Genomic DNA, 223997 nt, shown 5'->3' on the forward strand with positions numbered 1-223997 from the left:
CGGACATGGTCTTCCCGTCCACCGCCTGCCTGCTTCAGCAGAAGCTGGGCATCCACGGCTGCGCGGCGTTCGACGTGCAGGCCGTGTGCTCGGGCTTCGTCTACGCGCTGACGGTGGCGGACTCGATGATCAAGTCCGGTGCCGCGACCAAGGCGCTGGTGGTCGGCGCGGAAGTGTTCTCGCGCATCCTCGACTTCAAGGACCGCACCACCTGCGTGCTGTTCGGCGACGGCGCCGGCGCGGTCGTGCTGGGCGCCAGCGACGAGGCCGGCATCCTGGCCACCGAGCTGCACGCCGATGGCCGCCATGCCGACATCCTCTGCACCCCGGGCACTGTCTCCGGCGGCGAGGTGCTCGGCCACCCGCTGCTCAAGATGGACGGCCAGGCCGTGTTCAAGCTCGCCGTGGGCGTGCTGGAGAAGGTCGCGAGATCCGTCCTGGACAAGGCCGGCCGCACCGACGCCGACATCGACTGGCTGATCCCGCATCAGGCCAACATCCGGATCATGCAGGGCACGGCCAAGAAGCTGAAGATGCCCCTGGACAAGCTGATCGCGACCGTCGACGAGCACGGCAACACCTCCGCCGCCTCGATCCCGCTGGCTTTCGACGTCGCCGTGCGCGCCGGCAAGATCCAGCGCGGCGACACGGTGATGCTGGAAGGCGTCGGCGGCGGCTTCACCTGGGGCGCGGTGCTGCTGGATTACTGATCGATCGCGCCTGGACGCCGGTCCCGTCGTCGAACGGGGCCGCGCAGGCAGGGCTGGGCGACGCTGCCCGCGGCCAGGCGCCGCGCAGCCGTCATGCCGGCTTCTTTCTCCTCATAGATAGTCTCGGACTCGAACCATGAGCAAGAACTTCGCTTTCGTCTTCCCCGGCCAGGGCTCGCAATCGGTGGGCATGCTGGACGCCTGGGGCGACCACCCGGAAGTTGTCCGCACGCTGGCCGAGGCCTCCGCCGCGCTGGGCGAGGACATCGGCGCGCTGATCAAGAACGGGCCCAAGGACCAACTGGACCTGACCACCAACACCCAGCCCGTGATGCTGACCGCCGGCATCGCCAATTACCGCGCCTGGATCGCCGAGACCGGCCTGGTGCCGACCGCCGCAGCCGGTCATTCGCTGGGCGAGTACACGGCACTGGTGGCCGCCGGCGCGCTGAGCCTGGCCGACGCGCTGCCGCTGGTGCGCTTCCGCGCGCAGGCGATGCAGGAAGCGGTGCCCGTGGGCACCGGCGCCATGTCCGCCATCCTGGGCCTGGACGCCGCCGTGGTGCGCCAGGTCTGCCAGCAGGTTGCCGCCGAGACCGGTGAGGTCGTCGAGGCCGTCAACTTCAACGATCCGAAGCAGACCGTGATCGCCGGTTCCAAGGCGGGCGTCGAGAAGGCCAACGAGGCGCTCAAGGCCGCGGGCGCCAAGCGCGCGCTGCCGCTGCCGGTGTCGGCGCCGTTCCACTCCAGCCTGATGAAGCCCGCCGCGGATCGCCTGCGTGAGAAGCTCGCCGCGGTCTCGTTCCAGGCCGCCGCGTTCCCGGTGATCAACAACATCGACGTCGCCGTGACCGATGACGTCGAGGCGCTGCGCGACGCGCTCTTCCGCCAGGCCTTCGGCCCGGTGCGCTGGGTCGAGGTCGTGCAGGCGCTCAAGGCCCGCGGCCTGACCACGGTCATCGAATGCGGCCCCGGCAAGGTGCTGGCCGGCATGGCCAAGCGCATCGACGCCGAACTGGCCAGCGCCACCGTGCTGGACCCGGCCTCGCTGGTCGAGGCCAAGGCGCTGCTGGCCTGACTCCCTCCACCGTTCACCGATTCGTTCCCGAGGTTCCCATGTCCGACAACAAGCAAGTGGCGCTGGTGACTGGCGCCAGCCGCGGCATCGGCCGCGCGATCGCGCTGACGCTGGCCCAGAAGGGCTTCGCCGTGATCGGCACCGCGACCAGCGAGTCCGGCGCGCAGTCCATCACCGAGGCGCTGGCCCCGCACGGCGGCCGCGGCGCGGTGCTCAACGTCAATGACGGCGCGGCCGTCGACGCGCTGATCGACGCCATCGTCAAGCAGGACGGCGGCCTGCATGTCCTGGTCAACAACGCCGGCATCACGAAGGACATGTTGTCCATGCGGCTCAAGGACGAGGACTGGGACGCGGTCCTGGACACGAACCTGAAGGCCGTGTTCCGCGCCAGCCGCGCGGTCATGCGTCCGATGATGAAGCAGCGCTTCGGCCGCATCATCAACATCACCTCGGTGGTGGGCGCGTCGGGCAACGCGGGGCAGGCCAACTACGCGGCGGCCAAGGCCGGCGTGGCGGGCATGACGCGTGCCATGGCCAGGGAGTTGGGCAGCCGCGCGATCACCGTCAACTGCGTCGCCCCGGGCTTCATCGCCACCGACATGACCGAGGTCCTGCCCGAGGCGCAGAAGGCCGCGCTGCTGGCCCAGATCCCCGCGGGCCGCCTGGGCGACCCGGCGGAAATCGCCCATGCCGTGGCGTTCCTGGCGTCGCCCGAGGCCAGCTACATCACCGGCGTGGAGCTCCACGTCAATGGCGGCATGTACATGAATTGAGGTGGACGCCGCCCCTCTCGGGCGGGCCACCCACCGGATTCACCCGGCCGGTGTAGGGCTGATAGAGTGCGAGCGCGCGCCAATTCCCTCGTGAAGGGCGCGTCTCGGGAGGTCCGACTAGGGGCGCCACTCTAAGGCCTTAGAATCCCGGGTTGTTCTAGCAAACCACCCCCTCCTGGAGGAGTCATGAGCGATATCGAAGCACGTGTCAAGAAAATCATCGCCGAGCAACTCGGCGTGCCCGAAGCCGATGTGACCAATGAAAAGGCCTTCGTCGCCGATCTGGGCGCTGATTCTCTGGACACCGTGGAACTGGTGATGGCCCTCGAAGACGAGTTCGGCATCGAGATCCCCGACGAAGAAGCCGAGAAGATCACCACCGTTCAACTGGCGATCGACTACGCGGTCAAGCACCAGAAGGCGTAAGCAAGCAGCATGAGCCGTCGTCGCGTCGTCGTCACCGGACTCGGCCTGATCTCGCCCGTGGGCAACACGGTCGAGCAGGGCTGGGCCAACATCGTGGCTGGGAAGTCCGGCATCGACACCATCACCCGTTTCGATGCCAGCGTGCTGGCCTGCCACTTCGCGGGCGAGGTCAAGGACTTCAAGGTGGATGACTACATCCCCGCGAAGGAAGCCCGGCACATGGATACCTTCATCCATTACGGGCTGGCCGCCTCCCTGCAGGCGATCCGCGACGCGGGGCTGCCCACCGGCGACGCGCTGAGCCCGGAACTGGCGGAACGCATCGGCGTGCTCGTCGGTTCGGGCATCGGCGGTCTGCCGATGATCGAGGAAACGCATGCCGAACTGACCAATCGCGGCCCCCGCCGCATCAGTCCGTTCTTCGTGCCGGCGTCGATCATCAACATGATCTCCGGTCACGTCTCGATCCAGTGCGGGTTCAAGGGCCCGAACCTGGCGATCGTGACGGCGTGCACGACCGGTCTTCACAGCATCGGCCAGGCCGGCCGCATGATCGAGGCGGGCGACGCCGACGTCATGGTCGCCGGCGGCGCGGAATCGACGGTGTCCCCGCTGGGCGTCGGCGGTTTCGCCGCGGCCCGCGCGCTGTCGACCCGCAACGATGACCCCAAGACCGCGTCCCGCCCCTGGGACAAGGATCGCGACGGTTTCGTGCTGGGCGAGGGCGCCGGCGTGCTGGTGCTCGAGGAATACGAGCACGCGAAGCAGCGCGGCGCCAAGATCTACGCGGAACTGGTCGGCTTCGGCATGAGCGCCGACGCGTATCACATGACCGCGCCCGACGTGGACGGCCCGACGCGCTCGATGCGCAACGCGCTGCGCAACGCCGGGCTGAACGCGGACCAGATCCAGTACATGAACGCGCATGGGACGTCGACGCCGCTGGGCGACGCCAACGAGACCAACGCGATCAAGCAGGCATTCGGCGATTACGCCAAGGCCGGGCTGGTGGTGTCGTCGACCAAGTCGATGACCGGCCACCTGCTGGGCGGCGCGGGCGGCATCGAGTCCGTCTTCACCGTCAAGGCGATCCACGATCAGGTCGCTCCGCCGACGATCAACATCTTCAACCAGGATCCCGCCTGCGACCTGGACTACTGCGCCAACGAGGCGCGGAAGATGCCGATCGAGTACGCCGCGAAGAACAACTTCGGTTTCGGCGGCACGAACGGCACGCTGATCTTCAAGCGGATCTGATCCGCGACGCTCGAACCGGACGGCGATCCATGACGCCGAACCGATCGACATCACGCCGGGCTGTTGCCCGGCGTTTTTCATTGCCGTTCGAAACCGTGTGGGAACGCGCGCAACGCGCGCTGCTGGCCGCGGGCCTGACCGCGGCCGGGTGGGGTGCTGTACGGGCGCTCGGCATGGGGGACCTGCCTGATGCCGGAGCGCTCGCGGCGTTGGCGTTGACGGGGCTGGCCGCGGTCGCGGCGGCCTCATGGCCCCTGCGCGCGCGTGAAGCGGCCGTGCTGCGCTGGGATGGCGCGCAATGGTGGTGGCAACGCGCGGGCGAGCCGATTGCCATCTCGCCGGACGTCTTCATCGACGTCGAGCAGTGGATGCTGTTGCGGCTGCGACCAAGGCGCGATCCGGCACCGGTCAAGCCGGGTGCGCGTCGGCCACGGACCGTCTGGGTCGCGGTGTCGCGCCGCGCGCTCGGCGCGTCGTGGACGCCGCTTCGACAGCACCTCTTTCTAGCGCGGGAGGCGCGCCCTGTGTCCGGCGAAATCCGGGCATGATGTGGGCCTTCCGTTCCTGCATCGCCACCTGCGAGTGTTCATGCCCTATTCCGTTCGTTCCTGCTCTCCTCGTCGACTCGTGCTGGCACTCGCCGGCGCCACGCTGATGGGCGCGTCGCTGGGTGCTGCCGCCCAGGCCGCGCAGGCTGCTCCAGCCGCACCGGCCGCACCCGCCACGAAGGTGCCCGCGCCGACGGCGGGATCGGTGCCGGTGGCCGCGCCGGAGCTCGCGCGCGCGCTGCCCGATTTCAGCGCCCTGGTGGAACAGGCCGGACCGGCCGTGGTGAACATACGGACCTCGGAGAAGGTCAAGGCCGGCAATGTGCAGATCGACGACCAGCTCCGCGAGCTGCTGCGCCGCTATGGCATTCCCGTGCCGCCGCAGCGCCGCACGCCGCCCGGAGCGACGCCCGCGCCGACGCCGGCCCCTGATGACGACGAGGACGACGATGCGCCGCAACGTCGCGGTCTGGGGTCGGGCTTCGTGATCGCCGCGGACGGCTACGTGATGACCAACGCGCATGTCGTCGACGATGCCGACGAGGTGATGGTCACGTTGACCGACAAGCGCGAGTTCAAGGCGAAGGTGGTGGGGCTGGACCGCCGCACCGACGTCGCCGTGCTGAAGATCGAGGCCACCGGCCTGCCGCAACTGCGCATGGGCGACGTGAGCCGGCTCAAGGTCGGCGAATGGGTGATGGCCATCGGCTCGCCCTTCGGTTTCGACAACACCGTGACCGCCGGGATCGTCAGCGCCAAGGCTCGCGACACCGGCGACCTGCTGCCGCTGATCCAGACCGACGTGGCGATCAACCCGGGCAATTCCGGCGGACCGCTGCTGAACTTGCGCGGCGAGGTGGTCGGCATCAACTCCCAGATCTACAGCCAGTCGGGCGGCTTCATGGGGATCTCGTTCGCGATCCCGATCGACGAGGCCATGCGCGTGGCGGACCAGCTTCGCGCCAGTGGCCGTGTGACGCGCGGCATGCTGGGCGTCTACCCGGACGACGTCAGCAAGGACGTGGCCGAGGCCATCGGCCTGGGCAAGCCGCAAGGCGCGCTGATCAGTCGCATCACCCCGGGCGGTCCCGGCGAGAAGGCGGGCCTGCAGCTCGGCGATGTGATCACCAAGTTCAACGGCAAGACTGTCGACAAGGCCGTCGACCTGCGCCGCCTGGCCGCCGACACCAAGCCCGGCACCAAGGTGCCGCTGCAGGTGTTCCGCCGCGGCGCCTACAAGGACCTGGTGGCGACGCTGGACGCGCTGCCCGACGACCGCGCGCCGGCGACCCCGGAAGCCGAGGCACCGGCCGCGACCGGCGCTCAGGCCTGGGGCCTGACGGTCAGCGAGCTGACCGAAGGCCAGCGCAAGGACCTCAAGGTGGACGGTGGCCTGCGCATCGACACCGTCGACGGACCGGCCGCCCGCGCGGGCCTGAAGCCCGGCGACATCATCCTGTCGGCGAACAACACCGAGGTGAAGACCGTCAAGCAGTTCCAGGCGGCGCTGGCCAAGCTCGAGAAGGGCAAGTCGCTGCAGATGCTGGTTCGCCGGGGTGAGGTCGCAACCTACGTCGTGCTCAAGCCGGGCAAGGGCTGACGCGCGGGGCTCAACCCATCGCCGGCCTGGGACTTTCCGCAATGCGGAAACGACGTGATGATTTTGTGATGCGTCTCACGAATGGCCGTCGGTTGGTGCTTGCTCACGGTTGTGACCAAGGTGGGGGATTGGTGCCCCGCTCCGCTACAATCAGCCCGCGTTCGGCCAGCTTTGTCGCTGTTCCGACGGTGAATCGGAAGGCTCCATTTTGATGGGCTCGGCGATCCACAGGATGTCCTCAAGTTTTGTGGATAAGCTGTGCACAAAATCGCTGTTGGCGAAGGGCAACGCCCGAGAAGCTCGCGTCCATGCGGTTTCCAGGGCGGGGCTTTTGGCTACAATGAAAGCCCAACAAGCAGTTGCCATACGTTTTGTTGGAAGGCGCGTCACCGTTTCGACGTGCCTTTTTTTTATGTCCCGATCAGGTCCTGAGAAGGACCGTGCATCACCGCCTCGATCGACCGTCCACAGCGAGTCTCAGCGCGCTCCGCTCGAGCGCCGCTGACGTGGCGGGCGAGTCCGCGGTCTCCGTCCGAGTCCATGAACCACATCCGCAACTTCTCCATCATTGCCCACATCGACCACGGCAAGAGCACGCTGGCCGACCGGATCATCCAACGCTGCGGCGGGCTGTCGGATCGGGAGATGGAGGCGCAGGTGCTGGACTCGATGGACATCGAGCGTGAGCGCGGCATCACGATCAAGGCCCAGACCGCGGCGCTGCAGTACAAGGCGCGCGATGGCCAGGTCTACAACCTCAACCTGATCGACACCCCCGGGCACGTGGACTTCTCGTATGAAGTCAGCCGCTCGCTGTCGGCGTGCGAGGGCGCGCTGCTGGTGGTCGATGCCAGCCAGGGCGTGGAGGCGCAGACCGTCGCGAACTGCTACACCGCGCTGGAGCTGGGCGTGGAGGTCGTGCCGGTCCTGAACAAGATGGACCTGCCCTCGGCCAACCCCGACGGCGCGAAGGCGGAGATCGAGGAAGTCATCGGCATCGACGCCACCGACGCGATCCCGTGCTCGGCCAAGACCGGCATGGGCATCGACGAGATCCTCGAGGCCGTCATCACCCGCATGCCGCCGCCCAAGGGCGTGGTCGACGCGCCGCTGCGCGCGATGATCATCGACTCGTGGTTCGACAACTACGTGGGCGTCGTGATGCTGGTGCGCGTGGTCGACGGCACGCTGAAGAAGGGCGAGCGCATCCGGATGATGGCGACCGATGCGGTCTATCCGGCGGAACACCTGGGCGTGTTCACCCCGAAATCGGAGAAGCGCGACCAGCTCAACGCGGGCGAGGTGGGTTTCATCATCGCCGGCATCAAGGAACTGGCGGCGTCGAAGGTGGGCGACACCATCACGCTGGAAAAGAAGCTGCCCAACAACCTGGGCCCGGCCAGCGAGGCGCTGCCCGGCTTCAAGGAGATCCAGCCTCAGGTCTTCGCCGGTCTGTACCCGACCGAGGCCAGCGAGTACGACTCGCTGCGTGACGCGCTGGAGAAGCTCAAGCTCAACGACGCGTCGCTGCGCTTCGAGCCGGAAGTCTCGCAGGCGCTGGGCTTCGGCTTCCGCTGCGGTTTCCTGGGCCTGCTGCACATGGAGATCGTGCAGGAGCGGCTGGAGCGCGAGTTCGACCAGGACCTGATCACGACCGCGCCGAGCGTGGTGTACGAGGTGCAGCTGGGCGACGGCGAGGTGATCGAGGTCGAGAACCCGTCCAAGATGCCCGAGCAGAGCAAGATCGCCGAGATCCGCGAGCCCATCGTGACGGTGCATCTGTACATGCCGCAGGAGTACGTCGGCGCGGTGATGACGCTGGCCAACCAGAAGCGTGGCGTGCAGCTCAACATGGCCTACCACGGCCGTCAAGTCATGCTGACCTACGAGATCCCGCTGGCCGAGATCGTGCTGGACTTCTTCGACAAGCTGAAGTCGGTCTCGCGCGGTTACGCGTCCATGGACTACGAGTTCAAGGAATACCGCGCGTCGGACGTCGTGAAGGTCGACATGCTGATCAACGGTGACCGCATCGACGCGCTGTCGCTGATCGTGCACCGGGCGCAATCGCAGTTCCGCGGCCGACAGGTCGCGGCGAAGATGCGCGAAATCATCCCGCGCCAGATGTACGACGTGGCCATCCAGGCCGCGATCGGCGCGAACATCATCTCGCGGGAGAACATCAAGGCGCTGCGCAAGAACGTGCTGGCAAAATGCTACGGCGGTGACATCACCCGCAAGCGCAAGCTGCTGGAGAAGCAGAAGGCCGGCAAGAAGCGCATGAAGCAAATCGGTTCGGTGGAGGTGCCGCAAGAAGCCTTCCTGGCCATCCTCCAAGTCGAAGAATAAGTCTCCGCATGAAAGCCATGAGCGCATTGACCGGGTTGCTGTACGCGACCCTGATCGTCTACCTGGGCGGCTGGTTCCAGGGTTACTGGAACGGCAATTTCTCGCTGCTGCTGCTGATCCTGACGACGGTGACGCTGTGCTACTGGCTGGCCGAGCGCTTCCATTTCCAGCCGGCGCGCGCCCGCGCGGCCGACCACCTCACGGACAGCGACGCCAAGCGCCGCGCCTCGCTCGCCGCGCAGGGCATCCAGCGCGTGGACGGCGACGTGGAGGGGGCCCGCGAGGAGATCCTGCGCCAGCCCTGGTGGCTGGACTGGACCGCCGGGCTGTTCCCGGTGATCCTGATCGTCTTCCTGCTGCGCTCGTTCATGTTCGAGCCCTTCAAGATCCCGTCCGGCTCGATGGTGCCCACGCTGCTGATCGGCGACCTGATCCTGGTGAACAAGTACCACTACGGGATCCGGCTGCCGGTGATCAACAAGAAGATCATCAGCAACAACGACGTCCAGCGTGGCGACGTGGTGGTGTTCCGTTACCCGCAGAACCCGAGCGTCGACTACATCAAGCGTGCCGTGGGCCTGCCCGGCGACGAGATCGCCTACCTGAACCAGAAGCTGTACCTCAACGGCAAGCCGGTCGAGACGACCTCGCAGGGCGAGTTCTTCGACGAGGATCCGAACTCGATGCGCTTCCGTCCGCGCTTCACCGAGAAGCTGGGCGCCGTGGAGCACCAGATCCTGGTCGATACCAGCGCGGCGACGCGGATCAACAAGATGTACGACTTCCCGTACAACGAGAACTGCAAGTACACGCTGGAAGGCGTGACCTGCAAGGTGCCGGCCGGCCATTACTTCATGATGGGCGACAACCGCGACAACTCGCAGGATTCGCGCTTCTGGGGCTTCGTGCCGGATGAGAACATCGTGGGCCGCGCGTTCGTGGTCTGGATGAACTTCGGCAACATCAAGCGCGTCGGCGGCATCCAGTAACACCGGCTGACCGACGACCGGCGGCGGATCGACTACTCTGTTCGAACGACATTAAGCGGAGCGACACGTGATGAGGGCACGGAAGATTCAACGGGGCATCAGCCTGCTGGGCCTGCTGTTCTGGGGGGTGATCATCGGCGGCGGGACGGTGATCCTGCTGCGCGTGGTGCCGACCGTGATGGAGTACTACACGATCCAGAAGGCCATCGACAAGATCGCCCGCGACAATCCGCCGACGGTGGCGTCCGCGCGTGAATCCTTCCAGCGGACCAAGGACATCGAATACTCGATCGTCAGCGTCGAGGCGAAGGACTTGATCATCACCAAGGTCGATGACAAGGTGAAGGTCAGCTTCGCGTACGACAAGGAAGTCCCCCTGTTCGGACCGGCCTTCCTGCTCATCAAGTACAAAGGCGAGTCGCACTGACGCGCTTCTTCCATCACCGGCCATGACTCCGCACGCGCTCGACGCCCTTCAGCAACGCCTCGGTTACCGCTTCACGCAGGCGGGACTGCTGCAGCGCGCGCTGACGCACCGCAGCTTCGGGCAGCAGCACAACGAACGCCTGGAGTTCCTCGGCGACGCGGTGCTGAACCTGGCGGTGTCGGCGCTGCTGTTCGAGCGTTTCGCCGGTTCGGACGAGGGCGACCTGACCCGCATCCGCGCGCACCTGGTGCGCGAGGACAGCCTGCACCGCCTCGCGCTGCAGTTGCAGATGCCCGAGGCGCTGCGCATGAGCGAGGGCGAGGCCCGCGGCGGCGGCGCGCAGCGTCCGTCGATCCTGGCGGACGCGCTGGAGGCCGTGATCGGCGCCGCGTTCCAGGACGGCGGCTACGAGGCGGCGCGCGAGATCGTGCGCCGGCTGCTGGGCGAGACGATCGCCGCCAGCGGCATCGAGCAGTGGGCCAAGGACTCCAAGACCGCGTTGCAGGAATGGCTGCAGGCGCGCAAGCTGGCGGTGCCGGCTTACCGCATCGCCGAGACGCGCGGTCAGGCGCATGCGCAGACCTTCACGGTTGAATGCGAGGTGGCGGCGCTGTCGCTGTCGCGTCGCGGCGAGGGCCGCTCGCGGCGGATCGCCGAGCAGGAAGCGGCCCGCCAGGTGCTGGATGAACTGCTCGCGGGTGACCGGCCCGGTACCGGCCTGCGCGATTGAGCGCACCCCTGACTGCGCGATGACGCGGAGCCCGCGATGAACGCACCGAAACCTCCGACAACCCCGAAGGCGCCGGCGACGGCGTCTTCTTCCGATCCGTCGGCCACGCCCGTGACCGACGCCCAGACTTTCTCTTCCGCCGTTTCCAAGGACCCCGATCTGAACGCCCCGCACGACTCCGCTCCGCACGATCTTGACGCTCACGTGCCTGCCCACGGCCACGATGCCGAAGCGGCTCCCGAGGGCGACGACCTCCTTGACGTTGAGGAGGCTGAGGGCGCTGAGGACGGGGAGGGCGAGCATGACGGCGACGGGCTGTCCGGTATCCAGGGCGGCATCGGCGCGATGCCCTACGAGGGCGACCTGCGCTGCGGCCTGATCGCCATCGTTGGCCGGCCCAATGTCGGCAAGTCCACGCTGCTGAACGCGCTGGTGGGCCAGAAGGTGTCGATCACCTCGAAGAAGGCGCAGACCACGCGTCACCGCATCACCGGCGTGCGCACCGTCGACGAGGCGCAATTCGTCTTCGTCGACACCCCGGGCTTCCAGACCAAGCACAGCACCGCGCTGAACCGCAACCTGAACCGGACGGTGCAGGGCGTGCTGGCGGACGTGGACCTGGTGCTGTTCGTCGTGGAAGCCGGCCGATTCGGGCTGGATGACGCGAAGGTGCTGTCGCTGCTGCCGCAGAACAAGCCGGTGGTGCTGGTCGCCAACAAGCTGGATGCGGTCACCCGGCGCGCCGAGATGATGCCCTGGCTCAAGAGCATGCAGGAGCGTCGCAACTTCACCGAGTTCGTACCGCTGTCGGCCAAGAAGGACTCGGACGTGCAGCGTCTGTTCCAGATCCTGAAGCCCTACCTCCCGAGCCAGGAATGGTTCTACGAGGAGGACGCGCTGACCGACCGCAGCGAGAAGTTCATGGCCGCGGAGATGATCCGCGAGAAGCTCTTCCGCCTGACCGGCGATGAACTGCCGTACGAGGCGACGGTGATCATCGATCGCTGGGAAGAGGAAGGCAATCTGCGCCGCATCGCCGCGACCATCGTCGTGGAACGCGACGCGCAGAAGGGCATGATCATCGGCCAGGGCGGCGAGCGCCTGAAGCGCATCGGCTCCGAGACCCGCCAGGAACTCGAGCGGCTGTGGGACGCGCGCGTGTTCCTGGAACTGTGGGTCAAGGTGCGCTCGGGTTGGGCGGATTCGGAAGAACACCTGCGCAGCTACGGCTACGAATGATCGACGCGCGGAGTCGTCCGATGGCCACCCGCGCCGCCAGGGCGTCCACCAAAGCGCCCTCGAAGCCGCCCGCCACGCAGGCGGCTTTTGTTTTGCACCATTACGACTGGAGCGAGACCAGCCTGGTGCTGGACCTGTTCAGCCGCGAGCATGGCCGGCTGGCCATCGTGGCCAAGGGCGCGAAGCGGCCGTATTCCCAGTTCAGATCGGTGCTGCTGCCGTTCCTGCGGCTGCAGGTAACGCTGTCCAAGCCCTCGAGGATGAACGAGGACGGCGCGGCCGAGGTGCAGTCGCTGCGCGGCGCGGAATGGGTGGGCGGTCAGACGCTGCCCAGCGGCGCGGCGCTGTTCAGCGGGTATTACGTCAACGAGCTGCTGTTGAAGTTCCTCCCGCGGCAGGACCCGCAGCCCGAGCTCTTCGATGCCTACGCGGCGCTGCTGCCGAGGCTGGGGTCGGTGGAGGACGCCCAGGCGGCCTTGCGCGCGTTTGAGCTGAAGCTGCTGGCCACCTGCGGCCTGCTGCCCGATCTCAGTGTGCTGGCCACGACGCAGGCGCCGCTCGATCCGGAGCGCGCCTATGTGCTGGCGCCCGAATCCGGCGTGATCGCGCCGGCAGCCGACACGCCGCAGCTCACCGGCATGGCCTTCATCCAGATCCAGGCCGCGTTGCTGCATGGCAGCCCGGCCGCGCTGCAACAGGCCTGCGAGCAGGCCGGTCCGGCCCTGAAGCCGATGTTGCGCGCGCTGCTTCACTATCATCTCGGCCATCGTCCCCTGCGGACGCGGCAGGTCCTGCTCGACGTCCAGAAGCTGCTCACATGAATCCGCTGATCGCTCCCGAATCCGGCCGCCATGACGCGCGTTGCGCGCTCTCGGTCAACGTCAACAAGGTCGCGCTGCTGCGCAACACGCGGCATCTGGGCATTCCCAGCGTGACGCGCGCGGCGCAGCTGTGCCTGGAGGCCGGCGCGCAGGGCATCACGGTGCATCCGCGGCCCGACGAGCGCCACATCCGCGCGGGCGACGTGCGCGAGCTCGCCGCGCTGATGAAGGCGTGGCCGCAGGCGGAATACAACATCGAAGGCAATCCGACGCAGAACCTGATGGACTTCATCCGGGAGGTGCGTCCGCATCAGGCGACGTTCGTGCCGGACAGCGAGGACCAGTTCACCTCGGACCATGGCTGGAACCTGCCGGCGGATGCCGAGCGGCTGCGGCCGATGATCGCCGAGTGCAAGTCGCTGGGCGTGCGGGTGAGCCTGTTCATGGATCCCTTGCCCGAGGCGATGGCGCACGTGGCCGCGCTGGGCGCGGAGCGCATCGAGCTCTACACCGAGACCTGGGCGAGCGCCTTCGGCACGCCGCGCGAGGCCGAGGTGGTGGCGGGATTCGCGGCGGCCGCGCGCGCGGCGCTGGCGCAGGGGCTGGGCATCAATGCCGGGCACGACCTGAACCGCGACAACCTGACGCGCTTCCTGCGCGAGGTGCCGGGCGTGGCGGAGGTGTCGATCGGCCATGCGCTGATCGCGGATGCGTTGGAGCTCGGTTACGCCGAGACGGTGCGGGACTACCAGCGCTGCATCCAGCGCGCGTACGTCTGATTGCACTTGCGCACGAGAACGCCACGAAGCGGGCACAAGACGCGCACCGGGCGCGCATGAAAGGGTCGCGATGATCTACGGCATCGGCACGGACGTCTGCGACATCCGGCGCATCCGCATGACCTTCGAGCGGCGCGGTGAGCGCTTCGCGGAGAAGGTCCTGGGGCCGCACGAGATGGAGGTCTTCCGCGAGCGGTACGCGAAGGTCCCGGCGCGCGGCATCGCGTACCTGGCGACGCGTTTCTCGGCGAAGGAGGCCTTCTCCAAGGCGATCGGCATGGGCATGCGCATGCCGATGACGTGGCGGGCCTGCGAGATCGTGAAGGCACGCAGCGGCAAACCGGAGATCCGGCTGCACGACGGATTGGCCGAATGGTTTGAATCGAAGGGCCTGCGGGCCCATGTGACCGTCAGCGACGAGACTGACTACGCGACCGCCTTCGTGGTCGTGGAAACCAAGGATTGAGAGAGACAAGCCCATGACCGAGACCTTGCATGCGCCGGTGATCCTGGACATCGCCGGCACGACCTTGAGCGCCGACGACCGACGCCGGCTGGCGCATCCGCTGACGGGCGGGATGATCCTGTTCGCGCGGCATTTCGAGCATCGTGCGCAGCTCACGGCGCTGTGCGCGGAGGCGAAGTCGCTGCGCCCGGACCTGCTGATCGCGGTGGATCAGGAAGGCGGCCGCGTGCAGCGCTTCCGCACCGATGGCTTCACGGCGCTGCCGGCGATGCGCACGCTCGGCGAGTTGTGGATGGAGGATGCGATGCGCGCGGTGCAGGCCGCGACGGCGACGGGTCTGGTGCTCGCGCTGGAGCTGCGCGCCTGCGGCGTGGACATGAGCCTCGCGCCGGTGCTGGACCTGGATCATCAGGACGACACGCGGCAGTCGGTGAGTCCGGTGATCGGCTCGCGCAGCTTCCACCAGGATCCGCGCGTGGTGAGCCTGCTGGCGCAGAGCCTGATGCAGGGCCTGGCGCTGGCGGGCATGGGCAGCTGCGGCAAGCACTTCCCGGGGCATGGTTTCGTCAGCGTGGATTCGCACGTGGGCGTGCCGGTGGACACGCGGTCGCTGAAGGCGATCCTGGCGGAGGACGTGCGGCCGTTCGAGTGGCTGAGCCTCAGCCTGTCGGCGGTGATGCCGGCGCACGTGATCTATCGCAAGGTGGACAGCCGTCCGGCGGGATTCAGCCGGCGCTGGCTGCAGGACATCCTGCGCGACCGTCTGGGCTTCGCGGGCGCGGTGTTCAGCGACGACCTGGGCATGGCCGCGGCGCGCGTGATCGAGGGTCGTCCTGTGGGGTACACCGAGGCGGCGCTGGCGGCGCTGGACGCGGGTTGCGACCTGGTGCTGCTGTGCAACCAGAGCACCGAGGACAACGGCCGCGCGATCGACGAGTTGCTGGACGGATTGACGGTGGCGGCATCGACGGGCGCGTGGACGCCGGCGATCGACAGCGAGGCGCGGCGGGCCGCGCTGGTGCCGCAATCGGCGCCGCTCACCTGGGATGAGCTGATGCTCGCGCCGCGGTACCTGGAGGCGCTGGCGCGCTTGCCGTGAGGCGCGTCGTCGAGATCAGCGGCAGCTGACCGAACGGAGGGTCATCATCGCGCCCCGGTCCTTGCGCATGATCGCCATGCATTGGGTGTAGCCGGCGAGAGGTCGTGTGAGGACGAGCCGGGTCCCGGTGTAGCTGCAGATCGCGAGCGGCCGATCCAGCGTGGAGACGTTCCAGATGAGCGTCTCGGTGACACCGCCCTTGGCGTCGCGCTGGGTTTTCAGGTCGTCGTAGATCGCGCCCTGGTGCTCCTCGATCGGGCCCTGATTGACGCGGAATCCGCCGAGGTCGTGCTTGGCCTGAGGCGTTTCGCGCGCGACCGTGAATCCTTCAGGTGTGTCCGCGGCTTCCTGTTTCGTGGACGCCCATTCGGCGGGACAGCTGAAAGGCGCGGGAGCCGCGCAGGCCTGAAGGCCCGTGAGGGTCAGGATGGCGGCAAGAGCGGACTTCGACAAGGGCATGGTCACCACTGCATGGTTGCGTACGCAGCACCGCGGAGGAGCTTCTGCTCGCGCCGCGGTGTCTAAGGTTGTAGGCGGGGGCGACTTGAGGCTCACCGCAGCCGTTCGATGATCTTGCTCGTTTCGTTGCCTTCGATCCGGCCGTCGGGGAAGTGGCGCGAGTAATCGAAGAGCTCGCGCTGGGACACGGTCACCTGCTGCCCCGCGTGCAGCGAGGGGATGTTGGCGGGTTCGTTCTTCAGCAATCCAGTGATCACGTCGCCGGACCACGCGCTGACTTCCACCCACATCCATTCGGTGCCACCGTTGGCCAGCCTGAATGGCGCCTTGACCAGGATGTACTCGCCGGGCCGCAAGCCGCGATTGAAGGCTTCGCGCAGGGCGGGCAGCTTGGCTTTGGCTGCTTTGCTCGCAGCCGCCAGGGTCGCGTCTCCATCGCGGATCCATGCCACCTTGCCTTCGGTCGAGCCGAACAGACCGGCCAGCAGCGAGTCCTGACGTGAGCCCTCGTCCTTGCCTGCGGCGCGGTCGAAACGCAGCGCCAGCAACCGGTTCTGCGGATCACCTTGCTCCATCGGTGTCGTGACCACGAGCAATGCGGCCTTGCCAGAGCCCTTGGGTGAGGCCTGCTCCAGCAGCCGTTGGCGCAGGCGGTCATGGCGGATGGCGCGGAAATCGAGCTCGAAGCGGCCTTGCGCGCCCGAGGGCGCGCCTTCGACCAAGCCTTGCAGGAAAGCATTCAGCAGCCAGCCCATGCGATCGGTGGACGACCACGGGAAGCGAGCGATGACCACGTCCGGCAGACCGAACTTGCCCATGCCCAGTGAGATGGAGCGCACCAACTGGCCGTCGCCCTGATACGCGTGGATGATGGTCTGCTGGGATACATCGGGGAGATCCCCCTGCCAGCTTTCGAGGCGACGCTTGTGCCATTCGTCGACGGTGAAAATCTCGCGGGTTTCCTCGTCCCAGAGGAGTCCGCCCGTGTCTCGCGCGACCTGTTCCGCGATCACGAGCGAGGCGCGGTAGGCGGACATCGATGCCTTGGCCGGATGGCCGAAGTCGAGGATCAGCGCCTGACGCGCTCGCTGCAGGCCTTCCGCCTGCGCAGTGGTGAGACCTCGGCCGAAGTAGTGGACCTGGCTCGGCCGCGGTGGTGCGTACTCCTGCTGAGCCTTGAGATTGAGAGTGGCCGCGATCATGGCCCTCTTCGGCGGTATCGAGATTCGGGCGACCAGTTTGGGCGGCGCTGTCATCCGGCTCAGTCGCGCGCGCAGCGCGTCGATAGGCGGCTTGGCTGGCGCATCCGGGTAGTAGATGGCAAATTGATAGCGGATTGCTGCGTCCTGCAGTCGGCCCGCAGCAGCGGGCTGGTCCGGCGCCGCCGCCAAAGGCATGGCGAGTGCGCCGAACGTGATGAGCGCCATGAGTCGCAGTGCCGCCTGTACGCCTCGTCGGCTGGCGATCTTCATGCGTCGGAACATGTGGTTTTCTCCCTGTCGGGGCGGAGTCTATGCCGACGAGGCGGGTGTGCGACCCGGGAACATCGATCAGTGCGCACCTCCCTCGACCCTGACGACGAATGGACCCCGATGCCTTTGGGCAATGTCGTCTCGCTCAACGTGAGGTGATCGGCAAGCTCCTTGCCAGGCGCACCATCATCGTCCCCGTGACCCCATTGGGCCCGCGCTCCGCCTCGAGGTAGCCGTTGCGGCCATAGAGCGCGATCAGCGGGGTGTTGGTCGAGGAGGTCCAGGTGCAGGCCATCTGGAGGCCTTGAGCGCGGAACCAGTCCTCGGCGCGCGCGAGCAACCGTTGCGCGGCGCCGAGCCGGCGAGCCTCCGGCGTGACATAGGTCGTGGAGATGAGCCCGAAGGGCAGGGCGCCGTCGGGCGCCTCTCGTCGATAGATCGTGTGGCCGATGACCCCGCCGTCGTCATCGGTGATCACGACGACTTCCGCCGCGCGGCCATCGAGATGCCAACGCACGCGGTCGCGCAGCCAGTCCATCGAGTACATCCCACCACCGGCCGCTTCACCCTCGACCTCCACGAGCGTCGCGCGCATGCGTTGCGCGACCAGGTCGATGTCGGCGGTGTCGAGTGGGGTCAGGACGCGCAGGTGCATGGCGGGCTCGGTGAAGGCTGGCGTCGCGATCCCGCTCACGTCGCGAAGATCCCGTCCGTCGACGCGAAGCCCTTGATCTCGATCGGGTTGCCCGACGGGTCCAGGAAGAACATCGTCGCCTGCTCGCCGGGCTGGCCCGCGAAGCGGATGCTGGGCTTGAGCACGAACGCGACCCCCTGCGACTCCAGCCGGTCCGCCAACGCGCGCCAGTCCGCCATCCGCAGGATCACGCCCAGGTGCGGCATCGGCACCAGGTGATCGCCGACCTTGCCCGTGTTGCCTGTCGCGAAGGGCTCGCCCAGGTGCAGCGAGATCTGATGACCGAAGAAGTCGAAATCGACCCAGGTGTCCGTGCTGCGCCCCTCCTCGCAGCCGAGCACGCCGCCGTAGAAGGCGCGCGCCTGGTCGAGGTCGCGCACGTGATAGGCCAGGTGGAACAGCGATCGCATGGGCACTCCCGCGGAACTCGCGCGTCATGCGCGCGAAGGGTGATCGATCGCGCGATCCTAGCCGCGAAGGCCGGCCCGGTAACATCGGCGCTTCCTGTGTCGTGCGCTGAGGAGATCGCGGTGGATGTGACCGGCTGGTTGGGGTTTGTCAGCGTGGCGCTGTTCGTCACCTTCACGCCGGGCCCCGCGGTCCTGATGGCGATCTCCAACTCGCTCAGCGTCGGACCGCGCCGCGCGATGGTCGGCTCGCTGGGCAACGCGATCGGGCTGCTCGCGGTGTCCGCGGCCACCACGGCCGGACTCGGCGTCCTGCTGAGCACCTCCGCCCGCGCCTTCCTCATCGTCAAGCTGCTGGGCGCCTGCTACCTCGTGTGGCTGGGCATCAAGCAGTGGCGTCAGGGCGAGCGCATGTCGGCGATGCCCGATGGCGACGCGGCCTCCGCCGAGACGGCCGGCCTGACGCGCCGTGCGCTGTTCCTGCGCGGCGTGATGGTCGCGCTGACGAATCCGAAGGCGATCCTGTTCTTCACTGCGCTGTTCCCGCAGTTCATGAACCACCCCGAGACCGCGATGCGCGACTTCGTCGTGCTGACGGTGACCTTCTCGGCGTGCGCGGTGCTGGCGCACGGCTTCTACGTCGTGCTGGCGCGCGCGCTGCGCCGCGGGCTGGCCTCGCCACGCCGCGTGATGCTGATGAACCGGACCTTCGGCGCGTGTTTCGTCGCGCTCGGCGTCAGCCTGATCGGCTGGCGCGGCCGGACGCAGTGAAGTCCTTCCCAGACTTCGCCGCGCCATGACCCTCCCAGCCCGCTTCCTCGACTACCTCCACCGCTACGAATCCAAGGACCTCGACGGCATCGCCGCGATGCTGTCGCCGGACGTGGCCCTGCGCGACTGGCATCTCTCCGTGCGCGGCCGCGAGGCGGTGATCGCCGAGACGCGCAAGAACTTCGAATCGGCGAGCTCGCTGCGCATCGAGGTGCTCACCGTCCTCGAGCGCGAGCGCTCCGTCGCCGGCGAGCTGCGCATCCTCGTCAACGGCGACATCGAGCTCTTCGTCGTCGATGTGCTGGACTTCGACGACGAGGGCCGCATCACCGCCATCCGCGCCTACCTCGGCCGAGGCGACTGAGCCGGCTCGCTTCACTCGTCGGCGCCAAGCCGCACGACAAGCGCCGCGGCGCTCGCCACCGTGGCCAGGCCCGTCACGCCCAGCCAGCCCCAGTGCGACAGCAGCAGGCTGCCCAGCGCCGCGCCGGTCGCCATGCCGATGAACATGCCGGTGAAAAGCAGCGCATTGAGCCGGCTGCGCGCGGCCGGGTCCAGGCTGTAGACGATCGTCTGGTGCGCGACCAGCGCCGCCTGCACGCCGAAGTCGAAGACGATCGCCAGCACCACCAGCACGACGATCGCGGCGCTGCGGTCCAGCCAGGCCGTCACCGACATCGCCGCGAAGGACAGCGTCACCAGCAGCGCGCCCAGGCGCGTCACCACGCCCGGCCCGCGTTGATCGGCGATCCGGCCCGCCAGCGGCGCGGCCAGCGCGCCCGCCGCGCCCGCCAGGCCGAAGGCGCCCGACACCGCGCTGCCCAGGCCGAAGCGCTCATGCAGCATCACCGCCAGCGTCGACCAGAACGCGCTGAACGCCACCGCCAGCAGGGCCTGCGCGATGGCGGCCCGACGCAGCGTCGGCCACGCCCGCCACAAGCCGCCCAGCGAGCGCAGCAGCGCGCCATACGTCGTGCGCATGACCGGCGGCGAGGCCGGCAGCCAGCGCCAGCTCGCCAGGCCCGCCACCGTCAGCGCGAGCGCCGCCAGCGCGTAGACCCAGCGCCATCCCAGCACGTCCGCGATCACCCCGCTCATCACGCGCGACAGCAGGATGCCCAACAGCAGCCCGGTCATGACCTGACCGACGATGCGGCCGCGATGCTCGGCGGGGCTCAGCGCGGCGGCCATCGGCACGACGTCCTGCGCCAGCGTGGCCGTCAGGCCCAGCAAGGCGCTCGCCACCAGGAAGGGCGCGAAGCCCGGCGCGAAGCCGCTCATCAGCAGCGTCGCGATCAACAGCACGAACTTGGTCAGGATCACGCGGCGCCGATCGAAGCGGTCGCCCAGCGGGGTCAGCAGCAGGATGCCCGCCGCGTAGCCGAGCTGCGTGAGCATCGGCACCGCGCCGATACCACCCGTGGAGGCGTGCAGGTCCGCCGCCAGCGGCGCGAGGATCGGCTGGCTGTAGTACAGCGAGGCCGCACCCAGTCCGGCCGACGCGGCGAGCAGCACGATCAGCGGCGTCGAGGGGGTGGATGGCGTTGATGGTGTGGCGGGGGCCGCGTGGGTGCGGGACTCCGCGGTGAGGGGTATCGAGGTCATGGCATCTCCTGGGGAGAAGAACAGGTTGGCTCGCATTCTTGGGAAACGAGGTCCGTCGCGGAACCGGCCTCGATCGCACAGCATCCATACGCACGGCGTATAAAGCGACCCATGAACGACATGCTCCGGGACAGCGGCCAGGACCGCCTCGCGCTGCTGCAGACCTTCCTCCGCGTCGCGGAAGCGGGCAGCTTCTCCGCCGCCGCGCTGCAGCTCGACACCACGCAGCCCACGGTGAGCCGCCGTGTGCAGCAGCTCGAAACGCTGCTGGGCGCGCGCCTGGTCGAGCGCTCCACGCGCGGCCTGCGTCTGACCGAGGAGGGCGAGCGCTGCGCCGCGCAGGCGCAGGAGCTGCTCGATGGCTGGTCGTCGCTGGCCGAGGAACTCGAGGGCGGCGAGGAGCTTTCGGGCACCTTGCGCCTGCGGGTACCGCATGCATTCGGCCAGAGCCAGCTGATCGAGCCGCTGGCCGCGTTCCTGACGAAGCATCCCCGGGTGTCGGTCGAATGGATGCTGCAGGATCAGTTGCCTGATTTCAGCCGGGAGAACGTCGACTGCTCGTTGCTGGTCGGCGAGATCAGCCAGCCCAACCTGATCGCGACCCAGTTGGCCGAGGTGCCGCGCGTGCTGGTCGCGGCGCCGGCGCTCGTGAAGAAGCTGCCCAAGGGCCTGGACAAGCGCCCGCCCGAGGAGATCGCGACGCTGCTCGGCGCGATGCCGTGGCTGGCGCTGCTGGCCTTCTATCGCGACGGGGTGGATCTGCAGGGCTCGACCGGGGAAGGGCGCCTGCACATCGCGTTCCGGCCGCGCCTGGGCACGGACAGCCTGTTCGCGCTGATCGAGTCGGCGCGACGCGGCCTGGGTCTGGCGCTGGTCTCGCAATGGGCGGTGATGGACGACATCGCCGAGGGCCGTCTGGTGCGGCTGCTGCCGGCGTGGTGCGCGGCGCCGTTGCCGATCTCGCTGGTCTACCCGTCGAGGCGTCTGCAGCCCGCGCGGCTGCGCGCCTTCCTGCAGGTCATGCGCGAGGTCATCCCGACGATGCGCGGCATGCGCGAGGTGCGACGGAGATAAGCGTCAGCACGCCTACTGGTTCAAGTCGAAACGCGCGTTTCGCTCTCAAAAGAGGTCAGTGTCTCGGCGAACCGATCGGCATAGATTTCCGTCCTCGTTGTCTCCATAGAGAAAGAGAGGACTTCCATGCAAATGAAGATGTTCCTCGCGCTGCAGCGCGCGGGGGTTCCTGAAAGTGATGCCCGTGAGGCGGCAGAGGCCGTGCAGGACGACATCCGGACCCGGTTCAAGGAGGAGGCCATGACCAAGGCCGACTTCCAGGAAATCAAGGCGGATATCCGCAGCCTTCGCGATGAGGTCAAGACCGAAGTCCGAGTCCTGCGTGAGGAGGTCAAGACTGAGGTCAGCGTGCTGCGCGGCGAGATCCAGCATACAAGGAGCGACCTGGCCGCCCTGGTGGAGCGCCGCATCGGCGAGTCCATCAGCTGGACGATGGCCGCTGTCGGCGGCGGCGTCGGTCTGCTCGGGATGCTGATGGCCTGGACGAAGATCGCGCCGTGAGCTACTCCAGCGCTGCCCACTCACCGTGCGCTGCCTCGCGGCTGCAGCGCACGACGAGCGCCGATCAGCCCTTGGTCGCCGGCTTGGCCGGTGAGGCCGGTGCCTTCTTCGCCGCCGGCAGAGCCTTGCCGATGCCGACCATGTCCATCTCCATGTCCATGCGCATCTTCTGACCCGGCTGCGGTTCGAGGTCCATGCCCATGCGCATCGTCATCGTGTTGCGCAGCGTCAGTCGATCGGACAGGCGCAAGTCCATCTTCCCCGCGCCCGTCATCGTGGCCTTGGTCTCCGCCAGGGCGGCGGCCGCCGCCGCGGCGTCAGCGCTCGACGCCTCGCTGGCCGTGGACGACGGCGCGGTGATGTTCATGTCCATGCGGACGTTGATGTCGAAGGACGCCACGCCCTTGTTGACGCTCACCAGCGTGTACTTGGCGAGCAGGCGCCCGTTGAAGCCTCGCGGGCCGGTCGGCAGCGCCAGGTCCAGCGGCATTTCCACGGATTCGCCGACCTTCATCGGGACGCCGTTGAACTTGGTCAGCCAGTCGAAAGCCTGCTTGTACAGCTGCTCCCGCGCCTCCTTGGACATGACCTGCGCTTCCTCGGGCGAGAGCTCCCCGGTCCTGATGGCGGTGGACTCGATCTGATCGTCCTTGATCGTCGCCGTCATCGAGACGGTCGGCGCCTTGGGCACCGTCTGCGGTTGACCGGCCGCGTTGCGCATCTCCGACTTCAGCGTGACCGCCTCGGCGTCCAGCTGGTACGCGCCGTCCTTGTCCAGCGCGGTGGTCGTCAGCGTCTGGCGCATGACCGTCGTCATCCGCAGCGGCATCAGCTTCTGCAGCTCCGCGGCACCCGCACGCATCTGCTCGCTGGCGTCCGCCGGCAGCTGCAGCGTCATCGTCAGGCGCGAGTTCATCGTCGTGTCGATCTGCTGGCGCGAGGCCGGCAGCGGCACCATGTTGAGCTTGATCTGCTCGGTCGTGCCGGCCGCCGTGGCCGGGGCGGCCGGCGCTGCCGGTGCGGCCACCGTCACGCCGGTGTGCAGCGCCAGCGCGAGTGCCAGGAGCCCCAGGCGCGGCAGATGGATTCGTTTCATTCTTCTACTCCCTCCAAGGTCGATGGGGCCTCAGCCCCGATAGTTGTCCTGCATGCGGTAGCCGCGCGCGTAGAGCGCGAACAGCAGCGCCGCCACCAGCGCGAAGCCGGCGAAGAAGAACATCTGGAAGGCCGTGACGCTCGTGCCGGTGGACTGGATGTAGGCCGTCACCGTCGCGCCCTTGACGCTCGAGTTGGCCAGCAGCACCCACAGGTTGCCGATCGTCACCGACAGGTTCCAGAAGCTCGTGATCACGCCCTTCATCGCCAGCGGCGCCTGACTGTAGGCGAACTCCAGGCCCGTCGCCGACACCAGCACCTCGCCCAGCGTGAGCAGCGCGTAGGGCAGCACCTGCCAGGTGATGTCCACCGCATGACCGCCGTCGATCCACAGCTGCAGCCCGCCCACAACGATCCAGGCCAGGCCCGCGAACGCGATGCCCGCGCCCATGCGGCGCAGCGCCGTGACCTTCAGGCCCATCCGGCTGAGCAGCGGATACAGCACCAGGTTGTTGAACGGGATCAGGATCATGACCAGCGCCGGGTTCAGCGCCTGCATCATCGAGGACTTGAACCACTCGGGCTTGGCCATCTGGTCGGCCTGCAGCACCCAGGTCGAGGCCTTCTGGTCGAACAGGGACCAGAACGGCGTGACGAGCGCGAACAGCACCAGCAGGCGCAGCACGGTGCGCACGCCCTCGACGGCCTCGTCGGGATGCACGGCGCGGGCGCGCTCCAGCTGCATCCACGCGCCGACGCCGCCGAAGCCCATCACGAGCACGAGCGCCGAGCAGAACGCGACGACGAAGCCCAGGTTGGGCGTGAGCGCCAGCGCGCCGATCGCCAGCACGACGCCCAGCGCGGCGACGATCAGGCCGCCGCGGCCCTGGCCGGGCGCGGCGCTGAGCAGCGCGGTGCGCACGACCTTGAGGAAGCCATGCGGGTCCTTGTGCGAGGTGCCGGCCGGCACGTGCGTGTACTTGCGGCGGCCGCTCCAGAAGATGACGGTGGCCAGGAACATCAGCGCGCCGGGAATGCCGAAGGCGACGCTGGCGCCGAACTTGTCCAGGAAGATCGGCATCAGCAGCGACGCGAAGAACGAGCCGAAGTTGATGATCCAGTAGAAGGCGTCGAAGACCTTCTGCGCGAGCGTGCGGTTGCTCTTGTCGAACTGGTCGCCGATGAAGGAGCTCACGAGCGGCTTGATGCCGCCCGAGCCCAGCGCGATGAGGAACAGGCCGAAGTAGAAGCCTCGCAGGTTGTTCTCGAAGATCGCGAGGCAGGCGTGGCCGGCGCAGTAGACCAGGCTGAGCCAGAAGATGGTGTTGTACTTGCCGAAGAAGCGGTCCGACAGCCAGCCGCCGAGCAGCGGGAAGAAGTAGACGCCGATGACGAAGGTGTGGAAGACCTCCTTGGCCTCGCCCTTGCGCAGCGGTTCCGGGATGGCCAGCAGCAGGCTGGTCATCAGGAAGACCGTGAGGATGTTGCGCATGCCGTAGAAGCTGAAGCGCTCGCAACCCTCGTTGGCGATGATGTACGGGATCTGGGGCGGCATCTTGGGCGAGGTCGCCGCGCCCGCCGCGCTGCCCGGCTGGGCGGCGATGGTGGAGGTGTTCAAGGTCTGTCTCCGTCAGGTCGGGCGCTCGTGACGCCCCAAAAGGAAAGCCGCCGGGCGAGCGCCGCGGCGGCTAGGGGCGGCGGACGCTGGTGGGCGTCCGTCGCGATCTCAATGGATCAACCGGTCTTCAAGCCTCGAAGGGGAGCTTGAACTGGCTCAGATCCTTGCGGGTCTCGACCAGCACCAGCGGGCCTTCGTCGACGACGACGACCGGCGCGGGCTCGCGGCCCAGCGGCGCGGCGGCCGGCTCGGCGGCGATCGCGGCTTGCGCGGCGGCGATCTTGTCGGCATCGCTGTTGACCCAGACCAGGCCGGCGCCATCGGCGACCGCGCTCAGCTCGGCCATCGGCAGCTCGAAGCGCGGCGCTGCCGGCGCAGCCACCGGGGCAGCGGCCACCGGAGCCGGCGCGGCGACCGGCGTCGGCGCGACAGCTTGCACCGGCGCCTGCTTGGGCTCATCGCCCAGGGCCAGCTGCTGAGGCGCGGCACCCGCGTCCAGCACGACGGCGTCCAGCGCGGCCACGGCCGGCGAGACGACTTCGCCTTCAGCGATCAGGCCGGCGCTTTCGCCACCTTCTCCGCCTTCCGCCGGAGCGCCTTCGCCTTCGCGACGGTCACGGCGGTAGCGATCGCGGCCGCGGCCACGACGGCGGCCTTCACCGCGCGCTTCGCCTTCGGCACCTTCAACGCCTTCAGCGGATTCCGCGCCGGCTTCGCCCTCGACCACCGGAGCGGCAGCCGATTCGGCGCCGTCGGCGAACGAGGTCTCACCCTGCGGCGCCTGGCCTTCGACCAGCGTGCCCTCGACCTGCTCGGCGCCCTCGGCACCGCGCTCACCGCGGTTGCCACGACGACGACGACGGCGGCCTTGACGCTCCTCACCCGATTCACCGGCCGGCGCATCCATCGGCGCGTCCAGCGGTTGCGTGTCGGCGAAGGCGATCGGCGACTCGGTGTTGGCGGCTTCGGTGCCGGCCAGCGGCGCGAGCTCCTGCGTCACGTCGGCCGGGCGCTCCTCGCGACGGCGGCGGCCTTCGCCGCGTTCGCCCCGATCACCGCGCTCGCCACGTTCCTGGCGCTCGCCGCGTTCCGCGCGATCACCGCGCTCGGCACGGTCCTGGCGCGGTGCGCCGTCGACCAGTTGCTCCGGCTTGTCGCCACGCTCGCCGCGACGGTTGCGGTCACCACCGCGCTCGCCACGTTCCGAACGTTCACCACGCTCGGCGCGATCACCACGCTCGGCGCGGTCGCCACGTTCCGGACGCTCGCCGCGGCCTTCCTGCTGCGGCTTGCCTTCGCCGCGCGGCTTGCCATCACGCGGCTTCTGCTCGCCACGGTCGCCACGTTCGGCGCGCTCACCACGCTCGCCGCGCTCGCCACGGCGGTTGCGATCACCGCCGCGGGCGTTGCGATCACGCTCGCCGCGTTCACCCCGCTCGCCACGTTCACCGCGCTCGCTGCGTTCCTTCTTGACGGGCTCGGCCGCCTTGGCAGCCGGTTCCGGCGCGGGTGCCGGAGCACCGCCGAACAGGCGCTTGAGCATGCCGAAGAAGCCACCACCCGCCGCGACCGGCGCCGGAGCGGCGACGGGCGCCGCCGGCGCCGCGGCCACCGGTTCCGCGGCCTTGGGCGCGGGGGCGGTCGGCATCGGGGCCGGCTGCTCGGGCATCAGGCCCTTGATGACGGGCTCCTGCTTGTTCTTCTTCTCGGCGCCGCGGCGGGTGATGCCCACCTCTTCCTGCGGCTCCTCGATCATCGTGTAGCTCGCCTGCAGGTTCTCCAGGCGCGGATCGTCGTGGCGCAGGCGCTCGAGCTTGTAGTTCGGCGTCTCCAGGTGCTTGTTGGGCACCAGCAGCACGGTCACGCGCTGCTTGAGCTCGATCTTGGTGATCTCGGTGCGCTTCTCGTTGAGCAGGAAGCTGGTCACTTCCACCGGCACCTGCACGTGCACGGCGGCGGTGTTGTCCTTCATGGACTCTTCCTGGACCATGCGCAGGATCTGCAGCGCGGAGGACTCCGTGTCGCGGATGTGGCCGGTGCCGTTGCAGCGCGGGCAGGTGATGTGGCTGCCTTCGCTCAGCGCCGGGCGCAGGCGTTGACGGCTCAGTTCCAGCAGGCCGAACTTGCTGATCGAGCTGAACTGCACGCGGGCGCGGTCCTGGCGCAGCGCGTCGCGCAGGCGTTGCTCGACCTCGCGGCGGTTCTTGGACTCCTCCATGTCGATGAAGTCCACGACGATCAGGCCGCCCAGGTCCCGCAGGCGCATCTGGCGCGCGATCTCGTCGGCGGCTTCCAGGTTGGTGCGGGTGGCGGTTTCCTCGATGTCGCCGCCACGGGTGGCGCGCGCCGAGTTCACGTCGACCGAGACCAGTGCCTCGGTGTGGTCGATGACGATGGCGCCGCCCGAGGGCAGGTTCACCGTGCGGCTGAAGGCCGTCTCGATCTGGTGCTCGATCTGGAAGCGGCTGAACAGCGGCGCGTCATCGCGATAACGCTTCACCTTGTGCGCCGTTTCCGGCATCACATGGCTCATGAACTGATGGGCCTGCTCGAAGATGTCGTCCGTGTCGATCAGGATCTCGCCGATGTCGGCGGTGAAGTAGTCGCGGATCGCGCGGATCACCAGCGACGACTCCTGATAGATCAGGAACGCACCCTTGCCGCCCTGGGCCGCCTCGTCGATGGCGGTCCACAGCTTGAGCATGTAGTTGAGGTCCCACTGCAGCTCGGCGGCGGAACGGCCGATGCCGGCGGTGCGGGCGATCAGGGACATGCCCTTCGGGTACTCGAGCTGGTCGAGCGCTTCCTTGAGCTCCTCGCGGTCCTCGCCCTCGATGCGGCGCGAGACGCCGCCACCGCGCGGGTTGTTGGGCATCAGCACCAGGTAGCGGCCGGCCAGCGACACGAACGTGGTCAGCGCCGCGCCCTTGTTGCCGCGCTCTTCCTTCTCGACCTGGACCAGCAGCTCCTGGCCCTCCTTGATCGCGTCCTGGATCTTGGCCGAGCGCACGTCGGCGCCGTCCTTGAAGTACTGGCGCGAGATTTCCTTGAAGGGCAGGAAGCCGTGGCGGTCCTCGCCGTAATCGACGAAGCAGGCCTCGAGCGACGGCTCGACGCGCGTCACGACCGCCTTGTAGATGTTGCCCTTGCGCTGCTCGCGGCCCTCGATCTCGGTCTCGAAGTCCAGCAGCTTCTGTCCATCGACGATGGCCAGGCGACGCTCTTCCTGCTGCGTCGCATTGATCAGCATGCGTTTCATCAGTTCTCCTCCACGCCAGCTTTTCCTGCTGGCGCGCATTCACGTGAACCGCTGCCGGAGAGTCTTCACCGGCGGGCGATTCGACCGATGCACGAGAAACGCGAAAGAACCAATGAAAGGATCGCCCTGGACTGCAATTGAACGGCCGGGCCGTTCAGCGCTGCAGCGTTGGCGCGTGCGCCGCGGGCCCCGGGTCGGCTGTTCCGGTCCGCATGCGCGCCGCTTGAGGCGCGACCCGACCACGGCCGGAGCCCGGCGTGTGGACGAAGCCAACACGCGCTCGCAGGCGGCGGGGGGTGGGAGAGACCGAGGAAAACATCCGGAAACGGGGCCTGGGTGCTGACGTCAGCGCCTGGACTTTCGCCCCCTCGCTGACGTCGTGAAACCTTGTTGTGCTGCCCGCGCCGCCTGCCGACATCCAAGGATGCGGTCGACCGCGTGAGCAATGGTTCTGACGACGTTGCTCTGCCATCAGGACACCGTGACTGCCCGCTCGCTTTGGGAAGCGGGCCCGACGCCGTTGACCTGATGTTGCATCACCAAAAGTAATGAGCAGCCTACTCACAATGGCTGCTCAACGCCACGTTCTTGTCGAGCTCGAACGCTCACGCCCGAGTAAAATGAGAAAAATCAAATACTTACAACGCAAACGTGGCAAGCAGCATTATAGGGGCTAAAGCCCGCAAGGCCGCCCCAGGGACTGCCCGCAGTGCCACGAGGGGTCCGCGGCCCTCGGAAAAGGGGTCGGCGCCCTCTGCCAAGCCCCTTCCGCAAGCCGCCGCGCCCGCGCCCGTGACAGCGTCCGCGACAGCGCCTGAACCCGCGCCGGCCCAGGTCAGGCTGATCCCGGTGGACGAGGGCTCGGCGGGCCAGCGCCTGGACAACTTCCTGATCCGCGAGCTCAAGGGCGCGCCCAAGACGCTGGTCTACCGGATCATCCGGTCCGGCGAGGTGCGCATCAACAAGGGCCGCTGCGCCGCCGATTCGCGGCTGGAAGTGGGCGACATCGTGCGCGTGCCGCCGGTGCGCCTGGCCGAGAAACCGGCCGATCCCGCCATTCCCGCGCGCGAGTTCCCCGTCGTCTTCGAGGACGAGCACCTGATCGTCGTGAACAAGCCGGCCGGCGTGGCGGTGCACGGCGGCTCGGGCGTGAGCTTCGGCGTGATCGAGCAGCTGCGCCGTGCGCGTCCGCAGGCGAAGTTCCTGGAGCTGGTGCACCGGCTGGACAAGGAAACCTCCGGGCTGCTGATGATCGCCAAGAAGCGCAGCGCGCTGACGCATCTGCAGGACCAGCTCCGCGACCGCGAGACCGGCAAGACCTATGCGGCGCTGGTGGGCGGCACGTGGACGAAGTCCAGGAAGGTGATCGACGTGCCGCTGCTGAAATTCGTCGGCAGCGACGGCGAGCGCTGGGTGCGCGCGGTGCCCGACCCCAAGGACCCGCAGGCCGATCAGGCCAAGCGCTCCATCAGCCTGGTGCGGGTGGTGGAGGGCTTCCCCGGCTACAGCCTGCTGGACGTCACGATCAAGACCGGGCGCACGCACCAGATCCGCGTGCACCTCGCCCATGAGGGGCATGCGATCGTCGGCGATCCGAAGTACGGTGACTTCGAGGCCAACCGGGCGCTCGCGCGCGGCGCGCTGCGATTCGACCGGATGTTCCTGCACGCCCGCGCGCTGCGCGTCACCCACCCGGCCAGCGGCGAGACGCTGACCCTGGAGGCGCCGCTGCCGCCCGAGTGCGAGAAACTCCTGGCCGCGCTGCGCGGACCGGTGACCTGACCGGCCGCGCCCTGACGACCCTCATTCCCACGCCATGCCTCAACGCTTCGATCTGATCGTCTTCGACTGGGACGGCACGCTGTTCGACTCCACCGCGCTGATCGTGCGCTGCATGCAGGCCGCCGCCGCGGACCTGGGCCTGGAGCCGCCCTCGCGCGAGCGCGCCGCCTACGTCATCGGCATGGGCCTGATCGAGGCATTGCAGTACGCGCTGCCCGGCCTGGACCGCGAGCGTTATCCGGAACTCGGCCAGCGCTATCGGCATCACTACTTCGCCTCGGCGCATGAGGTCACGCTGTTCGACGGCGTGCCCGAGCTGCTGCGCGATCTCAAGGCCAGGCACCACTGGCTGGCCGTGGCGACCGGCAAGAGCCGCCGCGGGCTGGACGAGGCCTTGACGGCGGTGGGCATGACCACGCTGTTCGACGGCACCCGCACCGCCGACGAGACCGCCGGCAAGCCCAATCCGCAGATGCTGCTGGAGTTGATGCGCGAGTTCGGCGCGGAACCCGAGCGCACGCTGATGATCGGCGACACGACGCATGACCTGCAGCTGGCGCTCAACGCCGGATGCCCGGCGGTGGCGGTGACCTACGGCGCGCATGCGCACGAGTCGCTGCGCGGCTTCGACCCGCTGCTCGTCGCGCATGACGTGCCGACGCTGCGCGACTGGTTGCTGAACAACGCCTGACCCCGCCTGACCCCGCCTGACCCCGCCTGACCCCGCCTGACCACGCCTGACCCCCGCTGTTGCCGTTCCCGATGTCCGCCGAATCCGAATCCACTGCCGTGCCCCTGTGCCCCTCCGCCGAGCTGGAGGAGCGCGGCCGCGCCCACACGTTTGACGTGCTGCACTTCCGCCAGCCGGCCTCGGCCTTCGCGCTGCGTTTCGACGGGCAGGTCGTCGCCTACCTCAACCGCTGCGCGCATGTGCCCACGGAGATGGACTGGCAGGAGGGCGAGTTCCTGGACACCCGCAAGGAATACATCATCTGCAGCATCCACGGCGCCGTTTACCACCCGATGGACGGGCGCTGCGTCACGGGCATGTGCGGCCGTTTCGGGCTGACCAAGCTCGAGGTGCGCGAGCACGACGGACAGGTCTTCTGGTATCCCTCCCGCGACACGCGGCCAGCTTTCGAGGATTGAATGAGCCAACACGACGATCCCCACGCCGACGCGGGCCTGCCGCGTCCGATCCCCGATGCCACGCCGCATCCCGAGGACATGCTCAGAGCCGGCGCTGCGCCCGCGCCTGCTTCATCCACCGCGGCGGGCCCGGGCCGCTACGAGCACGTGCTGGAGCAGTTCGCGCACGACTATCTGCGCGACCGCCGCAGCGACCGGCGGTGGAAGACCTTCTTCCGGCTGATCTGGGTGACGCTGGTGGTGCTGCTGGTGTGGGCGATGGTGTCGCCCAAGCACCATGCCGGCGCGACGACCGGCCCGCACACGGCGCTGGTGGAGGTGCGCGGCGAGATCGCGTCCGACACCGAGGCGAGCGCGGAGCTGATCAACGCCGCGCTGAAGGCCGCGTTCGAGGATCCGGGCTCGCGCGCGGTGGTGCTGCGCATCAACTCGCCGGGGGGCAGTCCGGTGCAGGCGGGCATCGTCAACGATGAGCTCAAGCGGCTCAAGGCGCTGCACAACAAGCCGGTCTACGCGGTGGTCGAGGAGATCTGCGCGTCGGGGGCGTACTACATCGCCGCAGGCGCCGATGAGATCTACGTCGACAAGGCGTCGGTGGTGGGCTCGATCGGCGTGCTGATGGACGGATTCGGTTTCACCGAGGTGATGAAGAAGGTCGGCGTGGAGCGCCGCCTGATGACCGCGGGCGAGAACAAGGGAATGCTGGATCCGTTCTCGCCGGTCTCGCCCAAGCAGCAGGCCTACGCGCAGGCGATGCTGGACCAGATCCATCAGCAGTTCATCGCGGTGGTGCGCGAGGGTCGCGGCACGCGGCTGAAGGAAACGCCGGAGATGTTCTCGGGGCTGTTCTGGAACGGCGAGCAGGCGATCAAGCTGGGCCTGGCCGACGGCACGGGCAACCTGGACTTCGTCGCCCGCGAGGTGGTGAAGGCGGAGGACGTCGTCGACTACACGCCGCGCGACAACGTCGCCGAGCGCCTCGCCAAGCGCTTCGGCGCGTCCCTGGGCGAGGGCGCGGTCAAGGCCGCCCGCTCGACGATGACGATCCGCTGAGCCGAGGCGCTCCCGTGGATGCGGATGCGCAGCGCATGACCGCAAGCGTGGCGGCGCTGTCGCGCCGGCGGCTGCTCACGATCGCGATGGCGCAGGCGGGGCTGCTGTCCTCGCCGGCCGAGGCGCTTGCCGCGAATCCCAGGCAGCTGCGCATCGACAACGTCACCGGGCTGTACGCGGTCGAGGTTGCCCGCGTCGAGACCCCGAGGACCACGGCCGAGGTGTCGGCGCTCGTGCGGGCCTGGCCCGGCAAGGTCGGCATCGGCGGCGCGCGCTTCAGCATGGGCGGCCAGATCGCGGTGGCCGGCGGGCTGCACCTGGACATGCGGCAGATGGCGTCGGTGCTCTGGCTCAAGCCGAAGGAGCGCGTCGTCCGCGTGCAGGCCGGCCTGCGCTGGCGCGATCTGCAGGACCGGTTGGACCGGGAGGGCCTGGCCGTCAAGACGATGCAGAGCTTCGCCAACTTCAGCGTCGGCGGCTCGGTGTCGGTCAACGCGCATGGCCGGTATGTCGGGCATGGCCCGGTCGGCCGCACGGTGCGGGCGGTGCAACTGGTGCTGCACGACGGGCAGGTCGTCGAGGCGAGCCGCAGCCAGCGGCCCGAGCTCTTCCGCGCGGTGCTGGGCGGCTACGGCGCGCTGGGCGTGATCACGGAAGTCGAGCTCGATCTGGCCGAGAACGTGAAGATCGAGCGGATCGTCGAGCCCGTCGCGTTGACGGACTACGCCGCCCATTTCCGCCAGCGCGTGCTGGGAGATCCGCGCAGCGTGCTCCACAACGCGGACCTGCTGCCGCCGGCCTTCGACGCGCCGGTGTCGACCACGTGGCGCCGGGCGGATCCGGCCACACCGTTGACCGAGCGGGAACCGCTGGTGCCACGCGGCAAGCGCTACGCGCTGGAGCAGAACGTGATCTGGGCCGTCACCGAGATGCCGGGCGGTGCGCTGTCGCGCGCCTCGGTGCTGCAGCCGCTGATGAACGCGCGGCCGGCGGTGGTCTGGCTCAACCATGAAGCCAGCCTGGATGTCGCCGAACTGGAGCCGCGCACGCGGGCCATCTCCACGTACGCGCTGCAGGAGTACTTCGTGCCGGAGCGTCATTTCCTCGGCTTCGCGCGCGAGATGGCGCGGGTGCTCCGTCAGCACGAGGTCAATGCGCTCAATGTGTCCATCCGGCATTCACCGGCCGATCCGGATGCGCTGATGGCGTGGGCGAAGGAGGACGTGTTCTCCTTCGTCCTCTACTACAAGCAACGGACCTGGGCGCGCGCGAGCGCGCAGGTCGGCGTGTGGACGCGGGCGCTGATCGATGCGGTGCTGCGACACGAGGGTCGCTACTACCTGCCGTACCAGCCCCATGCGACGCGGGAGCAGTTCCAGCGCGCGTATCCCGAAGCGGCGGCGCTGCGGCGCCTGAAGGACGAGGTCGACCCGGGCTGGAAATTCTCGAACGAGCTCTGGCGCCAGTACCTCTGAGCTCCGGCGCGGACTTTCGCCGCGATCAGGTGCCCTTGCAGCTGGCAGGCAGGTACTTGGCTTCGATCGAGCCGGTGCAGGCCCAGGTCACCTGGTCGGTGGCCGTGCCGCTGCTGTTGTTCACCCGCGTGCCGGTCAGGACCACGGTGTTGCCGTTCACGCCGGTACCGATGTTCTGGGCCGTGGCGGTCAGCACGGCCGTCGCGCCGCCGGTGTAGGTCACGCTCGACACGTACTTGGTCGGATTCGACGTCAGGCCCAGCGTGGCCTCATCCGCCGGGAACGAACCCTTGACCGACAGCCATTCCTGGATCGCCGCCTTGGGCAGGCTGGCGATGCCCATGACCTCGGTGACCTTGGACTTCTTGATGTAGTCCGAGTAGGCCGGCAGGGCCACGGCGGCGAGGATGCCGATGATCGCCACGACGATCATCAGTTCGATCAGCGTGAAACCTTGTTGAACGCGCTTCATTGAGGATGTCCTGAGCAGCGGTGGAAAGAGAGAGACTGCGCCTTCTCACGCAGGGGCCGTGCCAACCCGCGGGCGGTCACGAATCGTGAGGAATGTCACAGGTTATCGGGCTTCCGGGCGTTCCGCACTCCCACCAAGTGACGACTTTTGTCAGTTCCCCCGCCCGGATTCGTCGCCCCTCTGCTAGACAATCCCCCGCTGACTCCGACCCCGCCCGACCCAGCCATCGCTCGGCAGGCCTGTTCCCGTTCCCCTGTCTGTCCAGGATTGACCATGAACATTGCCTTCCATGCCGGCGCGCTCGCGCTGCTGCCCCTGCTGCTGGTCGCCTGTGCGTCCTCGACGCCGCCCACGACCTCATCCGCACGGTCCGAGCCCACGTTCGTGCTGCTCGGCGAGCTGCACGACAACCCCGATCACCACCGCGCGCGCGCCGAGCAGCTGCGCCGGCTCATCGCGCAGGAGCCGAGAACCGCCGTGGTCTTCGAGCAGTTCTCGCGCGGTGAGGACGGCGCCGTCGCGCAGGCGCGCAAGACAACGCCCGGCGACGTGAACGCGGTCATCGATGCCGCGAAGTTCGATCGCAAGAGCTGGCGCTGGCCGCTGCATCAACCGCTCTTCGATGCCGCGCTGCAATCCGGCGCGGACGTCCGCGGCGGCAACCTCGATCGCGATCAGATCCGGAAGATCGTCCGCGAGGGCGACGCCGCCTGGCCCGCGGACCTGCTCGCGCTGCGCGCGCGCACGCCGTGGAGCGACACGCAGCAGGGCACGCTGCGCCAGGACATCCAGGACGGTCATTGCGGCGCGATGCCCGAGGCGATGCTGCCCGGCATGGTGCAGGCCCAGCGAGCGCGTGACGCCGCGATGGCGCAGGCGATGCTGGCCGCCCGCGAGGCGGGCGCGAAACGCGTCGTGCTGATCGCGGGCAACGGCCATGTGCGGCGCGATGTCGCGGTGCCGGTCTACCTGCAGGCGGCCGGCGTGCCGGCGTCGGACATCGACGCCGTCGCCTATCTGGAGCCCGGCAGCGCGACGCCCGCGGGCGGTTATGACCGCGTCGAGCGCGCCACGGCGCCGTCGCGCGAGGATCCCTGCGCGCAGTTCAAGAAGTAGGGCGGGGAAGCCGAGTCGGGAAGTCGGGTCGGGAAGTCGGGCCGGGAAGCAGGGCCGGCGATCAGGCCAGCACGACCTCGACGCCGCGCCGGCGCAGCTCGCCGACGATCGCCTCGTCGGCGTCCTTGTCGGTGATGAGCAGGTCGATCTGCTCGATCGGCGCGATCACCGACAGGTTGCGCTTCATCAGCTTGGACGCGTCCGCCACCGCGATCACCTGGCGCGCGATCTTCATCATCTGCGCGTTCAGCTGCGCTTCCAGCAGATGCGGCGTCATCACGCCGATCTCGGGATCCAGGCTGTCCACGCCGAGGAACAGCTTGTCCGCGTACAGGCTCTGCAGCGCGGTCACCGCCTGCGGGCCCGACAGCGAGTACGAATTGGGCCGCAGCAGCCCGCCCGGCATGATCACGTTCACGCCCGGCACCGTGGCCAGCAGCATCGCGATGTTCAGCGCATTGGTGATCACGTTGAGCGACTGCAGCCGCAGTCCGCGGATCTGCTTGGCGATCTCCTCGGTCGTCGAGCCCGAGTCCAGCATGATGGTCTCGCCGTCGCGGATCAGCTTGGCGGCCTCCACGGCGATGCGCACCTTCTGCTCGTGATGCAGCTTCTGCTTGACGCTGATGGGCACTTCCTCGGTGTCGCGATGGGCCAGCGCGCCGCCATGCGTGCGCAGCAGGGCGCCGGTGGCGGCCAGCGCGTTGAGGTCGCTGCGGATCGTCACCACCGAGATGCCGAAGCGCTCGGCGAGTTCCTCGACCGTCACCTTGCCCTGCGCCTGCACCTGCTCGCGGATCAGGCGCCGACGCTCGTCGATCAACAGCGAGGCGTCTTGCTTGTCGGCGGTGGGTGTTGTGGTGGTCATGGGAATCGGAAGCGATGAACTTTCGAATGATATCGATGTGGCCGCGCTCCCCCTCTCCCGCTTGCGGGAGAGGGCAGGGGTGAGGGCCAGTGGCCTAGGCAGGCCGCAGTCGCACGCCGGCCAGGCGAGCTGCGTACATGGCAGCACCGAGCTCGGGCCCGAAGCGAGGAGCGATCAGGGTGGCGCCGGGCACCTCGCGGACAAGCGCCGCGCGCAGCGCATCGGTGACCGCCGCGCCTGCCTCGAAGACGCCGCCCGTGTACGACACCGCCACCGCCGCGTCCGCGGGCAGCCGTAATTGCCTTGCCACGCCGCCCGCGATCGCCGCGAGCTCCTCCCCGGCGCGCGCCAGCAGCGCCCCCGCCTGGACATCGCCATCGCCCGCCGCTGCCGAGACCAGCCGCGCGAACTGCGCCAACCGGCTGCGGGCCGTGTCGCCATTGATCGCGGCGCAGAGATCCAGATCCTGCGCCAACCCGAAATGCGCCCGCACCCGCTCCAGCAACGGCCCCGCTGCGGCGCGCCCGTCGGCCATCCGCGAGAACAGCGCCAGGCCCTCACGCGCGAGCCAGTAGGCCGAGCCCTCGTCGCCGAAGACCTCGCCCCAGCCGCCGCAGCGCGCGGCGCGCCCCTGCCACTCGCCATACGCGATCGAGCCCGTGCCCGCGACCAGGCTGATGCCGTCCTCGCCGCCGAGCGATCCGGCCCAGCTGCAGACCATGTCGTTGCCCACGCGCGAGCGCGGCAGCACGCCCTCGAGCAGCCCGTCGAAGTCCGCCAGCAGCGCGCTGTCCTCGCCGTGCGCGGGCAGCCCGGCGAAGGCACTGCGCACGCGATCCGACCCGATGCCGGCCTGGCGCAGCGTCTCGGCGACGCCGTCGCGCAGCAGCACGCGCAGGGCCTCGAAGCCGATCTCCAGGTAGTAGCTCGTCGTGGACGCATGCCGCGCCAGTAGCCGGCCGTCACCGGCGAGCAGCAGGAAGGAGGTCTTCGTGCCGCCGCCGTCGATGCCGAGGAAGAGGGCGTCGTGGGAGTCGTGGGAGTCGTCGCTCATGTGCGCTCGCGCCAGGCTCAGGGAAGCGGGTGGATGGTGACGCCGCTGACGACGCGCGTCACGGTGCCGGAGGCGCTGGGATTGTCCGGCGTGATGCCCAGCTTCAGCGAGGCCAGCAGCGACAGGCATTGCGCGAAGACCAGCGCCACCGGCGCCAGGCCCAGGTCGGGCGCGTTGGCGGGCAGATTCAGCAGCACATCATCGGCGGCCAGCGCCTGGTCGGCGTTCAGCGCCGAGGTGCTCAGCGCGATCACGCGTCCGCGCCCCTGGCGGCGCAGCTCGCGCAGCAGGTCCAGGTCGTAGCGTCGCGTGTAGCTGTCGTTGGACAGCAGCATCAGCACCAGCGTGCGGTCGTTGAGCACCGTCTTCGGGCCGTGGCGGAACCCGAGCGGCGAATCCGCCAGCGCGACCCATTGCCCGTCGGTCAGCTCCAGCATCTTCAGCGCCGCCTCGCGCGCCAGTCCCTGCAGCCCGTTGCTGCCCAGCACGACCAGCCGGTCGAAGCCCTCGTCGCTGAGCGCGCTCAGCCGGTCGGCCTCCGCGTCCAGCAGCGCCTGCGCCGCGGCGCCCAGCGCCTCCACCGGCGGCAGCGCCATCTCGAAGGCCCAGGCCGCGGCCAGCAGCATGCCGGTGAAGCTGGACGTCATCGCGAACGCGCGGTCATGGGTCTCGTCGGGCAGCAGCAGCACGCGGGCCCGGTCACGGTCGCCGAGCCGGCGCGCCAGCGTGCCCTCGGCCGCGCAGGTCACGGCCAGGTGGTGGCAGTCGGCGACCGTCGCGTCGGCGAGCTCCACCGCGGCCAGGCTCTCCGGACTGTTGCCGGAGCGCGCGAAGGACACCAGCAGCGTGGGCACGCCCGGCTGCAGGCATTGCGCCGGGTTGGAGACGATGTCGGTGGTGGCGATCGCCTCGACGCGCAGACCGGGCCGCGCGCCCAGCTGCTGCAGCAGCGCCGGGGCCAGGCATTGCCCGATGAACGCGGAGCTGCCCGCGCCGGTCAGCACGATGCGCAGGTCGGGCAGCGCCAGCAGCGGGCGCAGGAAGGCGTCCAGCGGCGCGCGCTGGCGCTGCACCAGCGCCTGCACGGTGGACCAGACCCGGGGTTGATGGGCGATCTCTCGCGCGGTGTGGGTCGCGCCGCGGCGGTCGAGATCGGCGGGAGCGAGGTGGAGCAGGGTCATCGTGGCAGGTCGTTGGGGCGGTGAGGGGAGGGCCGGGCGCCGAGGGCGTTCATGCGGCGCAGGCCGCGAGGTAAGGCCGCAGCGATTGCGCGGCGCCATCGCGCAGCAGCTCCGCGGGGCGGTTGCGCAGGCGGCCGTCGCGGATCGCGTCGTACTGGCGCGGCAGGAACTGGCTCAGCAGCGTCAGCGGCGGCGGCGAGTGCTCCAGCCGGTCCATCAGCGCGGCGCAGGCGCCCTGGACGCGGGGATGGGCCCAGTAGTAGCGGATGCGATCGCTCAGGCTGTAGGCCAGGTCCACCTGCAGCCGCGCGGGATCCTGGTAATAGGGGCGCCAGTGCTCGGGCTCGGCGCGCATCACGCCCAGCACCGTGGCGATGAGGCCCTCGCCGTCGGCCGCGTCGCGGCCCAGCCACTCGTGCTCCACGGCCGCCAGCGCCCACAGCGTCTCGCGCAGCGCGAAGGTCGCGCCGGGGCCGACCTTGAGGATCGCGAAGTGGTCGCGGGCCAGTTGCGCCAGCCGATCGGGCGTCTGGTAATCGGTCGAATGCGCCTCGAAGACCAGACCCGGCTGCGACGCGATGAACGCGCTCAGCGCGCGCGCCTTCTCGGGCCGGTAGTCGATGACCTTGTGATGGTCGAACTCGACCCCGGGCTGCACGACCATCGCGATCACGCGCGTCCAGGCCTCGTCCAGGCCGGCCCGCGCGAACGCGTCGCGATGCAGCGCCAGCGTCGCGCCGGCGGCCTCGGGCGAGGTCACCGCCAGCTCGTCCAGGTCCTCGTGCGCGCCGCCCGGCACCGGCACCTCGGTGCCGATGACGTAGACCGGCGGCTCGCCGCGATCGGGCGCGTCGCGCCAGGCCTGCTCGGCGGCCAGGCACAGGCGCACGGCGCGCGCGGCGATCTCCGCCTCGGGCAGCGGCACCGGATCGTCGGCGCAGGACATCGAGCAATCCAGATGGATCTTGCGGAAGCCGGCCGCGACGTACTGCGCGACCATCACCTCGGCCTTGGCCATTGCCTGCGCCGCGGGCGACTTGCGCCAGGCGTTGGGCCCGAGGTGATCGCCGCCCAGCACCAGCAGCTCGGGCGCGAGACCCTCGATGCGGGCGAGCGACTCGACGAAGCGCCGGAAATCGATGGGCGTCATGCCCGTGTAGCCGCCGTCCTGGTTGACCTGGTTGGAGGTCGCCTCGATCAGCGCGGGGCGGCCGTGCGCGGCGCATTCGCGCAAGGTCGCGGCGATGACGACGGGGTGGGCGGAACACATGGACGGGATGCCGACGGCCGGCGCGACCGGGACCGCCGAGGCGAGGTCCGCGGATCCGGGCGCCGACTGCTTGTGGCGCCGCACGAGATCGAGCATGAGCTTCAAGGGGTTTCCTTTTCGGGTTGAAGGGCCAGCAGCAGCGCGGCGAGCAGCGCCAGCGCGACGCCGGCGAGCTTGGTGCCGCCGGGCGCGCTGCCGCTCATCGCCATCGAGGCGAGCGCCGTCAGCAGCGGCGCGCCGGCGTTGACCAGCGGGGACACGACCAGCGCCTGGCCGTGGCGGAAGGCATAGACCAGTGTCAGCGCGCCGATCGCGTTGAGCACCTGGATGGCCGCGGCCAGCCCGGGGCCGTCCCAGCCCCAGGGGATGGGGCGCGAGAAGTCCGTCATCCACAGCGCGGCGGGGATGCACAGCAGCGCGCTGAGGGTCATGTAGAAGAAGATGCTCTCGGCGCTGGCGGCGTTGTTGGCGGTCTTCAGGAAATACGCCTGCAGGCCCCAGGCCGCCATCACGACGAGCGCCAGCCCGAACCACAGGCCCAGCGCCTGGCCCTGCTGGCCGGGCTGGAAGTCGAACAGCGGCAGCGCGCACAGCGCCAGCACGATGCCCGCCACGCCCAGCTTGCCGGTGCGCTCGCGCAGCAGGCCGAAGGACAGCGCGATCGTCACGGCCGGCGACAGCGACACGATCGGGAAGATCAGATAGGCCGGGCCGCTTTCCACCGCGCGGAACAGCAGCATCTGGCCGCCAGCCCCGAGCAAGCCCACCGTGAGACCCTGCACCACGGCGCGGCGGTCGCGTTGCAGTTTCCAGCCGGCGCGAGCCAGCACGATGAGCGCGGGCGGGACCATCGTCAGTGCCCACACGGCGTAGACCAGCGTGTCCGGGAAGCCGCGCTCGGAGGACAGCCCGGTCAGCGCACCCCAGGCGCCCCAGAACAGGGTGGTGATCAGGGCATAGGTCAACCAGGGTCGTTGCATGCGGCGCTTTCGTTCCGGGGAAGGGCTGAATCGGGTTTGAACTTTCGAACGAAAGAATAGAGCAGCGAAACCGGAAACACAACGGAAGATTCCGTGACAAGGGCTGAAAGTCGTGATTTCAAGGGAATACCCGAAGTTATCGAGCCTGCGAGGCAGGTACGGATGCCTTCTTTCGAATCGAATGCTTTCGTCAGTGCGATAAGCGAAAGTCAAATCGTCGGTAAAAACGATATGCGAAATCATTCGAAAGGTTACGTAGACTTGCCGCAAGCCGGTCAGAGGTCCAGGACTGGTAGCGGACAAGCCAACACAAGGAACCCTGAGATGCGAGCTCCCCTGTCCTCCCTCCTGATCGCCGGCTTCGCGCCGCGGCCCATCGCCGCCGCCGCCGCGATCGCCGCGCTGGCCGCCGTGGGCGTGGCCCAGGCGCAGGTCCAAGCCCCCGCGTCGGTCGCCCCGGCCGCCTCGGCCGCCCAGCCTCAAGACAAGACCGATGCGGACCCGAAGAACCAGAAGAACGAGAAGTCCAAGGAAGCCGATCAGACGCTGGATCGCGTCGAGGTGAGCGGCACGCGCGCCAGCCTGCAGCGCTCGCTGAACCTCAAGCGCAGCGCCTCGGGCGTGCAGGACAGCATCAGCGCGACGGAGCTCGGCCGCTTCCCTGACGACAACGTCGCCGATTCGCTCAGCCACATCACCGGCGTGTCGATCTCGCGCACCGCCGGTGGCGAGGGCCAGAAGGTCAGTGTGCGCGGGCTCGGTCCGGAATACACGCTCACGACCTTCAACAACCGCATCCTGGCCACCGACGGCGAAGGCCGTGACTTCGCGTTCGACGTGCTGCCGTCGGACATCATCAGCGGCGCCGACGTGGTGAAGTCCGCGCAGGCCTCGGTGATGGAAGGCGCGATCGGCGGCCTGGTGAACCTGCGCTCGGCCAGTCCCTTCGACCAGCCCGGCCAGCACGCCATCCTGCGTGTCGAGGGCGACCGCAACACGATGTCCAAGCTCAATGGCGGCAAGGTCTCGGCCACCTACAGCAACACCTTCGGCAAGGAGCTGGGCGTGCTCTTCGGCGCCGTCTATGCCGACCGCAAGGTCCGCACCGACACCGCCGGCAACGACGGCGGCTGGACGCGCAACCCGATCTCCGATCCCGCCGCCAACTGGACCGGCAACGCCTGGGGCGGCAACATCGATCCCAACGGCAATGGCGTGCTCGATCCCGACGAGGAAGGCCTGATCGGCCCGGGCCAGTTCCGCGTCGGCACCATCCAGGAGCAGAAGAAGCGCATGGCGCTGTCGGGCAAGGTCGAGTGGCGGCCCAGCGACGCGATCAAGCTGACGGTGGACGGCATCAAGACGCGGCTCGATTCGCCGCAGGTCGGTTACCAGCAGTCCTTCTACACGCTGTTCTCGCCGGGCCGCTGGTCCAACATCCAGACGAAGAACGGGGTCGTCACCGGCTTCACGATGGACAGCACCAATCCGGACCTGATGCTCAATCCGGAGCTGCTCAACCTGACCACGCACCGCGTGGTGGACAGCGCGGTCTACGGCGCCAACCTGGAGTGGAAGGCCACCGAGACGCTGCGCTTCAACGGCGACGTCTACCAGTCGACCTCGCGGCGGCACTCGGGCGGGCAGGACACCTACACGGTGCTGCGCATGAACCAGCCCAACGTGACGACGGTGAACCTGACCGGCTCGCAGGTGCCCGACATCAAGACGACCTTCTCCGACGGGCGCGACCTGGTCTCGGGCCTGGCCAGCGGGGCCTTCGGCGCGAACGACTTCAACACCCATTACCTGGGCCTGAGCGGCGACAACATCGACGACAAGATCCGCGGCCTGACGCTCAACGGCGCGTGGTCGGTGGATCGCTTCAACGTCGACCAGATCCAGTTCGGCGTCCAGTCCACGCGGCGCGACAAGAACCGCGACCTGGTGGACAACGCCATCAACGGCGGCGAGAACTACTACTCCGGCAGCAACGCGATCAACGTCGGCACGCTGGGCGGCAACGTGCTGGACCAGCACCTGGCCCCGCCCAACTTCATGAACGGCGTCAGCGGCAGCTTCCCGCGCAGCTTCCTGGGCTTCGACGTGCCCAACTACCTCGCGGCGCTGCAGGCCTACAACGGCAAGCCGCGTCCCGACGGCGGCGTGTACGACTTCAGCCAGGCCGCGCCGGTGTGGAACCCGCTGCAGAGCTACCGCGTGCGTGAGAAGACGACCTCGTTCTTCGTCGAGGCCGACCTCTCCGGCGACCAGTGGAATGCCGACATCGGCGTGCGCCTGGTCAAGACCAAGACCTCGGCCAGGGCCTGGGACGCGAAGATCTCCAGCATCACCGAGAACGGCCCGTTCAACTACACCGCGGTGTATGCCGACCCGACCGAGATCGGCCAGGACGCGAGCTACACCTACGGGCTGCCCTCGGCCAACTTCGTCTGGCACTTCACCGACAAGCTGCAGCTGCGCCTGGGCGCGGCCAAGACGATGGCGCGGCCGTCGGTGGAGCAGCTCGCGCCGACCAGCACGACGGCCAGCGTCGCGTGGGGCGACTTCACGCAGGTCTACGGCGGCAACGCGGACCTGAAGCCCTACAGCGCCAAGCAATACGACGCGTCGCTGGAGTGGTACTACGCGCGCAACTCCGCGCTGACCTTCGCGGTCTTCCAGAAGGACATCAGGAACCAGATCACCACGAGCTGGCAGACCGGCGTGGACATCGGCGTGCCGGGCCATCTGTTCAATGTGATGAAGCCCATCAACGGCGACAAGGCCAAGGTGCGCGGCATGGAGATCGGTTTCCAGCACCTGTGGGACAACGGCTTCGGCGTGCGCGCGCAGTACACGCGCAACAAGTCCCGCAGCTGGGTCGGCGGCGAGGAGCGGCCGCTGGAGGGCATCGCGCCGGCGACCTCGTCGCTGGGCCTGCTCTACGAGAAGGGCCCGTGGAGCCTGAGCGCCACGGCGGACCACACCGATGAATTCGTCTCAGCGATCAACGTGATCGGCCCGGGCTTCAACGAGCGCGCCAAGGCCATCACCTGGCTGACCGCGCAGGCCGCCTACGAGGTCAATGCCTGGCTGCGGATCTCCATCGAGGGCCGCAACCTCACCGATGCCAAGCAGGAGTACACGCTGGGCAACGGCAGCATCGTGCTGCCCCAGGGCTACAACCGCTGGGGACGCGCGTTCACGATCGGCGCGAGCATCAAGTTCTGATGCCTTCTGGACATCGCCCGAGGCGCCGCGCAGACGGTGCGGGGCGGTGTCGTCCGCGAAGGACGTTGGGGGTTCCACCACACCCGGGCCGCCGTGCGGCCCGACATCAGAAGATGCAAGGAGAACTCATGACCCGATCCCTGATCCGCTCGATGGCCGCGGCCCTCGTCACCGTCGCTGCGTTGGGCGCCGCCACCGGCGCCCAGGCGCAGTCCTGGTGGAAGCCCGGCGTGAACACGACCTGGCAATGGCAGCTCACCGGCACGCTCAACACCGGCTACAACGCCGCCGTCTACGACATCGATCTCTTCGACACTTCCGCGCAGACCATCGCCTCGCTCAAGGCGCAGGGCCGCAAGGTGGTGTGCTACTTCTCGGCGGGCAGCTCCGAGAACTGGCGCCCTGACTTCGGCAGCTTCAACGCGGCCGACATGGGCAAGGCGCTCGACGGCTGGGCCGGCGAGAAATGGCTGGACACGCGCTCGGCCAACGTGCGCGCGGTGATGCTCAGCCGGCTCGACCTGGCGGTGTCCAAGGGCTGCGACGGCGTGGAGCCCGACAACGTCGATGGCTACACCAACGCGACCGGTTTCCCGCTGACCGCCGCGACGCAGCTCGACTACAACAAGTACCTCGCCACTGCCGCGCACGGCCGCGGCCTGGCGATCGCGCTGAAGAACGACGTCGACCAGCTCGCGCAGCTCGAGCCCTTCTTCGACATGGCCGTCAACGAGCAGTGCAACCAGTACGACGAGTGCGGCGGCTACTCGGTGTTCACGAGCAAGAACAAGCCCGTGTTCAACGCCGAGTACGCGTCCAAGTACAAGAAGAACACGAACGGCGCGCGCGACAAGCTCTGCACGAAGATGAAGGCCGCGAAGATCCGCACGCTGGTGCTGCCGCTGGACCTCAACGACGCCTATCGCTACAGCTGCGACTGACCTCCTGAAAGCAGGCATTCCACGATGACCGACACGACGAGAACTCACCTCCACGCCGCGAAGCCGGCGCCGGGCACGATGCTGGCGGGCGGCCTCCTGGCCGTCGCGATGGTGGCCTCCATGGCCGCCACGGCCTCGGCGGCAAGCACCGCGCCGAAGGCGGCCGCGGGCGACCGCTACACGATGGCGGACTTCGCCAAGGTCCCCAAGATCGACGCGCACGTGCACCTGCACAACGCGGATCCGGCCTTCCTCGACGCCGCGCGCAAGCTCGGCTTCAAGGTGTTGACGATCAACGTCGACTATCCGGACTTCCCGCCGCTGGACGACCAGCAGCGGGTGGCGATCGCGCTGCGCCAGGCGCGGCCGGCGGATGTGGCGTGGGCGGTGAGTTTCTCGTCGGACACCTCGGATCAGCCGGGCTGGCTCGATGCGACGAAACAGCGCGTCGATGCCGGCCTGCGCGCCGGCGCGGTCGGCGTGAAGGTGTGGAAGAACATCGGCATGAGCCTGCGCGACAAGCAGGGCCAGCTCGTCATGATCGACGACGCGCGCTTCCAGCCCTTGTTCACGTATTTCGAGGACCAGGGCATCACGATGCTGGGTCACCAGGGCGAGCCGCACAACTGCTGGTTGCCGCTGGACAAGATGACGGTCATCAACGACCGTGAGTACTTCGCGCACCACCCGCAGTACCACATGGCGCTGCATCCGGAGATGCCGAGCTGGGAGGCGCAGATGGCCGCGCGCGATCGCATGGTGGCGGCGCATCCCCGGCTGAAGTTCATCGGCATGCACATGGCCTCGCTGGAGCGCGATGTCGATGAGCTCGCCGCGTTCCTCGATCGCTTCCCGCTGGCCAAGGTGGACCTGGCCGCGCGCATCGGCCAGCTGCAGTACCAGAGCCAGCGCGACCGCGAGAAGGTGCGCCGCTTCCTGATCAAGTACCAGGACCGTCTGATGTACGGCACCGACGTCTCGCAACCGCCGCAACAATCGGGGGCCGAGCTCGTGAAGGAAGTCGAGCCGGTGTGGCGCATGCACTGGCGCTACTTCAACACGGAGGAGTCGTTCAAGGTGTCCGATCTCGAGCAACCGGTGAAGGGACTCGGCCTGCCCAAGGCCGTGGTCGACAAGCTGTACCACCTCAACGCGGAGCGTAGCTTCCCCACCGCGTGGAAGGCCGCGCGATGACCGAGCGCCGCGCGTTCCTCCAATGGCTGGGGGCCGCCCCGGTCGCCACGATCACGCCGAAGCTGGCGATGGCCGCCGCCGTGGCATCGCCCGGTGCCGCCGTCGCGGCGCGGGCAGCGGACCTCGGCCGAGGCCATGTGCGGCTCCAGGATGAGCGCCTGTCGCTGCAATTCGACGACCGCCTGCGCAGCCGCATCGTGCGGCTGGGTGGCGCGCGTCCGCTGGCGCTGACCGGTTTCGACGCGGGCGAGCAGCTCATCGTCGCGGAGCTGAAGCCGACACGGCGCGACGGCAACGCGCCTGAGCTCGGCGCGGAGGCGGCGGGAGCGCCGCCGGCGGTGACGACGCGCGTGATCGATCGCTTCACGGTGACGAGCGCGGTGCCCGCCAGCGGCGCCACGTCCTTCGGCGCCGGCCAGCGCCTGACGCTGACGGGCCGGGCCGAGGGGGCCGCCGTCGACAAGACGATGACGGTCACGCTGCTCGACGAACACCCCGGTGTCGCGTTGATCGAGGTCGCCTTCATGAACCGGTCCGACAAGCCGCTGATGGTGCAGGGCTGGACCGTGGGCGCGCACCGGTTGCTGGCCGCGCCTCGGCATGCGGGCGGGTGGTGGACCTATTCGGGATCGACGCACACCGACCGGCGCGACTGGATGCAGCCGGTGCGGCGCGGCTTCGAGCAGCGCAACTTCCTGGGCATGGACTCGTCGGACTACGGCGGCGGCACACCGCTGGTCGATGTGTGGCGCCGCGACCTGGGCGTGGCGATCGGCCATCTGGACAAGTTGCCGCGGCTGGTCTCGCTGCCGGTGAAGGCGGTGGGCGAGCAGGTGGACATCGCGTTGCGCGGGGACGAGCCGCGCACGCTCCAGCCGGGTGAGGCGCTCACGCTGCCGCTGGCCTTCATCGCGGTGCACGAGGGTGATTGCTTCGTGCCGCTGGACCGTTACCGGCGTCTGATGAACGCGCAGGGCCTGGCCGCGCCGGAGCCGCCGCGCAGCGCGCACGACTCGGTGTGGTGCGCGTGGGGGTATGAGCGCGACTTCTCGCTGGAACGCGTGCGCGCGACGCTGCCCAAGGCGCAGGAGCTGGGCCTGAAGTGGGCGGTGCTCGATGACGGCTGGCAGCGCGCGACGGGCGACTGGTTCGACATCGATCTGAAGAAGTTCCCGCGCGGCGAGGAGGACATGAAGGCGCTGGTGGCGGACATTCACGCGCGCGGCATGAAGGCGCGGCTGTGGATCGCGCCGCTGGCGGTGGCGCCGGGCAGCGACCAGCTGCATGAGCACGCGGATCTGCTGCTGCTGGACCAGAACGGCGCGCCGCAGATGATCACGTGGTGGAACTGCCTGTACCTGTGCCCGGGCGCGAAGGGCACGCAGGAGCGCACGGCCGCGATGTTCCGCAAGATCATCCAGGACTGGGGCTTCGATGGCGTGAAGGTCGACGGGCAGCACCTGAATGGCGTCGCGCCGTGTTTCAACCCGAAGCACGGACACGCGAAGCCGCAGGACTCGTGCGAGCGGATGGCCGACTTCTACCGGGCGATGTTCGAGGCCTGCCATGCGGTGAATCCGGAGGCGGTGGTCGAGGTCTGCCCGTGCGGCACGAGCTACGCCTTCCACAACATGCCGTGGATCGACCAGGCGCCGGCCTCGGATCCGTTGTCGAGCTGGCAGGTGCGGCACAAGGGCAAGGCGCTGAAGGCGCAGATGGGGCGCTGGTCGGCGTATGCGGGCGATCACGTGGAGCTGTCGACGGGCGGCATGGACTTCGCGTCGGCGGTGGGCGTGGGGGGCGTGGTGTCCACGAAGTTCACGTGGCCGGAGGACCCCAAGCCCAAGGACTCCTTCCTGCTGACGCCGGAGCGCGAGACGCACTGGCGCAAGTGGATCGCGGCGCACAACGCCAAGGGCCTGTCCGACGGCGTGTATCGGGGCGAGCTCTATGACATCGCGTTCGACAAGCCTGAGACGCATGTCGTCGAGAAGAACGGCGTGATGCATTACGCCTTCTACGCGCCGAGCTTCGACGGCACGGTGAGCCTGCGCGGCCTGGGGCCGGGGGTGTGGCGGATCCGGGATTACGTGAACGGGGTGGATCTGGGGCAGGTCGATGCGGCGAAGCCGACGATGAAGCTGCGCTTCAAGGAGCACCTGCTGATCGAGGCGACGCTGATGTCGGCGGTGGAGCGTCCGATGGCGAGGGCGGGGCGGCTGCCGTCACGGCTGATCGGGCGAGACGGGTTCGCGTTGGCCTCGGCGTGGGAGGACGCGCCGGCGCTGTTCTTCGCGCACGACTGGCGCGGCCGGCCGCTGACCGGGACGCAGTCGACGCGGGTGCAGCTGTTGCATGCACCGGGTGCGTTGCACTTGCGCTTCAGCAGTCGGTACAACGCGTTGACGACCTTCGAGCGCGAGGCGACGACCACGGGCATCTGGCCGCTGTGGGAGCGCGACGTGGTGGAGGTGTTCCTGCAGGCGCCGCAGGACGCGGGGTCGGACCGGTATCGCGAGGTGGAGGTCTCGCCCAACGGGCTCGTGATGGACCTGGAGGTGCGCGGGCAGGGCCGCAAGCGATTCGTCGGCGAGAGCCGCGCGCGCACGGTGATCGACGAGACGCATCGGATGTGGACGGCTGAGCTCGTGGTGCCGATGGCGACGCAGGCGCAGACGATGGATGGCGGGCGCATCAACCTGTTCCGCATCGAGGGGAACAAGGAGACGCGGCAGTTCAGCGCGTGGAACCCCACCGGCAGTGAGAAGCCCAACTTCCATGTGCCGGGGGCGTTTGGGGGGGTGAGGCTCGAAGGCTGATGTGATGTGGCAAGAGGGGTTGGCCCTCACCCCTCCCTCTCCCGCAAGCGGGCGAGGGCGACCCGCTGGTGCTCTGCATACTCCCTCGCCCGTTTGCGGGAGAGCGCAAAAGGCTCTGGCATGAACTCCCTCGCCCGCTTGCGGGAGAGGGCAGGGGTGAGGGCCAGAGGCGTTGGAAGTACAGCAGTGCTCTTGCTCCCTCGCTCGTTTGCGGGAGAGCGCAAAAGGCTCTGGCATGAACTCCCTCGCCCGCCTGCGGGAGAGGGTCGGGGTGAGGGCCAGAGGCGTTGGCAGTACAGCAGTGCTCTTGCTCCCTCGCCCGCTTGCGGGAGAGCGCAAAAGGCTCTGGCATGAACTCCCTCGCCCGCTTGCGGGAGAGGGTCAGTGAACGCAGTCCGCCTCACTCGCGAGTGACAAGCCAATGGTGGATCCGCGCCAGGACGCCTTCCAACTCCTGCATCGCTTCTCGATTCGTGAATCGCAGGACATGAAATCCGGAGGTCAGCATCGCAGCACTGCGCCGCGCGTCGTAAGCCGCATCACGCGGTCCGCCATGCTGCCCACCATCCAGCTCGATCACGAGCCCAGCCTCAATGCACGCGAAGTCCGCGAAGTAGGTGCCGATGGGGTGTTGCCGCCTGAATTTGTGGCCAGCGAAACGACGATCACGCAAGTGGTGCCAGAGCGCGCGCTCGGCGCGGGTGCCCTCTGATCGGAGAGCGCGGGCCGCGTTCTTGCGGCCGGGGTGGGGTGACTCGTTGTCGTCCATGGTGAACGAGTGTGTGCGAGCCAGGATCGGGCGGATCTCCCCATCGCGGGTGAGATGTGGACTGCCCACGCCTCTGGCCCTCACCCCTCCCTCTCCCGCAAGCGGGCGAGGGCGACCGACTGGCGCTCTGCATGCTTCCGGGATAGCGCAAAAGGCTTTGACATGAACTCCCTCGCCCGCTTGCGGGAGAGGGTCGGGGTGAGGGCCAGAGGCGTTGGCAGTACAGCAGTGCTCTTACTCCCTCGCCCGCCTGCGGGAGAGGGTCGGGGTGAGGGCCAGAGGCGTGGGCAGTCCAGCGATGGTGAAGCTCAAGCCCCCGCCGCCTTCTTCGCGACGTCGCCCGCCTTCTTCACCGGCACCGGATCCGGCAGCTCCTTGGCCTGGAGCATGCGGGCCTGCACGACGAGCTGGTTGTGGGCATCGAGGAACGCCGCCGCGATGACCTTGCCCTCGTTGCTGTTGGCCCAGCCCGCACCCGCTGCCCCGCCCAGCTTGCCCAGCACCAGACCGCCCATGCCCAGATCGGTGACGCGCACCGACCCCGTGGCCGCGGCGACCTGCTCGGTTGTCTCGTTGTCTGTCAGCAGCAGCGCCACCTGCGCTTCCTTCAGCTTGATGTGCTCCGCCGCGCCCACGAACTTGTTGAGCACCGGGATCATTCCCAGGATCCCGCCCACCTGACGGCCCGCGTCCTGCTCGCTGAAGGTCAGGCTGGGAATCAGCGTGTACTGCGCCTCGTAGCCCTTGCCCTTGTGCACCGTGCTGCCTTCCTTGCGCAGGATGCCGGCGTCCTTGAGCTCCTGCTCCTTGATCGTCGCCTTCAAGCCCGAGTTGCGATCCACCACGCGGAAACATCCGCTCTGCTGCGCGAGCAGTCGCACCAGCGGCAGCGGCGAATTGGGCAGCCCGTTGGGCGCGCTGATCGTGTAGCCGTTGGGGTTCTCCATCAGCGACAACGTCGCCACCGGCGCGTCGCACTTCATCAGTTCGCGATTGGCCTTGTTGGCGCCCGCGGGACCCGCCGAGCCGGTGATCTCCGAGCTGCCGTCGCCCAGCGTCGCGCCCTGCTTGCCGCAAGCGGCCAGCAGCGCCACGCTCACGCCCACCGTGATGGCGATCAGACCGCCCGTGCGGGGCAGCAGCGGACGAGGTGAAACATTGGAGCGGGAAGGTTGGAAGCGCGCGAGTGCCATGCCGATCTCCTGGGCGCAAGGCCCGCGAATGCTGGAAACGGGCCGGACCTTATCGCACTTGGGTGGCCGCGCGGCCCCCACCGATGGGTGGTCGCGTCGCTGAATGTCGCGTCGTGACGGCGCCTTTACGAGTCGTTACCGCGCCGGGGTGAGAATCCGCCCCTTCGGTCCCCCGGGGACCGCCAACGATCTCGACCATGAACGACAAGTCCCCGAGCCGCGCCATCGCGTGGCTGGTGTGCGCCCTGGTGGCCGCGGCGCTGTACGGCAACTACTACGTCTACGACTCCATCGGCCCCGTCGCCGACGCGCTGCAGAGCCAGCGCGGATTCAGCGACCAGCAGATCGGCCTGCTCAACGCCATCTACAGCCTGCCCAACGTCGTCCTCATCCTCATCGGCGGCGTGCTCGTCGACCGCTTCGGCGCCGCGCGCATGACCGTGTGGACCGCCGGCATCTGCCTGCTCGGCGCGCTGCTCACCGCGCTCAGCCCCAACTTCGCCGGCATGGCCGCGGGCCGCCTGCTCTTCGGCATCGGCGCCGAGACCTTCGGCATCGCCACCCTCGCCGCGCTCGCGCAGTACTTCGTCGGCGGCAACGTGGCGTTCTCGATGGGCCTGGCGCTGTCCATCGGCCGCCTCGGGTCGTTCTCCTCGGACATGTCCCCGACCTGGTTCTCCCACGCCTACGCGCAGGGCTGGCAGCCGCCGCTGCTGATCGCCGCGGTCATGGCCGCGGCCTCCTTCGCCGGCGCGCTGCTGTACGGGTGGCTCGACAAGCGCGTGGCCGCCGACAAGAAGGGCGCCGCGGAGCAGCAGGCCCAGCCCTTCGTCTGGCGCGACCTGCTGCACTTCGGCCGCGCGTACTGGTTCCTGCTCGCGCTGTGCGTGCTCTGGTACTCGGTGATCCTGGCCTTCCGCAGCACCTTCGCCATCAAGTACTTCCAGCACGCGCACGGCCTGGACCTCGCGGCCGCCGGCGCGATGAACAGCTACGTGTTCCTCGCCGCGGTCTTCGCGACGCCGGCCTTCGGCTGGTTGTGCGACCGCGTCGGCCGCTATGCGCCGTTCCTCGCGTTCGGCGCCGTGCTGCTGCCCATCGCGATGGCGCTGATGGCGCTCGGATCGACCAGCCTCTGGATCTCGACCGCGCTGATCGGCGTGAGCTTCTCGCTGGTGCCGGCGGTGATGTGGCCGCTGGCCAGCAAGCTGGTGTCGCCGTCGCGCTTCGGCACGGCGATCGGCTTGATGTGGGTGGCGCAGAACGCCGGCATCGCCGGGGCCAACCTGGTCGCGGGCTGGCTCAACGACCGGGCCGGCGCCAGCGCGCAGAACCCCGCGGGCTACGAGCCGATGATGCTGTTCTTCGGACTGGCCAGTGTCGGCGGAGCGGTGTTCGCGGTGATCCTTTGGTTGACCGCGGGGCGGAAGTCGCAGGAGCAGGCCGCCACGTCAGCGACGTGATCCAGGACGCTCGGCTGCGAAACGCCGCGCCGCCGCCTTCAGGTGTGAGCGCGCCACCAGCACGTGCCCGGGCAGGATCAGCGCCAGGTAGCAGCGCCCGAGGAGGTTGTGGCAATGCACGACCGTGGTGGCCACGGCCTCGCGCTGCGTGGTGCCAGGGAGGGTGCGGATCAGGATGGACAGCTTGAAGTCGAGGTGGCGGTCCTGCTCGCCGAAGATCGCCTCGTCGCGCGAGGCCTCGAGCACGCGGAAGATGTCCACGTGCGGGACGCCGATCTCCTCGAGGTGCCCGCGCATCATTGCCGACGTCTTCAGCCCCAGCGGCTTGACCGCCGCGTCGCGCATCGCGAGCAGCCACCGGAACCACCGCGGCGGATCGGCCAGCGCCTCGCGCGCGAGCGTCATCGCGTCGTCGGGCGCATGGTCCGGGAGCGAGATGGCGAAGGCGTCGGCGAGCTGCGAGCCCGCATAGCTCGCGGCCAGTCGGCTGTCGGTGGGAGGGGCAACGCGGCGGACGGTGGACATCCGCCGCATTCCATCACGACTTCAGACGATCAGGACTTGGTGATCTTCACCGAGCGCAGATTCCAGCCCGGGCCGTTGGCCTTGACCGCGATCTGCTGCTGCCCGGCGGGCAGCGTCACGCGGTGCGAGACCGTCGTCCAGTTCTGCCAGCCGCCGGTGGACGGCACGTTGACCGCGCCGTAGACCGGCGTGCCGCCGGCCATCTCGAGCTGCAGGCTGCCGCCGCCGTTCAGGCTGGCGACGCGGTACTCGACGGTGTAGGTCCCGCCCTGCGGCAGGTTGAGGTTCCACACCGCCCAGTCGCCGGTCTCGATCCAGCCCAGGTTCTGCCCGCCGTCGCTGGACGCTTCCAGCTGCATGCCCGACTGCAGCGCGAAGGCGTTGGCCTGCAGCGTCGTCGTGAACGCGGGCGTGGCGCCGTCGCCCTTGTAGACGCGCACGTAATCGACGTACATCTTCGCGGGCAGCCTGCTCTCGTCGATGTTCCAGCCCGGCCAGTTGCCGCCGACCGCGAGGTTGAACAGCAGGAAGAAGTCGCGGTGGAACTCCTCGGTGCTGTTGACGCTGTTGGTGATGTCGACGACGTGGAACTGGCGCCCGTCGACGAACCAGCGCAGGAACTTCTCGTCCCATTCCACCGCGTACACGTGATAGTCCGCGACGTTGATCGCGGTGTGGCCGCCGTAGGACGCATGGCCGCCGTCGGGACCCTGCCAATGGAGGGTGCCGTGGATGTCGCTGTCGGCGTTGACGTGTTCCATGATGTCGATCTCGCCGGACGCGGGCCAGCCCACCGAGCCGATGTTGCTGCCCAGCATCCAGAACGCGGGCCACATGCCGGAGAACGACGGCGCCTTGATGCGGGCCTCGATGCGGCCGTACTTGAAGCTCGCCAGGCCCTGGGTCGTCATGCGCGCGGAGGTGTAGCGCATGCCGCCGAAGTCCTCGCGCTTCGCGGTGATCACGAGCTGTCCGTTCTCGACGCCCGCGTTCTCGCGGCGGTAGTACTGCAGCTCGTTGTTGCCCCAGCCGCCCGAGCCGGTGCCGGTCTCGAAGCGCCACTGCGGGCCGATGCCATTCGTGAACTCGTCCTGCCAGACGAGTTGCCAGTTTTGGGCCTGCGCCGCGACGCCCGTCAGGGCGAGCGCGGCCGTGGCCAGCGATCGAATCCAGCGTGTCATGGGATCTCCTCGGAACCAATGGTGGAGGGCGATCGCATGATCTGAAAGCGCTTTCATATCGTCTTCAGGGGAAACCCGCGATCGCGCCGCGATGGATGCGGACGGTTACCAAAAGGCCGAGGAGGCCGAGGAATGGCGGGGGTCAGCGCGACCAGCCGCGCGAGATCGCGACCCGCTCCGCGTCGGGCGTCAGCGTGTCGCCCTCGCGCAGATCGTCGATGTCGTCGAGCAGCGTCTCGGGCCAAGGCGAGGCCGCGGTGCGGAACGCACCGGACGCGGCCGAGGGCGATGCCATCGCCACGATCTGGCGCACGCGCCACGCATCGCGGTCGCGGCAGGCCAGCCCGGCGCTGCCGGCGCTCGCGGCGCTGGCGTCCACCAGGAACGCGCGGCAGTACTGTCCGCCGCGCGACAGGAAACTCATGCCCACCCGCGTGGCGCCCGGCGTGACGGCGACACCGGACACCTGATCGTCGAGCGCCTGCGCGAGGCCGCCGCGCGCGACCCAGGCGCCGTCCGCGGCCCGTTCGAGCTCACCGCCCGGGGCGAGACCCTTCGCGCCGATCAACACGCCCAGCGCGAGGCTGGCCGCCATGCCGCCCCAGGCCATCCAGCCGCCGCGGCGGCGACGCCGTTCAGCGTCGAGATCGATGGGGGTGTGGGGCGTGGCAGCCGCGGTGGCCGCGGCGTGGTCCGCGTGCGCGGCGAAGAGCGCGCTCAGCCGCTCCGGCACCGGCTCATCGAGCACGGGGTCGTAGGTCTTGGCGAGCATCGCGCGCAGGCGGCGATCGGCGTCGTCTTCGGGTCGTTGATCTTGAGGGCCGTTCATGTCCTGTCCTTCGCCGCTCAGGCGTCGATGTCGCCGTCGCCGAGCAGTTGCTGCAGCGTGTCCTTGGCCCGTGCGAGCCGGCTGGTGACGGTGCCGATGGGCAGCTCCAGCACCTCGGCCGCTTCCTTGTACGGCAGGCCTTCCACCAGCACGAGGCCCACCACCAGCCGCTGTTCCTCGGGCAGCCGGGCCATGGCCGCCTCGACCGACAGCCGCGCGATGTGGCGGCCCGTCTCGGACACGCCGACATGCTCGCCGGCCTCCTCGGGCGCGAGCACCTCAGCGCGGCGCCCGCGCGCGCGTTGTTCGTCGATCCAGGCGTTCTTCATGATCCGGAACATCCAGCTGTCGAGGCGGGTGCCGGGCTCGTACTGGCCGAGCGCCCGCAACGCGCGTTCCACCGCCACCTGCACGAGGTCGTCCGCGTCCTCGCGGTGATGCGTCAGGCTGCGGGCGAAACGCCGCAACCGGGGCAGCAGCGCGGCCAGGGCGGATTGCAACTCCAATATGCTCATGCGATGGGATGCCTGATGAGTAGAACGACGGCGGCGCGGATTTTCTTCCGTGTCCCGGACGTTATCCGTCCATGAGCCTGAAATTTCTGTTGAGCGCCGCGCTGATCGCGACCCTGCAAGCGGTGCTCCCGGCGCAGGCGCAGGTCCGATTGCCGAGCCTGCCGGGCCTGCCCGGGCAGCCCGGCGGTCCGCATCTGCCGGGAGACCTGCTGCGCCGCACCGAGAGCCTGCTCACGTCGACCAGCCAGTTGCTGGTGCCTGCGGATCCGCTGCGCTGGCGCGAGCGCCTGGGCGATCAGCTGCTGCGGCGTTTCCCCGATCAGCTCCAGCGCAACGCGGCAGAGGAGCTCGTGTTCAGCGGCGAGGTGCTGGCGCTGCCGTCGAGCGACGCGGCGAAACGGCGGCTGCTGGAAGACGCCGGGCTGACGCTGGTCGAGGTCTCGACGCTCGAGGGACTGGATCTCGCGTGGCTGCGCCTGCGTGCGACGTCGCGGATGACGCCGGCCGCGCTGGCGGCGCTGATCGCGCGCCTCAAGGCCGACGATCCCGATGGCGCCTACGACTATCACCACGTCTATCTGGATGCGGGCGAGGTGGGCGCGACCGGGCCGACGGGTGCGATCGGAACGAGGGCGGGATCGACCTCGACCGCGGCAGGGGCCGACGCGGCCGGCGCTGCGGCAAGCGCTGCAGGTCCTCGACTCGGCATGATCGACAGCGGCGTGGACACCGCGCATCCCGCGTTGCAGCGGTCGACGGTGACGCGACGCGGTTGCGGGGGGCAGGCGAGGCCCGCCGCGCACGGCACGGCGGTGGCGTCGCTGCTGGTGGGCGATTCGGACGTCGGCTTTCGCGGCGCGCTGCCGAGGGCGAGGCTCTTCGCGATGGACGTGTATTGCGAGGGCGGCGCGCAGGCGGGCGGCGGCGTCGCGGCGATCGCCGAGGGCCTCGCCTGGCTCGCGCGCGAGCGCGTGGGCGTGGTCAACATCAGCCTGGTCGGACCGCCCAACGCGTTGTTGCGCCGCGTGGTCGAGGCCGCGCAGGCGCAGGGGCTGCTGATCGTCGCGCCGGTGGGGAACGACGGGCCGGCCGCGCCCCCGCTGTATCCGGCCGCGTGGCCCGGCGTCATCGGCGTGACGGCGGTCGATGCGCGCCGACGGGTGCTCGTGGAGGCGGTGCGCGGCGCGCAGGTGGCGTTCGCGGCGCCGGGCTCGGACATGGTCGCCGCGGAGGCCGGGTCGCGTGTGTACGCGCCGGTGCGCGGCACGTCATTCGCGTCGCCGCTGGTGGCAGGGATGCTCGCCGCGCGTTTTCCTTCGGCCGACCGTGCGGCGGCCTCATCGGCGTTCAACGCGCTCGCGCGCGAGGCGATCGATCTGGGCGCGCCGGGACGCGACGAGGTTTATGGCATCGGCCTCGTGGGCGCGTCGCTGCGCGTGAGCGCGAGCGATCTGCGCTGAAAACCATTCGTTGCAATTGGCGTGGAAGAAGCGCCGGGTCCATGACGTTTTTCCTTTGCAGGCCACGGAACGGTTCCGGTGGCTCTTGAACAAGGAGATCGACATGAACGCAACTTCCAAGCACACGCAAGGTCTGTGGCCCGTGGTGGCCGGCACGCTGGTGGCGGTGCTCGCGGCGATGGCGCAACCGGCGCATGCCGGGCTGCTGGGCGGCGGTGGCGGTGGCCTGTCCGGCGGCGCGAGCGGGCATGTGGGCGGCGGCCTGGGCGGCAACCTGGGTGGACTGGGTCAGCGCCCGGATCTGAGCCGAGGCCGCGACGCGCTGCAGAACACGCGTGATCGCGCGGATCAGGCTGCGGGCAATGTGAGTGATCGAGCGCAGCAGGCGACCGGCAAGGTCAAGGACGGTGCTCAGGCCGGTGTCGACGAGACCAAGGACACGGCGAATCAGGCGACTGGACAGCTGAGCTTGGAAGGCGCCGCCACAGCCACCGGTGCGACGGGTGCGACGCAGTCAACGGCATCTCCGACTTCCAACGCCATGCCCACGACGCCTTCGACCACGCCGTCGACGGGCTCGTCGACGACCGCGCAACGCAGCGGCAACGTGAACGCCACCGGATCGGCGCAAGCGAATCGCGACACACGCAGCGTGGGCGCGCAAGGTGCGGTGAGCGCCGAGGCCAAGGGCCAGGCGGGCAAGAAGTCGGGCCAGTGATCGAGTGATCGAGCGGGGAGGGCGCAAGCGCCCTTCCTGATCCCCGGCACTTCGCTTCCCCATTGCGCATTCTGCGGAGCGCCGGCACCATCGCGCCGCATGCAAGACCCGAAAGATCTGCTCGCTGCCTACGACGAGCAACTCCGCGATGACGCCGAAACGCCCAGCGCCCTCGCTGTGACACGCCTCGGTCCGCTACGGCTGGTGACCTTCTCGCGCGGTCGCGGCTTCGTGACCTACCGCGACCTCGGCGGGTCCGACGAGAACGCCATCCGCGAGCTGGTGGCCGGCGCGCGCCGCCACTTCGAAGCGGAGCCCGAGATCCGCCACATCGAATGGAAGTCGCGCGGTCACGATCACGCGCCGGGGCTGCATGAGGCGCTCCTCGCGCAGGGTTTCGTGCCGGAGGAATCCGAGTCCATCATGGTTGGCGAGGTCCACCTGCTCGTGCATGACGTGCCGCTGCCGGAGGGCGTGAGAATCCGCACCATCGAATCGCCGCAGGACGTGACGCGCATGTGCGTGATGCAGGCCGAGGTCTTCGGCGACCACGATGCCGAGCCGATGATCGAGGCGTTGCTGCGTCGTCTCGCGCGTCGCGATGGCATGACGCTGTGGGTGGCGGAGAGTGGCGAAGACGTGATCACCGCGGGCCGCCTGGAGCCCGTGTCGGGGACGAGATTCGCCGGCATCTGGGGCGGTGCGACCCGCCCTGAATGGCGTGGCCATGGCGTCTATCGCGCGTTGACCGCCGCGCGGGCACGCGCTGCGGTGGCGCTGGGCAAGACGCTCATCCACAGCGATTCGACCGAGCACTCACGCCCGATCCTCGAGGCGTCCGGCCTGGTGAAGGTGTCGACGACGACGCCCTACGTCTGGAGGCGACCCCTGGATTGAGGGCGAGGGCCTCGATGGCTGCGCGCGGACGTGGCAACATCGCCCGCATGCCTGCCTATGCCTGGACCTGTCTGGCCTGCGGTCAATCGAACGCCGCCGCCGCTGAAAGCTGCGGCCAGTGCGCGTGTTCCGCGACGCCGACATCCCGCGAGATCAACACTGCGCGCCAACGCTTCACCGACCGGGGCGGCGCGCTGCAAGGCGACGCGCTCATGGCAGCACGACCTGACCTGACGGGCGGCGATGTCGCGTCGATTCTCTTCCACTTGTTCATCGGGCTCTTCGGAATTTCGCTGAATCGCCGGCGAGGCTCCAACGACGCGACCGCGGCTGAGCACGCCAGGAGAGGCATCGCATGACGAGCAAGACGAGCAAGAAGTCCACCAACAAGACCGCCCCCACCGCGGCCGACGTCGAGGCCTACCTCGCCGCCAAGGCGAGTCCGGCGCAGCGCGGCGATGTCGACGCGCTCATGGCCCTGCTCGCGCGCGTGAGCGGCGAGCAGCCGGTGATGTGGGGACCGAGCATCGTCGGCTACGGTGCGTACCGCTACACCTACGAATCCGGGCGATCAGGCACCTCCTGCCTCGTCGGCTTCGCCATCCGCGGCCGCGAGATCGTCGTCTACCTCGTGCCCGACTGGGACGGCGGCACCGACCTGCTCGCCCGCCTGGGCAAGCACAAGATGGGCAAGGGCTGTCTCTATCTGAAGACGCTCGCCGATGTCGACGTCGCCGTGCTCGAGCAACTCATCAGCGGATCGATGCAGGAGCTGAAGCGCCGGCATCCCGGATGAGCCTCATCCCGTCGGCCGCATCTGATTGAAGAAATCCACCAGGCTCTGCGGCGCGCCGTCGCCCAGGCAATGGTCCAGCACCTCGATGGACCCCGCCGCCGCCTTGGCACTGCGCGGGAACATCGCCGCCTCATAAGCTCCGAGCGCCGCTTCCAGATCGTCAGGATGCGCCGCGATCGCCTCGCCGAGCTCCGCCCCATCGACCATCGCGAGATTCGCCCCATCGCCCGCCGGCGCCATCAGGTGGGCCGCATCGCCCAGCAGCGTCACGCCGGGCACACGCGTCCATCGATGCCCGCTCGGCAGCGCATGGAGCGGCCGGAACACGGGCACCGTCTCGCCATCGGTGATCAGCGCGGTCAAGGCCGCATCCCAGCCGTTGAACTCGGCCGCGACGCGCGCGCGCACCGCTTCCGATCCTGAGGCCTCGACGTCCCGCACCCAGTCCAGCGAACGGCGTAGCGCGACATAGGTGTGCAGCACGCCGTCCGGCTCGCGATGGGCAAAGATGCCCTGGCCCGGCGACATCGCGAAGAACGAACCGCCCCCGACCGCCGCGGCGCTCGCGGGATGGTGTGTGTCGGCGTCGGTGAGGTAGGTCTCGATGAAGGTCGTGCCGACGTAGGCCGGAACCGCGTCGGACAACAGCGGCCGCACCTTGGACCACGCGCCATCCGCGCCCACCAGCAGGTCGGTCTGCACCGTCGTCCCATTCGTGAAGCTCACGAGGTGTTGCCCCTGTCCAAGCAGCGCGACCGACGCGACCGGCGCGACCGACGCCACCTTGTGTCCCCATCGCACCGTGCCTGCGGGCAGCGCGTCCAGCAGCAGTTGGCGCAGCTCGCCGCGACGCACCTCGGGCCGGCCGCCCTGACCGTCGTCGGGCATGTCCAGCAGCACGCTGCCCGTCGGATCGAGCACCCGCGCCGCCTCTCCGCCGGGATGGACCAGCCGCACGAAGTCCTCATGCAGCCTGGCGGCCTTGAGCGCCACCTGGCCCGCGTCATCGTGGATGTCGAGCATCCCGCCTTGCGTGCGGGCGCTCGGGGAGGCCTCCGCCTCGTAGACGGTGGCGGCGATGCCGTGGACGTGGAGAACCCGGGCGAGCATCAGGCCGCCAAGCCCTGCGCCCACGATCGCGATCGTGCGTGTCATGTGATGTCCTTCTTGAAGTGATGCCCATCGCCGATCGAAACGGCCGCGATGCTTGGATGACTGGAATGACGTTCCATGATACTGGAGCGGCGTTCCAGTGTGTCAAGATGCACCATGGTCAAGAAGTCACGTTCCCCCCAGCGACGCGAGGACGCGCTGTCCCGCGACCGCATCGTCGAGGTCGCCATCGAACTGCTGGACAGCACCGGCGAGGCTGGCCTCACCTTCCGCGCCTTGTCGGAGCGGCTCGCCACCGGACCGGGTGCGATCTACTGGCATGTCGCCAACAAGGGCGAGCTCCTCGTGGCCGCCTGCGACGCGGTCATCGCCGAGGTGATGGATTCGCACACCGCAGGCGACACGCCCGCCGACACCATCCGCGCGCTCGCGCTGGGCATGTTCGACGCGATGGACGAGCACCCGTGGATCGGCACGGCCCTGCTGCAGTCGGCCGGGCAGCTGCCGACGGTGCGTCTGTTCGAGTGCCTCGGGCAGCAGCTGCGCGCGCTGGACGTGCCGCGATCACGCGAGTGGGCGACGGCGTCAGCGCTGCTGCATTACGTGCTGGGCGTGGGCGGGCAGAACGCGGCGAACCGCGTCTCGGCGCAATCGCGCGAGATCGACCGCGAGGACTTCCTCGGCGAGGTCGCTTCAGCCTGGGCGGCTCTGGATGAGCGCGACTATCCGTTCACCCGATCGATGGCGTCGCAACTGGGCGCGCACGATGACCGGGAGGACTTCCTCGCAGGCATCGACCTGATCCTCGGTGGCATCGCCGCGCGCAAGCGCTAGCTCAGGGCCGCTCGTTGCGGCGGCGCTCGCGCAGCATGAAGAGGTAGAGGCTCTCGACCTTCTCGCGGGCCCAGGGCGTCTTGCGCAGGAACTTCAGGCTGGACTTGATGCTGGGCTCGAAGGCGAAGCAGCGAAGCGGGATGCGGTCATCGAGCCCCTCCCAGCCGTATTCGTCGACCAGCGCGGTCACGATGGCCTCCAGGGTCATGCCGTGCAAGGGGTTGCGAGGTTGCGCGGGCGGCGGCGGGGCGGTGTCGGACATCCGGCGATTGTCGCCGGGACGCGCGGTCAGCGCCGATGCTGACACGCGGTGGCAGGGTGGTCCCTAGACTGCCCCGATGTTTGCCGATGCCATGAATCCCGCCGCTCCGCTTGACCGCCTCACCGTGGCACGCGCCTGGGCCTGGGGCTGGGCGATCTCGCGAGGGACGGCCGCCCCGGTCGATCACGCGGGCGTGCTCCGCATCGCGGTCGGCAGGCCCGATCAGACGGTCCGCCACGTGATGCCGTCGCTCGATGCGCCGACGCTGCGTCGATTGATCGAGGGCGCCGAGGCCGGCACCTGGTTGAAGATCTGCGCGGACCGGGCGCAGGTGGCGCCCTTGCTGCCCGCGCATTGGCGCCTGCATGAGCCCGAGTTCCTGATGGGCACCGCGCTGGGCACGGGCAAGCTGCCGGCGCTCGCCGGTTATCGCCATGAACTCGATCGGGAAGGCGCCCTGTGGCGCGTGCAGGTACTGAGCGAGTCCGGCGAGGTCGCGGCCAGCGGTCAAGCGGCGGTGGACGGTGCGTTCGCGACCTTCGACCAGATCGTGACTGCCGAGTCGCATCGGCGCCGGGGACTGGGCCGTCGCGTGATGGCGGCCTTGAGCGGGGCGGCGCTCTCGCGCGGTGCCACGCACGGCGTGCTGGTGGCCACGGAGGCCGGCGCGGCGCTTTATCAGACGCTGGGGTGGGCGATGGTGTCGCCGGTCACCGCGGCGCAATGCCTGCCGCGGTGACGGACTGACGCGGCCGGATCAGGGCTCGAGCGCGGCGCCGACGATCTCGGACGCGACGCCGACGCGGCCGATGCGTGTGGCCTTGCCGGTGGCCAGGTCGATGCGATACCAGGTCGCCTGACCCCGTTCCGACACGGCGCTGTAAGCGACGTTGCCGATGTCGGAGATGTCCAGCGTCGCCTTCGAGAAGCTGCCGATGCCGAGCGATCCGACGGTGAAGAGCCGCCCGGTGTTGGGCGAGACCGGCGGCTGCACGCCTTCCTTGCTGCCCTGATGCACGAGCACGCCGAGCTTGCCGTCGAGCGCGTAGTTCGTCGTGATCTTGTCGTTGTCCTTGTTGTAGGTGTAGCCCGCGGCGACGATGCCGGGCGCCTTGCCGGCGTTGGCGTCGCTGCTGTCGTAGCTCAGCTTGCCGTCGAGCTGCACGCCGGGCAGATCCGCGTTGCCATCGACGATGGCGCCGGTGTCGGGATGCAGGCGCAGGTTGAAGCCCGCGTCGTTGACGACGCGGATGCGATCGACCGTCGGATTGAAGTCGAAGCCCCACTCGGTGGCGCCTTCGGTCGGCAACGCGGCGGGGGTGCCGATCTTCTCGGTCTGGCCGGTGGCGGTGTTGATCCGGTAGAGCTGGCCGGTGCTGCCCAATCCGTAGAGCTGGCCGCGCGCGACGCGGTAATCGATGCCCAACAGGCGCTCGCCGGGGGACAGGCCTTGCAGCGCCCTTGTGACCATCAGCTTCTGCGGCTGTCCGGCGTTGAACTGGATCAGCTGATTGGAGGCGGTGACGGCGTAGGCCGTTTCCTTGGCGATAGGGCCGAGCGGTTCATCCGTGGTCGTCGAGCAGGCCGCGAGCAACGCGGCAGCGCCGAGCAAGGTCAGCACACGAGACGTCATGGAAGCTCCCTGTCTGGATGGTTGGATCCGGGATCGTCGCCGCAGTCGGGCGGCTTGTCACGCGGGAAAGCCGCCCCAAGCCGTCGACGCCACCACGACCCGCCCTGCAAGGAGCAGCTGCGGAGCAGGGCGGTCGACGGAATCAGAGGGAAAGGCTCAGCGCGATCCGGCGTTGACGATGCCCTTGAAGTCGAAGGGCACGACGATCGCCTGGACCTTGCCGGAGGCCACGCCTTCCGCGATCTTGAGCTGCGCCTGCGCGTTCATGTACTCGATGGCCTTGCTGTTGGCATTCAGCGCGGCGATCCGCTCGGCTTCCTTCTTGGCCGTCTCGACCTCGATCTCCTTGGCGCGCAGCGCGTTCTGCGCGGTCACCACCGCGTTGGCCGACGCGATGATGTCGTCCGCCGGCATCACCGAGCGCACCTGCACCAGCGACACCGACAGCGACGTGTTCAGGCCTTCCGAGGTCAGCGTCTCCGTGACGATGCGCTTGATCTCGCCTTCGATCTTCTGGCGGTTGTCGGCGACCTGCAGCGCCTTGTACTCGCGCACGGCCTTGTAGGCCGCGTTGTTGGCCACCGTGTTCATGTAGCCATGCATCAGGATCCAGTCGCCGGCCTCGCGGTCATGCGCGTGGAAGCTGCGGCTCTTCTTGGTCCACAGGTCCGACACCGACGACGGATTGATCGAGTAGACCAGCGTCATGTCGAAGTCCTTGAGCGTGCTGTTGTCGGCGGTCAGCGGCTGGCGGTTCTCGATGGTCACGGCGATGTCGCGGACGGGGAAGGTGAGCACGTCGCCGAACAGCGTCTGGTTGAAGCTGCCGGGCATCAGCTCGGTGCCGCTGATCTGCTTGTCGATGCCCACGCGCAGCCCGACCTCGCCGGTCTCGACGCGGGTGCAGCCGCCGAGCAGCGCGGCTGCGGCCAGCACGCCGATGGAGAGGACGGAGCGACGGATGATGTTCTTCGTGTTCATGGGTGCTTCTCGGGGAAAGGGGGATGCGTGGATGACGCGAATGGGGCGGTGATCAGAAGTAATGGATGGTGAGCGCGGCCACGCCGAGCGCGAGTACTGCGCCGATGGCGGCCCAACGCGCGAGCTGCAGCCAGGCGATCGCCTGTCTGCGCGTCAGCGAGCGGATCCAGACCACCAGGCCCATGCAGGCCAGCCACAAGACGATGAGCACCAACCAGGCGCGGATGAGAGCCATGTTTTTCTCCTCGGCGCGCATTGTGGAAGCGCGCGAGGCGATCGTGGGGGTGGCGCGTGGGGGGACACCCCTCAGAGGGAGAAGGTCGCGGCGGGGCCACCACAACGGGTGTCCCTTTTCCTGCAGGGCGATATCGGAAACCTGTCGATGAAGGCTGTTAGGTGATCACGATCAGGCGGAGGTGGACGGATGCGTGGCCTCGATCCAGCGCTCGAGTCGCGCGCGTTCCGCATCGCTGAAGCAGCGATGGGGCAGGGGCATGGCGCCGCGCTCGGTGGCGACGAGATACGCCGAGCCGTAGCGGTGGATGGCGGTCGCGTCGCACCAGGCCAGCGTGAGGGGGCGGCCCTTGCTGGAGCGCGTGAGTCCGTCCGCGGTGAGCTCGAAGCGGCAATCGCCGACGCGCCATTTCTTGTAGAGGAACATCGGACCGAGTACGAGGGCGAGCATCACGCGGCTGCCGGGGCCGATGCGGTCGATGGGCTTGCCGCGCTCGCGCAGCACAACGAGGAGATGGGCCTGGACCAGCTGCAGGTACTCGCGCATGCGGTATCGAGCGGTGAAGCGGATCGGCGCGTCGAGCACGGGATCGGCGAGCTTGGGCTCGAAGGCACCGTTCAGCGTCAGGCTGGGCAGGGCCTGCGCCTCCTGACGGATCGAGTGCGTGGCGACGGGGCGTGGGTCGACGACCGGCTTGGGATGACGCGGAAAGAGCATCCGGCCCATGTCGAGCCGGACGTGTTGCGATTCAATCGAGGGTTTTCCTGGAATGCGACGAGGGCGCCCGGCGCCGCCAGTACCAGGTGACCAGCACAACACCCAACAGCAGTCCGCTTCCCAGTCCGATCCAGCCGAGACGCCAACCTTCGTCGATGCTGACCTCTGGATTGCTCAAGAGGAGGATCAGCATCCCCAGGAATGCGAATGCGAGAGGGATGGCAATCGATATGAGCGCGGAGAAGAACTTTCTCATCGGAAGCGTTCCAGGGTCGGGCAATTGAGCCACAAGCCGGCGTAGCGAAAGGAGGTGGCCGACCATGGCAGACTCTGCGCTCTCCTTGAGCTGCCGGAGGATCGGTGTCCCGATTCATGCGCCATCGACAGATATCCACGCCGCCCGGATACGCAGAGCGCGGTTGCGTGCTCGTGAGCTATCAGCTGCCGATGCTTCGCCACTGTCACGTGCTGTGCTCCGAGGCGGACGAGGCGATCGACGACGCGCAGCGTGTGGCCCTGATGGCGTTCTTCCTGATCGAAGCGCAACGCCTCGCGCAGGCAGCCGTCGGTGATCCGCAGGCCTTCATGCTCATCCACAGCGGCCAATCCGCGCGCAAGCGCGCGAGCTGGCATCTCCATGTCTTCGTGGTCCGAAGTCGTTGGCAGAAGGCCTGGGTCTACACGGTGCTGGCCGCCAAGAACTTGACGCTGTCAATGCTCCTGGCACTGCGCCGCATGTGGTCGACGATCAGGATTCCAATCCGCGCGCTGTCGGTTTCCCCGTCATCGATGAATCCCTCTCCAGCTGCTTCAACGCGAGCGTCAGACGCGTCGTGCCCGGATGTTCCGCGCATTCGCGCAGAGCGCGATTCTTGAGCGCACCTAGCCGTACGCGGTCTCGAAGCACGCCGGCGATCAACAGGTCAGCCGCGTCGTCCACTAGGGTCATCAACTCGCCGCGCGAGAGCTCCTCGTTCCTGATGGCCTGCGAGAACCGCTTCAGCTGATCCTGCTGCGCATGCACCTCGTGGCGGCACGGCTGGCATGTCACGCAATTGGCGTCGACGTAGAAGCCGAGCTCCTCGTACCAGTGCTGTTGCTCCAGGGCGAAGAAGAGGAATGGCCGCCCGCAGGAGCGGCAGGTCGAGAGTGTGTCCACGTAGTAGCGACGCGGATACAAGGCGTAGTTCTGTCTCTCGACGTCCGCGGCCAACACCGATTCAGGAAAGATGACGGCGTTCGAGAGCGACCAGTGGCCAAACCGGATCGTTGCTTCCGGTACCGATTGTCCCGAGACGATGGGACGCAATCCGTAGCGGACGTGCGGCACGAGGTTGTCGGGCAGCACTGCGTTCGAACGACTCGGTTTGGACATGCCTCAGCCCTTCACCACCCGCCGCATCTCCGCCGCGTACTCGACGAAGCCGAGGGATCGGTAGATCTCACGGGCCGAGTCGGTGGCGCCGAGCCGGATCTCGCGGATGCCCAGGCCGTCCACGTGATCGAGCGCCGCTTGCACCAGCGCTTTCGAGATGCCTTGACGCCGGTGGCTCTCGGCCGTGAACACATTCGTGATGCGCGCCATCTGGCCGCCCGGGTTGTGACGCGTCGGACCCCAGTCCAGCAGCAGCACGCCCGCGCCGGCCACCACCGCGCCGTCGTCGACGGCGAACCAGCCGAGATACGTGCCCGCGCCGATGCGGGGCTTCACCCACGCGGCATAGGCCGGACGCCGCTCGACGTCGTCATCTCGGAACGCGCCATGCTGGGCGACTAGATCGGCGTCTGAGGGCGCGACGCGGCGAAGGGTCCAGGAAGATTGCATCCGCGCATTGTCGCGGCCTCGCCGAGCGCCCCGCGCCCCGGCACGCACACCTGATCCGGTGGTCGCTCGAACGGGCCATGGGCAAGGGAACGTGCGCCATGGCCTTGGCAGTTGCCATGCCCGGTTCCGCCCCCCTTAAGTCACTTGCCGCTGAACGTCCCGTGCCAATGATGGCGAGGCCGCGACGCCTGTCGCGCTCGCGGTGCGCCTGGAGCCTTTGCCCGGCGCCACGGACTTCAACGGAGACAGGCATGGCCAGGAATTTCGCGAGCGGGTTTCCCACCGACGAGGATTACTACAACGACTCGGACCCGCAGAACCGCCAGCAGGCCAATGTGCTGGATGACGACTTCGACGACGTCATCGCTCCGCAGCTGACCGCTCCGACCGCGGAAGCCACCGTGGCCGCGGCGGTGGCGGCCAACACCGACACCCCGGTGATCCTGTGGCGCGGCACGACGGGCCCGAGCGCACAGGCCATGGTGGCCTTCAATTGCGCCAAAGGGCAGCAGCGCGACCTCAACACCACGCGCCCGTCCGACGCGGAGCGCCGGCAGCAGATCGCGCTCGGCCGGGCCTTCCCCGAGTTCACGACGTCGAAGAACCTGGGCTTTTCCTTCGGCCACTCGCTCGTGGTGGTGAAGGTGTCGGCGAAGTACCTGTGTCGCGGCAGCGCCTTCGAGCAAGGCTGGGTCTGCCGCCCGACCGCTCCGCTGGAGGTGCTGGAGGTGGTCGACCGCACGCTGGGCTTCAACGAGAACCTCAACGCGATCAACGCGTCGTGATCGGCCTCAGCAGGTCACGCTCCACGGCTTGTTCAGCGCGACCATCGGTGCCTTGAGCAAACGAATCTCGCGCACCGTCGCGGTGAAGTCGCGGTGGTCGCATTCGACCGAGGTGGCGAGCTCGGTCAAGGTGAGCGACACGGGGAATTCGTACCAGCTTTCGCGAGTGGCTTGCAGGCGATCGAAGGCGGCCTGGCCGATGAGCGGCACCAGCGCCGCGCGGCCGGTCTCGCCCACCCAGATCACCTTTGGCGCCAGGTCGTAGAACCGCGTCGCCGTCGGCAGTCTCGCCAGAGAGAGAGCATCGGGCTCGAAATGGGCCACGCCGTCGCGGTCAGGCTCGACGTCCGGCGGCAGCTCGCCGTCGGGCACCCGGTCGAACTCCACGACGAGCCGTCCGGTCAGCGTGATCCGGCCTCGCCATCTCGCCATCGATCCCTTCTCGTAGGAGTCGGAACGCTCCACCAGCTTCAACGCGGGATCCCATCGGGTGAAGACGGTCCGCGGCGGCGCATCGGCCGCGACGGCAGCCCCCATCGGGTGCGAGAGGGCCAGCAAGAGCACGACGAGCGACAGGCGTTTCATGTGGCGGATCGTAGGCGCAAGGCGGGCACTCGGCGATTCGATAGGATCCCGCATCCGAGAGGTGACCCATGTCCAAGTACCTGATCTCCTTCCCGAGCGCGGCGATGGTCGTCGCCGATGACGACTGGGGCGCCGTCGTCCGCGAATCCCACGCGGTCATCGAGGAGGCCAAGCTCGCCGGCGTCTACGTGTTCGGCGGCGGCCTCGACGAGGCCGTCCCGACCGTGCTCGTGTCGGCCGACGGCAGTTTCAGCGAGGGCGGTTACTCCTGGGGACCGACGCTCAACGGCGGATTCACCATCCTGGAGCTGCCCACGCGCGAGGACGCCATCGACTGGGCCGCGCGCATCGCCAAGGCCTGCCGCTGCCAGCAGGAACTGCGCGTGTTCATGTTCGACCCGGCCTCCTGAGCCGCAACCGGCGCCGAGCGATACGCCGCCAGCCGCGCCGCATACGGATCGAGCACGTCCTCCGCGACGTCCAGACGCAGTGACGTCACTTCGGCGAAGCGCTCGGGCGTGACCTGCCCATGCGCCATCAGCTCGTCGACCAGCGCGAGCAGCGCGTCGCGATGCGTCTCGATGAGCTCGCTCGCCCGCGCATGCTCGGCCTGCAGCAGCGCCTCGATCGGCGCGTTGCTGGCGTCGACGTCGGTGCAGACGTTGTCGTCGCTGTCGACCGACACGTCGCTGCGAGCGATGCGCGTGCCCAGGCCGAGATGGCGCCACACCCGCGCGGCCGTCTCGGTGGCCTTGCGCAGGTCGCTCTCCGCGCCGCTGGAACTCATCTCTGGCCCGAAGACCAGCAGCTCCGCCGCGCGGCCCGCCAGGCTCGTGCAGATCGAGTCCAGCAGGTTGCGCCGCGACCAGACCTTGCGCGAGGTGTAGGCGTTGTAGCCGCCCTCGAAGCTCGCCACATGGATCTTGATCTCCTGCGGCGCGCGACCGAACAGCAGCGCATGCACCAGGCCATGCCCCGCTTCGTGCACCGAGAGCAGCGCGCGGAAGTCGTCGTTGGTGCGCTGTCGCAGGCGGCTGATCTCGAAGGGCGCGGCGATGACGGCGGTGCGTTCATCCCACTGCGCGATCAGATGACGCGTGTCCGCACCGACCACCACGGTGTCGCCGACGGCCGCGCCTTGTTCCAGCGCCCACAACGCGGCCTTGGCCAGGCCCGCGCCGAGGATCGCATGCAGCGAGGAGAACAGCGGCCGCGTGCCCTGCGCGGGGAACACCGCGTTGGCGTAGATCTGCGCGCGCACGCTGTCGAGCAGCTCGAAGCGCAGGTCGCAGCGGGTCTGCGTCTCCTGCACATAGCGATGGCATCCCTGCGCGATCACCTGCTCGTACGCGCGACGCGGCAGCGACGGGTAGATCACATGCTCGTTGCCCAGGCGCGCGACCTGCTCCGGCTTGAAGCGGCGATTGAGCGCCTGCTTCACGTCGATCACGCTGAGCTTGCTCGTCACCGCGTGGAAGGTGTCGGCGTCGCTGTCGCAGTCGTGGACGCTGGTGGCGAGGTCCTCGTAGAGCTCATCAAGATTGCCGCAGACGAAGACCAGCAGCCGCGTGTAGTCGGTCTCCCATTGCGCCAGCCCGCTCTCGCGGAACGCGCGCAGCCGGTCCTGGATCTGATCGGGGGTCCAGGCCATGATCTCGATCAGCGGTTCGTCGAGCTTGAGGTTGCGCTGCAGCTCGCGCGCCTCCCAGGGCCGCAGCTTGAAATGCAGCTTGGCATCGTCCTCATCGGCGCGTTCGGCGTCGAAGGCCGCATCGGCGATGGACGCCTCGATGTCACCGAGCAGCGAGAGCGACGGCGGCAGTCGGCCGTCGGAGAGCAGCGCCCAGAGGTCCTGGAAGCGATCGACGCGCACGTCGTTGCGCTTGGTGTCGATCGTGCGGAAGCGCTGGAACTCGTCGAGCACGAGGATGGCCGGTTCGCCCTCGCGCACGCTGGACTGGGAGAGCAGGCCGGAGATGTTCTGCGCGCCGCGGCGCGCGCCGTTGGAGAAGCCGTCCATCTGCACTTCGACGAAGCGGTCGTAGAAGCCCAGCAGCTGCGCGAGCCGGCGCACGAGTTGCGTCTTGCCGGTACCGGTCAGGCCCCACAGGCAGACGATGACGGGCCGCGAGACGAGCTCGGGCAGCACGTACCACGCGCGCACGGCATCGATGACGCGGTCGATGATGGTGTCGATGCCGAAGAGCTCGGTCTTGAGCTGCGCGGCGATCGCTTGCAGATGCGCGTGGCGTTGCGTCAGGCGCGCGCGCAGGTCGGTGGATTCATTCATCCCAATCCTCTCGTCGCAGCAGCGCCTGGAGCGCCACGCGGTCGGCGCGGCGTTGGGCGCCGCGGCTCTGGATGTGTTGGCCGGCGCCTCGCAGTCCACGCTGGGCGAGCGCGCGCGCCACGGGGTCGCGCGCGCCGGGGCTCGTCTCGAGCACCAGCGTCATGGGCTGTTTCATGCGGCGCAGGGCCTTGACCCGCCCCTCCTGGAGGGCGCGGGAACGGAGTTGTGCACTCATGGCGGTTTCCGAAAAGCAAAAGCCCCGGCTCAATGGCGGCGGGGCTTTGCATGCCGCGCGGTCTGAGGCCGTATCTGGGAACAGACACGGTTCAGCCGGGGCTCGGGAACCGTGTTCAGTCGATGGTCGAGGTGAACAGGGAGGACATATCTGGGATCTCCGTCATGCGGGCGCTGTCGTTGGCGCCTTCAGCAATGGGGGCGGATGATGCGTGTTTGTCGGCGCGCGTGCCAGTCGTCATGTGGGGGGAGGCGTTGTGTATCGCCAACGTCGCGCCAACGTCGCGCGGATCGATGAGAGGTCCGCGCTGCGAGCGGGGAGGGGGCGCGCGCGTGATACCTTCATCGGCATGAGCACGAATTTTTCTGACGACGAAGAGACGATCATCCAGGAGCCGCGTCTGTGGCGCGACGAGCGCTGGACGGCACAGGTGATCAAGAACGAGGACGACGAGGGCTGGGCCGTGGCGATGACGCTCAAGGGCGAGTCCGAGCCGGCTCTGGTGGGCCCGTGGACGATGGGCCGCGACAAGAAGAACCCCAAGCCGCTGGACGCAGCGGCCTTCCACACGCTGGTGAAGACGGCGTCCGAGGTGCTGCGCCGGCATGAGCAGCAGCTGCACGCGAAGCTGCACAAGCATGTGTCCGTGGACACGGCGGAGGGTCGGGTCAAGGTGATGCTGGACATCGTCCCCGACGACGACAACCCATACGCGACCTTGACCGCGCAGAACGACATGGGCGAGCAGATCGCGCAGGCGCGCGTGCAGGCGAGCTATCGCCTGAGCGAGACGAGCGCCGCCGCGTGGATCGAGGGCGGGTTCGGGAAGCCGTGAGGACCGGATGGGTCCGCCGACTGGCGCCTTGGATCGCTGATCAGCGCGTCACGAAGCGGAAGACCCAATCCCCGTCGTCGTAGGTGTCGAGCGCGGGCGCGGCCGAGGGATCGACGCGCTCGTAGCCGCAGGCCAGCAGCAGCTGACTGCTGCGCTCGTTGGCGGGCAGCGTGGTCGCCCAGCAGCGCACATCTGGGCGCAGGCGTGTGAGTTCCTCATGCAGCCAGAGCAGCCCCTCGCGGGCGTAGCCGTGACCCCAGAAGCGTGGTGCGAGCAGATAAGCGACCTCAGCGATGCCGTTTTCGTGCACGGTTGCTTCGAGCCGGCCGATGAGGGAGTCGTCCTCGCGCAGCCGCATGCCGTAGTTCAACCATTGCTGTGGCGGACGATCGAGCGGTGGACCGGCGAGCGCGCGTCGCAGTCCCAGTGCGATCAGATCGGCACTGGCGGGCAGCCCGCCGATGTACGCGTAGACGCGCTCGTCCCAGAGCAGCTCGGCGAGCGCGTCGACGTCGGCGTCGACGAGCGGGGTGATGTGCAGGCGTTCCGTGTGCAATTGGCGATGTCGGCTTGTGACGAGAGCGGAGCAGCTTAGCCGCAAGGATGCGTGACCTTCGACCTTTTATCTGCGCCGCTCCAGTCCCGAGGCGCGGCTACTTCACCGGCCACAACGCATCGACCGGCCGCTCCAGCACGCGCGCCGCGACGGGATGGAACGCAGTCGGCGAGAGTCGACCGTCCTTGACCGCGCGTGCGAGCCAGTCCTCGATCGATCCACCCGTGTCGATCCAGCGGTCCTGGCGCAGCAGGCCGTACAACCCCGCCGCGATCACATGCATGCCGTCGTCGGACTTGCGCCAGCGGTCGGCGGGATTGCGGGCCACGCCCAGCGCCTCGCTGATCAGCTGATCGAGCGCCTGCACCAGGTCCTCGTTCAGCATGCCTTCCAGCGTCGTGTAGCCCCATTGCGGGTCGTGCTCGCGGACGATCTTCGTGATGAGCGGATCCCGGCCGAGCGCAGCCAGCGCGGCAGTCGCCGCCGGACCCTCCATCGCCACGGGCGGATGCAGCATCTCGTGCGCGGCGATGCGCACCGTGGTCGCGGTGTCGTAGTCCGCGGCTTGCAGGAAGGTCTGGCCCTGCACCTTGATGCCGTGCGGCTTGGAGAACTGCAGCAGCACGATCTGGATCTCGGGATCGAAGCGGCGTCCGGTGAGCTTCTCCTGCCAGGAGATCACATCGAAGGTGGACAGCGCCCGGCTGACCTCCGCGATGCGGCGGTCCAGGTCCGCCCCGATGCGTTCTCGACGGAAGGCGGCGAAGCCGGCCTTGCGCATCGCGTCGAAGATCGTCTCCAGTCGCGGTGCCGCGCGATCGAACCAGGCCCAGTCCGACTCGCTCCAGTAGATGCTGGCGCGATAGCTCGGCAGGATCGCGGTCTGGCGCGCCTTCAGCGCGGTGATGAGCGTGTCGAGCGACGCTTCGATGCCGTTGGCCGAGAACAGCACCTGCAGGTTGGGGCCGAGTAGGCCGAAGCCGTCCTTCGTCGCCTCATTCCAGAGTCGCCCGATGTCGGCGTAGGCCGTGGCGTCCATGCGCGGCGCGAAGGCGGCGTCCTCCTCGCCGTAGAAGTCGAGGTACATCTTCGTGCCCGAAAGCGGCCCGAGGAAAGCGATCGCATCGAAGCCCTCGGACGCGCGCACGCGCCATCGGGTCTTGTTGACCTTGGCGGGCGCGGCCATCGCGACGAGCGGCGCGGCGGGGAGCGTGGCGGCCATCCACGCGACAAGCGGCCCGGCCAGGAAGGAGCGTCGTTGCATGGCCCGATGCTAGGACGGGCGAGGCGGAGAGGGCTTGAACGCAGTTAACGCGGCAGCCGGCTCGGTGGATGGCCGGTCAACGCGACGATGGCGCGCGTGAGATGGGCCTGATCGGCGAACCCGGTGTCGGCGGCGAGCGTCGCGATCGAGCCCTGCCAGTGGGGCAGACGACGCAGCGCGAGGAGGGCGCGTTGCTCGAGGCGATAACGCTTGGGGCTGGTGCCGTAGGCGCGGCGGAAGCCGCGGCTGATCGACTGCGGCGCGATGCCCATGGCATCGGCCCACTCGGCCAACGCGAGGTCGGGGTCGGCGGCGAGGGCTTCGGCGAGAAGGTCCGGCCAGTCGTTGAGGCGAGTGGGGGCTGGGCGGAAGGTTTGACGCAGCAGCTCGGCGGCCTGCGATGGATCGTGTTCGGCGAGACGGACGATGGCATCCGGATCGGCGACGACGCCCATGGATTCGACCAACGCGGGGCCGGTGATCGGCAGGTTCAGCACTTGGGCGCCGACGCCGAGGAACTCGTTCTGATGGGATTCATGCGCCGCGTGGAAGACGGCGTGCCCCGCGCCCACGCGCAGACGTCCCCGATCTCCGGCCTCGACATATCCCCCGGCGAGCACCAGCGCCACGTAGCCATCGGCATGGCGATGGCGGGGCATGTGCTGGAAGGCGGGGTGGCGGGTGATCGAGCTTGGCATGGGGCTGTTCAGCATTCAACCAGCCGACATCGTCCATGAGATCGTGCTTCGGCGATAGGAGCAGGTGACGAAGGTCGTGTGTGGGCGGGCGGGCTGCTGGCTAGACTGACGAACCGGAATATCCCCCATCGATCGAAAGCCTCATGGTTCGCGCCGTCATGCCGGGTCCGCTCGGGACCGATACCCGCCAGTCGACATTTGCGACAGATGCCCTGGAGCCTGGGATCTCGCTGTTGTCTGGACTCGATCGATGGGAGAGTCCGACGCAAATCCTTCAGCGCGTTGAACCGTCCGATCTCTCCTTGCTGCCGCAGGCGATTGTTCCTCCTCCTCCGACAGCGGGCACTCCGGTGGATGGCAAGAGGCCGCTGACCTCAGGAGAAATTGCACTGTGCCGGACCTTGTTCAAGGACGCGATCGAGTACTCGAAAGTTTGGGTGCATCGAGAGGAGTTCCTGCCGTTCGGGCTTCAGCCGGACGATTGCGCGATGACGCCCAATGGAGAGCTCTATTTCAATCCCCGCAAGTTCAAGGAGGATTTCTCCAAGGACACCGTGGATCAGCAATGGTGGTTCATGCACGAGATGGTCCACGTCTGGCAGCGACATCTCGGCTATTGGGTCATGCTTCGCGGGGCAATTCGTCTTGGGCTGAGCTATGAGTACGAGTTGAAGTCGGGTCGAAAGCTTGGCGACTACAACATGGAGGCCCAGGGTAATCTGCTCGCGGACTACTTCGTTCTGAAGCACTTGCAGGCTCCGACATTCATGGCCGGGAAGAAGCATGCCAACGACTTGGCTCTCTTCGAAGAGGTGCTCGATGGCTTTCTCAAGAATCCTTCCGATCATGCGAATCTCCCCTGACCGTCTGTTGGCCCTGATCCTCGGCCTCTCTTCCGCCGCATGCTCGGCGACCTCGCGTATGGGTGACGCCGAAGTCCAGTTGAAGGACGGCCAACCATGCTTCTATCTTTCGGCCAAGGATGTGGAGCGGGATCCCGCAGCGCGCTTGCAGGCGATTGCCGTGTCGGATACATCGACGCAGCCGATGGCCACGGTGTGGTGGGTGATGTTTGACACCGATCCGGCGGTGCCTCAATCCGGCGCGAGCTGCTACGCCTACGGAAACACCCCGCCGGCAGCGAAGTCGGCACCCCAGGTGCCCCTGCAGAACGGCAAGGTCTACTCGGTCTTTCTCAATGTGCGGCCCTCCGACAAGTCGGATCCGACGCGTGGGTACTCGGTCCGCTTCTGCTTGGCTGGAGAGGGGCCAGCGCGACGCCTCGTACCCATGGAGTCATGGCGTAGCGGGACCTGCCACTGAAGTTGCGTTCACCCCGTCGCAGTCGTGGTTTCACGTCCTCCCCTTCAGTTGTGCCGATGAATGGCCGATATTGGTTGCATGAACATCGCCAACTCAGCCAGCGTCTCCGCTGCGGTCAGCAGCGCGTCCAACGCCACCTCCGGCTCCGTCGGGGATGCGGCCAGCCTGCTGGTGCTGCGCAAGGCGCTCGACGTCCAGCAGTCCGGCGCCGCCGCGCTGCTCGCCGCCTTGCCCCAGGCGCCGGCCTTGGCCACCGAGGGCAACCTCGGGCGCAACCTCAACACCTACGCCTGACGGCGAGGGCTGATCGCCGCCGGCCGGTCAGGGCAGGCGGCGCTCGACGCCGAGGTCATCCAGGAAGAGGAAGTCGGTGGGGACATAGCCCTCGCCGCGGCCCTGCTGCCAGTCGAGCACGTCAGCAATCCTGAAGCGATCGATCACCGCCGTCGATGCGTCACCTTGGCGCAGTCTCGGCGGTGCCGCCTCGTCGTAGGCGAGCGAGATCAGCAATCGGCGTCCTTCCTTGCCGGGCTCGGTCGAGACGGCCCAGGCTTCCCATCGCAACTGCGGTCGCATAAGCGTCGCGCTCGGGCATCGATGGATCTGCGCTTCCACCGCTCGATGGGGGTGGGGCAGGACGAGGCGCTGCGCGACGGTGAAGGTGCAGCCGCGATCCTGGAACTCCGCCGCTGCGAGCTGGAAGGGCCATGGGCCGACGAACCAGAGGAATCCCACGATGCCGGTCCATCGAAACAGATGGGCGGCGAAGTCCTCAGGTTTCCGCCGGGCGAAGTGGAGGAGGCGCGTCCAAGGCTTCATGGCTGCTCTCGGCTTTCGTCCACGAAGCGCAGCACCGGGCTTGCGGCCGGATCGCCACCGCGCGTGATGCGTCGCAGCGAGGAAGCGGGAATGCCGCTCAAGGTGACGGTGTCATCGCGCCAGTCCGGGACGATGGCGGCGACGGCCGGCGAGGCCTTCAGCTCGAGGAGCGCCACCTGGCGTCCGTCGAGGCCCTGTCGGAGCCGGAATGACTGGAGCGCGGTGCCCATGGCGCCGGGGTCGAAATGGGTCACGGCGAGGCGATATCGAGCGCTGGGCGAGTCGCTGACGGTGTCGAGGTCGGAGGGGGTCATCGGGCCGAAGAACATCCGTAGCACCAGCATCGCGGCCACGCCGAGCCAGAAGCACAGCGCCATGGCATGCCCGAGCCATTCCAACGTCGTGGACAGGAGCCGCCGGCCGTGTGCGAGGGCAGGGAAGCGAGGGTCGGGCTTTGCGTGCATCTCGCGGAGTCTCGGAGCTGCGGGTGAGGTGAATGTGAAGTGGCGCGGCTAGCATGCCGGCCATGAGTTTCATGTCTGCTGCCTTGCGCTGGTGCGCCCGAGCCCCGTTCGTCTCAGGCAACGAATCACCGATTCGGACCGCTTGGCTGATGCGCAGCCTCGCGCTGCTGCTCGCCGCCTGGCACCTGCCTCAAGCGGCGTTGGCGTTCATTCCCCCGTCGGAGTCGGTGCCCGTCTCCGCGGCGGTGCGTCGACAGCTGGAGCACGCCGCGTGCAAGAGCAGCTTCTCCGTGGGCGCAAGCGCCATAAGGACTTGGCGGTGGTCATCCGATGGGCCGCCTGATCTGCTGAGGGCGCGTGTCAGCTGCCAGCCGGACAGCGACTTCAAGGGGATGCCAGCCCGTTACCACGTGGACTGCGAGCGCCACGGTCGACGGTGGATATGCGATGCCGCTTATCGGGAGCTCCTGGTGTCGACTGCGATGGGAACGGTCGTGGTGGTGCCGGATGGCGTGCATCCTCAGCGAGGCGTGGATGTGGTCCGATGGCTGGCGACCCAGGAGTTCTTCGAGGCCTACCCCATCGGGCGTATCCCCATGAAGGACACCTTGGAGGAGGGCTGCTTCTTCGGACGACAGCTTGAGCCGACAGAAGTCACGGTGGAATGCGGCTCGGCGCGCTTCACGGTGAGTCTCGACGAGGCGGGGCAGGAGCCGCTGAGGCTAGTCGCGGCGGAATGGTTCAATCCTTGAGACAAGCGCCATCACATCCTGATCGTCGCGGACGCCTGCAGGAACGACACGCTAGGGGAATCGCTTCAAGCGTGGTCAGCTGCCTACGCAAAACGCCCGAGAGTGGCAGCAGCTTCGTCGCCATCTTCGTGAGAGCATGCGGGCATGCAATCCTCGCTACGGGCCATCGTTCTCGCGTTGGGAGTCCTGCTGCTCGTCGCAGCGTTGACGACCTTTGGTCGTGACGGCTTCCTGATGTCGCGGGCCATGGGGCCCGCAGTCATGGGACTTCTGGGCGCCTTGTTGATCGCCTTCGGCTGGTCCATGGCAAAGGGCGGCCTCTGGCGGCGCATCGTTGCCGATGAGCATGCCGACCCTGCCAACGACGATTTGCATCGTGCGACGTTTCTCCAGGATGACCGAAGCGCGTCCACATCGAGCCACGACGCAGACTGATCGCGACACGATGCACGCCCATTGCTGAAACGAAAACGCCGACCGGGCACTGGCCAGTCGGCGCTGGGTGTTGCCCCCTCTCCCGCTCCGCGGGCGAGGGCGATCGGTTGGCGCTTTGCAAAGTCCCTCGCCCGCTTGCGGGAGAGGGTAGGGTGAGGGATAGGGGCCCTCCACACCTGCGGAGCCAGATCGCCCTGTTCATCGGCATGTGCGCTTCCGCACGCAGCGTAACGAGCTGCGCGGCGCTGATCCAGCCGCCGGTTGGCCGCGTATGACACACGCGTCCCGGCGCTGTCGGCCCGGGGCCGCCATCCAAACAAACAGGAGATCACGATGTTTCGTCTCTTCAAATGGATCCTCGCGGCGGCGGCCGCGTCCACCGTGCTCACCGCCTGTGGCGGCGACGACGATCCCGCGCCTTTGCCCACGCTCGCCCAGGCCGCTCAAAGCGGCGGCTTCACCGCGCTGACCGCCGCCGCCACGAAAGCCGGCCTGGCCACGACGCTGGCGGACAGCTCCGCTTCCTTGACCGTCTTCGCGCCGACCAACGACGCCTTCGCGAAACTGGCCACCCAACTCGGATTCGCCAGCGCCGATGCGATGGTCGCGGCACTCCCGGCGTCCACTCTGGCCAGCATCCTCCAGTACCACGTGCTGTCGACCCGCAAGTCCGCCGCCGACCTGAGCGCCGGGGGCTCGACGCAAGCCACGCTTTACCAGTTCAACGGCGCTTCCGCCGCCTTGACCCTCAGCTTCTCCGGAGGCGTCTCCATCCAGGATGCGGCCTTGACGACCGCCCGTGTCACCACGGCTGACGTGCAGGCCAGCAACGGCGTCATCCACGTCGTCGACAAGGTGCTGGTCCCGCCCGGCCTGCTGACCATCGTGCAGATGGCGCAGGTCAATCCGGTCTTCGATTCGCTGGTCGCCGCCGTGGTCAAGGCCAACCTCCAGACAACGCTCAGCGGCGCGGGCCCCTTCACCGTGTTCGCGCCGACCCATGACGCCTTCGCCGCGATCAGCTCCACCGTCAACAGCCTGACCACGCAGCAGCTCACCAACGTGCTGACCTATCACGTGCTCGGCAGCCAGGTGCTGTCGGCCAACATCCCGTTCGGCACCCCGGTGACGACGGTCCTGGGTCAGTCTCTGGTGATCAACACCGGCACGCCGCCGACGATCACCGACTCCACCAGCACGAAGGCCAAGATCGTCGCCGTCGACGTCCGGGCCAGCAACGGCGTCATCCATGTGATCGACAAGGTGCTGATCCCCAACCCGCTGTAAGCGCCCGGCGCGCTACTTGGCGGACAACTCGATCGCGTCGTCGCGGCTGCCGGCGTGCAGCCGCGCGACGTGCATCGCCACCAGCTTGTCCTCGGGCCGCCGCGCGGCGAGCGCCTCGAAGGCCTCGAACGCACCATCCTCGCCATCGCGCATCAGCGCGTAGGCCCGCGCGTACTCGGCATCGACATCAGCGGCAGTGGTCACCGCGTCCGCCGACAGCGGCTCATGCACCGTCAGGTAGGTCGAGCGGCCCGCGAGCCGCAATCGACCGATCGGCCTCGTCACCGCCTCAGGGCAGCCCTTGAGCGTTTCCTCCGACACGCACACCGAAGTCCCGAGGTACTTGTTGGCCCCTTCCAATCGGGCCGCCGTGTTGACCGGATCACCCAGTGCCCGATAGTCGAAGAGCGTCGCGCCGCCGAAGTTGCCCACGGTCACCTCGCCGCTGTGCACGCCGATGCGCGTGTCGCAGAACGGGATGCCCTGGCGCAGCAGCGCCTCATGATGCGATCGCGCGAAGGCCTGCATCTCCAGCGCGCAGCGCAGCGCGCGGGCTTCATGGTCGGCCTGCGGCACCGGTGCCGAGAACATGATCGCCATCGCGTCCCCGACGATGCGATCCAGCGTCCCATCGTGCCTGAACGCAATGGCGACCATCCCGTCGAGGTAGGTGTTCAGCACCGTCACCGCGACCGTGGGATCCATCGACTCCATGCGCGTCGTGAAGCCTTGCAGGTCCGTGAACACGAAGCTGCATCGCTGCCGCCGGCCGCCCAGCTCCAGCGCCTCCGGATGCGCCACCAGGAAGTCGATCAGGTTGGGCGACACATAACGAGAGAAGGTCGCCCGCATCCACCGCTGGCGCCGCTCCGCCCAGCGATGGCGCAGCATCGTCGTCGGCGCGAACACCATCGCCATCGCGAGCCACGGCGCGATCGGATCGATCAGCAGCCGCTCGAACCGGAAACACATCCACGCCGTGAGACCCACGACGCCGGCCAACAGCACGACAGCAGCGCCCGATCGCCCCGCGCGTGCCTTCATCGCGACGATCGCCACGGCGATCCCGCCGATCAGCGCGACCAGCCACTCCGCCGCCGGGGCCCATCCCGGCCTCGCCAGCTGTTGATCCGACAGGATCTGCTCCAGCGCCTGTGCGTGCACCTCGACGCCGGGAATGACCCCGCCCAGCGGACTGAAGCGCAGGTCCAGCAGGCCTTGGGCCGACGTGCCGATCAGCACGAGATGCCCGTGCAGCGCGCCCGGCGCGACGCGGCCCTCGAGCACCTGCCAGGCCGGCAGATAGCGCTCGGGCTGCGGCCGCGCGTAATGCACCCACACCGACGCGCCACGATCGGTGTCGATCAGCCGCTTGCCGATGCGCACATCGATGACGCCACCATCGCCCTCGTCAGTCCGCACGACGTAGCGGCCGGCCCCGTCAGCCACGCGCAGCGCCTCCGCCGTCAGCGAGGGCACCGGGCGGCCGCGCAGGCTGAACATCAGCGGCACCTGGCGGACGATCCCGTCCACGTCAGCCATGAAGGTCATGGCCCCTTGTCCTCTCGCGGCGGCCTGGAGGTCCGGCAGGTTGCCCACGCTGCGAGAGAACGCCGGGATCGAGCGGGCCGGATCGCCGCCCGCCGTGAGGAAGCCGGCCTTGATCAGCAGGTCCTCGTCCGCGCCGCCATCCGTCGAGCCGGTACCGCGCCGCGGCCCGGTCAGCGCGAAGCCGAGGACAACCGGTCCTCGCTGCAGCTCCTGGGCAAGCGCCCGGTCCGGATCGGCACTCGACTCGCCACCCTGGCGTGCGCGGTCCTGCCCCTCGCGCTCGGGAAACATGATGTCCAGCGATATCGAGGCGGGATCGAGCCGCCGGGTCGCTTCCAGCAGCCGCGCCACCTGCTCGCGCGACCACGGCCACTGACCGACGCGGCGCAGGCTTTCCTCGTCGATGTCGACGATGCGGACCGGCGGAGCCTGGTAAGGCCGGGGATGCCAGCGCTGGAACTGGTCGAACACGGCATGACGCGCCGCGCGCAGCGGCACCGGAGCCAGCGCGATCAGGATCAGCGCGGCGATCAGCGCGCCGATCGGCACGCCCCAGGCCCAGCGCGACATCCGCGCGGCAGGATCAGCCATGGGCGCCGGTGGCGAAGTACGGCGAGGCGTCGTCCACGTCGATCTGGGACGGATCCAGGTGCTTGCGCGCGAAGTCCAGATAGACGCCCGAGGCGAGGAACAGATTGAAGATGTCCGGATCCACGTGCGGCCCTGCCATGCGCTGCAGCACCGCCAGGGCCTCGGACAGCTTCTTGGGCTTCTTGTACGGACGGTCCGACGCGGTCAGGGCCTCGAAGATGTCGGCGACCGCCATGATGCGGCTCGGCACGGACAGGCGATCCGGGCCCAGCTGGCGCGGGTAGCCCTTGCCGTCCATGCGCTCATGGTGCGTGCCCGCATATTCCGGCACGCGGCGCAGATGCCGCGGGAAGGGCATCTGCTCGAGCATCGTGATCGTGTGGACCATGTGCTCGTTGATCTTGTAGCGCTCCTCGCGCGTCAGCGTGCCGCTGCGCACGCCCAGGTTGTGCAGCTCGCCGCGGTGGTAGAGGTGCTCGGGCACGTCCATCTTGAATCCGAAGGCCGGATCGGGGCGGTCCTGCGGCGCGCGCCGCACGATGTCTCGCGGCCGGTCCGACAGCAAGGGTTCGCTGCAGGGCAGCGCGTCCATGGGCTCCTCGGCGCGGCTCGCGAGTTCGGCCGCAGAGAGCCCGAGCCGATCGTCGAAGTGACGCATCCAGCGGCGCGCGCCGATGCGATGCAGGCGCTCGACCGCCTCGTCGTCCATCGCCTCGGTGCCGACGTTGCTCTTGGCCACGAAGGCGAAATCGGCATCCAGCCGGGCCAGCTCGGCCGCATGCGCGGCCTGGGCCTCGGGTGTCCAGTTGCCGTCCAGCTGCGCCTTCAGCGCGGCGATCTCCAGATCGCGGCGCAGGACCTCGAAGCGCATCCGCACTTCGTGGATCCGGTTGTGGATGGTCTCGAGCTTGGTGGCCTTGTCGATCACGTACTCGGGCGTGGTCACCTTGCCGCAGTCGTGCAGCCAGGCGCCGATGCGGAACTCCTCCCACTCTTCCTCCGAGCGGAAGGCGAAGTGCCGGAGCGGCCCGTCGGTGGCGTCGCTCGCGGCTCGCGCGAGCATCATCGCGAGCTCCGGCACGCGCTCGCAGTGGCGGCCGGTGTAGGGGCTCTTCGCGTCGATGGCATTGGCCAGCACGCGGATCAGGCTGCCCATCAGCTCCTTCTGCGATTCCACCAGCGACAGATTGTCGAGCGCGACCGCGGCCTGCGCGGCGATCGCCTCCACGAGCGCCACCGAGTCGGGATCGAAGGGCACGATGGCGCCGGTGCGCGGATCCAGCGCGTTCATGAACTGGAGCACGCCCACGGGCGCGCCACCGCGCGGCGCGATCGGCACGGTCAGCATGGACACGGTGCGGTAGCCCGTGGCGACATCGAACGCGCGCGTGCCGGTGAGGTCGAAGCGCGACTCGGCATACACGTCGTCGATGAGCACCGCGCGGTTGTGCAACACCGTGTACACGGACACGAAGTTCTCATTGGGGCGCCCGGTGTGCTCGTTGTAGAGCGGGATCTGCTGCGAGGGCAGCGGATCGCTGCGGGTGCGAAGCTCGAAGCGCAGCGTCTGCTGCTCCGTCACCATGTACATCGTCGCGCCGTCGCAGTTGAGCAGGCGGCGGCCTTCGCCGAGCAACTGCTGCAGCAGCGCCGGCCGGTCCCGGCTCATGGACATCATGATGCAGGTCTCGATCAGGCCCTTGAGCCGGACCGCGTCGGCCGGGCGGGCCGGACGGTGGAGATCGGGGAAGGTCATGGTCGCTTGAAGATGATCACGCCCGAGACGTTGCCGATGCGGCTGTCGAAGCCATAGAGCACGCCGGCCTGGGTGCCCGAGGCGCCGGCGATCTGGCCGATCACGGAGATGTTGTTGCCCAGGCTGCCGGTGCACCCGCCCTGGCATCCGGCGCCGGTGCTGGAGATCAGCGACACGCCGGAGAAGCCCGAGCTGGAGGTCTGCGTGGCCACACCCACCAGCGAGAAGGTCTGGCCGGCGACCGGCACCGTGAGCGAGTACGACGCCTTGCCACCGAGCTGAAGCTGCAGCGACGCATTGAACGTGCCGCTGGCGCCGTTGACCGTGCCGGTGGCGACGAGCTTGCCGTCGGACTGCACCGTCGGCGCGGTGGACGCGAACGAGGAGAAGCTGCCGTTCACGGGGCCCGTCGGCGTCGCGGCGATCGCGAAGTAATGCAGCGTCGCCACGTGGCCATTGCCCACGCCCTTGCCGTTGGAAGTGCCCTTGACCTTGCTCTCGCCATCGACCCAGCGGCCCCAGCCGATGACCCCGTTCGAGTCGACCTCGGCGAGCTTGGCCTTCTCGAACATCGGCTTGTCGGTCGACGGGTTGTCCGCCGCCATCAGGCCGCCCTGGGGATCGAAGCGGGCCTTGGCCTGGGTCAGGCCGGAAGCCACGTCGCCCTTGTCGGTGCTCCAGACCACGCCGAGCGTCACGTTGCCGTTGGGCAGCGGGATCGGCGCGGGCGGGGGCGAAGGGGGACCCGGCGGCGTCGGTGCCGGGCCAGGACCCGGCGCGGGTGCAGGCGCAGGTGCAGGTGCAGGTGCAGGCGCTGGTGCGGGCGCAGGTGCAGGTGCAGGTGCAGGCGCTGGTGCGGGCGCAGGGGCAGGTGCAGGCGCAGGCGCAGGCGCTGGCGCTGGCGCGGGTGCAGGTGCAGGTGCAGGTGCAGGTGCAGGTGCAGGTGCAGGTGCAGGTGCAGGTGCAGGTGCAGGTGCAGGCGCGGGTGCAGGTGCGGGTGCAGGTGCGGGTGCCGGCGTTGGTGCCGGTGCCAACACGATGGGCGCGTCCTCGCCGCTGCCACCGCTGGGCGGCGTGACGCCGACGCCGACGGAGCCGGGCAGCGAGGGCAACACGTCTTCGTCCGTGGTGCCGCCGGGTGCGGGCGACGAGGTCGTCGGGGCCGTCAAGGCCGCCACGAGGTACTGCGACACGTGCTCGCCCGACGTCGGGGTGGCGCGGGCGGCGGGCGCGTTGGCCGCCGCCGAGGTGGCGCTCGTCTCGGCCGTCGCCGTCGCCGTCGTGCCGGCGTTGGCCGGTTGCAGCAGCACCAGCGGTTTCGCCGTCACCCCGGGTTTGACGGCGCGACTCGGTGTCACGGCCGTGAAGCCCTTGGGCACATCGACGCAACCGCCGTCATTGCATACCGCCACGCGGCCACCGATCACGCCGACCTCGAGTTCGCCTCGACCACCCACCGCGGCCGTGTACTCGGTCCCGCGGATGCCGATGGTGCCGGACGGGGTGTCGAGCCGGTAGTCCTCCTCGCGCGGATGGCCGATGCGGCCGCTGATGGTCCGCAGCGCGCCGCGTACCAGGCTCATGAAGCCGCGCTCCTCGCCGCCCGGCGACGTCGCCACGCGGTAGTCGTCGATGCGCAGGGTGGTCTGCTCGCTGAGCGCCATCAGCGCGCCGTCGACCATGCGCAGCTGCACACGGCCCTTGCCGGTCTGCACGGTCTCGCCGGACTCGATCTGCGCACCGGTCTTGAGCTCGCGAGTCTCCCCCTTGGCGGAGACCGCGCGGACTTCGCCGCTGGAGAACAGCACCGTGGCCGACGGCGTCGCCCAGGCGAGGCCCGACACGGCGCACAGCGCCGCCATGGCCACCAGGTGGCGCAAGCCGGGCCCGGAGGTCTTGCCTGCGCTGTCAGCGCCGCCGGCGCCTCCGTGCAGGGAACGGCGAGGGTCGTGGGTCATGGGAAGTTCCTGTGAAGGGTGACCTGCAGGGTGTTGCGCACGTAGTCGTAGAGCACGACGTTGGACGCGGCCCGCGTGTAGCGCAGCTGGCCGGTGAGCTCCCAACGATCGTCGAGGCGGCGACGCAGGCCGACCGACGCGTCCTTCTGCCGGTCGCGCCGGACGGTGTCGAAGAAGGGCTCCTCGCCGCCGTAGCGGCGATCCTCGAGTTGCGCCTCGCCGAGGAGCACGAGGCCGCCGGAGAGGCTGCGCTCGACGCCGACGCGGATCCCGCGTCCGCGATGCCCGAAGGAGGCGAAGTCCGCCGTGGTGCGCTCGCGCGCGACGTAGGCGCTGCCGTAGACAAGCGTCGCCGCGCCGAATTGGCGCGCCAGCCCGACACCGCCCACGGACCGGTCGTTGTCGCGGCCGACCTCCGAGGGGAAGTCCTGGCGGGACCACTGGCCGAAGGCGCTGGCCATCAGCTGCTCGCTGAACTGGGTCTGCCACTGCGCGGTGACGCCGCTGGCCTCGCGATAGCGCCGCGAGCCCACCCAGGCGGTGCCCGTCTGCAGCGCGAGGGTCTGGCTGTGCGCACCGGCGGTGTGTCGCAGACCCGCGGTCGCATCGACGAGCACGGTATCCATCTCATGCACGTCGCGATTCACGGCACGGCGCAGGTTGGCGGCGCCGATCAGGCGCCACTCGGCCGACAAGGGCAGCTCCGCGATCGCACCCGCGGCGGCGCTGCCGACCCACGCGTGCTGTCGGCGGCTCTCGGGCGTGGTCTGGAAGAAGATCCCGCCGAACGCGGGGATGGCGAACTCGCCTTGATTGGTCGCGCTGTTGACGTTGCTGTCGTAGCCCGCGCCCAGCTCGAGATAGCCGGAGAAACGGGCGGCACGGCGTGGCACGACCTGTTCCATGATGCCGAGCACGCGATCGATCGCGGCCACGGCTTCGGGCGGCGCGTCGCCGCCGCGGGCGATGGCCAGTTGCTCGCGGGCGCGGTCGGTCTCCCCGGCCGCCAGGTAGGCGCGACCCAGCTCGGCGCGTGCGAGTCGGTCATCGGGGCGCGCCTCGACGACGCGCTCGAGCGCGAAGATGGCCCGCGTCACATGACCCGCGTCGAGCGCGGCAATGCCCAGCAGGTAATCGAACCGGGGATCCCCCGCACGCGTGGCTTCAGCCGGCGACAGCAGCGCGTAGGCGGACGCCGCATCGCGACGGGCCAGCAGCGAGGACGCCTGGTCGAGCAACGCATCCTGCGCGTGCACCGCGGCCGCGCCGCAAGCGACCGACACCGCGAGCGCCACGGCCCGCCAACAGGCGGTCCAGCGACGAGCGTCGCGTTTGATTGTGGGGAGTCCGAAATTCAAGGTCGCCTCTTGGAATGGCGGGGTCTACGTTGGACCCATCGCAACTCCTCATCATCGGCGGCCCTTCCTCGGATTGAAGAGCGCGTTCAAACCTCCCCGTGACTTCCTGCGCGTGAGCGGGAAGGGGTTTCATCAGCCAATAAAAGCAATTCGCATCCAGGTGGCGATAAGTGCGCCAGCGCACATTCGGCATTCGAACGAATACAGGCTCAGCGTCGGATCACGCTCAGGTGTCGGTGATGCCCGGCGCATGGACGGGGGCGCGGGGCGAGGCCTCGCCCAGCCCGCCAAGCGCCCGTCGCAGCCCACTCGCACTCGGCTTGTCCACGAACACGCATTGCTTGTTGTGCCGCTTGCAATGGTCTTTCACGCGCCAATACGCGTCGTGGCTGATGCACCCCGTCTGGCAGATCACCAGGTCCGCCGCGGCGAGGCTCGCATCGAGCTTGGACACCGCGTCCTCCTCGCCGCCGTCGTGATGCAGGAAGCGACCGCCAGTGCGCTCGATCAGCTGCCGATAGATCGGCACCACCGCCGGCCGCCCGCCCACGCACAACACCGAGCGCTCATCGAGCGACGGCATCGTCTCCGTGCCTGAGGCCGCTTCCGCGCCCTGCGCGAACTGCGCCTGCTGCTGATCGAGCTGCCGCTCCGCCTGGCTCAGCGCCTGCTGCAGATCGTCCGAGCGACGTTGCTCGCGCTCCGCCTGCTGGCGTGCCGACAACAACGCACGCTCCAGCTGATGGATGCGCTCCTGTTGCGTCTGCAGATGCCGGGCCTGCTCATGCCGATGACGCAGCCCGGGCACGCTCTCCTCGAGCTGCTGCAGCTCGTCGCGCAGGCCCGCCGCCAGCGTGTCGCGAGCCATCAGCTCGCCGCGCAGCCGCAGGCATTCCGCCTGCGACAACTCCAGCTCGCGCGCCCGCTCCGCCAGCAGCCGCGTGCTGCGCGACTGCGCCTGCGCCAGCTCGCGGCCGAGCACCGCGTTCTCGTCCTGCAGCTCGTCCAGCCGCTGCAGGTCCGCGCGGTTGGCCGCGCCCACCTGGTGCTGCAGCATGTGGATGTCGCGCAGGATCTGCTCCTGCAGGGCCGCGTCGCAGCGCGCGTGCGTCAACGCGCCCCACAATGCGCCGCCCACGTCATTGCCCTGCTGCGCGGCGTTCCACCACCGCGTCAGCGCCTCCGCCGTCTTGTGCTGCGAGGACTGCCGCAACGCGATCGCGAAGCGCTGGTCCAGCTCCTTCTGCAAGAGCTCCGACACCGGCCCGCGGCGCGCGCACTCGTTGATCGCGCCGCAGTGCATCTCGTAATCGTTGCTCAGCGTCTGACCGCCCAGCACCTTGCCCAGCTTGCGGCGCAACACCGGCATGGGCAGGCACACGCCGATCACCGGGCACAGGGCCTGGGAGGGCAGCTCCCACAGCCGGCGACGCCGCGAACCGCGCGGTACCGGCGTCTCGTCGGACGCGCCGTCCTGGCGCGCCAGCAGGCTCAACAGCGAAGTGGAGGAGGGCTTGTCGCACATGGAGGAGAACTCCTTACTGCAGGGTGGACGGCTGGAGCGCGAAGCGCACCGGGTACTCGACCCAGCTCACCAGGCGCTGATCGCCGCGCCGGGCCGGGATGTAGGGGCAGGATTCCGCGACGCGGCGCGCCGCTTCGTCCAGCAGCCGCCAGCCGCTGCCGCCGGACACGACGACCTCTGCCGCGCGCCCGTCGGCATCGACCTTCACGCGCAGCCGCACCAGGCCCTGGATGCCGCGCTCGCGCAGCATCGCGGGGTAATGGCGCGCGGTCTGGCGCTCGCTGCACAGCCGGTGATCGGCGGGCAAGGCGGCCGGTGTCTCCAAGGCGGACGGCATCGGCGGCGGTGCGAGCACGGGGGCGGGCGAGGTCGCGACCACCGCGGCGACCGTCATCGGCCGCGCGCCGGCATTCGTCGCATCGACCGCCGCGGCCGCCGGCGGATCGAAGCGCAGCGGCGTCGTGGCCACGGCAACGGGCGGCGTCACGGCGATCTCGACGACCGGTGGCGGGATGTCGGCCACCGGCGGGACGAGCGTCGCCGAGCGCGGCAGGGCGATCTCCAGCGGCGCCGGGGCCGTCGAGGGCAGCTTGGCGGCCGGCACGAGCCGCGCGCTGATCAACAAGGGCGCGGGCCCGGCCGGCCGCGTCGGTGCGAACGCGCTGGCCAGGGCCAGGAGCATCACTGCGTGGATCGCGGCCACCACGGCCCAGCCGCTCCAGCGCCGTGTGCCGCCCAACGGTTGAAGCGTGGCGCTGTTCATGCGCGCGCTCCCACCGCACCGGCGACCATCGGCAGGATCGCCAGCCCGTGCTCGTCGCGCAGCAGGCGCAGCCGCGTGTCGTAGAGCTGCTCCAACAGCGGCAGCGTGGCCGGCAGCGCGTCGCAGTCCGCCAGCAGCCGCCCCGACTTCAACAGCCACAGGCGGTCGAAATGATTCAGCGCGAGATTGAGGTCATGCAGCACCGCGACCAGCGCATGGCCACGGCGCTCGGCGAAGTCCGACATCGCCGCCATCAGCGAGACGCTCAGCCCCGGATCCAGCGCGGCCACCGGCTCGTCCACCAGCAGCAGCCCGTCACGCGCGTCCCAGGCCTGCGCGAACACGCGCGCGAGCTGCACGCGCGCCTGCTCGCCACCGGACAGCGTGTCGAAGCGCCGGCCCTGCAGGTGCTCGGCCTGCGCCTGCATCAGCGCTTCGCGCACGATCAGGTGCTGCTGACCGTCGTCGGGACGCGCCACGCGTCCCAGCGCCACGACCAGCTCGACCGGCAGCCCGAACGCGACGCCGTGCTGCTGCGGCAGCACCGCGCGGCGCTGGGCGAGCTCGGCGCTCGACCAGGCCGGCAGCGCACGGCCTTCAAAGGACAGATGACCGGCGGCGGGCCGGAGCTCCCGGGCGATCAGGCGCAGCAACGTGGACTTGCCCGCGCCGCTCGGGCCGAGGATGGCGATGCGCTCGCCCGGATCGACGCGCAGCGTCACCGGGCCGATGGTCGACGCGCCCAGCGTCACGCGCACGTCCTGCAGCGTCAGCAGCGAGGCCATCACGCGCTCCCCATGCGGCGCACCGCGCCGCGCAGCAGGACGAGGAACCACGGCGCGCCGATCAGCGCGCTGAACACGCCGACGGGGATCTCCGCCGGCACCGCGAGCGTGCGCGCGAAGGTGTCGGCGACGACCAGCAGCAACGCGCCCGCGAGCATCGCGTGCGGCAGCACCCGGCGTTGATCCGCACCCACGAGCTGACGCGCCAGGTGCGGCGCCATCAGGCCGATGAAGCCGATGCTGCCGCACCACGCGACCGCCAGCGACGACAGCAGCGCCACCATCGCGATGCACTGCCAGCGCAGGCGCTCGACGTCGATGCCCACGTGCGCCGCGGCGGCCTCGCCCAGCGCCAGCGCGTTCAGGCGCGGCGCCACGCGCAGCGCGAGCGTGCCCAGCACCAGCAGCGCGCCGCCCATCACGGCGGCCATGGGCCAGTTGGCGCCGGCCAGCGAGCCCAGCGTCCAGAAGTTGATCGCGCGCAGCTGCTCGTCATTGGCGATGAAGCTGCACAGCCCGACGACCGCGAAGGTCATTGCCTGCAGCGCCAGCCCGCACAGCAGCAGCGCCGCGATCGAGCCCGGCGCCAGCCAGCGCGACAGGCGGTCCAGCGAGAAGCACACCGCCAGCGCGCCCGCGAATCCGACGACCGGCAGCAGCCACAGGCGGGCTTCGGCGGGCAGCGCGACCTGCACGCCGGCGAAGACCGTCAGTGTCAGCGCCACGGCGGCGGCCGCGCCGCTGGTCACGCCCAGCAGGCTAGGCTCGGCCATCGGGTTGCGGAACAGGGCTTGGCTCAGCGCGCCGGCCAGTCCCAGCGCCGCGCCGACCGCCAGCGTCAGTCCGAGACGCGGCAGCCGCAACTGCCACAGCACATGCGCGCCGCCAGTCTTGGGTGCGTCGTTCCACGGACCGTTGAGCCAGTCCGCCGCTGCGATCGGCACCGCGCCGAACTGCACCGCGACCACCACGGTCAACACGAGCGCGATGACCAGCAGCGTCGAGCGCGACCACGCGCGAGGCGCGCGCGTGCCGGCCACCGTCGAGGGCAGGGCGGATCCGACCGTGCTCATCGCGTCGTCCGTCGGTCGATGCTCACGCGGCGCGGGCCGTGCCCGACGGGGCGTGCAGCGCCTGCGCCAGCGTCGTCAGCGCCTTGGGCGTGCGGGGCCCGAAGCCCAGCAACTCCATCGTCTCCATCACGACCACGCGCTTGTTCTGACCGGCCGGCGTCTGCGCCAGGCCCGGCAGCTTGAGCAGACTCTCGAGGCCGCCCGTGGCTTCGACGCCCTGCGTGGTCGCGAGGATCACGTCCGGCGCCGCCGCGATCGCGGCTTCCGGCGAGAGCATCTTGTAGCCCTGCGCCTCGCCCAGCGCGTTGACCGCGCCCGCGTAGACGATCATCGCGTCCGCCGCGGTCGCCGAGCCGGCGATGCGCACCTGGTTGGCCGCGTTGGACAGCACGAACAGCACACGCGGGGCGCGATGTCCCGCGGCGAGCTTGGCCACCGACGCGCGGCTCGCCGCCCAGTCGGCCTGCAGCCTCGCCGTCAGCGCGGCGGCTTCTCGATGTCTGCCAAGCAGCTCGCCCAGGCGCTGCGTGCGCTCGAGCACGCCTTCGAAACGATGCTCGGCGCGCAGCACGTGCAGCGGCACCTTGGCCGATTCGAGCTGGCGCAGCACGGCCGGCGGGCCGGCTTCCTCGGTGGCGACGACCATCGTCGGCGCCAGCGACAGCAGGCCTTCCGCGGCCAGCGTGCGCGCGTAGCCGACGTTGGGCAGCTTCGTGGCCGCGGCCGGATACAGCGAGGTGCTGTCCACGCCGACCAGCTCGCCCTGCGCGCCCAGCTCATAGATGAGCTCGGTCAGCGCGCCGCCCACGGCGATCACGCGTTGCGGCGCGGCCCAGGCCCGACCGCCGATCGACAGCATCGCCGCGGCGGGCGCGAGCGACAGGACCTGACGCCGGCTCAGCACGGCACGGCCTCCGAGGCGCCCTCGACCAGGCTTTCCAGCAGCTGGCGCCAGTCGCAACGCTCGGCCTGACCAGGCTTGCGCTCGCCAAACATCATCGCGATCGTGCGGCCTTGCGCGTCGAACAGCTCCAGCGAGCACACCAGTCCGTCCACCGTCGGCTTGCGCACCAGCCAGGCCGAGGCGATGTGGTCCTCGCGCAGATGCAGGTTGAAGCCCGGATCCAGCACGTTGATCCACGGGCCCATCATCGCGACCTTGTTCACCGGGCCGCTGTGGATCTGGATCATCCCCGGGTTGCCGACGAAGACCATGATGGACACGTTCTCCTGCGCGGCGCGGCTGAGCAGCTCCTGCGCGCTGGACAGCGCCAGCGGCTGCGCGAAGCGGGGCTCGGCCAGGCGCAGCGCCTGCGTGCGGCTCAGGCCGTGGCGCTTGAGCAGTCCGAAGAAGTCGTGCGTGTCGCGCAACGACGCCCATTCGGAACGGAAGCCCGCCACGTCGATGCGATCGTCCGGCGTCTCGGCGGGGTCCTGCCACGCGTCGCCCGGCTCGAAGCCGGGGGCCTGGTCCTCGGCCAGGAAGCGCGCGACGAGCGCCTCGTAGGCCGCGAGATCGCTCTCGGGTTTCACGAAGACCTTGTGGATCGCCTGCCCCGCGGCGTCGAAGAACTGCAGGCTGCGCTGCACGGCGCCGTCGGAGAGCCGCTCCGCGACGGCGAAGCCGTGACGCCAGTGGCTGTAGAAGACGCGCAGATCGATCGTCCCGCCCAGCACCAGTCCGACCTGGCGCTGCGGTCCCTGCGCGCTGACGGTGTTGTAGACACCGACCTTCTCGTGCACGCAGGACTCGTTGCGCGTGAGCGCCATCACCGGCCCCAGCGGCTCGAGCGCGGCGATGAGGTCCTGCCACTCCGCGCGCAGACGGCGCGCGCGCAGCGGGGACTCGTCGTCGGCGAACGGGCCGGCATGCGCGGCGAGCAGCGCCCCTTCCGAGATGCTCAGCGCGCTGGCGATGTCGCGGTGGCGGGCCTTGCGCTCCTGGCGCGCGGTGGCGAAGGCCTGACGCAGGGCGGTGAAGCTGGCATGCATGGGCGGGTACTCCTGATCAGAAATCGGCGCGCAGCGTGACCTGCAAGGCGCGCCCGGGGGCGGTGAAGCTGTCGACGATCGGGCTCGTGGACGCGACGCCGACGACGTCACCCCAGCGCCAGTACTTCTTGTCGAAGACGTTGGTCACGAAGGCCGACACGGAGAAGGTCTTGTCGAAGCGGTAGCTCGCGGCGAGGTCCACGACGTCGTACTTCTTCGGCGTGTACCAGGTCGCGGTGCTGACGTCGGACGGCTTCTTGCCCGAGCTGTGCAGCAGCGTCGCCTCCAGCGCCCACGGGCCGGTCTCGTAGCGGGCGCCGAGCTTGCCGCGCAGCGGCTGGATGCTGTCCAGCGGCGTCTCGACGCCGCCCTCGATGCTGTGACCGCGCGACTTCGCCACCGACGCGTTCAGGTTGAAGCCGGGCATCACATCCCACACCACGCGCGCCTCGACGCCCTTGATGCGGACCTGGCTCAGGTTGACGTACTGGAAGACGGCGGGGTCGGCCGGCGTGAAGGAGCCGCTGACCATCTCCTGCGAGATGAAGTCCTTGTAGCGGTTGTCGTAGCCGCTGAGCTGCCAGCGCAGCGCGTCCGTCACCTTGCCGCGCAGGCCCAGCTCCCAGCTGTTGGCGTGCTCGGCCTTCAGGTTGGGGTTGCCGATGCTCTTGTAGCCCTGCGTCGGGTTGGCGAAGCCGTTGTTGACCTGGTCCGGCGTCGGGGCGCGGAAGCCTTGCGCCCAGTTCACGTAGGGCTGGACGTAGGGCGTGGCGCGCCAGATCAGACCCAGTCGCGGCGTCACGGCCTGGTCCGACAGCGAGACGATGTCGCCCGTGTAGCCCGCGGCCTTCGGCGAGAGCTTGTAATGCTCCAGGCGCAGCGCGGGAATGACGGTGAAGTCGCCCGCCTCGATCTCGTCCTGGACGAAGGCGCCGGCCAGCGTGTAGGTCGTGTCGGGGAAGGGCTTGCTCGGGAAGGTCTCGCCGGCCGGCGGCACGGTGCCGTCGCGCACGCCTTCGATCACGTTGCGGCTGACGTCGACGCCGTAGCTCAGGCGCTGGCCCGATAGCTGCGTCTGTGCCTGCGAGCTCAAGCCGATCAGGCGTTCCTTGTAGGTGCCCAGCCGCGTGCGGTCGGCGGCGGTGTTGCGGTCCTCGTAGGCGTACTGGCGCGTCTCGCTGTCCTGGAAGTAGACATGCGTGGTGGCCTGCTGCAGCCACGTGGCGTTCAGGTCCTCGTAGCGGTGCTCGAGCGAGACCCGCGTGCGGTCCATCTTGTCGTTGGCCTTCAGGCCCAGCACGGCCGTCGACGGCAGCGTGCCCGTGGCCGGCGGCGCGGTGACGGCGGTCAGCACGTCGGTGTCGATCTTGCGCTGGCGGTACTCGATCGTGCCCATCAGCCGGTGCTGGCCGTTGACGCGATACCCGACCTTGGCCATCAGGCTGTTGGTGTCGATGTCCGTCGGATTGGGCTTGGTGCGGTTGACGTTGGCCGCGCCGTTCTCGCCCTGGTTCTTCGTCTCGTGACCGCGCTGCACCGAGGCCTGCACCAGGCTGGTCCAGTCGCCCGAGCCGAACGCGACCGCGGCGGTCGCGCGCTTGGAGTCGTCCACGCTCATGCCGGTGAGGCGCGCGAAGCCGGCGAAGGTCTTGCCGTCGACCAGCAGGTCCTCGGGCGAGAGCGTGCGCAGGCTCAGCGCGCCGGCCAGGCCGTCGCTGCCGTAGGAGGTGGACGTCGGGCCGCGCAGCACCTCGACGCTCGAGAGGCTGTTCAGATCGACGAAATCGGCGCGGCCGCTGGCGAAGGCGCCGAACGCGAAGCTCTGCGGCAGCCGGATGCCGTCGACCATCATCAGCACGCGGTTGCCTTCCAGGCCGCGGATGTTGATGCCCTCGTTGCCCGAGCGGCCCGTGGAGGCGCCCGCGGCGGTGAAGCGCGGCGTCATCGCCTTGACGTCGAGGTCGACCTCATCGGCGAGCAGGTCCTTCAGATCGCGCGCGTCGCGCCGATCCAGCTGCTTGCGGTTCTTCACCGTGACCGTGTTGGGCACCGCATCGACCGAGCGCTCGGTGCGGGTCGCGGAAACGGTGAGCTCGCCGAGCTGCTGGGCGGTCTCGGTGGCCGGGGTGGGCGAAGTGGGCGAAGTAGGCGAAGCGGGCGCGGTCTGGGCGAAGGCCGGCAGGGCGGCCAGCGGGAATGCCAACGACAGGGCGAGCACGACGGGCGTCGGGCGCAGTTGCATGGTGTCGAAATCCTTGTAGTTCTTGGATCTCGCACGGGCTGGCACGACGCGGGCTGGTGCGGGCGGTCCTCGCGGACGGCCTGGGGTTCAGGGAAAGGAAACAGGAGCGCCGCGAGCGGTCGGACCGGTCCTCGGCCGGTGCCTTCCAGCGGCAGTGAAGGGGAGCGGGCGCAGGGATCGGCGCCCGTCAGCGGATCACTTCGTCAGGATCAGCTTGCCCAGCGACGTCACACGCAGCCGGTAGAGCTGGCCGGCGTGTTCGATCTCGACCTCGCGGTCGTTGCCCATGAGGGCCTGGCTGCTGATGCGGCGACGCTGGACCAGCGGAACCGCTTCGCGCGGCGAACCTGCGGCGACTCGCGCGCCGTCCAGCGCAACGGCTTGCAGGGCCTCGATATGGGGGTGGTGGTGGGCATTCATGCGAGGCATCTTAATGAGAACCATTCGCAATAGCAACCATGAATCGCGACGATCAACGATTTCTTGATCGAACCGCGTGTTCCAGAGAGCGAAAACTGGCTGCGAATACTTCGCATGCAGAGCGGGCGGGGCGGGTCTTGTCCCCATTCGCGGTAGGGATGACGACAATGCGCCCCATCCCGTAGGAATTCCAGGAGAAGAACATGAAGGGCGATGCCAAGGTCATCGAGTATCTGAACGCGCAGCTGAAGAACGAGCTCACCGCGATCAACCAGTACTTCCTGCATTACCGGATGCTCAAGAGCTGGGGTCTGGAGAAGCTGGCCAAGCACGAGTACGCCGAGTCCATCGAGGAGATGAAGCACGCCGACAAGCTGATGGATCGCATCCTGATGCTGGAAGGCCTGCCCAACCTGCAGGACCTGGGCAAGCTGTACATCGGCGAGAACGCCGTCGAGGTCCAGCACTGCGACCTGAAGATCGAGATGGGCAGCCATCCGCTCCTCAAGGAAGCCATCGCCTACTGCGAGACGGTGCGCGACTACGTTTCCCGCGAAGTCCTCGAGGAGATCCTCGCCGACACCGAGGAGCACATCGACCACCTCGAGACCCAGATCGAGCTGATCGCCCAGCTCGGCGAACAAAATTGGCTGCAAAGCCAGATGGGCGACGCCAGCTGACGCCAGCCCGCCCAGACCGGGGCCCAGCCATCGCCAGGTTCCCCGAAGCCCCGCTCGCCGGGGCTTTTTTGCGTCCGTATGACCAACGCTGCACGACCGTGTCGTTGTTCACCGACAAGTTGTCTGACGCGGCGCAGGGACTCTGCAAGCTAATTGAGAGGAATTCGCGTTTGCGTTAGTATCTCGGCCATCCCAGGTTGATCCTGACTCGCCGACGCCATGATCGTTTGTCTCTGCCACCGTGTTTCCGACCGCGACATCCGCCGCAGCGTCGCTGACGGCGTCCACAACTTCGAGGTGATGCAGGACGAGACCCAGGTGGCTTCCGCCTGCGGCAGCTGCCACGACTGCGCCCGCGAGGTGTTCGACGAGGCCCTGCGCGCCTGCGCCGCGGCGCACGGCGTCACCTGTGCCTCCACCGCGCGGGTCATCCCGATCACGCCGATCTCGCAACTCGCCGCGGCCTGAGCGCCGCGCTGCGCCACGCCTCCGGACCTGGCGTCCGGACGAAAGAAAACCGCAGACCGGTCGCCCGGTGCTGCGGTTTCTTCTTTTGGGGTCGCCGGACGCGTGCTCGAGACGCGCCCGGCGGACCGGCTCGAAGGGACCGGTTTGACTCGTTGACGCTTACTTGGCGGCGGAAGCGGCCTCGGCGGGCTTCTCGGCCTTCTTGTGGCTCTTGTGCGCGGCCTTCTTGTCGCCGGCGGCCTTGTGGTGCTTCATCGTTTTGGCCTCGGAGGCCTGAGCCGCAGGAGCGGCAGCCGTCGCCGGAGCGGCCTGCGTCGCGGGGGCGGCCGGGGTGGCGGTGCCTTGGGCCATCGCGGCGCCGGCAATCAGCAGGGCGGGGATCAGGGCCAGGGTCTTGATGGTCTTGAAGGCTTGCATCTGGTTTACTCCAGCGGGTTGAACAAGGTGAGCGGACAACGCCATCGCTTCAACTTGTGTTGACAGCGGTTCGCTGCTTTGCATTGGGTTACGCAATCCGCACGGGTCCTTCACGCGTCAGGTCTTGCGCGCTGTCGGCGGGCGACGCCCTCGGGCAAGATCGCCGGCATTCAGGAGACAAGCCCATGACCGCCCCCACGCCTTCCGCCTTCGACTGGACCCGCGGCTATCCCAGCCAGCGCAGCCCGGTGTTCGCCCGCAATGTCGTGTCGACCTCGCACCCGCTCGCCGCGCAGGCCGGGTTGCGCATCCTCGCGCAGGGCGGCAACGCGGTGGATGCCGCCATCGCCACGGCCGCGTGCATGACGCTGGTCGAGCCCTGCAGCAACGGCCTGGGTTCGGACGCCTTCGCCATCGTGTGGGACGGCAGGACGCTGCAGGGACTGAACGCCTCGGGCACCGCGCCGCAGGCCTGGACGCCGGACTACTTCGACCGCAAGTACGGGGCCGGTTCGGCGATGCCGCGCCGGGGCTGGGACACGGTGACGGTGCCCGGCGCGGTCGCCGGCTGGGTCGCGTTGAGCGAGCGCTACGGCAAGCTGCCCTTCGCCGACCTGATGACCCCGGCCATCGAGATCGCCGAGCGCGGTTACGCGGTGCCGGTGATCGTGCAGGGCAAGTGGCGCATGGCGTCGGAGGTCACAGACCTCGTCGCGCAGCCCGGCTTCGCCGAGGCCTTCCTGCCGCGCGGGCGCGCGCCGCAGGTCGGCGAGCAGTTCCGCTTCGAGGCCGCCGCGCGCACGCTGCGGCTGATCGCCGGGTCCAAGGGCGAGGCCTTCTACCGCGGCGAGATCGCCGAGGCCACCGCCGCCTTCGCGCGCGAGACGGGCGGCGCGATCACCGCCGCGGACTTCGCGGCCTACGCGCCGCAGTGGGTCGACACGATCTCGATGGACTACGCCGGCCACACGCTGCATGAGATCCCGCCCAACGGGCAGGGCATCGCGGCGCTGATCGCGCTGGGGATCCTGAAGAACTTCGATGTCGCCGCGCTGCCGGTGGATTCGACCGCGTCGCAGCACCTGCAGATCGAGGCGATGAAACTCGCCTTCGCCGACGTCTACCGCTACGTCAGCGATCCCCGCACGATGCAGGTGCAGGTCGACGAGCTGCTCGATCCGGCCTACCTGGCCTCGCGCGCAAAGCTCATCGACATGAAGCGCGCGCAGGACTTCCAGGCCGGCAATCCGGTCAAGGGCGGCACCATCTACCTGACCGCGGCCGATGAGAGCGGCATGATGGTCAGCTTCATCCAGAGCAACTACATGGGCTTCGGCTCGGGCGTGGTGGTGCCGGGCTACGGGCTGTCGCTGCAGAACCGCGGCCACGGCTTCACTCGCGAGGCGGGCCACGCCAATGTCGTCGCGCCGGGCAAGCGCCCGTTCCACACGATCATCCCGGCCTTCCTGATGAAGGACGGCCAGCCGCAGATGAGCTACGGCGTGATGGGCGGCAACATGCAGCCGCAAGGCCACATGCAGACGCTGGTGCGCATGCTCGACCACCGCCAGCATCCACAGGCCGCCTGCGACGCGCCGCGCTGGCGCTTCAACGAGGGCCTGTCGATCAACGTCGAGCCCTCGATGAATCCGGACACCATCGCCGGCCTGGCCGCGCTGGGCCATCAGATCGGCGACATCCACGACAGCTACCAGGACTTCGGCGCCGGGCAATTCATCTGGCGACTGGGCGATCCGGCGGTGGAGGGCTACGTCGCCGCGAGCGACCCGCGCCGCGACGGCGCCGCCGCGGGCTGGTGATCGGCGGCGGGTGATCACTGGCGGGTGATCGCGGGTGCTTGATCACCGCCCCTGCCATTCCTCACTTGTCGGAGCGGGGAGGGCGCTGATAGCATCGGCGCCTTCTTCCTCCCCGGAAGCTCTCACGCCACGATCCACGATCGGAGCCGGACCATGACCAAGCTGCTTGACCGCACCAAACACGATGCCCTGGCATCGGTGCGCGCGCTTGGGCGATCCGGCCGGGCGCGACGACCGTAGGCGTCTCCAAGACGCCCGCCGGCCTCCACGGCCGGCTCCCAGGTCCCTGGCTTTTCGCGATCGCGCCGCTCACCGCGTCCCGCTCGCTCGATCCGTGCCCGGCGCATGACGCCCCGCGCGGATCGCATCCGGAGTTTCATCATGCTGCCGACCAAGGCAACCACGTGGGTCGACCGCCTGCTCGACCGCTGTCTCGACGCGATCCGGCTCCCCGCCGGCGATCTGCTCCGCAACCTCGTCTACCGGCGTCTGTGGACGTCGATCCTGATCAGCTCGCTGGGCGGGCAGATCACGCTGCTGGCGCTGCCGCTGACCGCGGCCGTGCTGCTGCATGCCTCGCCCACGCAGATGGGCCTGCTGACCGCGATGGAGCTCGCGCCGTTCGTGCTGTTCTCGTTGCCGGCCGGCGTCTGGCTGGACCGCGTGCGCAAGCTGCCCGTCTACATCGTGGGCGAGCTGACGCTGGCGGCGGCCGTGGCCAGCGTGCCCATCGCCCACTGGATGGGCTGGCTGGGCATGCCCTGGCTGTATTTCGTCGGTTTCCTGCTGGGCACCGTCTACACGATCGCGGGGAGCGCCTCGCAGATCGTGCTGACGCAGGTCGTCAGCCGTGACCGCCTCGTCGAGGCGCATGCGAAGAACGCGCTCGCGTCCTCCGGCGCCGAGGTGGCCGGCCCGGGCGTGGCCGGGGCGCTGATCAAGCTCGTCGGCGCGCCGCTGGCGCTGGCGGTGGACGCGCTGCTGCTGGTCGTCTCCGCGGCGATCCTGCGCGGCGTGAAGGTGACCGAGACCCTGCATCGCCTGGACGGCGCCGACTTCTGGCGCGATCTGAAGGCGGGCATCGCGTTCGTGCGCGGCAAGCGCATGCTGGTGGCGCTGGCCTGCGCGGTCGGCGGCTGGCAGATGTTCAACCAGGCGGCGCAGGTGGTGCAGATCCTCTTCGCCACGCGGGTGCTGGGCCTGTCGGCGCAGAGCGTGGGCCTGTCCTACATCGCGCTGGGCGCGGGCACCGTGCTGGCGAGCGCGCTGGGTCATCGCATCAGCGCGCGCTTCGGCCCCGGCCCCGCGCTGATCGGCGGCTTCGCGATGTGCGGCATCGGCTGGGCGGCGCTGTGCGTCGCGCCCGTCGGCGCGATCGGCGTGGCGGTCTTCGCGTTCACGCTGTTCATGTTCGGCGTCGGCGCCGTGCTGATCTTCATCAACTTCCTGTCGCTGCGTCAGGCGGTGACGCCCGGTCCGCTGCTGGGCCGGATGACCAGCACGATGCGCTGGCTCATCCTGATCCCGGCAGGTCCCGGCGCGCTGATCGGCGGCTGGCTCGGTGAGCACGTCAGCCTGCGCGCGGCGCTGGCCTTCGCCGGCGTGGGCGCGCTGCTGCTGTCGGTGCTGGCCTGGCAGGTGCGGGCGATCCGCACGGTCAAGGTGCTGCCCAAGGTCGAGGAAGACGAAACGCCGCTCGGCGCCGAGGCGACCCCGGGCCTGACGCCGGCCGGCCAGCCGGCGGCGTCGAACCTGCAAACCGTCGCGGGCAACTGACCCGCCCTCCACAGGATCCCGCACGATGCGCCCCAAGACCGCTGCCGACGACCCCATCCTCGTCGAGGTGCCCGAGCGCCTCGACACCCCGCGCCTGGTGCTGCTCGCGCCCCGCGCGGGCTTCGGCCCCGCGCTGAACCGCGCGGTGCTCGACGCCCAGGAACACCTCAAGCCGTGGATGCCCTGGGCGCACGAGACCCCCAGCGTCGAGCAATCCGAAGCGATCGCCCGGCGCCTGCACGGGGAGTTCGTCAACCGCGAGCACCTCGCCTACTACCTGCACGAGCGCGATGCCGACGGGCGGCCCGGCCGGCTGATCGGCGGCGCGGGCCTGCACACGCTGGACTGGACGGTCAGACGGTTCGAGCTGGGCTACTGGATCGGGCCGGGGCACGCTGGCCGCGGACTGATCACCGAAGTGGTCGCCGCGCTGACGCGCCTGGCCTTCCAGCAACTGCGCGCGCGGCGGTTGGAAATCCGTTGCGATGCGTCGAATGTCGCCAGTCGCAAGGTCGCCGAACGCTGCGGCTTCCTGCTCGAGGGTCAGCTGCGAGGCGATGCGCTCGACGTGAAAGGCCAGGTCTGCGACACCTGCATCTACGGCATGGTGTCGATCGAGGAGCTGCGCGAGTCCGCCTCGACGCCGCGCTGAGCGCGCGCGTCAGGCCGTCGGGCTGAACCGATCGACGGCGTCGGTGATGATCCCGTCGACGCCATTGGCGATCAGCCATTGCGCGGCGGCGGCGTCATTGACCGTGTAGACCAGCGCCTTCATCTCCGCCTGGTGGAGCTTCTCGACGAGCGCCCGGTCCATCAGCGCGTAATGCGTGATCACGGCGCGGCAGCCCAGCGACTGGGCCAGCTGCAGCCAGCCGTCGCCCTCGAGCTTGTCCAGCAGCAGCCCGCGCGGCACTTGCGGCGCGGTCTCGCGCGCGCCGCGCAGCGCCTCGGGCTGGAAGCTGCTGAACAGCACCGACACCGGCGCCGTCTCCTCCCACAGCCGCAGGACCTCCGCGCCCACGACCTCGCCGGTGCGGAACTCGTCGCCCGGCGTCGGCTTGATCTCGATGTTCAACGCGTGCTGATTGCGGCGCACGAAGGCCGCGATCGATTCGAGGCTGGGCGGCGGTTCACCCGCGAAGGCGCGGCTGTGCCAGCGTCCGGCGTCCAGCCGCGACAGCTCGCTCCAGCTCAGGTCCGACGCGCGCCCGCGCCGCGTCGTCGTGCGGTCCAGCGTCGCGTCATGCAGCAGGAAGGGCACGCCGTCGGCGCTGAGCTTCACGTCGCACTCGAAGGCCCGGTATCCGTGGCGCGCGCCTTCGCGGAACGCGGCGAGCGTGTTCTCCGGCGCGAGCTTGCCGGCGCCGCGGTGCGCGACCCAGAACGGCAGCGACCAGGGCCAGGTGGTGTCCTCGAGGCGCGTCGTGACGCTCATGTGGTGCTCCTGCGCGCTCAGTCCGCGCGTTGGCCGGTGGTGGGGTCGAACCAGTGCAGGCGCTCGCCCGGCGCCTGCAGCAGCACCTCATCGCCGGGCCGCGGCGGCGTGTCCGTGCCGTCGATGCGCAGCGTGAAGGCCGCCTCGCCGAGCCGGCCATAGACCAGGCGCTCGGCGCCCAGCATCTCGACCATTTCCACCTTCAGCGGCCAGGCGGTCGCGCCGGCGGCCACGGCCTGACCGTCATGCGGCAGCGCGTGCTCGGGACGCAGGCCCAGGACCAGCTCGCCCTCGCGCGGCGCGGGCAAGGGCAGGTGCAGCGAGGTCCCGCCCACATGGAAGCGCTGGCCCTCGACGCGGCCCTTGAGCAGGTTCATCGCCGGCGAGCCGATGAAGCTCGCGACGAAGGTCGTCGCCGGCCGGCCGTAGACCTCCTCGGGCGTGCCGAACTGCTCCATGCGGCCGCCGTTCATGACGACGATGCGCTGCGCCAGCGTCATCGCCTCGACCTGGTCGTGCGTGACGAACAGCGAGGTCACGCCCAGCTCGCGGTGCAGCTTCTGGATCTCCAGCCGGGTCTGCACGCGCAGCTTGGCGTCGAGGTTGGACAGCGGCTCGTCGAAGAGGAAGACCTGCGGATCGCGCACGATCGCGCGGCCCATCGCCACCCGCTGACGCTGTCCGCCGGAGAGCTCGCGCGGCTTGCGCTCGAGCAGGTGGGCGAGCTCCAGGATGCGCGCGGCCTTGTCCACGCGGGCGCGGATCTGCTCGGGCGGCAGCTTGCGGATCTTCAGCCCGTAGGCCATGTTCTCGAACACGCTCATGTGCGGGTAGAGCGCGTAGTTCTGGAAGACCATCGCGATGTCGCGGTCGGCGGGTTCGACCTCGTTGACGACGCGCTCGCCGATGGCGATCTCGCCGCCGCTGATCTCCTCCAGGCCGGCGACCATGCGCAGCAGCGTGGACTTGCCGCAGCCCGACGGGCCGACGATGACGATGAACTCGCCGTCGGCGATCTCGGCATTGACACCGTGGATGACCGGGTTGGCCTTGGCACCGGTGCCGTATTGCTTGACGACGTTGCGCAGGGAAATGCTTGCCATCGATGTCTCTTGTTGTCTGCTTTAGCGGTCTGCTCTAGCGGTCTGCTCTTGCCGGAGGGATCGGCTTACTTCTCGGTGTCGACCAGGCCCTTGACGAACCAGCGCTGCATCAGCACGACGACCAGCGCCGGCGGGATCATCGCCAGCATGGCCGTGGCCATGATGATGTTCCAGTCGTTGGCGGCGTCGCCGCCGCTGATCATCCGCTTGATGCCGATGACCACGGGGTACATCTGCTCGTCGGTGGTCACCAGCAGCGGCCACAGGTACTGGTTCCAGCCGTAGATGAACTGGATGACGAAGAGCGCGGCGATGCTGGTGCGCGACAGCGGCAGCAGCACGTCGCGGAAGAACTTCATCGGGCCCGCGCCGTCGATGCGCGAGGCCTCCACGAGCTCGTCGGGCACGGTCAGGAAGAACTGGCGGAACAGGAAGGTCGCCGTCGCCGAGGCGATCAGCGGCACGGTCAGGCCCGCGTAGGTGTTGAGCATCTTGAGATCGGACACGACCTGGTAGGTCGGCCCGATGCGGACCTCCACCGGCAGCATCAGCGTGACGAAGATGGCCCAGAAGAAGAAGTTGCGCGCGGGGAATCGGAAGTAGACGATCGCGAACGCGGACAGCAGCGAGATCGCGATCTTGCCCACCGCGATGACCATCGCGGAGACGAAGCTGATCCACATCATCTGACCGACGGGGGCCTTGGAGCCCGCGCCGCTGCTGCCGAACAGCGCGGCCGAGTAGTTGTCCAGCAAATGCGAGCCCGGGGCGAGCGACATCGGGGACTGGACGATCTCCGCGGCCGTCTGCGTCGAGGCGACGAAGGCGATGTACAGCGGGAACGCGACGATCAGGACGCCGAGCACCAGGATCAGGTGCGACAGCAGCGTGAGGGCGGGGCGGCGCTCGACCATGTCAGTACTGCACCTTCTTCTCGACGAAACGGAACTGGATGACGGTCAGCGCGATGACGATGGCCATCAGCACGACGCTCTGCGCGGCCGAGCCGCCCAGGTCCAGCGCCTTGAAGCCGTCGTAATAGACCTTGTAGACGAGGATCGCGGTGTCCTTGCCGGGACCGCCCTGCGTGGCCGCGTCGATGATGCCGAAGGTGTCGAAGAACGCGTACACGACGTTGATCACCAGCAGGAAGAACGAGGTCGGCGACAGCAGCGGGAAGGTGATCGTCCAGAAGCGGCGCCACGGCCCGGCGCCGTCGATCGCGGCGGCCTCCAGCAGCGATTTGGGGATGGACTGCAGCCCTGCCAGGAAGAACAGGAAGTTGTACGAGACCTGCTTCCACACCGCGGCCATCACGACCAGCGCCATCGCGTGGTCCGCGTTGAGCAGGTGATTCCAGTTGATCCCGAAACGCTGCAGCGCATACGCGACCACGCCGATGGACGGCGCGAACATGAACAGCCACAACACGCCGGCGATCGCGGGCGCGACCGCGTAGGGCCAGATCAGCAGCGTCTTGTAGACCGGCGCGGCGCGCACCACGCGGTTGGCCATCGTGGCCAGCAGCAGCGACAGCGCCAGCCCCAGCACCGCCACCAGCAGCGAGAACACCGCCGTCGTCTTGAAGGACGCGAGGTAGCTCTCGTCGCCGAAGAGCTGGCGGAAGTTGTCCAGGCCGACCCATTCGGTGGACAGCCCGAAGGCGTCCTGCTGCTGCAGGCTCTGCAGCAGCGCCTGGCTCGCGGGCCAGAAGAAGAACACGCCGATCACCAGGGCCTGCGGCGCGAGCAGCAGCCATGGCAACCAGCGCGATCGGAAGACCACGCGCTTGCTCTGGGACATCAGATCACTTTCGGGACGTCAGCGAGGGCGCCGCTCAGAGCTTCGCCGACTTCTGGAAGCGTTCCAGCAGCTCGTTGCCGCGCTTGACCGCCGCGTCCAGGCCTTCCTTGGGCTGCTTCTTGCCGGCCCAGACCTGTTCCATCTCCTCGTCGATGATGGTGCGGATCTGCGCGAAGTTGCCCAGCCGCACGCCGCGCGACTTGTCGGTCGTCTTGCGGATCATCTGCTGCACGGCGACGTCGGTGCCGGGGTTCTGCTTGTAGAAGCCGCTCTGCTCGGTCAGCTCGTAGGCCGCCTTGGTCACGGGCAGGTAGCCGGTGCGCTTGTGGCTCTCGGAGGCGACATCGGCCTTGGACAGGTACTGGAAGAACGCGGCCACGCCCTTGTACTCGGCGGGCTTCTTGCCGGCCATCACCCACAGGCTGGCGCCGCCGATGACGGTGTTCTGTGGCGCGCCGGGCACGTCGGGGTAATAGGGCAGCGGCGCGATGCCGGACGCGAACTTGGCGTTCTTCTTGATGTTGGCGTACAGGCCCGAGGAGCCGGTCATCATGGCGCACTCGCCCGAGTAGAACGTCGCGTCGGCGGTGTTGCCGCGGCCCTTGTAGATGAACAGGCCCTGCTTGGCCATGTTGGCCAGGTTCTCGATGTGGCGCACGTGCAGCGGCGAGTTGAACGCCAGTCGCGCGTCCAGGCCGCCGAAGCCGTTGTTCTTCGTCGCGTACTCGACGTTGTGCCAGGCCGAGAAGCTCTCCAGCTGCGTCCAGCTGACCCAGCTCGTGGTGAACGGGCACTTGTGGCCGGCGGCCTTGAGCTTGGCGGCCGCGGCGGCGACCTCGGGCCAGGAGCTCGGCGGCTTGTTGGGGTCCAGGCCGGCGGCCTTGAACGCGTCCTTGTTGTAATGGAAGACGGTCGTGGAGCTGTTGAACGGGAAGCTCAGCATCTGGCCGTTGGGCGCGGTGTAGTAACCGGCGACCGCGGGCACGTAGGCGGCGTTGTCGAACTTGACGCCGGCCTGCTGCATCACCTGGCCGACCGGGACGATGGCGCCCTTGCTGGCCATCATCGTGGCGGTGCCGACCTCGAAGACCTGCAGGATGTGCGGCGCGTTGCCGGCGCGGAACGCGGCGATGGCGCCGGCCATGGACTCGTCGTAGCTGCCCTTGTAGGTCGGGACGATCTTGTAGTCCTTCTGGCTGGCGTTGAAGTCCTTGGCCAGGTCGTTGACCCAGTCGCCGAGGGCGCCGCCCATCGAGTGCCACCACTGGATCTCGGTCTGCGCCGAGGCGGCGAACGGGGTCATCAGCGCGACGGCCGCGACGGACGCGGCCAGCAGGGAAGTCTTGAGGGGCTTCATGGGTCTCCGATGCTCGAGGAGGGTGGTTTTGCGGTCCTCGGGGAGGGGCGTCGCGTGGACGCATCCCCGGGGGCCGGCGAGCTTATCGGCGCATTGTGACACCGGCGACCCATCCATCGCAGGGTGCGAAGGCGGGCTTTCATAGAGTCCCTCGCCCAGGGTGGCGATGGAGGGCTAAGGTACGATTCCGCCCATTGCCAAGATTCGCTCGATCCGGGCCGGCCGCCCACCGCGGCCATCGCGAACGCCTCGTCCGTCCCCCGTGTCCAGCGGAGGCGGGGACCACAAGTCCGAGGCGCCGTCCGGAGCCGGGCCCGACGCTTTTCCCCAGCCTGGCATCGGCGCCGCCTCATCGGGCGCCGGCCTGCCGCAACCCCGGTGCGCGAGCACCTGGCCGCCATGAACGCACCGCATCTGCCGATGCCCGCCAGCCCCGCGATGGTTGGCGACCTGAACCCGCCCCGCGCGAGCGCCGCCCGGCTGCGCGAGATTCCGTACAACTACACCTCCTTCTCCGATCGCGAAATCGTCCTTCGCCTGCTCGGCGCGCGCGCCTGGGAGCTGCTGGACCAGTTGCGCGCGGAACGCCAGACCGGCCGCTCCGCGCGCATGCTCTACGAGGTGCTGGGCGACATCTGGGTGGTGCAGCGCAACCCCTACCTGCAGGACGACCTGCTGGACAACCCCAAGCGCCGCGAGGCGCTGATCGGCGCCTTGCGCCACCGCCTGGGCGAGGTGCAGCGCCGCCGCCATCCCGAGGACGACGCCAAGCGCGACGCCTGGGTCGGTGAGCTGCTCACCGCGGCCGAGGCCGCCGTGGCCGCGTTCTCGCACCAGTTCGAGCAGGTGGCCGAGCTGCGCAAGCGCGCGACCAAGGTCTTCGCGCGTCACACCGCCAAGGACAACGTCAAGTTCGACGGCCTGTCGCGCGTGGCGCACGTCACCGACGCCACCGACTGGCGCGTCGAGTACCCCTTCGTCGTGCTCACGCCCGACACCGAGGCCGAGATGGCCGTGCTGGTGGCGAGCTGCTTCGAGCTGGGCCTGACGGTGATCCCGCGCGGCGGCGGCACCGGCTACACCGGCGGCGCGGTGCCGCTGGTGTGGAACAGCGCGGTCATCAACACCGAGAAGCTCGAGGCCATGCGCGGCGTCGAGATGCAGCGGCTGCCGGGCCTGGACCGCGAGGTCGCGACCATCTGGACCGAAGCGGGCGTGGTCACGCAGCGCGTGTCGGACCTGGCCGAGCTGCACGGTTTCGTCTTCGCCGTCGACCCGACCTCGGCCGAGGCCTCGTGCATCGGCGGCAACATCGCGATGAACGCGGGCGGCAAGAAGGCCGTGCTGTGGGGCACCGCGCTGGACAACCTCGCCTCGTGGCGCATGGTCACGCCGGACGCGAAGTGGCTGGAGGTCGTGCGGGTCAACCACAACCTGGGCAAGATCCACGACGTCGAGGTCGCGAGCTTCGACCTGAACTACTACGACGCCACCGGCAAGACGCTGGAACGCACCGAGCGGCTGGACATCCCCGGCCGCACCTTCCGCAAGGAAGGCCTGGGCAAGGACGTCACCGACAAATTCCTGGCCGGCCTGCCCGGCATCCAGAAGGAAGGCTGCGACGGCCTGATCACCAGCGCGCGCTGGATCGTGCACCGCATGCCGGCGCATGTGCGCACGGTCTGCCTGGAGTTCTTCGGCAATCCGAAGGACTGCGTGCCGTCGATCGTCGACATCAAGGACTTCATGTTCGGCGAGATGAAGAAGCCGAACGGCGCGATCCTGGCCGGACTGGAGCATCTCGATGACCGTTACCTGAAGGCAGTCGGCTACGCGACCAAGAGCAAGCGCGGCGGTCTGCCGAAGATGGTGCTGATCGGCGACATCGTCGGGGACGATGCCGACGAGGTCGCGCGCGCCACCAGCGAGGTCGTGCGCCTGGCCAACGGGCGCTCGGGCGAGGGCTTCGTCGCGGTGAGCGCCGACGCGCGCAAGAAGTTCTGGCTGGACCGCAAGCGCACGGCGGCGATCTCCAAGCACACGAACGCGTTCAAGGTGAACGAGGACGTCGTGATCCCGCTGCCCCGCATGGGCGAGTACACGCTGGGCATCGAGCGCATCAACATCGAGCTGTCGCTGCGCAACAAGCTGGCGCTCGTCGCCACGCTGCGCGAGTTCTTCGCCGCGGGCAACCTGCCGCTGGGCAAGAGCGACGACGCCGGCGAGATCCCGAGCGCCGAACTGCTCGAGGACCGCGTCGCGCAGGCGCTGACGCTGCTGGACGAGGTCGGCGCGCAGTGGCGCCAGTGGATGCAGGAACTCGACCTGCCGCGCGACGCGGCGGTCCCGGGTGGCGATGCCCGCAGCTTCTTCGAGCAGCTGCAGGACTACACGCTGCGCGCGAGCTGGAAGCGGCAGATCCTCAAGCCGCTGCAGGACCTGTTCGCGGGCGCCTCGTTCTCGCCCATCCTGGCCGAGTGCCGGCGCATCCACAAGGAGGTGCTGCGCGGCCGGGTCTGGGTGGCGCTGCACATGCATGCCGGCGACGGCAACGTGCACACCAACATCCCGGTGAACTCGGACAACTACGAGATGCTGCAGACCGCGCACGAGGCGGTGGCGCGCATCATGACGCTGGCGCGCTCGCTGGACGGCGTGATCTCGGGCGAGCACGGCATCGGCATCACCAAGCTCGAGTTCCTCAATGACGACGAGCTGGCCGGTTTCGCGGGCTACAAGGCCCGGATCGATCCGGAAGGCCGCTTCAACAAGGGCAAGCTGCTGCGGCCCGGCACCGGTCCGCAGACGACCTTCGCCGACCTGACCAATGCCTACACGCCCAGCTTCGGGCTGATGGGGCACGAGTCGCTGATCATGCAGCAGAGCGACATCGGCGCGATCAGCGAGTCGATCAAGGACTGCCTGCGCTGCGGCAAGTGCAAGCCGGTGTGCGCCACGCACGTGCCGCGCGCCAACCTGCTCTACAGCCCGCGCAACAAGATCCTGGCGACCTCGTTGCTGGTCGAGGCCTTCCTGTATGAGGAGCAGACCCGCCGCGGCGTGTCGATCAAGCACTGGGAGGAATTCGAGGACGTCGCCGACCACTGCACGGTGTGCCACAAGTGCGTGAATCCGTGCCCGGTGAAGATCGACTTCGGCGATGTCACGATGAATATGCGCAACCTGCTGCGCAAGATGGGCAAGAAGAGCTTCCGTCCGGGCAATGCCGCGGCGATGCTGATGCTCAACGCGACGAATCCGGAGACGATCAAGGTCGCGCGCGCGGCGATGGTCGGGGTCGGCTTCAAGGCCCAGCGCATCGCCAACAGCCTGCTCAAGCGCGTCGCGCGCAAGCAGACCGCCGCGCCGCGCGCGACGGTGGGGACCGCGCCGATCAAGGAACAGGTCATCCACTTCATCAACAAGAAGCTGCCCGGCGGCCTGCCCAAGAAGACGGCGCGCGCGCTGCTGGACATCGAGGACAAGGACTACGTCCCGATCATCCGCAACCCGCAGAAGACCTCGGCGGAGGCGGAGGCGGTCTTCTACTTCCCGGGCTGCGGCTCGGAGCGGCTGTTCAGCCAGGTGGGGCTGGCCACGCAGGCGATGCTGTGGCACGCCGGCGTGCAGACGGTGCTGCCGCCGGGGTATCTGTGCTGCGGTTATCCGCAGCGCGGCTCGGGTCAGTTCGACAAGGCCGAGAAGATCATCACCGACAACCGCGTGCTGTTCCATCGCGTCGCCAACACGCTGAACTACCTCGACATCAAGACGGTGGTGGTCAGCTGCGGCACCTGCTATGACCAGCTGCAGGGCTACAAGTTCGAGGACATCTTCCCCGGCTGCCGGATCGTCGACATCCACGAGTACCTGCTGGAGAAGGGCATCCAGCTCGATGCCAAGCAGGCGTATCTGTATCACGACCCCTGCCACTCGCCGATGAAGCTGCAGGACCCGATGAAGACGGTGAAGGCGCTGGTCGGGCCGGAGGTGATGAAGAGCGAGCGCTGCTGCGGTGAGAGCGGCACGCTGGGCGTGACGCGTCCGGACGTGTCCACGCAGGTGCGGTTCCGCAAGGAAGAGGAGCTGCGCAAGGCCGAGACGCAGCTGCGCGCGGCGGGCAAGGTCGGGGCCGAGGAGAACCTCAAGATCCTGACGAGCTGCCCGTCCTGCCTGCAGGGCTTGAGCCGCTACAACGGGGACCTGCAGAACGGCCTGCTCGAGGCGGACTACATCGTCGTGGAGATGGCCCGCAAGATCCTGGGCGAGAACTGGATGCCCGAGTACGTGGCCAAGGCCAACAACGGCGGCATCGAGCGCGTGCTGGTCTGATCAGGCCGAGTATGTCGACGAGCCCTCACCCCAACCCCTCTCCCGCTTCGCGGGCGAGGGGCTTTCGCGCGGTTGGGCATTGAGGCTCCCCGGGCGAGGGGCTTTCGCGCGGTAGGGCATTGGGGCTCCCTCGCCCGCGAAGCGGGAGAGGGCGGGGGTGAGGGCTCTGGGAGGCGCTCAGTCCAGGATCAGACCCGGAACTGCCCGACCTGCTCCACGAGCCGATGCGCCTGCTCCCGCAGGCTTTCGGCGGCGGCGGTGGATTCCTCGACCAGCGCGGCGTTCTGCTGCGTGCCCTGGTCCAGCTGCGCCACCGCGCCGTTGATGCGCGACACGCCCTGCGACTGCTCGCGCGACGCGGTCGAGATCTCGCCAATGATGTCGGTCACGCGCTTGACGCTCGACACGATGTCGCGCATCGCGTCGCCGGTGTCGCCCACCAGCTTGGCGCCCGACTCCACGCGTTCACCGCTGGCCGTGATCAGGCCCTTGATCTGCTTGGCCGCTTCCGCGCTGCGCTGCGCGAGCTGACGCACCTCGGCGGCCACGACCGCGAAACCGCGGCCCTGCTCACCGGCGCGCGCCGCTTCCACCGCGGCGTTCAGCGCCAGGATGTTGGTCTGGAAGGCGATCGAATCGATGGTGCCGATGATGTCGCCGATCTGGCGGCTGGCCGCGCTGATCTCGTCCATCGTCGTGACGACCTGCGCCACCACGCTGCCGCCGCGCTGCGCGGCCTTGTCCGATTCCCCCACCAGCTGATGCGCCTGCGCGGCCGAGGCCGCGGTCTGGCTCATCGAGCTGGCGAGCTCCTCCAGCGCCGACGCGGTTTCCTGCAGGTGGCTCGCCGATTGCTCCGTGCGCGCCGACAGGTCGCGGCTGCCCGCGGCCACTTCCGCCGAGGCGGTGCCGATCGAATCGCTGGCCTGGCGCACCTCGTTGATGGTGCGCGCGAGCTGCTGACGCATGCGTTCCACGCCCGCGGCCAGCGCGCCCAGGTCGTCCTGCTGCAGCACCTGCACCGGACGCGTCAGGTCACCGGCGGCGACCGCCTCGACGGCGGCGTTCAGCTCCGCCAACGGACGGCCGACCCAGCGGCCCAGCATCCAGGTCACGCCCAGGCCGAGCAGCACCACGGTGGCCAGCATCAGACCCCACAGCACCCACAGCGTCGTGTTGTGCGCCGCCAGCGCCTGCGCGCGCGAGGCCTCGGCGACGACCCACCAGCCGGTGGCCTGCGACTTGCGCGCCACCGCGAAGGCGTCGGTGTATTTCTCGCCATAGACGGCCTGGACCTTCTCCAGCACGCCGTCCGCGTCGTCGACCAGCGTCTTGACGTACTGCTCGGCCTGCTCGGCCGGCATCACCTCCGACAGCTTCTTGCCCTGCGAGCGCGGATGCGCGCGCAACAGCGCGTCGGCCGGCGTCTTGCCCGGGTCAAGCAGGTACAGCCCGCCGGTCTCGTAGAGCTTGACCGCGTCGGCCATCTTCACCAGTTCCTGCTGCAGGCCGCGCATGTCGAAGCCGATGTACAGGATGCCCACGACCTTGCCGCTCGCGTCCTTGATCGGCGAGTAGCGCGTCATGTAGGGGACCTTGAACAGCGTGGCCGGGCCGATGTAGGTCTCGCCGGTCGAGAGCTTGGCGAACGGCGCGCCGTCGCGGGCCAGCGTCGTGCCGACGGCGCGCGATCCGTCTTCCTTCTTCACCGAGGTGGTGATGCGGATGAAGTCGTCCGTGCCCTTGCGCGCGAAGATCGTCGCGTTGCCGCCGGTCAGCCGCGTGAAGCGGTCCACCGCGTCGAAGTTGCCGTTGAGCTTCTGGCCGTTGAAGGCGAGCTCTCCGTCGCCTTCCAGCGTGAACGCGCCGCCGGCGAAATCGCCGGCCAGCACGTCGTAGAGCCGGTTGGCGGAATCGCGCGCCGTGCGGTCCAGCGCGTCGGCCACGCGGGCGACCGAGGAGGCCTCGGCCGACATGTAGTCCAGCGTGCGCTGCTGCGCCTGGTTGGTCAGCACCCAGGACAGGGCACCGCAGATGACGACCAGCAGCACCGCGATGGCGGCACTGGACCAGATGGAAACGCGACGGGCCACCGTCGCGCGCACGGCGTTGTTGTTGTTCATGTGGGCGGCCGCGGCGGTGCGGCGAGGGAGTGGGAGGAGGGCTCCTGGCACAGTCTTCTTGTTCTGTCCTTGCGCCAAGTCAAACTTTATTCGTTCAACCCCGGTTTTCGTCCGTTTCGCCTACCGCCCTTTACGGGATAACCCGGAGCTATTTCACGATCGCGCCCATTGGTACGCGTACGCCGTCCGCCGCAGATGGACAGCGCTATCTCCCCAGGAATACAACCGACCGGACGGTCGGTTCCTCCGCTTGCTCCGCGATCGCGCCGCGATCACTCCGCGCTGGTCACTCGGCGCTGGTCATTCGGCGCTGATGCCCCGGCTCCGGATCAGCGCATGCCACTTCGTCGTCTCCGCCTGGACGAAGCGCGCGAGCGACGCGGCGTCTCCCGGAGCGACCTCCAGGCCGAATTCCTCCAGCTTCGCCTTGAGCTCGGGCTGGGCGAGCGCGCGGCCCAGCTCCGTGCCCAGCCGGCCGACGATCGTCTCGGGCGTGCCCTTGGGCACGAACAGTCCCTGCCAGGCGGCGACGTCCACACCGGCCACGCCCGATTCCTCGAAGGTCGGCACGTCGGGCAGGGCTGCGATGCGCTTGGGCGAGAGCACCGCCAGCGCCTTGAGCTTGCCCGCGCGCAGATGGGGCAGGGCGGCGGCGGTGTCCAGGATGGCCATCGGCACGATGCCGGCGATCAGGTCCTGCGTGACGAAGGCCGTGCCGCGATAGGGCACGTGCACGATGTAGCTGTGGGTGCGGTCCTTGAGCAGCTCCATCGCGAGGTGATGCGGGCTGCCCACGCCCGGCGAGCCGTAGCTGTACTTGCCCGGCTTGGCCTTGACCGTGTCCAGCCACTGCTTGACCGAGCTGATCCCGGCATTCGGATGGACCACCAGCAGCAGCGGGAAGCGTGCCATGAAGCCCACCGGCGCGAAGTCCGACGGCGCATACGGGAGCTTCTTGTAGAGCGCGCTGTTGAAGACCATCGCGCCGTTGTCGCCGGTGAGCAGCGTGTAGCCGTCGGGCGGCGACTTCGCGGCGTTGTCGGTGCCGATGATGCCGGCGGCGCCGGGGCGGTTGTCGATGACCACCGTCTGGCCCAGCGCCTTGCCCAGCACCGGCGCGAGCTGCCGCGCGAGGAAGTCCGATCCGCCGCCCGCCGGGTAGGCCACCACCCAGCGCACCGGCTTGGACGGCCAGGTGTCGGCGCGGGCCGGCGAGGACGCGCCCAGGCCGACGGCGGCGGTGACGGTCGCCGCGGCGCCGGTCAGGAGGACGTGGCGCCGGGACGGATCTAGCGGGCGAGCGGACATGAACGGGTCTCCTTGTGATGCCGGCATCCTAGCCAGCCCGGCGGGAGCGCCCGTTCAGGATCAACCCGGTCCGCGCCGGGATCGATGCCTCGCGATCAGCGGCCATCCGCCATCGCGGCGCTGGCGGATAGGACGGGCGCGCCGGCGGCGGGCGGCACCAGTTCCATCATCGCGATGCGGTTGCTCATGTCGTCGCCGGCGTCATTGCGGAAGGCGATCTGCATCACGTAGAGCGTGTCGCGCGCGGCGCCCTGGCATTGCAGCGCGGTCACGGCGCGGCGCACCGATTGGCGATAGACCTGCGGGCCGCGGTTCTGGCGGACCTCGCTGATCACGTTGCCGTTGAGGCGGAAGCTGACGGTGGACACGCCCTCGGCGCCTTCACGCAGCTGCTCGCGGCCCAGCCGCTCGAAAAGCGCCTGGTCGACGTTGGGGCAGGTGGCGCGCACGTCGGTGCGCGGGATCTCGCCGGGCCGGCGGCCGGAGATCTCCACGCGCTGCAGGTCATCGGGCGCGGCTTGCGCGGCGCCGGCGGCCAGCACGGCGAAGAGCGCGCCGAACGTGGCGCGGACGAGGGTCGTGTGGGAAGTGCGTTGGGTGGCGTGCATGTCGTGCTCCTGAGGCTGCTGAGGAACCGTCGCGAGCCCGTCTCCAGTGCGGGAACGATCGGTCTTTTTTCAGAGTAGGCAGCGCGACCTCGCCGACCAAGCGGCGAGCGACCAAGCGCAGAAGACAAGGGGTGGATGCGCGGAAACCCGCGACGAACTGCGAGCGCGCGCGACGAAGCGCGAATCAGCCGCGGAATCGACTTTCCCCCGTATCCATCGGGTCAAAAGTCATGCCGGCTTGTCGCGGGAGGGCCTCGTGACGAGGCCGTGACAAGACCTGGCACCGTCATGGCGCGGGCGCGCCATGACTCGAGGAACAGGAGTGCCGAAAGACAGGGATGTCCTCCGGCACTCCCCCTCGATCAGGGCCTCACCAGACCTTGATCGGGTCGGCGGCCACCATCGCGTCGCCGCTCTTGCAGCTGAAGGCCTTGGCGAATTCCGGCATGTTGGACATCGGCGCCAGCACGCGGAACTTGCCCGGCGAGTGCGGGTCGGTGCGCAGCTGGTTGAGCAGCGCGGCCTCGCGCGTCTTGTTGCGCCAGACCATCGCGTTGGACAGGAAGAAGCGCTGCTCGGGCGTGAACCCGTCGATCTTTTCCGTCTTCCCCGTGCGCCGCAGCGCGTTCTGCAGCGCGTCGAAGGCGATGGGCATGCCGGCCATGTCGGAGATGTTCTCGCCCAGCGTCAGGCGGCCGTTGATGGGCGTGCCCTTGATCGGCTCGTAGCTCTCGTAGAGCGCCACGACGCGGTCCGCGCGCGCCTTGTAGTTCTCGGCGTCGGAGGCGGTCCACCAGTCGTTGAGGCTGCCGATGCTGTCGAACTGGCGGCCGCGGTCGTCGAAGTGGTGGACGATCTCGTGCCCGATGACCATGCCGATGCCGCCGTAGTTGACGGCATCGTCGGCCTTGGCGTCGAAGAACGGCGGCTGCAGGATGCCCGCGGGGAAGGTGATCTCGTTGAGACCGCCGGCCTGCGCGTTGACGATGTAGGGCGACATCGTCCAGCGCGTGCGGTCGCTGGGGCGGTCCAGGTCCTTGATCTGCTCACCGTGGAACCAGGCCGCGGCGCGCAGCTGGTTGCCGGCGAAGTCCTTGGGATCCAGCGCCATGCCGTCATAGGTCGGCCAGGTCGTGGGCGCGCCGATCTTGGGCTGCATCGCCTCGAGCTTCTCCAGCGCCTTGACCTTGGTCTCGGGCTTCATCCAGGTGAGGTTCTGGATGCGCGTCTTCATCGCGGCCTTGACGTCGCCGATCAGCAGCGTCGCGCGGCGTTGCGCTTCCGGCGAGAACGCCTTGCCGACGAAGACCTCGCCCAGTGCCAGGCCCAGCGGCGCGCCGCCGGTGCGTCCGCCGATGAGCTGGATGACTTCCTCGTTGCGCGGCGCGGGTGTCTCCAGCCCGGTGATGGTCTTGCCGCGGTAATCGAAGTCGGCGTCGGCGAAGGCCTTGGGCAGGCGCGCGGCGCTGTTCTCCAGCACGCGCAGACGCAGGTAGGTCTGCCAGGTCGCCAGCGGCGTCTTGCCGGCCAGTTGCGCGACGCGAGCCATGAACTCCGGCTGCGCGACGATCAGGCGCTCGACGCCGCCGGGGCGCTGGTCGCTGCGGGTGAGCGCCTTCAGATAGGCGTCCCAGGCCAGGCCCGGCGCCTTGGTCATCAGCTCCGGCGTGGTCATCGGGTTGTAGACCTTGAGCGGGTCGCGCAGCTGCGCGCGCGGGGTGGTCGCGTCGGCCAGCTGGGTCTCGAAGGCCATCAGCGCGTCCAGCGTCTCGGGCGTGGCGGCGAAACCGGCCGAGGACAGCAGCCGCTGCGCGTAGAGCCGGTAGGCGGTGCGCAGCTTCTTGGCGATGTCGGTGTCCTTGAAGTAATCGTCCCGGTCGGGCAGGCCCAGGCCGGACTGGCCGACCGTCAGCACGTTGACGCGGGTGTTCTTCACGTCGGGACGCACGTAGCCGCCCACCGGCGCGGCGATGCCCACGCGGCCCAGTTGCGCCAGCACGAAGGGCAGGTCCTCGGCCGACTTCATCGAGCTGATGCGGTCCAGCAGGGGCTTCACCGGCTTGAGGCCTTGCGCCTCGATGGCCGCCTGGTCCATGCCGCTGGCGAAGTACGCGGCGACCTGCTTCAGCCCGGGCGACTTCTGCAGCTCGGGCTTGGACACCAGTTCCGCCAGCGCGTCGCCCAGCAACCGGTCATTGGCCACGCGCAGCGCGTCGAAGCTGCCGATGCGGGTGCGGTCGGCCGGCACCTCGGTGCGCGCCACCCACGGCCCGTTCACGTAGTCATAGAAATCCGCGCAGGGCGAAACGTCGGGCGAGTAGCTCGCGATGTCCAGCGCTTGGACCGGTGAGGTGCCCAGGGCCAGGGCGGAGGCCGCGGCGGCGGCGATCAGGCGTAGAGGGAACATGGTTATTTGTCACCAATGTGTGGCGAAAACGACAAGTCGGACAGGCTAAACGAGCCCCTCCGCGACCGCCATCGGCGGCGTCCCGCGCATGCCTTTCGGCACCCCGGGCACGCCGTTCGCGCAGGCGCGCAAACGGTGCGCAAACCTTACGAATCAGCGCGTTAGCTGACACAAGTGGGCGATTGGTGGATCGAACCAAGCGTTTTGACACAAAAAGGTTATAGGGGTATTCCTTCCTGTTAACTGTTGCAGGTGGGTCGTTTGTCGCCCAAACGGCTTTCTAAACTGCGCCGCACGCTGATCGGGATGGTCCGGTGCTGCGTGCCCCACCAGAGGTGCCAACGCGCCAGGGCGTTTAGGGGCTTTGCGGGCGCCGGTGAACCCGGCGCCGTTCGAAAACTCTGGAGATGACAAGCATGTTGCGATTGAACAAGCTCAGCTACGCGCTGGCTCTGAGTCTCGTCACGGTGGGCGCGGCCCAGGCGGGCGTGTCGTCGGTGGACATCGACAAGGCCCCGCGTCAGCTGACCGAGCAGACGGATCGTCTGATCGTGAAATACAAGGACGGCAGCACCGTCGTGCAAGGGCGCCTGGGCGCCGCGATCCAGGCGCAGTCCCTGGCCAGCGACGCCATCGGCGCGCGCACCGAGCGTCTGCAGCAGATCGCCGGCCCGCTGGGCGCGCGGCTGTCGCTGGTGCGCCAGATGGGCACCGGCGCCCACGTGTTCAAGCTGGACCGGCGCCTGTCGCTGCAGCAGCTGCGCGAGCTGGGCGCGCAGATCAAGGCGCAGGACGCCAACGTCGAGTATGTCGAGCCCGACCGCAAGATGTACCCGCTGTTCACGCCCAACGACACGTCCTACAACTCGCAGTGGGACCTGTTCGACACGACCGGCGGCATCCGCGCCCCGGCGGCTTGGGATCAGGCGACCGGCACCGGCGTGGTGGTGGCCGTGATCGACACCGGCTACCGGCCGCACGCGGACCTGTCGGGTCAGATCGTCGCGGGCTACGACATGATCGCGGACACCGCGGTGTCGGTGGACGGCAACGGCCGTGACAGCGACCCGAGCGACCCCGGCGACTACAACGCCGCCAACGAGTGCCAGGCCGGCGACCCGGCGTCCAACTCGAGCTGGCACGGCACGCACGTGGCCGGCACGATCGCCGCCAAGACCAACAACAGCCTGGGCGTGGCGGGCATCGCCTTCAACGCCAAGGTCCAGCCGATCCGCGTGCTGGGCAAGTGCGGCGGCTACACCTCCGACATCGCCGACGGCATCACCTGGGCGTCGGGCGGCACGGTCTCGGGCCTGCCGACCAACACCACGCCGGCCAAGGTGCTGAACCTGTCGCTGGGCGGCGGCGGTGCCTGCGACACGACCTCGCAGACGGCGATCAACGGCGCGCGCGCCCGCGGCGCCAGCGTGATCGTGGCGGCCGGCAACGAGAACCAGAACGCCTCGAACTCCAGCCCGGCGAACTGCTCGGGCGTGGTGGCGGTGGCGGCGACCGACCGCTACGGCGCGCGGGCGTATTACTCCAACTACGGCTCCATCGTCGCGCTGGCCGCGCCGGGCGGTGACGTGCGCTCCAGCGCCAGCAACGGCATCCTGTCGACGCTGAACGCCGGCACGACGACCCCGGGCGCGGACAACTACGCGTACTACCAGGGCACGTCGATGGCCACGCCGCACGTGGCTGGCGTCGCCGCGCTGATGTACAGCGCCAAGCCCACGGCCACGCCCGACGAGATCACGGCCGCGCTCAAGAGCAGCGCCCGCGCGTTCCCCGGCACCTGCAGCCAGTGCGGCTCGGGCCTGCTGGACGCGAACGCCGCGGTCACCGCGATCAAGGGCGGCGGCGGTGGCGGCACGACGATCGCCGAGGTCGAGCCCAACAACAGCCGCACCGCGCCGCAGACCATCAGCGCGCCGGCCACCGTCAACGGCAGCATGTCGACGTCGGACACGAACGATTACTACAAGATCGTTCTGCCCGCCGGCAAGACGCTGAGCGCGACGATGACCCCGGCCGCCGGCAAGGACTTTGACCTGTACCTGCAGAACAGCAGCGGCACGCAGCTCAAGGCCAGCGAGAACGCCGCCGGCGCAGTGGACAGCTTCACCTACGCCAACACGACGTCCGCGTCGGTGACGGTGTACGTGCGGGTGCTGTACTACTCCGGCTCCAGCGGCACCTACAAGCTGGCGCTGTCCTGGTAAGCCGCCAGGCCGTTTCTCTCCACGATTGGTAAGCCGGGTGCCTCGGGCCCGAACGGGGCTCCCGTTGAATCCCGCCGGTGAAAGCCGGCGGGATTTTTTTCGTCGCTACACTGCGACCCTTGTTGTTCCCGAGCGCCGCGCGGCGCGCCCGCCATGGCCGGCCTGGATTCCACCACCCCGCTTCCCACCGACATCGTCGTGCACCAGCAGTCCAAGGTGCTGGAGCTCGCGTTCACGGACGGCGCGCGTTTCCGCATCCCCTTCGAGCTGATGCGTGTGTACAGCCCGTCGGCGGAAGTGCAGGGCCACGGCCCGGGTCAGGAGACGCTGCAGACCGGCAAGCGCGAGGTGTCCATCGTCGCGGTGCAGCAGGTCGGCCATTACGCGCTGCAGCCGCTGTTCTCCGACGGCCACGAGAGCGGCCTGTTCACCTGGGCCTATCTGTATGAGCTGGGCCGCGACCAGGACACGCTGATGCGCGAGTACCTGGACAAGCTGGCCGCCGCGGGCCTGGACCGCGACGCGCCGATGGCGTCGGCCGGCGCCGGCGGCCATTCGCACGGCGGCGGCAGCTGCGGCAGCCATTGAGCCGGTGCCGTCACCTCGCGCCCCATCCCCCGATCGATTGCCCCCTTCAGCAGGACCCACCTCCATGAGCGCCACCCACTTCGGCTTCGAGACCGTCGAGGAAACCAGCAAGGCCAAGCGCGTGCGCGGCGTCTTCGACTCGGTCGCCTCGCGCTACGACATCATGAATGACCTGATGTCGATGGGCATGCACCGCGCGTGGAAGCTCTACACGCTGGCCGTGGCCAATCTCAAGCCGGGCGAGCGCGTGCTGGACATCGCCGGCGGCACGGGCGACATGGCGCGCCTGTTCGCGAAGAAGGTCGGCGAGCGCGGCATGGTCGTGCACACCGACATCAACGAGGCGATGCTGCGCACCGGCCGCGAGCGGCTGATCGACGAGGGCGTGGTGCTGCCCACCAACCTGTGCGACGCCGAGGCGCTGCCCTACAAGGACGGCTCCTTCGACCTGGTGTGCGTGGCCTTCGGCCTGCGCAACATGACGCACAAGGACAAGGCGCTGGCGGAGATGAACCGCGTGCTGCGTCCCGGAGGCCGGCTGCTGGTGCTGGAGTTCTCGCAGGTCGCCCAGCCGCTGCGCAAGCCGTACGACTGGTACTCCTTCAAGGTCCTGCCGCGCATCGGCTCGCTGATCGCCGGCGACGCCGACAGCTACCGCTACCTGGCCGAGTCCATCCGCATGCACCCGCCCCAGGCCGAGCTCAAGGCGATGATGAAGACGGCCGGTTTCGGCCACGTGGACGTGCACAACCTGACCGGCGGCGTCGTGGCGCTGCATGCCGGCATCAAGTGCTGAGGCGTTGAGGTGCGTTGAGGTGCGCTGAAGCTGCGCCGATCTCTACACCCCCATGAAGCAGGCCCCCTTTCGGGGCCCTTGCTTTTGGGGGACAGGAAGTCAGGGTGACAGGGACGGCACCTCAGCAGGGCGCCTTCCACTCCCGCAGTTCGGTCGCGAGGATGGGATGCCCGTCCTTCTCGGCCCGCGCGGCGAGTTCGTCGACGTTGCTTTCGGTGACGAACTCGTGGCCCACGCCCTTCACGAGCTGGCCATAGACGCTGTCGAGGTCATCGGCATCGACGTCGGCATCGGAGGTCGGGAACGGCGGCACATCGGCCGGCAGTTCGGGGTGGACGGTCTGCGACGAACGGGCGGGGGAGTGGGAAGCGGCCATCGGAGTGCTCCTGGTATCGAAAGGTCGACAAGATCGGACCGGTTGAAGGGGAGGTCGTGCGAGCTGCCGAGCCGGTGTCACTTCGGACGGACGGCCTGGCGAGGGGAGTGGGGCAGGTTTCCCTCCCGCAAGGCCTTGACCGCGTCGCCGACGAGGTCGGCGACCAGCCGGACCTCGCGCTGCAGGGCCTCGTCGCGGTCCAGCGCCTCGTGGCTGTTGAAGTAGGGCTCGTAGTAGCCGAGATAGCGGTCCAGCCGCGACAGGCCCTCGGCGGCGACCAGGCCCATCCAGTCGAGCCAGTCGCTGAGGTTGCGGCGCTGCGATTCGACACCGGCGACGTCGCCATGCACCACCAGCCCGTACACGCGGCCCGACAGGTGCTTGGGATAGTCCCAGCCCTTGGCCTCGATCGCCTTGGCCTCCGCGGCGCGCTTGCCGTGGGTCGAGGTCGGATCGGGGTTGCCGCCGTCGGCGCAGACCAGGCGGTCGATCATGAGCTTGAGCGCGCTGGGCGATTGATACCAATAGGTGGGGGTGAGCAGGATCACGCCGTGGGCGGAGACCCAGCGCTCGTAGATCTCGTTCATCCAGTCGCTGGACTGGCCCAGCGCGTGGTTGGGGTAGCAGCTGCAAGGCCAGTGGCAGAGCGGCATCGCGGTCGACACGCAGCCCTTGCAGGGGTGGATCTCGCGGCCGTACTCCGAGGTCATCAGGCTGAGGTCGAGCACGTCGACGATGACGTCGCGGCGGCTGAGCTGCTCCTTGGCCATCTGCGTCATGCGCCAGGTCTTGGACATCTCGCCGGCGCAGGACCCGTCGTTGCGGTCGCCGCCGCAGACCAGCAGCACGCGCGACCGCGTGTTCGGATCGGCCCATCGCTGCTGCGCCTGCTTCAGACGCTGATGGGCGTCGAGCCACTCGACGGACGCTTCGTAGTCGGGGTCCTGGAAGCCGTTGCCCGCGCGCCGGGTGATCGGGGCCTTGCGGCCTTCCTTCATGGCGACCCAGGCGATGTCCTCGAGCCGAGCGATCGCGTCGGACTCGGCGCGGTAGGCCGGATCGTGGAAGCGGCGCATGAAGCGCTCGTGGAACTGCTCGCGGGTCAGCTCCGCGGGCTGCTGGCCCTTGCGGATCTCGGTCATCGGCGGGTCCTGGGATGGCGACCCGGTCAGTATTCGCGGCTTCGGCCAGGGCTGAAGTCGGACAGGGGCGGGTTGTGAGGCGGGTGGTGTCCTACGGCCTTTTCATGTCTTCGATCCGCTGATCGGCCCCGACGGACACCTTGTCCGTCGCGGTGCACCCCGCACCGCCCGCGCGCCCAGGCTCTCCGCATCGCACCGCCCGCGTGCGCCCGACCCCCGCGAACGCGGGGTGCGGCATTCCCGCCTCCGGGCTTCCCCGCAACCTGCTTGTCACGAAGCGACCCTACGCTCCGCCCGTTCCCATTTCTGCGTCAAGTCAAGCGCAGTGCTTCACACATTTGCTGACAAAGTTTTGCCGTAAACGTTTGCGCAAACATTTGTTTTAACTATTGACACGTCCGAGGGTCGCCATGAAATTTCAATCTTTCCTGCTCGCCGCAGGGCTCCTGATCGCGGGAGCCGCGCAGGCCGACACCGTCGCGCTGTGGACCTACAGTCCCGACCGGAACGGCGTCATCTCCACCAAGCCGACCTACACCGACCACGGTGACGCCAGCTTCAGCACGCTCGGCAATGTCTCGACGACCTTCGTCAGCCAGTCCGGTTCCTCGGACACCACGACCGGCTCGATGGCGCTGAACACCGCCGGTTATGCCGCCCAGGGCACCGGCGACCGCACGAGCGGCGTGCAGTTCTCCGTCGACACGACCGGCTTCGAGAACCTCTTCTTCAGCTTCGACCAGCGCAACAGCGCCACCGCGTCCGCCTGGACCGCGCTGCTGTACACGCTGGACGGCGAGAACTGGCTCGAGGCCACCACCTTCCGCATGCTGCGCGACAGCACCTTCGTGAAGGGCCTGGGTTACGACTTCAGCAACATCAGCGGCGTGGCCGACAACGCCAACTTCGCGATCCAGCTGGTGTCGATGTTCGCGCCCGGCACCTCGTCCTATGCCGCCACCGGCTCGGGCAACTACGGCACCGCCGGCACGATCCGCTACGACGTCGTGTCCTTCACCGGCACGCTGATTCCCGAGGTCGAGATCCCCGAAGTCCCCGAACCCGCCTCGCTCGCGCTGACCCTCGGCGCGCTGGCCGTCATGGCCGCGACGATGCGCCGCCGCAAGCAAGCCTGATCAAGAACAAGGAGCCTTCCCATGAGAGTCCGTGCCCTGATCTCCCTGTCCGGACGCGCCGTGCTGCGCGTCTCCACGCTGAGCGCCATGGCCGTGGTGCTGACCGCCTGCGGCGGCGGCCTGAGCGGCGACAAGTCGCAGGCCCAGCAACAGGCCGCCACGCCTGACGATCGCGTCACCACGCAAGCCGCCGATCCGTCGGCCAAGTACCCCGATCACCACGAGTTCGACGCCGCGCTGGACGTGCCGTTCACCGGCGCCGAGTCCACCGGCGCGCGCGACTTCGCGGTGCACCTGGACTACGTCGGCGCGCCCGCGGGCACGCTGCTGGCCTACCGCGTCGAGCTGCGCTCGCCCGCCGGCGTCGTGGTCAAGCGCTGGAGCGGCGTCGAGCAGTACGCCGGCGACGTCAAGACCGTCAAGCTGAACTGGACTGGCCGCGCCGACGCGTCCATGGCCGACGGCGTCTACACCGCGACGCTGACCGCGCTCAGCGCGAAGGCGGGCACGGCGCTGAAGGCCACCGGCTCGGACGCGCAGTTCGCCGAGATCCTCGCGGCGCAGCAGTCCGGTGAAGCGGACGGCCACGCGGTCGAGCAGAGCTGGAACTTCGCCATCGGCAAGCCGGCCAAGATCGCGATGGGCACGCTGCGTCCGCTGGCCATGGGCGCCTCGGGCGAAGCCGACCAGCGCGTGCGCGCGCAGGCCTCGTCGGTGATCGCGGGCTCCTGGCCCTACACGATCTACTACGGCAGCTTCCACGGTCAGACCAACGACTCCGACGGCGGCGGCGCCATCGGCAGCTGCAGCTCCTCGCAGCCCGCGCAGAGCGGCGCCTACGGTCCCGACGCGGCGTTCCCCTACGCCAAGGACGCCGGCCTGGACATCTTCGCCAACACCGACCACAACCACTACTTCGACGGCTCGTCGAGCACCAACACCAGCGGCAGCGCCACCGCGGCCAAGGCGCGTTATCAGCGCGGCCTGCAGATCGCGTCGGACTACTCCGCGGCCAACCCCGGCTTCCTGGCCGTGTACGGCATGGAGTGGGGCGTCATCAGCAACGGCGGCCACCTGAACATCTTCAACAGCAACGAGCTGCTCTCGTGGGAATACAACGCGCAGAACGAGCTCTTCGGTGATCGCTACGTCGCCAAGAGCGACTACGCCACGCTGTACTCGGTGATGCGCGCGCAGGGCCTGATCGGCCAGTTCAACCATCCGGACTCGAGCGGCCAGTTCATCATCAACGGCACCGACATGGCCTACAGCGCCGATGGCGACGAGGTGATGGTGATGTCGGAGGTGATGAACACCTCGGCGTTCTCGGCCAACACGACCGAGAGCGAGACCTCGCGCAGCTCCTACGAGGGCTCGTGGAAGAAGCTGCTGGAGCGCGGCTTCCACGTCGCCCCGGCGACCAACCAGGACAACCACTGCGCCAACTGGGGCAAGTCCTACACCAACCGCACCGCGGTGCTGATCCCCACGGGCACGGCGCTGAGCAAGGCCGCGCTGGTGGACGCGCTCAAGGCGCGCCGCGTCTTCGCGACGATGGACAAGAACTCGCAACTGATCTTCAGCGCCAACGGCAAGATCATGGGCGAGCGCTTCGACAACGCCGGCGCGCTGGCGCTGAACGTGGGCTTCTACAACCCGAACGGCCGCACGGTGGTGTCGACCGAGATCTGGGAAGGCGTGCCCGGGCGCAACGGCACGGTCACGCTGCTGACCAGCAGCCCGACCGCGACGGTGACGCCGGCCAACGGCAAGCACTTCTACTACGCCAAGGTCACGCAGGACGACGGCAAGGTGCTGTGGTCCGCGCCGATCTGGGTCAACCAGGGCGTCAGCGGCGGCGACACGACGCCGCCGGCGGTGTCGGCCTCGGTGAGCGGCACCTCGGGCACGATCACGTTCTCCGCCACGGCCAGCGACAACGTCGGCGTGACGCAGGTCGAGTTCTGGCTGGACGGCGCGCTGAAGGACATCGACACGACGTCGCCGTACGCGATCTCGGTGAACTCCACGCAGCTGACCAACGGCACGCACAGCCTCGTGGCCAAGGCCTATGACGCGGCGGGCAACACGACGACGTCGGCGCCGGTGAGCTTCACGGTCAACAACGTGGTCGACGCGGCGGATGAGGTCGAGCCCAACAACACGATCGCCGCGGCCAACGCGGTGGGCAGCCGCAACCAGCTGACGGGCTACATCGGCAGCGCCAGCGATGTGGACTTCTTCAAGGTCACGCTCGCGGCCAACCAGCGACTGCGCGTGGACATGACGGGTCCGACCTCGTCGTCGATCGACTACGACCTGTACGTCGTGCGCTCGACCGGCACGGGCCTGGCGCGTTCGGAGGCGACTGGCAGCACCGAGTCGCTGACGTACCAGAACGGCGCCACCGCGCAGACGGTCTACATCAAGGTGATGTCGTACGCGGGCTCGAGCACCACGTCCCCGTACAAGCTGACGATCAGCTATCCCTGATCGTCACCCCGCGACAACGAGGAGGATCCTTGTTCCCCCTCTCCCGCTTGCGGGAGAGGGCAGGGGTGAGGGCCAGAGGCCGCTGAAGGCAGAGGAGGGCGGACCCCACAAGGGTCCGCCTTTTTCATTCCCATGACCCGTCCTGCCCCACGTTGACACCTCGGGCTCGCTGAAAGGGCGGGATCGATGGATAAGGGGATCAAGAGAACGCAGCGCGATTACACGATGGCCTTTAAGTTGGCGGTCGTGGCGCAGGTGGAGAGGGGGGAGCTGACCTACCGGCAGGCACAGGCCGAGTACGGCATCCAGGGCCGATCGACGGTGTTGAAGTGGCTGCGCAAACATGGTCGCCTGGGCTGGGGAGCTGGGGCATCATCGGCAGCCATGCCGATAGACAAGACCCCCACGCCGCTGACGCCGGAGCAGCAGATCAAGGCGTTGCAAGTACAGCTCAAGGAAGCGCAGCAGAAGGCGCAGCTGTTTGAAGCCGTGATCGATGTGTTGAAGAAGGATTACGGAGTACGCGTCGTAAAAAAGCCTTCAGGCAAGTCCTCGAGCAAGACCTTGTCCAAGGGTTGAGCGTCAGCGGGGCTTGCCGACACATGGGCATAAGCCGTCAAGCTTATTACCAGGACCGCTGCCGCCAGGCAGCGCTGGCGCAGAGGGCGCAGGCGGTGGTGAGTCTGGTGCGGGAGAGGCGACTGAGGCAGCCGCGGGTGGGTACGCGAAAGTTGCATTGCATGCTGCGCGAGCCGCTGGAGCGCCAAGGCATCAGCGTGGGGCGAGATGCGATGTTTGATGTGCTTCGCAACGCGAGGTTGCTGGTGGCGCCGCGCAGGGCGTATCACAAGACCACCGATAGCCATCACCGCTTCAGGCGTCATCCGAACCTGCTTAAGCCTGGGCCGGAGCAGATCAGGCCAACCGGGCCGGAACAGGTCTGGGTGGCTGACATCACGTATCTGCCGACGGCGGGGCGATTCGTTTACCTGAGCCTGGTCACGGACGCGTATTCAAGAAAGATCGTGGGCTGGCACGTGCACGCGAGTCTTCAAACGGAGGAAGTGGCGCAAGCGCTGAAGGTTGCGCTCAAAGGGAGGAAGACCAGACAGCGGCTGGTGCATCACTCGGATCGAGGGATCCAGTACTGCTCGACGCTCTACCAGGAGCTGCACGGACGGCATGGACTGACCTGCTCGATGACAGACGGGTATGACTGCTACCAGAACGCGTTGGCCGAGCGGGTCAACGGGATCCTGAAAATGGAGTTCCTGCTGGACAGGCCCAACGACCTGAAGGAAGCCAGGCGGATGGTGCAAGAGTCGGTCCAGATCTACAACGAGGAGCGACTGCATTTGTCGCTGAAAATGCAAACGCCCGATGCTGTGCATCGGGCGCTACTGGTCGGCTGACGCCGACCTTTACAACCGTCCGAGACTGTCAACGCAGTTCAGGACGGGTCACCACCCGCCGCCGAGCGTCAGGAACAGCTGCACCTGCTCGTCGACGAGCGTGGCCTCGGACGCGGCGAGTGACGCATCGCTCGCGGCCAGCGCGCGTTCCGCGTCAAGCGCGTCCAGATACGCGACCTTGCCGCCCTGATAGAGCCGTCGCGCCTGCCCGGCGACGATCGCCGCCTCGTCGCGCGAGGCCTGCAGCGCCGCGCGGCGATCCAGTTCGCGCGCGTACTGGTTGAGCGCGGTCTCCGTCTCGCGCAACGCATTCAGCACGGTGCCGTCGAAACGCGCCGCCGCCTGACGCGTGCCTGCCTCGGCCTGCGCGATGCGCGCGTCGGCCACGCCGTTGTTGGGCAGCGTCCACGAGATCAACGGACCGAGGCTCCAGCTCAGCGTGTCGCTCTTGCCGAAGCCCGCGAGCGTGCCTGCCGAGCCGGCCGACAGCCCCAGCGTGACCTTCGGATACCGGTCGGCGATGGCCACGCCGATGCGCGCCGTCGCGGCATGGAGCTCACGCTCGGCTTGCCGGATGTCGGGACGCCGGCGCAGCAGCGCCGCGCCGTCGCCGACGGGCATCGTGCCGGCGACGCGCGGCGCGACATGGCAGTCAGCCAGCGCGCGCGGGAAGTCCTCGGGCAGCTCGCCGGTCAGCGTGGCGAGCCGATACAGCGCCGACTGGCGCTGCGCCAGCAGCGGCGGCAACGCGGCCTGCAGCTGCTGGAGCTGACTGCGCGCGCGGGCCGCGTCGATCTCGCCGACGCGGCCGGCCTGCTGCAGCCGCTCGGTGACCTGGAGCGCCTCGCGCTGCAGATCGACCGAGTGCTGCGCGGACGTCAGGCGCTGGCCCGTGGCGCAGGCCTCGGCATAAGCGCGCGCGGTGCCGGCGGCCACGTTGACCTTGACCAGGTCCAGCGCGGCGGCGGCGGCCTCCGTGCTCGCCTGCGAGGACTCGATCGCGCGCCGGATCTGGCCGAACAGGTCGAGTTGATAGGACAGGCCCACGCCCGCGCTGTAGCGGTAGGTGTCGGGCGGCACGTAGTCCTTCTTCAGCATCGACAGGCCCGACGGATGGCCGTAGCTCGGTCCGCCGTTGACGCTGACGCTGGGCTTCTCGCCGCCGCGGACCTCGGACTCGAGGGCCTGGACCCGCTCGAGGTTGGCTGCTGCCTGACGCAGGTCGGTGTTGCGCGCCAGCGCCTGCTCGACCAGCGCATCCAGCGCCGGATCCTGGAAGAGATGCCACCAGCGCGGCGGCAGCGGCGTGGCGTCGAAGGGGGCGGCCGAGGTCTTGCCCGCCGCGTCCGCGGCGCGTTGCTGCTCGAGGAAGGCCTCGGACGCGCGTGGCTTCATCACGGCGGACTCGGGCGGCACCTGGTAGTCGGGGCCTTTGGGCGCGGTCGAGCAAGCGCTCAGCGCGGCCGCGGCGATGACGGCCAGCGCGACCCGGCGAGGTCCTCGCTCGCGACGAAACGCGGCGCTCATGACTTCACCCCGGCCTTGGCCGAGGTCGCCAGCACCTGCACGGTGACAGTCTGCCCCGCGACGAGCCGCTCGCCGGCCGGCAGCGGATCGAGCTTCACCCGCACCGGCACGCGTTGCGGCAGCCGCACCCAGTTGAAGGTCGGATTGACGCTCGGCAGCAGATTGGCGCTGGTGCTGCGATCGCGGTCGGCGATGCCCGCGGACAGGCTCTCCACATGGCCCGTCAGCGCGCGGCTCGCGCCCATCGGCTTGACCTCGACCGCGTCACCGACGTGGATGCGCGGCAGCTTGGTCTCTTCGAAGTAGCCCTCGACATAGAGCGATCCCGCGTCGACCAGCGCGAGCACCGGATGGCCGGCGCTCGCGTACGCGCCCTGGCGCAGATCGAAGTTGGTGATGGTCCCGGCGGACGGCGCGCGGATCTCGGCGCGGGTCAGGTTCAGCCGGGCGGCGTCGACGGCGACCTCGGCCTGCGCCACCGCGGCGTGCGCCTGCTCGGCGCGGCTGCGGGTCTGCTCGCGTGCCTCCTGCGACACCAGCGTGCCCAGGCCGCTGTTGCGCTCGGCCTCGCGCTGCGCCTGCGCGAGCACGACCTTCTGCGAGGCGAGCTGCGCCTGCGACTGGCGCAGCGCGAGCTCATACCGGGCGCGGTCGACCTCGAACAGCAGGGCGCCGGCGGCCACCTGCTGGTTGTCCTGCACCGGCACGGCGGTGACCAGGCCGGACACGTCCGGCGCGATCTGCACGACGTTGGCGCGCACGCGGCCGTCGCGGGTCCAGGGTTGGAGCTCGTAGCGGTCCCAGAGTTGCTGGGCCGCCCACAGGGCGCCGCCGACCACGGCCAGCGTGACCGCCATCGAGAGGGCGCGGCGCAAGGGGAATGCGGAAGTCTTCATGTCGTCGGGGCCGGCGAGAGGCCGGCGTCATTGATTCGGGGAAGGAGTCGGAGCGATCGGAGCCGATGAGGCGAAGGAGGCGCCGTCATCCAGGGCCGTGGAACACGCGCAGCGAGGCGGCGCTCAGGCCCCAGAGCAGCAGCACGTAGACGGCCAGGTCGAACAGCGCCGGATGCCAGACCCAGCGGTAGGCGCCGCTCCAGGCGAGCAGCCGCCGCACCAGCGACAAGGCCAGCAGCGCCAGCGCCGCCAGCGGCATCAGCCAGGGCAGGTAGAGGCCGAAGAAATCCACTGCGCCGGTCATGCCGGAGTCTCCTCATTCAGGACGATGGGTGCGCGCGGCAGCTCGGGCACGGGCGCGTCGGGGAACAGGTTGCGGCGCATGCCCAGCAGCGCGCCGGCGGCCGGATGGGCCTCGGCGGGCAGCGGGCGCGACGCGGGGAAGGCCTCGATCAGGCGGACCAGCGCGGTGTCCAGCCGCTCGAGCAGCGCGACGGGCGGCGCGGCCAGCGCGTTGCTGTCGCCGGCGATGCGCGCGCGCAGCCAGTCGCTCATCCCGTCCAGCAGCGGTTGCAGCGGCAGCACGGCTTCGCCGGGCAGCCGGGCGCGCACGCCCTGCAGCGCGACGAGGTCCGCGCCCAGGCGCAGGTCGCGCAGGGCGTCGTCGGTCGGCACGCCCGGGACCGAGCCGCCCGCCTGCGCCACGCGCGGTGCCAGCAGCGAGATGCGGTCCAGCATGCGCAGCAGGTAGGCCTGCGCGCGTCCCGCCGAGCGGGGCAGGCGGGCCAGCTCGTCGAGCTCGCGCCAGGTCGCGCGCTGGATGCGGCGGGCGCTCCAGTCCGCGCCCACCGAGCGCATCAGACGCGTCACGCGCGCCGCCACGAAGACGCCGGCCAGTTGGCCCGACATCGAGTTCAGGAAGCTCGTCAGGTCGGCTTGCGCGGTGTCGTGCATCACCAGCGTGCCGATGACACCGAAGAGGAAGGGCAGGGCGGCACCCACCGTCGCGGGCCGCCCGACGAAGGCGCCCACGACGAGGAACACCGGCGCGCACACCGCCATCAGCGTCCACATGTCCTGCACCAGCGGCAGCAGCACCAGCACGTACAGCGCGCCGAAGGGCATGGACAGCACGGTCCAGTGCAGGAAGCCGTTGATGGCCGGCACCGGGTCGTCCATCGCCGCGAAGAAGCAGCAGAAGATCGCGGCCATCATCGCCGCGGCCGATCCCATCGGCCAGCCGGTGAGGATCCAGAACGCGCAGCAGGCGAGGATCGCGATCAGCGCGGCCGCGCCGGACCACAGCGCCATGCCCATGTCCAGGTGCAGCTTCGGGCCGCTGAGCGCGGGCGTCGCGCGCGAGGGCATGGCCGCGCCGGAGAGGCCGCGGTCGATGTCCGCGCGCAGCTGCACGCAGTGCAGCCAGCCGTCGAGCAGCGCGTCCAGCCGTTCCGCCAGCGCCACGCGCAGCAGCCGCGCCCAGGGGTCGTCGGCGAGCGACTCGCGGGAGGCGTCATCGGTCAGCGCGGCGAGCCGCGTGCGCAGCGCCGGCAGACGCGTCTGGGCCTCCTCGGGCGGCAGCGCCAGCCAGGGGCCGATGGCGTCCAGCAGCGCGCGCACATCCGCGGGCACGCCGCCATGCGCCTCCAGCGCGCGCAGGCGGTCCTCCACGCCCGCCAGCAGCGGCGTCATCGCGGCGACGCCGTCCTGCATCGCATGCACGGCGTCGGCGGTCCAGCGCAGGTGGCTGGTGTCGAAGGGGATGTGGGTGGACAGCAGCCGCAACTGGGTGATGTCGCCGGCCACGCGGCGCCGGTCCGCGCCGCCATCGCGCCGCGCGGCGATGTCGGCCAGCCAGGCGCGCGTGTCGCCCAGCGTGCGGTCCAGCAGGCCCAGCACCGACGTGGCCAGGCTGTTGGGCAGCACCAGGCTGTGCACCAGCGTCGCGCTGAGCACGCCCAGGCCGATCTCCTCGAGCCGCGCCACGGCGGTGTCGAAGATCGCCAGCGGCGTGTCCACCGACGGGAACCCGATCAACGCCGCCGTGTAGCCGGCCAGCATGAAGGCGTAGGCGCGCGGCGTGCGGTCACGCAGCGACAGCGCCAGGCAGCCGGCGACCCACAGCGCCAGCGCCAGGCTCAGCAGCTCGGGCGCGTTGGCGAAGCGCGGCACCATCAGCACCGCGGCGATGCCGCCGACCAGCGTGCCGATGAAGCGGAACAGGCCCTTGGAGCGCACCGCGCCGGCCATCGGATGGGCGACGACATAGGCCGTCATCAGCGCCCAGAACGGCCGCGGCTGGCCGGCCCAGCTCGCCAGGAAGACCGCGAGCATGGCCGCGGCGAAGGCCTTGAACGAGAAGATCCACTCGGCGCGGGTGAAGCCGGGGCGCAGCACGGCGGGGAAGGGGAGGGTCGGGAACTTCATGACCGTCGTTCGGGTTCGGGCCGGCTCACTTGCGCCGCGGCGGGACCACCGGCTTGGGCGCGCCGACGCGCTCGGCCAGCGTGCCGAACACGCGCAGCGCGGCCTCGATGTCGGCATCGGCGATGCCCTCGTAGAGCTCGTTGCGCAGGTCGCGCAGCGTGACCTCGATCTGCTCGCAGGCGTCCGCGCCCAGCGCGGTCAGGTGCAGCGTCTTGGCGCGGCGGTCGTCGGGATCCTCGTGGCGCTCGATGAAGCCGCCCGCGATCAGCTGGTCCAGCGAGCGGGTGAGCGACGGCCCCTCGATCCCGAGCAGCGTGGCGAGCTCGCCCTGGCGCAAGCCGTCGCCCTGGCGGCCGATCATCACCAGCGGCCAGGCCAGCGCCTGCGACAGGCCCACGTGCGCGATCGCCAGGTTGGCCTTGGCGCGGTAGGCCCGCTCCAGCACCGGCAGCGTCACGCCCACGGTCATGAGGGCCGCTTCACGTGCGGTGCGGGTCAGCGTGCGGGTCGGCTTGTCGGTCGAGGAAGTCATGGCCGTGATTCTAAATAGGTAGCTTGCTATCTAATTCAGTGGGGTTATTCGCCGGTTACCGCTTCACCGGAAGCGGGCGGGCGAAAGCAAAACGGCCGGTCTGTCGACCGGCCGTTGCTTTTTCGCGTCGCGGGCTGTCAAGCCCGTGTCACGCCTTCGCGCGTCATTCGCGCGGATCGGCGGCGCTTAATCCTTGTCCTTCATGGTCAGCATGCGGTTGGTGCGCAACGCCACCAGGGTCACGATGGCGCCCGAGAGCAGGTAGGCGCTGACCGCCCAGAGCCCGAACTTCGCCGACAGCCCCAGCGCCACCAGCGGGGCGAAGGCCGCGCCGATGATCCAGGCCAGGTCCGAGGTCAGTGCGGCGCCGGTGTACCGGAAGTGGGGCAGGAAGTTGGACGTCACCGCGCCCGAGGACTGGCCGTAGGACAGCCCCAGCAGCACGAAGCCGACCAGGATGAAGATGTTCTGACCCATGCTGCCGCTGTCCAGCAGGATGGGCGCGAACAGGCTGAAGATCCCGATCGTCGTGGCCAGCGTGCCCAGCGTGCTGCGCCGGCCGATGCGGTCCGCGATCATCCCGGAGATCGGCATCGCCGCGGCCGCCAGCAGCGCGCCGACCACCTGCACCGACAGGAACTGCGTGACGTTCTGGTCGCCGTACAGCAACACCCACGACAGCGGGAACACCGTGACGATGTGGAACAGCGCGTAGCTGGCCAGCGCGGCGAAGGCGCCGATGAACAGGTTGGTGCCCTGCTGCGCGAAGAGCTCGTCGGTGTCGCACGGGTCGAGCTCATGCTCCTCCATGTTCTTCTCGTACTCGTGCGTCACGACCAGACGCAGCCGGGCGAACAGCGCCACGACGTTGATCGCGAAGGCGGCGAAGAACGGATAACGCCAGCCCCAGCTCAGGAAGTCGATCGTGGCCAGGCTGCTCCACAGGTAGGCGTAGAGCGCCGCGGCGATCAGGAAGCCGATCGGCGCGCCCAGCTGGCCCAGCATTGCGTACCAGCCGCGCCGCCCGGGAGGCGCGTTCAGCGCCAGCAGCGAGGGCAGGCCGTCCCAGGAGCCGCCCAGCGCCAGGCCCTGGCCGACGCGGCAGGCCGCCAGCAGGGCGATGGCCGCACCGCCCCAGCTGTTGAAGCCGGGGATCAGCGCGATCGTGCAGGTCGAGACGCCCAGCAGGAACAGCGCCACCGTCAGCTTCACGCTGCGGCCGAAGCGCCGCTGGATCTCCATGCCCAGCAAGGTCCCGATCGGGCGCACCAGGAAGGCCAGCGCGAGCAGCGCGAAGGCGTACAGCGTCCCGTCCAGGCGGTCCATGTGCGGGAAGAAGATCGACGGGAAGACCAGCACCGAGGCGATCCCGTAGACGAAGAAGTCGAAGTACTCGGACGCCCGCCCGATCACCACCCCGACCGCGATGTCGCCCGGGGCGATCGCTTCCTGTTCCTCCTGCGTCGCCACCCCCGTGCCTCGCGGCAGCGGCTGGCCCACGGTCGCCAGGTGTTGCCCGGCTGTCGAAAGGGTGCTGCTGTTCATACGTCTCCTACCTGGGACAAAATGTCCAATAGTTAGCTTTGGTCAATCGGGCAAAATCTGCGCCCGGCGTGCAACGGTCGACAAGTGTCGTTTTCCCCTTTATCGCTTTCCCTTCGGAGGAAACCCCCAGGTTTGCCGACGACGGGATCCCGATGCGAGGAGGGGGTTCCGCGTGATCTACGCCTGAAGGTCTGCTGAAGTCCCATGTACCTCAAAGCATCTCTAAAAACAAGCCTCGCCCGTCTCGGGCTCGTGTCGATGGCCCTGCCGTTGACCGCCTGCAACATGGTCGTGATGAAACCCTCGGGTGACATCGCCAACCAGCAGGCGCAACTGATCGTCGCCTCGACGCTCCTGATGTTGCTGATCATCGTCCCGGTGATCATCCTCACGATCGTCTTCGCGTTCCGCTACCGCGCGTCCAACACGCAGGCGACCTACTCGCCGGAGTGGGATCACTCGACCCGTCTCGAGCTGATCATCTGGGGCGCGCCGCTGCTAATCATCATCGCGCTGGGCGCGATGACCTGGATCAGCACGCACAAGCTCGATCCGTTCCGCCCGCTGGAGCGCCTGGACGCGCAGCGTCCGATCCCGGCCGGCGTGCAACCGCTGACCGTCGAGGTCGTGGCGCTGGACTGGAAGTGGCTGTTCATCTACCCCGATCAGGGCGTGGCCACGGTCAATGAACTGGTCGCCCCGGTGGATCGCCCGATCCACTTCAAGATCAGCTCGTCCACCGTGATGAACGCCTTCTACGTGCCCGCGATGGCCGGCATGATCTACGCGATGCCCGGCATGCAGAGCCAGCTCAACGCGGTGATCAACAAGCCCGGCGTGTACGACGGCTTCTCCGCCAACTTCAGCGGCGACGGCTTCTCGCACATGCGCTTCAAGTTCCACGGCCTGTCCAACGACGAGTTCGCCGCCTGGGTCGACCGCAACAAGGCCGACGGCGTGGCGCTGACCAAGGACGTGTACCTGGACCTGGAGAAGCCCTCCGAGAAGCAGCCGGTGCGCCGCTTCTCGAGCGTGGCCCCCGGCCTGTTCGACGCGGTCGTGAACCGTTGCGTCGACGGCACCAAGATGTGCATGGGCCAGATGATGGCCATCGACGCCGCCGGCGGCGGCGGCAAGGGCGCGATCGACGGCCTTGCCAGCAAGTCCTGGAGCAACGAGCAGAAGCGGATCTTCGTGGCCGCGCTGTGTACGCCTGACAACGCGGGGCAGTACGCCTCGCAATGGCAGGCCTCGGCCACCCGCAATTGATTCGCGAGTCCGGCGCGACCGCGATGACGCGCCGCGCCCGGACCGCAAGCAACACCGAGATCCAAGATGATTGACGCTCAAAAGCTCATCTTCGGCCGCCTCAGCCTGGAGGCGTTGCCGCTGCACGAGCCGATCCTGATCGGCACCTTCGCGATGGTCGCCCTGGGCGGCCTCGCGCTGCTCGTGCTGATGACCAAGTTCAAGCTGTGGGGCCCCTTCTGGCGCGACTGGGTGACCAGCATCGACCACAAGAAGATCGGCATCATGTACATCGTGCTGGGCCTGGTCATGCTGCTGCGCGGCTTCGCCGACGCGCTCATGATGCGTGCCCAGCAGGCCCTGTCCTTCGGGGACTCGGTCGGCTTCCTGCCCCCGCACCACTACGACCAGGTCTTCACCGCCCACGGCGTGATCATGATCTTCTTCGTGGCGATGCCGCTGATCACGGGCTTCATGAACTACGTCGTGCCGCTGCAGATCGGCGCGCGTGACGTGGCCTTCCCGTTCCTGAACAACTTCAGCTTCTGGATGACCACCGGCGGCGCCGTGCTGTGCATGGCCTCGCTGTTCGTGGGCGAATTCGCGCGCACCGGCTGGCTGGCGTATCCGCCGCTGTCGGGCCTGCTCGCGAGTCCGGGGGTGGGGGTCGACTACTACATCTGGTCGCTGCAGGTGGCCGGTGTGGGGACGACGCTCTCGGGCATCAACCTGATCGCCACCATCATCAAGATGCGCGCGCCGGGCATGACCATGATGAAGATGCCGGTCTTCACCTGGACCTCGCTGTGCTCGAACATCCTGATCGTGGCCTCGTTCCCGATCCTGACCGCGGCCCTGGCGCTGCTGTCGCTGGACCGTTACGCCGGCACCAACTTCTTCACGACGGACCTCGGCGGCAACGCCATGATGTACGTCAACCTGATCTGGATCTGGGGCCACCCCGAGGTCTACATCCTGGTGCTGCCGGCCTTCGGCATCTTCTCTGAAGTGGTCTCCACCTTCAGCCAGAAGAAGCTGTTCGGTTACGCGTCGATGGTCTACGCGACCGTCGTCATCACGATCCTGTCGTATCTGGTGTGGCTGCACCACTTCTTCACGATGGGCTCGGGCGCGAGCGTCAACTCGTTCTTCGGCATCACGACGATGATCATCTCGATCCCGACGGGCGCGAAGATCTTCAACTGGCTGTTCACGATGTACCGCGGCCGCATCAAGTTTGAGGTCCCGATGTACTGGACCATCGGCTTCATGATCACCTTCGTGATCGGCGGCATGACGGGCGTGCTGCTGGCGGTGCCGCCGGCCGACTTCGTGCTGCACAACTCGCTGTTCCTGATCGCGCACTTCCACAACGTGATCATCGGCGGCGTGCTGTTCGGCCTGCTGGCGGGCATCGCCTACTGGTTCCCGAAGGCCTTCGGCTACAAGCTGGACCCGTTCTGGGGCAAGACCTCGTTCTGGTTCTGGCAGATCGGCTTCTTCGTCGCGTTCATGCCGCTGTACGTCCTGGGCCTGATGGGCGTGACGCGCCGCATGAGCCACTTCGACGACCCGTCGCTGCAGATCTGGTTCCAGATCGCCGCGTTCGGCGCGCTGCTGATCGCCGCGGGCATCGGCTCGTTCCTGATCCAGCTGGTGGTGTCGTACTTCAAGCGCGACCAGCTGCGTGACGTCGACGGCGATCCGTGGAACGGCCGCACGCTGGAGTGGTCGACCTCGTCGCCCCCGCCGCAGTACAACTTCGCGTTCACGCCGGTGGTCCACGACCACGACGCGTGGCACGACATGAAGGCCCGCGGCCATCAGCGTCCGGTGGGCGGCTTCAAGGAGATCCACATGCCGAAGAACACCGGCGCGGGCGTGATCCTGGCCGGCCTGTCGACGCTGTTCGGCTTCGCCCTGATCTGGCACATGTGGCTGGTGGCGGGTGTGGCCTTCGCCGTGACCGTGATCGCCGCGATCGTCCACACGTTCAACTACAAGCGCGACTACTACATCCCCGCGGATGAAGTGGCCCGCACGGAGGACGCCCGCACGAAGGTGCTGGCCGCCCAGGCCTGAATCCGCAGCGAGCGATATCCAACATGCAAGCAACGACCATGACGAACAACACCGGCGCGCCGGTGTTCTACGACAACGGCGATCACCATCCGCAACACGGCACGCTCCTCGGGTTCTGGATCTACCTGATGAGCGACTGCCTGATCTTCGCGGTGCTGTTCGCGACGTATGCGGTCCTGGGCCGCAGCTACGCGGCCGGCCCGTCGGGCGCCGATCTCTTCGACCTGCCGCTGGTGGCGCTGAACACCGGTTTCCTGCTGCTGTCCTCGATCACGTATGGCTTCGCCATGATCAAGATGCTGGGCAACAAGAAGACCGGCACGCTGGCCTGGCTGGCGATCACGGGCGTGCTGGGCCTGTGCTTCCTGGGCGTGGAGCTCTATGAGTTCGCGCACCTGATCCATGAAGGCGCGGGTCCGCAGCGCAGCGCGTTCCTGTCCTCGTTCTTCACGCTGGTGGGCACGCACGGCCTGCACGTCACCTTCGGCTGCATCTGGCTGGTGACGCTGATGGTCCAGGTGAGCAAGCTCGGCCTGACCAAGGAGAACAAGCGTCGCCTGATCTGCCTGTCGATGTTCTGGCACTTCCTGGACGTGATCTGGATCGGTGTCTTCACCTTCGTTTACCTGATGGGAGTGCTGCCGTGAGCGCCGACCACAACCACAAGCATGACTCGCACGGCCACGACCACGGCCACGGCGATCACGACCATGACCATGAGGACGTGGGCTACCACGCCACCGTCAAGGGCTACCTGATCGGTTTCATCCTGTCGGTGATCCTGACGGCGATCCCGTTCTTCCTGGTGATGACCAAGTCGATCGCGTCGTCGCAGGCGATGGGCATCGTGCTGCTGATCTTCGCGGCGGTGCAGATCGTCGTGCACATGATCTATTTCCTGCACATGAACTCGAAGGTCGAGGGCGGCTGGTCGATGCTGTCGCTGATCTTCACGATCGCCGTCGTGGTGATCATGCTGGCCGGCTCGATCTGGGTGATGTTCCACCTGAACAGCAACATGATGCCGGTCCACGACATGCGCAACATGCCCTGATGACCGCTGTTCATCCGGAACTGCCGCGGCCGCGCCGCAGCACCGCCTTCTGGGCGCTGCTGCTGGGCGCGGCCCTTCTGTTTGTGGCCTTCATCGCGCTGGGCGCGTGGCAGGTGCAGCGGCTGGCGTGGAAGCAGGACCTGATCGCCCGGCTGGACCAGCGGTTGGCCGCGGCGCCGGTGCGCGCGCCGGGCGCGGACCGCTGGGGTGCGATCACCCAGGCCGATGACGAGTACCGCAAGGTCGCGCTCACGGGCAGCTTCGACCATTCGCGCGAGACGCTGGTCGGCGCGAGCACCGAGCTCGGCACGGGCTACTGGGTGCTGACGCCGCTGCGCACCGAGCGCGGCGACTGGGTGCTGGTGAATCGGGGCTTCGTGCCGCCGGAATTCAAGACCCGCGCGTCGCGCACCGCGTCGGAGACGCAAGGCGAGGACCGCGTGATCGGCCTGCTGCGCCTGACCGAGCCCGGCGGCGGCCTGCTGCAGAAGAACGACGCGGCGCAGGACCGCTGGTACTCGCGCGATGTCGAGGCGATCGCGAAGGCGCGCCGCATCGTCGAGGGACCGGTGGCGCCGTACTTCGTCGATGCCGCCGCGGCCGACGACCAGACGCGCTGGCCGCGCGGCGGGCTGACGGTGGTGCGCTTCAACAACCATCACCTGCAGTACGCGCTGACCTGGTTCGCGATGGCGCTGATGACCGCCGGCATCGGCATCTGGTTGTGGCGCGTGGAGCGCCGGCGGCTGGTCGCCGACCTGGACGCCGATTCGACCGCCGACCCGGCCGAGTGAGACCGCCCCCATGCCGCTGAGCCGTCCCGATCCGGACGACGATCACCCCGACGACAGCCGCTACCTGGACGGCAGCGAGGGCGAGCTGTCGCCCGAGGACGCCTCGGGCGAGGGCGCGCTGCAGGCCGGCCGCAACAACCTGCAGCAGCTGGTGCAACTGCGCTGGCTGGCCGCGGCGGGGCAGTTCGCGACGGTGCTGTCGGTGCACTTCGCGCTGCACATCCGGCTGCCGATGCCGGAGATGCTCACGCTGCTCGCGGTGCTGGTGCTGTTCAACGTGGCCTGCTGGCTGCGCACGCGCTGGGTGCCCAGCGTGCGCAACGCCGAGCTCTTCGCCGGGCTGCTCGTGGACATCGCGGTGCTGAGCGGTCAGCTGTACTACAGCGGTGGTGTCACCAATCCCTTCATCTTCCTGTTCCTGCTGCAGATCGCGGTGGGCGCGGTGCTGCTGCCCTCGCGCTACATCTGGTTCACGGTGGCGGTGACGGGCGGCTGCTTCGTGGCGCTGACGCAGTGGCACCTGCCGCTGCTGGTGCCCGACATGGAAGGGCTGTCGCTGCCGCCGCATTACATCGGCGGGCTGCTCATCTGCTTCGCGATCAACGCGGCGCTGCTGGTGATCTTCATCCAGCGCATCGGGCGCAACCTGCGCCAGCGCGACGCCCGCCTGGCCGACCTGCGTCAGCGCGCGGCCGAGGAGGAGCACATCGTGCGCATGGGGCTGCTCGCGTCGGGCGCGGCGCATGAGTTGGGCACGCCGCTGGCGACGCTGTCGGTGATCCTGGGCGACTGGTCGCGGATGGCGCCGTTCGCTGGCGATCCCGAGTTGCGCGAGGAGATCGAGGAGATGCAGGTCCAGCTGCGCCGCTGCAAGGCGATCGTCAGCGGGATCCTGATGTCGGCGGGCGAGCTGCGCGGCGAGGCACCGGTGGTGACGACGCTGCAGGCCTTCCTGGACGAACTGGTGACGCACTGGCGGCGGACGCGGACGCAGGACGGGCTGGACTACCTGCCCGAGCCGGACCTGCCGCGGGTGCGCATCGTGTCCGACGTCGGGCTCAAGCAGATGATCGACAACGTGCTGGACAACGCGCTGGAGGCGGCGCCGGGCCGCCCGGTGACGCTGCGCGCGCTGGCCGAGGACGGGCAGCTGGTGCTGCGCGTGACGGACCGCGGTCCGGGATTCCTGCCGGAGATGCTGGAGCGCTTCGGCAAGCCCTATCAATCGAGCAAGGGCCGGGCGGGCGGCGGGCTGGGGCTGTTCCTGGCGCTGAACGTCGTGCGCTCGCTGGGGGGGCGCCTGCAGGCGCGCAACCGGCTGGCGGAGGAAGGCGGCGGTGCGGAGGTCGAGATCCGCATGCCCCTGTCGGCATTGGCGCCCCTGGGGCTGCCGGACAATGGACACCATGACGACCGATGACTTCGCCGCGGACAGCGACCGCCTGCTGCTGATCGTCGAGGACGACGATGCCTTCGCGCGCACCTTGTCGCGCTCATTCGAGCGACGCGGCTACCAGGTGCTGCGCGCTACCAGCGTGGAGCAGGTGCAGAAGCTGCTCGCGGATCGCGGGCCGGAGGAAGTGCCGGAGTACGCGGTGGTGGACCTGAAGCTCGCGGGCGGCGGGTCCGGCCTGGCCTGCGTGCAGACGCTGCATGAGCACGACGCCGAGATGGTGATCGTGGTGCTGACCGGTTACGCGAGCATCGCCACGGCGGTGGAGGCGATCAAGCTGGGCGCGCGGCACTACCTGGCCAAGCCGGCGAACACCGACGACATCGAGGCGGCGTTCTCGCGCGCGCAGGGCGATGCGGAGGTCGAGGTGACCGAGCGGGCGACGACGTCGATCAAGACGCTGGAGTGGGAGCACATCCACGAGACGCTGGCGGCTACCGACTTCAACATCTCCGAGACCGCGCGCCGCCTGGGCATGCATCGCCGCACGCTGGCGCGGAAGCTGGAGAAGCAGCGGGTGAAGTGATTTCGCAACAGGGCTCGTTTGGAGCGCTGTCCACGCGCCTTACCCTGGACGGACCGCGGTGCTGTTTCCGCGGTGAAAGGAGCGTGTATGAAACCCTCTGAAGCCCTGGCGTTGAAGCGGGATGAACTGGGTGCTGTCGTGGCCCGGTATCCGATGAAGAACCTGCGATTGTTCGGATCTGCGCTGCACGGTCAGGATCGGGAGGACAGCGATCTGGATTTGTTGGTGGACCCCTTGCCCGGCACTACGCTGATTGATCTCGGTGGGCTCCAACGAGAGCTGGAGGTTCTGCTGGGAGTTCCGGTGCACCTGCTGACGCCGGGGTTCATCTCCGAGAAGTTTCGCGCCCAGGTGCTCGCCGAAGCGCGGCCGGTATGAGCCACGTCGGTCTGGTCGACTACCTTGACCACATGCATGAGGCCGCTAAGCTCGCTGCCGATTACGTTGCTGGGCTGAGCCGGGTTCAGTTTCGGGCCGACAAGAAAACGCAGCAGGCTGTGTTCTTCAATCTCATGGTCTTGGGAAGAAGCCGCGACAAAACTGATGAAGGGGTATGGGCCCTTCATCGCATCCCACCCTGAGATTCCCTGGCAGGACATCCGGTGCATGCGCAATCACATTACGCACGTCTACTTCGGCATCGACCTGGAGATCGTGTGGGACACGGCCACGCGCTGGATTCCCGATCTGCTCGCTCGTCTGCCGGCAGTACGGGCTGCGGCGTGCGAAGAACTCCATGTTGATCGGTGAAGAACGAACGAAGGGGCCGTGAGGCCCCTTCATCATGCCGAGCGCGAAGCGCTCAGTTGGTGCGCGTCGCCGGCGGCGCGCGCATCACGCGGGACTTGCCGCCCGTCGTGACGATGATCACCGGCTCGCCGGAGGTGAAGTTCTCGTTGGCCTGCGCCTGCACGATCGCGCGTCGCTCGCCGTTGCGCAGCTGCAGCAGGATCTCGACCGCCTGCTCCTTCGTCGCGCTGCGCTCCACCGCGTTGCCCAGCGCCGCGCCGGCCACCGCGCCCAGCACGCCGACGATCACGCCCTCGCGGCTGCCGCCGACGCTGCCGCCGGCCACACCGCCCACCACCGCGCCGGTCAGCGCGCCCGCTCCGCTTTGCGAGCCGTCCACCGTCACCGGACGCACCGACAGCACCGTCGCATCCTGCACCTGCGACAGACGTTGCGCATCACCGCGCTGGATCGTGTCGGGGCTCGTCGTCGAACAGGCGGCCAGGGCAGCCACCATCGTGGCAATCAGCAGCTTTTTCATCTCGTCTCTCCAAGTCGATGCTCCGGCCAACGAACAGATGTGACCGGGCGTTGACCGCGCAACAAGTCTTTACCTCGTCGCCATCGGTCGCGTCCGCTGAAGAACGCATGAGCAGGAACTCTACAGGAGTCGTCTTTAGGCGCTCTTAAGCGCCGGTGAACGACTGTGTCGGCAGCGCGGGCAAAGCGTGATCGCGCCGTGAACCCGCTAGGACACGTACAGCCGCGACGACCTGGGCACGCTCGCCAGCAGGAACTCCATCTGGTCGGCCAGGATGCGCCGCCCGCGCAGGATCATGTCCTCGTGCAGGCTGGGCACGTAGGGCAGGTAGAGCAGCGACATGTGCGCTTCCTCCGGCGTGCGGCTGCCCTTGCGGCCGTTGCAGGCGCGGCAGGCGGTGATGCAGTTCATCCACGAGTCACGCCCGTTGCGCGACACCGGCTGGATGTGCTCCCGCGTCAGCAGGTCGGCGTGGAACAAGTGCCCGCAGTACGCGCAGACATGCCGGTCGCGTGCGAAGAGCTTGAAGTTGGACAGCGCCGGCGACTGGCGCCACGCGCGGCTGGGAATCGAGCCGCGCACCGCGACGATCGGATGGAGCTCGATGCGCGATTGCAGTCCCGTCAGCCGCTGATAGCCGCCGCGAAGCACGTGGCAAGGCTCTCCCAGCGTCCACGCGATCGCGTCGCTGGCATAGAGCACCGCTGCTTCCTTGGTCGAGATCCAGGCCTGCGGTCGGCCCGAGATGTCCAGCTGCAGAACGTCCACGGTCGATGACCTCCAGCGGCCAAGGGTAATCCAGTCGCAGGGGGCAACTCAAGTGCCGCGCGCGCACGGTGGTGCCGCCGAGACGAAATTTCAGCTGTTCGCCGAACATAGGCGCCCGCGCGCCGAGGTTCAAGGCGGTGTTCGCGATGGGATCAGGCCGGCAGCTTGCCGATCGCGCGCAGCGCCGCCACCGCCAGCAGGCCGCCGGCGGACAGCGCGTCATCGGGCAGTCGCGCCTGGCCCGAGCGCAGCGTCGGTGCGAGCGCCTCGAGCCGTTCGCCCAGCGTCGGCGCGTCGTCGCTGTCGATCTGGACCACGCAGAGCCCGCCGTCGCCCGCGCGGGTATCGCTCCAGCCCACCAGGTCCGCGCCGTCCAGCGCGACGATCAGCTGCGAGGCCAGCGGCGCGAGCGCCGCCTCGGATCCGGCGATGACGTGCACAACGACCTCCGAGCCGTCGCGCATCGCCAGCTTGACCGTCTGGTCGAGCCGCTCGCGCAGCACCCCGGCGTCGAGCGCCACCGGCGGCGGCACCTCGGCCTGGCCGGTCAACTCGCGCAGCATCAGCTCGAGTTCCTCGGCCTTGTCGAAGAAGCCGTTGGCGCCGGCCGCGACCACCGCCGCGCGATAGGCCTCGGTCTGGTGGGACAGCACATGCACCTGGCCCGCGTAGCCCTGCTTGCGCAGCGCCTTGAGCACCGCGATGCCCGAGCCGCCCTGGGCGAGCGACAGGTCCAGCAGCACCGCGTCGGGCACGAGGTGGCCGATCAGCGTCAGCGCGGTGGCCTCGTCGGCCGCCTCGCCCACGACGCGCAGGCCGGGCACGGTGTCGAGCCGCTGCAGCAGCTGGCGGCGGATGGTCAGCGAGTCCTCGACGAGGACGACGGTCAGGGGAGCGGTCGTGGCAGTGATGGGCATCGTCATTCGTCTAGCGGGTCGAGGTCGCCCCAGCTTGTGCGGCTGATCGCGCGTTTGACCTCATCCATGAAGTGTCCCTGAGGACCGGCCGGCGCGCGCGAACCCGGCGCCGGCGCGGGCGACGGGCCGGCGCCGGGTTCGCGCGACACGGTCGCGCGCTGCACATGGCGGTTGAGCAGCTCGCGGTCGCGCGTCGTCAGCTGCGACGCGGCCACGACGATCACCGGGATCGCCGCGGTGAGCGGATCGCGCTGCAGCGCCTCGACGACGCCGATCCCGTCGACCTCCGCCATCAGCAGGTCCAGCACGATCAGGTCGGGCACGTGACGCCGGGCGAGCTCGATGCCCTCCTTGCCGCCGGTGGCGCGCAGCACCGAGAAGCCGGGCTGCGACAGATGCGCGCTGAGCGACTGCAGCTCGCCGGGCGCGTCGCTGATGGCCAGCACCAGGAACTTGCGCGTCGCGGTCGGCTTGAAGCCGAGCATCTGCAGTTCCTTGGTCAGCGCCTTGCGCGACACCGGCTTGTGCAGCACGGCCGAGGCGCCCAGCGATAGCGCCACCTCCTGGCCCGCGTCCACTGACACGACCACCACGGGGATGTGCGCCCAGCCCGGCAGGTTCTTGAGCCGGGAGAGCAGCTCCCAGCCGTCCAGTCCCGGCAGGTTGACCTCCAGCGTGATGAGGTCGGGCCGCAGGCGCGGCGCCAGCGCCAGCGCGGCCTCCGCCGACGCGACATGGCGCACGCGGAACCCCGCCGCGTTGAGCTGCGTCTGCATCAACGCGGCGGCGCCTTCGTTGTGCTCGATGACCAGCGCCAGCGGGCGTTCACTGGGTTCGTCGGGCAGGATGAGATCGGGCACCACCGGCTCGCGCCAGGGCAGCCAGCAGGTGAAGCAGCTGCCCTTGTCGGGCTGGCTGCTCACCGCCACCGCGCCGCCGTGCAGCTGCACCAGCCGCGCCACGGTCGCCAGGCCCAGGCCCGTGCCCTCGACCTTGTGGGTGAGCACGTTGCGGATCTGGTTGAAGGGCTGGAAGAGCTTCTCCAGCCCGTCGGCCGGAATGCCGATGCCGCTGTCGGTGACGCTGATCTGCACGAAGTCGTCGTAGTCGCTCTCGGGCAGTTCGGAACGCCGTCCGGCCGGGAAGCCGGGCAGCGATTCGCGCGCCCGCGCCCGGGTGACCTTGCGCGCCTCGAGCCGGATGTTGCCGCCCTTGGGCGTGAACTTCGCGGCGTTGGACAGCAGGTTGTAGATGATCTGCCGCAGCCGCCGCCGGTCGACGCACAGCCGGTGCTGGCCGCCCACGCCGAAGAAGTCCATCGTCACCTGGTTCAGCCGCGCGCGCTCCTGCACGATCGCCAGCGCGTCGCGCAGCAGCTCGTCGAGGTCCACCGGCTCGATGTCCAGGTCCACGCGGCCGGCCTCGATCTTGGCCATGTCCAGCAGGTCGTTGACCAGCGACAGCAGGTGCTGGCCCGCGTTGTGGATGTGGTTGCAGAACTCGGCCTGCCGATCGCTGACCGGACCCGCGGCGCCGTCGCGCATCAGCTGGGCGAAGCCGATCACCGCGTTCAGCGGCGTGCGCAGCTCATGCGACATCGTCGACAGGAAGGCGGTCTTGGCGCTGCTGGCGCGGCTCAGCTCCGAGTTGAGCTGCTCCAGCGCGTCATTGCGCTGCTGCAGCACGGCGAGCAGTTCCGCGCGGCTGTCGGCGAGATCGCGCGCGGCGCGGGCCTCGGCGGCCTCCATCGCGCTGTTGTGCAGCTCGGCGTGCACCCGCCGGGCCTCGTCCTCGAACTGCTTGCGGCGCAACTGCGCGCGCAGCCGCGCCTTGAGCAGCTCCACCTCGCCGTTGGCCTTGACGACGTAATCGTCGGCGCCGGCCTCCAGGCCGGCGAGCATCGACGCGCGGCCCTCGAAGGCGGTGAGCAGCAGCACCGGGGTGTCGCGCAGCGCCGGCGCGGACTTGATCCGGCGGCAGGTCTCCAGGCCGCCGATGCCCGGCATCTGCACGTCCAGCAGCACCGCGTCGACGGACTGCACCGCGAGCAGCTCCAGCGCCTGCTCGCCGCTGGACGCGGCGACCACGTCGAAGCCGTCGTCGCGCAGCATCGCGCCGAGCTCGGCCAGCACGTTGGCGCTGTCGTCCACCAGCAGCAGCCGCTTGGGACCGAGCAGGCTGGCGCCCTGCTCGGGCAGGCTGGCGGTGGCGCTGCGCAGCATCGCCGCCACGCGTGCGAGGATCAGGTCGACGTCGTCCTGCTTGCGCGCGAACGCGTCCGCGCCCGCTTCCAGCGCGCGCAGTTCCGCCTCGGGACCTTCGTCCGCGGTCAGCAGCAGGCAGGGCGTGTGGCGCAGGGCCGGATCCAGCCGCAGCCGGCGGATCACCGCCGCGCCGTCGATGCCGGGCATGTGCTGGTCGACGATCACCGCGTTGGGCCGCAGCGCGGCGGCCTGGCGCAGGCCGTCCTCGCCGTGCGCGGCCATGTAGATGTCGTAGCCGTGCGGCTCCAGCGCCTCGCCCAGCGCCTCGCGGAAGGTCTCGCTGTCGTCGATCAGCAGCACGCTGGCCACATGCGGCTCGGGCGCCGCCACGCGCGCCTGGCGCTGACGCACGAGCTCGCGGGCGCGGTCGATGACGTAGACGCGGTCATAGGGCTTGCCGACGTATTCGTCCGCGCCGTGCGCGATGCCGCGCAGCCGGTCGCCGGCCTGCGACGCGTTGGACAGGATCAGCACGACGCACTCCGAGCCCTGCGGCGCGGCGCGCAGCTCGGGCAGCCAGGCGCCGCCGTCGCCGTCGGGCAGCTGGTTGTCCAGCAGCACGAGCGCCGGCACGCCTTCGGCCAGCGCGGCGCGCGCCTGGGCCAGCGACGCGCATTCGACGCAGTCGAAGCCGGCGTCCTCGAGCGCCTCGCGCAGGTCCATCCGGACGGTGATGCTGTCCTCGACGATGAAGGTTCTCTTGTTCATTTGTTGGCGCCTCCCCAGGCCATACCGCTCAAGCCCATCAGGGCGGGGCCGATCTCCGCCAGCGGCAGCACGCGGTCCGCCGCGCCCAGCTGGGCGGCCTCCCTCGGCATGCCGTAGACCATCGAACTCGCTTCGTCCTGCGCCAGCGTCGCGCCGCCGGCGCGGCGGATCGCGAGCAGGCCCTGCGCGCCGTCGCGCCCCATGCCGGTGAGCAGCGCGGCCGCGACGCCGCCGCCGTACTCCGCGGCCAGCGACTCGAACAGCACGTCCACCGACGGCCGGCAGGAATGGCGCGGCGGCGTGTGGTTGAGCTCGAGCCTGCCGGCGCGCACGACCAGGTGCGCGTCGGGCGGCGCCAGGATCACGTGACCGGCGAGGTCGCGCAGCAGCTCGCCGCCCTGGGCGTAGCGCACGCGGTGCGGCGTCTGCGCGTCCAGCCATTCGGCGAAGCCTCGGCTGAACACCGCGTTGATGTGCATGACGATCAGCACCGGCAGCGGCGCCGGCGCGGGCCAGGTCTGCAGGACCTTCATCAGCGCGCCGGGGCCGCCGGTGGACGCGCCCAGCGCGAGCATCGCGCGGCGAGGCGTCGGGGCCGGTCCGGCCGACAGCGGCCGTCCGCCGATGCGGGCGCGCACGTGGGTGATCACGCGGATGCGCGACACCAGCCGCAGCAGCATCACGTAGCGGCGTTCCCACTCGCCCTCGGACTGGTCGGGGCCGGGCTTCTCCAGCACCTCGACGGCACCGGCGGCGAGCGCCTCGTAGGTGCGCAGCATCTCGCCGCGGTTGGTCGAGGAGGACACGATCAGGATCGGCGTCGGGCAGTGGGCCATGATGGCCTCGGTGGCGGCCTGACCGTCCATGCCCGGCAGCATCATGTCCATGGACACGACGTCCGGCCGCAGCCGCTCGCACAGCGCCACCGCGGTGGCGCCGTCATGCGCCTCGCCGACGATCTCGATGTCCGCATGCGCGGACAGCACCTCGCGGATGTGCGCCAGCACGGTGATGGAGTCCTCCACGACCAGCACCCGCAGCGGCTTGGCCGCCGGCGCGGGCGAGGGCACGGGCGCGCTCGCGCCGCCCAGCCCGCCGATGCCGCTGCCGCCCATGCCGCCGCCGCTGCTCGCGCCGCTCATGCGGAGGCTCCTTCGACAGCGCCGTCGACAACGCCGTCGATCCTGGCGCCCGTGTCCGCGGCGCCCGATCCCGCCGACCGCGCCATCAGCCGCGCGACCTGCGCGAGGAATTCGTTCTGCGCGAACTCGCCCTTGACGATGTAGCCGTCGGCGCCGACGGCCTTGCCGCGCGCCAGGTCCTCGGGCGCGTTGCGCGAGGTCACCAGCACGGCGGGAATGTGGCGCAGCGCCGCGTCGCCGCGGATGCGCTCGATGAATTCGAAGCCGTTCATGCCCGGCATCTCGACGTCCACCAGGATCAGCGCGTAGCGCTCGCGCAGCGCGGCTTCCAGGCCGTCCTCGGCCGACGCGGCCATGTGCACGCGGTAGCCGGCCGCTTCCAGGATGCTCTGCTCGAGCATGCGCGTGGTGAGCGAATCGTCGATGACCAGGATGGTGCCGGTGCGCGGCGGCGGTGGCGCGGGCCGCGCGCGGGCGCGCCGCGCGGCGGCGATCAGCCCTTCGGGCGCGAGCACGGGCACCGGCTGCTGCGCGGCGTCCAGCGCCAGCCCGGCGATCAGCGCGGAGGGCGGCAGCAGCGACGGCGGCGGGCGCAGCACGACGCTGGTCACGCCCTCCAGCGTGTCCACGCCCAGCACGGCGCGCTGGCCGCCGGCCCGCAGCAGCAGCGCCGCGCGCGGCGGCGCCGAGGTGACCTCGGGTTTCAACGCGTCGGCCAGCGACAGGTGCGGCAGCAGCTCGTCCTCGATGGCCACCTGCGTGCCGTGCAGCACCGGGCGCTGCAGCACGCGCTCGATCGCTTCCAGCGGCACCCAGGCCGCCGTGCCGCCCGCGACGACGCGCAGCGCGCGCAGCGCGGCCAGCTGCAGCGGCACGCGCAGCGCGACGGTGGTGCCCTCGCCGCGACGGCTGTCCAGCATCAGCCGGCCGCCGAGCCGGTCCGCCGTGTCGCGCACCAGGTCCATGCCCACGCCGCGTCCGGCCAGGGCGTCCACGCGCCGCGCGGTGCTCAGGCCGCCGCGCAGCAGGCGCTCGATCAACGCGCTGTCGTCCAGCCGCGCCGCGCCGGGCACGCCCTTGTCGACGGCGGTGCGGCGCACCGCGTCCAGGTCGATCCCCGCGCCGTCGTCCTCGCAACTGAACAGCACCTCGCGCCCTTGGCGCTCGATGCGCAGCGTGATGCGGCCCTGCGCCGGTTTGCCCGCAGCGAGGCGCTCGGCCGGCGTCTCGATGCCGTGCGCGATGGCGTTGCGCACCATCTGCACCAGCGCGCCCGCGACCGCGTTGAGAAGCACCGCCTCCAGCTTCACATCGCCGCCCTCGCCGACGAGGCGGGCCTGCTTGTCCTGCGAGCGCGCGGCGTCGCGCGCGGTGCGCTGCAGCGGCACGAAGAGCTGCGACGCGGGCAGCAGCCGCAGCTGCTCGGCGCTGTCGCGCAGCGCGACGAGCTCGCGGGCGAGCTGGCGCGCCGCGCGTTCGATCTGGTCTTCAATGCGCGCCAGCGGTCCTGCCAGGAGCTCCTGCTGACCTTGCAGCGTGCCGCGCAGTTCACGCAGCAGCGAGGCCGCGCGCTCCACCGGCGCGAGATGCCCCTGCGTGCGGGAGATGTCCGCGAGCAGGCCGTCGAGCTCCTCGGGCATCAGCTGCGGCATGGTGAGCAGCTCGCCGATGCGGTCCTCGGCCGGGTCGTCGACGGGGGCCGGGAGGGCGGGCGCCGCGGATTCGACCGAGGGCGACATCACGGAGAGCGAGGCCGGGGAGGGCGCGCTCGAGGACGCGGGCCGCTCGGCGTCGGGTGATGCGGTCGACGGGCTCTTGGACGCCGCAAATGTCGCGGATGTCGCGGGCGCGGCGGTGCCGTCCAGCGCGGTGATCGCATCGCCTGCGGCGTCGATCAGCGTCAGCAGCGCATCGAGCGTCACCCGTTCCGGCGCGTCGCCGCTGTCGCGCAGCGGCGTGAGCAGATCCTCGATCGCATGGGCCTGCGCGGCGATCGCGGGCAGGCGCACGACGCTCGCCGCGCCCTTGAGCGTGTGGGCCAGGCGCAGCATCCGCGGCGCCAGGTCGGGCGTGCTGGCCTGCTCGGCGGCGAGCACGGCCTCGCTCATCTGCCGGAGCAGGTCGCGGGCCTCGACGCGGAAGAAGCGGTAGGGGTCCTTGGCCACGATGGATGCGGTCGGGGTGGTCGTCGGTCGGGGTCGATGGAGGTCAGGCCCGCGGCGCCTGTCAGGTCGGCGCCTGCACCAGGCGCAGCAGGTCGCGGGACATCTCCGCGAGCTCGGTGGCCGTCTGCGAGGTCTGGCCCGAGCTCGCCTCGGTCTCGCGCGAGGCCTGCGCGGTGTTGGACAACGCGACGTTGAGCTGCTCGACCGCGGTGGCCTGCTGCTTGGTGGAGAGCTCGATCTCGCGGGCGGCGTCGGTGGTGGTGACCACCTGCGCGGCGATCTTGGAGAAGCTCGCGGCGACGTCGTCGAAGTGGCGCGCGCCCGCGTCCACGGCCTTGGAGCCGGTCTCGGTGGCCATGACCGTGGTGTTCACCGCGCCGCGCATGTCGTCGATCTGCAGGCGGATCTCCTTGGTCGAGGCCGTCATGCGGTCCGCGAGCTTGCGGATCTCGTCGGCCACGACGCTGAAGCGCCGGCCCGCGTCGCCGGCCACGGTGGCCTCGATCGTGGCGTTGATCGCCAGGATGTTGGTCTGCTCGGCCAGTTCGCCGACGAGGTCGAGCACGACGCCAATCAACTGGGACTTGCGACCCAGGTCCAGCATGTGGTCGACGACGAGGTCGATCTGGCGGCGCATCGAGGCGATGGTCTCGCGCGCGGCCTGCAGCGTGCCGTCGCCGGTGCGCGCCAGTCCGGCGGTCTGCTCGGCGATGACGACGACACGCTGCGCGCTGTCGGCGATCTGGCGCGAGGTCGCCAGCAGCTCGGAAATCGTCGTGGCGATCTCGGTCATCGACGTGGCGGTCTCGCGCGCGCCCGCGGCCTGCTGGTTGGCCGCGGCCTGCAGCTCGGCGGAGGAGCGTTGCACGTGTCTCACCGCGGTGCCGACCTGGCCCGACAGCGCGCGGCTGAGCGTGACCGCGGCCACCAGCACCAGCAGCGCGCCCGCGGCGGAGCCCCAGACGATGGCCATGCGCACGCCGGCGCTGGCGGACTCGACCTCCTTGGCGCGCTCGCGCAGCAGGTCGTTCTCCTCTTCCAGCATCTGGGCGACGATGGCGCGCAGCTCATCCATGCGCCGCTTGCCCTCGCCCAGGCCGACGACCTTCATCGCCGCATCCAGGCCTGACACGCGGCGCGTCTCGATGCGTTCCTTGTGCAGCTGCATCAGGCCGTCGATCATCGACGAGACCTGGTTGAGCCGGGCCTGCTGCGTGGGGTTGTCGCGAATCAGCTGGCGCAGCTCGGCCAACGTGCGCGGCACGTTGGCCCCCGCGCTGCGCAGGGGCTCGAGGTAGGTGTCGTCGCCGGTGAGCAGGTAGCCGCGCTGCGAGGTCTCCGCGTCCTTCATGAAGCTCAGCAGCGCCTCGACGTGGCTGATCGCCGCATGGGTGCGCGTCACCTGGTAGCTGGTCTGGGTGAGGACGTCCACACCCCGGTAGGCCACCAGCCCGACCACCACCAGCAGCAGGAAAACGAGCGAGAAGCCCACCGCGAGTTTTCTTCCGAAGGTCCACATGCCTGTGCTCCCTGTCATCGGCCGGCGGTGCCGGCGCCTGTTGTTGTCGTGAAGGCGGCGTCCGATTTGCCGCCCGCTTCACCCTCGAGTTGGTCGCCGGCGATCGACGCGATCAGCTGATCCAGCTCGATCAGCGGGCGCAGCGCATCGCCGCAGCGCACGGCCCAGCCCGAGCCGGTGGTGTCGCTCTGCAGCAGCCGATCCCGCGCGCTCAGGCGCCATTGGCCGTCGAAGCCCTCGAAGGCCAGCGCCAGCGGCGCGGCGCGCGCGATCGCCCACCAGCGCGTGACGGGCGCGGTCCCGCGGCCCAGCAGCGCCTGCAGGTCGTACAGCGGAAGGACCTGGCCCTGATGTCCGGCAAGCCCCAGCAGCGCGGGTGCGGTGGCGGGGTAGGGAGCGGCGGGCATCGCGGATTGCAGTCCGGCCAGGTCGGCCAAGTTCAGGGCGAACGCGTCCCCGGCAATCCGTATGCCCAGCACGTCCAGCACGGCATCCTCGTCGGCCTGACGTCGAGGCTCGGCGAACGAGCGATCGAACGCCTCGCGCCAGTCCTCGAGTTGCCGTCGCGTCGCTTGGGTCATGCCCGGGCCTCCTGGATCTCGTCGCGGCACAGACGCCGCAGGTCCTCGCGTTCAAAACCGCCGCCGAAGCGGCGAAGGCGCTCGTCGGATTCGCTGTCGAGCAGCTCCAGCGCCCGGCGCAGCTCGCGCCGCGCGGCCACGATCTCGCCACGCCGCCGCGCCAGCAACCCCAGGCGCAGATGCGGCAGCGCGAAGCCGGCGTCCTTGGCCGCGGCGCGCTGGTGGTGCCATTCAGCGGCGGGCAGCTGGCCGCGCTCCTCCATCGCCAGGCCCTGCAGGAACAGCACCTCCGCCTGGAGCGGGGCGGGCGTCTGCGGCGCGATCAGCTTGGCGCAGGCGCGCAGCCCGTCCTCGACCTGGCCGGACTCGACCAGGCGCAGCGCGTCATCGAGCAGCGCCTGGTCCCAGGGGCTGGCGGTGCGGGCGGCAGCGGCGGGGGACTCGCGGTCCGGGCGGTCCGGGCGGTCCGGGCCGTCCGTGACCCCGATGCGGCCCAGGCGCTCATCGGCGAACGCGGCGGCGGGAATCGCGGGTGCGAAGACGCTGGTGGGCTCGGACGCGCGCGGCGCGCCCAGGGCGGGTGCGAGCCCGGGCGTGGCTTCCCACGGGAAGGGCCAGGCCGGTGGCGATGGCGGCGTCAGGGCGCGCTGATAGAAGAAGCAGCCGTGGGCCTGGCGCAGCGTCAGGCCCGCGGCCTGGGCATCGGCCTGGCCGCGGAGCGTTTCCACGTGGCCCAGGAACAGCACGCCACCCGGGGCCAGCGCGCCGATCATGTTGCGGATCGCCTGGCGCAGCGCGGCCGGCTCCAGGTAGATCAGCACGTTGCGGCAGAAGATGATGTCGAAACGGTCCGGTGACCAGAAACCCGGATCGGGCAGGCCCAGGTGCCGGGACTCGAATCGCACGCGCTCGCGGATCGCCGGCAGCGGCGTCCACTCGCCCGGCGCCGTCGACTGGAACCACTGCTCGCGCTGCTCGGGCGCGGTCGCGCGCAGGCTCCATTCGCCGTAGCGCGCGAGCGAGGCCCGCGCCAGTGCCGCCGGGTTCAGGTCCACGGCCAGCACGTCCCAGTCGATGCCCTGGGCGGCAAGCCCCGCGCGATGCAGCGTGATGGCCAGCGTGTAAGCCTCCTCGCCGCTGGCGCAACCGGCCGACAGCGCGCGCAGTCGCCGCCCGGTGCCGAAGCCGGCGCGCGCGACCGTCGACAGCAGGTCGAAGCGCAGCGCGTCGAATTGCTCCGGATGGCGGAAGAAGAAGGTCTCGCCGACGGTGAGCTCGCCGGCCAGCGCGTCCAGCCGGGCGCGCGTGGGCGCGAGCTCGAGCTGATCCATGTAGCGTGCCGGCCCGGACGTGCCCGACAGGCGCGTCAGCGCCGCGATGAGCCGGTCGTCCTGGCGATCGTCGAACTGCAGGCCCAGGCGCGCGGCGAGCAGCGCGCGCAGCCGTGGCAACAGGGGCAGCACCGACGACGCCGACGACAGCGACGATGGTGCGGAGGACTCGGTGCCAGCCGGCGGCACGCGCGTCATGAGGCGGCCCTCGCTCGGGCCGCGTCGGCAAGGTCGTCGGGAAGCACGTCCGGGAGATCGTCGGGGAGGGCCTCGGCGAGTTCGCGCGAGGTCGCGTCGGGCAGCAGCCGCGCCTGGTCGAGCACGGCCAGCAGTTCCTCGTCGCGCTCGGCCAGCGCCGCGACGGCCGCGTGGTCCCGATCGCGCAGCAGCGGCGGGAGCGCGCGCACGGCCTCGGGCTCGAGGCCCTGCACGCCGATCACCTCGCTCACGGCCAGCGCGACGCGGCGCTCGCCGGTGCGCAGCACGACGAAACGACGCACGGGGTCGGGGGTGGCGCTCACGCCCAGCAGGCCCGCCAGGTCGAGCACCGGCAACCAGTCGCCGCGGATGCGCGCCAGGCCCTGGACATGATTCACCGGCGCGGTCAGCGGACGCAGCGGCTGCGGCCGCAAGGTCTCCTCGACCGCGTCCAGCGGCAGCCCGCACAGGCGGGCATTCGCGCGACACACCAGAACCCGGAACACGCCATTCAATGGCTGGTGCATTCTTCTGGCTCCCTGTTGGCGCCAGTCTATGCCGGCGTCTCGCGGACAGGCGTTGCCGAAGGTCACTGTCCGGCACGCCCGCGAGGCGTCCAGCGTCGCAGAGAAGCGCCGCCCACGGGTTCGGGTTAACCCGCAGTCGAGCGCCGGCCGGCGTGCAGGTCGCCCGGCGGCGTTCGCCAGGGGGCTGGCTTTTTTAGGTCTTCGCCACTAAAAAAGGGTGGTCAAGGATTGCGTTTCGGTCCCGGAACTGATCAAAATAGAACGATCGTTCGTTTTATTATTCCGGGCACCGTGTCCACCACCTCCCTCACCTCCGCCAAGCTGGCCGCGACCAAGACCGTCGCCGCGCCGCGCCGTGGCGCGCGCTCGCTCCAGAAGGGCCAGCAGACGCGCGCGGCCATCCTTGACGCGGCGTTGGGCCTGGCCTCGCACATGGGTCTGGAGGGCCTGTCCATCGGCGCGCTGGCCGATGTGACGAAGATGAGCAAGTCCGGCGTCTTCGCGCATTTCGGTTCGCGCGAGGAGCTGCAGATCGCCGTGGTGCGCGAGTACCACGCCAAGTTCGAAGAGGAAGTCTTCTACACCGCGATCCGCCAGCCCCGCGGCCTGCCGCGCCTGCGCGCGCTGTTCGAGCGCTGGGTGCACCGGACCTCGGTCGAGGTGGACTCGGGCTGCATCTACATCAGCGGCGCCGTTGAATTCGACGACCGGCCCGGCCCGGTGCGCGACGCGCTGGTGGGCATGGTGCGCGACTGGCACGCCGCCATCCGCAAGGCCATCCTGATCGCCCAGGAGAGCGGCCATCTGGTGCCCGACGCCGATCCGGACCAGGTCCTCTTCGAGATGCACGGGCTGATCCTGTCCCTGCACCACGACGCGCGTTTCCTGCGCAGCCCCGGCGCGCTGGCGCGTGCCCGCACCGGCCTGGAACGCATCCTCGACAGCTTCGCCACGCCGGCCGGCCGCAAGGCCGACGCGCAGGCCCGGCAGGCGCAGGCCGCCGCGGCCGCCGCCCCCAGTTCTTCCGCCTCGGCGTCTTCGGCCACCGGCCGCAAGCGCGCCTGAGCGGGCGAGTCCCTTCGATCCTCGGATCCCCATTTCCAGAACCATTCCTCAGGAGAGCCCCCATGCCCCAGTACAACCCGCCCCTGCGCGACATGCAGTTCGTGCTGCATGAGCTGCTGCACGCGGTCGACGAGCTGAAGCTGCTGCCCGCGCATGCCGAGATCGACGAGGACACCATCAACGCGGTCCTGGAAGAGGGCGGCAAGTTCGCCTCGGAAGTGCTGACCCCGATCAACCTGTCGGGCGACCAGGAAGGCTGCACGCTGGACAAGACCACGCACGAGGTCAAGGCGCCCAAGGGCTTCAAGGAAGCCTACGCGCAGTACGTCGAGGGCGGCTGGCCCGCGCTGTCGTGCGACCCCGAGTACGGCGGCCAGGGCCTGCCGGTGCTGGTCAACCAGTTCATGTACGAGATGATGAACTCGGCCAACCAGGCCTGGACCATGTACCCCGGCCTGAGCCACGGTGCCTACGAGGCGCTGCACGCGCACGGCACGCCGGAGCAGAAGTCCACCTACCTGCCCAAGCTGACCTCGGGCGTGTGGACCGGCACGATGTGCCTGACCGAACCGCACTGCGGCACCGACCTGGGCCTGCTGCGTTCCAAGGCTGAGCCGCAAGCCGACGGCTCGTACAAGATCACCGGCCAGAAGATCTTCATCTCCGCCGGCGAGCACGACCTGGCCGAGAACATCATCCACCTGGTGCTGGCCCGCCTGCCGGACGCGCCGCAAGGCTCCAAGGGCATCTCGCTGTTCGTCGTGCCCAAGTTCAACGTCAAGGCCGACGGCTCGCTGGGCGAGCGCAACCCCGTGTACTGCGGCGGCCTGGAACACAAGATGGGCATCCACGGCAACGCCACCGCGCAGATCGTGCTGGACGGCGCCGTCGGCACGCTGGTCGGCCAGCCGCACAAGGGCCTGCAGGCGATGTTCGTGATGATGAACGCCGCTCGCCTGGGCGTGGGCAACCAGTCGCTGGGCCTGACGGAAGTCGCGTACCAGAACGCCGTCGTGTACGCCAAGGACCGCATCCAGATGCGCGCCCTGAGCGGCCCGAAGTCCCCGGACAAGCCGGCCGATCCGATCATCGTCCACCCCGACGTGCGCAAGATGCTGCTGACCGCGCGTGCCTTCGCCGAAGGCGGCCGCGCGCTGTCCGCGTACACCGCGCTGCAGCTCGACAAGGCGCTGAGCAGCGATGACGCCGACGAGCGCAAGGCCTGCGAGGACGAGGTCGCGCTGCTGACCCCGATCATCAAGGCCTTCATCTCGGACAACGCCTGGATCGCGACCTCGCACTGCATGCAGGTCTACGGCGGCCATGGCTACATCCACGAGTGGGGCATGGAGCAGTTCGTCCGTGACTCGCGCATCAACATGACCTACGAAGGCACGAACACCGTGCAGTCGCTGGACCTGCTGGGCCGCAAGATCCTGGGCAACAACGGCGCGACGCTGAAGAAATTCGGCAAGAAGATCGCCGAGTTCGTCGAGGAAGAGGGCACCAGCGAGGCGATGCAGGAGTTCATCAACCCGCTGGCCGACATCGGCGACAAGGTCACCAAGCTGACCACCGAGATCGGCATGAAGGCCTTCCAGAACCCCGACGAGGTCGGCGCCGCCGCGGTGGACTACCTGCGCGTCGTGGGCCACCTGTGCTTCGCCTACATGTGGGCGCGCATGGCCAAGCTGGCGCTGGAGAAGAAGGACGGCGGCGATCCGTTCTACACCGCCAAGCTGGCAACCGCGCGCTTCTACTTCGCCAAGCTGCTGCCCGAGACGGCCAGCCTGATCCGCACGGCGCGCGCGGGCCTGAACCCGCTGATGGAAATGGACGAGGCGCTGTTCTAAGGACAGCGTCACGGGCGCCCCCTCGAGCGGGGCGCCCGCGTTCCCCCTGCCGTTCCAGCGTCCCCACAAGAAACCGGAGAGAGACACGATGAAACCGCTGTTCGCCACCGCCGTCGCCCTGGGCCTCGGACTGTCCGCCAACCTCGCGCTCGCGCAGACGGCCACCACGCCTGTCGGCGTGTGGAAGACGATCGACGACGAGACCAAGCAGGAGCGCTCCACGGTGCGCATCAGCGAGGTCGGCGGCGTGCTCACCGGCAAGATCGAGAAGATCACCGATCCCGCCAAGCAGACCGCCAAGTGCGACGAGTGCGTCGACGATCGCAAGGGCCAGCCCATCCTGGGCCTGACCATTCTTCGCAACGTCAAGAAGAGCGGCAATGATGCCGAGCTCTGGGACGGTGGCGACATCCTCGATCCGGCCAACGGCAAGGTCTACCGCGTGCGCCTGCGCCCGGTGGACGGCGGCAGGAAGCTCGAGGTCCGCGGTTTCGTCGGCATGCCGCTGCTGGGCCGCACCCAGACCTGGATCCGCGTCGAGTAATCCCCGACGCCCGCACTACATCCCTACATCCGCGTGATGTTCATTGGAGAAACCATGAGTCGATTCCAAGTTCGCAAGGTCGCCGTGCTCGGCGCCGGCGTGATGGGCGCGCAGATCGCCGCCCATCTGGTCAACGTGAAGGTGCCGGTCGTGCTGTTCGACCTGCCTGCCAAGGAAGGCTCGAAGAACGGCATCGTCACCCGAGCCGTCGACGGCCTGAAGAAGCTCAAGCCCGCGCCGCTGGGCGTGCCCGAGAACGCCGCGCTGATCCAGCAGGCCAACTATGAAGAGCACCTCGAGCTGCTCAAGGACTGCGACCTGATCATCGAGGCCATCGCCGAGCGCATGGACTGGAAGCTGGACCTGTACACGAAGATCGCGCCGTTCGTCGCGCCGCACGCGATCGTGGCGTCCAACACCTCGGGCCTGTCGATCACCAAGCTGTCGGAAGTCCTGCCGGAGTCGATCAAGCCGCGCTTCTGCGGCATCCACTTCTTCAACCCGCCCCGGTACATGTACCTGGTCGAGCTGATCAACACGCCCACGACCAACCCCGAGGTCATCGACCAGCTCGAGAGCTTCGTGACCTCCGCCGTGGGCAAGGGCGTCGTGCGCGCCAATGACACGCCCAACTTCGTCGCCAACCGCGTCGGCATCGCCGGCATGATGGCCACGATGATCGAGGCCGAGAAGTTCGGCCTGTCCGTGGACGTCGTCGACGACCTGACCGGCAAGAAGCTGGGCCGCGCCTCGTCGGGCACCTTCCGCACCGCGGACGTGGTGGGCCTGGACACGATGGCGCACGTCGTCAAGACGATGCAGGACAACCTGAAGGACGACCCGTTCTACTCGACCTACGCCACGCCCAAGGTGCTGGCCGGTCTGATCGAGAAGGGCGCGCTGGGCCAGAAGGCCGGCGCCGGTTTCTACAAGAAGGTCGGCAAGGACATCCTGCGGCTGGACTTCGAGAAACTTGGTCAAGAGGGCGAGTACGTCGCCGGCGGCGGCAAGGCCGATGAGATCGTCGCGCGCATGCTCAAGAAGCCGGCCGCCGACCGCATCAAGCTGCTGAAGGAATCGACCAACCCGCAGGCGCAGTTCCTGTGGTCCATCCTGCGCGACTCGTTCCAGTACGTGGCCGTGCACCTGGACACCGTGGCCGACACCGCGCGCGAGATCGACTTCGCGATGCGCTGGGGCTTCGGCTCGCAGCAGGGTCCCTTCGAGCTGTGGCAAGCCGCCGGCTGGAAGCAGGTCGCCGAGTGGGTCCAGGCCGACATCGACGCCGGCAAGACGCTGTCGAGCGCGCCGCTGCCCAAGTGGGTCTTCGAGGGCCCGGTCGCCGACAACGGCGGCGTGCATTCGAAGGACGGCTCGTGGAGTGCCGCGGAAGGCAAGTTCAAGCCGCGCGCCAAGCTGCCGGTGTATGAGCGCCAGGCCTTCCCCGAGTCGCTGGTCGGCGAGGGCGCGGTCGAGCCGCTGAAGGCCGGCACCGAGGAGTTCAAGAACGAGGAAGTCCGCGTCTGGTCGCTGGACGGCGAAGTGCTGATCGCCTCGATCAACGCCAAGCTGCACCTGATCAGCCCGACGGTGACCGAGGGTCTGCTGAAGGCGGTCGAGATCGCCGAGGCCAAGTACAAGGGCCTGGTGATCTGGTCGCCGGACGACGTGTTCTCCGCCGGTGCCAACCTGGAAGCGCTGATGCCGGTCTTCATGACCAAGGGCGCCAAGGGCATCGCTCCGGAAGAGAAGAAGCTGCAGGACATGATGCTGCGCGTGCGTTACGCCAGCGTGCCGGTCGTCGCCGCGATGCGCGGCCTGGCGCTGGGCGGTGGCTGCGAGCTGGCCGTGCACTGCGCGCGCCGTGTCGCGCACATGGAGTCCTATGTCGGCCTGGTGGAAGTGGGCGTCGGCCTGATCCCGGGCGGCGGCGGCCTGACCTACATCGCGCGCCGCGCGGCGGAGATGGCCTCGGCCGGCAACGCCAACGCGGACATCTTCGCGTTCCTGAAGGACGGTTTCACCAACGCCGCGATGGCCAAGGTGGCGACCTCCGCGCTGGAAGCGCAGAAGCTGGGCTACCTGCTGGACAGCGACGTGATCGTCCCCAACAAGGACGAGCTGCTGTTCGTCGCCACGGCGCAGGCCAAGGCGATGGCGGATTCCGGCTATCGCGCGCCGCTGAAGGCCAAGTTCCCGGTGGCGGGCCGTTCGGGCATCGCCACGGTGAAGTCCTCGCTGGCCAACATGCGTGACGGCGGCTTCATCAGCGCGCACGACTTCCACCTGGCCTCGCTGATCGCGGACGTGGTCTGCGGCGGCGAAGTCGAAGCCGGCTCGCTGGTGACCGAGGAATACCTGATGTCGCTGGAGCGCAAGCACTTCTGCTCGCTGCTGGAGCACCCGAAGACCCAGGAACGGATCATGGGCATGCTGCAGACCGGCAAGCCGGTGCGCAACTGATCCGAGCGGCACACAAGGAACACATCATGAGCAAGCAAGTTCAAGACGCCTACATCTGCGCCGCCACCCGTCTGCCGATCGGCAAGTCGGGCCGAGGCTACTTCAAGAACACCCGTCCGGACGAGATGCTGTCCCGCGTGATCCAGGCCGCGATGGCCCAGGTCCCGGGTCTGGATCCGTCGGTGATCGAGGACGCCATCATCGGCTGCTCGTTCCCGGAAGGTGAGCAGGGCATGAACATCGCCCGCGTGGCGGCGGTCCTGTCGGGCCTGCCGAACACGGTCGGCGGCGTGACGGTCAACCGCTACTGCGCCTCGGGCATCACCGCCCTGGCGATGGCCGCGGACCGCATCCGCGTCGGCGAGTCCGAGGTGATGATCGCCGGCGGCGTCGAGTCGATGTCGATGGTGCCGATGGGCGGCAACAAGCCGTCGTTCCCGCCCGCGATCTTCGAGCGCGACGAGAACATCGGCCTGGCCTACGGCATGGGCCTGACGGCCGAGAAGGTCGCCGAGAAGTGGAAGGTCTCGCGTCAGGCGCAGGACGAGTTCGCGCTCGAATCGCATCGCCGCGCGCTGGCCGCGATCGAAGGCGGTTTCTTCAAGGACGAGATCACCCCGTTCGAGCTGAAGGACCGTCAACCGGATCTGAACGGCGACGGCGTGATCGTCAAGTCGCGCACGGTCGACATCGACGAAGGTCCGCGCAAGGACACGTCGATGGAGGGCCTGGCCAAGCTCAAGCCGGTGTTCGCCGCCAAGGGCAGCGTCACGGCGGGCAACAGCTCGCAGACCTCGGACGGCGCGGGCGCGCTGATCGTGGCGTCGGAAGCGGCGGTGAAGCGTTTCGGCCTGACGCCGCTGGCGCGTTTCGTGTCGTTCGCCGTGCGCGGCGTGCCGCCGGAGATCATGGGCATCGGCCCGATCGAGGCGATCCCGGCCGCGCTGAAGCTGGCCGGCATCAAGGCCGAGGACCTGGGCTGGGTCGAGCTGAACGAGGCGTTCGCGGCGCAGTCGCTGGCCGTGCTGAATGACCTGGACAGCAAGGGCATCGTGCTGGACCGCTCGAAGGTGAACCCCAACGGCGGCGCGATCGCCCTGGGCCACCCGCTGGGCGCGACCGGCGCGATCCGCGCCGCGTCCGTGATCCACGGCCTGCGTCGCACCGGCGGCAAGTACGGCATGGTGACCATGTGCGTCGGCGCCGGTCAAGGCGCGGCCGGCATCATCGAAAGGCTGTAAGCGCTCGATGAACCCCCTCTCCCGCTTGCGGGAGAGGGCAGGGGTGAGGGCCAGAGGCGGGGGCAGTGCGCTAGCGCTCCCGCGGGATGAGCCGGGGAGACCGTGATGATCAGTTTCCGAGCGGACGACGGTTTCGAGCTTCAGGGACATCTCTACGGGGACCCGGCGAGCGCGAAAGCGGGCCTGCTGATCGCTCCGGCGATGGGCGTGGAGCAGCGCTACTACGCGGCCTTCGCGCGCTGGATGGCGGCGCAGGGCTGGCTTGTCATGAGCTTCGACTACCGCGGCATGGGCGCCTCGCGTCCCGACGCGATGAAGCGCTCGCTGCGCGGCCTCGACGCCGACATCCACACCTGGGCCGAACGCGACGCCGCCGCGGCGCTCGCGCACCTGGACCGCCTGCTCGGCGAGCACGGCGGGCCGCAGCGTGAAATTCACTGGCTGGGCCACAGCCTGGGCGGCCAGATCCTGGGCCTGCTGCCCAACCGCTCGCGCGTCACGCGCGCCGTCACCGTGGGCTGCGGCAGCGGCTACTGGCGCGAGAACTCCATCGGCCTGCGCCGCTACGTGTGGTGGCTCTGGTACGTGGTCGTGCCGCTGGCGCTGCCGCTGTTCGGCTACTTCCCGGGCCGCAAGCTGCGCAAGGTCGGCGACCTGCCGCGCGGCGTGATGGCGCAATGGCGACGCTGGTGCCTGGACCGCGAGTACATGATGGGCGAGGGCGGCCAGGCGCTGCGCGCGCAGTACGCGTCGCTGACGGTGCCGATGCTGTCGCTGGCGTTCACCGACGACGAGTTCATGTCGCGTCGCAACACCGAGTCGCTGCACGGCTTCTACGCCGGCGCGCGGCCCGAGATGCGGCGCATCGCGCCCAAGGACATCGGCGAGCGCCGCATCGGCCATTTCGGTTTCTTCCGCGATCGTTTCCAGACCAGTCTCTGGCCGCAGGTCAGCACGTGGCTGGCATGATCGCGGTCATTCATTCGAACGAGGAGAGTGCTCCATGAGCATCAAGACCGCCAACGTCAACGGCGTGCTGACCATCGAGATCGCACGGCCGGAGAAGAAGAACGCGCTGACCCGCGCGATGTACCAGGAGATGGCGGACGCGCTGGTCGCGGCCAACACCGAGAACAGCGTGCGCGCGGTGCTGATCCAGGGCCAGCCGCAGATCTTCACGTCGGGCAACGACATCGAGGACTTCATGGGCAGCCCGCCGCGGGATGAGGACGCCCCGGTGTTCCAGTTCATGCGCGCGATGATCAACTGCGACAAGCCCATCGTGGCGGCGGTGAACGGCGCGGCGATCGGCATCGGCACGACGCTGCTGCTGCATTGCGACTTCGTCTACGTGGCCGACGACGCGCGCCTGGCGATGCCGTTCGTGAGCCTGGGCCTGGTGCCCGAGTTCGGCTCCAGCCTGCTGGTCCCGCAGCTGATGGGCCCGCGCCGCGCGGCCGAGAAGATCCTGCTGGGCGACCCGTTCACCGGCGAGCAGGCGGTGGAATGCGGCCTGGCCAACGCGGTGCTGCCCGCGGGCGAGGTCGTGGCGCACGCGCGCCGCGTGGCCGAGCGCTTCAACAAGCTGCCCCCGAGCGCGGTGCGCGAGAGCAAGCAGCTGATGCGCCGTTCGACCAAGGAGACGCTGCTGGCGACGATCCAGGCCGAGGCCGAGATCTTCGGCGCGCGCCTGCGCAGCCCCGAGGCGATGGAAGCCTTCCAGGCCTTCTTCCAGAAGCGCCAGCCGGACTTCTCGAAGTTCTGATGCCGCGCTCGCGGTGCGCCGCGAGTCGTCGACCGGAAGGGCGCCCATGGGCGCCCTTTCTGCTTTCTGGCTTTCCTGCTCTTCCACCTTTCAGCGCGGCGCGCTGAAGGGTCGTCGAACGGAAACCCATATTCACGGGAGTGGGCCGACTTGGCCAAGTCAGCATGGGCGGCGATTGCATGGCAACGTGCGATTGGTTCGTGACCCGCATCGGCGAATCATCGGGACTCCTCAACGTGTTGGAGTGAGTTGCGATGAGCAAGAAGCGGAATGGAAAGCGCGTGAAGCCGCGCAAGCGGCGAGTGTTGTGCGACCAGTGCAGGGAGCTTGAACGCAAGGCCAAGCGGAACGTGGCGGGCGAAAGGCCGAGTTGGGCTCACAAGGCGGGCAACTTCGACGCACTGCGAGCGCCAGTCCATACGACCCTGACGCCGGAAGAAGCCTTTGAATGCGCCGTGAAGGCCGGCATCTTCGACCGGGACGGCAATCTGATGCCGGAGTATCAATGACCCCGGGCCAGATCATCCTCGCTTATCACGGCTGCGATATCACCGTGAGGGACAGGCTGGTGCGGGGGCAGCTGGACGGGTTGCGACCGTCGTCCAATGGCTACGACTGGCTCGGCAAGGGCGTGTATCTCTTTGAAGGCGACCCGGACAGGGCCTTGAGGTTCGCGGAATCGGTGCGTGACCATCCACGGCGTTTCCTGTCCGCCAAGCCGATCGTCAACCCCACCGTGGTGGGGGTCGTCCTCGGTATCTCGAGGTGCTGGGACATGACGACCATCGAAGGTCGACGCGAGTACCAGTCGGCCTTCTCAGCGCTGCAGGCCACGCGACAGATGGCTGGCCGTTGCATGCCTGTCAACGACGCCGGTGCAGGCGCTGACGATGTCAAGCTGCTGCGTGCCTTGGACTGCGCGGTGTTCAACATTGGCCATGAGACCCGCGAGCGCCAGGGCGAACAGCCTCACGAACTGGTGCGGGCGTCCTTTCATCAGGGACAGCCGATCCGCGATGGCACCGACTTTCGCACCGGATCTCACATCCAGTTGGCGCTTCGCGATCCGAGTTGCGTCGTGGGATGGTTCCTTCCTCGCCGCATCGGATCAGCGCTGCTGAATGAGCGAGAGCTCGCGGACGCCGATCGGGCGATGTCTGAGGCGATCAAGGCGCGCACCGCAAGCAAACCGCGCGTGCTGGCGCCGCGATGACGGCTCAGCCGCCCAGAAGCAACAACGGGCGCCTCGGCGCCCGTTGTCATTCATGCGATGCGCTCGCTCACGCCGTCTCGGCCGGTCCGGCCATGCGCACCGGCAGGTCGTCGGGATCCACCGTCTTGCCCGACAGCGCCAGGTCCAGCGCGTCATGGTCCAGCGCGTTCTCCCACTTCGACACCACGATCGTCGCCACCGCGTTGCCCACGAAGTTCGTCAGCGAACGGCACTCGGACATGAATCGGTCCACGCCCAGGATCAGCGCCATGCCCGCCACCGGCACTTCCGGCACCACCGACAGCGTCGCCGCCAGCGTGATGAAGCCCGCGCCCGTCACGCCTGCCGCGCCCTTGGAGCTCAGCATCGCCACCAGCAGCAGCGTGATCTGATGGCTCAGCGTCAGCTCGGTGTTCGTCGCCTGCGCGATGAACAGCGCCGCCAGCGTCATGTAGATATTGGTCCCGTCCAGGTTGAACGAATACCCCGTCGGCACCACCAGCCCCACCACCGTCTTCTTGCAGCCGGCCTTCTCCATCTTCTCCATCAGCGACGGCAGCGCCGACTCCGACGACGAGGTGCCCAGCACCAGCAGCAGCTCCGCCTTCAGATAGCGGATCAGCTTCAGGATCGAGAACCCGCACAGCTTGGCCACGATCCCCAGGATCACCAGCACGAACAGCAGCGAGGTCACATAGAAGCTGCCCACCAGCATCCCCAGGTTGAGCAGCGAGGCCAGCCCATACTTGCCGATCGTGAACGCCATTGCGCCCAGCGCGCCGATCGGGGCGGCCTTCATCAAGATGTGGACCATCCGGAACACCGGTGCCGTCAGCGCTTCGAAGAAATGCAGCACCGGCTTGCCGCGGTCGCCCGTCAGCGCCAGCGCGATGCCGAACAGCACCGCCACGAACAGCGTCTGCAGGATGTTGCCGTCCGCCAGCGCGCCGATCAGCGACTTCGGGATCACGTCCATCAGGAAGCTGACCAGCGTCAGGTCATGCGTCTTCTCGACGTAGCGGTGCACTTCCTTCTGGTCCAGGTCCGCCACGTTGACGTTCATGCCCGCACCCGGCTGCACGACGTTGGCCACCACCAGGCCGACGATCAGCGCCAGCGTGGAGAAGAACAGGAAGTACGCCATCGCCTTGCCGAACACGCGGCCCACCGCGCTGAGCTGCGTCATGCTGGCAATGCCCGTCACGATGGTCAGGAAGATCACCGGCGCGATGATCATCTTGACCAGCTTGATGAAGGCATCACCCAGCGGCTGCAGCTTGACGGCGAATTGCGGCTCGAAGTACCCCAGCGTGATGCCGATCGCGATCGCGATGATCACTTGCAGGTACAGGTGGCGATACCACGGCACGGCGACAGCCGGCGTGGCGGAGGCGGAAGGGGACAGCATGGGATTCGGCTCCGGTTGTGGGCGAACCGCAGGCGCCGTCACCGGCGTGGCTGAACACCCAGGCCGGGCAGTATCCCACCCGAGGTTTTTTCAGCGATGCGGGATCTACGTACAAACCCTTGTCAGGGTTGCTGGCCGAACACTCTGGACTTGCCCTCGCGGTCGATCGCCACGTAGGTCAGGTTGGCCTCGGTGACCTTGACGACATGCGGGTTGGCCGGGTTGCGCTCGGCGAAGACCTCGACATGGACCGTGATCGACGTGCGCCCGATGCGCGTGACCTGCGCGTAGAAGCTCAGCAGGTCGCCCACCGACACCGGCTGCTTGAAGATGAACTCGTTCACCGCCACCGTGGCGATCCGGCCGCGCGAGATCCGCGCCGGCAGCACCGACCCGGCCAGGTCGACCTGCGCCATGATCCAGCCGCCGAAGATGTCGCCGTTGCCGTTGGCATCCGCGGGCATCGGCATCACGCGCATCACGAGCTCCCGCGGACCGATGGTCTCGGGCGAGAGCTGCGGCACCACGGGGGCGGCGAGGGAGGGGGCATTCGGCACGGTGGAGTCGCTCATGATCGGCAAACGGTGACAATGGCCGGCATTGTCGTCCAGCAGGTCCCGCCTCCGCCAGCACGCGGTCGCCAGACGCCACCTGACGACGCCCTCCGCCCACCATCCGCTCCATGCGCCGCTCCACGTTCGCCGGCACCGCCGCGCCTTCCCCCACGTCTTCCTCGACGTCTTCCTCGACGGCATCGTCGACACCCGCGCCCCCTGAGGTTCGCGGTGACTGGCACACCATCGGCCGGCTGCTGCCCTATTTCTGGCGCTACCGCTGGCGCGTGGGCATCGCGCTGGCGTTCATGGTCGGCGCCAAGCTGGCCAACGTCAGCGTGCCGGTGCTGCTCAAGCAGCTCGTGGACCGCCTGGACATCCCCGCAGGCAGCGCGCAGGCGCTGATGGTCGTGCCCATCGGCCTGCTCGTCGCCTACGGGCTGCTGCGCCTGTGCACCTCGCTGTTCACCGAGGCCCGCGAGCTGATCTTCGCCAAGGCCACCGAGGGCGCGTCGCGCAGCATCTCGCTGCAGGTCTTCCGCCACCTGCACGACCTCAGCCTGCGCTTCCACCTCGAGCGCCAGACCGGCGGCATGACCCGCGACATCGAGCGCGGCACCCGCGCCGTGCACGCGCTGATCTCGTACTCGCTGTACAGCATCTTCCCGACGCTGGTGGAAGTGGTGCTCGTGCTCAGCCTGCTGGCGGTGAAGTTCGACGTGCTCTTCGCCTGGATCACCGGCGCCGCGCTGGTCTTCTACATCGCCTTCACCATCGTCGTCACCGAGTGGCGCACGAAGTTCCGCAAGCTGCTCAACGAGCTCGACTCGCACGCGCACAGCAAGGCCATCGACTCGCTGCTGAACTACGAGACGGTGAAGTACTTCAACAACGAGGACTTCGAGGCCGCCCGCTACGACCAGAGCCTGGAGCGGCTGCGCCGCGCGCAGCTCAAGTCGCAGACCACGCTGTCGCTGCTCAACAGCGGCCAGCAGGTGATCATCGCGGTGGCGCTCGTGGCGATGCTCTGGCGCGCGACGCAGGGCGTGGTCAACGGCCACATGAGCCTGGGCGACCTGGTCATGATCAACGCGTTCATGATCCAGCTCTACATCCCGCTGAACTTCCTCGGCGTGATCTACCGCGAGATCAAGCAGAGCCTCACCGACCTGGAGAAGATGTTCGGGCTGCTCGCCCGCGAGCGCGAGATCGCCGACGCGCCCGGCGCTGTCGCGCTGCGCGTCGCTGGCGCGGCCGTGCGTTTCGACGACGTCCACTTCGCCTACGAGCCGCAACGCCCCATCCTCAAGGGCGTCAGCCTGGAGATCCCCGCCGGGAAGAAGGTCGCCGTCGTCGGCCCGAGCGGCTCGGGCAAGAGCACGCTGGCGCGGCTGCTCTACCGCTTCTACGACGCGCAGTCCGGCCGCATCACCATCGACGGCCAGTCGCTGGCCGAGGTCACGCAGCACAGCGTGCGCCGCGCCATCGGCATCGTTCCGCAGGACACGGTGCTGTTCAACGACACGATCGCCTACAACATCGCCTACGGCCGGCCCGAGGCGAGCACCGCCGACATCGAGGCCGCCGCCCGGGCCGCGCACATCCACGACTTCATCCAGGCGCTGCCCCAGGGCTACCAGACGATGGTGGGCGAGCGCGGGCTCAAGCTCTCCGGCGGCGAGAAGCAGCGCGTGGCGATCGCCCGCACGCTGCTCAAGGATCCGCCGATCCTGATCTTCGACGAGGCCACCTCCGCGCTGGACTCGCGCAACGAGCGCGCCATCCAGGCCGAGCTCGAGGCCGCTGCGCGCGACAAGACCGTGCTGGTCATCGCGCACCGGCTCTCGACGATCGTCGACGCGCACGAGATCCTGGTGATGGAGCAGGGCGTCATCGTCGAGCGCGGCACGCATGCGACGCTGCTCGCGCAACGCGGCCGCTACGCGCAGATGTGGGCGCTGCAACAGCACCGCCAGGAGGGGCAGGACGCGGTCGCCGAGGCGGACGAGGCACCGCGCGGCTAAACTCCCGCGCCGTGGAAACCAAATGGCTTGAAGACTTCGTGAGCCTGGCGGAGACGCGCAGCTTCTCCCGGTCGGCGCAACTGCGCCATGTCACGCAGCCGGCGTTCTCACGCCGCATCCAGGCGCTCGAGGCCTGGGCCGGGGTCGACCTCGTCGACCGTTCGTCCTATCCGACGCGTCTCACCGCGGCCGGCGAGACCTTGCTCGGCCAGGCGGTCGACCTGCTGGGCAACCTGCAGGCCACGCGCAACATGCTGCGCAGCCACCAGTCCGCCGGGCAGGACATGATCGAGTTCGCGGTCCCGCACTCGCTGTCGTTCAGCTTCTTCCCGCATTGGCTGATGGAGCTGCGCCAGCGCTTCGGCGAGGTGAAGTGCCGGCTCAACGCGCTCAACGTCCATGACGCGACGCTGCAGCTGAGCGAGGGCAACTGCGACCTGCTCGTCGTCTACCACCACCCGAGCCAGCCGTTGCAACTGGATCCCGAGCGCTACGAGACGGTGTCGCTGGGCCACGAGACGCTGGCCGCCTATGCGAAAGCTGACACAAGCGGCGCGCCGATGTTCCGGATTTCCGGACACCCCGGCCAGAAGATCCCCTTCCTGAGCTACGCCTCGGGCGCCTACCTCGGACGTCTGGTGGAGCTCATCGTCAAGGGCGCCGCCCAGCCGCTCAACCTCGAATCGGTGTTCGAGACCGACATGGCCGAGAGCCTCAAGGCGATGGCGCTGGAAGGCCACGGCCTGGCCTTCCTTCCTGCGAGCTCGGTGAAGAAGGAAGTCAAGGCCCGGCGCCTCGTGCGCGCGGCTGAACCCGGCCAGTACGAGCTCGACATGGAGCTGCGCATGTACCGCGAGCGCCAGGGCTCGGCCCGCCGCGTCAAACCGGTCGCCCAGGCGCTGTGGAACTTCCTGACTCACGTGGCGAACGAGCGGGCATGAAACCTGCATATGTAAGCCATGCAACACCTCGAGATGCGTGATACTCCCTACCCAGCAAAGTGGCCGCTCATGGTCTGCTTTGCGGGTTGGACGATCACCGTCCGAACTTCCCCGCGAATCCGCTTTTTGAATCCGAACAAGCAGGAGCATCTATGAAGAAGGCATTGCTAGTCCTGGCCCTTGGCGCAGCGTTGGTTGGCGTGGCGCAAGCCGACACGCTGAAGAAGATCAAGGACACGGGCAGCGTGACCATGGGCGTGCGCGAGTCCTCGGGCGCGCTGTCGTACACGCTGGGCGACGGCAAGTACGTGGGTTACCACGTCGAGATCTGCCAGCGCGTGCTGGCCGATGTCCAGAAGCAGCTGGGCCTGTCCAAGCTGGACATCAAGTACCTGCCGGTGACCTCGCAGAACCGCGTGCCGCTGGTGCAGAACGGCACCGTGGACATCGAGTGCGGCTCCACCACCAACAACATGACCCGCGCCAAGGACGTGGCCTTCGCCGTCACGACCTACGTCGAGGAAGTGCGCATCGCCGTGAAGGCTGATTCGGGCATCACCTCGATCGGCCAGCTCAACGGCAAGACCGTCGCGACGACCACCGGCACGACCTCCGTGCAGCTGCTGCGCAAGCACGAGCGCGCCAACGGCGTGGACTTCAAGGAAGTGCTGGGCAAGGACCACGCCGACAGCTTCCTGCTGCTGGAGTCAGGCCGTGCCGACGCCTTCGTGATGGACGGTCAGATCCTGGCCGGCAACATCGCCAAGTCGCGCAACCCGGCGGGCTTCAAGATCGTCGGCGAAGTGCTGTCGGTCGAGCCGATCGCGATCATGATCCGCAAGGACGACCCGGCCTTCAAGAAGACCGTGGACGACAGCATCAAGGCCATGATGAAGTCGGGCGAGATCGCCAAGCTGTACGACAAGTGGTTCACGCAGCCGATCCCGCCGACCAACACCAAGGTCGGCCTGCCGGCCACCGCGGCGACCAAGGACGCCTGGGCGAATCCGAACGACAAGCCCGTCGAGGAATACGCCAAGAAGTAAGCACGGTTTCCTGAGCGCAAGGCGCCCCGCGGGGCGCCTTGTCGCAGAGGGGTCGTGAATGATCTGGAAGGGCCGCAGCAGCGTTTGTGGGCGGCCCTTCGCATTGATGGATGGAGCACGCCATGGCGAGCTGGGATTGGCAGTTGTACTGCACAGACATGGTGACCGCGGAGGTCGCGCCGAAGTGTTTCGGCGCCCCCGGTTATGACACTTACCTGGACGCGATGATGCGCGGCTGGGGCTGGACGATGTTCGTCTCGATCCTGGGCCTGCTGGTGGCGCTGGTCGCGGGCTCGCTGATCGGCGTGCTGCGCACGGCGCCCAACAAGAAGCTGGCGCTGCTCGGGGAGGCGTGGACGGAGCTGTTCCGCAACATCCCGCTGATCGTGCAGCTCTTCGTCTGGTACCACGTGATCCCGCGCCTGTTCCCGGTGCTGGACCTTCCGCCGAGCGTGCTGGTGGTGATCGCCATCGGCCTGTTCACCTCGGCGCGCGTGGCCGAGCAGGTCAAGGCCGGCATCCTGACGCTGCCCAAGGGCCAGCGCTACGCCGGTCAGGCGCTGGGCATGACGCTGCCGCAGACCTACCGCTACGTGCTGCTGCCGATGGCCTTCCGCATCGTCATTCCGCCGCTGACCAGCGAGAGCATGAACATCGTGAAGAACTCCGCCGTGGCCTTCGCGGTGAGCATTCCCGACCTGGCGCAGTTCTCGCTGCAGGCCTCGGAGCAATCGAGCTTCGTGCAGATCTTCCTGCCGGTGACGATCCTGTATTTCGTCTCGGCCTACGCGATCAACCGCGTCGCCAAGGTGATCGAGTGGTACGTGCGCGTGCCCGGCATCCTGGGGGCGAAGTGACATGACCCAACTCGATTTCTCGTTCCTGACCTGGGACGTCCTCGTCTCCTTCGTCTCCAAGGGTCTGTGGTTCTCGCTGCAGCTGACCTTCTCGGCCATGGTCGGCGGCATCGTGCTGGGCACGCTGCTGGCGCTGATGCGGCTGTCGGGCAAGTGGTGGCTGGAGAAGCCCGCGGCGATCTACGTCGACACGCTGCGCTCCATCCCGCTGGTGATGGTGATCCTGTGGTTCTACCTGCTGCTGCCGTTCGCCACCGGCGCGCTGGGCTGGAGCAACTTCGCGCCCGAGACCACCGCGCTGATCACCTTCACGCTGTTCGAGGCGACGTACTACTCGGAGATCATGCGCGCGGGCATCCAGTCGGTGTCCAAGGGCCAGGTCTTCGCGGGGTACGCGCTGGGCATGAACTACAAGCAGACCATGGGTCTGGTGGTGCTGCCGCAGGCCTTCCGCAACATGCTGCCGGTGCTGCTGACGCAGACGATCGTGCTGTTCCAGGACACCTCGCTGGTCTACGCGATCGGCGCCTATGACCTGCTGAAGGGCTTCGTGTCCGCCGGCTCCAACTTCAACCGGCCGATGGAGACCTACCTGGTCGCGGCCCTTGTCTACCTCGTGATCTGCTTCAGCCTGTCCATGCTGGTCCGCCGGCTGCAGAAGAAGATCGCCATCATTCGCTGAGGTCCGTCCCATGATCGAAATCAAGAACGTCTCCAAGTGGTACGGCCCGTTCCAGGTGCTGACCGATTGCTCCACCAACATCCAGAAGGGCGAGGTGGTGGTGGTGTGCGGCCCGTCGGGTTCGGGCAAGTCCACGCTGATCAAGACGGTCAACGCGCTGGAGCCGATCCAGGCCGGTGACATCGTCGTGGACGGCACGAGCCTGACGAATCCGAAGACCAACCTGCCCAAGCTGCGCTCGCGCGTGGGCATGGTGTTCCAGCACTTCGAGCTGTTCCCGCACCTGTCGGTGACGGAGAACCTGACGCTGGCGCAGGTCAAGGTGCTGGGCCGCAACATGGCGGACGCCAAGACGCGCGGCCTGAAGATGCTGGAGCGCGTGGGCCTGATGGCGCACAAGGACAAGTTCCCGGGCCAGCTCTCGGGCGGTCAGCAGCAGCGCGTGGCGATCGCCCGGGCGCTGTCGATGGACCCGATCGTGATGCTGTTCGACGAGCCGACCTCGGCGCTGGACCCGGAGATGGTGGGCGAGGTGCTGGACGTGATGGTGCAGCTGGCCAACGAGGGCATGACCATGATGTGCGTGACGCACGAGATGGGCTTTGCCAAGAAGGTCAGCAACCGCGTGATCTTCATGGACGCCGGCAAGATCGTCGAGGACTGCTCCAAGGATGACTTCTTCGGCAAGCCCGAGGAGCGCTCGCCGCGCGCCAAGGACTTCCTGGCGAAGATCCTGCAGCACTGATCCGCGATCCGCTTCGCGCGAAGGCCCGCCCCGGAAGGTGCGGGCCTTTTGCTTTCTGCGCTCCTGATTCCAGTGGGGCTGTCACTTGGCCACGGCATCGATGGGCGAAAGACTCCTGGTTCAGGTCAGAGACGGCCGACGGTGGAATGCCAACAATCGGCATCTTCGCGATTCGACCGAACTGTGTGGCGACTCGCATCAGGCACGGTGGCGGAGTGCGGTTTTCCGCCAGGAACGGGATGGAGTGCGAATGAAGTCGCTTCAGCAATCAAGCAGGAACGCGGGGTCCAGGTGGGCCAACGACCATGACCGGGTGGGGCGACGAGACCTGGCCGATCTGCGCCATGAGATGCACACCGGCATGGAAGGTTTGCGTTCCGAGCTGCGGGGTGAGATCAATGAGCTGCGAATTGAGGTGAAGAGCGAGATCAACGAGCTTCGAACCGAGTTGAAGGGCGAAATCAATCAGCTCCGGGTGGAGGTGAAAGCCGACATCAAAGGGCTCAGTGAAGGCTTGAACAGCCTTCGCGAGGTCGTTGCCGGACTGGCCGGCAAGGTCGATGGCCTCAGCCGCTCCGTGGGCTTGCTGACGAAGCTCGTGACGCTCCTCATGGCGGCTGCGATCGCAGCCGGGGGATGGAACCTCGTCCGGAACAGTGGCGAGCGGCACACAAGGCAACCCATGCTGGCGATGGTCGAGATGCCGGAGGATGGCGACTCGGAGTGAAGGAAAGGGCCGGTGCGACAATCCCGCCCCATGAGCGAAACCCTTGTCCTGACCCGCCCCGACGACTGGCATGTGCACCTGCGAGACGGTGCCGCGCTGCAGAGCGTCGTTCCGTACACCGCGCGCCAGTTCGCGCGCGCGATCGCGATGCCCAACCTGAAGCCGCCGATCACGACGGCCGAGCAGGCCCTGGCCTATCGCGAGCGCATCCTCGCCGCGGTCCCGGCGGGCGTGGACTTCGAGCCGCTGATGACGCTCTATCTGACCGACCGCACGACGCCGGCCGACATCGCCGCGGCGAAGGCCGCCGGCGTGGTCGCGCTCAAGCTCTACCCGGCCGGCGCGACCACCAACAGCGATGCCGGCGTGACCGACATCCGCAAGACCTACGCGACGCTCGAGGCCATGCAGAAGGCCGGCCTGCTGCTGCTGGTGCATGGCGAGGTCACCGACAGCGACGTCGACGTCTTCGACCGCGAGGCCTTCTTCATCGACCGCGTGATGACGCCGCTGCGCAAGGACTTCCCCGAGCTCAAGGTCGTGTTCGAGCACATCACGACCAAGGAAGCCGCGCAGTACGTGACCGGCGCGGACCGCTTCACCGGCGCGACGGTGACGCCGCAGCATCTGCTCTACAACCGCAACGCGATCTTCATGGGCGGGCTGCGTCCGCACTACTACTGCCTGCCCGTGCTCAAGCGCGAGGAGCATCGCCTCGCGCTGATCCAGGCCGCGACCTCGGGCAGCCCGAAGTTCTTCCTCGGCACCGACAGCGCACCGCATGCGTCGGTGATGAAGGAGAACTCGGTGTGCGGCGCGGGTTGCTTCACCGCGCTGTCCGCGATCGAGCTGTATGCGGAGGCTTTCGAGGCCGCCGGCGCGCTCGACAAGCTCGAGGCCTTCGCGAGCTTCCATGGCGCGGACTTCTACGGCCTGCCGCGCAACACGACGCAGGTGATGCTGCGCAAGACCGCGTGGACACTGCCCGACGCCGTGCCCTTCGGCGAAGCCGCTCAGCTCAAGCCGCTGCGAGGCGGCGAGGAGATGGGCTGGAAGCTCGACTGAGCGCGCACGGTCGGGAGACCGGCTTGGCCGGCCGAGCCGATCGCTGCGGCCCGGTCAGCCCGCTCACTTGAACTGATAGGACGCGGCGACGTAGAAGAAACGTCCCCGCGGATCCGTGTAGCTCGGGTCATAGCCCGAGATGAAGAAGTAGGCCTGGTTCGAGAACGGCGGCGCGGTGTCGAACAGGTTCTTCACCCCCGCGCGCAGCGTCAGCGCGGACGTGGCCTCCCACCCGCCGGACAGATCCCACAGCGAATAGGCCTTGACCTTGTTCTTGCCGACGATCGATCCGGTGTTGGTGTCGATGGCCGAGTTCTGGTCCTGGTAGCCGCTGTAGAAGGTGTTGGCCAGGTTGACGCTCCACGGTCCGCGCGACCAGTCGAGGTTCAAGCGATGCCGCCAGCGCTGCACCACGCCATCGGTGACGAAGCGCCCGAGGTTGCTGAGGTAGGGATCGCCGTCGCCGGTCTGCTTCTTGGAGCTCAGCGTCCACGTGCCCACCAGCTTCACGCCGAAGCGGCCCAGCGCGGTCGCCGGCGAGCGGTACTGCATCGTGATGTCCAGCCCTGAGGCCTTCTGCTTGCCGCGGTTCTCCTTGCGCAGCTCGATGTAGCAGATCTCCGAATCGTCGGGGTCGTAATCGCAGCCCGGCAGGCCCTCGTCCTCGTTGTAGCGGTGCACGAGCGGCTCGTACTTGGCGAGGTTGGACAGGATCACATCGTCGCCCAGCGTGCTGATCAGGTCGCGCTTCTGGATGTGCCAGTAGTCCAGCCCGACGCTGATCTCCGGCGTCGGGTCCGCCAGCACGCCGATCGAGAACTGCCGCGACTTCTCCGGCTTGAGCTTGGCATTCGAGTACGTGCGCGTTTCCCAGTTGTTGGCGCAGAAACCGAGGTCGTTGTCGTTCTCGGCCATGCACACGGGATCGGGCAGGGTGGCGGTCTCGCTGACCTTCACCGAGCGGTACAGGTCGTTCATCGACGGAGCGCGGAATCCGGTGCCGGCCGACGCGCGGAAGGTCAGGTTGTTCATCGGCGCGTAGCGCAGGCCGACCTTCGGATTCGTCGTCGCGCCGACCTCCTGGTAATGGTCGTGGCGCAGCGCGAGCTGCAGCTCCCACTGCTTCGTGATCGGCGCGAGCAGCTCGCCGTACGCCGCCCAGACCTTGCGGGAGTTGTTGGTGAACTGCGCGTCGCCCGGCGAGCGGTCGCCCAGGATGTTGTCCGTCATCAGCAGGTCGCTGGCGGCGGAGCTCGACTTCTCGCGGCGCAGTTCGGCGCCCAGCGCCAGCGCGAGATCCCCGCCAGCCAGGCGCGTGAGCGAGCGCGTCATCTTCGCGTCCAGGCTGTCCATCGAGCCGCGCGCGCGCCGCACCTCCTGGTTGATGTTGTTGTCACGCAGGAACGCGAGTCCCGCGGCGCTCGACGGGCCGAAGGGATTGAGCAGCCCGGTCGCGTAGGCGTCCAGCGTCTGGTCCTCGGGCAGGTAGCCGCGGACGTCGCGGTCGGACACCTTGTTGACGCTGTGGTTGTAGCCCCAGTCGTAGTCCCACGCCCCGATCGTGCCGGTCATGCCGACGACCACGCGGCTGCCGGTGCTCACGAGCTCGCTGGCCCGCGGTCCCGCCTCCAGCATGCGCGTGCGCACGGTGATGAGGCGGTCGTCGGGCAGCGCGTCGCCCAGCCCGGTCGCGGCCAGCGCGGGGATCATCGACACGTCCAGGTCGGCGTCGATCCGGTTGCTCGTGCCCACGTACCAGCTCTTGCTGCGTGTGTAGGACGCCTCGACGAAGGCCTCGTGCCGGTCGCCCAGCTTGAGCACGCCGCGGCCCAGGAAGCTGCCCTTGTCCGTCTTCGGATAGAGCTCCAGGTCGCGCATGTAGTCGTAGGTGCAGCCATCCACGCCGCCGATGCCGGTGGGCAGGTACAGCGTGTGCGGCGCCTGGCAGGTCGGCACGCTCAGGTTGATGGTGCGCGTGGAGATCGGCTTGCCGTTGATCGCGAAGCCCTGCGACTCGAGGTAGTCGAGCTGGTCGCCGCCGAGCCGGATGTTGCCGGGGAACCCGGCCGAGGACAGCAGGTGCGGCAGCCGCTCCGGGATGCGCAGGTCGGAGATGAAGTCGCGCTGCGAGGTGCGCAGCGCGCCGGTCTTCTGGAAGTCCAGCACCCCCATCACGTTGAAGCCGTCGCGCGCGAGATCGCCGTGACCCGCGGCGATCGACGCGGTGCGCTTGCTCGCGCCGCCCTCACCGGACTTGCCCGCGAGGACGTCGAGCTGCACGCCCTGGTAGTCCTTGCGCGTGATGAAGTTGATGACGCCGCCGATGGCGTCCGTCCCGTAGATCGCCGAGGCGCCGTCGAGCAGCACCTCCACGCGCTCGATGGCGGCGGCGGGGATGTTGTTGAGATCGACGCCGTTGTCGTCGCCCGGCGAGGCGAAGTTGGCCATGCGCCGCCCGTTGAGCAGCACCAGCGTCGAGGACGTGCCCAGGCCGCGCAGGTTGGCCGAGTTGAAGCCCATCTGGTCGCGGAAGCCGCCGGTGCCGATGCTGACGCCGTCGGTGAGGCTGTTGCTCACCGAGGAGACCGTGGCCATCAGCTCCGCGGCGGTGGTGACGCCGGCCTTGACGATGTCCTGCCGCGAGATCACCTGCACCGGCAGCGCGCCTTCGTCGGCGATGCGCTTGATCGCGGAGCCGGTGATCTCCACGCGCTGCAGCTGCTGGGCCGGTGCGGAGGCCGCGGCCGCGGGCGGCGCCACCTGCGCCACCTGCGCCTGCGTGGACGTCGACGCGATCAGTACGCCGAACGCGGCACCGAACGCGGCACCGACGGCCCGCGCCAGTGGCGAGCGCGGCAGGCGAGGGGCGGGGAACAGCGAGGGATGCGGAAGGCGAACAGTCATGGCGGGCTCCCTGTGGCCGTGGGGGGTGGCTCTGTCGGACCAGTCTAGGGAGCGTGTCGTCACGGACAAGGGTGGTGACCCGCGACAGTCGCGACGAAGCAACTCGGTTGTGACCAAAGGTCACCCGTTGGCGGGTGGGGAAGGCTATGGTGGGATGAACAGCCGCCCCCCAGGCGGTGGGAGGCCTTGTCGATGATCGATCGCTCTTCGCTGCGCCGCGCCGCCGGCGTGTTCCTGATGGCCTGGGCATTGGCGCCCGCGTGGGCCGCATCGCCCACCGCGCCCGCCGCGCCTGCCCGTCCGGCGACCGGCGCCAAACCGTCGGCGAGTCCCTCCGCGGTGCCCGCCACGACCGCCGCACCGGGCGCCCAGGCAACGCCTGCCCCTGCGGCGGATGTCCCCATTAAAGGCCACGCGATGGCGATCGGGGGCGCCCTGAAGGCGGACAACGACGAGGTCTGGAACCGGCTCATCGCCCTGGCGGGGGGCAAGGGCGCGCGCTTTGTCGTCTTCGGCACGGCGGCCGAGGATCCCGAGGCCAGCGCCAAGCAGGTCGTGGAGCAGCTCCAGCGCAGAGGCGCCATCGCCGAGGCGCTGCCCGTGGCGCCCAAGTTCCCGTGGGTCGACCTCAACAAGGTGGTGCGCGATCCGGCGCTGATCGCCAAGGTGCGCGGCGCCAAGGGCATCTTCTTCACCGGCGGCTCGCAGGAACGCATCGTCGACGTGCTGTTCCCCGGCGGCCAGTCCACGCCGATGCTCGACGCGATCTGGGATGTGTACCGGCGCGGCGGCGTCGTCGCGGGCACCTCGGCCGGCGCGGCGGTGATGAGCACGGTGATGTTCCGCGACGCCCCCAGCGTGATCAGCATCCTCAAGGGCCAATGGGAGGAGGGCAAGCAGATCGATCGCGGACTCGGTTTCGTCGGCCCATCGCTGTTCGTCGACCAGCACTTCCTCAAGCGCGGCCGCTTCGGGCGCATGGTGCCGCTGATGCTGGCCAAGGGGTATCGGCTGGGGCTGGGCGTGGACGAGAACTCCGCGGCCGTGATCCGCGGCGACGAGGTCGAGATCCTGGGTCACAAGGGCGCGTTGCTGGTGGATCTGAGCGAGGCCTCATCCGATCGCTCGCTGGGCGTCTTCAACCTGCGCAACGCCAAGCTGACCTACCTCGACCACGGCGACCGCATGAACCTGCGCACGCGCGGCGTCACGCCCTCTGCGATCAAGCTGCGCGGGCAGAAGCTCGAACCCGGCGCGCCCGACTACAAGCCCTACTACACGCTGCCGCAGTTCTACACGGACATGCTGGGCGACTCGACCATCTCCACGGCGATGTCCATCCTCATCGACAGCGTGCAGCCGGAGTTCCGGGGCCTGAGCTTCGAGGCCGCGCCCAAGGCCGGCGACAACCTCGCCGACCTGGGTTTCCTGTTCCGGCTCTACAAGGGCCCGGGCAGCATCGGCTGGAGCACCGACGAGCTCGGCCCCGAGGACTACACCGTCGTCAATCTCTACCTGGACGTGACGCCGGTGCGGATGCCGCTGCCGCTGTTCGCGCCCTGGCCCGGCGACCGCAAGCCCAAGAGCCCGGCGCCGGCCGAGGAGCCGCCCGCGGGGGAGCGTCCGCAGCAGCAATGAACACGCCATGAACACGCGGTGGACGCGTGTCGCCGCGCGCCGGCATGCCGATTGCTGGCCGCTCGCGCAAAGCCGCTAGCATGCGGCGTTCGCCCCTTTCCTGGAGTCTCCTGCGTTGTCGCGAAAACCTCTCACCCTTGGGCGTGGCGCCCGTGGGGCGGTCCTGCTCCTGCTGACGGCGGCGTTGGGCCTGCCTGTCGCGGCGCAGAACCGGCCCGCGCCGGTCGGCCAGACGGCGCCCGCGCCGGTCCCGATGCCTGGCGTCCCGGCCGATCCGACCGCCCCTGGCGCGCCTGCCGCCGCGGCCAGCCAGGCCATGGCCGCGCCGGTCTCCGCCAGCGCGCGCCGGCTGTATGACCGCAGCCGCGCGCAGCTGCTGCAGATCCGCACGCTGTTCAACGGCAGCCAGGCCTCGGTGGGCTCGGGCTTCGTCGTCAGCGCCGAGGGCCACGTCATCACCAACTACCACGTGGTCAGCCAGCATGCGCTGGAGCCCGACCGGTATCGCCTCGAGTACCAGACGCCCGAGGGCGACGGCGGCGAGATCCAGCTGGTGGACTTCGACGCGCGGCGCGATCTCGCGCTGCTGCGCATCGTGGCCAAGCCTGGCGACGCCAAGGCCGATCCCCGCGGCGTGGTGGCGCGTATGACGGCCTCGCCGCTGCGCTTCCGCAAGATCGACCAGCCGCTGGCCAAGGGCGAGCGGATCTACTCGATGGGCAACCCGCACGACATCGCGTTCGCGGTCGTCGAGGGCACCTACAACGGCCTGGTCGAGCGCAGCTTCGATCCGCTGATCTACTACTCCGGCTCGATCAATCCGGGCATGAGCGGCGGCCCGGTGCTGGACGAGGACGGCGAGATCGTCGGCATCAACGTGTCGACGATGCTGTTCCAGCAGCAGATCAGTTTCCTGGTGCCGGCGGAGCATGCCGCGGCGCTGCTTGCGCGCAGCCGTCAGGCGACGCCGGTCAAGGGCGCGGCCTGGCCGCGGCTGCGCGAGCAGCTGATGGCCTATCAGGAGGAGCTCTCGCGCAACTTCCTGGCGCAGCCCTGGCGCACGCTCTCGCACCCGCGCTACCGGCTGCCCATCCCGCAGGAGCAATACATGCGCTGCTGGGGCAGCGGCACCTCGTCCGACGCGCAGGGCCTGCAGATGCAGCGCACGCAATGCCGGATGGAGCACGCGCTGTTCATCAACGAGTCGCTGCAGACCGGTTACCTCGGCGTGAGCGAGGAGGTCTACGACGGCAGCAAGCTCGGCGCGATCCGCTTCGCCGCCATCTACTCGGCGAGCTTCCGCAACGAACGGCTGGGCGGGCCCGACCGGGACCGCACCGCGCCCTACTGCAAGGAGGACTTCGTCCAGCAGAAGGACGGACCGCCACTGCGCACGGTCGCCTGCCTGCGGGCCTATCGCAAGCTCGAGGGCCTGTTTGATCTCACGGTGCTGGTGACCAACGTGGACGCGTCCACCGAGGGCGCGCTGGGCCGCTTCGACGCCCGCGGCGTCAGCTTCGCGAATGCCACCAAGCTGACGCGTCATTACCTGCAAGGATTCGCATGGGCCACGCCGCGGTAATCGAGATCATCGACCGGGACGGTCATTGCCGGGAAACGCACCGGGTGCGCGCGTGGCCGCTGCGCATCGGGCGCTCGCCGCATTGCGACCTCGTGCTGTCGGACCCGCACGTGGCGGCTGAACACGCGCTGCTGCATTGGGACCGCGACGAGCACGCCGCCGAGCTGTCCACCGAGGCGTCCGCGGAGCCGTCCGCTGAAGCACGCGACGACGAGCGTCCCGTGCTGGAGCTGCTGCCCAGCCACAACGGCGGCTGGCTGGAACAGCGCAAGCTGGCCGCGGGCAGCCGTGAGACCTGGCCGGCGTCCGAGGTGCTGCAGATCGGCACGACGCGGCTGCGCTTGCGGACCTCGCTGGACGCGTTGCCCGACGAGCAGGCCGTGAGCGCCGCGGACTGGCCCGTGAAGCGCACGCGTCGGCCGGCCTGGGCGCTGCCCACGCTGCTCGCGGCCTGGGTGGTGATCCTGCTGATCATCAACTGGGCCGGCGACGACGGCTCGGCCACGTGGGTCGATGTCGTGAGCCTGCTGCTCAAGCCGGTGGCCGCCGCGCTGATCTGGGCCGCGGTCTGGGCGCTGATCACGCAGCTCTTCCGGCACTGGTTCGCGTTCGGCGCGCATCTGTGGCGGGTCGTGGTCGCGGGCCTGGCCTTCGTGGTGCTGGGCGCGGTGGTGCCGCTGACCGCGTACATGTTCAACCTGCCCAGACTGCTGGTGATCGACCAACTGGCGATGTCGGTCGGCGGCGCCGCGCTGCTGTGGTGGCATGCGTCGGTCGTCTGGCCGCGTGCGTCGCGGCGGGTGGCCGTGGGCGTCGGCGCGATGGCGCTGATCGGCCTGGTGCTGACCGTGGGCGGTCGCGGCGAGCAGCAGTACTGGCTCGGCCCAAGCTACATGGCCACGCTGGCACCGCCCGCGTTGCGCCTGGCGCAGCCGACGTCGGTGGACAGCTTCGTCGATGGCATGGACAAGCTCGAGGCGCCGCTGCTGCGGCAGGCCGTCAAGCGCAACGAGCAGGCGGGCGGGAGCGGCGATAGCGACGAATGAGCGGGACCCCGGCCTGGCTGCGGCGCCGCCGCCAGGCCACCACCGGCAGCTCGATCCATCGCCCGATGAGCCAGCAGCCGGCCACGGCGAACGCGACGGCGAAGCAGAAGGTCAGCGCCTCAGGCAGCGCGCGATAGATGCCGGCCTTGACCAGCAGCGCAAGGGCGATGTTGATCAGCAGGCAGTGGCCGAGGTACAGCGAGTACGACGCCGCGCCGAGCTGCGTCAGCACGGCGGGCACGCGCACCGGCGCGCGCCGTTCCCATGCGACCAGCGTCGCGAGCACCAGCGCCGAGGCCAGCCCCAGCGCGACGCGGCCGCCGAACGCGTGCGCGCCTGACGGGCCGAGGCGCTCGTAGAGCACCGCGCCCACGAAGATCAGCGCCACCGCCGCCCGCTGATGGCGCCACAGCGGCAGCGCGGCGCGTCGGGCGATGAGGCCCACGGCCACGCCCATCAGGAACTGCAGGCAATGCGGATCGCCGAGCTTGAGCGGCAGGGGCTCACCGGGCAGCGCGCCGAAGGCCTGCGCGACGACCAGCACGGCCCACAGGCCGTAGAGCGCCAGGCCCGCGCGCAGGTGCAGCAGCAGCGCGCAGAAGCTCAGGTAGAACAGCACCTCGTATTGCAGCGACCAGGCCACGCCGACGTACTCGGGCGGCTGACCGCCAATCCACAGCAGCAGGGTGCCGGGGATGTCGTCGGCGCCGAACTCCGACATCGTGGCGCGTCCCGTCAGCCAGCGTGACAGCAGGGATGGCACGGCGGTCATGGCCAGGATCAGCCAGTAGATCGGAAACACGCGCACGAAGCGCTTCCACAGGTAGCCGGGCCAGCGCGACGCGCCTTGTCCCAGCTCCGCATGGTGGACGTAGGTGATGATGAAACCGCTGAGCACGAAGAAGAAGTCGACACCGACGTAACCGAAGTCGAACATCCCGCCCAGCGTGACATGGCCGCTGAACTGCGGCACGCGCATCAGGTGCGTGGCGTGCATGAGCACGACGGCCAGCGCCGCCAGCGCGCGGGCGGCCTCGATCGACGCCAGCTTGGGCGCGGCGGCAGCGGAGGGGGCAGCGAGGCGCGACGTGGGGGGAGCGGCGCTGGGAGTGGTGGATGTGGCGGTCGAGGCCATGGTGCGGCGACGCGTCTGCGGACGGCTGAGGGCAGCTCCGCACGGTAAATCCGACCGTCGAGGCGCGGGTGCGCAAGGTCCCCCGGGACGGGGGAACCACTCCAGGGGACAGTCCCCTGCAAGGGGGCGGGAAGCCCCCGGCGTCAGCTGGCGCTCAGAGGCGCTCAGGCGATCAGGCGCTCAGACGTTTTTCCATGAACACCGACAGCGGATCCGCGGCGTAGGCGCCGAAGGGCGCGCGGCGGTCGTAACCCAGGGTCTCGTAGAGCTTGAGCGCCTCGGGCTGGTGCACGCCGGTCTCCAGACGCGCCACGGTGATGCCTTGTGCCCTGAGGTGGGCTTCGAGCTCTTCCATCATGACCTTGGAGATCCCGCGTCCCCGGAAATGCGGTTGGACGAACACTCGCTTGATCTCGCCGTAGGGGCCTTCGACCGCGTCGTCGACGACCTTGACCGCGGCGCAGCCGGCGAGCCATTCGGCGAGCCACACCCCGATGAAGCGCACGCGCGGCTGGGACAGGCCGTGCGGGTCCTCGAGGTGGTTGCTCTCGCTGGGGTAGAGGGCCGCCATGTACGCGTCAGACTGCGCCAGCAGGGACATCGCGGCGGGGCTGTGGGGGTCCAGGGGTTCGATCTGCATGACCGAACGGTAGCAACCCATGTGCCCAGAGGCCGCGAACGGCCTGAAAGGGTTTGCAAGCCAACGTTCGCTTGCAAACTGTCATAAGCGTGAAGCAAGCCGATAGGCCGGATTCTGTGCACGGCGCCTCTTTCGATTGACCGTGTGACCGCCATTCATCTGGGCCGGGCATCACTGCCCGGCTCGGTGCCACCTACCCGCCAGCTCTGCGAGCCGCATCAACGCTGGCCTACTTGGTGTTGCTGCGCGTAGAGATTGCCCGTTTCACCCGAACCAGGCGAAGCCTGGTTCGGGTGGCTATCCGGATCGACGCTTGCGCGCCGCCCGTGATGCTTTCGCATCCCGGGTCGGGGCTTTCGCCCCGTCCGAACAGAACACCCGGTCCCAGACCTGGTTCGACTCGTCTCTGTTGCTCTGATCCTCGGCTTTCGCCGGGCAGCCGTTAGCTGCTACGCCGCTCTATGCAGTCCGGACCTTCCTCCAGTGCCGTGTTTCCACGATCGCACCAGCGGCGGTCTGGCTTGCTTCACGGGGCGGGAGTGTACTTGAGCAGCGACTCGATCGTCGCCTGCACCGCCAAGGCCTCGGCGAAACCGGGCAGGCTGTGTGATCGTCCCTCCAGCATCGCGGCCCAATGGGCGAGCTGGTCGGTCATGCCGTTCATGCGCAGCGTTTCCGCGTCGCCCAGGCTCTGCACCCGCTCGCCCTGACGCTGCTGCGTCACGCCGAACCAGTCCCGCAGCTCGATCTCGCCCTCGCTGGCGCGCCAGATCATGCGGTTGTCGTCGGCGCGCTCGCCGCCGATGCCCGCGCTGATCGTCACCGGCACGCCCGAGGCGACCAGTTCAGCCTCCAGCGAGGTCTCCGAGCCCACGCCGTCATCCGGATACACGACTTCGCTGCGCGTCACGCGGGCCGGTCCCAGCACGCGTTGCAGCACGAAGATGAAATGCGACAGCACCTCGCGCGAGAACCCGCCCTCGGCGCGCTGCGACAGCCAGGGACCCGCGCCGGCCTGCCAGGGGCGGGGCCAGGCGGCGAACCGCAGCTCGATGCCCACGCTCGCGAGCGCGCCCAGCGGCCGCCGCGACGCCGCGCCGAAAGCCAGCTGCAGCTGGGCCAGTCCGGTGGAGGAGGCCAGCGAGTAATTCACCGCGGCGCGCTGGCGCTCGCGCTCGATGCGGGCGATGCACTCGCGCGCGGCGTCGAAGTCGGTGGTCAGCGGCTTTTCGCAGAGCACCGCCAGGCCGGCGTCTAAGGCCTGCTGCGACAGGGCGATGTGCGGCCCTGGCGGCGTGGCGATGTACAGGCCATGCAGGCCGGGCTCGCGGATCAGCGCCTCGGCGCTCGTGGCCGCGCGCAGCAGCGGGTAATGCGCCAGCACCTGGCGCAGCACCTCGGGGTTCTCATCCCACACGCGGGTGACCCGCAGGCGTGCGTGCCCGGCCAGCCGGGCCAGCATGCGCTGCCCCATCACCCCGAGTCCGACCACCCCAATGCTCAACACGCCTGGCACCACCGCTCTCCGCCCGAAATCATTTCGCGAAACGTCGCAGTGTAGGGGGCCCCGCTACACTGCCCGGCGTCTCCTCGCACGCTCGCATCGCACGGGCCCGCCCGCATGAACCCCGAAGCCAGCCAACTGTGGCGCGCGCCGCGCTGGGCCCTCGCCATCCTGCTGGCCGCGCTGGCCACGGTGGGGCCGTTCTCCATCGACACCTACATCCCCGCGTTCGCCGGCATCGCCAAGGCGCTGGACGCCACGCCCATCGAGATGCAGCAGACGCTCTCGGGCTACCTGCTGGGCTTCGCGGTGATGAACCTCTTCCACGGCGCGCTGTCGGACAGCTTCGGGCGTCGCCCGGTGGTGCTGTGGGGCATGGCCGTCTTCGCGCTCTCATCGATGGGCTGCGCGCTGGCCGGGAGCATCGGCCAGCTCGTGTTCTGGCGCACGGTGCAGGGCCTGTCGGCTGGCGCGGGCGTGGTGGTGTCGCGCGCCATCATCCGCGACATGTTCCCGCCCTCCGAGGCGCAGCGCGTGATGTCGCAGGTGACGATCTTCTTCGGCCTGGCGCCGGCGATCGCGCCGATGATCGGCGGCTTCCTGTACGTGCACGCGGACTGGCACGCGATTTTCTGGTTCCTGGTCTTCGTCGGCGCGCTGCTGTTCGCGGTGACCTGGCGCCTGATGCCCGAGACGCTGCACCGCGACCACCGCCAGCCCTTCCACGTGGGCTCGCTGCTGCGCGGCTACCGCTCGCTGGTGGGCAGCCGCCGCTTCCTGCTGCTGGCGCTGGCCAGCGGCATCCCGTTCAACGGCATGTTCCTGTACGTGCTGGCCGCGCCGGTCTTCCTGGGCGAGCACCTGGGCCTGGCGCCCACGCAGTTCTTCTGGTTCTTCCTGTTCAGCATCGGCGGGATCATGGGCGGGGCCTGGCTCAGCGGGCGGCTGGCCGGGCGCATCGCGCCGCGCAAGCAGATCCGCCGCGGCTTCTTCATCATGGGCGTCACGTCCATCGCCAACATCATCTGCAACCTGACGCTGCCGCACAGCGTCTACTGGGCCTTCCCGCTGATCAGCAGCTTCGCGTTCGGCTGGGCGCTGATGGTGCCGGTGGTGACGCTGCTGGTCCTGGACCAGGCCCCGGAGCGCCGCGGCATGGCGTCCTCGCTGCAGGCCTGCATCGGCAGCGCCGCCAACGGGCTGGTGGCCGGCGTGCTGGTGCCGCTGGTGATGCACTCGATGCTGACGCTGGCCATCGCCTCGGCCTGCATGATGTGCATCGGGCTGGTGGCCTGGAGCTGGGTCAAGCGCGAGGTCTCCACGCCGGTGGCGTGACGTCCGACCGCCCGGGGCTGCTCAAGAAACGGCGCCGCGCTCCGAAATAAGGGGGAGTCCTGCCCCGGAGCGATCCATGTTTCAGCGTCCCGGCCTCGGCATCTGCTTGCCGGCCGTCCTTGGTCTGTCCCTGTTCCTCGCCGGCGCCGCGCATGCGGCGGAGCCGGCCGCCGCTCCCTCGGGCGAACCGCTGCGCGACCGGCTGGCAGACCGGCTCAAGGAAGACGCCGCGGCGCTCAAGCTGAGCACCAGGCCCGCGCAGGCCCCCGCCGACGTCAAGACCAGCAACCCGGTCGACCAGCGCGCGCGACGCGCCGCGGCCAAGCCGGCGAACGCGGCCTCGGCGGCGAAGTCCACCACGCCCTGGTCCTACACCGGCGAGGGCGCACCCGACAAATGGGCCCAACTGCAGCCCGAGTTCCGCCAATGCGGGGTCGGCACGCGCCAGAGCCCGATCGACCTGCGCGACACGATCAAGGTCGATCAGGAGCCGATCCAGTTCGACTACAAACCCGCCAGCTTCTCGGTGGTCGACAACGGCCACACCATCCAGGTCAACGTCAGCCCGGGCAGCGCGCTGCAGATCATGGGCCGGCGCTACGAGCTGCAGCAGTTCCACTTCCACCGCCCCAGCGAGGAACGCATCAACGGCCGCCAGTACGACATGGTCGCCCACCTGGTGCACAAGGACGCTGACGGCCGCATGGCCACGGTGGCGGTGCTGCTGGAGCGCGGTCAGGACCAGGCGCTGATCCAGACCGTCTGGAACTACCTGCCGCTGGAGCGCGGCGACACCTACACCGCCCCCGTCCCCATCGACCTCAACCAGCTGTTGCCCAAGGACCGCGGGTACTTCTCGTACATGGGCTCGATGACCACGCCGCCCTGCACCGAGGGCGTGTTGTGGATGGTGCTGCGCCAGCCGGTGCAGGTCTCGTCGCAGCAGATCTCGGTGTTCTCGCACCTATACCCGATGAACGCGCGTCCGCTGCAGGCGCAGTCGGGCCGCCTGATCAAGGAATCCAACTGAACCGGGCGACGACCCAGGCAGGCAACGATCTGAGCCGCGGAAATCCTGTTTTCCGCTTCGGGCCGGGGTTGTGACACGCGTCACGGCCTCGGCCTTCTTCTTGGTGAAAACCCTTGGTTACCGATGGCGCTCCCCGCACAATCCGGCCCGCCCCTTGATTCCCCTGGATTGACCGCCGTGTTGAAGACCATCAAGTCCCGCCTGATCGCGATCAGCATCGTGATCGTCGTGGCCGCCGTCGCGCTGGCCACCTTCGCCAGCTACTGGGCCGTGCGCGGCCATGCGCGCCAGCAGGTGCAGGCGCAGCTGACCGACCTGGCCACCGCCAACGCCAATGGCGTGGCCGCCTGGGTCAAGACGCAGAAGGACATCGTGGCCGCGATGGCGCCCGCCGCGCAGCTCGAGGATCCGCGCCCGGTGCTCACGCAGGCGCAGCAATCGGGCCGGCTGGACCTGGCCTATGTCGGCGGTGCCGACAAGCGCATGATCTCCATCCCCGACCGTCAACGTCCCACGGACTACGACCCCACCGGCCGCAGCTGGTTCAAGCTGGCCTCGGGCAGCGATCAACCGGTGATCAATCCGCCTTACGTGGCGGCCTCCAGCAAGAAGCTGGTCGTGACCTTCGCCAACGCGGTGCGCGCTGGCGGCGAGGTCAAGGCGGTGACCGGCACCGACGTGGCGCTGGACGAGATCGTCGCCACGATGAAGTCGATCAAGCCCACGGCCAGCGGCTTCGCGATGCTGCTGGACAAGCAGGGCACCGTGATCGCGCATCCGGACGCGGCGCTCACGCTCAAGCCGGTCAAGGAGCTGTCGGCCACGCTGAACGAGGCCCTGCTGGTCACCGCGCATGGCGACGAACCCACGCTGGCCGACATCGGCGAGCAGCGCTTCTTCCTGAAGGCGATCGACGTGCCGGGCACCGACTGGGTGCTGGTGGCCGCCGCCGAGCGCAACGAGGCGCTGGCCGCGCTCTCGGACGTGCTGCGCAACGCGGGCCTGACGATGCTGGTGGTGACGGCGGTGGCCGCGCTGGTGGCCGCCGCGGCGGTCGGCGCGCTGCTGAAGGGGCTGGCGGGCATCAAGCGCGCGATGAACGACATCGGCGCGGGCGAGGGCGACCTCAGCCAGCGCCTCGAAGTGCGCGGCGAGGACGAGATCGCGGACATCTCCCGCGGCTTCAACCAGTTCGTGCACAAGATCGAGCAGGTGATGCTGCAGGTCCGCGAGACGAGCCAGTCGATCGCGGTGGCCTCGCGTCAGATCGCCGCGGGCAACCACGACCTGAGCCAGCGCACCGAGGAGACGGCCAGCAACCTGCAGGAGACGGCCAGCTCGATGGAGGAGCTCAACAGCACGGTGGCCAACAGCGCCGCCAACGCCGATCAGGCGCGCCAGCTGGCCGACACCGCCAGCCGCGTCGCGCGCCAGGGCGGCGAGGCGATGGGCCAGGTGGTCTCGACGATGCAGGAGATCAGCACGAGCTCGCGCCAGATCGGCGACATCATCGGGACGATCGATGGCATCGCGTTCCAGACCAACATCCTGGCGCTGAACGCCGCGGTCGAGGCGGCACGCGCGGGCGAGCAGGGCCGCGGTTTCGCGGTCGTGGCGGGCGAGGTGCGGGCGCTGGCGCAGCGTTCGGCGAGCGCGGCCAAGGAGATCAAGACGCTGATCACGGCCAGCGTGGAGCGCGTGGAGACCGGCACCCGTCAGGTGTCGACCGCGGGCGACACGATGAGCGAGGTGGTGGGCAGCGTGCAGCGCGTGGCGCAGATGATCGGCGAGATCAGCCACACGGCGCAGGAGCAGAGCCACGGCATCGGTCAGGTCAACGTGGCGGTGGCGCAGCTGGATCAGGTGACGCAGCAGAACGCGTCGCTGGTCGAGGAATCGGCCGCCGCGGCCGAGAGCTTGAAGGATCAGGCCCAGAGGCTGGCCGACGTCGTCGGCACCTTCCGCCTCAGCGGCTCCTGAACTCCCTCGCCCGCTTGCGGGAGAGGGTCGGGGTGAGGGCCAGCGGCGGTGGCAGCGCGCCCGCGCCGTTCAACGCGCCGCGTTCACCTCGTGGAACCGCAGGAACATGTCGGTGGCCGAGTCCGCCACCTGACGCTGCTGCGCCGCGTCCAGCGGCGGCTGCCCCATGGTGATCTGCGGCCAGAACGCGAAGCCCTTCACCAGCGCCTGCAGCTGAGCTGCCGCGAACGCCGGATCGCCCTCCCGCAGCCGCCCGTCGGCCATCGCCGCGCGGATCCACACGGTCAGCGCCTCCTCGCGGCCGCCCAGCCGGCACAGCATGTCCCGCGCCCGCTGCGGCGCGTGGATCGCCTCGGCGATCAGCACCCGCGCCAGATCCAGGAACTGCGGGTCGTCGCTCATCGCCAGCTTCTGCTCCACCAGCGTCAGCAACTGCTCGCGCAAGGGCCGGTCCGCGCGATAGCTCAGCTTCAGCTTGGCTTCGGTCGCGACCCAGAGCCGCTCCAGGATCGCGTCGAAGAGCGCGTCCTTGCCGCTGAAATGGTTGTAGACGGTCCGCTTGGACACCTGCGCCCGGCCGGCGATGCGGTCCATGTTGGCGACCTCGAAGCCGTGCTCGCGGAACTCCGCGATGGCCGCGTCCACGATGGCCTGGCGCTTGCGGTCGGTCAGCCGCAGCCGGTCGCCCTCGGTGTCCACGGGCGGGGCAGGGAGGACGGGCTCGGCAGCGGTCGGCAAGGCGTCGGAAGTCATGGGATGGAATCTTACACCGGGGAGTTTACTTTTCCGGATCCGGCGTCTAGACTCTCGCAAAACTACACTGTGTAGTGCAAGTTTTCAAATGCGCCGAACCTCCCCCCGTTCATTGCTGCCGCTGTCGATGACCGCCCTGAGCGGGGTCGCGACGGTGCTGGTTGTTGGAGCCCTTGCCATGACTGCTTCCCGCGTGATGTCCTCGCCCGCCACGGCGTCCCCCCTGACCCCGCTCCCGGGGGTGTCCGCTCCCGCGCCGGAGGGCACCCAGCCGCCGCTCGAATCCTCCCCGCAATGGGCGAAGGGCCGCTTCCACAACCCGGCCGTCGAGCCCGAGCAGGGCTTCTGGAAGACCGTCGGGATCTTCTGGGACTTCATGGTCAACAAGCCGTCCGGCACCGCGCCGGATCAGCCGATCCAGGTGCAGGCGCTGACGAAGGCCCAGCTCCTGGCGGCGCCGGACCGGACGCTGTTCCGGCTGGGGCATTCGACGGTGCTGCTCAAGCTCCGCGGCCGCTTCTGGCTGACGGACCCGGTGTTCTCGGAACGCGCCTCGCCGTTCTCCTTCATGGGACCGAAGCGTTTCCATGCGCCGCCGATCGCGCTGGATGAGTTGCCCGAGATCGAGGCCGTGATCCTGTCGCACGACCATTACGACCACCTGGACCACGACACGGTGCTGGCGCTGGCGCCCAAGGTGCGCCACTTCGTGACGCCGCTGGGCGTGGGGCAGCGCCTGATCGACTGGGGCGTGCCGGCGGCCAAGGTGAGCCAGTTCGACTGGTGGCAGGGGACGTCCATCGCCGGGCTGCAGCTGACGGCCACGCCGGCGCAGCATTTCTCGGGTCGCGGGCTGAGCGACCGCAACACGACGCTGTGGGCGTCGTGGGTGCTGATCGATGACGACCTGCGCGTCTTCTTCAGCGGGGACACCGGCTACTTCGACGGCTTCAAGACGATCGGCGAGCGCTTCGGCCCCTTCGACCTGACGCTGATGGAGACGGGGGCGTATGACCCGCGCTGGCCCTACGTGCACATGCAGCCGGAGCAGACCATGCAGGCGCACATCGACCTGCGCGGCCAGCGGCTGCTGCCCATCCACAACGGCACCTTCGACCTGGCGATGCACCGCTGGCAGGACCCGTTCGAGCGCATCAGCGCGCTGGCGCGGCTGCGCAACGTGGAGCTGGTGACGCCGGTGATCGGCGCGCCGCTGGCGATGCAGCAGCCGGGGGCGACGCCGCAGTGGTGGCAGGGCGGCGCGACCGCCGCGGAACCCGGCCGAGCCGCCGCCAGCGCGTCGCCGAAGGCCTCCGCTGCAACCCCCTGAGCGCCCTGAGCGCCCCTGAATGAGCGCCGACGCGGCTCGAACGCGAGCCCCCTTTCCGCTTCAAAAGCCCGGTCTGACCGGGCTTTTTGCATTCCTCCCACTTTTTCACCACCATCGGCGCGTTTCTGACCCATCGAAGGGGGTCGGCCTCACCGCCGAGCGCCCTCTTCGGGGTGATCGGGTCGGACGGGCGGTCCCAGTTTCAGGGGGGTACGGACCTTCGAATTTGTTGATCCATCACTTGCACAGCAGTTCTTAAGTCCTTCATTTTGAACATCTTTTTTTTGACCCACTGACTTCAAAATGGGAGCTAAGTAATTGATTTGATTAGGAAAAACGCCAAATTTCCTTGACCAGCACGGTCCCCGCCATTAAAGTGGGAGAAAGTGCAATTCGGTGGGGCAAAGTGGCGAATGTCGTGTTTCAGGGGGCGAGTGCCTTGGCGTTGGACGCCAAGGGGCGCTTGACCGTCCCTGCTCGGCACCGCGAGGTCCTGCAGGCGCTGTGCGGCGGCCAGCTGACGCTGACCAAGCACCCGGAAGGCTGCCTGATGGTCTTCCCCCGTCCCGCCTGGGAACAGTTCCGCGACAAGGTCGCCGCGCTGCCGATGTCCGCCGCCGGCTGGAAGCGCGTGTTCCTGGGTAACGCGCAGGATGTCGAGATCGACGCCGCCGCCCGCGTGCTGATCGCGCCGGAGCTGCGCGCCTCCGCCGGCCTGCAGAAGGACACCATGCTGCTGGGCATGGGCAGCCATTTCGAGCTCTGGGACGCCCAGGCCTACGCCACGCACGAGGCCGCCATCATGCAGTCCGAGATGCCGGCCGTGCTCCAGGACTTCAGCTTCTGAATGCCATGAGCGCCCCGACCCCGACCGACAACCCCTTCACCCACACGACCGTGCTGCTGCACGAGACGGTGGACGGCGCCTTCACCGATCCCGACGGCATCTACGTCGACGGCACCTTCGGCCGCGGCGGGCATTCGCGCCTGCTGCTCTCCCGGCTCGGGGAGAAGGGGCGGTTGATCGCCATCGACCGCGACCCCGAGGCGGTCGCGGCCGCGACGTCCGGACAGACGCGGGTCGATGACCCGCGTTTCCACATTTGCCACAGCGCGTTCGCCGACATGGCCGCGCAACTCGATGCGCTGGGCATCGACCAGGTCGACGGCATCCTGCTCGACCTCGGCGTGTCCAGCCCGCAGATCGACAACCCGGAGCGCGGCTTCAGCTTCCGCTTCGACGGCCCCCTCGACATGCGCATGGACACGACGCGGGGCGAGAGCGCCGCGGACTTCCTCGCCCGCGCGGAGGTGTCTCAACTCGCACAGGTGATCCGCGACTATGGCGAAGAACGGTTTGCTCTCCCGATTGCAAAGGCGCTTGTGGCTCGCCGGGAAGGCGGGCGTCCTGTACGAACAACCGCCGAGCTTTCCCAAGTCGTGGCTGGTGCGGTCAAAACCCGCGAGCCGGGCAAGGACCCTTCAACGCGCACATTTCAGGCTCTACGGATATTCGTCAACGCCGAGCTTGAAGAGCTGCAGCAGGGCCTGAACGCCGCGCTGTCCAAGCTCAAGCCGGGCGGCCGGCTGGCGGTTATCAGCTTCCATTCGCTGGAAGACCGCATCGTCAAGAACTTCATCGCCTCGCACAGCAAGGAAGAGTTCGACCGCCGCGCCCCGTTCGCCGCGCCCAAGCCGCAGCCGCTGCGCGCGATCGCGCGCGTGAAGCCCAGCGAGGCCGAGGTGGCCGCGAATCCGCGCTCGCGCTCGTCGATCCTGCGCGTGGCCGAGCGCACCGACGCGCCGCTGCCGCCGCCCGTGCCCGAGGACACCGGCAAGCGCAGAAAGGGAGGCTCGCGATGATCGGCCGCCTGAACCTGCTGCTGATCCTCGCGGTGCTCGTGTCCGGCATCTACATGGTGCGCAGCGCCTACGAGTCGCGCCGCCTGTTCACCGAGGTCGACCGCGCCCAGGCCGAAGGCCGCCGGCTCGAGGCCGACTATCAGAAGCTGCTGGCCGACCGTCAGGCGCAGGCGACCAACCTGCGCGTCGAGCAGGTCGCGCGCGAGCGCCTGAAGATGCGCCCGATCTCGCCGGCCATCACCTTCAATCCCGACGCGCCCGCCATCGAGGCGAGCGGCGTGCGCGGCCGCGTGCCGGCGCAGGGAGCGGCCCGATGATCGGCAAGCTGCGCAAGGCGCTGGGCAAGGGGCAGGGCGGCTCGTCTCGCAACGGTTCGCGCAATAGCGGGCGCAACAACGCGCGCAACACCGTCACGCGCGGCGTCAGCTATTCCAGCAGCCCGCTGCTGGCGTCCAAGACGCCGCCGTGGCGTTCGCGTTTCCTGGTCGCGCTGGTGGGGCTGGCCTTCACCGGGCTGCTCGCGCGCGCCGCCTACATCCAGCTCATCGGCGAGGACTTCTTCCAGCGCCAGGGCGAGGCCCGCTACGCCCACAAGATGGAGCTGCCGGCCAGCCGCGGCAAGATCAGCGACCGCAGCGGACAGGTGCTCGCCGCCAGCGTCGCGGTGCCGTCGATCTGGGCCTTCCCCAAGGAAGTCGACACCGACCCCGACAAGCGACGCCAGCTGGCGAAGATCCTGGGCATGTCGGGCGCCGATCTCGACAAGCGCCTCGATCCCGCCAACCGCTTCGTCTTCCTGCGCCGCCAGGCTGACGACGAGACCGCCCGCAAGATCAAGGAACTCGGCCTGAAGGGGGTGTTCCAGGACCGCGAGTACAAGCGCCAGTACCCCGAGGGCGAGGCCGCCGCGCACATCGTCGGCTTCACCAACATCGAGGAACAGGGCCAGGAAGGCATCGAGCTCGCGTTCCAGAAGGACCTGCAGGGCCGCGACGGATCGCGCTCGGTCGTGCGCGACCGGCTGGGCCGTGTCGTCGAGGACATTGGCGAGCGCGTGCCCGAGACCAACGGCAAGGACATCGAACTGTCCATCGACGCCAAGGTGCAGTTCTTCGCCTACCAGCGCGTGCGCGACGCGGTGGCGGAGAACAACGCCAAGGCCGGCTCGGTGGTCGTGCTGGACGCGCGCACCGGCGAGATCCTCGCGCTCGCCAACTACCCGAGCTACGACCCGGGCCACCGTCAGAACCTGTCGGGCGAGCAGCTGCGCAACCGCGCGCTGACCGACGTCTTCGAGCCCGGTTCGACGATGAAGCCCTTCACGGCGGGCCTCGCGCTGGAGACCGGCCGCGTGCGTCCGGACACGCTGCTGAGCACCGGTCCGCGCAGCGTGGTGATCTCGGGCTGGTCGCCCACCGACGCGCACCCGCACGGCGACCTGACCGTGCAGCAGGTGATCCAGAAGTCCAGCAACATCGGCGCGGCGCGGCTGGCGCTGATGATGCAGCCGCGCGAGATGCACGAGATGTTCACCGCGATCGGCCTGGGCCAGCGGCCGCAGATCGACTTCCCCGGCGCGGTGACCGGCAAGCTGCGCCCGTGGAAGAGCTGGCGTCCGATCGAGCAGGCGACGATGAGCTACGGCTACGGGCTGTCGGCCTCGCTGCTGCAGCTGGCGCGCGCGTACACGGTGTTCGCGCGCGACGGCGACATCATCCCGATCACGATGACCAAGCACCCGGCCGACCAGCCGGTGGTGGGCATCAAGGTCTTCAGCCCCAAGGTCGCCGCGGACATCCGCGGCATGCTGCAGATGGCGGCGGGCCCGGGCGGCACCGCGCCGCAGGCGATGGTCCAGGGCTACAGCGTCGGCGGCAAGTCCGGCACCGCGCACAAGCAGGAAGGCAAGGGCTACGCCAGCCACAAATACCGTTCCTGGTTCGTGGGCATCGCACCGATTTCCAAGCCGCGCATCATCGTGGCGGTGATGGTCGACGAGCCGAAGAACGGCCAGTACTTCGGCGGCGCCGTCGCCGGTCCGGTGTTCAGCCAGGTCGTGGCCCAGACGCTGCGCCTGCTGGGCGAGCCGCCTGATCTGGACGTCAAGCCGCAGATCGTGGCGCAACAGCGGCTGCAAGCCGTCGACGAGAGTTTCTGAGCGGGCACGAACCATGTTGATGCACCTGAAATCCCCCGAAGCCGCCGCCCGCTGGCTCCAGGAATGGACGCCCAGCGGTCAGCTGCGCACGGACAGCCGCGCCGTCGGCGCCGGTGACGCGTTCATCGCGTGGCCCGGTTACGCCAAGGACGCGCGCCAGTTCGTCGCGGGCGCGCTGGCCGCGGGCGCGGCGACCGCGCTGGTCGAGCACGCCGGCGCCGCCGAGTACGGCTTCACCGACGCGCGCATCGCATCGCTGCCCGATCTGAAGGCCAACTGCGGCCGCATCGCCTCGGCCTTCTACGGCGAGCCGAGCCGGCGCCTGAGCGTGCTGGCGGTGACCGGCACGAACGGCAAGACCTCCAGCGCCTGGTGGATCGCGCAGGCGCTGACGCTGCTGGGCTCGCGCTGCGGCGTGATCGGCACGCTGGGCGTGGGGCAGCCGCCGGTGCCCGGCGCCACGAGCAACGCCTCGATCGAGGCCACCGGCCTGACCACGCCCGACCCGGTGCGGCTGCAGGAAGCGTTCAAGCGCATGGCCGACGATGGCTTCGGCGCGTGCGCGATCGAGGCGTCCTCCATCGGCATCGAGGAACACCGGCTGACCGGCACGACCATCGAGGTCGCGCTGTTCACCAACTTCACGCAGGACCACCTGGACTACCACGGCGGCATGGACGCGTACTGGGCGGCCAAGCGCAAGCTCTTCGCATGGCAGGGCCTGAAGGCGGCCGTGCTGAACCTGGATGACGCCAAGGGCGCCGAGCTCGCCGCCGAGCTGAGCGCCGCCGGCCAGCTCGACGTCTGGACCTACGGCCTCGACCGCGCCGACGCGCGCCTGAGCGCCACCGACCTGCGCCACGACGCGCAGGGCCTGGCCTTCACGCTGCGCGAGGGCGCGGCGTCGGTGCCGGTGTCGACCGGCCTGATCGGCGACTACAACGTGTCCAACCTGCTGGGCGTGATCGCCGGGCTGCGGGCGCTGGGTCACGGCCTGGAGGACATCGCGCGCGTGGCCGCGCTGGTCACGCCGGTGCCCGGACGCATGCAGCGCGTGGGCAGCGGCCGTGAGCTGCCGCAGCTGGTCGTCGACTACGCCCACACGCCCGACGCGCTGGAGAAGGCGCTCGGCGCGCTGCAGCCGCTGGCCGCGGCGCGCGGCGGCGAGCTGCGCGTGGTGTTCGGCTGCGGCGGTGACCGCGATCCGGGCAAGCGTCCGCTGATGGGCTCGATCGCCGCGAAGCTGGCCGCGCACGTCGTGCTGACCAGCGACAACCCGCGCACCGAGGATCCGCTGAAGATCCTCGCCGACATCGAGGCCGGCCTGCCGGCGGACGCGGCGCGCGAGGTGATCGCGGACCGCGCCGCGGCGATCGTCCGCGCGGTGGACCAGGCCGGCGCGCGCGATGTCGTGCTGATCGCCGGCAAGGGCCACGAGGACTACCAGGAGATCCACGGCGAGCGCCGCGCGTTCTCCGACGTGCAGGCGGCGCGCGCCGCGCTGATCGAGAGGGCGGGGCTGTGAGCGACGCCACCACCTCCGTGACGAACGCCGGCGCCGTGCCGGACGTGCCGTTCATGACGCTGGGACGCGCCTTCGAGCTGCTGTCGCCGCTGCTGCCCGCCGCCACGCTGGTGGGCGACGCGGCCACGCCGCTGTGCCGCGTGCACACCGACACCCGCACGCTGCGCGCGGGCGACCTGTTCGTCGCGCTGCGCGGTGAGCGTTTCGATGCCAATGACTTCCTCGCGCAGGCCAAGGCCAGCGGCGCGGTCGCGGCCATCGCCGAGCGCGGCCTCGTCGAGGCCGGCCTGAACGGCCTGCTGGTGCCCGACGCGAAGCTCGCACTGGGGCTGCTGTCGCAAGCCTGGCGCGAGCAGCAGCACCTGCCGGTGATCGCCGTCACCGGCAGCAACGGCAAGACCACGGTCACGCAGATGATCGCGGCGATCCTGCGCGCCTGGCTGGGCGACGCGGCGATGCTCGCCACCGAAGGCAACTTCAACAACGAGATCGGCGTGCCGCTGACGCTGCTGCGCCTGCGCCAGAACGAGAGCACCTGGCACCGCGCCGCCGTCGTCGAGCTGGGCATGAACCATCCGGGCGAGATCGCCCCGTTGGCGGCCATGACGCAGCCCACCGTGGCGCTGGTCAACAACGCGCAGCGCGAGCACCAGGAGTTCATGCACACCGTCGAGGCGGTGGCGCGCGAGAACGGCGCGGTGATCGGCGCGCTGGGCGCGGCCGGTGTCGCCGTGTTCCCGGCCGAGGATCCGTGCGCCCCGGTGTGGCAGTCGCAGGCGCAGGGCCGCGGCACGCTGACCTTCGCGCTGCAGGGCCAGGCCGATGTCATGGGCCGCGCGCAGTGGGTCGCGCCGACCGACGCGAGCGCCGCCGCGGGCAGCGCCGGCCATTGGGCCATCGAGATCCTGACGCCGGCGGGTTCGATCCCGGTGACGCTGGCGATGGCCGGTCAGCACAACGTGCGCAACGCGCTGGCCGCCGCGGCCTGCACGCTGGCCGCGGGCGCGCCGCTGGCCGCGATCCGCGACGGGCTGCAGGCGTTCAAGGCCGTGAAGGGCCGCTCGGCGCTGCAGACGGCGGTGTGGCAGGGACGTCGCATCACGCTGATCGACGACAGCTACAACGCCAACCCCGACAGCGTGCGCGCCGCCATCGACGTGCTGGCCGAGCTGCCGGGCGCGTCCTGGCTGATCCTCGGCGACATGGGCGAGGTGGGCGAGCAGGGCCCGGCCTTCCACGAGGAAGTCGGCGCGCATGCGGCGGACCAGGGCCTGTCGGCGCTGTGGACCGCCGGCTCGGCCGCGCGTGACGCAGCCACCGCGTACGGCGCGGGCGCCCGCGCGTTCGACACCGTCGCCGAGTTGATCGCGGCGCTGGAGCACGCGCCGCAAGTGCAGAACATCCTGGTCAAGGGTTCGCGCTTCATGAAGATGGAACAGATCGTGGCCGCCTTGTTGTCCGGCGGCCCAGGAGACCCCCATGCTGCTTAGTCTGGCCCAGTGGTTGCAGACCTATTTCCCTGAACTGGGGTTCCTGCGCGTCTTCCAGTACATCACCTTCCGCGCGGTGATGGCCGCCCTGACGGCGCTGCTGATCGGCCTGGCCTTCGGCCCGTGGGTGATCCGCCGCCTGACCGAGCTCAAGATCGGCCAGCCGATCCGCGAGTACGGCGTGCAGCAGCATCTGGCCAAGAGCGGCACGCCCACGATGGGCGGCGTGCTGGTGCTGATCGGCATCGGCATCTCCACGCTGCTGTGGTTCGACTGGTCCAACCGCTTCGTGTGGGTGGTGATGCTGGTGACGATGGGCTTCGGCCTGATCGGCTGGGTCGACGATTACCGCAAGGTCGTCAACAAGGACCCCGAGGGCATGCGCAGCCGCGAGAAGTTCCTGTGGCAGTCCATCATCGGCCTGATCGCGGCGATCTACCTGGCGTTCAGCGTCTCGGAGACAAGCTTCCTGGGCGTGGTGCAGCTGTTCTTCCGCTGGGTCACGAGCGGCTTCTCGACCGAGCTGCCGCCCAAGGCCGACCTGATGCTGCCGTTCTTCAAGTCGATCAGCTACCCGCTGGGCGTGTTCGGGTTCATCGGCCTGTCCTACCTGGTCATCGTCGGCACCAGCAACGCGGTGAACTTCACCGATGGCCTGGACGGCCTGGCGATCATGCCGGTGGTGATGGTGGGCTCGGCGCTGGGCATCTTCGCGTACGTCACGGGCTCGTCGGTCTACAGCAAGTACCTGCTGCTGCCCTACATCCCGGGCGCGGGCGAACTGCTGATCTTCTGCGCCGCGCTGGCCGGTGCGGGCCTGGCCTTCCTGTGGTTCAACGCGCATCCGGCGCAGGTGTTCATGGGCGACGTCGGCGCGCTGGCGCTGGGCGGCGGCCTGGGCACCCTGGCCGTGATCACGCGCCAGGAGATCGTGCTCGGCATCATGGGCGGCGTGTTCGTCGCCGAGGTGCTGTCGGTGATGCTCCAGGTGACGTGGTTCAAGTACACGAAGAAGAAGTACGGCGAAGGCCGCCGCATCTTCAAGATGGCGCCGCTGCACCACCACTTCGAGAAGTCGGGCTGGAAGGAGACGCAGGTCGTCATCCGGTTCTGGATCATCACGATGCTGCTGTGCCTCGTGGGCCTGGCCAGCCTGAAGCTGCGCTGATCGGGACGACACGACGATGAACCCGATCCAGTTCCCCGCGCTCTACCAGGACCGGCACGCGTTCGTGCTGGGCCTGGGCGACTCCGGCCTGGCCATGGCGGCCTGGGCCGCGCGGCTGGGCGCGCGCGTGACGGTCTGGGACAGCCGCGAGCAGCCGCCGCAACTGGCCGCGCTGCGCGAGCGCCTGCCCGACGTGGCCTTCGTGCATGGGGAGTTCTCGGCCGAGCTGCTCGCGACGATCGATCACAGCTGGGTGCTGCTGAAGAGCCCGGGCCTGTCGCCGCTGGACGCGCGCCTGAAGCCGCTGCTGGCGCGCGCCGAGGAGATCGGCCTGCGCGTGCGCGGCGAACTGGAGCTGTTCGCGCAGGCGCTGGCGGAGCTCAGGGCGCTGTACCGCTATGAGCCCGGCGTGCTCGCGATCACCGGCACCAACGGCAAGACGACGACCACCAGCATGACCGCGCTGCTGGTCGAGCGCGCCGGCCGCCGCGTGGCGATGGCCGGCAACATCGGTCCGACGCTGCTGGGCACGCTCAGCGACGCGCTCGACAAGGAGCCGATGCCGCAACCCGAGGAAGAAGAACTTCTCGAGGCGGAAGAGGCTGCTGTCGAAGTGGCCATCGAGGCTGTCGTCCAGGAAGACGCGCCGACCGACGTCGAAGTCCTGCTCGAGCCTGTCGAAGCGCCGGTCGACGACCGCAGCGCGCTCGAGACCGTGGCCGAGCTGCTCGACGAGCAGCCGCTGCCGATCAAGCCGCCGCCGCCCAAGCCCGCCGAGTTCGAAGTGCTGCCGCAGGTCTGGGTGCTGGAGCTGTCGAGCTTCCAGCTCGACGGCGTGAATGGCTTCGAGCCCAGCGCCGGCGCGGTGCTCAACATCACGCAGGACCACCTCGACTGGCATGGCGACATGCCCGCCTACGCGCGCGCCAAGGGCCGCATCTTCGGCGAGCACGGCGTGCTGGTGATCAACCGCGACGACCCCGAGGTCGAGGCGCTGGTGCCCGCGCCGGTGGTGGTGAAGCAAGGCCGCGGCCGCCCGGCCAAGACCGTCGAGCGCGACGTGGTCCGCTTCGGCCTGGACGCGCCGCGCCGCCCCGGCGACTTCGGCCTGCTGGTCGAGAACGGCATGGCCTGGCTGGTGCGCGCCCGCGAGCAGGAAGAAGAACTCAAGGGCATCAAGCGCCGCAAGGACGAGGACGATGAACTCGTCATCCAGCGCCTGATGCCGGCCGACGCGCTGCGCGTGCGCGGCCGCCACAACGCGGCCAACGCGCTGGCGGCGCTGGCGCTGGCCTCGTCGATCGGCTGCCCGCTCGCGCCGATGCTGCACGGCCTGCGCGAATACCGCGGCGAACCGCATCGCGTCGAGTTCGTCACCGCGATCAAGGGTGTGGACTTCTACGACGACTCCAAGGGCACCAACGTCGGCGCGACCGTCGCCGCGGTGATGGGCCTGGGCGCCGACCGCGCGCCCGCCAAGCTGGTGATGATCCTGGGCGGCGACGGCAAGGGCCAGGACTTCTCGCCGCTGGCCACACCGATCGCGCTGCATGCGCGCGCCGTCGCGCTGATCGGGCGCGACGCGCCGCAGATCGAGGCCGCGCTGCGCGACAGCGGCGTGACGATGCATCGCCATGACTCGCTCGAGGCGGCGACGCACTGGTCGCTCGCGCAGGCGCAGTCCGGCGACAGCGTGCTGCTCAGCCCCGCCTGCGCCAGCCTGGACATGTTCCGCAACTACGCCCATCGCGCCGAGGTGTTCATCGCCACCGTGCGCGAACTGGCCGAGGACGAGGGCTACATCGGATGAGCGCCGCGTCCTTCCTCGACACCGTGAACGAGCGCGTGCGCGCGCTGTTCTCGCGCCGCGCCGAAGCGGCTGGCGCGGGCGGCGCCGGCAGCGTGGACGTGCCGGTGCGCGACTGGGTGTCGACCTCGGCCGGCCAGCCCACGCGCATCCTGGGCTTCGACCTGACGCTGATCTGGGTCGTGCTGTCGCTGCTGGCGCTGGGCCTGCTGATGGTCTATTCGGCGTCGATCGCGCTGCCGGACAACCCCAAGTTCGCGAAGTACCAGCCGATGCACTTCTTCGTGCGCCAGGCCATGTTCATCGGCATCGGCCTGCTGGCCGGCTGGATCACGGTGATGGTGCCGGTGAACGTCTGGGAGCGTCACGCGCCCAAGCTGTTCGTGATCGCGCTGGCGCTGCTGATGATCGTGCTGATCCCCCACGTGGGCAAGGGCGTGAACGGCGCGCGCCGGTGGCTGCCGCTGGGCGTCATGAACTTCCAGCCCTCCGAGCTCGCCAAGCTGGCCATCGCGATGTACGCGGCCAACTACATGGTGCGCAAGATGGAGGTCAAGGAGAACTTCGTGCGCGCCGTGTGGCCGATGGCCGCCGCGCTGGCCTTCACCGGCATGCTGCTGCTGGCTGAGCCGGACATGGGCGCCTTCATGGTCATCGCGGCGATCGCGATGGGCATCCTGTTCCTGGGCGGCGTCAACGGCCGCATGTTCTTCCTCAGCGTGGCGGTGCTGATCGGCGCCTTCGTGCTGATGATCACCTTCAGCGATTTCCGCCGCGAGCGGATCTTCGCGTATCTCAATCCGTGGGACGAGAAGTACGCCCAGGGCAAGGCCTACCAGCTGACCCACTCGCTGATCGCCTTCGGCCGCGGCGAGTTCTTCGGCCAGGGCCTGGGGTCCAGCCTCGAGAAGCTGCATTACCTGCCCGAGGCCCACACCGACTTCCTGCTCGCCGTGATCGGCGAAGAGCTCGGTTTCATCGGCGTGGCCATCGTGATCTTCGCGTTCTTCTGGCTGTCGCGCCGGCTGTTCCACATCGGCCGCCAGGCCGTCGCGCTGGACCGCGTCTTCGCGGGCCTGTACGCGCAGGGCATCGGCATCTGGATGGGCGGCCAGGCCTTCATCAACATGGGCGTGAACCTGGGCGCGCTGCCGACCAAGGGCCTGACGCTGCCGCTGATGAGCTACGGCGGCTCGGCCACCGTCCTCAACTGCGTGGCATTGGCGATCTGCTTGCGAATCGACATCGAGAACCGACAACTGATGCGAGGGGGCCGCGCATGAGCACGCGTCACCTCGTCGTGATGGCCGCCGGCACCGGCGGTCACGTGATCCCCGGACTGGCCGTGGCCGCCGAGATGCAGCGCCGCGGCTGGACCGTGTCCTGGCTCGGCACCGAGGCCGGCATGGAGAACAAGCTCGTGCCGCCCTCGGGCCTGCCGATGGACCGCCTGTCCTTCGCCGGCCTGCGCGGCAAGGGCCTCAAGCATTCGGTGACCGGCGTCGTGCGGATGTTCAAGGCGCTGGCGCAGAGCGCGCACATCTTCAGCGCGCGTCAGGCCGACGCGGTGCTGGGCATGGGCGGCTACGTCTGCTTCCCCGGCGGCCTGGTCGCCTGGCTGATGCGCCGTCCGCTGATGCTGGTCAATGCGGACGCGGCGCTGCTGCTGTCCAACAAGGCGCTGGCGCCGATGGCCGGCCGGATCGCCTTCGGCTTCGATGGCCTGGCGGCCGCGCAGCAGAAGAAGAGCGTCGTGACCGGCAACCCGGTGCGCGCCGAGATCGAGGACCTGCCCGCGCCCGAGCTGCGCTTCGCCGAGCGCAACGGGCCGCTGAAGGTGCTGGTCGTCGGCGGCTCGCTGGGGGCGCGCGCGATCAACGACGTGCTGCCGCAGACGCTCGCGCTGTGGGACGAGCATCAGCGTCCGGTGGTCACGCATCAGACCGGCGAGGCCAACCTGCCGCTGGTGCAGGCCGCCTACGCCAAGGCCGGCGTGGAGGCCGAGGTCGTGCCCTTCATCACCGACATGGCCGCGCGTCTGGCCGACGCCGACGTGGTGATCTGCCGCGCCGGCGCGGTCACCGTGTCCGAGCTGTGCGCCGCGGGCGTGGCCAGCATCCTGGTGCCGCTGGTTGTCAGCACGACCTCGCATCAGCGCGACAACGCGCAGTACCTGGCGCAGCACGGCGCCGGCACGCACCTGCCGCAAGGCGAGCTGAGCGCGCAGGCGCTGTTCGATCTGCTGCAGCAGCCGCGCGAGCACTGGCTGACGATGGCGTCCAAGGCCCGCGCGCTGGCGCGTCCGCGCGCGGCCTCGCGCGTGGCCGATGAACTCGAGGCGCTGGTGGATGCGAAGGCGGCCAAGTCCGGTGGCAAGGGCTCCGGCGGCAAGGGAGCGCGCGCATGAAGCACGCCATCCAGCGCATCCACTTCACCGGCATCGGCGGCGCGGGCATGAGCGGCATCGCCGAGCTGCTCGTCGCGCAGGGTTACCGCGTCAGCGGCTCCGACCAGGGCGAGGGCGACACCACGCGCCGCCTGCGCGCGCTGGGCGTGGACGTGCGCATCGGCCATGCGGCTGAGCACGTCGGTGACGCGCAGGTGCTGGTCAAGTCCAGCGCGATCAAGGCCGACAACCCCGAGCTGATGGCCGCGCATCAACACGGCATCCCGGTGCTGCTGCGCGCGCAGATGCTGGCCGAGCTGATGCGTCCGCGCCTGGGCATCGCGGTGGCCGGCACGCACGGCAAGACGACGACGACCTCGCTGCTGACGACGGTGATGCTGCAGGCCGGGCTGGACCCGAGCTACGCGATCGGCGGCCAACTGCTGGCCGCGGGCGCCAACGCCGCGCTCGGCGGCGGGCAGCACATGGTGGTCGAGGCCGACGAGTCGGATGCGTCCTTCCTGCACCTGCTGCCGCAACTGGCGATCGTCACCAACATCGACGCCGACCACATGGACACCTACGGGCACGACATGGCCCGTCTGCGTCAGGCCTTCGTCGACTTCCTGCACCTGATGCCGTTCTGGGGCGCCGCCGTGCTGTGCGGCGACGACGAGGGCGTGCGCAGCATCGTGCCGATGGTGTCGCGTCCGGTGATCCTGTACGGGCTGGGCGAGACGAACGCGGTGCGTGCGACTGACGTCGCGGCGCAGGCCGGCGGCGGCATGCGCTTCACCGCGCTGCGCCGTGACCGTCACGGCCGCGCGCTGCCGGCGCTGGACGTGCTGCTGCGCCTGAACGGTCAGCACAACGTGCTCAATGCCTTGTCCGTGATCGCGATGGCGATGGAGCTCGGCATCGACGACGCCGCGCTGCTGCAGGGCCTGGCCAATTTCGGTGGCGTGGGCCGCCGCTTCCAGTCCTACGGTGAGTTGCCGGTGACCGCCGAAGACGCTGCGGGCGAGGGCGCCACGGCGGGCACCGCGCTGCTGATCGACGACTATGGCCATCACCCGGTGGAGATGCAGGCCGTGCTGAACGCCGCGCGCGGCGCGTACCCGGGCCGCCGGCTGCTGCTGGCCTTCCAGCCGCATCGCTACACGCGCACCCGCGATTGCTTCGAGGAATTCGCCGAGGTGCTGGCGCAGGCCGACGGCGTGTTGCTGACCGAGATCTATGCCGCCAGCGAGTCCCCGCTGCCCGGCATCAGCGGCGAGAGCCTGGCGCGAGCGGTGTCGGACCGCGGCACCGCGGCCGGCTTCGTCGGCGACTGGCAGGGACTGCCGCAGGCGATCGCCCACCAGGCGCGCGCCGGCGATGTGGTGATCGTGATGGGGGCCGGCTCGATCGCCGCTGTTCCCGCGCGCACCGTTGAACTCATGACGAAGGGAGGCCGCGCATGACCACGGACCTCAACACCACGACTTCCTCCGCGCCCGCGTCTGAATCCGCGCTCTACCAGCACCTGGCCATCGCCGGCATCGACGCCAGGGCGATGGGCAAGGTCGCCGTGCTCTTCGGCGGCGACTCCGCCGAGCGCGAGGTCTCGCTGATGTCGGGCAGCGGCGTGCTGGACGCGCTGCGCGCCGAAGGCGTGGACGCGCATGCCTTCGACCCGGGTCAGCGCAACCTGCTCGAGCTCAAGGCCGAGGGATTCCAGCGCGCGTTCATCGCGCTGCACGGCCGGCACGGCGAGGACGGCACGGTGCAGGGCGCGCTCGAGCTGATGGGCATTCCCTACACCGGCTCCGGCGTGATGGCCTCGGCCATCGCGATGGACAAGATCACGACCAAGCGCGTGTGGCTGGCCGACCAGCTGTCGACGCCGCGCTGGGTCAGCCTCAAGCGCGACGAGCTGCAGCGCGAGCGCGTGCGCACGGTGCCCGATGAGCTGGGCCTGCCGATCTTCGTCAAGCCGCCGCACGAGGGCTCGTCCATCGGGGCGAGCAAGGTGATGGGCTATTCGGACATGCAGGCCGCCGTCGAGCTGGCCGCGAAGTACGACGCCGAGGTGCTGTGCGAGGAGTTCGTCGACGGCGCCGAGCTGACCTGCCCGGTGCTGGGCGAGGGCGCCGACGCGATCGCGCTGCCGGTCATCGAGATCCGGGCCGTCGGCGGCAATTACGACTATCAGAACAAGTACTTCACCGACACGACGCAATACCTCGTGGGCCAGCTGCCCGCCGAGGAGCAGGCCCGCGTGCAGTCGCTGGTGCTGGCCGCCTACCGCTCGCTGGGCGCGCGCGGCTGGGGACGGGTCGACGTGATGCGCCGCAAGTCCGACGGTCAGCTGTTCCTGCTGGAGATCAACACCTCGCCGGGCATGACCTCGCATTCGCTGGTGCCCAAGGCTGCCGCGGCCGTGGGTCTGTCCTATCCGAAGTTGTGTCTGTACCTGCTGTCCCAGGCCCGCCTGGACAGCCAGGCCTGACGGAACACCCCCAGCAACAAGCCACGGATCCCCCGAAGCCACCCCCCGTCTCCCCACCATGGGCGCCACCTTCACCCACACCGCCGCACCGCTGCCGCCGGACATCCGAGTGATGAACGGCGTGGCGGGGCTGCTGCTCGCCGGCTTCACGCTGGCCGCGGCGGCGCTGGGTCTGCACTGGCTGGCGCGCCAGCCTGCGTTCTCGATCAAGTCGATCACGGTGGAGGGCGACGTCAGCCGCAACAGCAGCGCGTCGCTGCGGGCGAACGCGCTGCCGCGGCTGTCGGGCAATTTCCTGACGATGAACCTGCAGCAGGCGCGCGCCGCCTTCGAGGCCGTGCCCTGGGTGCGCCATGCGACGGTGCGCCGGGTCTGGCCGCTGCACCTGGTGGTCGCGCTGGAGGAACACCGCCCCGCCGCCTATTGGGAAACCAAGGTCGAGAACGCCGACGCGGACAGCGACGCGGTCGTCGATACCCGGCTGGTCAACAGTTTCGGCGAGGTTTTCGAGGCGAATCTGGGCGATGTCGAGGACGAGGACCTGCCCACGCTGGCCGGTCCGGCGAAATCCTCCGGCGCGATGTTGGCCATGTGGCGCCAGCTCGACCCGATGACCCACGGCAAATTGGACGAGGGCGTCACCCGGCTGGATTTGTCGGGCCGCGGCTCCTGGAAGGCCACGCTGGAAAAGGGCGCGGTCGTGGAGCTGGGCCGCGGCAGCCAGGCGGAAGTCGTGGCCCGGTATGGCCAATTCATCGCCAGCATTCCCCAGATCACCGCCCGGTACCGCACGTCGCTGGTATCGGCGGACCTCCGCCATGAGGCCGGATATGCGGTCCGGCTGGCGGGCGTGACGACGGTTACCACTGCGCCCAAGGGCGCCAAGAAGAATTGAGGACAGGCATGGCCAAGGAATACAAGGATTTGGTCGTCGGGTTGGACATCGGCACCGCCAAGATCATGGCGGTGGTGGCCGAGGTGATGGGAGACGGCCAATTGCGCATCGCCGGTCTGGGCGTGGCGCCCAGCCATGGCCTGAAGCGCGGCGTGGTGGTGAATATCGACGCCACCGTCCAGTCCATCCAGCAGGCCCTGAAAGAGGCCGAAATGATGGCCGACTGCCGGATCTCGCGGGTTTACACGGGGATTACCGGCAGCCATATCCGCGGTCAGAACTCGACCGGCATGGTCATCGTGCGGGACAAGGAAGTCACGCCGGTGGATGTGGCGCGGGTGGTGGAAACCGCCAAGGCGATCAATATCCCCAATGACCAGCGGCTGCTGCTGGTGGAACCTCAGGAATTCGTCATCGACGGCCATGAGGTCAAGGAGCCGATCGGCATGAGCGGCGGCCGGCTGGAGGTCAAGGTCCACATCGTGACCGGGGCCCAGAGCGCGGCGGAGAACATCGTCAAGTGCGTGCGCCGCTGCGGGCTGGAGGTCGAGCAACTCGTGCTGAACCCGAGCGGTTCCAGTCTGGCCGCGCTCACTTCCGACGAGCGCGACCTCGGCGTGGCGCTGGTGGATATCGGTGCCGGTACGACCGACGTGGCCATTTTTACCGGTGGATCGATCCGCCATACCGCGGTGATTCCGATTGCCGGCGACCTGATTACCAGCGATATCGCGATGGCGCTGCGCACCCCGACCAAGGATGCGGAGGAAATCAAGGTCGAGCATGGGGTGGCCAAGCAATTGCTGGCCGATCCGGCGGATCAGGTGGAAGTGCCGGGTTTGGGTGACCGGGCACCTCGCATGCTCTCCAAACAGGCTTTGGCCGGGGTGATCGAACCGCGCGTGGAGGAAATCTTCTCGCTGGTGCACCAGGTCATCCGGGAATCCGGCTACGAGGAACTGCTGTCGTCGGGAATTGTCCTGACCGGCGGTTCGGCGGTGATGCCGGGGATGGTCGAACTGGCCGAGGACATTTTCCTCAAGCCGGTGCGTCGGGGAAATCCGACCTACAACGGCGCGTTGTTCGACATGGTCGCCAATCCCCGTTCGGCGACCGTGATGGGATTGTTGGAGGAAGCGCGGCTGTCGCGCACACGAGGATTCAAGGCGGCGCAGCAGGCAGGTTCGGTGAAGACCCTGTTCGGCCGCGCCAAGGACTGGTTCCTGGGGAATTTCTAAGAGGCTGGCATCGACCGGCTCACGCTTTCTTTACGGCGTTCGAGGGTTTTGCCCCCTAAAAAAGGGCCGATCCCACTTCTATTTTGCTGATGGCAACTGCACAATATGGACAGGAGGTTTGATATGGCGATCGAGATGATCGAAGAGTTTGATCAGGGCACCCAGATCAAGGTGATCGGCGTGGGCGGCGGCGGCGGAAACGCGGTCGAGCACATGATCAGCCAAGGTGTCCAGGGCGTGGAATTCATCGTGGCCAACACGGATGCCCAAGCCCTGAATCGCTCCAAGGCCGATCAACTCCTGCAACTGGGCCATACCGGCCTGGGCGCCGGCGCGAAACCCGAGGTCGGCAAATCGGCCGCCGAGGAAGCGGAAGCCCGCATCCGCGAATCCATCACCGGCGCGCACATGCTGTTCATCACCGCCGGCATGGGCGGCGGCACCGGCACCGGCGCGGCTCCCGTGATCGCGCGCGTGGCCAAGGAGATGGGCATCCTGACCGTCGGCGTCGTCACGAAGCCGTTCGAGTTCGAAGGCAACCGCCGTGGCAAGGCCGCGGACCTGGGCCTGCAGGAACTCGAGGCCAATGTGGACTCGCTGATCGTCGTGCTCAACGACAAGCTGCTGGAAGTGCTGGGTGACGACGTCACGCAGGACCAGGCCTTCGCGCACGCCAACGACGTGCTGAAGAACGCCGTGGGCGGCATCTCCGACATCATCCACATGCCGGGCCTGGTCAACGTCGACTTCGAGGACGTGAAGACCGTGATGAGCGAGCCGGGCAAGGCGATGATGGGCACGGCCGTCGCGGCCGGTCCGGATCGCGCGAGCAAGGCCGCCGAGGGCGCTGTCGCCTGCCCGCTGCTGGAAGGCATCGATCTGTCGGGCGCGCGTGGCGTGCTGGTGCTGATCGCCGCGAGCCGCAACAACTTCAAGCTGGCCGAGAGCCGCAACGCGATGACCGCGATCAAGCGCTACGCCGCTGAGGACGCGCACATCATCTACGGCACCGCCTACGACGAATCGCTGGGCGACCAACTGCGCGTCACGGTGATCGCGACCGGCCTGAGCCAGCGCGCCGCGGCGCGTCAGCAGCCGCAGCTCGTCGTGCAGCAGCCGCAGCTGCGCACCGGCACCGACAACATGCCGGTGCTGACGCAGCCGGTGGTGATGCCGGGCAGCGCCGCCGCGCAGGGTGGGGCCACGGCCGCGCCGATGACGACGTCCGACTTCGGCGGCATGAACGTGCCGAGCGTCTGGCGCCATGGCCGCACCGCCGCCGCGAAGGTAGAGGCGCTGTCGTCCAACGGCATGGACGAGATCGAGATCCCGGCCTTCCTGCGCAAGCAGGCGGACTGAGACCGACTTTCTCGAACGCCATCAGCTTGAAGGCCGCGTCCCGCGAGGGGCGCGGTCTTTTTCGTTTCCAGGGACCGCGACTGAGGGGGCGTTGTTGCAATTGAACGCTCGTGCCGTTCGGTGAACTTCGGCACACTGGCGCCCGATCACAAGACAAGAACGAAGGCATGGTCCAGGGCGTGGATGAGGTCACGGCGTCGAGACGGTCCGTCGCGCAGGCACGGCTGAACGGCTCGGTGCGCCCGTCGATGGCGCTTCGGGTCGCCCCCTGGCTCGCGCTGGTCGTGATGCTCGCCCTCGCGGCGATGCTGCTCCTGGCTGGCGCGGCGCGGGCCCAGGAAGCCACGCCCAGTCATGCCACTGGCGCCGCGACCGGCGCCCAGGTGGCGCGCGCGTCGCCGCTCGGGCCCACCCGGCCCGTGCCTGATCCCGCGCCCGCCGCTGGCGCGCAGAGAGCGACGCAGGCCGAGGTCGCCACCAGCGACTGGACGCAGGACCAGCTCAAGGCCTGGTGGCGCGCGTTGCGCGTGATGGACGGCACCGATGGCGCGCTGCCCGACGCCTTGCTGCCGCCATCGAGCCCCTCGGCTTGGCAGCCGGTGGAGTTGCCCGAGGTCCAGCAGCGCGAGGCCACACAGTCGTCCTCCGCCGATGCGCGCTTCCAGATGCGCTGGTATCGCTTGAAGTACGCGGCGCCCAATGGCCGCTGGCCCACCAGCGTCGCGCTCTACATGCCGCGTCTGGTGGCTCTGGCCGCGGCGGTGCTGGTCAAGACCGACGACGGCTGGCGGCCGGTCTTCGACAACCAGTCCGGCGCGCGTGAGCAATGGGTGCGGCCGCTGTGGGTGGTGCTGCCGTCCGCGCTGACCGAGATCCAGCAGGCGCGCGAGATCGAGGTCGTCATCGCGGTGCCGGTGATGCAGGCGGGGTATTACTCGGTGTCCAGCGTGTGGCTGGGCGCGCGTGAGGACCTCGAGCCGCGCCACGACCGGCGCTGGGTGCTGCAGATCGGCGTGCCGCAGGCGACCGGTCTGACGCTCGTGACGCTGGGCCTGTTCGCGCTCGTGCTGTGGGCCAAGCGCCGCGAGGACTCGTCCTACCTGCTGTTCTCGCTGGCCACGGTCGCGTGGCTGGTGCGCAACCTGCATTACCACCTGGACCTGCCGCGCACGCGCGACGCGCTGGAGTGGTTCTGGTGGGTCACGCACGCGTCGATGTCGTGGGTCATGCTGCTGACCTTCCTTTTCGCGCTGCGTTTCGCGCGGCAGCGTTTCGCGCGCTTCGAGCGCGGCATGGCGCTGTTCGTGCTGGTCTCCAGCCTGGCGTCGATGCCGCTGTGGGGCCGCGGCTTCGACGCGCTCGTGCTGCTGCACATCTGCAACGCGGTCGTGGGACTGGCGGGCACCGCCTTCGTCGCCAGCGTCGCGTGGCGTCAAGGCACGCGCGAGCTGCGCGTGATGGCGGCCGCGCTGGTGATCGGCGTGGCGCTGGGCGTGCACGACCTCGGGCTGCTGGCGGGCTGGTGGTGGCCGGAACACGTCTACCTGATGCCCTTCGCCACGCTCGTCATCCTGGCGAGCTTCCTGTATGCGGTGCAGTTCCGCTACGTGGAGGCGCTGCGCGGCGTGGAGCGCGCCAATGAGGACCTCGCCCAGCGGCTGCAGGAACAGAGCGTGCAGCTCAGCGCGCAGCACGACAAGCTGCGCGAGGTCGAGCGTCAGCAGGCGCTGCTGCTGGAGCGCCAGCGCATCATGCAGGACATGCACGACGGGCTGGGCTCGTCGCTGCTGTCGGCGATGGTGGCGGTGGAGCAGGGCACGATGCCGCAGGAGCAGGTCGTGACGGTGCTGCGCGAATGCGTCGATGACCTGCGGCTGGTGATCGATTCGCTCGAGCCGGTGGGGCACGACATCGTGTCGCTGCTCGCGACGATGCGTTATCGGCTGGGCAAGCGGCTGCAGCTGGGCGGGCTCAAGCTGGAATGGGACGTGCACGACTTGCCGGCGCTGGAGTGGCTGGAGCCGCCCGATGCGCTGCATGTGCTGCGCCTGATGCAGGAGGCGCTGACCAACGCGCTGAAGCATGCGCGGGCCTCGCGGGTGCGCGTGGTCACGCGCGACCTGGGCAAGCGGGTGGAGATCCGCGTCGAGGACGACGGCGAGGGCTTCGATGTCGGGACCGTGTCGCAGGGGCGCGGGCTGCGCGGCCTGCAGCGGCGCGCGAAGGTGCTGGGCGGATCCTTGCGGGTGGACAGCAGCCCGGGGCACGGCACGGTGGTGACGCTGCGGCTGCCGGTGGCGCGCGCCGACCATGAGGCCGTTGTCCAGCAGGGTTGAGCCCGTTTTGGGACAATACGGCCCATGCTCAAGCAACGCACCATCAAATCGCTGACCCGCGCGGTCGGGGTCGGCATCCACAGCGGCCAGAAGGTGGAGATCACCCTGCGGCCCGCGGCGCCGGGCACCGGCATCGTGTTCCGGCGTGTCGACCTGGCGCAGCCGGTGGACATTCCGGTGAACACGCACAGCGTCTGCGACACGCGCATGGCCACGACGATCAGCCCGAACGGCGATCCGGGCCAGCCCAAGGTGCAGACGATCGAGCATCTGCTGTCGGCGTGCGCGGGGCTGGGCATCGACAACCTGCTGATCGACATCAACGCGGACGAGGTCCCGGTGCTGGACGGATCGGCGGCGAGCTACGTGTTCCTGCTGCAGAGCGCGGGCATCGAGCTGCAGAACTCCCCCAAGCAGTTCCTGCGGGTGAAGAAGCCGGTGGAGGTGCGCAAGGGCGAGGGCAAGGGCCTGATGTGGGCGAAGCTGACGCCGCATCACGGCTACACGCTGAGCTTCCAGATCGAGTTCGACAACCCGGCGGTGTCGGCGACGGGTCAGCATTACGTGTTCGACATGGGCAGCGGCCAGTACAAGCGCGAGATCGCGCGGGCGCGGACCTTCGGCATGACCAAGGACATCGAGCTGATGCGCTCGCGCGGGCTGACGCTGGGCGGGAGCATGGACAACGCGATCGTGGTGGACGACTACCGCGTGCTGAACGCGGAGGGTTTGCGCTACGACGACGAGTTCGTGAAGCACAAGATCCTGGACGCGATCGGCGACATGCAGGTGGTGGGGCATCCGCTGCTGGCGGCGTACACGTCGTTCAAGGGCGGGCATGCGCTGAACAACCTGCTGCTGCGCGAGCTGCTGGCGGACGCCGAGGCCTACGAGATCGTGACCTTCGAGGACGAGCGCGACGCGCCCGCGGGCTTCGCGGAGCTGGCGCCGGCGTGGTGAGATGATTGGCGGATGCCGATCAGCCAGTCACAGCTCACCAAGCTCGGGGATCGCCTTCGTGCGGATGTCACCGAAGAGCAGGACCTGAAACTTCTTGATGAGTACCGGCGCTCTTTCGAGGTTCCCGGGAAATGGGTCTCCAACGAAGTTCGCATTTGCACAGGCATCGTTCCGACCGAACGGAACTCCAAGTCCAGCAGAGCGATCATCGAGAAGCTGAGGCGCCAGACGTCGAGGCTGGGGCGCATCCAAGACATCGCGGGTTGCCGGATCAGTGTTCCGAACCTACGCGTACAGTCAGAAGTTGTTGAACAACTGGTCGCTCGATTCTCAGATGTGGAAGTCAAGGACCGACGGGAAAAGCCAAGTCACGGATATCGAGCGGTGCACCTGGTTGTGCGCCATGAGGGCTTCCTTATCGAAGTGCAGGTGCGAACCACCCTTCAACATCTTTGGGGTCAACTCTCCGAGACACTGGCGGATCGATTTGGCAATGCAGTGAAGTATGGTGGCGGTCCGCCAGAAGTGGGCGAGATGCTGACGAGGTGTTCGGACGTTCTGGCCAGGTTGGAGGTTGCCGAACTGGAACTCGGGGAACTCGAACATTTGTTTGGAAGTACGAAGTCGCCAGACGATGCATTGCACGGGCGCTTGTCCACGGTTCGGAAAAATCTTGACTCGTTGCATGAACTGCTCAGCTCAATCATGAACGCCATTTCTGTTCGTCTTCTGAAGGCAGACTAGATCACCATGATCTTCCTCGTTCACTACGATCGACGCGCTCAGCGATTGGAGCGATTTGTTGGCTATTCAGACGATGCGCTGCTCCAGGCGCAGGACGACCGCTTGAAGCTGGAACTCAGTCTGCTCCACAGCGATCGCGAAAATGAGATCGTGTTGCTAAGCGCCCCTAGCGAAGAGGCGGTGAGAAATACGCATGGCCGCTACTTCTACAAGTTCGCGGATCTTGCAGCTCGAAGCGGCATTGCGCTGGCGGCGAACTGATGCTGATCTTCCGCCTCGTCTTCGCCCTGCTGCTGGCCGCCGGTCTGCTGTGCTTCGCCATCTACATCGGCACGAAGCAGCCCGTCTGGCGCCGTCGCGCGATCGTGCTCGTCAAGTGGACCGTGATCGCCGGCATCGGCGCGTTCTCGGTGCTGATCCTGGAGCGGGTGATCCTGTTGGTTTGAACTGAAGACACCCAGGGACCTCGACCCCGCCTGGTTTTATCCCGAAGCAGGCCACAGGCAAGACCCAGCGATGACTTCAGGCGCCAATGTTGGGAGCGCCACGGCGGCTTCGGCAAGGAAGTGCGGGGCAAGTTCAGCTCAAGCACCCACTCTCCGGCCTGGGCTGCAATCTAGCTTGCAAAGAAGCGCGGCAACAGCACAAGCGAAGCGCCCCGAAACCCGGTCATGCCTGAACGGTGGAGCGGGGTGGACCCGCGACAAAATCTTTTGAACTGGAGCGGTCGCCGCCGCGCAATCCCGCTGCGGAGGGATCGTTAACTTCACAAACACGCTCCTATCATCCTGACACTTTGTTGCAACTCCTTGCCAGGGGACTGCGCGTCAGATGACGATCCTGAACGAAATCCAGAAATGGGCGGAACGGTTGCCAGCATGGCAGCAACATGCGGTGGCGATCCTGTATGAGCGAAGGAGACCAGAGCAGGAAGACCTAGAAGCGATATACACGCTCCTTCTGGGTTCCAAGGGTGTCCCTGGCCTTATGGAGATTGAGCCGAGAAAGCTGACCCAAGAGCAAGTGGGTGCGGCGCAGGTCGGTGAGCGCCTGGTCCAACTGACCGCGGTGAAGAACCTGCAGCACGTGAATGCACTGGCCCCGGGGAAGACGCTCGCGCTGGCGCCGACCGGGTTGACGGGTATCTACGGCGACAACGGAGCAGGGAAGTCGGGCTACAACCGCGTGCTGAAGCGGGCCTGCCGCGCGCGAGACGCGAAGGAACGAATTCGCCCCAACGCTTACGCGCCGCCCGTCCAAGGAAGCGTCGCGTCTGCAGAGTTCGAGGTACTCGTCGATGGCGAAGCCGTCGGCCTTGTTTGGACTGACGGCCAGACGTCGCCGGGGGAGCTGTCCAGCATCGCCATCTTCGACTCCCATTGCGCGCGGGCCTATGTCGACAACCACGGGGATTTTTCGTACATCCCCTACGGCCTGGACATCCTGGAGGGGTTGGCAAAAGTCTGCGCGCATCTGAAGGCCCGCATCGAGCATGAACTGGTCGCAGCGCAGCCCAACCTAGAGCCCTTCGCGCGGCTGGCGCAGAGCCCGACGGCGGCGGGTCTATTGGCCAAGGGGCTGTCGGCTAAGACTCTGCCGGAAGACATCGAAAAGCTTGGCACCCTGAAGGCCGGAGAACTGGAAAGGTTGGAAAGTCTGGTCAGGACGTTGGCGGAGGCTGATCCCAAGCGGCGCGCTGCAGAGCTGCGGCTGCGAGCCTCTCGCGTCGAAACCCTGGTTGGTCGCATCGACACGTCTGCGGCTATCGTGGCGGAAGCGAAAGTCGAAGAGTTGCAAGACCTCATCTCCAGGTCTGACAAAGCCAAGGCTATCTCTCAAGCCGTGGCTCAGCGCTTCAGCGACGTTGGGTCTGTCGAAGGGACGGGTAGCGAGCTCTGGGAAACTTTGTTCAAGGCCGCGCGTGGGTTCTGCGCGAGCACTGGGAGCCTGAAGGCCTTCCCCGAACTTGGGGCCAACGATCCCTGCCCGCTTTGCCAGAACCCGATTGGAGACACTGGCGCGGCGCGGCTCCGTACTTTTGATGAGTTCATCGAGGGAGAAGCCGCGCAAGCCGCGACGGCCGCGCGTAGGACTGCCGGTTCGGCGTTCAAGGCGTTGGTCGACGCGCCGCTCAATCTCGGTTTCGACGAAACGCTCGTACATGACCTCGACGGTCACGCGGAGCTCATTGCAGCCTGCGAGGCATTGCAGCTCGCGCTACACGCTCGCAGTGCCGCTGTGCGGCGAGCTGCCGATCCTTCGGTTGAAGGAACCTGGGAGCAGGTGCCCGCGCTTCCCCCCAACCCGCGGGACGACTTGCTTGCGGTTGCGAAGACTTGGAATGATGCAGCGACGCAGCTCGATCAATCCCAGAATGCTGCAGCCCGCGCGGCGATGGAAAAGGAGCTCGCAGAGTTGCAGGCGCGCAGTCAGCTAGCTGACCTGAAGTCGACGGCGCTGGATACGGTCAGGAAGTTCATCCTCAGCGGGCAACTCGCGGGATGCCTCACCGCCACCAGCACGACTGCGATTTCCCGCAAGTCCACCGAGTTGATGAACACGATGGCGACTGAGGAGGTCGCTGCAGCCCTCCGGCAGGAGTTGAAAGCGCTCGGCATCCACGGCATCAACGTGGAGTTGCAGCCGTCGTCGGCTCGGGCCAAGACGACTTTCAAGCTAGTCCTGAACAGCAAGAGCGGAGCCGTTCCCGAAGAGATTCTGAGCGAGGGCGAACAGCGCGCGATTGCGATTGCTGCGTTCCTGGCTGAAGTGAAGCTTGGCAACGGCAGGGGCGGCATCGTGTTTGATGATCCGGTGTCGTCACTGGATCATGCTCGCCGAGAGCTGGTGGCGCGGCGCATTGCGGCAGAGGCGACGCATCGGCAGGTAGTTGTCTTCACACACGACATCTACTTCCTCAACGTCTTGATGTACGAGGCCGCGAAGCTTGAGCTCGCGCCCAAAACGCTCACGCTCAACGAAACTCCGGAGGGATTCGGTGTTGCCGAAGAGACCTTGCCCTTCGCCGGCGCGACGGTGGCCCAGCGAGTCGGGATGCTGCGCAACAAGCAAGTCGATTGCGCGCGGCTGCACAAGAACGGGGATAAGCCCGGCTACCGTAGGCTGACGCTAGAGCTCTACAGCGATCTGCGGATGAGTTGGGAGCGCGGGGTCGAAGAAGTCCTCTTCAACGAGGCGGTGCTGCGGTTCCGCAAAGGCGTCGAGACCAACCGCTTGAAGCAGGTCACTATTGAACCGGAGGACATAGCTGCCATCACGTCAGGGATGGCCAAGTGTTCGAACTTTACTGGTCACGATGGCGCGATGGTCGCAAACGTCGCAATGCCGCCACCTGATGAGCTGAGCGCGGACATCAGCGCGCTCGAAGACTGGCGCAAGTCGGTGATGGTCCGGCGCAACGCCAAGAGGGCGTAGTCAGCATCTTTACCGGACGTCCCGGTTAGACGTCACCAGCTCGCCCAGTAGTCATGTCAGGTCTTCTCGGCGGACGCCGCCGACGATGCGCTCTGTGGATCAGCAAGCTGCTCGAATGGTTGCTAGAGGGCGGCGCGGATGGCGCGTAGGACTTTTCCCAGAACTGCGGGGCAGCGAGGGCGTTGAGATGCGTGGCTCTATGCAAGTCCATTCAATCGCGCCGTGGAGGAGCTAGGCACCACCGTTGCCCATGACAATGTCCGCTCAACGAGCGGCCTTCGTGCTTTTCAGGAGAGGAGCTTCACTCCTCCAACGCCTGCAACTGCACCAGCCGTTGGTAGATCCCGCCGTCGATGGCCATGAGTTCCTCATGCGTGCCGCGCTCATCCAGGTGACCGTGGTTCAGCACCACGATCTGGTCGGCCTCGCGGATCGTCGACAACCGGTGCGCGATCGCGATCACCGTCACCCGGCCTCGCAGCGCGCGCAGCGCCTCGCCCACCTGCGCCTCGGTCGCGCTGTCGATGTTGGCCGTCGCCTCGTCCAGCAGCAGGATGCGCGGCTCGCCGGCCAACGCGCGCGCCAGCGCGATCAGCTGCTTCTGGCCCGTCGACACCGCCAGCCCGCCATCCCCCAGCCGGCTGTCGTAACCCTGCGGCAGCGCGCTCAGGAAGTCATGCGCCCGTGCCGCCCGCGCCGCGGCTTCCAGGCGCTCATCCGGAATCGCGCGCCCCATGCGGATGTTCTCGCGCACGCTGCCCGCGATCAGGTAGGGCTCTTGCGGCACCAGACCCAGCGCGTCATGGAAGGCCTCGTCGGGCAACTGCTCCAGCGGCTGCCCATCGATCAGGATGCGGCCCTGCTGCGGCCGGTAGAAGCGCAGCAGCAGCGCCAGCAGCGTCGACTTGCCCGAGCCCGTGTGCCCCGCGATGCCCACGAAGCTCCCCGCCGGGATCGCCAGGTCGAGGTCGCGCAGCACCGGCTGCTCGGGCTTGTAGGCGAAATGCAGATGCTCGAAACGGATCTCGCCCGCGCCCACCTTGAGGTCGGATCGATGCGAGCGCGGCTCGCTGGGTTCGCGCAGCAGTGCCCGCACGCGCGACGCCGCCACCAGCGCCTGCTGCAGCTGGCTGAACTGCATCGTGATCTGGATCAGCGGCTCCACCACGCGCGCGATGTAGGCGAGGAACGCGTACAGCAGCCCGACCTCCAGCCCCGACAGCTCACGCAGCCCGAAGCCGTAGATCACCGTCACGATCAGCAGCACGTTGAGCAGGTCCAGCGCCGGGCGCAGCAGCCACGCATTGGCGCGCAGCTCCTGCACGCGCGCCTGCAGCTGCGCCCGATTGGCCGTCTCGTAACGCGCGGCGAATCGCTGCGCGGCGCCGGCCGATTGCAGCATCGCCATGCCGGCCATGCTCTCGGCCATCTGCGCATTGAGGTCGGCGCGCAGCGCGCGGGCGCGTTGCACCGGGCCGCTGCTCGCGCGCTGGTAGAGCCAGATGATCCCGGAGCTCGCCGGCACCAGCGCCAGCACGATCAGCATCAATCGCCAGTCCAGCCACGCCATCGCGACCAGCGCGCCGGCGACGACGATCGTCGAGTCCAGCATCACGAACAGCACCTGCCGGTAGAGGTTGTTCACCGCGTCGGTGTCGTTGGTGATGCGGCTCAGCAGCTGGCCGGAGATGCTGCGGTCGAAGAACGCCATCGGCTGCGCCAGCACATGCGCGTAGACCTGCTCGCGCAGCCGCAGCACGGAGCGCTGCGCGACCGAGGCCATGCGGCGCAATTGCGCGTAGCGCAGCAGGCTCGCCGTCCATCCCGCCAGCAGCATCGCGCCCAGCAGCAGCGCCATCGGGCCGAGCTGGAAATCGCGCGGCAGCACATGCGCATCGATGAAGTGCTTGCCCAGGATGGGCCCGATCGCCTCGAGCGCCGCGGCCACCACCAGCCATCCCAGCCCCTTCACCAGACCGCGCCGCTCGGGCCTGGCGGCCTGCGCCAGCAACGCCAGCGCCTCGCGCGGCGAGTGGTCCTCGGTGGGGGTCTTGCCGTCCTTGCCGGACGCGATCTCAGGCGGCGTCAAGGCTGGCCTCCAGTTGTTGATATCGCCATTGGCTGGCATACCAGCCGCCCAGCGCGAGCAGCGCCTCGTGCCGGCCGCGCTCGACGATGCGCCCCTGCCGGAGCACCACGATCTCGTCGGCTTCCATCACCGCGGACAGCCGGTGGCTGACCACGGCGAGGCTGCGTTCCGGATGGCGTGCGCGCAGCTCGCGCCAGTGGTCGAGGATCTGCGTCTCGGTGCCGCTGTCCACGGCGGACAGCGCATCGTCCAGCAGCAGGATGGGCGCGCCGGCGAGCAAGGCGCGCGCGATCGCGACCCGTTGGCGCTGACCGCCGGACAGTGTCACGCCGCGCTCGCCGACCAGCGTGTCGTAACCCTGCGGCAGCCGCAGGATGTCCTCGTGCACGGCGGCGAGCTCGGCCACGGCGAGGATCTCGTCGCGCGTGGCCTCGGGGCGGGCCAGGGCGATGTTGTCGGCCACCGAGGCCGAGAACAGGAAGGGCTCCTGGGGCACCCACGCGAGCGCGCGGCGCAGCGCGTCCAGGCGGATCTCCGGCGCGGGCACGCCACCCAGGCGCAACGTGCCGGCGTCAGGTTCGTACTGCCGCAGCAGCAGGCGCAGCAAGGTCGACTTGCCCGAGCCCGTCGCCCCGACGATGCCCAGCGTGCGGCCCGGCGGCAGCGTCAGCGCGATGTCCTCCAGCGCCGGCTGCGTCATGCCGGGATAACGGAAGCTGAGCTGGTCCCAGTGGAGCTCGGCATGCGGGGGCACATCGCGGGTGCCGGTGTCCACGAGACCGGCGGGCGCGTCCAGCACCGGTTGCAGGCGCGTCCAGGCGGCGCGGCCGCGCTCCAGCAGCGACAGCACCCAACCCGCGGCGAACATCGGCCAGATCAGCTGACCGAGGTACATCGTGAACGCGGTGAGCTGGCCGATGCTGATGAGGTTCGTGCCGACGAGCCAGGCGCCCATGCCCAGCGCGATGACGGTGGCCGCGCCCAGCGACAGCCCGACCGCGGGTTCGAACATCGCTTCCCAGCGTTGCGCCTGATAGGCCGCGGCGCCGGCGTCGCGGGCGAGTTCGCCGAACTGCTCGCGGCTGCGGCGAACGAGGCCGAGCGCTCGCACGGTGCGCACGCCGGCGAGGCTGTCCTGCACCTGCTGGTTCAAGGTCGAGAAGCGCTTCAGCGATTCGGCCGACGCCACATGGATGCGCGAGGAGATGCGCCAGAACGCGTAGGCCATGAAGGGGAAGGGCACCAGCGCGGCCAGGCCCAGGCGCCAGTCGACGCTGATCGTCATCATGCCGAGCACCAGGATCAGTGTCAGCGTGCCATCGAAGGCGGCCAGCAGCGCTTCACCGGCGGCCATCTCGATGGCGTCGACGTCGTTGGTCGCCAGCGCCATCAGGTCGCCGGTGCGCTGGGCGTGGAAGAACGCGGGGCCCTGGCGGGTGAGTTGCGCGTAGAGACGGGTGCGGAGTTGCCGCCCCAGCTCATAGGCGGTGCGGAACAGCGCCAGCCGCCAGCCGACGCGCAGCAGGTAGATCGCGGCGCCGGCGAGCACCAGCAGGCCCAGTTGTCGGATCAGGTCCCAGCCCGCGAGGCGATGCGCGACCAGCGCGTCCACCACATGGCCGACCTGGCGCGGGATCCAGACTGTGAGGACGGCGATGGTGCTCAGCATCAACGCGCTGGCGACGTAGGGCCGCCAGTGGCCACGGATGTGGCCGGCGATCAATCGAGTCAGGGACATGGCGGCGGACATATGGCGGCGCATTGTGCCCGCCGGGGTTTCGCCGCCGAAAGGTCAGGGGCTTGAACTCGCCCGGGCGATCATGCCGATGCGCGCGTGCACGAGATCGGCGAGCACGCGCAGCCGTCTCTCGTCGAAGTTGCCGCTCAGCGCGTAGGCCAGCTTGCCGTCGATCCAGAACAGGCTGCGGGTCGTCTGGCCCGCCTCGACGCGCTGCATCAGACGGAAGGCGACCGGCGCCTCGGGCGAGCTCGCGCCCGTGCTCACATACAGCGTGAAGCGCTCACCGGTGTCGTTCTCGTACATGAATTGCGCGCGGGCCAGCCCGCCGGCCATGGCCGGGTCATCGCTCGCGGGCAGCAATCTCCCGCCGACCAGCTTCCAGCCGTAGTCGCGCAGCACCGGCGCATACAGCGGCTGACCCAGCCGCTTGCTCAGCCACTGGATCAGATGATCCGCCTGGTCTGCGCCGACCTCGACGGGATGGCGTTTCTCGGGCTGGTAGACCGCATGCGCGATCGCGGCGTCGCGGACGTATTCGGGAATCGACGGGTCGCGGCCGGCGGCGCGCGCGGCGGCCAGCGCGGCCACCTTGGCGGCCGCTTCCTGCTTGCCAGACCACCACGTGTGGCCGCCCCAGCCGCCCAGCCCACCGATGCCCAACCCCACGGCCAGCAGCAGCGCGGCCGCCCAGGCCGTGGGCCAGCGGGGGGCATTGGCAGCGGGCGGTCCATCGGATCGAAGCGCAGCGGACAGGCGCTCGGGCACGGGTTCATCGAGCCAGTCGCGGTGCAGCGCCTGCAGCGATGCGCGCTGTTCGCGCCACGCGAGCACCTGCTGGGCCTCGCGCGGGTGGCTCAACAGCCAGTCGGCGACGGCGGCGGCTTGTTCGGGGAGGAGTTGCCCGTCCACGTAGGCGTGGAGCGTGGCGGTGTCGACATCGAGGGGAGCTTGCGTCATGGTGCGGCGCTCATTTCACCACCCGCAGCGCGGCGCGGCCGGGCGCGCTGGCGGCAGAGATGCCGGAACTCGTGCCGGAACTCGTGCCGGAGCCCGTGTCGGCCATCGCCGCGCGCAGCCGCTCGCGGGCGCGCGACAGGCGCGACATCACGGTGCCGACGGGCACGTCCAGCACGTGGGCGGCGTCCTGGTAGCTGAGCTCCTCGACGCAGATCAGCAGCAGGATCTCGCGCGCGGAGGCGGGCAGCGCGGCCAGCGCGCGCTCGAGGTCCAGCCGCAGGGCCACCTGTTGCTGGGGTTCCTGGATCAGCGGCTGCGGCGTGTCGTCGTCGTCGAGCGAGTCGTGCAGAGCCTCGCGCGCGTCGCGGCGCTGGTTCAGATAGAGCCGATGCATCAGCGTCAGCAGCCAGTTGCGCATCGCGTCCTGGCGCGTGGGGCCGGGCTCGGCGTGGAACAGCGCGCCCTTGCGGGCCGCGCGTTCGAGCGTGTCTTGGAGCAGGTCGTCCGCCCGTGCCGAGTCGCCGCACAGCAACCGCGCGTGGCGGCGCAGGCGCGGCAGCAGCGGCAAGACTTCGTCGAGGACGAGGGACATGGGCGGATCGGACCTGGGGCCGGTGGTTACGGCTTTGCGGTATGCCAGACCTGATTGATGCCATCGCCGCTGCGCTCGCCGGGCTTGGCGTCCTTGGCCCAGAAGTACAGCGGCTTGCCCTTGTAGGCCCACTGCTTGGAGCCGTCATCGCGGGTGATGACGGACCAGTCGCCGGAAGTCTTGTCCTCGGCGCGGGCCATCAGCGGCGGCCAGTTGGTGGCGCAGGGGCCGTTGCACACGCTCTTGCCGCTGCCGGCGGCGTCCTTGTCGAAGGTGTACAGCGTCATGTCGTTGGCGCCGACCAGGGCGCCGTCCTTGGCCATCGCCGGGGCGGTCTGGGCGCCGGCGAGTCCGGCGGCGGCCATCAGCGCCAGGGCGGCGGCGAACTTGAAGGTCTTCGTCATGCGAGGTCTCCTGAGGGTTGCAGGGTGGGGGTACAGAGCATGAACACCGGGGAACGACGGCTTATTCCATCCGAATTCAACCGGATCTTGAACAAGCGATGTCCACCTTGCGAGGGATCGCCACGGAAGGGGCGGCGGAACTAGGATCCGCCGGTCCCCGGGTGGGGGCCATGTTCACACGACAGAGAGAGGGATGCCATGACGTTCGAGGAATCGATTCAGACCTGCTTCCGCAAGTACGCGGATTTCACGGGGACAGCGAGCCGGTCGGAATACTGGTGGTTCTTCCTGGCGCTGGTGCTGGGGTCGGCGATTTTGGGAGTGATCTCGGACTCGGCGAGCCTGATCTTCTGCCTGGCGACGCTGGTGCCGTCGGTGTCGGCGGCAGCGCGGCGCCTGCATGACATCGACCGCAGCGGCTGGTGGCAGCTGATCATCCTCGTCCCCGTCGTCGGCCTCTTCGTGCTGCTGTACTGGCTGGTCCAGCCCACGGCGCCGAATCGGTATGAGGCGGAGAACAAGGGCGTGGCGACGGTGTGATGTCTACCCGTTGACGCGGAACAGGTATTGCCAACGCAACGGCGCGCGGACAGTCAACCCGTTGGCATCGAGCAGATCGGGAATCAATCGGCTCAGCCGCATGTCCAGATTTGCGAGGTCCGCGGCTTCGATGGCGAGACCGGGTACATCTTGTGAGACGGCGACCCAGACGCCTGCGCGTTCGTCTCGATCGATCGTGATGCGGAAAGGGTGGTGCATGAGGCGGCTCCATCAACTGGAAACGCAGCATCCTAGGCAGTCATGTCCCGGGCGTCTGTGGCACAGATTGGTGTCGAAGCGCTTTCAACGCTAGCCTTCGGCAGTCCATCGAAGGTAGCGTCGGGC

The 223997-nt window shown here is 68.8% G+C and carries 206 protein-coding genes, 1 other RNA gene and 1 pseudogene (1 of these 208 only partly in view); 115 read left to right on the top strand and 93 right to left on the bottom strand.

Features of this window, described 5'->3' with window-relative positions; all coding sequences use genetic code 11:
* The 16 genes from ACNI65_RS02330 to nagZ all read left to right on the top strand — a co-directional run.
* A protein-coding gene (locus tag ACNI65_RS02330) for a beta-ketoacyl-ACP synthase III (protein WP_416760940.1) crosses the window boundary here: on the top strand, window positions 1-710 show its 3' portion. It extends 280 nt beyond the left edge of the window; the window shows 710 of its 990 coding nt (coding positions 281-990); the start codon falls outside the window, past its left edge; the stop codon is at window positions 708-710.
* 136 nt (window positions 711-846) lie between these two features.
* Window positions 847-1788, top strand: coding sequence for an ACP S-malonyltransferase (gene fabD / locus ACNI65_RS02335; protein WP_416760942.1), 942 nt, complete (start codon window positions 847-849; stop codon window positions 1786-1788).
* Between the two features lie 38 nt (window positions 1789-1826).
* Window positions 1827-2564, top strand: a complete 738-nt coding sequence (gene fabG / locus ACNI65_RS02340) for a 3-oxoacyl-ACP reductase FabG (RefSeq protein WP_416760943.1) — start codon at window positions 1827-1829, stop codon at window positions 2562-2564.
* Window positions 2565-2750: 186 nt separating this feature from the next.
* Complete coding sequence (gene acpP / locus ACNI65_RS02345; RefSeq protein WP_058936430.1) at window positions 2751-2990, top strand: acyl carrier protein; 240 nt, start codon at window positions 2751-2753, stop codon at window positions 2988-2990.
* Window positions 2991-2999: 9 nt separating this feature from the next.
* Complete coding sequence (fabF, locus tag ACNI65_RS02350; RefSeq protein WP_416760944.1) at window positions 3000-4247, top strand: beta-ketoacyl-ACP synthase II; 1248 nt, start codon at window positions 3000-3002, stop codon at window positions 4245-4247.
* Between the two features lie 29 nt (window positions 4248-4276).
* Window positions 4277-4795, top strand: coding sequence for a hypothetical protein (locus tag ACNI65_RS02355; RefSeq protein WP_416760945.1), 519 nt, complete (start codon window positions 4277-4279; stop codon window positions 4793-4795).
* A 106-nt stretch (window positions 4796-4901) separates the two neighbouring features.
* Window positions 4902-6395: a DegQ family serine endoprotease gene (locus ACNI65_RS02360; protein ID WP_416763551.1), complete on the top strand. Its 1494-nt coding sequence runs from the start codon at window positions 4902-4904 to the stop codon at window positions 6393-6395.
* 540 nt (window positions 6396-6935) lie between these two features.
* Entirely contained in the window at window positions 6936-8744 is a 1809-nt protein-coding gene (lepA, locus tag ACNI65_RS02365) for a translation elongation factor 4 (protein ID WP_416760946.1), read from the top strand.
* A 17-nt stretch (window positions 8745-8761) separates the two neighbouring features.
* Entirely contained in the window at window positions 8762-9733 is a 972-nt protein-coding gene (lepB, locus tag ACNI65_RS02370; protein ID WP_416760947.1) for a signal peptidase I, read from the top strand.
* 70 nt (window positions 9734-9803) lie between these two features.
* Window positions 9804-10160 carry a DUF4845 domain-containing protein gene (locus ACNI65_RS02375; RefSeq protein ID WP_416760948.1) on the top strand — a complete coding sequence of 119 codons (357 nt, stop codon included), beginning with the start codon at window positions 9804-9806 and terminating at the stop codon, window positions 10158-10160.
* A 22-nt stretch (window positions 10161-10182) separates the two neighbouring features.
* Window positions 10183-10890, top strand: a complete 708-nt coding sequence (gene rnc, locus ACNI65_RS02380) for a ribonuclease III (RefSeq protein ID WP_416760949.1) — start codon at window positions 10183-10185, stop codon at window positions 10888-10890.
* A gap of 345 nt (window positions 10891-11235) precedes the next feature.
* Window positions 11236-12129, top strand: coding sequence for a GTPase Era (gene era / locus ACNI65_RS02385; RefSeq protein ID WP_416763552.1), 894 nt, complete (start codon window positions 11236-11238; stop codon window positions 12127-12129).
* Window positions 12130-12149: 20 nt separating this feature from the next.
* Window positions 12150-12950 carry a DNA repair protein RecO gene (recO, locus tag ACNI65_RS02390; protein WP_416760950.1) on the top strand — a complete coding sequence of 267 codons (801 nt, stop codon included), beginning with the start codon at window positions 12150-12152 and terminating at the stop codon, window positions 12948-12950.
* The gene (locus tag ACNI65_RS02395; protein ID WP_416760952.1) at window positions 12947-13729 is read left to right on the top strand and encodes a pyridoxine 5'-phosphate synthase; all 783 of its coding nucleotides are present in this window, start codon (window positions 12947-12949) and stop codon (window positions 13727-13729) included. Before recO ends, ACNI65_RS02395 begins: the two co-directional genes overlap by 4 nt.
* Window positions 13730-13799: 70 nt before the next feature.
* Window positions 13800-14195, top strand: coding sequence for a holo-ACP synthase (gene acpS / locus ACNI65_RS02400; protein WP_416760953.1), 396 nt, complete (start codon window positions 13800-13802; stop codon window positions 14193-14195).
* A gap of 13 nt (window positions 14196-14208) precedes the next feature.
* The gene (nagZ, locus tag ACNI65_RS02405) at window positions 14209-15294 is read left to right on the top strand and encodes a beta-N-acetylhexosaminidase (protein WP_416760955.1); all 1086 of its coding nucleotides are present in this window, start codon (window positions 14209-14211) and stop codon (window positions 15292-15294) included.
* A 15-nt stretch (window positions 15295-15309) separates the two neighbouring features.
* On the opposite strand, the gene ACNI65_RS02410 is transcribed toward nagZ, so the two are convergent.
* The 4 genes from ACNI65_RS02410 to ACNI65_RS02425 all read right to left on the bottom strand — a co-directional run bounded on the left by ACNI65_RS02410 (window position 15310) and on the right by ACNI65_RS02425 (window position 18329).
* A complete protein-coding gene (locus ACNI65_RS02410; RefSeq protein WP_416760956.1) occupies window positions 15310-15753 on the bottom strand; it encodes an STY0301 family protein in 444 nt (147 codons plus the stop codon).
* Between the two features lie 92 nt (window positions 15754-15845).
* On the bottom strand, window positions 15846-17225 hold the full coding sequence (locus ACNI65_RS02415; protein ID WP_416760957.1) for a DUF2314 domain-containing protein: 1380 nt from the start codon (window positions 17223-17225) through the stop codon (window positions 15846-15848).
* 145 nt (window positions 17226-17370) lie between these two features.
* Window positions 17371-17880 carry a GNAT family N-acetyltransferase gene (locus tag ACNI65_RS02420; protein WP_416760959.1) on the bottom strand — a complete coding sequence of 170 codons (510 nt, stop codon included), beginning with the start codon at window positions 17878-17880 and terminating at the stop codon, window positions 17371-17373.
* A 35-nt stretch (window positions 17881-17915) separates the two neighbouring features.
* Entirely contained in the window at window positions 17916-18329 is a 414-nt protein-coding gene (locus ACNI65_RS02425) for a VOC family protein (protein WP_416760960.1), read from the bottom strand.
* Between the two features lie 120 nt (window positions 18330-18449).
* On the opposite strand from ACNI65_RS02425, the gene ACNI65_RS02430 reads away from it, so the two are divergent.
* Both ACNI65_RS02430 and ACNI65_RS02435 read left to right on the top strand, forming a co-directional pair.
* Window positions 18450-19097 (top strand): LysE family translocator, encoded by a 648-nt coding sequence (locus ACNI65_RS02430; protein ID WP_416760962.1) that lies wholly within the window; start codon window positions 18450-18452, stop codon window positions 19095-19097.
* 25 nt (window positions 19098-19122) lie between these two features.
* The gene (locus ACNI65_RS02435) at window positions 19123-19461 is read left to right on the top strand and encodes a nuclear transport factor 2 family protein (RefSeq protein ID WP_416760963.1); all 339 of its coding nucleotides are present in this window, start codon (window positions 19123-19125) and stop codon (window positions 19459-19461) included.
* 11 nt (window positions 19462-19472) lie between these two features.
* Here ACNI65_RS02435 and ACNI65_RS02440 read toward each other — a convergent pair whose 3' ends face one another.
* Window positions 19473-20702 carry an MFS transporter gene (locus tag ACNI65_RS02440; RefSeq protein ID WP_416760965.1) on the bottom strand — a complete coding sequence of 410 codons (1230 nt, stop codon included), beginning with the start codon at window positions 20700-20702 and terminating at the stop codon, window positions 19473-19475.
* A gap of 111 nt (window positions 20703-20813) precedes the next feature.
* Here ACNI65_RS02440 and ACNI65_RS02445 point away from each other — a divergent pair, with 111 nt between their 5' ends.
* Both ACNI65_RS02445 and ACNI65_RS02450 read left to right on the top strand, forming a co-directional pair.
* Window positions 20814-21776: a LysR family transcriptional regulator gene (locus ACNI65_RS02445; protein WP_416760966.1), complete on the top strand. Its 963-nt coding sequence runs from the start codon at window positions 20814-20816 to the stop codon at window positions 21774-21776.
* A 132-nt stretch (window positions 21777-21908) separates the two neighbouring features.
* Window positions 21909-22277 carry a hypothetical protein gene (locus ACNI65_RS02450; protein ID WP_416760967.1) on the top strand — a complete coding sequence of 123 codons (369 nt, stop codon included), beginning with the start codon at window positions 21909-21911 and terminating at the stop codon, window positions 22275-22277.
* A gap of 64 nt (window positions 22278-22341) precedes the next feature.
* On the opposite strand, the gene ACNI65_RS02455 is transcribed toward ACNI65_RS02450, so the two are convergent.
* From ACNI65_RS02455 to ACNI65_RS02465, 3 genes are all read right to left on the bottom strand, one after another.
* Window positions 22342-23373, bottom strand: coding sequence for a hypothetical protein (locus ACNI65_RS02455; protein ID WP_416760968.1), 1032 nt, complete (start codon window positions 23371-23373; stop codon window positions 22342-22344).
* A 30-nt stretch (window positions 23374-23403) separates the two neighbouring features.
* The gene (locus ACNI65_RS02460; protein WP_416763553.1) at window positions 23404-24927 is read right to left on the bottom strand and encodes an oligopeptide:H+ symporter; all 1524 of its coding nucleotides are present in this window, start codon (window positions 24925-24927) and stop codon (window positions 23404-23406) included.
* Window positions 24928-25117: 190 nt separating this feature from the next.
* Window positions 25118-28249 carry an Rne/Rng family ribonuclease gene (locus ACNI65_RS02465; RefSeq protein ID WP_416760969.1) on the bottom strand — a complete coding sequence of 1044 codons (3132 nt, stop codon included), beginning with the start codon at window positions 28247-28249 and terminating at the stop codon, window positions 25118-25120.
* A 792-nt stretch (window positions 28250-29041) separates the two neighbouring features.
* Here ACNI65_RS02465 and ACNI65_RS02470 point away from each other — a divergent pair.
* The 5 genes from ACNI65_RS02470 (at window position 29042) to ACNI65_RS02490 (ending at window position 33708) form a co-directional block, all read left to right on the top strand.
* Window positions 29042-30031, top strand: a complete 990-nt coding sequence (locus ACNI65_RS02470; RefSeq protein ID WP_416760970.1) for an RluA family pseudouridine synthase — start codon at window positions 29042-29044, stop codon at window positions 30029-30031.
* Window positions 30032-30065: 34 nt separating this feature from the next.
* Window positions 30066-30722, top strand: a complete 657-nt coding sequence (locus tag ACNI65_RS02475; RefSeq protein ID WP_416760971.1) for an HAD family hydrolase — start codon at window positions 30066-30068, stop codon at window positions 30720-30722.
* Window positions 30723-30793: 71 nt separating this feature from the next.
* Complete coding sequence (locus ACNI65_RS02480; RefSeq protein ID WP_416760972.1) at window positions 30794-31180, top strand: Rieske (2Fe-2S) protein; 387 nt, start codon at window positions 30794-30796, stop codon at window positions 31178-31180.
* Window positions 31181-32233, top strand: a complete 1053-nt coding sequence (locus tag ACNI65_RS02485; RefSeq protein ID WP_416760973.1) for a S49 family peptidase — start codon at window positions 31181-31183, stop codon at window positions 32231-32233.
* A 35-nt stretch (window positions 32234-32268) separates the two neighbouring features.
* Window positions 32269-33708: an FAD-binding oxidoreductase gene (locus tag ACNI65_RS02490; protein ID WP_416760974.1), complete on the top strand. Its 1440-nt coding sequence runs from the start codon at window positions 32269-32271 to the stop codon at window positions 33706-33708.
* A 25-nt stretch (window positions 33709-33733) separates the two neighbouring features.
* Here ACNI65_RS02490 and ACNI65_RS02495 read toward each other — a convergent pair whose 3' ends face one another.
* Window positions 33734-34180 carry a pilin gene (locus tag ACNI65_RS02495; RefSeq protein ID WP_416760975.1) on the bottom strand — a complete coding sequence of 149 codons (447 nt, stop codon included), beginning with the start codon at window positions 34178-34180 and terminating at the stop codon, window positions 33734-33736.
* Between the two features lie 273 nt (window positions 34181-34453).
* Between ACNI65_RS02495 and ACNI65_RS02500 the strand changes: the two genes are divergently transcribed.
* Window positions 34454-35296, top strand: coding sequence for a ChaN family lipoprotein (locus ACNI65_RS02500; RefSeq protein ID WP_416760977.1), 843 nt, complete (start codon window positions 34454-34456; stop codon window positions 35294-35296).
* A 61-nt stretch (window positions 35297-35357) separates the two neighbouring features.
* Here the strand turns inward: ACNI65_RS02500 and ACNI65_RS02505 are convergent, their stop codons facing one another.
* From ACNI65_RS02505 to ACNI65_RS02525, 5 genes are all read right to left on the bottom strand, one after another.
* Complete coding sequence (locus ACNI65_RS02505) at window positions 35358-36164, bottom strand: DeoR/GlpR family DNA-binding transcription regulator (RefSeq protein ID WP_416760979.1); 807 nt, start codon at window positions 36162-36164, stop codon at window positions 35358-35360.
* Window positions 36165-36258: 94 nt separating this feature from the next.
* A complete protein-coding gene (locus ACNI65_RS02510) occupies window positions 36259-37218 on the bottom strand; it encodes an N-acetylglucosamine kinase (RefSeq protein WP_416760980.1) in 960 nt (319 codons plus the stop codon).
* A 17-nt stretch (window positions 37219-37235) separates the two neighbouring features.
* Window positions 37236-38399, bottom strand: coding sequence for an SIS domain-containing protein (locus ACNI65_RS02515; RefSeq protein ID WP_416760981.1), 1164 nt, complete (start codon window positions 38397-38399; stop codon window positions 37236-37238).
* Window positions 38400-38448: 49 nt separating this feature from the next.
* A complete protein-coding gene (locus tag ACNI65_RS02520) occupies window positions 38449-39765 on the bottom strand; it encodes a D-tagatose-bisphosphate aldolase, class II, non-catalytic subunit (protein ID WP_416763554.1) in 1317 nt (438 codons plus the stop codon).
* Window positions 39766-39770: 5 nt separating this feature from the next.
* A complete protein-coding gene (locus ACNI65_RS02525) occupies window positions 39771-40649 on the bottom strand; it encodes an EamA family transporter (protein WP_416760983.1) in 879 nt (292 codons plus the stop codon).
* Window positions 40650-40973: 324 nt separating this feature from the next.
* On the opposite strand from ACNI65_RS02525, the gene ACNI65_RS02530 reads away from it, so the two are divergent.
* The 4 genes from ACNI65_RS02530 (at window position 40974) to ACNI65_RS02545 (ending at window position 48837) form a co-directional block, all read left to right on the top strand.
* Window positions 40974-43883 (top strand): TonB-dependent receptor, encoded by a 2910-nt coding sequence (locus tag ACNI65_RS02530; protein WP_416760984.1) that lies wholly within the window; start codon window positions 40974-40976, stop codon window positions 43881-43883.
* 128 nt (window positions 43884-44011) lie between these two features.
* On the top strand, window positions 44012-44824 hold the full coding sequence (locus ACNI65_RS02535) for an endo alpha-1,4 polygalactosaminidase (RefSeq protein WP_416760985.1): 813 nt from the start codon (window positions 44012-44014) through the stop codon (window positions 44822-44824).
* A gap of 24 nt (window positions 44825-44848) precedes the next feature.
* Complete coding sequence (locus tag ACNI65_RS02540) at window positions 44849-46018, top strand: amidohydrolase family protein (RefSeq protein ID WP_416760986.1); 1170 nt, start codon at window positions 44849-44851, stop codon at window positions 46016-46018.
* A complete protein-coding gene (locus tag ACNI65_RS02545) occupies window positions 46015-48837 on the top strand; it encodes an alpha-galactosidase (RefSeq protein WP_416760987.1) in 2823 nt (940 codons plus the stop codon). Before ACNI65_RS02540 ends, ACNI65_RS02545 begins: the two co-directional genes overlap by 4 nt.
* Before the next feature lie 400 nt (window positions 48838-49237).
* On the opposite strand, the gene ACNI65_RS02550 is transcribed toward ACNI65_RS02545, so the two are convergent.
* Window positions 49238-49606 carry an endonuclease domain-containing protein gene (locus ACNI65_RS02550; RefSeq protein WP_416760988.1) on the bottom strand — a complete coding sequence of 123 codons (369 nt, stop codon included), beginning with the start codon at window positions 49604-49606 and terminating at the stop codon, window positions 49238-49240.
* A 308-nt stretch (window positions 49607-49914) separates the two neighbouring features.
* Window positions 49915-50799, bottom strand: a complete 885-nt coding sequence (locus ACNI65_RS02555) for a CsgG/HfaB family protein (RefSeq protein ID WP_416760990.1) — start codon at window positions 50797-50799, stop codon at window positions 49915-49917.
* Between the two features lie 197 nt (window positions 50800-50996).
* Here ACNI65_RS02555 and ACNI65_RS02560 point away from each other — a divergent pair, with 197 nt between their 5' ends.
* On the top strand, window positions 50997-52262 hold the full coding sequence (locus ACNI65_RS02560) for an MFS transporter (RefSeq protein ID WP_416760991.1): 1266 nt from the start codon (window positions 50997-50999) through the stop codon (window positions 52260-52262).
* On the opposite strand, the gene ACNI65_RS02565 is transcribed toward ACNI65_RS02560, so the two are convergent.
* The 4 genes from ACNI65_RS02565 to ACNI65_RS02580 form a co-directional block, all read right to left on the bottom strand.
* Window positions 52251-52787, bottom strand: coding sequence for a DUF2867 domain-containing protein (locus ACNI65_RS02565; protein WP_416760992.1), 537 nt, complete (start codon window positions 52785-52787; stop codon window positions 52251-52253). The two genes, ACNI65_RS02560 and ACNI65_RS02565, sit on opposite strands and share 12 nt — an antisense overlap.
* 29 nt (window positions 52788-52816) lie before the next feature.
* Complete coding sequence (locus ACNI65_RS02570) at window positions 52817-53968, bottom strand: carbohydrate-binding protein (RefSeq protein WP_416760993.1); 1152 nt, start codon at window positions 53966-53968, stop codon at window positions 52817-52819.
* A gap of 142 nt (window positions 53969-54110) precedes the next feature.
* A complete protein-coding gene (locus ACNI65_RS02575; protein WP_416760994.1) occupies window positions 54111-54797 on the bottom strand; it encodes a hypothetical protein in 687 nt (228 codons plus the stop codon).
* Between the two features lie 17 nt (window positions 54798-54814).
* On the bottom strand, window positions 54815-55312 hold the full coding sequence (locus ACNI65_RS02580; RefSeq protein WP_416760995.1) for an RNA polymerase sigma factor: 498 nt from the start codon (window positions 55310-55312) through the stop codon (window positions 54815-54817).
* A gap of 71 nt (window positions 55313-55383) precedes the next feature.
* Between ACNI65_RS02580 and ACNI65_RS02585 the strand changes: the two genes are divergently transcribed.
* The 5 genes from ACNI65_RS02585 to ACNI65_RS02605 all read left to right on the top strand — a co-directional run bounded on the left by ACNI65_RS02585 (window position 55384) and on the right by ACNI65_RS02605 (window position 59183).
* The gene (locus ACNI65_RS02585) at window positions 55384-56772 is read left to right on the top strand and encodes a S8 family serine peptidase (protein WP_416760996.1); all 1389 of its coding nucleotides are present in this window, start codon (window positions 55384-55386) and stop codon (window positions 56770-56772) included.
* Between the two features lie 103 nt (window positions 56773-56875).
* Entirely contained in the window at window positions 56876-57490 is a 615-nt protein-coding gene (locus ACNI65_RS02590) for a hypothetical protein (protein ID WP_416760997.1), read from the top strand.
* A 99-nt stretch (window positions 57491-57589) separates the two neighbouring features.
* Entirely contained in the window at window positions 57590-58387 is a 798-nt protein-coding gene (locus ACNI65_RS02595; protein WP_416760998.1) for a GNAT family N-acetyltransferase, read from the top strand.
* A 47-nt stretch (window positions 58388-58434) separates the two neighbouring features.
* Window positions 58435-58746, top strand: a complete 312-nt coding sequence (locus ACNI65_RS02600; protein WP_416760999.1) for a hypothetical protein — start codon at window positions 58435-58437, stop codon at window positions 58744-58746.
* On the top strand, window positions 58743-59183 hold the full coding sequence (locus tag ACNI65_RS02605; protein WP_416761000.1) for a DUF1801 domain-containing protein: 441 nt from the start codon (window positions 58743-58745) through the stop codon (window positions 59181-59183). The genes ACNI65_RS02600 and ACNI65_RS02605 overlap by 4 nt, the downstream gene beginning before the upstream one ends.
* Window positions 59184-59186: 3 nt before the next feature.
* Here the strand turns inward: ACNI65_RS02605 and ACNI65_RS02610 are convergent, their stop codons facing one another.
* Entirely contained in the window at window positions 59187-60338 is a 1152-nt protein-coding gene (locus tag ACNI65_RS02610; RefSeq protein ID WP_416761001.1) for an FAD-dependent oxidoreductase, read from the bottom strand.
* Window positions 60339-60452: 114 nt separating this feature from the next.
* Here ACNI65_RS02610 and ACNI65_RS02615 point away from each other — a divergent pair, with 114 nt between their 5' ends.
* A complete protein-coding gene (locus ACNI65_RS02615; RefSeq protein ID WP_416761003.1) occupies window positions 60453-61130 on the top strand; it encodes a TetR/AcrR family transcriptional regulator in 678 nt (225 codons plus the stop codon).
* A 1-nt stretch (window position 61131) separates the two neighbouring features.
* On the opposite strand, the gene ACNI65_RS02620 is transcribed toward ACNI65_RS02615, so the two are convergent.
* Window positions 61132-61392: a VF530 family DNA-binding protein gene (locus tag ACNI65_RS02620; protein ID WP_416761005.1), complete on the bottom strand. Its 261-nt coding sequence runs from the start codon at window positions 61390-61392 to the stop codon at window positions 61132-61134.
* Window positions 61393-61468: 76 nt separating this feature from the next.
* On the opposite strand from ACNI65_RS02620, the gene ACNI65_RS02625 reads away from it, so the two are divergent.
* Window positions 61469-62131: a GNAT family N-acetyltransferase gene (locus tag ACNI65_RS02625; protein ID WP_416761007.1), complete on the top strand. Its 663-nt coding sequence runs from the start codon at window positions 61469-61471 to the stop codon at window positions 62129-62131.
* Window positions 62132-62149: 18 nt separating this feature from the next.
* Here the strand turns inward: ACNI65_RS02625 and ACNI65_RS02630 are convergent, their stop codons facing one another.
* The 8 genes from ACNI65_RS02630 to ACNI65_RS02665 all read right to left on the bottom strand — a co-directional run bounded on the left by ACNI65_RS02630 (window position 62150) and on the right by ACNI65_RS02665 (window position 66783).
* Window positions 62150-63025 carry a DUF4394 domain-containing protein gene (locus ACNI65_RS02630; RefSeq protein WP_416761008.1) on the bottom strand — a complete coding sequence of 292 codons (876 nt, stop codon included), beginning with the start codon at window positions 63023-63025 and terminating at the stop codon, window positions 62150-62152.
* 156 nt (window positions 63026-63181) lie between these two features.
* Window positions 63182-64006, bottom strand: a complete 825-nt coding sequence (locus ACNI65_RS02635; protein WP_416761009.1) for an SPFH domain-containing protein — start codon at window positions 64004-64006, stop codon at window positions 63182-63184.
* A 52-nt stretch (window positions 64007-64058) separates the two neighbouring features.
* Entirely contained in the window at window positions 64059-64241 is a 183-nt protein-coding gene (locus ACNI65_RS02640; RefSeq protein ID WP_416761010.1) for a hypothetical protein, read from the bottom strand.
* A 171-nt stretch (window positions 64242-64412) separates the two neighbouring features.
* Entirely contained in the window at window positions 64413-64967 is a 555-nt protein-coding gene (locus ACNI65_RS02645; RefSeq protein WP_416761011.1) for a hypothetical protein, read from the bottom strand.
* 22 nt (window positions 64968-64989) lie between these two features.
* Window positions 64990-65214 carry a hypothetical protein gene (locus ACNI65_RS02650; protein WP_416761012.1) on the bottom strand — a complete coding sequence of 75 codons (225 nt, stop codon included), beginning with the start codon at window positions 65212-65214 and terminating at the stop codon, window positions 64990-64992.
* Complete coding sequence (locus ACNI65_RS02655; RefSeq protein WP_416761013.1) at window positions 65211-65597, bottom strand: hypothetical protein; 387 nt, start codon at window positions 65595-65597, stop codon at window positions 65211-65213. The genes ACNI65_RS02650 and ACNI65_RS02655 overlap by 4 nt, the downstream gene beginning before the upstream one ends.
* Window positions 65598-65706: 109 nt before the next feature.
* Entirely contained in the window at window positions 65707-66333 is a 627-nt protein-coding gene (locus tag ACNI65_RS02660) for a zinc-ribbon domain containing protein (RefSeq protein ID WP_416761014.1), read from the bottom strand.
* 3 nt (window positions 66334-66336) lie between these two features.
* Window positions 66337-66783 carry a GNAT family N-acetyltransferase gene (locus ACNI65_RS02665; RefSeq protein WP_416761015.1) on the bottom strand — a complete coding sequence of 149 codons (447 nt, stop codon included), beginning with the start codon at window positions 66781-66783 and terminating at the stop codon, window positions 66337-66339.
* A gap of 251 nt (window positions 66784-67034) precedes the next feature.
* On the opposite strand from ACNI65_RS02665, the gene ACNI65_RS02670 reads away from it, so the two are divergent.
* The gene (locus ACNI65_RS02670; protein WP_416761016.1) at window positions 67035-67568 is read left to right on the top strand and encodes a DUF4765 family protein; all 534 of its coding nucleotides are present in this window, start codon (window positions 67035-67037) and stop codon (window positions 67566-67568) included.
* A 6-nt stretch (window positions 67569-67574) separates the two neighbouring features.
* Here ACNI65_RS02670 and ACNI65_RS02675 read toward each other — a convergent pair whose 3' ends face one another.
* Window positions 67575-68153, bottom strand: a complete 579-nt coding sequence (locus ACNI65_RS02675) for a hypothetical protein (RefSeq protein ID WP_416761017.1) — start codon at window positions 68151-68153, stop codon at window positions 67575-67577.
* 68 nt (window positions 68154-68221) lie between these two features.
* Here ACNI65_RS02675 and ACNI65_RS02680 point away from each other — a divergent pair, with 68 nt between their 5' ends.
* Window positions 68222-68563 (top strand): YciI family protein, encoded by a 342-nt coding sequence (locus ACNI65_RS02680; protein ID WP_416761018.1) that lies wholly within the window; start codon window positions 68222-68224, stop codon window positions 68561-68563.
* Window positions 68564-68664: 101 nt separating this feature from the next.
* On the opposite strand, the pseudogene ACNI65_RS02685 reads toward ACNI65_RS02680, so the two are convergent.
* The 3 genes and pseudogenes from ACNI65_RS02685 to ACNI65_RS02695 all read right to left on the bottom strand — a co-directional run.
* Window positions 68665-70443 (bottom strand): annotated as a pseudogene (locus ACNI65_RS02685) (AAA family ATPase); the annotation flags it as partial.
* Complete coding sequence (locus ACNI65_RS02690) at window positions 70436-70678, bottom strand: hypothetical protein (protein WP_416761019.1); 243 nt, start codon at window positions 70676-70678, stop codon at window positions 70436-70438. The pseudogene ACNI65_RS02685 and the gene ACNI65_RS02690, both read right to left, overlap by 8 nt.
* 115 nt (window positions 70679-70793) lie before the next feature.
* The gene (locus ACNI65_RS02695) at window positions 70794-70919 is read right to left on the bottom strand and encodes a hypothetical protein (protein WP_416761020.1); all 126 of its coding nucleotides are present in this window, start codon (window positions 70917-70919) and stop codon (window positions 70794-70796) included.
* Window positions 70920-71027: 108 nt separating this feature from the next.
* On the opposite strand from ACNI65_RS02695, the gene ACNI65_RS02700 reads away from it, so the two are divergent.
* Entirely contained in the window at window positions 71028-71513 is a 486-nt protein-coding gene (locus ACNI65_RS02700) for a hypothetical protein (RefSeq protein ID WP_416761021.1), read from the top strand.
* Window positions 71514-71553: 40 nt separating this feature from the next.
* Here ACNI65_RS02700 and ACNI65_RS02705 read toward each other — a convergent pair whose 3' ends face one another.
* The 3 genes from ACNI65_RS02705 to ACNI65_RS02715 form a co-directional block, all read right to left on the bottom strand.
* Entirely contained in the window at window positions 71554-72069 is a 516-nt protein-coding gene (locus tag ACNI65_RS02705) for a GNAT family N-acetyltransferase (protein ID WP_416761023.1), read from the bottom strand.
* A gap of 97 nt (window positions 72070-72166) precedes the next feature.
* On the bottom strand, window positions 72167-73333 hold the full coding sequence (locus ACNI65_RS02710) for a hypothetical protein (RefSeq protein ID WP_416761024.1): 1167 nt from the start codon (window positions 73331-73333) through the stop codon (window positions 72167-72169).
* Between the two features lie 44 nt (window positions 73334-73377).
* Window positions 73378-74031, bottom strand: coding sequence for an AraC family transcriptional regulator (locus tag ACNI65_RS02715; protein WP_416761025.1), 654 nt, complete (start codon window positions 74029-74031; stop codon window positions 73378-73380).
* Between the two features lie 143 nt (window positions 74032-74174).
* Between ACNI65_RS02715 and ACNI65_RS02720 the strand changes: the two genes are divergently transcribed.
* The 3 genes from ACNI65_RS02720 (at window position 74175) to ACNI65_RS02730 (ending at window position 75648) form a co-directional block, all read left to right on the top strand.
* Window positions 74175-74894 carry a hypothetical protein gene (locus tag ACNI65_RS02720; RefSeq protein ID WP_416761027.1) on the top strand — a complete coding sequence of 240 codons (720 nt, stop codon included), beginning with the start codon at window positions 74175-74177 and terminating at the stop codon, window positions 74892-74894.
* 7 nt (window positions 74895-74901) lie between these two features.
* Window positions 74902-75354: a hypothetical protein gene (locus ACNI65_RS02725; RefSeq protein WP_416761029.1), complete on the top strand. Its 453-nt coding sequence runs from the start codon at window positions 74902-74904 to the stop codon at window positions 75352-75354.
* A 78-nt stretch (window positions 75355-75432) separates the two neighbouring features.
* The gene (locus ACNI65_RS02730; protein WP_416761030.1) at window positions 75433-75648 is read left to right on the top strand and encodes a putative motility protein; all 216 of its coding nucleotides are present in this window, start codon (window positions 75433-75435) and stop codon (window positions 75646-75648) included.
* A gap of 27 nt (window positions 75649-75675) precedes the next feature.
* Here the strand turns inward: ACNI65_RS02730 and ACNI65_RS02735 are convergent, their stop codons facing one another.
* Together ACNI65_RS02735 and ACNI65_RS02740 are read right to left on the bottom strand one after the other, a co-directional pair.
* A complete protein-coding gene (locus ACNI65_RS02735; protein ID WP_416761032.1) occupies window positions 75676-76173 on the bottom strand; it encodes a hypothetical protein in 498 nt (165 codons plus the stop codon).
* Window positions 76170-76637, bottom strand: a complete 468-nt coding sequence (locus ACNI65_RS02740; RefSeq protein ID WP_416761033.1) for a hypothetical protein — start codon at window positions 76635-76637, stop codon at window positions 76170-76172. Before ACNI65_RS02740 ends, ACNI65_RS02735 begins: the two co-directional genes overlap by 4 nt.
* Window positions 76638-76699: 62 nt before the next feature.
* On the opposite strand from ACNI65_RS02740, the gene ACNI65_RS02745 reads away from it, so the two are divergent.
* The 3 genes from ACNI65_RS02745 (at window position 76700) to ACNI65_RS02755 (ending at window position 79111) form a co-directional block, all read left to right on the top strand.
* Window positions 76700-77389: a hypothetical protein gene (locus ACNI65_RS02745; protein WP_416761034.1), complete on the top strand. Its 690-nt coding sequence runs from the start codon at window positions 76700-76702 to the stop codon at window positions 77387-77389.
* Between the two features lie 144 nt (window positions 77390-77533).
* A complete protein-coding gene (locus ACNI65_RS02750; RefSeq protein ID WP_416761035.1) occupies window positions 77534-77824 on the top strand; it encodes a hypothetical protein in 291 nt (96 codons plus the stop codon).
* Between the two features lie 333 nt (window positions 77825-78157).
* On the top strand, window positions 78158-79111 hold the full coding sequence (locus tag ACNI65_RS02755; RefSeq protein WP_416761036.1) for a fasciclin domain-containing protein: 954 nt from the start codon (window positions 78158-78160) through the stop codon (window positions 79109-79111).
* Window positions 79112-79123: 12 nt separating this feature from the next.
* Here ACNI65_RS02755 and ACNI65_RS02760 read toward each other — a convergent pair whose 3' ends face one another.
* The 12 genes from ACNI65_RS02760 to hemP form a co-directional block, all read right to left on the bottom strand.
* Window positions 79124-81253 carry a CHASE2 domain-containing protein gene (locus ACNI65_RS02760; protein WP_416761037.1) on the bottom strand — a complete coding sequence of 710 codons (2130 nt, stop codon included), beginning with the start codon at window positions 81251-81253 and terminating at the stop codon, window positions 79124-79126.
* Window positions 81246-83009: an HD-GYP domain-containing protein gene (locus ACNI65_RS02765; protein WP_416761038.1), complete on the bottom strand. Its 1764-nt coding sequence runs from the start codon at window positions 83007-83009 to the stop codon at window positions 81246-81248. Before ACNI65_RS02765 ends, ACNI65_RS02760 begins: the two co-directional genes overlap by 8 nt.
* Window positions 83006-84967: a FecR family protein gene (locus tag ACNI65_RS02770; protein ID WP_416761039.1), complete on the bottom strand. Its 1962-nt coding sequence runs from the start codon at window positions 84965-84967 to the stop codon at window positions 83006-83008. Before ACNI65_RS02770 ends, ACNI65_RS02765 begins: the two co-directional genes overlap by 4 nt.
* Window positions 84964-86325, bottom strand: a complete 1362-nt coding sequence (locus ACNI65_RS02775) for a surface lipoprotein assembly modifier (protein WP_416761041.1) — start codon at window positions 86323-86325, stop codon at window positions 84964-84966. Before ACNI65_RS02775 ends, ACNI65_RS02770 begins: the two co-directional genes overlap by 4 nt.
* Window positions 86326-86551: 226 nt before the next feature.
* Window positions 86552-87850 (bottom strand): DUF2325 domain-containing protein, encoded by a 1299-nt coding sequence (locus ACNI65_RS02780; RefSeq protein ID WP_416761042.1) that lies wholly within the window; start codon window positions 87848-87850, stop codon window positions 86552-86554.
* 13 nt (window positions 87851-87863) lie between these two features.
* A complete protein-coding gene (locus ACNI65_RS02785) occupies window positions 87864-88613 on the bottom strand; it encodes a TonB family protein (RefSeq protein ID WP_416761043.1) in 750 nt (249 codons plus the stop codon).
* The gene (locus ACNI65_RS02790) at window positions 88610-89398 is read right to left on the bottom strand and encodes an ATP-binding cassette domain-containing protein (RefSeq protein ID WP_416761044.1); all 789 of its coding nucleotides are present in this window, start codon (window positions 89396-89398) and stop codon (window positions 88610-88612) included. Before ACNI65_RS02790 ends, ACNI65_RS02785 begins: the two co-directional genes overlap by 4 nt.
* Entirely contained in the window at window positions 89398-90471 is a 1074-nt protein-coding gene (locus ACNI65_RS02795; protein ID WP_416761045.1) for a FecCD family ABC transporter permease, read from the bottom strand. The genes ACNI65_RS02790 and ACNI65_RS02795 overlap by 1 nt, the downstream gene beginning before the upstream one ends.
* Before the next feature lie 22 nt (window positions 90472-90493).
* A complete protein-coding gene (locus ACNI65_RS02800; protein WP_416761046.1) occupies window positions 90494-91375 on the bottom strand; it encodes a heme/hemin ABC transporter substrate-binding protein in 882 nt (293 codons plus the stop codon).
* Window positions 91369-92463 (bottom strand): hemin-degrading factor, encoded by a 1095-nt coding sequence (locus ACNI65_RS02805; protein ID WP_416761047.1) that lies wholly within the window; start codon window positions 92461-92463, stop codon window positions 91369-91371. The genes ACNI65_RS02800 and ACNI65_RS02805 overlap by 7 nt, the downstream gene beginning before the upstream one ends.
* Window positions 92464-92479: 16 nt before the next feature.
* Window positions 92480-94705 carry a TonB-dependent hemoglobin/transferrin/lactoferrin family receptor gene (locus tag ACNI65_RS02810; RefSeq protein ID WP_416761048.1) on the bottom strand — a complete coding sequence of 742 codons (2226 nt, stop codon included), beginning with the start codon at window positions 94703-94705 and terminating at the stop codon, window positions 92480-92482.
* Window positions 94706-94900: 195 nt separating this feature from the next.
* A complete protein-coding gene (gene hemP / locus ACNI65_RS02815) occupies window positions 94901-95125 on the bottom strand; it encodes a hemin uptake protein HemP (protein ID WP_416761050.1) in 225 nt (74 codons plus the stop codon).
* Window positions 95126-95328: 203 nt separating this feature from the next.
* Between hemP and bfr the strand changes: the two genes are divergently transcribed.
* Complete coding sequence (gene bfr / locus ACNI65_RS02820; RefSeq protein ID WP_416761051.1) at window positions 95329-95805, top strand: bacterioferritin; 477 nt, start codon at window positions 95329-95331, stop codon at window positions 95803-95805.
* A gap of 219 nt (window positions 95806-96024) precedes the next feature.
* On the top strand, window positions 96025-96273 hold the full coding sequence (locus ACNI65_RS02825; RefSeq protein WP_416761052.1) for a (2Fe-2S)-binding protein: 249 nt from the start codon (window positions 96025-96027) through the stop codon (window positions 96271-96273).
* 159 nt (window positions 96274-96432) lie between these two features.
* On the opposite strand, the gene ACNI65_RS02830 is transcribed toward ACNI65_RS02825, so the two are convergent.
* The gene (locus tag ACNI65_RS02830) at window positions 96433-96690 is read right to left on the bottom strand and encodes a hypothetical protein (RefSeq protein WP_416761053.1); all 258 of its coding nucleotides are present in this window, start codon (window positions 96688-96690) and stop codon (window positions 96433-96435) included.
* 185 nt (window positions 96691-96875) lie between these two features.
* Between ACNI65_RS02830 and ACNI65_RS02835 the strand changes: the two genes are divergently transcribed.
* The 3 genes from ACNI65_RS02835 (at window position 96876) to ACNI65_RS02845 (ending at window position 100938) form a co-directional block, all read left to right on the top strand.
* Complete coding sequence (locus tag ACNI65_RS02835; RefSeq protein ID WP_416761054.1) at window positions 96876-98510, top strand: gamma-glutamyltransferase family protein; 1635 nt, start codon at window positions 96876-96878, stop codon at window positions 98508-98510.
* Window positions 98511-98891: 381 nt separating this feature from the next.
* Entirely contained in the window at window positions 98892-100286 is a 1395-nt protein-coding gene (locus tag ACNI65_RS02840; RefSeq protein WP_416761055.1) for an MFS transporter, read from the top strand.
* A gap of 25 nt (window positions 100287-100311) precedes the next feature.
* Window positions 100312-100938, top strand: a complete 627-nt coding sequence (locus tag ACNI65_RS02845; RefSeq protein ID WP_416761056.1) for a GNAT family N-acetyltransferase — start codon at window positions 100312-100314, stop codon at window positions 100936-100938.
* A 9-nt stretch (window positions 100939-100947) separates the two neighbouring features.
* On the opposite strand, the gene ugpQ is transcribed toward ACNI65_RS02845, so the two are convergent.
* From ugpQ to ugpB, 5 genes are all read right to left on the bottom strand, one after another.
* Window positions 100948-101721 carry a glycerophosphodiester phosphodiesterase gene (ugpQ, locus tag ACNI65_RS02850; protein ID WP_416761057.1) on the bottom strand — a complete coding sequence of 258 codons (774 nt, stop codon included), beginning with the start codon at window positions 101719-101721 and terminating at the stop codon, window positions 100948-100950.
* A 17-nt stretch (window positions 101722-101738) separates the two neighbouring features.
* The gene (locus ACNI65_RS02855) at window positions 101739-102824 is read right to left on the bottom strand and encodes a sn-glycerol-3-phosphate import ATP-binding protein UgpC (RefSeq protein WP_416761058.1); all 1086 of its coding nucleotides are present in this window, start codon (window positions 102822-102824) and stop codon (window positions 101739-101741) included.
* A 65-nt stretch (window positions 102825-102889) separates the two neighbouring features.
* Complete coding sequence (gene ugpE, locus ACNI65_RS02860) at window positions 102890-103738, bottom strand: sn-glycerol-3-phosphate ABC transporter permease UgpE (protein ID WP_416761059.1); 849 nt, start codon at window positions 103736-103738, stop codon at window positions 102890-102892.
* Between the two features lies 1 nt (window position 103739).
* Entirely contained in the window at window positions 103740-104627 is an 888-nt protein-coding gene (ugpA, locus tag ACNI65_RS02865) for a sn-glycerol-3-phosphate ABC transporter permease UgpA (protein ID WP_416761061.1), read from the bottom strand.
* Window positions 104628-104661: 34 nt separating this feature from the next.
* Window positions 104662-105984 (bottom strand): sn-glycerol-3-phosphate ABC transporter substrate-binding protein UgpB, encoded by a 1323-nt coding sequence (gene ugpB / locus ACNI65_RS02870; protein WP_416761062.1) that lies wholly within the window; start codon window positions 105982-105984, stop codon window positions 104662-104664.
* A gap of 399 nt (window positions 105985-106383) precedes the next feature.
* On the opposite strand from ugpB, the gene ACNI65_RS02875 reads away from it, so the two are divergent.
* Window positions 106384-110316 carry a DUF3683 domain-containing protein gene (locus ACNI65_RS02875; protein ID WP_416761063.1) on the top strand — a complete coding sequence of 1311 codons (3933 nt, stop codon included), beginning with the start codon at window positions 106384-106386 and terminating at the stop codon, window positions 110314-110316.
* 188 nt (window positions 110317-110504) lie between these two features.
* Here the strand turns inward: ACNI65_RS02875 and ACNI65_RS02880 are convergent, their stop codons facing one another.
* The 4 genes from ACNI65_RS02880 to ACNI65_RS02895 form a co-directional block, all read right to left on the bottom strand.
* Window positions 110505-112439, bottom strand: a complete 1935-nt coding sequence (locus tag ACNI65_RS02880; RefSeq protein ID WP_416761065.1) for a Cache 3/Cache 2 fusion domain-containing protein — start codon at window positions 112437-112439, stop codon at window positions 110505-110507.
* A 300-nt stretch (window positions 112440-112739) separates the two neighbouring features.
* Window positions 112740-113747, bottom strand: coding sequence for a Bug family tripartite tricarboxylate transporter substrate binding protein (locus ACNI65_RS02885; protein ID WP_416761066.1), 1008 nt, complete (start codon window positions 113745-113747; stop codon window positions 112740-112742).
* Window positions 113748-113842: 95 nt separating this feature from the next.
* Window positions 113843-114355 (bottom strand): hypothetical protein, encoded by a 513-nt coding sequence (locus ACNI65_RS02890; protein ID WP_416761067.1) that lies wholly within the window; start codon window positions 114353-114355, stop codon window positions 113843-113845.
* Between the two features lie 370 nt (window positions 114356-114725).
* The gene (locus tag ACNI65_RS02895; protein ID WP_416761068.1) at window positions 114726-116762 is read right to left on the bottom strand and encodes a M13 family metallopeptidase; all 2037 of its coding nucleotides are present in this window, start codon (window positions 116760-116762) and stop codon (window positions 114726-114728) included.
* A 416-nt stretch (window positions 116763-117178) separates the two neighbouring features.
* Between ACNI65_RS02895 and ACNI65_RS02900 the strand changes: the two genes are divergently transcribed.
* From ACNI65_RS02900 to ubiE, 3 genes are all read left to right on the top strand, one after another.
* Complete coding sequence (locus ACNI65_RS02900) at window positions 117179-118987, top strand: S8 family peptidase (protein ID WP_416761070.1); 1809 nt, start codon at window positions 117179-117181, stop codon at window positions 118985-118987.
* 153 nt (window positions 118988-119140) lie between these two features.
* Window positions 119141-119575, top strand: a complete 435-nt coding sequence (locus tag ACNI65_RS02905; RefSeq protein WP_416761071.1) for a gamma-butyrobetaine hydroxylase-like domain-containing protein — start codon at window positions 119141-119143, stop codon at window positions 119573-119575.
* Window positions 119576-119639: 64 nt separating this feature from the next.
* Window positions 119640-120371 (top strand): bifunctional demethylmenaquinone methyltransferase/2-methoxy-6-polyprenyl-1,4-benzoquinol methylase UbiE, encoded by a 732-nt coding sequence (gene ubiE, locus ACNI65_RS02910; RefSeq protein ID WP_416761072.1) that lies wholly within the window; start codon window positions 119640-119642, stop codon window positions 120369-120371.
* A gap of 121 nt (window positions 120372-120492) precedes the next feature.
* Here ubiE and ACNI65_RS02915 read toward each other — a convergent pair whose 3' ends face one another.
* Both ACNI65_RS02915 and ACNI65_RS02920 read right to left on the bottom strand, forming a co-directional pair.
* On the bottom strand, window positions 120493-120747 hold the full coding sequence (locus ACNI65_RS02915; RefSeq protein ID WP_416761073.1) for a hypothetical protein: 255 nt from the start codon (window positions 120745-120747) through the stop codon (window positions 120493-120495).
* Window positions 120748-120824: 77 nt separating this feature from the next.
* Entirely contained in the window at window positions 120825-121889 is a 1065-nt protein-coding gene (locus tag ACNI65_RS02920; RefSeq protein WP_416761075.1) for a flavodoxin family protein, read from the bottom strand.
* Between the two features lie 410 nt (window positions 121890-122299).
* Between ACNI65_RS02920 and ACNI65_RS02925 the strand changes: the two genes are divergently transcribed.
* From ACNI65_RS02925 to ACNI65_RS02935, 3 genes are all read left to right on the top strand, one after another.
* On the top strand, window positions 122300-123025 hold the full coding sequence (locus ACNI65_RS02925; protein ID WP_416761076.1) for a PEP-CTERM sorting domain-containing protein: 726 nt from the start codon (window positions 122300-122302) through the stop codon (window positions 123023-123025).
* 21 nt (window positions 123026-123046) lie between these two features.
* The gene (locus ACNI65_RS02930; RefSeq protein ID WP_416761077.1) at window positions 123047-125518 is read left to right on the top strand and encodes a CehA/McbA family metallohydrolase; all 2472 of its coding nucleotides are present in this window, start codon (window positions 123047-123049) and stop codon (window positions 125516-125518) included.
* Between the two features lie 186 nt (window positions 125519-125704).
* A protein-coding gene (locus ACNI65_RS02935; RefSeq protein ID WP_416760490.1) for an IS3 family transposase occupies window positions 125705-126930 on the top strand; the annotation gives its coding sequence in 2 pieces (ribosomal slippage) (window positions 125705-126047 and window positions 126047-126930; 1227 coding nt in all).
* 48 nt (window positions 126931-126978) lie between these two features.
* Here ACNI65_RS02935 and ACNI65_RS02940 read toward each other — a convergent pair.
* The 6 genes from ACNI65_RS02940 to ACNI65_RS02965 form a co-directional block, all read right to left on the bottom strand.
* A complete protein-coding gene (locus ACNI65_RS02940) occupies window positions 126979-128457 on the bottom strand; it encodes an efflux transporter outer membrane subunit (RefSeq protein WP_416761079.1) in 1479 nt (492 codons plus the stop codon).
* Window positions 128454-129353, bottom strand: a complete 900-nt coding sequence (locus ACNI65_RS02945) for an efflux RND transporter periplasmic adaptor subunit (RefSeq protein ID WP_416761081.1) — start codon at window positions 129351-129353, stop codon at window positions 128454-128456. The genes ACNI65_RS02940 and ACNI65_RS02945 overlap by 4 nt, the downstream gene beginning before the upstream one ends.
* 85 nt (window positions 129354-129438) lie before the next feature.
* Window positions 129439-129657, bottom strand: a complete 219-nt coding sequence (locus ACNI65_RS02950) for a DUF1656 domain-containing protein (protein ID WP_416761082.1) — start codon at window positions 129655-129657, stop codon at window positions 129439-129441.
* On the bottom strand, window positions 129654-131780 hold the full coding sequence (locus ACNI65_RS02955) for an FUSC family protein (RefSeq protein WP_416761083.1): 2127 nt from the start codon (window positions 131778-131780) through the stop codon (window positions 129654-129656). Before ACNI65_RS02955 ends, ACNI65_RS02950 begins: the two co-directional genes overlap by 4 nt.
* 25 nt (window positions 131781-131805) lie before the next feature.
* Window positions 131806-132312 (bottom strand): MarR family winged helix-turn-helix transcriptional regulator, encoded by a 507-nt coding sequence (locus ACNI65_RS02960; protein WP_416761085.1) that lies wholly within the window; start codon window positions 132310-132312, stop codon window positions 131806-131808.
* Window positions 132313-132498: 186 nt separating this feature from the next.
* Window positions 132499-133857 carry an MFS transporter gene (locus tag ACNI65_RS02965; RefSeq protein WP_416761087.1) on the bottom strand — a complete coding sequence of 453 codons (1359 nt, stop codon included), beginning with the start codon at window positions 133855-133857 and terminating at the stop codon, window positions 132499-132501.
* A 258-nt stretch (window positions 133858-134115) separates the two neighbouring features.
* On the opposite strand from ACNI65_RS02965, the gene cyoA reads away from it, so the two are divergent.
* The 10 genes from cyoA to ACNI65_RS03015 all read left to right on the top strand — a co-directional run bounded on the left by cyoA (window position 134116) and on the right by ACNI65_RS03015 (window position 141764).
* Window positions 134116-135126 (top strand): ubiquinol oxidase subunit II, encoded by a 1011-nt coding sequence (gene cyoA / locus ACNI65_RS02970; protein WP_416761088.1) that lies wholly within the window; start codon window positions 134116-134118, stop codon window positions 135124-135126.
* A gap of 66 nt (window positions 135127-135192) precedes the next feature.
* Window positions 135193-137187, top strand: a complete 1995-nt coding sequence (cyoB, locus tag ACNI65_RS02975; RefSeq protein WP_416761089.1) for a cytochrome o ubiquinol oxidase subunit I — start codon at window positions 135193-135195, stop codon at window positions 137185-137187.
* A 38-nt stretch (window positions 137188-137225) separates the two neighbouring features.
* Entirely contained in the window at window positions 137226-137834 is a 609-nt protein-coding gene (gene cyoC, locus ACNI65_RS02980) for a cytochrome o ubiquinol oxidase subunit III (protein WP_416761090.1), read from the top strand.
* On the top strand, window positions 137831-138241 hold the full coding sequence (gene cyoD / locus ACNI65_RS02985; RefSeq protein ID WP_416761091.1) for a cytochrome o ubiquinol oxidase subunit IV: 411 nt from the start codon (window positions 137831-137833) through the stop codon (window positions 138239-138241). The genes cyoC and cyoD overlap by 4 nt, the downstream gene beginning before the upstream one ends.
* Window positions 138241-139035 carry an SURF1 family protein gene (locus ACNI65_RS02990; RefSeq protein WP_416761092.1) on the top strand — a complete coding sequence of 265 codons (795 nt, stop codon included), beginning with the start codon at window positions 138241-138243 and terminating at the stop codon, window positions 139033-139035. The genes cyoD and ACNI65_RS02990 overlap by 1 nt, the downstream gene beginning before the upstream one ends.
* 10 nt (window positions 139036-139045) lie before the next feature.
* Entirely contained in the window at window positions 139046-140455 is a 1410-nt protein-coding gene (locus ACNI65_RS02995) for an ATP-binding protein (RefSeq protein ID WP_416761094.1), read from the top strand.
* On the top strand, window positions 140442-141014 hold the full coding sequence (locus ACNI65_RS03000; RefSeq protein ID WP_416761095.1) for a response regulator transcription factor: 573 nt from the start codon (window positions 140442-140444) through the stop codon (window positions 141012-141014). Before ACNI65_RS02995 ends, ACNI65_RS03000 begins: the two co-directional genes overlap by 14 nt.
* Before the next feature lie 87 nt (window positions 141015-141101).
* Window positions 141102-141392 (top strand): nucleotidyltransferase family protein, encoded by a 291-nt coding sequence (locus ACNI65_RS03005; RefSeq protein WP_416761096.1) that lies wholly within the window; start codon window positions 141102-141104, stop codon window positions 141390-141392.
* Complete coding sequence (locus ACNI65_RS03010) at window positions 141389-141595, top strand: hypothetical protein (RefSeq protein ID WP_416761097.1); 207 nt, start codon at window positions 141389-141391, stop codon at window positions 141593-141595. The genes ACNI65_RS03005 and ACNI65_RS03010 overlap by 4 nt, the downstream gene beginning before the upstream one ends.
* Before the next feature lie 25 nt (window positions 141596-141620).
* Entirely contained in the window at window positions 141621-141764 is a 144-nt protein-coding gene (locus ACNI65_RS03015) for a HepT-like ribonuclease domain-containing protein (RefSeq protein ID WP_416761098.1), read from the top strand.
* Window positions 141765-141816: 52 nt separating this feature from the next.
* On the opposite strand, the gene ACNI65_RS03020 is transcribed toward ACNI65_RS03015, so the two are convergent.
* From ACNI65_RS03020 to ACNI65_RS03065, 10 genes are all read right to left on the bottom strand, one after another.
* Window positions 141817-142284 carry a glycine zipper 2TM domain-containing protein gene (locus ACNI65_RS03020; RefSeq protein ID WP_416761099.1) on the bottom strand — a complete coding sequence of 156 codons (468 nt, stop codon included), beginning with the start codon at window positions 142282-142284 and terminating at the stop codon, window positions 141817-141819.
* 207 nt (window positions 142285-142491) lie between these two features.
* Window positions 142492-143052 (bottom strand): HNH endonuclease, encoded by a 561-nt coding sequence (locus ACNI65_RS03025; RefSeq protein WP_416761100.1) that lies wholly within the window; start codon window positions 143050-143052, stop codon window positions 142492-142494.
* Between the two features lie 152 nt (window positions 143053-143204).
* Window positions 143205-143969 carry a response regulator gene (locus tag ACNI65_RS03030; RefSeq protein WP_416761101.1) on the bottom strand — a complete coding sequence of 255 codons (765 nt, stop codon included), beginning with the start codon at window positions 143967-143969 and terminating at the stop codon, window positions 143205-143207.
* Between the two features lie 2 nt (window positions 143970-143971).
* On the bottom strand, window positions 143972-146941 hold the full coding sequence (locus ACNI65_RS03035; protein ID WP_416761103.1) for a response regulator: 2970 nt from the start codon (window positions 146939-146941) through the stop codon (window positions 143972-143974).
* Window positions 146938-148083 carry a chemotaxis-specific protein-glutamate methyltransferase CheB gene (gene cheB, locus ACNI65_RS03040; RefSeq protein ID WP_416761104.1) on the bottom strand — a complete coding sequence of 382 codons (1146 nt, stop codon included), beginning with the start codon at window positions 148081-148083 and terminating at the stop codon, window positions 146938-146940. Before cheB ends, ACNI65_RS03035 begins: the two co-directional genes overlap by 4 nt.
* A complete protein-coding gene (locus ACNI65_RS03045; protein ID WP_416761105.1) occupies window positions 148080-150248 on the bottom strand; it encodes a hybrid sensor histidine kinase/response regulator in 2169 nt (722 codons plus the stop codon). The genes cheB and ACNI65_RS03045 overlap by 4 nt, the downstream gene beginning before the upstream one ends.
* A gap of 61 nt (window positions 150249-150309) precedes the next feature.
* Entirely contained in the window at window positions 150310-151767 is a 1458-nt protein-coding gene (locus ACNI65_RS03050; RefSeq protein WP_416761107.1) for a CHASE3 domain-containing protein, read from the bottom strand.
* A 14-nt stretch (window positions 151768-151781) separates the two neighbouring features.
* Entirely contained in the window at window positions 151782-152348 is a 567-nt protein-coding gene (locus tag ACNI65_RS03055; protein ID WP_416761108.1) for a chemotaxis protein CheW, read from the bottom strand.
* Window positions 152345-153877 (bottom strand): CheR family methyltransferase, encoded by a 1533-nt coding sequence (locus tag ACNI65_RS03060; RefSeq protein WP_416761109.1) that lies wholly within the window; start codon window positions 153875-153877, stop codon window positions 152345-152347. Before ACNI65_RS03060 ends, ACNI65_RS03055 begins: the two co-directional genes overlap by 4 nt.
* Window positions 153874-154404 carry a chemotaxis protein CheW gene (locus ACNI65_RS03065; protein ID WP_416761110.1) on the bottom strand — a complete coding sequence of 177 codons (531 nt, stop codon included), beginning with the start codon at window positions 154402-154404 and terminating at the stop codon, window positions 153874-153876. Before ACNI65_RS03065 ends, ACNI65_RS03060 begins: the two co-directional genes overlap by 4 nt.
* Before the next feature lie 291 nt (window positions 154405-154695).
* Between ACNI65_RS03065 and ACNI65_RS03070 the strand changes: the two genes are divergently transcribed.
* The 9 genes from ACNI65_RS03070 (at window position 154696) to ACNI65_RS03110 (ending at window position 164548) form a co-directional block, all read left to right on the top strand.
* Window positions 154696-155469: a TetR/AcrR family transcriptional regulator gene (locus ACNI65_RS03070; RefSeq protein ID WP_416761111.1), complete on the top strand. Its 774-nt coding sequence runs from the start codon at window positions 154696-154698 to the stop codon at window positions 155467-155469.
* A gap of 62 nt (window positions 155470-155531) precedes the next feature.
* Window positions 155532-157322 carry an acyl-CoA dehydrogenase C-terminal domain-containing protein gene (locus ACNI65_RS03075; protein ID WP_416761112.1) on the top strand — a complete coding sequence of 597 codons (1791 nt, stop codon included), beginning with the start codon at window positions 155532-155534 and terminating at the stop codon, window positions 157320-157322.
* An 88-nt stretch (window positions 157323-157410) separates the two neighbouring features.
* Window positions 157411-157866, top strand: coding sequence for a DUF2147 domain-containing protein (locus ACNI65_RS03080; protein WP_416761113.1), 456 nt, complete (start codon window positions 157411-157413; stop codon window positions 157864-157866).
* Between the two features lie 54 nt (window positions 157867-157920).
* Window positions 157921-160329 carry a 3-hydroxyacyl-CoA dehydrogenase/enoyl-CoA hydratase family protein gene (locus ACNI65_RS03085; protein ID WP_416761114.1) on the top strand — a complete coding sequence of 803 codons (2409 nt, stop codon included), beginning with the start codon at window positions 157921-157923 and terminating at the stop codon, window positions 160327-160329.
* A gap of 26 nt (window positions 160330-160355) precedes the next feature.
* Window positions 160356-161570: an acetyl-CoA C-acyltransferase gene (locus ACNI65_RS03090; RefSeq protein ID WP_416761116.1), complete on the top strand. Its 1215-nt coding sequence runs from the start codon at window positions 160356-160358 to the stop codon at window positions 161568-161570.
* A gap of 105 nt (window positions 161571-161675) precedes the next feature.
* Window positions 161676-162539 carry an alpha/beta fold hydrolase gene (locus ACNI65_RS03095; RefSeq protein ID WP_416761118.1) on the top strand — a complete coding sequence of 288 codons (864 nt, stop codon included), beginning with the start codon at window positions 161676-161678 and terminating at the stop codon, window positions 162537-162539.
* A gap of 34 nt (window positions 162540-162573) precedes the next feature.
* Entirely contained in the window at window positions 162574-163335 is a 762-nt protein-coding gene (locus ACNI65_RS03100) for an enoyl-CoA hydratase (RefSeq protein ID WP_416761119.1), read from the top strand.
* Window positions 163336-163589: 254 nt separating this feature from the next.
* Complete coding sequence (locus tag ACNI65_RS03105) at window positions 163590-163844, top strand: hypothetical protein (protein ID WP_416761121.1); 255 nt, start codon at window positions 163590-163592, stop codon at window positions 163842-163844.
* Window positions 163841-164548: a hypothetical protein gene (locus ACNI65_RS03110; RefSeq protein ID WP_416761122.1), complete on the top strand. Its 708-nt coding sequence runs from the start codon at window positions 163841-163843 to the stop codon at window positions 164546-164548. The genes ACNI65_RS03105 and ACNI65_RS03110 overlap by 4 nt, the downstream gene beginning before the upstream one ends.
* A gap of 67 nt (window positions 164549-164615) precedes the next feature.
* On the opposite strand, the gene ACNI65_RS03115 is transcribed toward ACNI65_RS03110, so the two are convergent.
* Both ACNI65_RS03115 and ACNI65_RS03120 read right to left on the bottom strand, forming a co-directional pair.
* A complete protein-coding gene (locus ACNI65_RS03115) occupies window positions 164616-165956 on the bottom strand; it encodes a dicarboxylate/amino acid:cation symporter (RefSeq protein WP_416761123.1) in 1341 nt (446 codons plus the stop codon).
* 122 nt (window positions 165957-166078) lie between these two features.
* Window positions 166079-166435: an acyl-CoA thioesterase gene (locus ACNI65_RS03120; protein ID WP_343638855.1), complete on the bottom strand. Its 357-nt coding sequence runs from the start codon at window positions 166433-166435 to the stop codon at window positions 166079-166081.
* Between the two features lie 203 nt (window positions 166436-166638).
* On the opposite strand from ACNI65_RS03120, the gene ACNI65_RS03125 reads away from it, so the two are divergent.
* The 8 genes from ACNI65_RS03125 (at window position 166639) to pyrC (ending at window position 174597) form a co-directional block, all read left to right on the top strand.
* Window positions 166639-168534 carry an ABCB family ABC transporter ATP-binding protein/permease gene (locus ACNI65_RS03125; RefSeq protein WP_416761125.1) on the top strand — a complete coding sequence of 632 codons (1896 nt, stop codon included), beginning with the start codon at window positions 166639-166641 and terminating at the stop codon, window positions 168532-168534.
* An 11-nt stretch (window positions 168535-168545) separates the two neighbouring features.
* Window positions 168546-169475: a LysR substrate-binding domain-containing protein gene (locus ACNI65_RS03130; protein ID WP_416761126.1), complete on the top strand. Its 930-nt coding sequence runs from the start codon at window positions 168546-168548 to the stop codon at window positions 169473-169475.
* Window positions 169476-169627: 152 nt separating this feature from the next.
* Complete coding sequence (locus ACNI65_RS03135) at window positions 169628-170521, top strand: amino acid ABC transporter substrate-binding protein (RefSeq protein WP_416761127.1); 894 nt, start codon at window positions 169628-169630, stop codon at window positions 170519-170521.
* Between the two features lie 122 nt (window positions 170522-170643).
* Complete coding sequence (locus ACNI65_RS03140; protein ID WP_416761129.1) at window positions 170644-171378, top strand: ABC transporter permease subunit; 735 nt, start codon at window positions 170644-170646, stop codon at window positions 171376-171378.
* 1 nt (window position 171379) lies between these two features.
* Window positions 171380-172060: an amino acid ABC transporter permease gene (locus ACNI65_RS03145; RefSeq protein ID WP_416761131.1), complete on the top strand. Its 681-nt coding sequence runs from the start codon at window positions 171380-171382 to the stop codon at window positions 172058-172060.
* A gap of 10 nt (window positions 172061-172070) precedes the next feature.
* The gene (locus ACNI65_RS03150; protein ID WP_416761133.1) at window positions 172071-172805 is read left to right on the top strand and encodes an amino acid ABC transporter ATP-binding protein; all 735 of its coding nucleotides are present in this window, start codon (window positions 172071-172073) and stop codon (window positions 172803-172805) included.
* 250 nt (window positions 172806-173055) lie between these two features.
* Window positions 173056-173532: a hypothetical protein gene (locus tag ACNI65_RS03155; protein ID WP_416761134.1), complete on the top strand. Its 477-nt coding sequence runs from the start codon at window positions 173056-173058 to the stop codon at window positions 173530-173532.
* A 30-nt stretch (window positions 173533-173562) separates the two neighbouring features.
* Window positions 173563-174597 carry a dihydroorotase gene (gene pyrC / locus ACNI65_RS03160; protein WP_416761136.1) on the top strand — a complete coding sequence of 345 codons (1035 nt, stop codon included), beginning with the start codon at window positions 173563-173565 and terminating at the stop codon, window positions 174595-174597.
* A gap of 63 nt (window positions 174598-174660) precedes the next feature.
* Here pyrC and ACNI65_RS03165 read toward each other — a convergent pair whose 3' ends face one another.
* Window positions 174661-177501, bottom strand: coding sequence for a TonB-dependent receptor (locus ACNI65_RS03165; RefSeq protein ID WP_416761137.1), 2841 nt, complete (start codon window positions 177499-177501; stop codon window positions 174661-174663).
* 192 nt (window positions 177502-177693) lie between these two features.
* Between ACNI65_RS03165 and ACNI65_RS03170 the strand changes: the two genes are divergently transcribed.
* The 3 genes from ACNI65_RS03170 to ACNI65_RS03180 all read left to right on the top strand — a co-directional run bounded on the left by ACNI65_RS03170 (window position 177694) and on the right by ACNI65_RS03180 (window position 181767).
* Complete coding sequence (locus ACNI65_RS03170) at window positions 177694-179139, top strand: cyanophycinase (RefSeq protein ID WP_416761138.1); 1446 nt, start codon at window positions 177694-177696, stop codon at window positions 179137-179139.
* 253 nt (window positions 179140-179392) lie between these two features.
* Entirely contained in the window at window positions 179393-180721 is a 1329-nt protein-coding gene (locus tag ACNI65_RS03175; RefSeq protein WP_416761139.1) for a S1 family peptidase, read from the top strand.
* On the top strand, window positions 180703-181767 hold the full coding sequence (locus tag ACNI65_RS03180) for an FHA domain-containing protein (protein ID WP_416761140.1): 1065 nt from the start codon (window positions 180703-180705) through the stop codon (window positions 181765-181767). Before ACNI65_RS03175 ends, ACNI65_RS03180 begins: the two co-directional genes overlap by 19 nt.
* Here ACNI65_RS03180 and ACNI65_RS03185 read toward each other — a convergent pair.
* From ACNI65_RS03185 to ACNI65_RS03200, 4 genes are all read right to left on the bottom strand, one after another.
* The gene (locus tag ACNI65_RS03185) at window positions 181721-182902 is read right to left on the bottom strand and encodes an acyltransferase family protein (protein WP_416761141.1); all 1182 of its coding nucleotides are present in this window, start codon (window positions 182900-182902) and stop codon (window positions 181721-181723) included. The two genes, ACNI65_RS03180 and ACNI65_RS03185, sit on opposite strands and share 47 nt — an antisense overlap.
* Before the next feature lie 172 nt (window positions 182903-183074).
* Window positions 183075-183542, bottom strand: coding sequence for a GNAT family N-acetyltransferase (locus ACNI65_RS03190; protein ID WP_416761142.1), 468 nt, complete (start codon window positions 183540-183542; stop codon window positions 183075-183077).
* Window positions 183543-183629: 87 nt separating this feature from the next.
* Window positions 183630-184070, bottom strand: an RNA gene (gene rnpB / locus ACNI65_RS03195) — RNase P RNA component class A.
* Window positions 184069-185049, bottom strand: a complete 981-nt coding sequence (locus ACNI65_RS03200) for a Gfo/Idh/MocA family protein (protein ID WP_416761143.1) — start codon at window positions 185047-185049, stop codon at window positions 184069-184071. The genes rnpB and ACNI65_RS03200 overlap by 2 nt, the downstream gene beginning before the upstream one ends.
* Window positions 185050-185163: 114 nt before the next feature.
* On the opposite strand from ACNI65_RS03200, the gene ACNI65_RS03205 reads away from it, so the two are divergent.
* From ACNI65_RS03205 to ACNI65_RS03215, 3 genes are all read left to right on the top strand, one after another.
* Window positions 185164-186381 (top strand): multidrug effflux MFS transporter, encoded by a 1218-nt coding sequence (locus ACNI65_RS03205; protein WP_416761144.1) that lies wholly within the window; start codon window positions 185164-185166, stop codon window positions 186379-186381.
* 76 nt (window positions 186382-186457) lie between these two features.
* Window positions 186458-187411, top strand: coding sequence for a carbonic anhydrase (locus tag ACNI65_RS03210; RefSeq protein WP_416761146.1), 954 nt, complete (start codon window positions 186458-186460; stop codon window positions 187409-187411).
* Between the two features lie 177 nt (window positions 187412-187588).
* Window positions 187589-189391 (top strand): methyl-accepting chemotaxis protein, encoded by a 1803-nt coding sequence (locus ACNI65_RS03215; protein ID WP_416761147.1) that lies wholly within the window; start codon window positions 187589-187591, stop codon window positions 189389-189391.
* Window positions 189392-189460: 69 nt separating this feature from the next.
* Here ACNI65_RS03215 and ACNI65_RS03220 read toward each other — a convergent pair whose 3' ends face one another.
* A complete protein-coding gene (locus ACNI65_RS03220; RefSeq protein WP_416763555.1) occupies window positions 189461-190090 on the bottom strand; it encodes a TetR/AcrR family transcriptional regulator in 630 nt (209 codons plus the stop codon).
* 232 nt (window positions 190091-190322) lie between these two features.
* On the opposite strand from ACNI65_RS03220, the gene ACNI65_RS03225 reads away from it, so the two are divergent.
* From ACNI65_RS03225 to ACNI65_RS03330, 22 genes are all read left to right on the top strand, one after another.
* Window positions 190323-191474: an MBL fold metallo-hydrolase gene (locus tag ACNI65_RS03225; protein ID WP_416761148.1), complete on the top strand. Its 1152-nt coding sequence runs from the start codon at window positions 190323-190325 to the stop codon at window positions 191472-191474.
* Window positions 191475-191880: 406 nt separating this feature from the next.
* On the top strand, window positions 191881-192321 hold the full coding sequence (gene mraZ, locus ACNI65_RS03230; RefSeq protein WP_416761149.1) for a division/cell wall cluster transcriptional repressor MraZ: 441 nt from the start codon (window positions 191881-191883) through the stop codon (window positions 192319-192321).
* Window positions 192322-192326: 5 nt separating this feature from the next.
* On the top strand, window positions 192327-193337 hold the full coding sequence (gene rsmH / locus ACNI65_RS03235; RefSeq protein WP_416761150.1) for a 16S rRNA (cytosine(1402)-N(4))-methyltransferase RsmH: 1011 nt from the start codon (window positions 192327-192329) through the stop codon (window positions 193335-193337).
* On the top strand, window positions 193334-193654 hold the full coding sequence (gene ftsL / locus ACNI65_RS03240) for a cell division protein FtsL (RefSeq protein ID WP_416761152.1): 321 nt from the start codon (window positions 193334-193336) through the stop codon (window positions 193652-193654). Before rsmH ends, ftsL begins: the two co-directional genes overlap by 4 nt.
* A complete protein-coding gene (locus ACNI65_RS03245) occupies window positions 193651-195495 on the top strand; it encodes a peptidoglycan D,D-transpeptidase FtsI family protein (protein WP_416761153.1) in 1845 nt (614 codons plus the stop codon). Before ftsL ends, ACNI65_RS03245 begins: the two co-directional genes overlap by 4 nt.
* Window positions 195496-195508: 13 nt before the next feature.
* Window positions 195509-197020 carry a UDP-N-acetylmuramoyl-L-alanyl-D-glutamate--2,6-diaminopimelate ligase gene (locus tag ACNI65_RS03250; RefSeq protein WP_416761154.1) on the top strand — a complete coding sequence of 504 codons (1512 nt, stop codon included), beginning with the start codon at window positions 195509-195511 and terminating at the stop codon, window positions 197018-197020.
* Window positions 197021-197073: 53 nt separating this feature from the next.
* Window positions 197074-198510 carry a UDP-N-acetylmuramoyl-tripeptide--D-alanyl-D-alanine ligase gene (locus tag ACNI65_RS03255; protein ID WP_416763556.1) on the top strand — a complete coding sequence of 479 codons (1437 nt, stop codon included), beginning with the start codon at window positions 197074-197076 and terminating at the stop codon, window positions 198508-198510.
* A complete protein-coding gene (gene mraY, locus ACNI65_RS03260) occupies window positions 198500-199678 on the top strand; it encodes a phospho-N-acetylmuramoyl-pentapeptide-transferase (RefSeq protein WP_416761155.1) in 1179 nt (392 codons plus the stop codon). The genes ACNI65_RS03255 and mraY overlap by 11 nt, the downstream gene beginning before the upstream one ends.
* Window positions 199679-199694: 16 nt before the next feature.
* Window positions 199695-201488 (top strand): UDP-N-acetylmuramoyl-L-alanine--D-glutamate ligase, encoded by a 1794-nt coding sequence (gene murD / locus ACNI65_RS03265; protein WP_416761156.1) that lies wholly within the window; start codon window positions 199695-199697, stop codon window positions 201486-201488.
* A complete protein-coding gene (gene ftsW, locus ACNI65_RS03270; RefSeq protein ID WP_416761157.1) occupies window positions 201485-202768 on the top strand; it encodes a putative lipid II flippase FtsW in 1284 nt (427 codons plus the stop codon). The genes murD and ftsW overlap by 4 nt, the downstream gene beginning before the upstream one ends.
* Window positions 202765-203892: an undecaprenyldiphospho-muramoylpentapeptide beta-N-acetylglucosaminyltransferase gene (murG, locus tag ACNI65_RS03275; RefSeq protein ID WP_416761158.1), complete on the top strand. Its 1128-nt coding sequence runs from the start codon at window positions 202765-202767 to the stop codon at window positions 203890-203892. The genes ftsW and murG overlap by 4 nt, the downstream gene beginning before the upstream one ends.
* Complete coding sequence (gene murC / locus ACNI65_RS03280; protein WP_416761159.1) at window positions 203889-205334, top strand: UDP-N-acetylmuramate--L-alanine ligase; 1446 nt, start codon at window positions 203889-203891, stop codon at window positions 205332-205334. The genes murG and murC overlap by 4 nt, the downstream gene beginning before the upstream one ends.
* A 92-nt stretch (window positions 205335-205426) precedes the next feature.
* Complete coding sequence (locus tag ACNI65_RS03285) at window positions 205427-206362, top strand: D-alanine--D-alanine ligase (RefSeq protein WP_416763557.1); 936 nt, start codon at window positions 205427-205429, stop codon at window positions 206360-206362.
* Between the two features lie 58 nt (window positions 206363-206420).
* The gene (locus ACNI65_RS03290; protein WP_416761160.1) at window positions 206421-207257 is read left to right on the top strand and encodes a cell division protein FtsQ/DivIB; all 837 of its coding nucleotides are present in this window, start codon (window positions 206421-206423) and stop codon (window positions 207255-207257) included.
* An 8-nt stretch (window positions 207258-207265) separates the two neighbouring features.
* Complete coding sequence (gene ftsA, locus ACNI65_RS03295; protein ID WP_416761162.1) at window positions 207266-208495, top strand: cell division protein FtsA; 1230 nt, start codon at window positions 207266-207268, stop codon at window positions 208493-208495.
* Between the two features lie 123 nt (window positions 208496-208618).
* Window positions 208619-209854 (top strand): cell division protein FtsZ, encoded by a 1236-nt coding sequence (gene ftsZ, locus ACNI65_RS03300; RefSeq protein WP_416761163.1) that lies wholly within the window; start codon window positions 208619-208621, stop codon window positions 209852-209854.
* Between the two features lie 167 nt (window positions 209855-210021).
* Window positions 210022-212190, top strand: coding sequence for an ATP-binding protein (locus ACNI65_RS03305; protein ID WP_416761164.1), 2169 nt, complete (start codon window positions 210022-210024; stop codon window positions 212188-212190).
* A 24-nt stretch (window positions 212191-212214) separates the two neighbouring features.
* Window positions 212215-213150 (top strand): UDP-3-O-acyl-N-acetylglucosamine deacetylase, encoded by a 936-nt coding sequence (gene lpxC / locus ACNI65_RS03310; protein ID WP_416761165.1) that lies wholly within the window; start codon window positions 212215-212217, stop codon window positions 213148-213150.
* 12 nt (window positions 213151-213162) lie between these two features.
* Complete coding sequence (locus ACNI65_RS03315; protein ID WP_416761166.1) at window positions 213163-213894, top strand: hypothetical protein; 732 nt, start codon at window positions 213163-213165, stop codon at window positions 213892-213894.
* Window positions 213895-213900: 6 nt separating this feature from the next.
* Window positions 213901-214155, top strand: a complete 255-nt coding sequence (locus ACNI65_RS03320) for a hypothetical protein (protein ID WP_416761167.1) — start codon at window positions 213901-213903, stop codon at window positions 214153-214155.
* On the top strand, window positions 214155-214340 hold the full coding sequence (locus tag ACNI65_RS03325; RefSeq protein ID WP_416761169.1) for a hypothetical protein: 186 nt from the start codon (window positions 214155-214157) through the stop codon (window positions 214338-214340). The genes ACNI65_RS03320 and ACNI65_RS03325 overlap by 1 nt, the downstream gene beginning before the upstream one ends.
* A gap of 385 nt (window positions 214341-214725) precedes the next feature.
* Window positions 214726-217329 (top strand): AAA family ATPase, encoded by a 2604-nt coding sequence (locus tag ACNI65_RS03330; RefSeq protein WP_416761171.1) that lies wholly within the window; start codon window positions 214726-214728, stop codon window positions 217327-217329.
* A gap of 301 nt (window positions 217330-217630) precedes the next feature.
* On the opposite strand, the gene ACNI65_RS03335 is transcribed toward ACNI65_RS03330, so the two are convergent.
* Genes ACNI65_RS03335 through ACNI65_RS03355 form a run of 5 tightly spaced genes read right to left on the bottom strand, consistent with a single transcriptional unit; the run spans window position 217631 to window position 223112 of the window.
* The gene (locus ACNI65_RS03335; protein WP_416761172.1) at window positions 217631-219418 is read right to left on the bottom strand and encodes an ABC transporter ATP-binding protein; all 1788 of its coding nucleotides are present in this window, start codon (window positions 219416-219418) and stop codon (window positions 217631-217633) included.
* Entirely contained in the window at window positions 219405-221156 is a 1752-nt protein-coding gene (locus tag ACNI65_RS03340; protein WP_416761174.1) for an ABC transporter ATP-binding protein, read from the bottom strand. Before ACNI65_RS03340 ends, ACNI65_RS03335 begins: the two co-directional genes overlap by 14 nt.
* A 54-nt stretch (window positions 221157-221210) precedes the next feature.
* Complete coding sequence (locus ACNI65_RS03345; RefSeq protein ID WP_416761175.1) at window positions 221211-222116, bottom strand: anti-sigma factor family protein; 906 nt, start codon at window positions 222114-222116, stop codon at window positions 221211-221213.
* Window positions 222117-222126: 10 nt separating this feature from the next.
* On the bottom strand, window positions 222127-222708 hold the full coding sequence (locus tag ACNI65_RS03350; RefSeq protein WP_416761176.1) for a sigma-70 family RNA polymerase sigma factor: 582 nt from the start codon (window positions 222706-222708) through the stop codon (window positions 222127-222129).
* Window positions 222709-222734: 26 nt separating this feature from the next.
* Window positions 222735-223112 (bottom strand): hypothetical protein, encoded by a 378-nt coding sequence (locus ACNI65_RS03355; RefSeq protein ID WP_416761177.1) that lies wholly within the window; start codon window positions 223110-223112, stop codon window positions 222735-222737.
* Between the two features lie 198 nt (window positions 223113-223310).
* On the opposite strand from ACNI65_RS03355, the gene ACNI65_RS03360 reads away from it, so the two are divergent.
* Entirely contained in the window at window positions 223311-223652 is a 342-nt protein-coding gene (locus ACNI65_RS03360) for a DUF805 domain-containing protein (protein ID WP_416761178.1), read from the top strand.
* Between the two features lie 3 nt (window positions 223653-223655).
* On the opposite strand, the gene ACNI65_RS03365 is transcribed toward ACNI65_RS03360, so the two are convergent.
* Window positions 223656-223871, bottom strand: a complete 216-nt coding sequence (locus ACNI65_RS03365) for a DUF1902 domain-containing protein (RefSeq protein WP_416761179.1) — start codon at window positions 223869-223871, stop codon at window positions 223656-223658.
* Between the last annotated feature and the right edge of the window lie 126 nt (window positions 223872-223997).

It is taken from the genome of Roseateles sp. So40a, from assembly GCF_048081605.1.
Lineage (GTDB): Bacteria > Pseudomonadota > Gammaproteobacteria > Burkholderiales > Burkholderiaceae_C > Roseateles.

What these genes read in the sequence shown, in the direction of transcription:
- ACNI65_RS02795 (WP_416761045.1), bottom strand. Translation starts at nt 90,471, where the DNA reads ATGAGCACGGTCGGATCCGCCCTGCCCTCGACGGTGGCCGGCACGCGC.
- mraY (WP_416761155.1), top strand. Translation starts at nt 198,500, where the DNA reads ATGCTGCTTAGTCTGGCCCAGTGGTTGCAGACCTATTTCCCTGAACTG.
- ACNI65_RS03000 (WP_416761095.1), top strand. Translation starts at nt 140,442, where the DNA reads ATGACGACCGATGACTTCGCCGCGGACAGCGACCGCCTGCTGCTGATC.
- acpP (WP_058936430.1), top strand. Translation starts at nt 2,751, where the DNA reads ATGAGCGATATCGAAGCACGTGTCAAGAAAATCATCGCCGAGCAACTC.
- ACNI65_RS02695 (WP_416761020.1), bottom strand. Translation starts at nt 70,919, where the DNA reads ATGACGACTGGCACGCGCGCCGACAAACACGCATCATCCGCCCCCATT.
- ftsW (WP_416761157.1), top strand. Translation starts at nt 201,485, where the DNA reads ATGAGCGCCGCGTCCTTCCTCGACACCGTGAACGAGCGCGTGCGCGCG.
- ACNI65_RS02550 (WP_416760988.1), bottom strand. Translation starts at nt 49,606, where the DNA reads ATGGACGACAACGAGTCACCCCACCCCGGCCGCAAGAACGCGGCCCGC.
- ACNI65_RS03110 (WP_416761122.1), top strand. Translation starts at nt 163,841, where the DNA reads ATGACCCCGGGCCAGATCATCCTCGCTTATCACGGCTGCGATATCACC.
- ACNI65_RS02825 (WP_416761052.1), top strand. Translation starts at nt 96,025, where the DNA reads ATGATCGTTTGTCTCTGCCACCGTGTTTCCGACCGCGACATCCGCCGC.
- ACNI65_RS03075 (WP_416761112.1), top strand. Translation starts at nt 155,532, where the DNA reads ATGCCCCAGTACAACCCGCCCCTGCGCGACATGCAGTTCGTGCTGCAT.
- ACNI65_RS03060 (WP_416761109.1), bottom strand. Translation starts at nt 153,877, where the DNA reads ATGACGCGCGTGCCGCCGGCTGGCACCGAGTCCTCCGCACCATCGTCG.
- ACNI65_RS03315 (WP_416761166.1), top strand. Translation starts at nt 213,163, where the DNA reads ATGCCGATCAGCCAGTCACAGCTCACCAAGCTCGGGGATCGCCTTCGT.
- ACNI65_RS02945 (WP_416761081.1), bottom strand. Translation starts at nt 129,353, where the DNA reads ATGAAGACTTCCGCATTCCCCTTGCGCCGCGCCCTCTCGATGGCGGTC.
- ACNI65_RS02690 (WP_416761019.1), bottom strand. Translation starts at nt 70,678, where the DNA reads ATGAGTGCACAACTCCGTTCCCGCGCCCTCCAGGAGGGGCGGGTCAAG.
- fabG (WP_416760943.1), top strand. Translation starts at nt 1,827, where the DNA reads ATGTCCGACAACAAGCAAGTGGCGCTGGTGACTGGCGCCAGCCGCGGC.
- ACNI65_RS02995 (WP_416761094.1), top strand. Translation starts at nt 139,046, where the DNA reads ATGCCGCTGAGCCGTCCCGATCCGGACGACGATCACCCCGACGACAGC.
- ACNI65_RS02675 (WP_416761017.1), bottom strand. Translation starts at nt 68,153, where the DNA reads ATGAAACGCCTGTCGCTCGTCGTGCTCTTGCTGGCCCTCTCGCACCCG.
- ACNI65_RS02530 (WP_416760984.1), top strand. Translation starts at nt 40,974, where the DNA reads ATGCGAGCTCCCCTGTCCTCCCTCCTGATCGCCGGCTTCGCGCCGCGG.
- recO (WP_416760950.1), top strand. Translation starts at nt 12,150, where the DNA reads ATGGCCACCCGCGCCGCCAGGGCGTCCACCAAAGCGCCCTCGAAGCCG.
- ACNI65_RS02425 (WP_416760960.1), bottom strand. Translation starts at nt 18,329, where the DNA reads ATGCGATCGCTGTTCCACCTGGCCTATCACGTGCGCGACCTCGACCAG.
- ftsA (WP_416761162.1), top strand. Translation starts at nt 207,266, where the DNA reads ATGGCCAAGGAATACAAGGATTTGGTCGTCGGGTTGGACATCGGCACC.
- ACNI65_RS03105 (WP_416761121.1), top strand. Translation starts at nt 163,590, where the DNA reads ATGAGCAAGAAGCGGAATGGAAAGCGCGTGAAGCCGCGCAAGCGGCGA.
- ACNI65_RS02540 (WP_416760986.1), top strand. Translation starts at nt 44,849, where the DNA reads ATGACCGACACGACGAGAACTCACCTCCACGCCGCGAAGCCGGCGCCG.
- ACNI65_RS02750 (WP_416761035.1), top strand. Translation starts at nt 77,534, where the DNA reads ATGCAATCCTCGCTACGGGCCATCGTTCTCGCGTTGGGAGTCCTGCTG.
- lepB (WP_416760947.1), top strand. Translation starts at nt 8,762, where the DNA reads ATGAGCGCATTGACCGGGTTGCTGTACGCGACCCTGATCGTCTACCTG.
- ACNI65_RS02760 (WP_416761037.1), bottom strand. Translation starts at nt 81,253, where the DNA reads ATGGCTGATCCTGCCGCGCGGATGTCGCGCTGGGCCTGGGGCGTGCCG.
- ACNI65_RS02965 (WP_416761087.1), bottom strand. Translation starts at nt 133,857, where the DNA reads ATGAACAGCAGCACCCTTTCGACAGCCGGGCAACACCTGGCGACCGTG.
- ACNI65_RS02475 (WP_416760971.1), top strand. Translation starts at nt 30,066, where the DNA reads ATGCCTCAACGCTTCGATCTGATCGTCTTCGACTGGGACGGCACGCTG.
- ACNI65_RS02830 (WP_416761053.1), bottom strand. Translation starts at nt 96,690, where the DNA reads ATGCAAGCCTTCAAGACCATCAAGACCCTGGCCCTGATCCCCGCCCTG.
- ACNI65_RS02790 (WP_416761044.1), bottom strand. Translation starts at nt 89,398, where the DNA reads ATGGCCTCGCTGCTGACGCTGCAGGACGTGCGCGTGACGCTGGGCGCG.
- ACNI65_RS02885 (WP_416761066.1), bottom strand. Translation starts at nt 113,747, where the DNA reads ATGTCCGCTCGCCCGCTAGATCCGTCCCGGCGCCACGTCCTCCTGACC.
- ACNI65_RS03325 (WP_416761169.1), top strand. Translation starts at nt 214,155, where the DNA reads ATGCTGATCTTCCGCCTCGTCTTCGCCCTGCTGCTGGCCGCCGGTCTG.
- murG (WP_416761158.1), top strand. Translation starts at nt 202,765, where the DNA reads ATGAGCACGCGTCACCTCGTCGTGATGGCCGCCGGCACCGGCGGTCAC.
- ACNI65_RS03120 (WP_343638855.1), bottom strand. Translation starts at nt 166,435, where the DNA reads ATGCGCGTGATGCCGATGCCCGCGGATGCCAACGGCAACGGCGACATC.
- ACNI65_RS02655 (WP_416761013.1), bottom strand. Translation starts at nt 65,597, where the DNA reads ATGGAGATGCCAGCTCGCGCGCTTGCGCGCGGATTGGCCGCTGTGGAT.
- ACNI65_RS03175 (WP_416761139.1), top strand. Translation starts at nt 179,393, where the DNA reads ATGCCTGGCGTCCCGGCCGATCCGACCGCCCCTGGCGCGCCTGCCGCC.
- bfr (WP_416761051.1), top strand. Translation starts at nt 95,329, where the DNA reads ATGAAGGGCGATGCCAAGGTCATCGAGTATCTGAACGCGCAGCTGAAG.
- ACNI65_RS03095 (WP_416761118.1), top strand. Translation starts at nt 161,676, where the DNA reads ATGATCAGTTTCCGAGCGGACGACGGTTTCGAGCTTCAGGGACATCTC.
- ACNI65_RS02580 (WP_416760995.1), bottom strand. Translation starts at nt 55,312, where the DNA reads ATGAGCATATTGGAGTTGCAATCCGCCCTGGCCGCGCTGCTGCCCCGG.
- ACNI65_RS02715 (WP_416761025.1), bottom strand. Translation starts at nt 74,031, where the DNA reads ATGCCAAGCTCGATCACCCGCCACCCCGCCTTCCAGCACATGCCCCGC.
- ACNI65_RS02700 (WP_416761021.1), top strand. Translation starts at nt 71,028, where the DNA reads ATGAGCACGAATTTTTCTGACGACGAAGAGACGATCATCCAGGAGCCG.
- acpS (WP_416760953.1), top strand. Translation starts at nt 13,800, where the DNA reads ATGATCTACGGCATCGGCACGGACGTCTGCGACATCCGGCGCATCCGC.
- ACNI65_RS02650 (WP_416761012.1), bottom strand. Translation starts at nt 65,214, where the DNA reads ATGAGAAAGTTCTTCTCCGCGCTCATATCGATTGCCATCCCTCTCGCA.
- ACNI65_RS02590 (WP_416760997.1), top strand. Translation starts at nt 56,876, where the DNA reads ATGAACGCAACTTCCAAGCACACGCAAGGTCTGTGGCCCGTGGTGGCC.
- cyoC (WP_416761090.1), top strand. Translation starts at nt 137,226, where the DNA reads ATGACGAACAACACCGGCGCGCCGGTGTTCTACGACAACGGCGATCAC.
- ACNI65_RS02845 (WP_416761056.1), top strand. Translation starts at nt 100,312, where the DNA reads ATGCGCCCCAAGACCGCTGCCGACGACCCCATCCTCGTCGAGGTGCCC.
- ACNI65_RS02555 (WP_416760990.1), bottom strand. Translation starts at nt 50,799, where the DNA reads ATGGCACTCGCGCGCTTCCAACCTTCCCGCTCCAATGTTTCACCTCGT.
- ugpE (WP_416761059.1), bottom strand. Translation starts at nt 103,738, where the DNA reads ATGGTCGAGCGCCGCCCCGCCCTCACGCTGCTGTCGCACCTGATCCTG.
- ftsZ (WP_416761163.1), top strand. Translation starts at nt 208,619, where the DNA reads ATGGCGATCGAGATGATCGAAGAGTTTGATCAGGGCACCCAGATCAAG.
- ACNI65_RS02740 (WP_416761033.1), bottom strand. Translation starts at nt 76,637, where the DNA reads ATGCACGCAAAGCCCGACCCTCGCTTCCCTGCCCTCGCACACGGCCGG.
- ACNI65_RS02770 (WP_416761039.1), bottom strand. Translation starts at nt 84,967, where the DNA reads ATGACCCACGACCCTCGCCGTTCCCTGCACGGAGGCGCCGGCGGCGCT.
- ACNI65_RS03305 (WP_416761164.1), top strand. Translation starts at nt 210,022, where the DNA reads ATGGTCCAGGGCGTGGATGAGGTCACGGCGTCGAGACGGTCCGTCGCG.
- ACNI65_RS03015 (WP_416761098.1), top strand. Translation starts at nt 141,621, where the DNA reads ATGCGCAATCACATTACGCACGTCTACTTCGGCATCGACCTGGAGATC.
- ubiE (WP_416761072.1), top strand. Translation starts at nt 119,640, where the DNA reads ATGAGCGCCACCCACTTCGGCTTCGAGACCGTCGAGGAAACCAGCAAG.
- ACNI65_RS02625 (WP_416761007.1), top strand. Translation starts at nt 61,469, where the DNA reads ATGTTTGCCGATGCCATGAATCCCGCCGCTCCGCTTGACCGCCTCACC.
- ACNI65_RS02805 (WP_416761047.1), bottom strand. Translation starts at nt 92,463, where the DNA reads ATGCATGCCAGCTTCACCGCCCTGCGTCAGGCCTTCGCCACCGCGCGC.
- ACNI65_RS02905 (WP_416761071.1), top strand. Translation starts at nt 119,141, where the DNA reads ATGGCCGGCCTGGATTCCACCACCCCGCTTCCCACCGACATCGTCGTG.
- ACNI65_RS02515 (WP_416760981.1), bottom strand. Translation starts at nt 38,399, where the DNA reads ATGACCCTGCTCCACCTCGCTCCCGCCGATCTCGACCGCCGCGGCGCG.
- ACNI65_RS02950 (WP_416761082.1), bottom strand. Translation starts at nt 129,657, where the DNA reads ATGACCGGCGCAGTGGATTTCTTCGGCCTCTACCTGCCCTGGCTGATG.
- ugpQ (WP_416761057.1), bottom strand. Translation starts at nt 101,721, where the DNA reads ATGAGCGTCACGACGCGCCTCGAGGACACCACCTGGCCCTGGTCGCTG.
- ACNI65_RS02450 (WP_416760967.1), top strand. Translation starts at nt 21,909, where the DNA reads ATGAAGATGTTCCTCGCGCTGCAGCGCGCGGGGGTTCCTGAAAGTGAT.
- fabF (WP_416760944.1), top strand. Translation starts at nt 3,000, where the DNA reads ATGAGCCGTCGTCGCGTCGTCGTCACCGGACTCGGCCTGATCTCGCCC.
- ACNI65_RS03210 (WP_416761146.1), top strand. Translation starts at nt 186,458, where the DNA reads ATGTTTCAGCGTCCCGGCCTCGGCATCTGCTTGCCGGCCGTCCTTGGT.
- ACNI65_RS03255 (WP_416763556.1), top strand. Translation starts at nt 197,074, where the DNA reads ATGACGCTGGGACGCGCCTTCGAGCTGCTGTCGCCGCTGCTGCCCGCC.
- ACNI65_RS02895 (WP_416761068.1), bottom strand. Translation starts at nt 116,762, where the DNA reads ATGTTCCCTCTACGCCTGATCGCCGCCGCCGCGGCCTCCGCCCTGGCC.
- ugpB (WP_416761062.1), bottom strand. Translation starts at nt 105,984, where the DNA reads ATGAAGCCCCTCAAGACTTCCCTGCTGGCCGCGTCCGTCGCGGCCGTC.
- ACNI65_RS03055 (WP_416761108.1), bottom strand. Translation starts at nt 152,348, where the DNA reads ATGACCCAAGCGACGCGACGGCAACTCGAGGACTGGCGCGAGGCGTTC.
- pyrC (WP_416761136.1), top strand. Translation starts at nt 173,563, where the DNA reads ATGAGCGAAACCCTTGTCCTGACCCGCCCCGACGACTGGCATGTGCAC.
- nagZ (WP_416760955.1), top strand. Translation starts at nt 14,209, where the DNA reads ATGACCGAGACCTTGCATGCGCCGGTGATCCTGGACATCGCCGGCACG.
- ACNI65_RS02545 (WP_416760987.1), top strand. Translation starts at nt 46,015, where the DNA reads ATGACCGAGCGCCGCGCGTTCCTCCAATGGCTGGGGGCCGCCCCGGTC.
- ACNI65_RS02710 (WP_416761024.1), bottom strand. Translation starts at nt 73,333, where the DNA reads ATGCAACGACGCTCCTTCCTGGCCGGGCCGCTTGTCGCGTGGATGGCC.
- ACNI65_RS02990 (WP_416761092.1), top strand. Translation starts at nt 138,241, where the DNA reads ATGACCGCTGTTCATCCGGAACTGCCGCGGCCGCGCCGCAGCACCGCC.
- ACNI65_RS03080 (WP_416761113.1), top strand. Translation starts at nt 157,411, where the DNA reads ATGAAACCGCTGTTCGCCACCGCCGTCGCCCTGGGCCTCGGACTGTCC.
- ACNI65_RS03180 (WP_416761140.1), top strand. Translation starts at nt 180,703, where the DNA reads ATGGGCCACGCCGCGGTAATCGAGATCATCGACCGGGACGGTCATTGC.
- ACNI65_RS02570 (WP_416760993.1), bottom strand. Translation starts at nt 53,968, where the DNA reads ATGACACGCTGGATTCGATCGCTGGCCACGGCCGCGCTCGCCCTGACG.
- ACNI65_RS02755 (WP_416761036.1), top strand. Translation starts at nt 78,158, where the DNA reads ATGTTTCGTCTCTTCAAATGGATCCTCGCGGCGGCGGCCGCGTCCACC.
- ACNI65_RS02525 (WP_416760983.1), bottom strand. Translation starts at nt 40,649, where the DNA reads ATGCAACGACCCTGGTTGACCTATGCCCTGATCACCACCCTGTTCTGG.
- ugpA (WP_416761061.1), bottom strand. Translation starts at nt 104,627, where the DNA reads ATGTCCCAGAGCAAGCGCGTGGTCTTCCGATCGCGCTGGTTGCCATGG.
- ACNI65_RS02600 (WP_416760999.1), top strand. Translation starts at nt 58,435, where the DNA reads ATGCCTGCCTATGCCTGGACCTGTCTGGCCTGCGGTCAATCGAACGCC.
- ACNI65_RS02630 (WP_416761008.1), bottom strand. Translation starts at nt 63,025, where the DNA reads ATGACGTCTCGTGTGCTGACCTTGCTCGGCGCTGCCGCGTTGCTCGCG.
- ACNI65_RS03145 (WP_416761131.1), top strand. Translation starts at nt 171,380, where the DNA reads ATGACCCAACTCGATTTCTCGTTCCTGACCTGGGACGTCCTCGTCTCC.
- ACNI65_RS03170 (WP_416761138.1), top strand. Translation starts at nt 177,694, where the DNA reads ATGATCGATCGCTCTTCGCTGCGCCGCGCCGCCGGCGTGTTCCTGATG.
- ACNI65_RS02435 (WP_416760963.1), top strand. Translation starts at nt 19,123, where the DNA reads ATGACCCTCCCAGCCCGCTTCCTCGACTACCTCCACCGCTACGAATCC.
- ACNI65_RS03150 (WP_416761133.1), top strand. Translation starts at nt 172,071, where the DNA reads ATGATCGAAATCAAGAACGTCTCCAAGTGGTACGGCCCGTTCCAGGTG.
- lpxC (WP_416761165.1), top strand. Translation starts at nt 212,215, where the DNA reads ATGCTCAAGCAACGCACCATCAAATCGCTGACCCGCGCGGTCGGGGTC.
- ACNI65_RS02955 (WP_416761083.1), bottom strand. Translation starts at nt 131,780, where the DNA reads ATGAAGTTCCCGACCCTCCCCTTCCCCGCCGTGCTGCGCCCCGGCTTC.
- ACNI65_RS03020 (WP_416761099.1), bottom strand. Translation starts at nt 142,284, where the DNA reads ATGAAAAAGCTGCTGATTGCCACGATGGTGGCTGCCCTGGCCGCCTGT.
- ACNI65_RS02585 (WP_416760996.1), top strand. Translation starts at nt 55,384, where the DNA reads ATGAGCCTGAAATTTCTGTTGAGCGCCGCGCTGATCGCGACCCTGCAA.
- ACNI65_RS03010 (WP_416761097.1), top strand. Translation starts at nt 141,389, where the DNA reads ATGAGCCACGTCGGTCTGGTCGACTACCTTGACCACATGCATGAGGCC.
- cheB (WP_416761104.1), bottom strand. Translation starts at nt 148,083, where the DNA reads ATGAGCGGCGCGAGCAGCGGCGGCGGCATGGGCGGCAGCGGCATCGGC.
- ACNI65_RS02510 (WP_416760980.1), bottom strand. Translation starts at nt 37,218, where the DNA reads ATGAGCGACGACTCCCACGACTCCCACGACGCCCTCTTCCTCGGCATC.
- ACNI65_RS02670 (WP_416761016.1), top strand. Translation starts at nt 67,035, where the DNA reads ATGGCCAGGAATTTCGCGAGCGGGTTTCCCACCGACGAGGATTACTAC.
- ACNI65_RS02495 (WP_416760975.1), bottom strand. Translation starts at nt 34,180, where the DNA reads ATGAAGCGCGTTCAACAAGGTTTCACGCTGATCGAACTGATGATCGTC.
- ACNI65_RS02920 (WP_416761075.1), bottom strand. Translation starts at nt 121,889, where the DNA reads ATGACCGAGATCCGCAAGGGCCAGCAGCCCGCGGAGCTGACCCGCGAG.
- ACNI65_RS03250 (WP_416761154.1), top strand. Translation starts at nt 195,509, where the DNA reads ATGTTGATGCACCTGAAATCCCCCGAAGCCGCCGCCCGCTGGCTCCAG.
- ACNI65_RS03185 (WP_416761141.1), bottom strand. Translation starts at nt 182,902, where the DNA reads ATGGCCTCGACCGCCACATCCACCACTCCCAGCGCCGCTCCCCCCACG.
- ACNI65_RS02560 (WP_416760991.1), top strand. Translation starts at nt 50,997, where the DNA reads ATGAACGACAAGTCCCCGAGCCGCGCCATCGCGTGGCTGGTGTGCGCC.
- ACNI65_RS02665 (WP_416761015.1), bottom strand. Translation starts at nt 66,783, where the DNA reads ATGCAATCTTCCTGGACCCTTCGCCGCGTCGCGCCCTCAGACGCCGAT.
- ACNI65_RS02490 (WP_416760974.1), top strand. Translation starts at nt 32,269, where the DNA reads ATGACCGCAAGCGTGGCGGCGCTGTCGCGCCGGCGGCTGCTCACGATC.
- ACNI65_RS03090 (WP_416761116.1), top strand. Translation starts at nt 160,356, where the DNA reads ATGAGCAAGCAAGTTCAAGACGCCTACATCTGCGCCGCCACCCGTCTG.
- ACNI65_RS02395 (WP_416760952.1), top strand. Translation starts at nt 12,947, where the DNA reads ATGAATCCGCTGATCGCTCCCGAATCCGGCCGCCATGACGCGCGTTGC.
- rsmH (WP_416761150.1), top strand. Translation starts at nt 192,327, where the DNA reads ATGAGCGCCCCGACCCCGACCGACAACCCCTTCACCCACACGACCGTG.
- ACNI65_RS02535 (WP_416760985.1), top strand. Translation starts at nt 44,012, where the DNA reads ATGACCCGATCCCTGATCCGCTCGATGGCCGCGGCCCTCGTCACCGTC.
- ACNI65_RS03345 (WP_416761175.1), bottom strand. Translation starts at nt 222,116, where the DNA reads ATGACGCAAGCTCCCCTCGATGTCGACACCGCCACGCTCCACGCCTAC.
- ACNI65_RS02615 (WP_416761003.1), top strand. Translation starts at nt 60,453, where the DNA reads ATGGTCAAGAAGTCACGTTCCCCCCAGCGACGCGAGGACGCGCTGTCC.
- ACNI65_RS02465 (WP_416760969.1), bottom strand. Translation starts at nt 28,249, where the DNA reads ATGAAACGCATGCTGATCAATGCGACGCAGCAGGAAGAGCGTCGCCTG.
- ACNI65_RS02645 (WP_416761011.1), bottom strand. Translation starts at nt 64,967, where the DNA reads ATGGGCCGGATGCTCTTTCCGCGTCATCCCAAGCCGGTCGTCGACCCA.
- ACNI65_RS03355 (WP_416761177.1), bottom strand. Translation starts at nt 223,112, where the DNA reads ATGACGAAGACCTTCAAGTTCGCCGCCGCCCTGGCGCTGATGGCCGCC.
- hemP (WP_416761050.1), bottom strand. Translation starts at nt 95,125, where the DNA reads ATGAATGCCCACCACCACCCCCATATCGAGGCCCTGCAAGCCGTTGCG.
- ACNI65_RS02915 (WP_416761073.1), bottom strand. Translation starts at nt 120,747, where the DNA reads ATGGCCGCTTCCCACTCCCCCGCCCGTTCGTCGCAGACCGTCCACCCC.
- ACNI65_RS03365 (WP_416761179.1), bottom strand. Translation starts at nt 223,871, where the DNA reads ATGCACCACCCTTTCCGCATCACGATCGATCGAGACGAACGCGCAGGC.
- ACNI65_RS02925 (WP_416761076.1), top strand. Translation starts at nt 122,300, where the DNA reads ATGAAATTTCAATCTTTCCTGCTCGCCGCAGGGCTCCTGATCGCGGGA.
- ACNI65_RS02720 (WP_416761027.1), top strand. Translation starts at nt 74,175, where the DNA reads ATGGTTCGCGCCGTCATGCCGGGTCCGCTCGGGACCGATACCCGCCAG.
- ACNI65_RS02445 (WP_416760966.1), top strand. Translation starts at nt 20,814, where the DNA reads ATGAACGACATGCTCCGGGACAGCGGCCAGGACCGCCTCGCGCTGCTG.
- ACNI65_RS02455 (WP_416760968.1), bottom strand. Translation starts at nt 23,373, where the DNA reads ATGAAACGAATCCATCTGCCGCGCCTGGGGCTCCTGGCACTCGCGCTG.
- ACNI65_RS02785 (WP_416761043.1), bottom strand. Translation starts at nt 88,613, where the DNA reads ATGAACAGCGCCACGCTTCAACCGTTGGGCGGCACACGGCGCTGGAGC.
- ACNI65_RS02415 (WP_416760957.1), bottom strand. Translation starts at nt 17,225, where the DNA reads ATGAAGATCGCCAGCCGACGAGGCGTACAGGCGGCACTGCGACTCATG.
- ACNI65_RS02480 (WP_416760972.1), top strand. Translation starts at nt 30,794, where the DNA reads ATGTCCGCCGAATCCGAATCCACTGCCGTGCCCCTGTGCCCCTCCGCC.
- ACNI65_RS02375 (WP_416760948.1), top strand. Translation starts at nt 9,804, where the DNA reads ATGAGGGCACGGAAGATTCAACGGGGCATCAGCCTGCTGGGCCTGCTG.
- ACNI65_RS03245 (WP_416761153.1), top strand. Translation starts at nt 193,651, where the DNA reads ATGATCGGCAAGCTGCGCAAGGCGCTGGGCAAGGGGCAGGGCGGCTCG.
- ACNI65_RS02565 (WP_416760992.1), bottom strand. Translation starts at nt 52,787, where the DNA reads ATGTCCACCGTCCGCCGCGTTGCCCCTCCCACCGACAGCCGACTGGCC.
- ACNI65_RS03290 (WP_416761160.1), top strand. Translation starts at nt 206,421, where the DNA reads ATGGGCGCCACCTTCACCCACACCGCCGCACCGCTGCCGCCGGACATC.
- ACNI65_RS02500 (WP_416760977.1), top strand. Translation starts at nt 34,454, where the DNA reads ATGAACATTGCCTTCCATGCCGGCGCGCTCGCGCTGCTGCCCCTGCTG.
- fabD (WP_416760942.1), top strand. Translation starts at nt 847, where the DNA reads ATGAGCAAGAACTTCGCTTTCGTCTTCCCCGGCCAGGGCTCGCAATCG.
- ACNI65_RS02355 (WP_416760945.1), top strand. Translation starts at nt 4,277, where the DNA reads ATGACGCCGAACCGATCGACATCACGCCGGGCTGTTGCCCGGCGTTTT.
- ACNI65_RS02505 (WP_416760979.1), bottom strand. Translation starts at nt 36,164, where the DNA reads ATGACCACCACAACACCCACCGCCGACAAGCAAGACGCCTCGCTGTTG.
- rnc (WP_416760949.1), top strand. Translation starts at nt 10,183, where the DNA reads ATGACTCCGCACGCGCTCGACGCCCTTCAGCAACGCCTCGGTTACCGC.
- ACNI65_RS03205 (WP_416761144.1), top strand. Translation starts at nt 185,164, where the DNA reads ATGAACCCCGAAGCCAGCCAACTGTGGCGCGCGCCGCGCTGGGCCCTC.
- ACNI65_RS03165 (WP_416761137.1), bottom strand. Translation starts at nt 177,501, where the DNA reads ATGACTGTTCGCCTTCCGCATCCCTCGCTGTTCCCCGCCCCTCGCCTG.
- ACNI65_RS02875 (WP_416761063.1), top strand. Translation starts at nt 106,384, where the DNA reads ATGAACGCACCGCATCTGCCGATGCCCGCCAGCCCCGCGATGGTTGGC.
- ACNI65_RS02730 (WP_416761030.1), top strand. Translation starts at nt 75,433, where the DNA reads ATGAACATCGCCAACTCAGCCAGCGTCTCCGCTGCGGTCAGCAGCGCG.
- ACNI65_RS02360 (WP_416763551.1), top strand. Translation starts at nt 4,902, where the DNA reads ATGGGCGCGTCGCTGGGTGCTGCCGCCCAGGCCGCGCAGGCTGCTCCA.
- ACNI65_RS03065 (WP_416761110.1), bottom strand. Translation starts at nt 154,404, where the DNA reads ATGCACCAGCCATTGAATGGCGTGTTCCGGGTTCTGGTGTGTCGCGCG.
- ACNI65_RS03115 (WP_416761123.1), bottom strand. Translation starts at nt 165,956, where the DNA reads ATGCTGTCCCCTTCCGCCTCCGCCACGCCGGCTGTCGCCGTGCCGTGG.
- ACNI65_RS02890 (WP_416761067.1), bottom strand. Translation starts at nt 114,355, where the DNA reads ATGCACGCCACCCAACGCACTTCCCACACGACCCTCGTCCGCGCCACG.
- ACNI65_RS02810 (WP_416761048.1), bottom strand. Translation starts at nt 94,705, where the DNA reads ATGCAACTGCGCCCGACGCCCGTCGTGCTCGCCCTGTCGTTGGCATTC.
- ACNI65_RS03285 (WP_416763557.1), top strand. Translation starts at nt 205,427, where the DNA reads ATGGGCAAGGTCGCCGTGCTCTTCGGCGGCGACTCCGCCGAGCGCGAG.
- murD (WP_416761156.1), top strand. Translation starts at nt 199,695, where the DNA reads ATGAACCCGATCCAGTTCCCCGCGCTCTACCAGGACCGGCACGCGTTC.
- lepA (WP_416760946.1), top strand. Translation starts at nt 6,936, where the DNA reads ATGAACCACATCCGCAACTTCTCCATCATTGCCCACATCGACCACGGC.
- ACNI65_RS02960 (WP_416761085.1), bottom strand. Translation starts at nt 132,312, where the DNA reads ATGACTTCCTCGACCGACAAGCCGACCCGCACGCTGACCCGCACCGCA.
- ACNI65_RS03035 (WP_416761103.1), bottom strand. Translation starts at nt 146,941, where the DNA reads ATGAACAAGAGAACCTTCATCGTCGAGGACAGCATCACCGTCCGGATG.
- ACNI65_RS02440 (WP_416760965.1), bottom strand. Translation starts at nt 20,702, where the DNA reads ATGACCTCGATACCCCTCACCGCGGAGTCCCGCACCCACGCGGCCCCC.
- cyoB (WP_416761089.1), top strand. Translation starts at nt 135,193, where the DNA reads ATGATTGACGCTCAAAAGCTCATCTTCGGCCGCCTCAGCCTGGAGGCG.
- ACNI65_RS03350 (WP_416761176.1), bottom strand. Translation starts at nt 222,708, where the DNA reads ATGTCCCTCGTCCTCGACGAAGTCTTGCCGCTGCTGCCGCGCCTGCGC.
- ACNI65_RS03360 (WP_416761178.1), top strand. Translation starts at nt 223,311, where the DNA reads ATGACGTTCGAGGAATCGATTCAGACCTGCTTCCGCAAGTACGCGGAT.
- ACNI65_RS02780 (WP_416761042.1), bottom strand. Translation starts at nt 87,850, where the DNA reads ATGTGCGACAAGCCCTCCTCCACTTCGCTGTTGAGCCTGCTGGCGCGC.
- ACNI65_RS02640 (WP_416761010.1), bottom strand. Translation starts at nt 64,241, where the DNA reads ATGGCTCTCATCCGCGCCTGGTTGGTGCTCATCGTCTTGTGGCTGGCC.
- ftsL (WP_416761152.1), top strand. Translation starts at nt 193,334, where the DNA reads ATGATCGGCCGCCTGAACCTGCTGCTGATCCTCGCGGTGCTCGTGTCC.
- ACNI65_RS02460 (WP_416763553.1), bottom strand. Translation starts at nt 24,927, where the DNA reads ATGCCGCCCCAGATCCCGTACATCATCGCCAACGAGGGTTGCGAGCGC.
- ACNI65_RS02835 (WP_416761054.1), top strand. Translation starts at nt 96,876, where the DNA reads ATGACCGCCCCCACGCCTTCCGCCTTCGACTGGACCCGCGGCTATCCC.
- ACNI65_RS02635 (WP_416761009.1), bottom strand. Translation starts at nt 64,006, where the DNA reads ATGAACACGAAGAACATCATCCGTCGCTCCGTCCTCTCCATCGGCGTG.
- ACNI65_RS03155 (WP_416761134.1), top strand. Translation starts at nt 173,056, where the DNA reads ATGAAGTCGCTTCAGCAATCAAGCAGGAACGCGGGGTCCAGGTGGGCC.
- ACNI65_RS03100 (WP_416761119.1), top strand. Translation starts at nt 162,574, where the DNA reads ATGAGCATCAAGACCGCCAACGTCAACGGCGTGCTGACCATCGAGATC.
- ACNI65_RS02420 (WP_416760959.1), bottom strand. Translation starts at nt 17,880, where the DNA reads ATGCACCTGCGCGTCCTGACCCCACTCGACACCGCCGACATCGACCTG.
- ACNI65_RS03320 (WP_416761167.1), top strand. Translation starts at nt 213,901, where the DNA reads ATGATCTTCCTCGTTCACTACGATCGACGCGCTCAGCGATTGGAGCGA.
- ACNI65_RS03030 (WP_416761101.1), bottom strand. Translation starts at nt 143,969, where the DNA reads ATGCCCATCACTGCCACGACCGCTCCCCTGACCGTCGTCCTCGTCGAG.
- ACNI65_RS02610 (WP_416761001.1), bottom strand. Translation starts at nt 60,338, where the DNA reads ATGACACGCACGATCGCGATCGTGGGCGCAGGGCTTGGCGGCCTGATG.
- era (WP_416763552.1), top strand. Translation starts at nt 11,236, where the DNA reads ATGCCCTACGAGGGCGACCTGCGCTGCGGCCTGATCGCCATCGTTGGC.
- ACNI65_RS03190 (WP_416761142.1), bottom strand. Translation starts at nt 183,542, where the DNA reads ATGCAGATCGAACCCCTGGACCCCCACAGCCCCGCCGCGATGTCCCTG.
- ACNI65_RS03340 (WP_416761174.1), bottom strand. Translation starts at nt 221,156, where the DNA reads ATGTCCCTGACTCGATTGATCGCCGGCCACATCCGTGGCCACTGGCGG.
- ACNI65_RS02410 (WP_416760956.1), bottom strand. Translation starts at nt 15,753, where the DNA reads ATGCCCTTGTCGAAGTCCGCTCTTGCCGCCATCCTGACCCTCACGGGC.
- ACNI65_RS02745 (WP_416761034.1), top strand. Translation starts at nt 76,700, where the DNA reads ATGAGTTTCATGTCTGCTGCCTTGCGCTGGTGCGCCCGAGCCCCGTTC.
- ACNI65_RS03135 (WP_416761127.1), top strand. Translation starts at nt 169,628, where the DNA reads ATGAAGAAGGCATTGCTAGTCCTGGCCCTTGGCGCAGCGTTGGTTGGC.
- ACNI65_RS02855 (WP_416761058.1), bottom strand. Translation starts at nt 102,824, where the DNA reads ATGGCAAGCATTTCCCTGCGCAACGTCGTCAAGCAATACGGCACCGGT.
- ACNI65_RS02735 (WP_416761032.1), bottom strand. Translation starts at nt 76,173, where the DNA reads ATGAAGCCTTGGACGCGCCTCCTCCACTTCGCCCGGCGGAAACCTGAG.
- ACNI65_RS02575 (WP_416760994.1), bottom strand. Translation starts at nt 54,797, where the DNA reads ATGAACGGCCCTCAAGATCAACGACCCGAAGACGACGCCGATCGCCGC.
- ACNI65_RS02930 (WP_416761077.1), top strand. Translation starts at nt 123,047, where the DNA reads ATGAGAGTCCGTGCCCTGATCTCCCTGTCCGGACGCGCCGTGCTGCGC.
- ACNI65_RS02595 (WP_416760998.1), top strand. Translation starts at nt 57,590, where the DNA reads ATGCAAGACCCGAAAGATCTGCTCGCTGCCTACGACGAGCAACTCCGC.
- cyoA (WP_416761088.1), top strand. Translation starts at nt 134,116, where the DNA reads ATGGCCCTGCCGTTGACCGCCTGCAACATGGTCGTGATGAAACCCTCG.
- ACNI65_RS02620 (WP_416761005.1), bottom strand. Translation starts at nt 61,392, where the DNA reads ATGTCCGACACCGCCCCGCCGCCGCCCGCGCAACCTCGCAACCCCTTG.
- ACNI65_RS03050 (WP_416761107.1), bottom strand. Translation starts at nt 151,767, where the DNA reads ATGTGGACCTTCGGAAGAAAACTCGCGGTGGGCTTCTCGCTCGTTTTC.
- ACNI65_RS02900 (WP_416761070.1), top strand. Translation starts at nt 117,179, where the DNA reads ATGTTGCGATTGAACAAGCTCAGCTACGCGCTGGCTCTGAGTCTCGTC.
- ACNI65_RS02765 (WP_416761038.1), bottom strand. Translation starts at nt 83,009, where the DNA reads ATGACCTTCCCCGATCTCCACCGTCCGGCCCGCCCGGCCGACGCGGTC.
- ACNI65_RS03330 (WP_416761171.1), top strand. Translation starts at nt 214,726, where the DNA reads ATGACGATCCTGAACGAAATCCAGAAATGGGCGGAACGGTTGCCAGCA.
- ACNI65_RS02680 (WP_416761018.1), top strand. Translation starts at nt 68,222, where the DNA reads ATGTCCAAGTACCTGATCTCCTTCCCGAGCGCGGCGATGGTCGTCGCC.
- ACNI65_RS02660 (WP_416761014.1), bottom strand. Translation starts at nt 66,333, where the DNA reads ATGTCCAAACCGAGTCGTTCGAACGCAGTGCTGCCCGACAACCTCGTG.
- ACNI65_RS03140 (WP_416761129.1), top strand. Translation starts at nt 170,644, where the DNA reads ATGGCGAGCTGGGATTGGCAGTTGTACTGCACAGACATGGTGACCGCG.
- murC (WP_416761159.1), top strand. Translation starts at nt 203,889, where the DNA reads ATGAAGCACGCCATCCAGCGCATCCACTTCACCGGCATCGGCGGCGCG.
- ACNI65_RS02880 (WP_416761065.1), bottom strand. Translation starts at nt 112,439, where the DNA reads ATGAACAACAACAACGCCGTGCGCGCGACGGTGGCCCGTCGCGTTTCC.
- ACNI65_RS03225 (WP_416761148.1), top strand. Translation starts at nt 190,323, where the DNA reads ATGACTGCTTCCCGCGTGATGTCCTCGCCCGCCACGGCGTCCCCCCTG.
- ACNI65_RS02840 (WP_416761055.1), top strand. Translation starts at nt 98,892, where the DNA reads ATGCTGCCGACCAAGGCAACCACGTGGGTCGACCGCCTGCTCGACCGC.
- ACNI65_RS02485 (WP_416760973.1), top strand. Translation starts at nt 31,181, where the DNA reads ATGAGCCAACACGACGATCCCCACGCCGACGCGGGCCTGCCGCGTCCG.
- ACNI65_RS02605 (WP_416761000.1), top strand. Translation starts at nt 58,743, where the DNA reads ATGACGAGCAAGACGAGCAAGAAGTCCACCAACAAGACCGCCCCCACC.
- ACNI65_RS03125 (WP_416761125.1), top strand. Translation starts at nt 166,639, where the DNA reads ATGCGCCGCTCCACGTTCGCCGGCACCGCCGCGCCTTCCCCCACGTCT.
- ACNI65_RS03085 (WP_416761114.1), top strand. Translation starts at nt 157,921, where the DNA reads ATGAGTCGATTCCAAGTTCGCAAGGTCGCCGTGCTCGGCGCCGGCGTG.
- ACNI65_RS03005 (WP_416761096.1), top strand. Translation starts at nt 141,102, where the DNA reads ATGAAACCCTCTGAAGCCCTGGCGTTGAAGCGGGATGAACTGGGTGCT.
- ACNI65_RS02520 (WP_416763554.1), bottom strand. Translation starts at nt 39,765, where the DNA reads ATGCTCGATCTCGTGCGGCGCCACAAGCAGTCGGCGCCCGGATCCGCG.
- ACNI65_RS02940 (WP_416761079.1), bottom strand. Translation starts at nt 128,457, where the DNA reads ATGAGCGCCGCGTTTCGTCGCGAGCGAGGACCTCGCCGGGTCGCGCTG.